The organism is Arsenicibacter sp. R0_47 (assembly GCF_057652235.1).
Window position 1 is genome coordinate 1 of the sequence record NZ_JBYFCJ010000009.1, and the last position, 220,528, is coordinate 220,528.

A 220,528-nucleotide genomic window follows, 5' to 3' on the forward strand; every position below is an offset into this window, starting at 1 on the left:
CGATCAGTTTGCGGATGATTTTAACTCACTAATCGAATTTATGACCATGCATAGGGTTTTATGAGAAAGCCCTGTTGAGTCAATTAGTTCTGTAAAGTTGAAAAAAGGATCCGAAGCAATTGATACGGCTAATCCGGAAACAAGCACCGCACTTGTCGGGATTACAGATTATGCAGGTAACCCTAGATTCATCAACGGGAGCCTGGATATGGGGGCTTCTGAGTATCAGGGACCACTGGAAATATTTACGATCAGAGACGGCGAATGGACAAATCCGGCAGTATGGTCGGTAAAACGTTTACCCAAAAAGGGAGAACGGGTATGGCTAAAACACAAAGTAACGATTCCGACAAACTTCCGCTCAACATCCGGAATTGTCAGGTATAATCCGGAAAGTCAACTCATTTTCAGGGATAATGCCCGCTTGCTGATCAGCAATTAACATATTGTCGGCCAGTACATAACCGGCCGACACACATACGAGGTTGCCTTAAATCACCGTCCCGCCATCGGCATAGAACAAGCTGCCGGTGCAGTAGGATGAGGCTCCGGAGGCCAGAAACAGGGCCAGCGGGCTGATTTCGTCGGTGGTACCCATCCGTGCGATCGGCAGCCGTTTCGTAAAATGGCTCAGAATCCTGTCGTCCTGCCAGAGCGCCTGCGAAAACTTCGTTTTGATCAGTCCCGGACAGATCGCATTGACGCGGATACCGTCGGCGCCCCATTCCTTCGCCAGAACCTTCGTCAGCATATTGAGGGACGCCTTGCTGACGCTGTACATACCGAGGCCCGGATCAGGGGTGTGCCCGGCAATGCTGCTCATCATGATGATGCTGCCGCCGCCGCGCTGTTTCATAATCGGGTATACCAGCTTACTCAGTTCAAACGGAGCTTTTACATTGGCCTGCATGATTTTGTCGAACGCTGATCCGTCGCAGTCGAGCGATGGACCGAAAACGGGGTTCGAAGCGGCGTTGTTGACCAGAATGTCGATACCGCCGTAAACCGCAACGGTTTTGTCGACGAGCGCTTTCAGCTGATCCATATCGCCGACATGGGCGGCAATACCGGTTGCTTCGCCGCCGTGAGCCATAATGTCGGCGGCCAGGGCATCGCAGGCGTCCTGCTTGCGGCTGCTGACGACCACTTTCGCACCGAACTGCGCAAACGTGCGGGCCATATCCTCGCCGATGCCTTTGCTGGCGCCCGTGATAACAGCCACTTTTCCGGTTAAATCAAACATCTTTTTTTCGGGTGATGTCAAGGGTTGTGTTTCCATGTAAGGGGAATGCGTTTACCTGCAAACTATCATATAAATCGGCGAATTCAAAGAAGAGCGGCTAATCCCGATAGCAGATAGAGCATTAACAATTCTGTTAACAAAATAACCGGCAATAAAGCGGCCGGCGGATAGTTGGTATAGAAGTTGATACCTGAAATTTTACCTAATTTCGTCAATTCAACCTGGCCATGTGCCTACACTAGCCCTTTATGAACGGAAAAATACCTGATCTGCCTCCCTTCGTCAGCTCCTGGAAACAACTATATGCCATCGTTATCGGGGCGCTTCTTGTTGAAATCGTTTTGTTTTACTACCTAATGATTAGCTTTTCATGAGCGGACTGGATTGGGGCATACTTATCGTAACATTAGCCAGTATTATCTTTTACGGCCTGTACCGGAGCCGCGGAAACCGCAATATGGACGATTATCTGCTGGCCGGACAGTCGTTACCCTGGTACCACGTGTGCCTGTCGGTGATGGCTACGCAGGCCAGTGCCGTCACGTTTTTGTCTGCCCCCGGGCAGGGCTATGCCGACGGCATGCGGTTTGTGCAGTTCTACTTCGGATTGCCGCTGGCCATGGTGGTGCTGTCAGTAACCTTTGTGCCGATGTTTCACCGGCTTCGGGTCTTTACCGCTTATGAATACCTTGAGGAACGCTTCGATGGCCGTGTCCGGATTCTGACGTCACTGCTGTTTCTACTGCAAAGGGGGCTATCGACGGGGCTTTCGATTTATGCACCGGCTATCATCCTCTCGACCATTTTAGGCTGGAACATCTACTGGACGAACCTCATTATGGGCGGTTTGGTACTGATCTACACCGTTACGGGCGGCACAAAAGCCATTTCCTACACGCACATTCAGCAAATGCTTATCGTGACCCTGGCGATGGGGCTGGCAGGCTACATGACCGTACACCTGCTGCCGGAAAGCGTCGGCTTTACCGATGCCCTGAAGGTTGCCGGCAAGGCGGGCAGGATGAACCTGATCGACCTTAAATTTGATCCCAACAGCCGCTACAATGTGTGGTCGGGACTGATCGGGGGCTTTTTTCTCCAGCTGTCTTACTTCGGGACCGACCAGTCGCAGGTAGGGCGCTATCTGACCGGGCAGTCGGTCGGGCAAAGCCGTCTGGGTCTGCTGATGAATGGTCTGCTGAAAGTGCCGATGCAATTTCTGATTCTGCTGGTTGGGGTACTGGTGTTCAGCTACTACCAGTTCCATGAGTCGCCGATCTTCTTTAACAAGCAGGAAACCGATAAGCTGAAAAACAGCCAGTATGCCACGCAATACCAGCTGCTCGAAATCCGGCATCAGTTACTGGCTAAGGAACGGCAGAAAAATGTGGTGATGCTGGAATCGGCTATGGATGCGGATAACGACGAAGCCGTGGCTGAAGCCAAAAAGAGTATGGAGGAGACCGACGTGGCCATGAAGGAAATAAAAGCCGGCGTGGTTGACCTGATCAAAAAGAATAACCCGGCGGCCGATACCAGCGATGTCAACTACGTCTTTCTGCGGTTTGTGCTCGATTATCTGCCCCACGGCCTGATCGGCTTATTAATCGCGGTCATTTTCAGTGCATCAATGGGGTCAATCGCAGCGGCGTATAATTCACTGGCATCTACCTCAATCATTGACATTTATAAACGCCGGATGCATACCACCGGCGATGACCGGCATTACCTCAGTGCCTCTAAATGGGCAACCGTCGGCTGGGGTATCTTCTGTATTATTGTCGCGCAGTTTGCCAACCGATTCGGCAGTATGATTGAGGCGGTAAATATCCTTGGCTCCCTGTTCTACGGCGTTATCCTCGGGATTTTCGTCGTAGCCTTTTACATGAAAGGAATCGGCGGCAAGGCAACCTTCTGGGCGGCCATTATCGGCGAAATTCTGGTTGTCTACTGCTATATGATTGACCTGACCGCCTTCCTGTGGCTGAATGTCATTGGCTGTGTGCTGGTCATGGGCATTGCCTGGTTACTCCAGCGGGTGTTCCGCTCCTGAATAAAAAAACGCCCCGGCCATTAGCCGGGGCGTTTTCACGTATACCTATCAATTATTTTTTCTTTGGTTTGCCTTTGAGTGCCGTCGGTGCAGGAAGCTTTGCCTGATACTCCGTTACGGCTTTAGCAATGGCGTCTTTGAAGAACGGGAATGCGCCGTCGTTGGTGCTTTCGCCGATGCTCAGCGCTTTCTGTGCAATAGGCAGTGCTTCTGTGAATTTTCCCATTTTCGCCAGAATCTGCGACTTAATCCACAGGTTACGGTACGTTTCTTTCAGCCCGATTGACTTATCTGCCCATGCCAGTGCCTGGTCGAGTTTAGTGCCTTTCGACAGGTTATAGTTGGCGGCCGCCTGTAATACGGCTGCGTCTTCCGGTTTATCGGCAACGGCCTTCATCACGTTTGCGGCTGCGTTGGCGTTTACATCAACGTACATTTTCGCCGTTGCTTTCGCCGGACCAAACATAATGTTCATATTGGCCGTGCTGTCGGTCAGGTCGCTGAAGCTGATAGTGAACGTCTCGTGGTTGCTGCCGGTCGTTGGCTTCACGTTTACGCGCAGGGCGTCTTCTTCCTGCTTGTAGCTGTCTTCCGTTACGCTCAGGTTCTTGTTGAAGATGATGGTCCACTCGCTGGCATTCGGGATCGACATGATCGAGTACGTACCGGCGGCCAGTTTCTGGCCTTCTACCACAACGTCAGTTGTTGCCTGGAACGTTGTCGCCCCGTTGGCGCCTGTGCGCCATACTTTGCCGGCGGGTACAAATGAACCGGTAAACGGTGTCCGGCCTTTCAGGCTCGGGCGCGAATATTTCACCGTAAAATCAGTAGTACCGACGGTCTGGATAATCGTTGCGCCGGGGCTTGGCTGAGGGAGACGGATCTGAGCAGTAGCCAGTTGCGCGACAAGGCACAGGGCAACCGCGTTCAGGATAACTTTACGCATTGGAGCTGGTTGTTTAGGGATTGTTAAATGTGGGGGCGAAATTGCGGCTTTTTACCCAGAAAAAATATACCCGATAGACTTTTGACCATTGTGTTTTTGTTAACGGCTTGTTAACGGAGTCTCCGGGTTCGTACGTAAAACTCATGCATCGCGAACCATTGCTGACGCTGCTGCGTCAATATGAGCCGTTTGACGAAAATGAACGGGCTATGTGGCAGGAGACCCTGTCGTTTGTGGAACAACAGCCGGATTGCTTTGAACGCTCCCTGCTCATCGGGCATGTTACAGGCTCGGCCTGGATTGTCTCGCCCGACCGTAGTCAGGCCGTGCTGATTCATCACCGGAAACTGGACCGCTGGTTTCAGCCGGGTGGTCACTGCGACGGCGATCCGGATGTGGCAGCCGTGGCCATGAAAGAAGCAGAAGAAGAAACCGGCCTGCGGTCAATCCGGCTGGTGTCGCCGGACATTTTTGACATCGATGTGCACCCGATACCGGCGAAAGGGGAGATACCTGCACACCTGCACTACGACATCCGGTTCCTGCTCGAAGCAAACCCGGATGAAGCCTTTGAACACTCCGAAGAAACCAATGATATCCAGTGGGTGAAAGTTGACGTTATGGCTGATTTTACAGATTCGGAGTCCATTTTACGCATGATTCGTAAGAAAAATAACTAAAACTATAAGTATAGTAGCTGTTTTTATGGTTAATATTGTATAAACGTGCTTTTGCACGCTGTACAACAAAACCATAGAAAATATGAATCATGTCATCAGCAACACGTCGTCTGACCGGCGGGGGCTGTTGTATGCATTGATTCTGGGACTGATCGCAGCAGGGCCGGCCCTATCGCAGGACGCAAAACTGAAGCGTGATGTTACTTACTCAACGCATAACTACAAGCACCCGAACAAAGCGCAGGTTGCCCGTAAATGGGAACAAAGTCCGAGTGTCAGAACCTCGGATTTTGCCGGACGGGAGGTCGTAACCGGTGATTACAAGAAGCCGGCCACCATCATTACCCAACAGCCGACGCCGCAGCTTGCCTTTGAGGTGAAGCCGGAACGGGAAATAAACCGCAACTACAAAGCAGCAATGGCTACTCAGTTTGCGGACCGGAAGAAGAAAGCCGAAAGGCAGTCAAACGAACCGGTGCCGGCCGACGGCGGAAATTAAACAATGGTTTCGGGATTGATCCGGTCATTATACAGCCGGAACGATTCTTCATCAAAGCAAACAAAGATGACTTCGGTCAGCGAAGTATCATTTTGCAGAAAGCCTGTGACGGTCGAAATAGCGACATCGCAGGCTTTTTCTTTTGGATAGCCGTAAATGCCGGTACTGATGCCCGGAAAGGCTACCGTCTCCAGTGCCTTTTCTGACGCGATTGCCAGCGACCGGTAATAGCAGCCTGCCAGCAGTTTTGACTCCTCGTGATGCCCGCCGCGCCAGACCGGACCGACCGTGTGGATGACATAGGCGGCCGGTAACCGGTAGCCTTTGGTTAGTTTAGCGTCGCCGGTTTTACAGCCGTGCAGCAACCGGCATTCGTGCAGCAGTTCGGGGCCTGCCGCGCGGTGAATGGCACCGTCTACACCACCCCCGCCCAACAGGCTTGAGTTAGCCGCATTCACAATCGCATCGGCATGGACGTTGGTAATATCGCCGGTAATAACGGTCAGACGGGTTTTGTTAATCAGCATATAATGAGATAATTAATAACTTTTACGAGCGGTTTTACAAACTTTTACAATTGTTTACCCCCATTCAGAAAGCGGGAAGATACATTTGCTGTCTCACGAAAATCATACAACAACATGAACACAGTAACGTATTTTTTCTCCCTGGCTCTTTATTATCTGGCCAGTTTGAACAGTAGTCCCGATACAAACCGGTTTCAGCATTGCGCGGCTGCCTTTCTGGGCTCGGGCATGATTGTGAATGAGTATACGCCATCGGGTAAATGTTCGGTACGGATGAATGCCACCGGCGACCTCTCGGTACAGACTGTTGATCTGGGCCGGAATTATGCCAAAGCCGTTGAGCCGATTGCCTTCCGGGTCGCTATCCGCGATAAGGATACGAAAACCCTGCTTAGCTTTTCAGGGGATGCTGTGAAAAAGATGCCGGTTGAAAAAATACTGGCCCGCTGCAAAAAAGGGGATGCCATTATCCTGATGACAACTGACGAAACATACGCTTTACCTCATAACGAAATCCTGGTACAATGAAAACGACTGTTCTTACTTTCGCACTCTTTCTGACTATATCTGCCGCCGCCATGGCGCAATCGGCCAGCTTTTTTAGTAATTCGATTCAGTTGAACGGCTACCCGCTGGATTACAGTAACTTCACCCTGCTTTCGCGCGGCGTTATGACCCTTGTTGATCAGGGCAATAGCTCTGAAAAGGGTAAACAAGTGCCCTTTCGTGTGTACCTGCGCCGGAAAGGTGTCGTGATTACCGAAGGCGGTATGAGCGATAAAACTGAATACCGGAACGTACCGATTCACCAGATTCTGGCAAAGGCACTTCCCGGCGATGAACTGGTTATTGATCCGTTATACCGGACCGACCGCATCAACCGGCAGGTCATTACCCTGCGGATGTTTGCCTGGCTGCTGTTTCGCGGTGTACGTGGCGATGGCTGTTAAAATCGTCAATTCTTTGTACCTTCCCGAACCGGAATTCCGGTTCGGGAAGGTTTTGTTCGTATGAGTACATCGGCATTCAGTACATACAGGAATACGCTGCTAATCATTGCCGTATTTATCATCGGCGGGCTGTTTGTGCAGTTTGCCGGTTCCGGAGTCAGTATACCCGTTACGGAGCAGCAGGCTTTTGCACAACAGGTTAATCTGGCTATGCGCCGGACGGCCCATCAGCTCCTGACGCTGGCCGGTGACAAGACCACCCGCATCGAAGCGGTTAAGCAGCTGGATAAGGAAACCTTTCAGCTGCGGATGATCCGCAATTTTAATTATGATGAGCTGCCCGCGATTCTGGCTGAATCCCTGAAACGCCAGAACATCAAAGCGGATTATGACGTGGCCGTATTCGACTGTAAGCAGGGCGAGCTGCAGCTGGGCTATTCGTTCCGGTACACGCGCCCGAACGAACCGGTCCCGTGTACCGGCCGGATGCAGGATGCCGGTTGTTACGTGATACAGGTGCGGTTTACACCGTTAAATCCCCCCGCACAACCAGACAATAAGGGGTATGCCGTCGGGCTGGCGGGTATACTGACCGCGTTAGCTTATGTGGTTTATAACCGTAAAAAACGGGTTATGCCTGCGGCAGTTCCGGTAGCAGAACAGGTTCCGGAGGCAGCTGCCGGACCGGAGGAGCCGCAATGGCAGTTCTTCGGCGAATCGCGTTTACACACGCTGAATCCGGTTCTGGTAGTTGGTGATGTGCCGTATGAACTGACGTATCGTGAGGCCAAACTCCTGCGGCTGTTTATTGCTCATCCACAACAGGTACTCGACCGCGAACTGATTCTGAAATCGGTCTGGCAGGATGAGGGTGTAGTTGTCGGGCGGAGCATTGACGTGTTTGTATCGCGTCTGCGTAAGTTGCTGCAGGCCGACCCGACACTGCGGATTGCAGCGGTCCATGGCATTGGGTACCGGTTCGAAATCCGGAACCCGAAGGCGTTCTCTACCGGGGATTTACCTAACTTCGCGGCCTGAATCCGTTTTTCCGGCCACATGGAATACTATCAGCAACTTTTTGACCATACAGACGAGCTGCCAGCCTTATGGGCCGGTCAGGACTTTGAGCAATGCATCTTCCGTAAACTCGACCTGACCAAAGCTAACCTCTCCGGTGCTAATTTTGTCAACTGCCGTTTTGAGTCCTGCAACCTGACACAGGCAGAGATAAAGCAGACTAAATTACTTGACGTAGCCTTTTCCGGGTCTTCGCTGACCCACGTTGATTTCGGAACGTGCAGCGTCTTTGGCTTCAGCGTCAGTTTCACCGAATGCCAGCTGGACTACACCGTTTTTCTGGACCGGAACATGAAAAAAGCCCGGTTTCAGGAATGCTCGCTTAAGGAAGCGCATTTTCTGCGGTGTGATCTGACCAGTGCGGTTTTCGCGGCCTGTAATCTGGAACTGGCAAAATTTGCCGAAAACAACCTGACGCAGGCCGACTTCTCGACATCGTATAACCTGCGCCTTGATCCGGATAACAACAAGCTGAAAAAAGCCCGTTTCTCACTCTATAACCTGCCTGGACTACTCACCAAATACGATCTGGTAATCAAGGAATAGCGCTTACGGTTTCAGTAACCGCAGCGTTTGTTTCTGATCACCATTCAGCAACGAGAGGTAATAGATGCCGGTTGGCATACTCATTACCTGGTGCGGCAGCGTAATGGTCATGCGGCTGTCGGGTTTAGCCTGTGAACGCCAGACAGGACGGCCCGCGGCATCCGTCAGGGTCAGGTCAATGGTGGTTTTGCCTGGTGTAGGCCATAAAATGGTGATTGTTCCGTCGCTGCCCACCGGATTCGGGGCAATCGTGAACCGGTCTACCGGCAGGGCCAGCAGTGTAGCCCGGCTGAAGTTCGGGATGCCGTAACCCAGAGAGGCGTCAGGCGTTGCATACTGCGAACCCGATTCGCGGATGATCCGGACAACATCGGTGGCCTTCAGCGTCGGGTTTGCCTGCCAGAAGCCTGCGACAAGCCCCGCCACCAGCGGACCGGAGTAGGAGGTCCCCGAGCCGGCGCCGATAACACCCGTCGGGAGGCCGATAATGGTCCCGAGCCCGAAAGCGGCCACGTCCGGTTTCACCCGCCCGTCGGCCGACGGCCCGAACGAGCTGAAGGCGGCCCGTGCGCCATAGCCATCTACGGCACCGATTGCCAGCACGCCCGCCGCATCCGACGGCGCGCTGATGTACCGCCACGGGTCATTTCCTTCATTGCCGGCCGATACAACGATGACCATGCCGGTCTCCGACGCGATCTGCGCCGCGCGGGTAGACAGGGCCGTTTTACCGTTCAGCTGCGCATAGGTGTAGCTGGTTGAGTAATCGTCAAACTGCGTATAGCCCAGGGAAGAGCTCAGGACATCGGCACCGGTACTATCGGCAAATTCGGCGCCGAGGAGCCAGTTTGCTTCTTCAATCTGGGTTTCATACCGGACATCCTCCGTTTCAATCAGCACATAAGAGGCCTTAAAGGCGGCCCCATACAGCAGGCTGTCGGAGGTAGCGGCCAGAATCGACAGCACATGCAGCCCGTGGGCATCATCGTCGTAGACATTCAGTTCATTTTCGACAAAATCCTTCGTGGCCACCACGCGGTTGTCGGCAAAGAGCTTATCCAGAAACGGTACGCGGTTGGCATTCCGGAAGCCGGCGTCGAGCAGGGCAATCAGCATGCCTTCGCCCCGATAACCCTGCGCATGCATTTTATCGACACCGATCTGAGTCAGCTGGGTTCGCGACAACCCGTACGGGAGTGCATTTGCGGCCGTGCCCATTTTCCGTTGCTGGGCGTTGCTGGTGACCGCTACCCGCGCATTCGGGTCGGCAGTGAGCGGTTGCGCCCCCGCCAGTGAGCGGTTAAACTCAAGGCCTTTGACAAACGACAGGGCAAGTACCTTTGTCAGCACGGCATCGGTCGCCTCAATCAGGGCCGCATTCATCCAGCGGGACGTATACCGGACTGTGGCACCGGCCTGTTTTAACTGGGTTACATACGACGGATTGACGGGCAGATCACGTTCGGCAACGGCAATACCTTGCCGCGTCCGGCGGTCAATGGCCCGCTGCGACAAAAACTCCTGTGGCCGGCTGACAGCATACGGACTGTTGGTTTTATCTTTTAACAGAACAAGGTATTTACGGGAAACGGTGGTCTGGGCTGAGGCCGCAAGGCTGATCAGGCACAAACAAAAAAACAGTAGTTTATTCTTTCCCATAGTTGATAAGCTGAAAGGTTTGTCGGATGCCATAATCAATCTGGTGCCGGCCAAGACAATCCGGTGTATCGGTACAAAACGACAGGTGTATGTTTTGCCGGTAAATCAACCCGATCGCCGGCGCATAAACGGCTAGCTGCCTGTGTTGCCCGACCAGCGTTGAATCGCCCGTTTCCACCACGGTTATTGTTTGCCGGTATGTTTTTCCTAATACGTTAAATGATTCGTGAATGTTGCGTAGAAAAGCGGCATTACGCTGTGGATACGCAAAGTCTGTCTGCCACCGCTGGCCTTCAAAGATAGGAAATGCCAGCACACATCTGGTCACACTATGTTCAATTCTGTACGCTTTTACGTTGGTCCGGTAAGCCGACCAAAGCGAATCGGGTTGCCAGACGTCTGTTTCACCCGTCCGCCGGTAGCGGTGCAGGCGGTAGGCCACCTCGCCGGTTGCATTCAGGTAAGCCTGGCCGGTGCGTTCTCTGAGCTGATAGCTGGTAATCTGCGGAGGCTGGCTCAGCGAATACCGTTCTTCGGTAACGAGGTAGTCGGCAACGCGGCCGGTTTCCAGCGGGAAGTAAGCAGCATCCGCCGGATAGGCAGCTGTTGGCTCCGTACGGCATGCATGGATACTCCAGACGGAAAGTAACAGCAGGATCGTCATCAGGATAGGGTAGCGGGTTGTTTTCATCGTCATTGAAGGCATGATGCCATAAAGACGACGGGGCCGGTGGTTGGTCATTGTCTGGCCGGTAAATCACCGCCCGGCCAGATGGCGCATTGCCAAGTCAATAGAATTACTTTTCCCGGATGTAAAACTTTTTTCCTGAACAAACCGTACATCAAAGGTGAGAATAACCCACGTTGTTGTATGAATAATTTGACGAAGCTAGTTGATTCGCTGGCTCCTGTACGGGAGAAACTGATACATCACCCTGTTTATTCGGCCGTACACGATCTGGACGGTTTACGGGAGTTTGCCAAATACCACGCGTTTGCCGTATGGGATTTTATGTCCCTGCTGAAGGCGTTACAAGCTAAACTGACGTGTGTATCGGTACCCTGGGTGCCGGTCGGGTCAGGACAGGTACGATACCTGATCAATGAAATCGTAGCCGGCGAGGAGAGCGATGAAGCTCCGGCCCTCAATGGCGGAGCACCACGGCGGATGAGCCACTACGAGCTTTATCTGGAAGCGATGGCGCAGATGGAAGCCGACACGGCGCCCATTCAGAAACTGCTGGCCGATATTCAGTCCGGAAAAACAGTACAGGACGCATTGGCGCTACAGGCTTTACCCGATGGCGTACGCGACTTTGTGTTGTTTACCTTTGCCATCATCGCCACCGGCAAGCCGCATATTATTGCCGCCGCCTTTACATTTGGCCGCGAAGACCTGATTCCGTCGATGTTTATTGAAATTGTCCGGCAGCTCGACGAAACGCACCAGGCTATGCTTGGTACCTTCCGTTTTTACCTTGAACGCCACATTGAGCTTGACGGCGACCACCACAGTCACCTGGCCATGCAGATGGTAGAGGAACTGTGCGGCGACGACGAAGCAAAGTGGCAGGAAGCCGCTGAGTGGACCATCAAAGCGCTGGAAAAACGCATTACACTTTGGGATGCGGTCGTAGAGCGTGTCAGTGTAGGGGTTTAGATTGCACCTTACGAAAGATTCCCTTAAGTTTACCCCGCTGGCTGGCAGCGGGGTGTTTTTTTGCGTTTGACCCGCCTGACCCGGTAAGTCACGATACACGAAAACCGACGGGACGTTATGAACGAGCAACAACCTGAAATCGTAAAGGAATACACAAACGGAGAAATTACGGTGGTCTGGAAACCAGCCACCTGCATTCATTCAAAGCGCTGCTGGACCGAGCTCCGCACCGTTTTTAACCCGAAAGACCGGCCGTGGGTGCACATGGACGGAAGTACGACCGACCGCATTATCGAACAGGTAGACCGCTGCCCGTCGAAAGCCCTGACCTACTACCGTAATGAAACGAGCCAGCCGGAAGCCGATACACCGGAAGTGACGATTGAAAATATCATTGAGCCGCTGGCCAACGGCCCGTTACTGGTATATGGCAATCTGCTGGTTAAAAACACCGATGGCAACGAAACCCGCTGCACCGAGGTTACGGCATTCTGCCGGTGCGGAGGCAGCGCCAACAAACCCTACTGCGACGGTACTCACGTAAAAATCGGCTTCAGCGCCTAAACCGGCGTTGGGGTCGGCCGCCAGGAAAAGGACTTTTCGTCGATTGCCCGCATGGTGCACAGAATTCCGTCGAGGTGGTCGACTTCGTGCTGTAACAGTTCCGACAGGTCATCCGTGAGCGTCCATGACCGGGGCTGCCAGTGTTCATCCATGTAATTGATGGTCACGCTGCGGTGGCGGCGTACTTTGACCAGCAGGTTGGGGAAACTCATGCAGTCATCCCATAGCTCGAATAATTCCGCACTTTCATCTGAAAACACAGGATTAATAAAAACAACGGGTTTGTCGATGTGCATATAGACAACCCGTTTCATGTACCCCAGTTGCGGAGCCGCAATGGCCCGTCCGGCGTTATATACCTCCCTGAACTCCATAAGTACCTGATGCAGATCGGCCACAATTCGGGCTACTTCCGGTAATTCTGCTTCCGTAACCGGCGTGCAGACTTCATACAGACGCGGGTCTCCCAGTAAAACAAGATCGGATAAGTGCTTCATTATGAATTGATAAGAAAATTTATATAGCTATTATTGAAAAAAGTGTAAACAAATAAAATAAACATGCCGTTCAAACTGACATTCCGGCAAGTAGCCGGAGAGTGAATTATTTGTTCAACGTTTTTACGGATTAATTTAATGAAAACTTCAAAAAGCCTGTACCGATTCCGTGCCTTTGCATGGACCTTACTAAGTGCTATTGCCTTTGCGACAGTAAGTTGTTCGAAAGATGACGAGCCAACGATGACCTCGCAGTCCATTACCGACATTGTTAACACCAACGCTGATTTTACCATCCTGCGGGCTGCTGTTCAGCGGGCGGGTTTGGGAACCGCCCTTCAATCGGGTACACTGACTGTATTTGCGCCAACTGATGCGGCGTTTCAGGCAGCTGGTTTTGCAGATGCAGCCGCCATTAATGCCGTGGCCGATACCACACTCCGGAATATTCTGCAATATCACGTTGTGGGATCAAAGGTAGAATCGTCAGCAATTAATTTTGGTAATAACGCAGCAGTCAACTCATTGCTGACGAATAATGGTACGCTTTACGTGACGAAAGACAACTCCGGCGTTTCGGTAAACGGTGCCCGTGTAACGCAGGCTGACGTAATGGCTTCAAACGGTGTCGTTCATGTTATTGATAAAGTATTGATGCCGCCAACCGGTAACCTGGTGCAGGTAATCACCAGCCAGCCGCAAAATTTTAGTTTACTGGCGGCAGCAGCCACTCGGGCAGGTACGGGGTTATTGACAGCGCTGAGCAGCTCAACGGCAGCCGTAACGGTTTTTGCACCGACAAATGCTGCGTTTCTGGCTGCCGGTCTGGATGCGGCTGCGATTCAGCAGGCAACACCGGCACAACTGACAACAATTCTGACTTATCACGCAGTACCCGGCCGTGTGTTCTCAACCAACCTGACAAGCGGTACGGTTACGACCCTGCAATCAGGTACTGCTACGGTTAATGTCGGAGCTAATGCTGTGACAATTCTTGGCGCCGGCAACAACGGAACCGCTGCTAATGTGACGATGGCAAACGTAGTGGCAACAAACGGTGTCATTCACGTAATCGACCGTGTATTGTTACCGGCACAGTAACCCGAAACAATAGCTATGTTTTCTTGCGGTTGTTAGGCTATGGGCCTGGCAACCGCTTGTTTTTTGCCGGGTTTTCGGTTGTTTTGCCGCTGGAATCAGGATTGTTATTGTCTTGACATGATTACGTGATGAACAGGATAAGATGCACTCAATAATCCGTAAATCCTGTAATCCTGTCAAAAAAAGATCGCCAGACATGATTACGTGATGAACAGGATAAGATGTACTCGATAATCCGTATATCCTGTAATTCTGTCAATTGAAAAAACAACAAAGCTGCTGCCTGTCAGATTTTTATGAACCGGAAATTATTTCTTCTCGATGCAATGGCCCTGATCTACCGGGCACATTTTGCATTCAATAAAAGCCCCCGGATTACCACCCGTGGCCTGAATACCAGCTGTATCTTTGGGTTTATGAACTCCCTGCTGGAGGTGCTGACCAAGGAAAAGCCTACCCACATCGGCGTGGCCTTCGATACGTCGAAAAAAACGTTCCGGCATGAGCAGTTTGATCAGTATAAGGCCAACCGGCAGTCGCAGCCGGAGGATATTACCGTAGCGATTCCGTACATCAAACAGATCGTGGAAGCAATGAACATCCCGCTGTTATGGCTGGATGGGTACGAGGCTGACGATATCATCGGGACACTGTCGCAAAAGGCCTGTGCTACCGGTGAGTTTGAGACCTATATGATGACGCCCGATAAAGATTACGGGCAGCTGGTCAACGATTGCGTCTTTATCTACAAACCGGCCTTTATGGGCAAACCGGCCGAAAAACTGGGTGTAGCCGAGATTCTGGACCGCTGGCAGATCGAGCGGGTGGATCAGGTGATCGACATCCTCGGACTGATGGGTGATGCGGTCGACAATATCCCGGGCATCCCGGGTGTAGGCGAAAAAACGGCGCAGAAACTGATTGCGGAGTTCGGAACCGTTGAAAACCTGATTGCCGGTGCCGATAAGCTGAAAGGAAAGCAAAAGGAGAACGTCGTCAATTTTGCGCAACAGGGTTTGCTGTCGAAACAACTGGCGACGATTCACCTCGATGTGCCGATTCCGTTTGATCCGGAAGCGCTTCAACTCAAGGAATATGATAAACCGCGCTTGTCTGCGCTGATGGACGAACTGGAGTTTCGTCAGCTGAAAGGGCGGTTACTGGGTACTGACTATGAGGCGGCTCCGGCGGCCAAAGCGGCAACGACCGCAAAGCCGGCCGCGAAAGCCGCACCGGCGGGTCAGATGGACTTATTTGCACCGGTGGCTCCTACACCGTCGGGAACAGAAGGCCTGCCGTTCGACTTTGGCGACAGTGATACAACTGCTCAGCCGGTGCAGATACCGGTCGCGTCGGGTGCGTCAGCTACGCCGGACCAGGTGACGAACGAAGTGGCCACTGACGGGGAGCAGCCTGCCTTTCTGGAAGTGCCCTACGAAGCCGGAACCCCTGAGCTATCGGACCGCCGCGAAACCATTCATACCGTCCGCCACGATTACCGGCTGGTGGATACCCCTGAATTACGGCAGGATCTGGCCTACTACCTGAGCTTGCAGGAATCGTTCTGCTTTGACTCAGAGACCACGGCGGTTGATCCGGTTGAGGCCGATCTGGTGGGGCTGTCGTTTGCGTACCGGAAGGGGGAAGCCTTCTACGTGCCTGTACCGGCCGATAAAGACGAAGCACAGGCGATTGTCGATGTATTCAAAGGAGTGCTTGAGAATCCGGCGGTCGGAAAAATCGGGCAGAACCTGAAATACGATATCCTGATGCTGAAAAAATACGGTGTTGAGGTGCAGGGTAAACTGTTCGACACCATGCTGGCCCACTACCTGATTGAGCCGGAACAGCGTCATAACATGGACATTATGGCCATGACTTACCTGAACTACCATCCGGTGTCGATTGAAGAACTGATTGGTAAAAAAGGGCCGAAGCAGCTGACCATGCGCGACGTGGAGATGCAGAAGGTGGTCGAATACGCGGCTGAAGATGCTGACATCACACTGCAATTGAAGGAAATGTTTGCGCCGTTGCTCGAAAAAGACAGCCTGAACAAACTGTTTGAGCAGGTTGAAATGCCGCTGGTTAACGTACTGGCTGATATTGAGCTGGAAGGCGTCCGCGTCGATCAGAAGGCGCTGGCCGATCTGTCGGCAACGCTGGACGTCGATATCCGGCAGGTGCAGCAGGAGATTTATACCATTGCCGGCAGTGAGTTCAATATCGGGTCGCCGAAGCAGCTGGGTGAAATCCTGTTTGAGCGCCTGAAACTGGACAAAAACGCCAAGAAAACCCGGACGGGCCAGTATGCGACCGGCGAGGAAATTCTCTCGAAGCTGGAAGAAGAGCACGAAATCGCCCGGAAAATTCTGGATTACCGCGAGCTGGTGAAACTGAAAAATACCTACGTGGATGCCCTGCCGTTGCTGATCAGTAAGCGGGACGGCCGGATTCACACGTCGTTTAATCAGGCGGTGGCAGCAACGGGCCGGCTGAGTTCGACCAACCCGAATTTGCAGAATATTCCGATCCGGACGCCACGGGGCAAGGAAATCCGCAAGGCGTTTGTGCCGCGTTCGGAGGAGTTCGTGATCATGTCGGCCGATTACTCGCAGATTGAGCTGCGGATCATGGCTGCGTTCAGCGGTGACCAGACCATGCTCGATGCCTTTAACAATGGCATTGACATTCACACCAGTACGGCAAGTAAAGTGTTCGGAGTGCCGATTGGCGAGGTAACGGGTGACATGCGCCGGAAAGCCAAAACCATCAACTTCGGGATTATCTACGGTATTTCGGCCTTCGGGCTGGCACAGCGCCTGAAAATTCCGCGGAAAGAAGCCGCTCAGATTATCGACGATTACTTTGCGCAGTTTGCCGCCGTGAAAGGGTACATGGATGAAACCATCGAAAAGGCGCGGAACTGCGGCTACGCAGAAACGATTCTCGGCCGCCGCCGGTACCTGCGCGACATCAACTCCCGCAATCAGACCGACCGCCAGTTTGCGGAGCGCAACGCCATCAATGCTCCGATTCAGGGGAGTGCGGCCGATATGCTGAAGATTGCCATGATTCAGATCCACGACTTCATGCAGGCGAACCACCTCAAATCAAAGATGATCCTGACCGTGCATGATGAATTGGTCTTCGACGCACACCGGTCCGAACTGGACATGCTGCGTGAAAACGTCGACAACATCATGCGCAACGCCATTCCGATGGCCGTGAAGATGGAAACCGGCATCGGCACCGGTGACAATTGGCTGGAAGCGCATTAATAATCATTGATTCTGATTGTGCTCCCGTACGGGCGACCCCACGTGGTCGCCCTTTTTAATCAATACAATGGTCGCCCAAATATATAATCAATGAATTGGGCGACCACATGGGAACAATGGGCGACCACATGGGAACAATGGGCAACCACGTGGGAACATTGGGCGACCACGTGGGGTCGCCCGTACGGGAATGGAGCAGGGCAAATCAGATCAGGCCTTCTGAAATGCCTCGTATTTGCCCCGGAAATACACATACGATCCCACCACCATGAGGGTATAAAAAGCGGCCAGGACGTAGGCGCCGTACAGGAAAAAGTCGTGGAAGCTGATGTTGGCCTGCCCGAAATTTTTGTACAACGATACTCCGACACTGCCCAGGTAACCGTACCAGTCGGCCAGCGTTACCAGAAAGCCAACGGTGCTGACATAGCGGAACGTCGCCACCATCCGCTCAAAGTATAAGCCGTTGCAGGGCACATAGGCCATGTAAAGGCCAAGCCCTGTCAGCAGAAACCAGTTGCCTGCCGACAGGTGGCCGCTCTGGTAAACCCAGGTACTGACGCCCACCAGCAGACCACCTGCCAGGATCATGCCGTTGACCAGCGTGAACGCCTGGAAATTATCTTTCACCCGTTGCAGCCCCGCCATCAGAATCAGTACCCCGACGGCCACCAGTGTCTCGGTTTTGGCAAAAATTGCGGGACTCAGCGGGGCTCCGTCACTCGTTGCGCCCGCCAGAATCTCCGGTCCGAAATTGTCGCGGAAGTCGCGGAAGGCTGTCAGGAACACGTACGAAATAATGAGCATAACCAACCCCGGCCGGAAGGTCCGGATAAAGGTCCGGCGCTCGTTGCTCGTCATCGGGCGCCGTTCGGTGCGGAGGGCTTTATCTTCCTCGGTAGGAGGTGGCAGGAGGGTCAGTGCATAGACCGAAATCAGCATCGGGAGCACAAAGAGTGAGCCTGTCACGAACGGAAGCCAGAATTCGGTAACACCCCAGCTGCTTTTGATGGTCAGCGCGACGGTTTTGACAAAACCGGAGGCAAAGATGAACGACGCCGTCAGCCCGGCTACCAATGCATCGGTCTGTTTGCGGCCTTCCAGAAAGCCTAACACCACGCCGTAGACCATGCCGAGCGGCAGGCCGTTCAGGTACAGAAACGGGATGTTGTAGGGCGCAGGTACCAGCGCAAACCCAAGCAACGCGAGCAGGGCAATACTGACAAACAGCAACAGGTTCATCGCCCGTTTGGCCGGCGACATCTCCGATACGATCTTGATACCCAGTCCTTTCGATGACGCATAGCCGAGAATCTGAGCCGTGATCAGCCAGATTTTATAACTGACCCCCGCAAATTCCATTCCTTCGAACGTAACGGCGGTGATGCCTTTGCGGAACGCATACATACAGGCGTAGGTGCAGAACGCTGCCACGGTGCCAAAGAGCATAAAGGCCGTCGGGTTCCGTAAAAAAGCAGGCGGTTGAACAGGTTGGGTTACCATGAACAGGATTGTTTGTCGGATGAGCGGCCGTACGGCCCGTTTTCAGCCCACAATATATGGATTGGATCGCAACCCGCATGCGTTATCTTTCTGTTAACGGCGTTATCTTTGGGAATTAAAGAGAGAAAGAGAGAAAGAGTGAAAGAGCGGCCCGCCGCTGCGGTGAAAGAGTGAACTGGGCTGGTGGCATGCCACCACTACTAACTCAGAACCAACAGAACCATCAGCAACTCAGAACCAACAGTAACCCAGAACCTAACAGCAACCCCAATAAATAACCCTGAATTATAAAATGAATCATCTTTTCGACCGTCGGGGCTTTTTGCAACGTTCAGCCCTGGCAACCATGACTACGCTATTGGGCACCGACATTGTGTTTGCTGACCGGATGCCGGCCAATTACCTGCCCGTTGTGTTCGGGACGGAGCCGGACCCGATGCCGGCAAAACACAAGGACATGCTGGTGCTGAACAATAAGCCCTGGAACGTAGAAGCGGTACCGCATTTGCTGGATGACGCTGTAACGCCGGCCGACAAAATGTTCATCCGCAACAACGGGCTGATGCCGGAAAGCGTTGATGCGGCCAAATGGACACTGACCATCAACGGTGAATCGGTGAAGGCATCAAAGACATACACCCTGGCCGATCTGAAAAAGAAATTTAAACCCCATACCTACCAGCTGGTACTTGAATGTGCCGGTAACGGGCGGGCGAACTATTACCCGAAAACAGCCGGTAACCAGTGGGGCGACGGGGCGGTGAGTTGTGCCGAATGGACCGGTGTCCGCCTGAAAGATATTCTGGCCGATGTGGGGCTGAAAGACGATGCCGTTTACATCGGTTATTACGGCCGCGACCTGCACCTGAGCCTTGATCCGAAGCAATCGCCGATTTCGCGCGGCGTACCGATGCGGAAGGCGCTGGAAGATGAAACCCTGATTGCCTGGGCCATGAACGGACAGGACATTCCGATGGCCCACGGCTATCCGCTGCGGCTTGTGATCGGCGGGTGGCCGGCGTCGGTTTCGGGTAAGTGGCTGCACACGATTTCGGTCCGGAATAAAGTGCACGATGGAACGAAAATGACGGGTAAGAGTTATAAGGTACCCATTAATCCCGTTGAGCCGGGCTACGATCCGCCGGAAAGCGAGTTCAAAATCATTGAGTCGATGCCGGTGAAATCGCTGATTACGTTCCCGAAAACCGGAGCGACGGTGCCGGTCGGGCAGTCAATTGCGTTGCGCGGCCATGCGTGGGCCGGTGACCGGGCCGTACGGGAGGTGCAGGTATCGGTCGATTTTGGCGCTACCTGGCAGAAAACAACCCTGAAAGCTCCGAAAAACCGGCTTGCGTGGCAGCAGTGGTCTACAGAAATCCGGTTGCCGCAGAAAGGCTATTACGAAATCTGGGCGAAGGCCGTTGACGATGCCGGTGTGGCCCAGCCTATGGTAATGCCACAGTGGAACCCCGAAGGCTACTGCAACAATGCCTGTCACCGGATTGCCGTTAAACTCGTGTAATCGTTATGAGAAAACTGCACGCAATCCTACTAACACTGACAGTCGTCACCGGCCTCGCTGCCTTTGTGCAACCGGCTGAAAAATTGCCGGTTAAGGCCGCCGCGAAAGCGGTGATGACGGCTGATTCGGTAAAGAAAGATCCGGAAACGGGGATGGCCATGGATGAACAGCTTATGCTGGTAAAAGCACATTGTACGTCCTGTCATTCGCCGAAACTGATTATCCAGAACCGGTTTACACGGGACGGCTGGAAAGAGAAAATACGCTGGATGCAGCGGACACAGAAACTTTGGGACTTAGGTGAATCGGAACCCAAAGTGCTGGATTATCTGGTCAAATATTACGGGCCGGAGCAAAAAACATTCGACGGAAGGCGAATGCCGTTGAAAGAGGTGAAGTGGTACGAATTGAAAAGTGAGTAATGTCAGTAAAGCATTTTTATCAGACACTCTATCAGGGCGACCAGCTGTTCCGGCTGGATGAACGCATGTTTGCGGGCGTAAATCCGGAATACAAAGGCGTGATTCCGGCGGCCACCGAACCGGTCGCTCAACCTGAGCTGTCTGAGCCGGTAATGGTTGTTGAACCGGTAACCATTGCGCCGCCGGTTGTGATGGACGTAATTACACCGCAGCCAGTCGTGGCCCGGCCTATCGTGGCTCGGCCTGTCGTGGTCCAACCTGCCGTAGTCAGTCCGGTTGTAGCCCCGGAGGTTGAACCGGAACCCGTACCGATGCCAGTGCCGGTAGTACAGATACAGCCCGCGCCGGTGATTGCCGTTGCCCCTGAGCCGGCACCGGTGCCGCAACCGCCGGTATCCCAATCAGCACCGCCGGTCATTAATCAGAAAGTGTTGATTCTGGCGGATGAAGAGCTGACCGCCAGTGATTTATTGTTCCTGGAAAAAATTCTGAAAGCCGTTAATCTCAATCTTGACGGGGTTGAACTGCTGAATCTGCACCGCATCGGGCACATTGACTTTGCGGATCTGCTGCGCGGAAAGTACATCCACCACTTCATTACGTTTGGGGTACCCTTCCGCAAGATCGGGCTTGACATTATGATGGATCGCTATCAGCCGGTCCGCTTCGAGGGCATTTCGTTTCTGATGGCCGACTCCTTGCCAACCGTGGAGGCCGACCAGAACCTGAAACGGGCGCTCTGGAATTCGCTGAAACGTGTTTTTAGCCTCTAGACCGCGTTTTTTGGCCCGATATTGGCGGGATTTTTTCATATTTAAGCGCCGAACGATAGAGGCTGACATACCGGAAAGCCGCTTACCGGCTGGCTGTCAGGTAATTTTGGCCTGTTCTCCGGCGTTATACACAAAGAGCAAATCGGATAAGTAGCCGATACGATACGATGACATTGACTGAACGATTCAGGAATTTGTTTCGACCAGCAGGTAAACAACAACCAAACATACCGGTGACGGTTGTGGCAGAACCGGCCCCGACGGGTAACACTGTCCGGCCCGTGCCTGTCCCGTTGCCGTTTTCGGACAAACAGGAAACCATACATGTACCGGCTGATGTGCCGGTGGTAGCTGATACTGTACCCGCCTGGCTTGAAGACGAAGATCTGCTGCGCGACGAAGCGGTGCTGTTTGGCTTGTCAGAAGCCCGCGCCGACGAAAAAGTGGCGCTGATCAAACATTATTTTGCCCATCGCACGGCCGATCTGGAGCGTACGGTCGAACGGTATAACGAGCAGATCGGGGAACTGAACCTGTTCATTGAACAGAAAGAAAACCTGATCGGTGAGCTGGAGCACAAGCATTCGGGCCTCGAAAACCGGCAACCCGCCGAGCATCACCTGCCCCGGACGCTGGCTGGCCTGGCCATTTCGGTGGTCATGTGTACAGGCAATTATTTTCTGATTGCCGATACGCTGCTGCCTGCCTTTCCGCGCAACAGCGCCCTGATTTCTATTGGTGTGTTTCTGGCGGGTATGTTTAACCTGTTCAGCCGTACCTCGTTTTTGCACGAGACGTCAGCACCCGTAACGCCCCGCCGCCTGCTGGAAGAAGTGGGTTTACCGCTGGCGGCTTCGTTTTTTGTGCTCGTGCAGGCGCTGCAAACCCAGCCGGTGCTGAATGCGGTGGCCTTATTTGTCTTTATCTTTTTCCTGTTTTTGCTGGCGGGTAAATTGCTGCTAGGTACGTTGACCGTCCTGCACCGCGACCTGCGTACGCATGCCACTAATCAGTTACTGGACACGGATAAACGCACAAAACTGGCCGGTTGGGAATCTGAAATCCAGCAGCTGAAACGGGAGATCGACGACATCCGTGCGCAGAAGTGGCAGATACTCCCTAACCTGAACCGCGCTGAGGCCAGTCTCGACCGGTTGAACGCCCGGCGCGATATGCTTGTTAGTCTGTTTATCAGTGAGTTTAATCTGGCCCGGCAATTACGATCGCGCCTGACCGAGAAGCAGCAAAAGGAAATTCTTGACGGTCAGTAATCGCGGTGCTGCCTGGCATAATCGTATTTTCAGATGGAACCAACACAGAATCAGGATTTTCAGCATGGCTATAGCAGTGGTGTTGAAGGGGTTGACCGGACCAATTTTGAAGGGTATCTGTCCAGTCAGGTCAATTATGAATGGCTGACCGAGCAGACCCGTCACACGCGTGAGGAGCTACAGAAAGTAGAACAAACGCTGGCCGAAGCAACCGAAAATCATAAAACAACCTACAGTCAGTTGCAGGATCACCTGCTGAAGCTGAGTGTACAGTCGGCCCGGACCGAACGGCTGAACAACGACCGTAAAGCCATTGATGATGAACGCGAACGGTTGCAGGTTCGCCGGGATAAGGCGTCTCCCGACTACTCCTTGCTGGGCGGTTTGCTGTTTCTGGTGGCCGGTATTGCCTTTGTGGCCGGTGACCTGATCATTTCGCACGAGATTGTGGCCTATGCGCTCAATATCCGGGACACCAACGAGGCATGGGCCTTTGCGGTCGGTCTGGCGATGGTATCGATCCTGCTCAAACCGGCTTATGACCGGCTTATCGAAAAGCCCTATCAAGAAGAACCTGAAAAAAACCGTTCGAAGTACGAGAAGTTTAAACTGGCTCTGGCCGTGTTCTCTATCCTGACGCTGGCGGTACTGGGCTGGTTCCGGTACGAAGCTTACCGGACCGATCAGCTGAAGGCGGCGATCAATAAATCGGTGCGGCAGCTCCAGATTACGGGTGCGCCGGTAGACGCGACCGGAGCGGTGCAGGAGTTAAGCCCTGCCGTGATGAGCAAAATCGAAAAGCAGCTGCAGGAGTCTGAGTCCCTGAATCTGGTGCTGGTAAACAGTCCGTGGGCATTGCTGTCGTTTGTGCTGAGCGGGATTCTGTTTGCGCTGGCGGGGGCGGTCTGTCTGGGCATTGCCTTGCCGGTCCTCTCGGCTTATTGGTTCCGCTGGTTACAGGCTGATATCCGGTTCTGGAAACTGCGCCGGCGCATGAAGCGGCTGAATAAAGAACTGATTCCGGCCGAACAGGAACTGGCCGCTCAGCTGACGCGTAAGTCGGTGCTGGAACATGAGCTTGTGCTGTTGCCGTCGCTGGACGAGTTAAAAACGAAACAGAAAACGCTGGAAGCTGAACTCCGCGATCTGGTGGCGGAAGCCCGGATTAGCCAGACTGACAGCCGGATCAATAGCTTCAACGACGGCTATGTAAAAGGGGAGGCGGCCCGTGGCGCCATGTCTGAGGAAGAATGGCAGCAGGTTAAAGCCGGGTATTTTTCGACGGCCAATCTGGCCAGCCGCGCTAAATCGGCCTCGCCCGAACGCGCCTTTACGGTGAACGGCAACGGTACCAAAAACGGCCTTCGCCCGCATCAGGCCCTGCGGAAATTTATTTCAGAAGACCTCTCGTAGAGACGCAACATTTTGCGTCTCATTTGCTCATTTTCGATAGGCAACATCTTGCGTCTTATTTTCGATAACCAACTCCCCGAGAGCTTTAAGCTCTCGGGGAGTTTTTAGTGTCTACAGCCTCTTCAACAAACTAACCGCTTCGTGATGAATTCGGGGGGCGGTTTCCGGCCCGACCGAGTTAACCTCCCCATACGGCGATTTCTGAAGCCCGTACGTAAACGGCGCTTCGGTATCCCACTGACTTTTCGGGACAATATATCCCAACTCATCATTCGCGAGGCCCAGGACAAACTTATATTTTCCCTTCATCAGATTCCGCAGCGGGGGCGTTTCAACCGGCGCAATGCCAAAGTCACCACCTTCAGGCTGCTGCACTCCGCCATTGGCAATTTCCGGATACAACTCACCCGGAATGGTCAGGAAGCTGGCTAATGGCCCGGCTGCCGAATTGATCGTAAAGCCGGCAATCTCGGTCCGGAGATTGCCCCAGCTGCTATACCCGAATTTCAGCAGGCCGAGGGCCACGCCAAGTTTAAACATATTGTTGTCGAGCGGCAGCTCAAACGTATGGGCCAGCAGGCGGATGTTGATGGCTGAAACGGCTTTGCCCGTATCGCTTTTCAGGGCGTTCAGGGCCAGATTCGCCAGTTGACGGCCCTCAGCGTCGGCTTTCTCAAACGAAGGTTCCAGGATCTGTTTACCGGTTCGCGGGTCCTGCACCGGTTGGCTGGGATGGGTCGTCATTAACCCACCGACACAACCGGACGCATAGACCACCGTGCCGCCGAGGTCTTTTTCTAGGTAAGTCCGGACATAGTGCGGAAAGTCGGAGGTGATGTCGAGATTTTTGCTCCACAATGTTTCGGGGTGGTTGCCCCAGACCACCAGTGAACCCAGCGTACTATCCTTGTCGGCGGCCAGCGCCTGCATCATATACAGGCCCGCGTCCTTGACAACCGGTTTGCGGGTATCTTTAATCAGCGTGTCGGCCCCGCTCAGGTCCTGTACAAAACGCAGCCGTGCCGGTTGCAGGCCCCTGGCGGCTTCCGTAATCGCCTTCACTACCTGCTGCTCAATGAACGCCTGGTACTCCGCGTTCACGCCGGTTTTAAACATGCTTTCACCCCACATGCCGAGCATGTCCGGGGCTTCGTGGTTGTGTGTACTGCAGACGATGCTGTAGGTAATGCCCGCTTCGGCCGGTAGTGCTTTCCGGATACTGACAACGTTGTTGTGAGACAGCCCCAGTACATCGACGGCCGCAATGGCCATCCGTGTCTGCCCGTCGTCGATCACGACGGCCCGTACCCAGAGGTCGTCGTGAATGCCGTTGGCAGGGCGCTGGCTATGGAAGCCGGCCATCCAGAACGCATCGAATTTGCCGTTGTTATTGCGGTCCTGATAGGTGTCGCCATCCTCCTCCGAATATTTGGCGTCGTTGTTTTTATCCGTCCAGGTATCGGGAAGCGCCGGGGTAATTTTCAGGGCTGCAAAACCGGCTTTTACCCCTTTGGGTGCAACCGGTTTTATGTCGAGGTTGAGGCTGTAGCCCGGCTGCCGGTCGCGGCTACGATACAGAAAGGTGCCTCCGCAGACAAGTAGCAGCAGGACAATAATCAGCAGAAAAATCCGGAAAAAGGTACGCATCGGAGCGAATGGTCAAGGCGTTAGAATAAGAATGATACGCCTGAACACGGCTGACAGGCTATTGGCCCGGCTGGATTTACAGGAATATATACCAATACAGGCCACATGGCTACCGTAACAACCATTGTTTTCCCAAAAGACAATGCTTTTACAGTGTCACGTAACTTTCAGCAGGTTCTTTGGTCGGGCGGATTTCGCTGGGATACAGGCCAAACCGTTGCTGGAAGATGCGGGAGAAGTACGAAACCTGCTGAAAGCCCACCGCATAGCAGGCTTCTTTTACCGTACTTACCTTGCCGTTTTCGAGCCATTCTCTTGCCGATTGCAGGCGTATTTCCTGAATAAACTGATTCGGCGTAAATCCCGTATTGACTTTAATAAGCCGGTAGAGCTGACGTTCGCTGACATGGATGAGGTCGGCCAGCGAACTATTCTTAAAGTCCGTATCCGACAGATTGGCCTGAATATGTTGTTCAAGGGCTAATAACCAGTTCGCTTCCGGTTCGGTTCTGCCAGCAATAGGCGTTTCCTGGTTGTCGGACGTAAGCTGCCAGGTAGTTTGTTCGCGGCCTCGCTCGAGCAGATTGGCAATGCGCGTCAGCAATTCACTGCCGACAAATGGTTTGGTCAGAAAATCGGCAACGCCCAGTTCCAGTATTTTTAGCCGCAGGTTTGCATCTGTCCGGGCGGTAAGCATGATCAGCGGGATGGTGTTCAGCGTGGGGTGTCTGCGAATTTCACCAATCAGCCCCATACCATCGAGCTCCGGCATCATCATATCGGTGATAATGAGCTGTGGTAATTCGTCCGGGCTGCAACTAGTCAGCCAGTCAATGGCCAACTGTCCGTTCGCGGCGGTTCTGGTTTGGTAATGAGGCGTCAATAACGAGGATATATAGGCTGCCATATCCAGGTTGTCCTCCACAATCAGGATCCGGTCTGTAGCAGAAACCGGCCGGTGATTGGCGGCTACAGCAGCTGCCGGTTGTGGCGCCGCAACCGGTAACGCTTCCGGTGCAGTTGGTTGGGCCGGCGCGGCTACCGGTTGCAGCGGGTACGTCAGCGTAAAGGTGCTGCCAACGCCCGGTGGCGACTCAACCGTTAGCTGACCACCCCAGAGCCGGCAAAAATCGGCAGCAATGGCCAGACCAATGCCTGTGCCGCCCTGCAACGGAACATCCGGTCGGGACGATTGGTAGTAACGCTCAAAAATAAACGGTAAATCGCCGGGGTGAATACCAATGCCTGTATCCCGGACTGACATCCGGATCACGTCTGCTTCTGTACACAGGGACACTGTAATCTGGCCGCCTGATTTAGTGAATCGCAGTGCGTTGGCAATGAGGTTTTTAAGAATTGTGTCTACTTTTTCGGCATCCATCCGATACCATGAATCCGATTGAGGAATGTCAGCCTTCAACTGTACCTCATTGTAGGCTGCCTGTGCCGCAAACAGGCTAAGCTGCTGGCGAATAAGCACGGCCACATCGGTCGGTTTTTCCAGCAGCAGCAGCCGGCCTGCGTCAACTTTAGTCAGATCGAGCACGTTATTGACCAGCGTCAGTAGCTGGTAGGCATTGCGCTTCATGACTGTGAGCAGTTCAGTCGCTGTCGGATCGGTAACGTGTTTCGCCAGGTAGTTAATGGGCCCCATCAACAGGGTCAGCGGGGTTCTGAACTCGTGGGTTACGTTGGTAAAGAAACGGGTTTTCAGTTCGGCGTTTTCCCGGAGGCGGGCCGATTGCTGCTCAATCAGGATTTTGTCGGCTTCAATGTGCTGCGTCCGGCGCAGTACCTCTGCTTCCAGCTGCTCGTTCCTGGCTATCAGCTTCCGGGTACGCCAACGGACAACCAGGGTACCTGCGAGGAGAAACACGAACAGACCGGTCAGGTAAAACCAAAGCTGTTGATAAAAAGGAGCGAGGGCAGTTACCGGTATGGATAAAACGTCGGTAAGCCATTGACCGCCTGCTGCCTGTACACGCGTTTCCAGCTGGTAGGTGCCCGGGGGCAGGCCGATAATGTGCAGGTCCATGCCGGGCTGAACGGCCCAGGTATCCTGCCAGCCGCGGATACGGTACCAAAGCCGCGCATTCTTCGTGAATCGATAATCAGGTATGGCAAACGACAGTACAAACGACCGGTCGGTCGGTTGTAGCCGGACTTGTTTATTGGCCAGAAAATGGTTCAGCGTGTCGGTCATCAGGCCGGTTCGGGTGTCGAGGAGCTGGAAGTTCGTGACCAGCAGCGGGAAGGTATGCGGTAAGTCCGCGCCCATCTGGTCGGGTCTGAAAGCCGTTATGCCGTTGAGACCACCCAGAAACAGTTGTCCGTCCCTGGCTTTCCAGCGGGCCATCAGGTTGAATTCCTCATGGGCGATGCCGTCTTTCGGCATATAAATCTGCACCTGATGCGGCGCCTGTTTCCCGAAACAGGCTAATCCGGCATTGGTAGGCAACCAAAGCCGGTGCCGGGCGTCTTCGTCGATGCTGTAAATGGTATTATCAGGCAATCCCTGCCGTTGCGTGAAGACCTGTGTTTGTCCGGTCCGCCTGGTCCACCGGATCAGCCCTTCACCCCGCGTAGCCAGCCAGTAAACCCCTGGTTCATCACGGTCTGCATGCACCCAGTTAATCTGGGTAGCGGGCAGCTGAAACGGAGCAGGGAGTTGATCACTATACCGGGCCACAATGCCGCGGAGGGTATCCAGAAGGTACAGACCCGACGAGGCGGCGATCCAGATACCACCCGCCTGTTTGTCAGGAAAAAAGCCGTAGATGGCATTATGGGCCAGTTCCGGAAACCGGTTGTAACGCCTGAAAATCGAGCTTTGTCCGGTTTTCGGGTCAAAAAGGTTCAGGCCCGATTCAGTACCAACCCAGATCCGCTGCCGTCCGTCCTGCCAGAGGGCATATACGTAGTTAGGGGCTGGAAGCATAAATTCGCGGTGCTCGCGGGTTGCCGGATCGAGCCGGACAAGGCTGCGGGCCCCCGACCAGATAAAACCATCGTTCCCCCGAAGCATGGGATACATTCCCCGCACGGGATAGTTGTCAGGATTGGATATACTCCTCAGCGGTGTATACGCGTTGGTGGTAAGATTCACCCGCTGCGTAGTCGAGGAGTTGACCCATAATTCGTTTCCCAGTTGCAGGATGCCGCGAATCGCGAAGCCGGGCGACGAACTGGATTGAGCCGGGGTATACAAATAGCGCCTGAACTGACTTTTTTCGGCTGTAATCAGAAAAATCCCTTCCGAAGAGCCTGCCCAGACAGAACCCGTGCGGTCAATAAACAGGCTGGTCAGGTCGTGGGTGGTTGCCAGGGGAGCGCCGGCTGCACGGTCGTCGAATACGACGCCATGCGTCGGGTGCCAGGCAAATAGAACGGTTTTGGTCCTGACCCAGAACAGGTTGCGGAAAGCGTCGTAGGTGGCCTGTATACCGGTAAAATTTTCCTGAGCAGAGACCTGAAACAAACCTGCAGGGAGCGCAATGGGCAGGGTAGTCAGCTCTCCCGCCGGCGACATCCGGTACAGAAATTTGTCAAGCCGGGCCGGTTCCAGATGCGGCCAGGTTGCCGGTAACTCATAGCCCAGCACTTTCCGGTACAGATAAATTGCCCCTTTTTCATCGACGTGAAACGCAGCCAGCTGGTCCGGTAAGGGCAGTTGCCGCAGGAGTTTCCCGCTGGTGGAAATTTCCAGTAAACTGATGCGGTTTGTGATCAGGTCAGAAACCGTTGCCAGCAGGGTCCCGCCGGGAGTTTGATGCAGGTGCCGGATGCCGGTACGGTCAGACAGGCGGTAGATCCGCCGGACCGTACCGTTCCGGCCGATTTCCCAAAGGCCACGGGTGTTGGATTCAGTCGCGATATACCGGAGCGTTGCCTTAGCCGTATCCGATGATTCGCGGGTAGCGGGTTGAATAGCTTCATTTTGTAGCGGAAAGGGCTTTCTGAAAAGCGAATCGTATAAAACAGGTTCTGACTGGCCTTGGGGCAGTAGCGTAATCTGCCGGAAGCCACTGGGGTTGGCTGTGAAAAACCATTGATTACCGTCCAGATCCATTCCGGTAAGATCAAACACCTGGGTAGACGGCCGCCGGCCCGGCCCCTTTACCGCTGGCAGGGGCTTAAACCGGTTCCCGTCGAACCGATAAGCGTTTATGGTTGTACCTGCCCAGATAAAACCAGCCTTATCCTGACCAATAGCCAGTACGTTCCGGTTGTCAAAACCCGGCTGCTGCCCGAAGTACTGCACCCGGAAGATATAATCAGAAGCCGGTGACGTAGCGTGGATAACGGACTCTGCATAGCTCTGGCTAAAGACCGGGGCGTTATTAGCCAGTAATGCAAACAAAAAGACCAGACAGGCAGCCTGCCGGCAATTATATAGGAAGGAGGCCATTGCCTGTAAATGGTAAAGTTCTCGTTACGGTGGTGTCCCTTGTCGGAAACAACAGGTATCAAAAGTAACAAAAGTAACCATATGTTGCTTCACAAAGGGGAGGGTAAACCTCCTTTTTTGTGTTGTGGCAACCGGCCTGGCTCCGGACAGTGATTGCCACAAAAACGGTCATTTTTTATATTTAAATAGGATTAATGGTTACAATGGCAGGATTGTATACGTAGAATGGCAGGATTGTATGTGTATGTTTTCGGGCAAGTTTGCCAAACCCGCAGGACCTTTGCAGTGGCACTCGTACATCAGTTTCCTGCCAGTCCTGAATGGCAAACCGGAAAACCCACCGTAAGCGCGTGCCATCCATGTACTCTTAAAACCACTCGTAACTATGTCTCTGTTTACCCTTTATGTTTCTGTAAAAGCCCGCCTTCTGACCCGTTCACGGGCTGTGCAGGCGCTCCTGCTGATCTGTTTCCTTGGCGGGTTGGCCTCCGCTACTGCCTATGCACAGAGTGGCCCCGTTTGCACAACGTATACAACCAAAACCACCGGCAACGGCCTCGGTAGCAACGTGGTGAACGCGGTGTTTGCGCTGACTGCCACCGCTCCCGCCAGTAACACGATTTATGCCGCGACCGATAATGGCCTGAGCATCTCGACCGATGGCGGCAACACCTTTTCCAATAAAACCAAAGTAGCCAACGGGCTCTCGGATGATAGAGTAACTAGTGTATATGTGTTGAAGGGTACTTCATCGGGCAGTACCACCATCTATGCCGCTACCGATGCCGGAATAAGTATCTCGACGGATGGCGGCACAACCTTCACTACCAGACTGAATATTTCTGATCTTACGGGACTATTTGCCTTACCAGCAACTACAACGCCGGGTAGCGCAACCATCTATGGTGCATCTTATGGAAATGGAATTTATATATCGACCAATGGGGGTAATAACTTCGTGCAGAAACAAACCGGTAATGAATACGCCAATTTGTTTATTTCTTCTATATATGTCTTGCCGGCAGCCACGACACCAGGTAGCGCAACCGTCTATGCAGGCGGGCGATTCGGTGACTCGGCGTTCAATATTTCGACCAATGGCGGGAACTCATTTGTTCAAAAAGGCGAGACGGATGGATTTCTTGGCGGTGGTAGCGTATATTCTTCAGGAGGTACGTTTGTCTTACCAGCGGCCACGACGCCAGGTAGCGCAACCGTCTATGGAGGTTATTCTCGATTCTTGAATATCTCAACAGATGGTGGTAACAGCTTTAGCAGCGTAGAAGGCGGAACAAATGGTCTGGGAACAGGGCCGATAAGCGGGGTGTATGCCGTCGGCAGAACGGTGTATGCAGCTACCGGTAGTGGGTTGAGTATCTCGACCGATGGGGGCCAAACCTTCACCACCTACACCAAGGCTGCCAATGGGCTGGGCGATGATGTGGTGAATGACGTTATTGTAGCCGGCAATACAATCTATGCTGCTACCAATGGGGGATTGTCAAGCTGTGCGGCTCCGCTGCAATGCCTGGTGTTGGTTTCGCCCGCTTCTCAGACGATCACCTCGGGCGGGTCGGCCACGCTGACTGCTTCGGGCGCCACCAGCTACACCTGGAGCAACGGATCAACGGAGAATCCTTTGGTACTGACGGACGTTACCTCTGCGACAACCCTCTCGGTAACGGGAGTAACCGGAACTTGTTCGGCTACGGCGAGTGCGGCTGTGAGTGTATCAAGTGTTCCGTGTGGTAGTGCTTCGCAGAATATTACCGTTTCCGGAATTTCCGATTGCTACGCAGACGGGGAATATGCGCCCGACGGGCTCTATAATGGCGTGCAGCAGTGGTTAGATGGTCCGTCCTTCCAAAACTATATCCGATGGACAGGCTCTGAATGGGAGTTATATACACAGCAAGGAGGTTTCCGGTTAGCTTCAGCATCCGGTACGCCTGATATGGTGCCTTCAACCGGCTGGGTGAATGTCGAAGGATGTAGTGCGCCAACGATGAGTGGAGGTGCAGGCAAATCGTTAAATGGGGCTTCGATTACGGTTTCGCCCGCCTCGCAAACGATCACCTCAGGCGGGTCGGCCACGCTCACAGCCTCGGGAGCAGATAGCTTTACCTGGAGCAACGGATCAACAGCTAATCCGCTGATCTTAACAAACGTTACCTCGGCTACCACGCTCTCGGTAACGGGAGTAACCGGTGTCTGCTCCGGAACGGCCTCGGCGGCCATCAGCGTAACGGCGACCGAGCCGCCAGCTGCCTTGTCGGTAATCAGTCCGGCAATTGATCAGCCATTGCTGGTGCTGAGCACCGGCAACTGTCCCGTTACGTTTTCCGGGCAGGGATGGGGTAAGTCATTTGTAATCACCAATACCAGCGGGTATGTGTTCAGTAGCGTTTACCGGAATTTTATAGTCGGGAAAAACATATCAGCATCCGGCATCCATCAACCCGGAACATATACGGTGACCGTATCCGGTAATCCCGGACAAACACCGGTTAGCTATACGTTTTCAGTGACCGGAACGGGCTGCAACTGACCGGGCTGAATCGCTTATAATGCTCCCAACCCGCATTGGTTGTCTTGCACATCCTTGCATCGGGTTGGGGGCATTTTCCGTTTATGGGTATACCATACGAAATGCCTGCGGATTTGTCATGCGTTGTGCATTCCGCACAAAAGCCTGTGCGAAATGCAACGTGATGTGCGGTTTCGCACAGGTACTAAGTCCCTTGATAAGAAGAAATGGGTTGATAATTAATGGTTTATGGTTTGGCACTGCGTTCGCTATTAGAAAGAGCGTAACGCAACAAACCAATGGACAAAGAGTTATCACCTGAAATCACAAGCCGTTCCCGAACCCGCCGGGGTATAACGGTGGCCGTTATTGGCGTGGTGGTGGTGGCCGGTTTAATCTACTTCCGGTCATTACTGCAAACGTCGGTAGATGCCGACCGTATCCGCATCGGAACGGCTGGTGTGGGGCCGGTCGAAAATACCCTCACTGCAACCGGCGAAGTTATTCCTGCCTACGAACAAATCATTACCAGCCCCATCCGGGCAAGTATCCGCCGGATCTTACTCACACCCGGCGCACGGGTGAAACCTGGGCAGGCTATCATTGAACTCGATAAATCGCTGAGTCAGATCGAGTTTGAAAAGCTGAAAGACCAGCTGGAACTGAAGCAGAACGGCATTGAACAGCTCCGGATGAAGCTGAATAAAAATCTGTTTGATGCCGACATCAGCGATCAGATCAAAGCCCTGAACATCAATAAGCTACGGGCTGAGGTAGACGATGCCAAACGCCTGCTTAAAGTCGGCGGGAGTACGCAGGAAGACGTAACCCGTGCCGAAAACGCCCTCAAAATTGCCCTGCTTGAAAAGAAACAACTCGAAAATGAACTAACCTATAACCGGCAGTCGATGGGGGCGAGCCTGAAAGAATCACAGCTTCAGGCGCAGATTGAATCGACCAACCTCAAGGTGCTGGATCATAAACTGAAACAGGCCGACATTCTGGCCGACCGTGCCGGTGTGCTCACCTGGGTGAATGACCACGTCGGCTCGGCCGTCAACGAAGGCGAAATGCTGGCTAAACTGGCCGATCTGGGCAGTTTCAGGATCGACGGTTCGGCCTCGGATGTGTACGCCGATCAGCTGAAAACGGGGTTGCCGGTGGTGGTGAAAATCAACGATACTAACCTGCGCGGCACCATTACCCAGGTAAAGCCGAGTGTGCAGAACAACACCGTTCAGTTTGCCATTCAGCTCGACGATAACCGCCATACCTCGCTGCGGCCCAACATGAAGGTCGAGGTATTTGTGGTGACTAACAGCAACGCAAGGGCGGTCCGGGTAGCCAACGGACCGGTTTTTAAAGGCAAACGCCGGCAGTCGGTGTTTGTGCTGAGCGGCACCAACAAAGCCGTTCGCCGCGAGGTGGAAATCGGGCTGACGAGCTTTGACTTTGTCGAAATTAAAAGCGGTTTGCAGGCGGGTGAAAAAATCATCATCACTGACACGAGCGAATACGAACACCTGGAAGAACTCACCATTAACCCCGTCGACAAATGAGCCATGACCTGATTGCTGTCCGGAAGCTGGTTATGGTGCTGGCGGGCTGGCTGACACTTAACATGGCCGTTGCCCAGCCGCAACTGCTGACTCTCGAAGAAACGGTGCTGCTGGCCCAACAGCAGTCGGTGGCCGCGCAGCAGGTCCGGACGCAGTTTAAAACCAACTACTGGAAATACCGCTCGTTTCTGGCCGATTATAAGCCTCAGCTGAGTCTGGATGGCTACCTGCCGAGCTTTACCCGCTCCTATACGCAGGTGACCCAGCCGGACGGAACCATCAATTTCGTACCGATCTCGAACAACAATTCGCTGCTGAATCTGGCCCTGACCCAGAATATTCCGATGACGGGCGGGTCGGTATTTGTGCAGAAACAGTTGCAGCGGTTCGATGATTTTCAGCGCAACAACACGCTGTATAACGGGATTCCGTTTGCGGTGGGGATACAGCAGCCGCTGTTCCGGTTCAACACCATGAAATGGGACCGCAAAATTGAGCCGATCCGGTATCAGGAAAGTAACCAGCAGGCCATTGAGGGGCTGGAGCAGGTGTCGGTTAATGTGACATCGCTCTATTTCGACCTGCTTGTGTCGCAGGTAAATCTGCAGATTGCGGAGAAGAACCGCAGTAATAACGATACGCTGTACAAAATTGCGCAGGAAAAAATGAAGCTCGGCAAGCTATCACAAAATGACCTGCTACAGCTTCAGCTGGGATTGCTGACGGCGCAGAAAGACCTCGCATCGGCGCGGCAAACGGCGGAAGTGGCGACCCTGAAGCTGAAAACCTACATCGGCTACCGCGACCAGTCGGCGGCGCGGGCACTGGTGCTGGATATTCCGTCGCAGCTGACTGACTTTACGGTCGATATGGAAACGGCCCTGAAGCAGGCGTTTTCGAACCGGTCAGCGGCCATTGCCTTTCAGCGCCGCAAGCTCGAAGCCGACCGTGACCTCGACAAAGCCAAACGCGATAACGGCCTCAATGCCACCCTCAATGCTGCCTTCGGTCTGTCGAACCGGGGCCAGCGACCGACCGATATTTACCGGCAGCCGCAGGACCGGGAGTTTCTGGAGGTGCAGTTTACGCTGCCGATCATGACGTGGGGACGTGCTCAGGCCCGTACCGAAACGGCCCGCGCCAACCAGCAGTTTGTCGAACAGGCCATTCAGCAGGACCGGCTAACCTTTGAGCAGGAAATTTACACGCAGGTTACCCTGCTTCAGATGCTCCGGCAGCAGGTGAAACTCACCGCCGAGGCGGATAAAATCGGGAGTGAACGTTATCAGATTGCGCAGAACCGCTTTCTGCTCAGCGACCTGAGTGTAACGGATTTAGGGATTGCGACGCAGGAAAAAGACCGCGCCCGCCGCGACTATATTCTGGCCCTGCGGGATTACTGGCAGGCCTACTACAGCCTGCGCCTGCTGACATTGTATGATTTTGAACGAAACGAGAAACTCAAGTAAACATGATAACACTAACGAACATCGAAAAAGTCTACCGGACCAGCACCATCGAAACGCTGGCACTGAACAACATTAACCTGCACATCGGGCAGGGCGAGTTTGCGTCGATCATGGGGCCGTCGGGCTGCGGGAAAAGTACGCTGCTCAACATCATCGGCCTGCTGGATGCACCCAGCAAAGGCGGTATCAGCGTGGGCGGGCAACCCGTAACGAGCTACAGCGATCAGGAACTGGCGCGGCTGCGGAACCAGCGGCTGGGCTTTATCTTCCAGAGCTTTCACCTCATCAACGACCTGTCGGTGCTCGACAACGTGGAGATTCCGCTCCTGTACCGCAAACAGATTTCCGGTACGCAGCGGCGGCAGATGGCGCAGGAAGCCCTTGAGCGCGTTGGCCTCAGCAACCGCGTCAAACACTTCCCGAAACAGTTGTCGGGCGGGCAGAAACAGCGCGTCGCCATTGCCCGTGCCATTGTCGGCCGCCCCGAAATCATCCTGGCCGATGAGCCGACGGGGAACCTCGACAGCGTGATGGGCAACGAAATCCTGTCCATTCTGCAAGGACTCAACACGGATGGCGCGACCATCGTGATGGTGACGCACGACGAAGCGATGGCCAAAAAAACGCACCGGCTGATCCGGCTTTTTGATGGTACAATGGTAGGCGATACAACCCTGACACTATGCTAACGAACTACATAAAAATCGCCTGGAAGGTCCTGCTGCGGCATCCGTTCTATACCTTCATTACCCTGTTCGGCATCAGCCTGACACTAACCGTGCTGATGGTCCTGACCTCATTCATTGACCACCTCATTGGGAGCCACTATCCGGAAACCAATCGTGACCGGTCGCTTTATATTGAAAAAATGGCGCTCAGGGATTCAAGCCGCACCTCGCAGAACACGGGTCCGATGAGCTTTAAATTCCTGACACAATACGCAAAGAGCCTGAAAACACCCGAAAAAGTAACGATTACCAGCTTCTTCAGGACCTCCAACGCCTATGCCGGTTCGCAAAAGATCAAGCTGAATACCAAGTATACCGACGCCGCCTTCTGGGAGGTGATGAACTTTACGTTTCTGGAAGGTAAACCCTACAATGACCAGAATATCCGCAACGGCGAACTGGTCGCGGTGATTACCGATGACTTCCGGCGCCAGTATTTCAGCGATTTGTCGGAGCCGGTGGTTGGTAAGGATATTGAAGTGGAAAGTGTTCATTATAAGGTGATTGGCGTGGTGAAAGGTAGCCCGCCAACCCGGTTTTTCTCGTACGCGGACATCTATTTTCCCTACACAGTTCCGAAAAGTAACTACGAGCAGGATGACATCATGGGAGGCTATGTTGCGGTAATTCTGGCCAAAAAAGTATCTGACCGGAAAGCGATTCAGGAAGAATTTCAGGACAAAATCCGGCGTATTCCGCTGCCTGGTAACCGCAATGGCTTTAAGTATGCAATGCTGGAAGTAGGCTGTGCCCCGTATGTAGAAAGTGTACTCAGCATTTTTATGGAAGGTGGCCCGCAGGTAAAGGTGATCTTCTACAGCGTCATTGCCTTCCTGATGCTGATGCTGATGGGCTTACCGGCCATTAACCTGGTGAATGTAAACGTGAGCCGGATCATGGAACGGTCGTCGGAAATCGGTATCCGCAAAGCCTTCGGGGCGCCGATCCGGACGTTGCTCATGCAGTTCATCGTCGAAAACATCTTTATTACGTTTATCGGCGGCACCATCGCCCTGCTCCTGACACTGATTACCATTTATTTCATCAACAACAGTGGCTGGATTGCTTATGCCGACCTGACCATTAACCTGAATGTATTTCTGGTAAGCATCGGTGTCTGTCTGATTTTCGGATTGCTCTCCGGCGTTGCCCCCGCCCTGCGCATGTCTAAACTGTCGATTGTTGAAGCACTTAAGTCATAATTAGTGAATGGCGATTGAGTGATTGAGTGAAGCGTTTACCGCATACTTTACCACTCAATCACTCAATCGCACAATCTCTCAATAAACCATGATCCGTCATCTTTTTCGATTAATATGGAATAAAAAGAAAGCCCATGCCTTGCTGATGGTAGAAATCTGGGCGTCTTTTCTGGTCTTGTTCGGGCTGGGTTCCATGATTGTATTTAACGTCAGCAACTATGTGGAGCCGCTGGGTTTCAGCTACGAACGTGTCTGGGCCGTTGACTTCAACAATAACCAGGACACAACGGCGATGCAGGATAAGGTAAATACCATTCTACAGCGGTTGAAGGCCTATCCGGAGGTAGAATCGGTGTCCCGGATGAGTTCCAACTATCCGTTTTCGGCAAATACGATGAATAATGGCGTTGACTACAAGAAACGCCATGTGATGTCTCACTTTTATACCACTGACGCCGATTTTGCCCAAACGCTGGATATGCCGCTGGTCGCTGGTCATTGGTATACAAAGGGCGATCAGGGCGGTAAGTACAAACCCGTGGTTATTAACCGCAAAACACAGGAAGCCCTGTTTGTGGATGAAAACCCGCTGGGCAAGGTCTTCGGTGATTTCCGAGTAGTAGGCGTTATTGACAACTTTAAGGCCAAAGGGGAGTTTATGACCAACGCGCCGGCGGTTTTTGAGATGATAGAGGCCAAAAATACCTGGGACAAAATTTACCTGGTCAAAACAAAGCCCGGAACCGATGCCATGTTCGAGGCGAAGCTGGTGAAAGAGATGTCGACGATGCTGGTCGGCTGGAACGTAGAGGTAAACCCGCTGGTTGATTCCCGGAAGAATCAGCATAACCTGACACTGGTGCCGGTAATTATCTTCCTGATTATCTGTTCATTTCTGCTGATCAACGTAGCACTGGGTTTATTCGGGGTACTGAACCTGAGCATTGCCAGACGCCGTTCGGAGATTGGTCTGCGCCGCGCCATCGGGGCTACGGCAAGGCAGGTATCGTGGCAGTTTGTGGCCGAAATCTGGGTGCTGGCAACGTTCAGCCTGCTGTTCGGGCTCTTGTTTGCCGTTCAGTTTCCGATCATGCATGTCTTTGATCTGGCATCGGGTGTGTATATTGGGGCGATTGCGTTGGCGGTTGCCATCATTTACGGACTGGTAACGCTTTGTGCCCTGTTCCCGAGCCGGCAAGCCGCCACCATCCATCCGGCCGTTGCGCTGCATGAAGAGTAGGGCGTAGGGCTAAGAGCGTAGGGCAGAGAGTGTGGTGGTGTTGTGCAGGAGATTAGTGAATGGTAAAGTGAAAAAGCGGGAGAGCCTATACTTTTGACGTCGAACCAATCACTTGTACGAAAATGAAAACACGCTTTCGCTTCGAATCTCTTGAAATCTGGAAAATGGCAATTGATATCGGCGATACATTGTTCGACATTGCTGATAATCTTGAAGCAAAAAAGTTGTTCAGGTTTTCTGAACAACTCCGTGGTGCAGGTATGAGTATTTCCAACAACATTGCTGAAGGCTCCGGGTCAACGTCGGGTAAAGAGTTTAATCAGTTTCTCAATTTTGCCCACCGGTCATGCTTTGAATGTGCGAATATACTTGTCGTCATTCAACGCCGGCGTTACGTGAGCCTTCAGGAAAAAGAGCATTTATTTGAGCAATTGGATATACTTAGCAGAAGAATAACGTCTTTTCAAAAACATTTAACCAATGGATAGCGCGTTGAGTATAGGTTTAAGCGCAGAAAATGCGCTGCCTCCTGACGCTGTGCTCAACGCGCCACGCCCTCTGCTTCATGCTGCTGTTGATCGACGATGATATTGCGGTACAGACATCCCTTTCGCTGCTGTTGCGGAAGAACGGGTTTGATGTGCTCGCGGCCGGAACGCCGGATAAAGCGCTTGAGGCCCTCGCCGCTAATGAACCCGAACTGGTGTTGCTCGACATGAATTTTTCGATCAATACGTCGGGCGAGGAAGGCTTGCGGCTGCTGGGCGTAGTGCGGAAAATGCATCCGGCCGTGCCGGTCATTCTGATTACGGGATGGGGGAGTATCGACCTGGCCGTGCGGGGGATGAAAGCCGGTGCGCAGGATTTCATAACCAAACCCTGGCAGAACGATCACCTCCTTCAGTCGATACGAACACTACTGAATCTGACGCAGAAGACGACCGATACCGACGCTGGGGGGGTATCGGTCTCGCGCCGTAAAGTAGATCAGAAACATGCGTTTGACCAGATTATCGGTAATGACGCCAAGCTGATTTCTATTCTGGAAACGGTCGGACGGGTGGCTCCGACCGATGCTTCGGTGCTGATTACCGGCGAGAGCGGTACGGGTAAGGAGCTGATTGCCGAGGCCGTCCATCAGAACAGCAAACGCCGCACAAAGCCATTTGTAAAGGTCAATCTAGGTGGGGTGTCGGCTACGTTGTTTGACAGCGAACTGTTTGGCCACGTCCGCGGGGCGTTTACCGATGCCCGGACCGACCGGGTAGGCCGGTTTGAACTCGCCGACAAAGGCACTATTTTCCTGGACGAAATCGGGGAACTGGACCCCGCCAGTCAGGTGAAGCTGCTGCGGGTGTTGCAGGACCGGACCTTTGAACCATTGGGTAGCAGCCGCAGCAAACTGGTCGATGTCCGGGTGATCTGCGCCACCAACCGGAATCTGGAAGAGATGGTTGCCCGCGGCGAGTTCCGCGAAGACCTCTTTTACCGCATCAACCTGATTACCGTCAGGCTGCCGGCCCTCCGCGAGCGCCCCGACGATATTCCGGCCCTGGTAGACTATTTTGTCAATAATCTGAAAACGATTTATGACCGGCCCATGCTGCGGGTAAGCAGTCATGCGCAGAACTGGCTCAAAACGTTGCCGTTGCCGGGCAACATCCGCCAGCTGAAAAACATTGTGGAGCGGACCGTACTGCTCGCAACCCGGAACGTACTGGATGTCGAAGACTTTCAGGCCCATATCAGCGCGTCGGGGACGCGGGGAGGCCAGCAAATGCCCGAGGTCGGGACCATGACGCTTGACCAGATGGAGTACGAAATGATCCGGCGGGCCATGCTGCTGCATAACAACCAGGTATCAAAAGTAGCCCGTGCCCTCGGAATCACCCGCTTTGCACTTTACCGCCGGCTTGAAAAGTTTGGTTTTCAGGATTATAAGGGGGAGGAGTGATTTGGTTCTGATTGTTCTGTGTGGTTCTGGGTTCTGGTTGTTCCGGACGTTTTGGAGGGGATGAATTTTTGTAAACCATGAGAAAAGAGTTCAGGGTATCGCTGCGCGTGCAGTTTCTGCTGTACATCATTATTGTCCATCTGGGGCTGATTTACCTGATTTTTCAGTGGGTCTATAAAGACAAACTGATTTTTATCGCCTCTGAGGTCATCGTACTGTTGTCTGTTTTTGTGGCGGTTTATCTCTATAACAACTTCCGGAAACCGATTGAATTCATCGCACAGGGGATTGAAAGTATCCGCGATAAGGATTTTACGACCAAGTTTGTGCCAACCGGTAAAAGCGAAATCGATCAGCTGATAACGGTCTATAACCTGATGATCGATCAACTGAGAGAGGAACGGACACGCCAGATGGAACAGCAATTTTTTCTCGAAAAACTCATTGATGCCGCCCCGATTGCCATTCTGGTATTTGACTACGATGAGCGGATTTCGGCGGTAAATCCGAGAGCCATCGAATGGCTGCAACTGCCCGGACAGGCGCTGATCGGGAAAGCAGTACAGGCAATCGACCATCCGCTGGCCGCGCAGCTGGCGAGCCTGGCCGACGCCGAAAGCCGTACGATTAAAGTCAACGGCATTGAGACGTACCGGGTGCAGAAATCGCACTTCATGGACCGCGGTTTCCGGCGGTCGTTTATCATTGTTGCCGAGATGACACAGGCCATTCTGGAAACCGAAAAGCTGGCCTACGGCAAGGTGATCCGGATGATGGCCCACGAAGTCAATAACTCGATCGGGGCGGTAAACTCGATTCTGGATGTGACAAAAAGCGTGTTAGAGGAAGACGAACAGGCCGATGTCTGCCACGCCGTCCAGGTTGCCATTGAACGCAACGACCGGCTGAACCTGTTCATGCGCCGGTTTGCCGATGTGGTTCGTCTGCCCGTGCCGCAACCGGCAAACAACGATTGGGTGGAGGTCACCCGTTCGGTGGTGCAGCTGATGATGCCCCGCGCCGAAGCCGACGGGCTCCGGTTAACGTTTACCGCTTCTGTACCGGTACTGTACCGGCAGATCGACCGTGTCCAGATGGAGCAGGCACTGGTGAATATCATCAAAAATGCCATTGAAGCCTGTAGTGCCGGTCAGGTGGTAGCGGTAATTGCGCAGGCCGATCGTGTGGTTATCCGTGACAACGGGCAGCCGATTGATCCGGTGGTATCAACCAATCTCTTTAATCCGTTCTACAGCACCAAACCCGACGGGCAGGGCATCGGGCTCACCCTGACGCGGGAGATTCTGCTGAATCACAACCTGACATTTTCCCTGAAAACCAACGCCGGCGGCTGGACCGAATTTATCATTATGGTCTGATGCATCAGGGAATGGTCGGGTCTTTGAGCATGTACCCAACCCCGATGATTGTATACAGGAGTTTAGGCGAAAACTGCCTGTCAATTTTCCGGCGGAGGTAATTGATGTACACATCAATCATGTTGATGCTGGCCCCGACCTTGCGTTTTTTGATCCGCTCCGAGATATTGACCCGGGAAATAATGCGGTTTTTGTTCAGCAGCAGGTATTCCAGCATGGCATATTCACGGGCAGTAAGCTCGATAGGTTGCCCCGAGCGGGTTACCTGCCGGGTTTCGCCGTTGAGTTCCAGATCGGCCAGCCGGAGAATCTGTGTTGTACTGACTTCGCTGAAGCGGGAGTAGAGGGCCAGAATATGCGCATGGAGATCATCCGGATCGAACGGCTTTGTCAGGTAATCATCCGCACCGACGCCATACCCTTCCTTTTTATGGGCGAGACTTTCCAGGGCCGTTAACATCAGCACCGGTATGTGGGGTTTGTCGGTCCGCAGCAGCTGACAGACCTGAAACCCGTTCAGCAACGGCAGGTTAATGTCCAGCACAACCACATCATAGTCATTTTCAAGGGCCATTGTCAGCCCGCTCTGCCCATCAAAAGCAGTATCGACCCGGTTGCCATAGAGCGCTAGTTCCTTCTTTACAGTAGCAGCCAGCAGCTCATCATCTTCAACAAGTAGTAACTTCATCATAGGGAATGGTGTTTTCAAGTAGTGAAAACACAGTATTATTGTACGTAACGGCCTTCGAAAATGGTAAGAAAGTGGCCAGAAAGCATTAAAATGGGGTGAAATTTCGGGGTGCTGCCACCGAACATTATCAAATAACCGGTTGCAAGGCCTGGTTAAGCCGGTGAAGCCGTCATTAAAATCAGTTACTCATTGGAAACAAACAACTTACAACCCGTCCGATTGACCGGAAACCGCCATCTGCTGGCAACCCGTGTTGCGTTTCTACTGACCGGAATCGGTTATGCTGCCTGGGCGCCGCTGGTGCCCTTTGTTAAAAACCGTAATGCCCTTTCCGACGGTGAGCTGGGGCTGCTGCTGCTCTGCGTTGGCATCGGGTCCATGATTTCCATGCCGGTAGCCGGTAACCTGGCCAACCGGTTAGGGTGTCGTCCGGTATTGCTGACGGGGCTCTGCGGAATTGGGCTGATGCTGCCCCTGCTGGTAATGGTAACCAACATTCCGTTACTGGGCGCTGCCCTGTTTGTTTTCGGAGCCAGTATCGGAGCGACGGACTGTACCATGAATATTCAGGCCATTATCGTGGAACGTGAAAGCGGCAAAGCCATGATGTCGGGCTTTCACGGCCTGTTCAGCGTGGGTGGTTTTGCCGGAGCTGCCGGCATGAGCGGTGTTTTAGGGCTGGGAATCGCTCCCTTGCCAGCCGCAACAGGCTTTCTGGCCTTATTAATTGCGGCCAGCCTCTATGTTTCAGACGGTTTTATGAAGTCGGGGGGCGAGCCTTCCGGCGGCCCGGCTTTTGCGGTTCCGAAAGGCATTGTGCTGCTGATCGGGGTGCTTTGTTTTATCGCATTTCTGACTGAGGGAGCTGTTCTTGACTGGAGCGGTGTTTTCCTGACCACGGAGCGGGGCGTCGATGCGGCGATGGCAGGCTGGGGCTTTGCGGCGTTTTCGATCACGATGACCATCGGGCGGTTTACCGGCGATGCGGTGGTACAGCGCCTGGGCGGGACGCGGGTATTGGTGATCGGGTCATTAATTGCGGCGGCGGGCATGGCCGTTGCCACCTTTATTCCGGATTGGCAGGCGGCGCTGCTTGGTTATGCACTGGTTGGGTTAGGTTGCTCAAATATGGTTCCGGTACTGTTTACGGCCGCGGGTAGTCAGCACGACATGCCCGAGCACCTGGGCATTCCGGCAGTGGCAACGCTGGGCTATGCCGGTATGCTGTCCGGTCCGGCGCTGATCGGTTTCATTGCCGACCTGAGCAGTCTGGCTACGGCCTTTCTGGTCATCATTGCCATGCTGCTGCTGGTGACGGTGAGTAGCCGCTGGCTGAAAAGCAGCTGATTATAGGTTTCATGAGCAATATATACTGCCGGTAGTTCCCGTAATGTGTTGCGGGCGCTGCCGGCAGTTTTTCGTTCAGGTAGTAAGAAGTAACGTAAATTTATATACACATATTAAATTAAAGTTTCAATACTGGTTTTTTAGTGTACTATAATCATATAGTGGTTATAATATATTTAAGCGTGGTTTATGTAAACCACGCCAAACTATATACTATAACTTTATGGACTACACGTTTAACCGGTTAACTTTCTTTTTATTAACAGCTTTAGCAGGTTGCCTGGCCAGTATTCAGGGATGGGCTATGGCAGATGACCGTTCCGCATCTGCCATAGGAACGGATGCGGCTACCGGAGTTCCTTGTAACGGGGTAATTTATGTTACGCAGAACGGCGGCGCAATGGTGAAAGACGGCAGCAGCTGGCAAAATGCATTTGATGCGACCCAGGTTCAGGCGGCGATTACACAGGCATCGAGTTGCAGCGCCCAGGTCTGGATTGCTACCGGTATCTACAAGCCTACTTCCACCACCGCCCGCGCCACGAGTTTTACACTGGCCTCGAATGTGCAGATTTACGGCGGTTTCGACGGAAATGAAGCCAGTTTGACGGCCCGGCGGGCGATTGATGCCGTTAACGGACAACCATCCAGTACAACGTTCAGCGGCGATATCGGAACACAGAATGATAAATCCGATAACTCATTTCATGTGTTTACGTACGAAAATGCTACCAATGTGGTGCTCAACGGGCTTGTAATCACCGGAGGCAATGCCGGCAGCGGGGCGGGTATTACCAATGGCGGCGCTGTTTACGGGCGTGGCAGTGCCAATAGTCTGACCATTGAGAACACGTTGCTTACCGGTAATTCTGCCCAGTCGCAGGGCGGGGCCATTGGCGTGGAAACCACTAATCTCCGGCTTATCGGGGTTGCGTTTACGGGCAATAGCGCCGCTAACGGCGGGGGCGTGTATATGTGTTGCAGTAGTTCGTGTACGATCAGTAATTCGTCTTTCCGCCAAAATTCGGCAACAAATAACGGAGGGGCGCTGGATCTTGAAAATGGACCGTTAGTGATTACCGGCGTTACCATAACCCAGAACACAGCTGCCTCGGGAGGGGGCATTTATATTTGCTGCGGCAGTACATATACCTTATCCGATGCGGTGATTCAGCAGAATATAGCTACCAGCCTGGGAGGCGGCATGTACGTACTTAATACCAGTACCGGCACCTTAACAAACGTACAGTTTACGCAAAATACGGCGGTAACGGGCTCCGGTGGTGGGTTAAAGGTATGTTGCGGGAGTTCATTTACCGGTATTTCCTGTACGTTTCAGCAAAATAGTGCCGGCATCTTCGGGGGTGGTTTGTCCGCTGAAAACCCCTTTCAGCTAACAGATGTCGAGGTTAGTAATAATATCGTTCTGAGCGGTGATGGCGGGGGGATTCATGCGAGCGGCGGTGCAGGTTACACATTGACGCGGGCAACCATTACGCAGAACAAAGCCAATAACGGGGGCGGAATTTACGCTACTAATTCCAGTCAGGGAACAGTAAGCGATGTGACCATCAATCAGAATACGGCTGTAACCGGAGATGGAGGAGGGATGCACGCATCGAACGGATCAAGCTTTACAATTACCCGGGGCATTGTTGAGCAGAATAGCGGAAATAACGGAGGCGGAATTTATGCTATAAATTCCAGTAACGCTCTGATCAGCACCCTGACACTCAGCCAGAATACGGCAGTTTCCGGTAAAGGTGGAGGCCTCTATACCGGTTCAAGTACCTCATACAGCATTACGGATGGCCGCATTACCCAAAATGCATCTGCTGCCGAAGGCGGCGGCATTTTCGCAACGAATGGCGGGCAGTTAAGTCAGCTGACCAGCGTTACGCTTAGCCGGAATACCGCAAGTGCAGGCGGGGCGCTGTATGCGATATTTGGCAGCCCCTATAAAGCGGGGTTTGTCCGGTTCCTGGAAAATAAGGCAACAGCTGACGGGGGAGCAATCTATGCTGATTTTGGTAGCGATGGTGCTCTGAATAACGTTCTTTTCGATAAGAATGAGGCATCGGGGGCAGGCGGGGTTATGTTCCTCGGGTCAGGGCTCAGCACAACCATTGTGAACGGCACGATCAGCCGCAATACGGCCGCTACCGGTACCGTTTTTGTCGCAACCAACTCGACAGCCGTTGATTTGGTAAACACCATCGTTTGGGGTAACGGCTCAGCGCCATCTAATTTTTCAACATCAAACGGGGCATTTGTCCGGTTAACAAACAGCCTCATTGAACCGAACGCAAGCACGTACGTAGATGGCGGCAACAACACGACGCAGGACCCGCTGTTTACCAATGCTGCTGCCGGTGATTTTACGTTGAAAACCTGCTCGCCCGCGATTAATACCGGTGCCAATGCGGTCAATGTAGCGTCTGTTGATTTGGCCGGTAACAGCCGGATCGTTAATGGTACCATTGACATGGGGGCCTATGAATTCTCGACCGCTCCGGTTGCAGACGCTATTTCGTTAACCGCAAACGGGACGCTTACGACAGGCAATTGTACGGTGAAGCTCGAAGGCCGGGGCAGTGGCAACAGTTTTATTATCACGGGGCCAAATGGGTATGTATTCAGCAACGTTTTCCGGAATGCAGGCAACTATACCCTGAGTTTTGATGGAATTAACCAGGCAGGAGCATATACATTGACTGTTACGAATAATGATGGTTGTGGAAATGTAAGCAGTGATACAACTACCTATACCGTAACCGGGACGGGCTGTAAGTAAGCCGCGCGAAGCAGGAAAATAACCCTGTCGGGCAACCGGCGGTTGGGACTGAAGCCGTCTCAGCCGCCGGTTTTTGGTATAGCAGATTTCCGTTTCCGTAAAAATGCCGGTTATTTTGTCATTTCATTGAGACGCCACCAGATGAACTACCAGATTATTACCGACGAAGCCACCCTGAAAGCCTTTATCGACTGGTTGCCGGATACGGAACCGCATGAGACCTATTATTGCTGCCTGTTTGCACGGTCGAAATACTGCAAGGATGTGGTGCATATTTCGTCGGATAAACAGCAGCTGAAGCGGTTTACGGCCACCAAAGAGTTCCTGTTTGAGAAAATACAGCAGCTCGAATGCCCTGTCGGCACATACTACCAGAAGCACAAGCCGATTCCGCAGGAAGCGCTGGCGCTGTACATTAACCCGAATCCGCGCAGTCTGGAAAAGGCGGCCAAAAACGGCTTGATCCGCTTGGCCGAACTGATTACCAGACCGTATGCCAATTACAATCCGCAGCAGGAGCTGCTGAGTGAAATTCAGAAAGCACACAGCCGGAAAGTGTATTTTGACCTTGACTTCGACGGGGTCAGCATTGATGCTGTCAGAGGGCAGCTAACCGGCGTCATCAACGAAGACTGCCTGACGTTTTTACAGACACGCGGCGGTTTTCACCTGTTGGTTGACCTGGCAAAGGTCCGGCCGGAGTACGTGAAAAGCTGGTACAACACCCTTACCAGACTCGAAGGCTGCGACATCAAGGGCGACAACATGATTCCGGTGCCAGGCACCTGGCAGGGCGGGTTTACACCGCGGTTTGTGTGATAACTACTCCATCGTCCCATCCGACTCCGGTAGCAGAAATACACCGATCAGCGTCGTAATGGCGGCCATTCCGAGCGGATACAACAGCCCGGCAAAGTGGTTGCCGGTCGACGAAATCAGGGCCGTGGCGATGAACGGGGTAAGGCCACCGAAAATGCCGTTGCCGATGTGGTAGGGCAGCGAGAGAGACGTGTAGCGGATACGGGTCGGGAAGAGTTCAACGAGGTAAGCTGCAATCGGGCCGTAAGCCATCGCGACGATAAACACCTGAATGAATACCCAGAGAATAAGCTGGTTGCGGGCACTACTGCTAAGGTGGATAACGGTTTTAGGTTTTGCCGAAGCATCGTTCAGTACCTGCGTAATGACTTCCGAAGAGCCGTCGGTGAAGGTCTTGGTTTCGATCCGGATGGGTTTACCGGCTTCGATACTGTTGCCGGTAGTGGTCTGCGCTACAACTTTGCCGGAAGGCTCAATCGCGGCGGCCATTTGCCGGTAGATTGGGTAAAACGTCAGCGAGGCCAGCGCCAGACCGGTCATCATCAGTTTTTTACGGCTGATCCAGGACGACGTCTTTCTATCGGATAATGATCCGAAGAAGACCGCAAAAGGCGTTGCCAGTACAATGGCGACCAGCATAATCTGATTGGTTTGCAGAAAATCAACGTGCATGATGGTGCCGATGAATACGCTGGGATAGAAATGGGCGGTATACCAGATGCACCCGTAACCGGCGGTTAGCCCAAACAAGGTCAGCAGGACCAGCCGGCGGTTCTGCGGATTCACAAACGATTCCTTCAGCGGATTTTTCGATACTGTGTTTGTTGTTTTCAACTGCTTGAACAAGGGCGATTCGTCCATATTCTGCCGGATAAAATACGAGACAATCACCAGCAGACCCGACAGCATAAAGGGAATGCGCCAGCCCCAGTCCTGAAAATCATCGGGAGACAGTAAGGTGCGGCAGGTGAAAATCACGGCAATTGACAGGACAAGCCCGATGGTGGCCGTCAACTGAATCAGGCTGGTGTAAAACCCGCGGCGGGTGTCGGGCGTATGTTCGGCCACGTAGGTAGTCGCACCACCGTATTCGCCTCCGAGCGCAAGTCCCTGCACCAGCCTGAGCAGCACGAGGATGATGGGTGCCAAAACACCGATCCGGACATAATTGGGCACAAAGGCCACGGCAAAGGTTGATCCGCCCATCAGCAGCAGCGTCACCAGAAACGTATATTTCCGCCCGACGGTGTCGCCGAGTTTCCCGAATACCAGTGCCCCGAACGGACGTACCACAAAACCAACCGCAAATGTTGCCAGCGCTTCGAGCGTCTGTACCAGCGGATTATCGCTTTTCGGGAAAAACTGCGGCCCGATAACGGTGGCGGCCAGACTGCCGAAAATAAAAAAGTCGTACCATTCGATGACCGTTCCGATGCCGGACGCCAGAATGATACGACGGAGCTGCGCGCTGCTCACTTCTTTCTGGGGGTTTAGTTGCTGGTTGGCAAAAACATGGCAACTTAATATAAAAAAACCTCACAACAAAAATGTGGGGGCACGACTACGAGTCGTGCCACCACTAAACAATCAGAACCATCAGCAACTCAGAACAACCAGTAACCCAGAACCACCAGAACCATCAGCAACTAGTTCCAGCCCCCGCCGAGCGACCGGTACAGATCAATGAGCGAGGTAAACTGGTTTCGTTTGGTGTTGATCAGCGACAGCTGGGCCTCCAGTACGTTGCGCTGGGCCGTAATGACTTCCAGATACGCGGCATAACCGCCCCGGAACAGCTCATTCGACACACCGACGGATTGTTTCAGCACATTCACTTCCTGACTTTGGAGGCTGGCCACTTTCCGGTAATTCTCCAGCCCTTTCAGGCTGGTCGAAACTTCGCTGAAGCCGGTCAGCACCACTTTCTGATAGCCATAAAAGGCTGCTTTACTCTGCGCTTCCGAAATCAGCAGGTTTGATTTGAGCAGACGGCGGTTAAAGACCGGAGCTGCCAGACCACCCAGAATACCGGCGGCCAGTGAGGCCGGATTAAACAGCACCGATGCCCGGAACGCGTTGAAACCGACATAAGGCGACAGCGTAAGCGACGGCAGGAACTGGGCCTGTGCTACGGCAATGTCGATGTTGGCGGCTTCCATTTCCAGCTCGGCCTGTTTGATGTCGGGGCGGCGGCTCAGCATCTGCGAGGCTATACCGGCACTGATCTGCGACGGCAACCGCTGGTCCTGAATGAGCTGTTTGCCGCGCGGAATCGGCTGCGGATAACGGCCAAGCAGCAGATTGAGCTGGTTTTCAATCCGGATGATGTCCTGCTCCACCTGAAACTCCAGCGCCCGCGTGTTGAGCAGCTGAGCCGAAAACTGCTGTACCGCCAGTTCGGTAACGCGGCCCGCATCCTTCTGCACGTTGACGAGCTCAACTGCGCGTTCCTGCAGCTGAATGTTTTCCTGAATAATGTCCAGTTCGCTGTCGTTGGCCAGCAACTCGTAATAGAGTCTGGCAATTTCGGCTACCAGGGCGGTGGTGATCAGGTGTTTACTTTTCTCCGTAGCGAGCAGCCGGAGCTGTGCCGATTTGCGCTGGTTCTGTAGCTTACCCCAGATATCGAGCTCCCAGGAACTGCGAAGACCAAGAAAGTAATCGGGCGTCGGGTTGGGAATAACCCGCGGGCCGGAAATGCGGTCCGAGAAATTGGTGTCGTAGTTCCCGACGCCGTTCAGGGTGTATTTGCCGTACCGGTCAACGCCGGCCGACACCACAGCATTGACCTGCGGGGCCAGCAGACCTTTGGCATTTTCTACATTGGCGCGGGCCACGGTGATCCGCTGGATAGCCAGCTGAATGTCCGGATTTTTGGCCAGGGCCGTATCAATCAGGCTGACAAGGTTAGCATCCTGAAAAAAAGTCCGCCAGCTCATGTCGGCCACACTCGTCGTATCCTGACTCTTACTGAACGCTTTCGGCGTTGACAAGACAGGCATCGCCGGTGGGACGATGGCGTTCCGGCAACCGGTCAGGAGTGATCCGGTCAGGAGTGACCCGGTCAGGAGCAGGCCGGTAATGATTGATTTTGTGCCGGCTATATAGTGTCGTTTACTGAACGGTTGTTCCATTGGCATGATGTTGAGTGTAAACCGGAGCCGTGTGTGGCTCGTCGTCGTTCGGTGAGTTTGATTTGAACATGGCGGAGGCTTTGGCCATGATGACATATAATCCCGGAATCAGGATAAGCCCGAAAATGGTGCCGATCAGCATGCCCCCGGCAGCGGCCGTACCGATGGAGCGGTTACCCATCGCACCGGCACCCGAGGCAATACACAATGGAATCAGCCCCATGATAAACGCAAATGATGTCATCAGGATCGGGCGCAGCCGGGCAACGGAGCCTTCAATGGCTGCTTTCACGATCGGAAGCCCCTCTTTGTGGCGCTGGTTGGCAAATTCAACGATCAGGATCGCGTTTTTACCCAGCAGACCAATCAGCATGACCAGCGATACCTGGGCGTAGATGTTGTTTTGCAGACCGGCGAGTTGCAGGCAGAGGAATGAACCGAAAATCCCCGCCGGTAGCGACAGGATAACGGCCAGGGGCAGAAACACACTTTCGTACTGCGCCACAAGCAGCAGGTACACGAATACCAGACAGATAATGAAAATATAAATTGCCTGATCGCCGGAAAGGACTTCCTCCCGCGTCATGCCCGACCAGTCGAAGGTGTAACCGCGCGGCAGCTCTTTCGCCACTGCCTGAATCGCCTTAATAGCGTCACCGCTACTGAATCCGTCTTCGGCATCACCGTTGATCATGGCCGAGGTAAACATGTTGTAACGGGTAAGCTGTTCAGGGCCGTACACGCGTTTGAGGGTAACAAAGTTTGCGTATGGCACCATCTCACCTTTGCTGTTTTTCACCCGCATGGTCAGCACATCTTCCGGTTTCGAGCGGAAACGCGGGTCGGCCTGTACCATCACTTTATACATCTGGTTGAAGCGGATAAAGTTAGAGGCGTAGTAGCTACCCATCAGCGTTTGCAGCGTACTCATGGCGTTGTCAATGGAAATGCCTTTCTGTGCGGCTTTTTCCTGATCCACCTCGAGCAGATACTGCGGGAAACTCGGGTCAAAGCTGGTAAAGGCATTGCTGATTTCGGGGCGTGCTTTCAGTTTGGCGATAAACTGCTCAGCCACTTCTTTCGTCTTCTGGAGGTTGCCGGAGCCGGTGCGGTCCATGAGCCGGATTTCGAAGCCGCTGGAGTTACCGAAGCCCGGAACGGTCGGCGGCGAGAAAAACTGAATGCTGGCGTCGGTGATGGTTTTGGTTTTGTCGGCCAGCTGCGCAATGACATCATCAACGGTTTCGGAGCGTTCATCCCAGTGTTTGAGGTTAATCATGCCCATGCCATACGAAGCCCCCGCCCCGTCGGTCATCAGGCTAAGCCCCGCCAGTGTCGAAATGTTTTCGACCGATTCCAGCCCCGCGGCTGCTTTTTCGATCTGGTCCATGACTTTTTCTGTCCGTTCAACGGTTGCGCCAACCGGGGTTGTTACGTTCACATAAATCATCCCCTGATCCTCAGTCGGGATAAAACCGGCAGGCAGAATGGTGTTGATACCCCAAGTGCCGGCAATGAACGCCAGCAGCACAAGCCATGTGACCACGCTGCGGTTAACAAACGGCTTCAGCCAGCCTTTGTAGCGGTCGGATAAGGCATCATAGCGGCGGTTGAATCCGGCAAAGAACCGGCCCATCAGCCCCTTGCTTTCCCCGTGATTGGCTTTCAGCATAATGGCACACAGGGCGGGGGTGAGGGTAACGGCGTTAATCCCCGAAATGACAATTGAAATGGCCAGGGTAAGCGAAAACTGGCGGTAGAATATCCCGACCGGCCCCGACAGGAATGCTACCGGAATGAATACCGCCGACATCACCAGCGTAATGGCCACAATCGCCCCGCTGATTTCGCCCATCGCGGCAAAGGTGGCGGCACGCGGCGACAGATGGGTTTCCGCCATTTTCGCATGTACGGCCTCCACAACCACAATGGCGTTATCGACCACAATACCGATGGCCAGTACCAGCGCAAACAAGGTCAGGAGGTTTATGGAGAAGCCAATGGCGCTCATAAAGGCAAACGTCCCCACCAGGGCAACCGGCACGGCCAGGGCGCAGATGAGCGTTGACCGCCAGTCCTGAATGAAGAGGAATACCACGATAAATACCAGAATAAAGGCCTCGAAGAGGGTCCGGATTACTTCGTGGATAGACGCGTCGAGGAAGCGCGACACGTCGTAGGCAAAGTTGTATTCCATGCCCGGCGGGAAGTTGGTTTCCTTCAGCTCCGCCATGCGTTGTTTTACGCTGTTGATTACATCCTGCGCGTTTGAGCCGGGACGTTGCTTGAGCATGATCGCCGCTGACGGGCGGCCATCGGTTTTGGAGAGCACACTGTAGTCGAGGGAACCGAATTCAACATCAGCCACATCTTTCAGGCGGAGCGTTGACCCGTCATCGTTGGTGCGGATCACCAGATTGCGGTATTGATCGGGTTCGTTGAACTTACCCGAGTAGCGAAGTACGTATTGCAGCACCTGCGGGTTACGGTCGGCGCTTTCACCGGCTTTACCCGGAGCGGCTTCCACGTTCTGAGCACGGATAGCGTTGATGACTTCATCGGGCGACAGCTCATACACTGCCAGCCGATCGGGGTTCAGCCAGATCCGCATCGAGTATTCGCGGGCTCCGAGAATATCCACGAAGCCGACCCCGTCGATCCGTTTTAATTCCGACAGGATGTTGATATCCGCAAAGTTGTAAATGAATTTTTCATCAACATTCGGGTCGTTGCTGACCAGATTCAGGTACAGCAGCATGCTGTTGATTTCCTTTTCGGTGGTTACCCCCGCTTTGATTACCTCTTCCGGAAGTTCATCAAGGACGGTAGTAACACGGTTCTGCACGTTGACGGCGGCAAGGTCGGGGTCGGTACCTACCTTAAAAAAGACCTGAATCAGCGTGGTTCCGTCGTTGCCGGAAATCGCGGTCATATAGGTCATGTTTGGTACCCCGTTGATAGCCCGTTCGAGGGGCATAGCCACTGCTTTGGTCGCTACTTCGGCATTGGCACCGGTATACATGGCCGTTACGGTAACCGACGGCGGAACAATATCAGGGAACTGGGTTACGGGAAGTGACAGGAGCGCCAGAACCCCCAGCAGCATAATCAGAATAGAGATGACGGCTGAGAGTAACGGGCGTTTAATGAATATATTAAACATAAATTTCTCATCTGGTTTGAAACGGAAACTATATGGTTTCCCCTACCCGTGCAGGTACACAGGCTGACAGAAACCATAAACAGGGGGAACTGTTCAGGGTAGCGTTACCCTGAACAGGAAGTGCATTATTGTACCGTCAGCTTTTCATCGGCCTGACTCCGGATCATATCCGAAGCGGTCGGGGTAACGGCCATCATGCTGTCGGGTGGCAACAGGCGGGGCGTAATCTGCATCCCGTCGCGGATACTCTGGATGCCTTCGTACACAATGCGGTCGCCGGGAGCCAGACCGGATTGAACGAGGTAATAGTGCGACAACCGGCTTTTCGGCACGAAGCTCCGCATTTTCACCTTGTTGGCTTTGTCAACCACGAAAACATAGTTCTTATCCTGAATTTCAAAAACGGCTTTTTGCGGCACCAGAATGGCATTATCAACCTCGTTGGCCAGACGGATTTTACCGGTTGCGCCGTGTTTCAGCAGCTTTTCGGGGTTATCAAAACGGGCACGGAAAGCGATGGTCCCCGAATTGCCTTCGAAAATACTTTCCATGGTTTCGATCCGTCCCTTGTGGCCATACCGCGAGTCGTCGGCCAGCACCAGCTCGACCAGCTGGCCCTCGCCGTGTGGCTTGTTTTTGTTCTTGCGGATGTATTCGAGGTATTCTTTTTCCGAGACGTTGAAGTAGGCATAAACCTCGCGGATGTCCGATACGGTGGTCAGCAGGGCGCCTTCTTCGATAAGGCTGCCCATTTTGGACGGAATCCGGTTGATGATGCCGTCGAACGGGGCGCGGATGCTGGCCTGTGACAAGCGCAGCGACGCATTTTCCTTCGCCGACTGAGCTTCGTCAATAGCCGCTTTCCCGGATTCTACTTTTGATTTGGCGAGTTCTAATTCAGACGGGGAAACTACTTTTTTGTCGACCAGGAGCTTAACGCGGCCCATTTCAACTTCGGCAGCTTTGGCGGCGGCCTCTGCGCTTTTCAGGGCTGCTTCGGCTTTTGCCAGTTCGGTTTTATATTCGGCGGGGTTGATCTGAAACAGGAGCTGGCCTTTGCGGACGGGCATGCCTTCGTCCACAAATATTTTATCAAGAAAGCCCGATACCCGCGCCCTGATTTCGACATTGCGGGTGGCTTCGATATTCCCGACGTATTCGCGGTGTAAGGTGGTAGACTGTTCCGCTAACTGAACAACCGGCAATACCTGTTCGGTAGTGGCTTCGGTTTTTTTCTCGTCAGATGTACAGGCAGAAAAGAATGCTGCCAGTAGGATGGAGGTTGTAACGACGTGTATTTTCATAACTCTGGTTATAGATTCGACTAACTGATTTGGGTGGGCATACCAGGGCATATACGGTCGATGCATATGCATGACCTGCCTGGTGCCTGCGCCGGCTCAACTGCGGAAAGCATTGTATAGGGCAATGCCTGCCGGATACGTGCGCCGACGTATAGCATACTACATGCTGATAAGACCGAAAGGTGCTGATAACCGTATGCAACGGCGGCCGGAAAAGCCACAGACATAGCGTTCTCCCAATCCGGAGGATTGGTTTACGGTATCATGCGTTCAGGCAAAAAGGCCTGGGCGGCATCGGGATGATATCCCGAGCACGGGTCAAAACCCGGGGTGGTGGTAGTTGTACAAATCTATGCGTTGGGAGCTGCCTGATTGCGGGGCAGAACACAACACCAACGACAGGGTAGAAGAAAAAATCCTGTTCCAGTTGGGTCACATCGTAATCATCTTCGGCGTCGTCATGCTCCGGAAAGGCATCGGTAAAGCCCAGCCATTCTTCAAGCACCAGTTCGCCTAAGCTCTCAATTTCATTAACGGCCAAGTCTTCCCGCAACACACCCGTTGTACCTTTAGGTGTGTTATAATCCGGTGCGTCGATGCTGACATTGATGACGTGGAGCGCCATCAGCAGGCAAAAGAGTTGACGCAGAAATAGACTTTTTTTCCGTTTTTCCATAGGAGCATCCTAACAAATATAAGCCTATAATAATACGGAATTAAAAAAAGCGTCTATTTAGTCCTATTTTCTATAATAAATATTGTTTTCTCGTAAAAGGTTTCAATTTTTTTTAATTTAAATTTAATTATCATGTGTGTCTGCACGGTGCATTTCATGGGTGAATCAGGTGTACATGTCAATAGACATAAAATAATGAAAGCCGGAATAGTTAGTTCCGGCTTTCATTTTTTTATAAAAAAGCTAACGCACAGGAGACGCAATATGTTGCGCATGGGAGACGCAATATGTTGCGTCTCTACATGCCCAGCAGCCGCTTCAGCCGGTCGTAGAAACCGGTGTTCCGGAAGGTGAATGTCTTGTGTAAAATGTAATTGCTGACAAAACTCATGCCCATCCCTGAAATGTGGCCCAGCAGCTTGTTGATATGTACTTCTTTGACCGAATACGGAATGGTGTAGGTATCAACCGGTAAAAGTTCGGTAAGAATCATCCGGGCGAGAGCAGAGCCGTAGACGGTGATCAGACCTGAGATGATGGAGACGAAGGTGTATTTGACCATTTCACGCCGCGTTTTGCTGGAATTTTTGGCGTTAAACGCAAATAATTTGGTCAGAATGAACCCAATGAAAAAAGAAGAAATGTAGCCAACCGCAAGGGCCCGTTCGTAGTCAAGCTGAAACCATTCCTGTAAAAGACTGCCGATGATGAGCTGAAGCAAAGCACCGATACCGGCAACTATAAAATAAGCGAGTATATCTTTTCGATTGAAAACTTCCTGTGATTTCATTAAAAAAAAGCGTGTAAGCCCGCAAGTTACGGGAAGTGCCGGAAAATGCAGATGAGAAATTATTAAATGTCTATGAACCGTCATGGATAAAAAAAGGCTACATTGGCTATACTATGCACAACAACCCGCTACGTATTCTGATCATTGACGACAATGAGCCATTCCGCCAGGCATTAGCGCTGATTATCGGCGGGACGCCCGGTTATGTCGTGGCGGGTCATTCTGAAAGTGCGCAGGGTATTGTTGATCAGGTAATTGCGGGAAAGCCGGATGTGATTCTAATGGATATTCACATGCCCGGCGGAAATGGAATTGAGGCAGTACAGGCCATGCGCCAGGCCGGCCTGACAACACCGGTACTGATGCTGACTGTATTCGATGATGATGAACGGGTCTTTACCGCACTCCGGGCAGGTGCCTGCGGGTATCTGCTGAAAAACACACAGCCGGTACGAATCCTTGACGCTATCCGCGAAGTGCATGAGGGTGGTGCGCCTATGACACCGGCCATAGCCCGCCGGACAATTCAATGGCTGAGCCAGCCACCGGCAATTGAAAAAGCAAGCCATGGCGTGCTTACCGGTCGTGAACAGGATATTCTTGAGAAACTGGCCGGCGGTATGTCAAACCGCGAAATTGCGGTCAGCTGTACCATCAGTGTTGAAACAGTGCGTTCGCATCTGAAGCGGATTTATGAAAAACTCCATGTTCATTCTGCTACAGAAGCCGTTGCTTACTACTATCGGATGCAGAAACCGCGTTTTTGACTTACGCCGGGACAGTAAGTTGAATTGGACATTGTAGTTGAATAGAAACGCCCTCTCCGGACTTAGCCAGTATCGTTAATTTTCCGCCCAGCCGGTGCGCCCGCTGATGCATGTTTTGCAGACCGCTTTGCCGGCTGAGTGTTTCAGGCGTAAATCCGGTTCCGTTGTCCTGAATACTCAGTTGTAATACGTTATTGAGAGGCTCTGTCAGCCGGACCACTACCTGGCTTGCCCCCGCATGTTTACGGATATTTTCCAGACTTTCCTTATAAATCAGCAGAAGTTCTTTCCGGACCTCGGGGGGGAGTTCAGACGCCAGAACAGGGTCGATTTCCAGCGTAATCCCGGTCGTTTCGGTATTGAAAAACTCATAGGCTATTTCCCGGAACCGGAAGGCTATATTTTCAGGTGTCTGATTACTGATATTCAGATTCCAGACAATTTCGCGCATGGTATCGACGACGCGCCGGGCCGTTTGTTCAACCAGCCGGAGCATATCGCGGGAGGGTGCTGTCTGGGTTGATATCGCTGCGGTAAGCATAGCAATTGTACTGAGATCTGAACCGACCATGTCGTGTAAATCACGGGCAATATCGTCGCGGATATGGTTGATTTTCTGTTGTTTTCGTTCGTTTTCCTGTAGTTGTTCAATCAGGGCCGCTTGTGCATTCAGCTTTTCCTGTTCATCAAGCCGATGCTGGGCCGATATGCCCATGGTGAAAAAGAGTACTTCAATCACTACACCAAACTGCATGAAGATCAGCGGTGGGATAGCCGCCGGCTGCGGGATGGTTCGGGCCAGAATAAGCGCGGTAAATGACCCGGCTACGAAAAAGGCGGTTCCGGTAATAAAATAGGTAAGCGTCGGATGGCGCCGCCGAAGCAGGCGGGGCACAATATAAACAGTACCTGCCACCAGTTGTAAACGGCTGACTACAAATAGTGCCGTACCTGCGGCTTCAGGTAACCGGAATGCATAGAAAATCCACTCAAGACAGGCGGTGACGATCAGATTCAGCGTCATGATCCGGAGCATCCGGTATCCCGGCGGATCATGCCGGGGGATAGCCATCAACCGGATCGCAAACTGATTATAGGTACAAACCGCAACCGCCTCAAATGTGTCTTCGAACAGGTGTAGAAGCGCTTGTTGTCCGGGGTTTTGCCGGGCGTAATCCCGTAAGGCAAACCGGAGCAGCATGCATAGGATATAGCCGGTATAGAGCAGATATATACGCTGGCGGTGGGTAAGGAAACTGAAAAGGGCATAGCATGCCATCATGATGAGCATGCCATCAAGTGTTTGTCGGACAGCCGTATAGGTAAAGTAACCGGACATATGGCAGATAGTAGATGCCCGTATACCCCATTTGGGGTAATCTGACAGACAGGTAAATATCTGAAACGAAAGATAATTCCGCAAACTACCGCAAAAACTCCGGCGGGAAGTACGTAGAACTACGCATTTTTGCTGTTAATGCCATGATTATCAGCAGTGTCACCCAAATGGGGGATTGTGACGGGTAAAGGGTGACTATACCTTTGCAGCTAGACGTTAACCGCAGAAGAACAGCATGAAACGTATTTTACAAACAATTATCCATTCTCTGATCCTGCTTCTGTCCGGGTTTACGGCGAACGGACAGATAGGTATTAACTCCCCTGCCGGCGTTAAACCGACGCAGCATGTAGAAATTTACAGTACGGGTAATTTTATAGTTCAGGGAAAGTACAGGACGGCGGAAGCGAATCCGGAAACGAATACGTACGTCGTCAGCTGCAGCGCCCCACGAACAGATATTACCGTGCAGGCGGGTACATTGATGGACCCGTCATCTTTTTCCGGGTATTCTGTTGCAACAGAATATACTTGTTACCGTTCCATTGTACTCAATAACCCTCCCGGAGAACAGATCATCGGAATCGAAATTACGTTTCTGGAGTTTGATTTAGGCGTGCTGTCAGTTTCCGGTTCAAATGATTACCTGGAAATCAGCAATTCTCTGATGCGGAGCCAGTTTTTTAACGGCAATGTAGTTCCGGGACGTATGGTAGTACCGGGTAACGAATGTACCGTGTACTTCCGGAGGATGGCCGGTGCGCCGGGGGGGCAGGGGTTCAGGCTGCAATGGCGGGCCTTGTATGAACAGGCATCAACAAGTCAGACTCCGTTTTCTATAGTCAATACAAATCAGATCCAGTTTAATACCAAAACAGGCGCATTGATAACAGGTATGCCGGCCTCGATAAAGGGGGGAACGCTGGGCGGTGCGTCGCTGTCATTGGGAGTCCGGAACGAAGCATATGGCGAAGGGTCTGCTGCTATTGGCATAGACAATGTTACCGGAAGCAGCTTTTCCGGCATCGGATACGGCAGGGGCGCGGTTGCGTTAGGATATACCAATTTCGCATCCGGAGATTACTCGGCGGCGATAGGGGAAAATAATACAACCGTCGGAAACAGCAGCCTTGCACTTGGGTATCGCAACCGGCCTTCGGGTGAATACGGCGTGTCGATCGGCAACTCAAATGCCTCAGGTACCAACGCTGTTGCGCTGGGATTTACGAATGCGGTCGGAGCGAGTTATGGGGTTGGTATTGGGCGCAATAATAGTGTTGGCGCAACAAACGGTGTGGCGCTGGGCAGTTACAATTTTATACCGTCCAGTACAACGAGCGCCGTGGCCATCGGGCATTATAACACGTCGTCTGCTTTTGCCAGTATGGCAATCGGCACCTCGCTGGTTGCTTCGGGCACAAACGCAACGGCAGCTGGCTATCTGAATATTGCCAGTGGAAATTATTCGACTGCGATGGGTACCCGCATGAATACAAATGGAAAAACCGGGTCATTTATGATCGGTGACAGTGACCCCCTAAGTCAGGGAACTACTTTCGTCGGGATTAATGATCAGTTTGTAGGAAGATTTCTGGAAGGCTACTACCTGATGACCTCCGGCAATTCAAATCCCGGCACAGGATTCGGAGCGGTCCGTACAGGGGTGCAGATCGGGCGTGGACAAAACTCCTGGGCCTCAATCTCGGACTCAACGAAAAAAGAGCGTTTTCTGCCCATTGACCATGTCGTCCTGCTGAAAAAAATAAGCAGAATGAAACTCACCACCTGGAATTACAAAGGGCAGCAGCATATCCGTCACTACGGACCGATGGCACAGGATTTCTATGCTGCCTTCGGACAGGATGGGTTGGGCAGGATTGGTTGCGATACGCTGATTTACAGTCACGATTTTGCGGGTGTAACTTTTGCTGGAGTGCAGGCACTGATCCGCGAAAATGAACAGTTAAAAACAGACATCCGGCAATTGTCGGCGCAGCTTTCTGACTACCAGGCCCGGCTGTTCCTGATTGAAAAAGCTGTATTGCATAAACGGGAACGGATTACTTACCGGAAACCTGTAAAATAAAGTAGCGGCCCGCCGGACACAGTCCGGCGGGCCGCCTGTAGTTTGCCTCTGTGGCTATACTAATTCCGCTTTACCCGATGCCTTTGCAGGCTGAGAAGACGTCTGACTACGGATTTCGTTAAAAACAAACCATGCCGTGATCAGTGCAGACAATACAAAATACCCTGAAACAAGATAGGCACCCGATGGGAGAGATTGGCTGATACCAAACCAGTCACCCATACTGATAATAAGATACAGGCCAAACGCGTTCTTCAGCGCCTCCCAGCCCAGCGCATACGGATTGTGGTCCATCAGCTCGGTGTAGGCATAGACGGTCAGGAAAATAAAGCCGCCGTAGTAGAATATGCCCGGCATTTTAATCTGACCAAGATGCCCGAAAAAGTACATCAGAAACAGCAGTGTAACGCCCAGCTGAATCCATGCCCAGGTTTTCAGGGCGCCTGAGCTCTTAGGCTCATATTTTACGTAGCCGTACAGGTCGTCAATTTTTTCGACCGGATAACGATCCATGACATCGGCCGGACGCCAGCCGGTCGGCATAAACCAGATGCGGAACTTATCGCGGGTATTGTTCGTACGCCAGGCATCTTTGGCCAGCAGCCACAGGTGCTGAAAGTTGATTTTGACCGGATTCCAGGTATTCGACGGGCGGGTAATGCCGTAGACCGGCGGAACGTCGGGTAGCTCTTCCTGATAGGTTCCGAACAGCTTGTCCCAGAAAATGAAAATCTGCGAGTGGTTCCGGTCGAGGTATTCCGGATTGATCGCATGGTGAACGCGGTGGTGCGAGGGCGTCACAAGAATCTTTTCCAGAAAGCCCATCCGGTCAATGTGCTGCGTATGGTACCAGAACTGCGCAAACAGGTGCAGGGGCGCAACAATGGCGATGACCTCCGCCGGGACGCCCAGTACAGCCGCCGGCAACAGAAAAAACGTGAACAGGTTGATAAACGATGAAATGCTCTGCCGCAATGCACAGGCCAGATTGAAGTCCTCTGAGCTGTGGTGAATCGCGTGTTTGTTCCAGAAAAAATTGATCTGATGTGCAATGCGGTGCACCCAGTAGCCCTGAAAATCCAGCACAATAAAGGCAATTACATACGTCCAGACCGTGGCTTTGATGTCGAACAGGGCGAGGTGTTTTACCATCCAGCCGTAGGTCAGCAGCGAAACGCTCAGGCCCAGCACATCCTTCGTCACATTGGTAATGCCCGAACTCATGCTCGAAATCATGTCCATCGTGCGGTAGGTGTCTTTACCGCGCCAGCGCCCATACCACATTTCGGCCAGTACGGCCACCAGAAAAATGGGCATTGCAATTAGTAGCACCCGTCCGTATAGTTCCATTTTAGTCTGTTGGTATTATTCCAGACAAAAATAGTGATTTTTTAGGCCTAGGTAAAGTATTTGCGGATTGCTTTCGGGTAGTCCGGAATCGCCAGTTCGGGTTCGGCAATCTCCGGATGCCACATTTTTTCCCATTCGAAGCTATAGAAGCCCTTGTAACCATCATTGCGCAGCGCCGTGATGGCCTCCTGCAACGGCGCATCGCCCTGGCCTAACAGTACGTACTGGTGGGTGTTGCCGGTAACACGGGCATCTTTGACGTGCACATGCCGGATGTATTTCTTCAGGGCCGTATGCACTGCTGCGGGGGCTTCCTTGCCTTCTACCCACATGTTGAAAATATCCCAGATCAGTCCGACGTGCGGGTGTTCGGCCTGGCCCATGATACGGGTCAGGTAGTTGGTGGTAACCAGCTCACCGTGCGATTCCAGCAGCACCTGTACCTTGCTGCCGTTGGCGTGTTTCCCCAGTTCCAGCAGCCCCTGACTAATCAGGTCAAGTGTTTTCTCCCGATCCTGATCCTTGGGCAGGCTATCCGGAAATACCCGCACAAACGGGCAGTCGAGCTGCTGCGCCATGTCGATAAACCGGCGGGCTTCATCCAGGTTTTTCTGCCGTTTGACCGGATCGGCGTGGTGCATCTGGGCCGACGAACCGAGATCGCAGATGCTTAGTTTTTTGTCCCTGAACCGGCGCAGCGTAGCCGATAAACTGGCCGGGCTATTAAATTCAGGCCGTTTACTCAGGTCCAGTTCGCCTTCCAGCCCACGGATTTCCACCGCGTCGTAGCCGCTGTCGGCGGCCGTTTTCAGGATGGTGTCGAGCGACCATTTCGGGCAGCCCAGGGTCGAAAAAGCCAGCCGGGGTTTAGCCGCCGCCAATGTAGGCCGCGCCAGTGCAGGACCACTTTGCAGGGCAGCGGCTCCTGCCAGCCCGAGTGTTGTCCGAAGAAAATTCCGCCGTGAGTGCATAGGGAGTTGATCGTTTTTAGAGTTTACCGGATTTTAACTGTTTAGCGGCATAGTTTGCTGCCCGCGCCGTCAGGGCCATGTAGGTCAGCGACGGGTTTTGGGTAGAGGTGGAGGTCATACACGCACCGTCGGTGACGAATACATTAGAACAGGCATGCAACTGATTCCAGCGGTTCAGCATGGAGGTTTTCGGGTCATGACCCATCCGGACGCCACCCATTTCATGGTTTTCGTTGCCGGGACGGCGCTGGGTGTCCACCGTCCGGATGTTTGTAAAACCGGCTTTGGTGTACATCTCCGTAAACTGCACAAAAAAGTCTTTCAGGATTTTTTCGTCGTTGTCGTCATACGCCACATGCACCCGAAGCTGCGGCATTCCGAACGGATCCGTCAGCGTTTCGTGGAGTCTGACGCGGTTGCTCTCCTTCGGAATCGTTTCGGCCATCATATTGGAGCCGATGTTCCAGCCGTTCCACGAGCGTCGGCTCAGATTCTCCTTCAGGGTCTCGCCCCAGCCTGACTGATCCCGTCTGGCGGCCCGGTCGGCAGAGAATGTGGAGGCATAGCCCCGCAGAAATCCGGATGCCGGACCACTGGTTTCCTGTTTATGTACATTGCGGAAACGCGGGATGTAACACGTATTCGGACGCTGCCCGTCGGTTGCCGAATCCAGCTGCCCGTCATAGCTGGCGTAAATGCGGCCGCGATAACTGTGAAAGGCCACGTACCGCCCCAACACGTCGTGGTCGTTACCCAGCCCCGCCGGAAACCGGTTCGAGGTCGAATTGAGCAGAATGAGGCTGGTATTCAGCGCCGATGCATTCAGGAAAATGATCTTTGCGTAGTACTCCGTCATAGCATGGCTCTTTGCATCAATGACGCGGACGCCCACGGCCTTTTTCCGCTGTTCGTCATAGATTACCGAATGCACGACCGAATCGGGACGTAAGGTGAGGTTGCCGGTGCGTTCAGCCCACGGCAGGGTTGATGAGTTGGTACTGTAGTAGCCGCCATAGGGACAACCCCGTTCGCACAAGGTCCGGTGCTGACACTGGCCACGGCCCTGTTTGCCGTGAATGGTAGTCGGTTGGGTCAGATGGGCCGCCCGCCCCATGATTACGAAGCGGTCAGGGTAGTTTCGGGCTACCTGATTCCGGAAGTATTTTTCGACGCACGACATCTCGTGTGGCGGCAAAAACTCGCCGTCGGGCAGGTTGGGCAATCCATCCTTATTGCCCGTTATGCCGGCAAACCGTTCCACATGGCTGTACCAGGGTGCCAGGTCAGCATAGCGGATGGGCCAGTCAACGGCATAGCCGTCGCGGGCAGGCCCTTCAAAGTCAAAGTCGCTCCAGCGTTGTGTTTGCCGCCCCCAGACCAGCGACCGGCCGCCAACCTGATAGAAGTGAATCCAGTCGAAGGGCGTTTCCTGAACATACGGGTGGGTGCTGTCTTTGGCGTAGTAGTGGATCGTATCCTCGCGGAACGCAAAATGGCGGCTGGCAATCGGGTACTCTTTTTTGACCGCCGCCGGTACTTCGGTCAGGTGCGGAAATTCCCACGGGGACTGCATGGCTGTGGGGTAGTCGGTCACGTGTCTGACGTTGCGTCCCCGGTCCAGCACCAGTGTTTTCAGCCCTTTTTCGGTTAATTCCTTTGCCGCCCAGCCGCCGCTGATGCCCGTGCCGACCACAATGGCGTCGAAGGTTCGGTCTTTAACACTGTCCAGATTCAAATAAGCCATAGTCGGGTGATTGATCGTCTTTGGTAAAAGAATCCATCACCCGAAAAATAATCATGGCTTCGTGCTGCCTGACTCGTTTATGATGTCAATGGCCTTCCGCATCAGCTCATCGTGGCCGCTGCGGATTCCCTCAATGGTCGGTTTAACCGGCACATCCGGCACAATGCCGATCCGCTGCGTTTCGCGGCCGTCGGGATAATAGACACCGATCCCCGAAATGGCCGTTGAAATAGCCCCCGGCAGGTAAAACTGGGAAATATTCCCGTCGGCCCCGGCCGTCTGACTACCGACAACGACTACATTGGGCGATGCCTGAAACGCCATAGTCGTATACTCAGCATTACTCTGCGACAGTTCATTCACCAGAATCACTACTTTGCCCGGAAAATGCGGCCCGCCTTTTTTCCCCACCGTCAACGGCGTCGACATTCTGAACAGGCCCGGATTCGCAATGCTGCCGTACGAAAACTTTACAAAGGGCGTCGGTTTATCAATCAGGTAGTTCCCGAGCGTAAAGACAATGAAGTCAGACGGGTAGCACCGCATATCCACAATAATCCCCTTCGCGCCGGCCGTTGCTTTCTGAATGGCAGGAATGTGGCTGTTCTTGATTTTCGCCGGGAAGATCAGACCGATAGAGCCCGGCAGCATCCGGAAACTCGTGTCGTGCGGCACACTCATCCAGTCGAGATTCAGGTTCATCGGCAGTTCATTTTTCAGGTACCGTTTGACGGAGAGCGTCATCGGTGTTCCGTTCCGGCTGATGCTTACGTCAACGTCTGCCGAACTGCCCCGCAGCAGGTCCTGAGCCAGATTCCGGAGCCGCGTCGGTTCGTTTGAGCCTTGATAGTAAGGCGACTTCTGCTTTACCCAATCAGCAATGGACTGTTTGTCAATATGCGTAATTACATCACCGGTTTTCAGGCCGGAGGCGGGGCCTTTTTCAGCATTGTAGTACCCCGTAACAACCGCCTGATTATCGATGAACCGTGCCTGTACCGGTGCGCGGTAAAGGCCTTTCCATTTATCCAGCACGGGGCTTGATCCCCAGATACCGGCATGGGAGTCCTGCACACGGGCGATCAGGGCCATGTTGGCCAGCGTGTAGGCTTCAGCGGTATTCGCCATGGCAAACACCGGAATAAACTCATCGAGCACCGCATGCCAGTCTTCTTTGATCAGGTGACGGTCGGGGAAAAAGTACTGAATAATGTTCCAGTACCGGAACAGGCTGAGCATCCGCAGGCCGCCGTCGGTTGGCTTCATACTGGAGTAGGCATCTTCGTGCTGAAACTGCGGGTTCTGCACGCCCGGAACCAGTGAAATGTAATAATTCCGTCCGCTGTTCCGGTGTTGATAAACCTCATTTAACCGGCCGATCAGTGCAGACGAAAACTGTTTGGTGTCGTTGATCCAGCGCAGATCGGGGCTCAGCAGCACATCTTCAACGCGGCTTGTGTCGGTGTTTTGGTCCGCGGGCAGGGGGCCGAGTTTATCGAGCCAGGCCGTCAACAGCTTGCTGCGTTCGTCCGTAGAAGCAGCTTCCAGCAAAGACGGCAACATCCGGAACAGTTCATTGTCCCAGTTATAGTCGCCGGCAGCAACGGCCGGGTGGTGGTATTTCAGGAACCCCCAGACATGGCCCAGTACAGAAAGGTTACTGATCTGCTGTTTGGTTGGTACGCCGAGTGTAATGGTTGTACCTTTCCGGAAGGCTGTGTCCTGTAACGCCTTGAGTTGCCGTTCGGGGTTGAATTTAATGTCCGAAATAGCGGATCCGTCGACCTTGAGCGTCAGGTTATCAAACCAGACGGTGCCCTCGCCGGAGAGCAGGCCGCCAACGTAGATTTGTTCTCCGTCTTTAGGAAGCTTCAGTTTAATGGTGTACTGCTTCCAGTCGGCGGTACCTTTGATGTTCTGATTCTGCATGTTATCAAACTCAAGGGCCCCGCGGGTACCGTCGATCCGCATCCATAGCCCGGCATAGCCGGTTACAAAGCTGGTTTTAATGTAGCCGCTCAATTCTATTTCCTTCCCGCTGAAATTAGCTGGTATAACATACGAAAACGCCTTAAACGACTGCCCTTTCGCATCGGGTGTTGACTGAAGCCGGAGGGCGTATTTCCCTTCCTGCCGGACCAGTGAGTCCAGGTACATCTTATAGCCTTCGACTTCACCGGAACTCCATTCGGCGGGCAGGTTTGTCGTACCGGCTTTTCGTTCAAAGCCCAGGTTGGTAGGTGTTTGTGCAAAGGTCCGGTTACCGGGAAGGCAGCAGATACAGAGCAGAAAGAGGTAACAGGTACGTGGAAAAAACATGTGACGCAAGACTGGTTTTGTTTTACTGTGTGAAGATGCTACTTAACCCCCGAAGGGTTGTGATTACCGTCGTTAATTTAACGTTTCTTATGATTTGTTCCGGACTGAACCGGACGAACGGGAGGTTACGTATTTTAATGGTCGTCATGCTTTGCCAGGGTATTGGTAACCCATACATTTGCGGCTGTACATAACCTAATCATTCCCGTTACCTATGAAGTCAAAAAATTTCGTCAGCCTGTCGGTGGCTGCCAGTTTTGCCGTGCTGGCAACAACCGGTCTGTTAATCTATTTCGGTCAGGGCAACCATGCTATTGACCATACCCATGCCTGGATGGGTATTCTGTTTTTCAGCGGTGCTGTTTTTCACATTACCAACAACTGGGCCTCCATCAAGGGGTATTCGATCAACCGGAAGGGCGGAGGCGCCAAGCGCGAACTCATCATTCCGGTGCTGGTTGTGGCCCTGTTCACGACCGGTATTGCTGCCGACTGGCCGGTATTCAAAGACCTGGCCAATGCCGGCAAAAAACTATTCGGACCGAAGCGGAAGGAGCGGGGCATCTCGCAGGCTGCTGCCGATTCCATTGCCCGTAAAGTGACTGCGGATTTCCAGAAGGCGCTCAGTGCCGGTGACACCGCTTCGCTGGCCAAACTGCTGACAGACAAGGCACTGGTAAATACCGGAGACAGCACGTTTAAAACAAAGGCTGATGTGCTGGCATTGCCTGCCGCCACCGGAACCGTGGCCGTACAGGTTGACCAGGCCACAACGGTGGACGAAAAGGTAATTGTGTCGGCAGGCACCGTGAGTGCGGGAGCCGGCAAAAAGCCGTTTACCGGCGTACTGAACGAAGCCGGCGGCAGCTGGAAAATTGCTGCCTGGCAGGTGTCGCAGTAGGTACGATTTACGATGCAAAAACGGGGTGCCGGACGACCGGTGCCCCGTTTTTTTATGCCAATGTTTTCACTTTAATTGCGGGGCCTTATCAAGTAGACTATATTCTACCTGATTCCTGCCATTATGAAAACGCTGACCGCAACCATTTTTCTTTTGCTTTTTTGCCAAAATGCGTTCTGTAATCCTGACCTGACACAAACGCAGTCCTTGACCTGTCCGCTGGAGGCAGGTTATCCCTCGGTCCCTGTAATCAGATCGCTCACCTATAACTCTGTTGACTTGCTGTATGGAGGAGGGCCACTTTATTTTCTGGTGCTACGTTACAGGCAGGTTGGCGGAAACTGGCGGTACAAATACCGGATACCAACTAGTTATGGTGGTTATGGTTCGATGACGTTGACTGGTTTACAGCCCGGAACAGACTATGAATGGCAGGTCGCCAGTCTTTGCACTTCTTCAGATACTATTACATCGAATTATGCGGTATTGCAGCGGTTTACGACCTTACCGTGTACGAATCAGGTAATGAGACTCAGCCAAGGGACTGTTACATCCAATAAGGCATCTGTCAGCTGGGGTTTGGGTTACTCGCCTCCGGCATCGGTGAGCTTTGTTGTTCAGTACCGTGCGGCAGTTGATACGGTCTGGAAGCAGTCGGAAGTACTTACGGGACGTACTTATTCATTCACGGGGCTGGTAAATAATACGGCTTATGAATGGCGGGTCGCTGAAATGTGTTCGCCATCAATGACTTCCGGATTTACTGACGTGGCTTCTTTTACGACAACGTGTCAGCAACCAACCGGTCTTCGTCTGGCCAATACGATTGGCATAACCGGTGCTAAGCTTGAATGGCAGGGGGCCGATGTGCCTTATGAACTTCAATGTAAGCGTGTAACCGGGCCTCAGGATAGCTGGACAACCGTTACCGGAATTACAGCAACTAACTATTCACTTTATGCCCCGAACGATGCTTATGAAGCGCGTCTAAGAGCTGAATGTGAATCAGGTATTTACAGCCCCTATTCGGTTCCGGTTTCATTTACCATGGCTTGTTATCCACCTTATACATTTTCGCATTATTTTCTTACAAGTGGTTATTCAGTTAACACAAACAACATATCCAGTACCAGTGATGGAGCGCTTGGCTATAGGCTGCAATGGCGGGCCTCCGGTCAGAGCGACTGGCAGCAAGAACCGCTGTCGTCCCGTCCTTATTATATAATTACAGGGTTAACGAATAACACAACCTACGAAATCAGGCTTCAGAATCAGTGTTCACCAACGTTGCGTAGTGAATTTACGGATGTTATGTCGGCTACTACCTCCTGTCCGGCACCGTTTTGGCCGGCATTTGTTCAGCCATACGGTGAACTACAGTGGGGGGGACTGGCAAGTCCGGTGCAGGTTAGTTACAGTGTGGAGTGGAAAAAAGAAGAGGCTACAGACTGGCAACGTTCTCCGGTCTTGAATCAGCTACAGCCGGGAATGGTCAGGTACCGGTTTCCGGGGCTTAACGCAGGGACTTATCAGTACCGGATTCAAACGCTTTGCGCCGATGGTTCCTCCTCCGCTTATACGCCGGTCGGATCGTTTACCTATACCCCCTGTTTAAACGAGCCGGTAATTAATAACCTTAATGTTGGCTGTGTCGGAGCGCAGGGAGCAGTCATACAGTTTACAACTTGCACTGATGAGCAACGCCCGATAGAAATACGCTGGCGTAAAAAAGGAGATGACTGCTGGGCGGTGGCATCAGTACCGGATAGTCTCTTGCCAAAATGGGTGACTGACCTTAGTAGTAGCCGAAGCCGGGCGTATCCATTAAACGGACTGGTACCGGATACTGAATATGAATGGCTGCTACTGATCAGACATGGGGATCGCGCTGAGCCGGTTTTCAGTACGGAAATACAGTCGTTCACAACCCGCTCGGGTACACCACATACGCCAACCGTTTTGTGTACCAATGACAGAACGGCCACCGTTTCCTGGTCCCCAAATACAAGTCCGGACGCAACCGATGCCTTTTGCTGGCAAAGTATGAGCCGTTATCAACTGATGTACAGACCGGAGGGTTCGGCAACATGGAGAGAACCGGTTAGCCTGTCGGGGACAAATACATATACATTCGGCGGACTGGCTTTAAGTACAACCTATGAGTGGCGCGTAAGACAGCAATTCACTGACAGTACGTTCAGCGCATTTTCCGGTAGTTCGGTTTTCAGGACTACCGGTTGTGAGAGCCCTGAATTAAGCACGGGGACGTTGGGTGGTATACTTGACTGTGAAAACCCGCTGGTTATATGGGCAGGATGTGGGATCGGACAGACAACCTACCGGCTTCGATACCGGCTTGCGGGCAAAGTTGTATGGACTGATTCTCTGCTTGTTCAGAACCAGAACAAAAATGAATGGATCGGCTATAAATTAAACCACCTCTTACAAAAAATACCCTATGAAGTGCAGTTGCAGGTTACCTGCGCCGATGGAACACGATCAGCATATGGCAACTCTGTAACCGTGACAGCGGGCTGTCAGGAAATTTGCAGGACTCCGACCGACATTTGCCACTATGATATTACGGAAAATTCAGCGGTACTGAACTGGCGGGGGCCGGGGCCGTATGAGTTCCGCTGGCGAAAAGGAGGAACTGCAGACTGGAGACTCCTGACAGTTCCGGCGCCCTTAACCGGTATGGCAACCGTGTTTAAGTTGGCAGGTCTGGAACCGAATACGGCGTATGACTGGCAAGTACGAAGTACGTGTTCTCCGCAATCGGATTTTACCCAGACCGATTTTTTTCGGACGGTATGTTATTCACCGGAAAACGGGCGGGTAATTGCGTTGACACCCGTTTCTGCCCGTGTTGTCTGGAGCGAAACAGACCCCGATTTACTGTACACTATCCAATGGCGAAAATCGGGTGAGCCTGTATGGAACCGGATTTCCGGTATCAATAGCCCGTCATATAGCTTGACAGGACTTACTCCTGACACTGCCTACGAATGGCGTGTATCAACTGAATGCAGCGAAATGTCCAGGGGGGCTGTTTTGTCATTCAGGACAGGAATAGCAAACCGTTTTCCGGTCAATACCATCACTTCGGTCAAAGACGGCCTGTGGAGTGATCCGGCTGTATGGTCCTGCCAACGGATACCGTCGGGAAATGATGCCGTTCAGGTGATGCATAAACTTGTTATACAGCCTGGTATTACCGGACATGCATTCAAGCTTACCTATAGTCAGAATGGCAGACTAATTATCCAGAAAAAGGGCCGGCTTGTGTTGTCGGAGTGAGTCAGACACAAACGTTACAACCCCTTCACAATCGCCATGACCAGATTGGCGGAGTTGGCAGCCGCAACGCTCAGGAAGGCGTACATGTCGCGGCGGGCGTTGCTGTTGGCCTTGTCGCTCATGCTCCGGATTACCAGACATGGCACATGCAGTTGATAACAGACCTGCGCTACGGCAGCGCCCTCCATCTCGGTCGCATCGGCCTGAAAGTCGGCACGCAGCCGGTTTACCAGTTCTTCGGAAGCCACAAACTGATCGCCCGTCACCACTGTACCGGTCATCACCGACGGCGGGCGCGAGGCACCGGGCACCGGCGTAAAGGCCATCGAGCGGGCAACTGCCTGTGCCTTGAGCAGCAGCAGGGAATCAGCCGGGAAATACGCCGGATTCAGCTGCCGGTTGATGGGATTGCGCGTCCGGAAGTTGGGTTGCTGGTCGGCCGTTAAGGTGCGGTAGTCATAGTAGCCGGTCTGTCGCGAGATCACCAGATCGCCGGGCTGTAACGATGGATGAATGCCCCCCGCAATGCCCGTAAACAGCACCGATGTGGGGTGGAAATAGGTCAGCAGCAGGGTGGTGGTCATGGCCGCATTCACCTTGCCGACACCGGTTTCGGCCACAACTACCTGTTTGCCGCCCAGTTCGCCGGTGGTGAAGCGGACACCTTCAATTTCCCGCGTTCGGGGCGACCCAAGCGATTCAATCACCAGTTTCACTTCCGCATCAAAGGCGCCGAGCAGACCGATGACGGGTTTGCTGTTTCCGGCAGATTGCCCGTGGCTCAACGTTGCACTGAGGCTGGTAAATAGAACGATACGGAGAACAGATAGGAATCGGTACATAACAGGTTGATAAAGTTGGATAAATAACGGATCCGGACCGCTAAAATAGGATTCAGAACAAAGCCGGACAACCCGTGTTGACGAAACAGGGTGGACTGAACCGCCAAACGTTTAAACAACTGAAAACCATGCAGAACAATAACAGTCTGGTAAGAGAGGTCGGAACGGCCATTGGTATAGGGGTGCTGGCGGGACTGGCCGGTACACTGGCGATGACCGTTTCACAGATGATTGAAATGAAACTGACCGAGCGGAAACCAAGCACCGTACCGGCCGATGCCATAGCGAAGGTGCTGGACGTAAAGCCAACCAATAAAGAGCAAAAGGAAAAAGTTTCGCAGGAGGTACACTACACCTACGGCACTACATGGGGCATTCCGCGCGGACTGCTGGCACTGGCCGGTCTGAAAGGCTGGGAGGCCACACTGGCCCATTTTGTGGCGGTCTGGGGTACGGAGCAGATCATGCTGCCGAACCTGAAACTGGCACCCCCTATAAACGAAGAAGAGCCTCAGGCCATTGCGACCGACGCTCTTCATCATGCAGTATATGCCATTACGACCGGGCTCGTCTACGATGCCATCGATCAGGCTTAGGCCATTTCCTTGTATTGCATCCGGTACAGGTTGGCGTAAAAGCCTTCGTGTTGCAGCAGTTCCTCATGCGTGCCCTGCTCCATGATCCGGCCTTTGTCAACAACAATAATATTATGCGCTTTCTGAATGGTCGACAGCCGGTGAGCAATCACAATGGCTGTCCGGCCTTTCATGAGCTTGCCGATGGCTTCCTGAATCAGCTCTTCCGTCTCGGTATCAACCGATGAGGTGGCTTCGTCAAGGACGATAATTTTCGGGTCCTGCACCATGGCCCGGACAAACGAAATCAGCTGACGCTGGCCAACGGAAAGTGTCGCACCGCGCTCCATAACATTGTAGCTGTAACCACCCGGCAACCGCTCAATAAAGTCATGTACGCCCACCAGTTTGGCGGCCTCGACCATTTTCTCGCGGCTAATGCTCTTGTCGCCCAACGTAATGTTGTTTTCGATGGTATCCGAAAACAGGAATACATCCTGCAACACTACCCCGATGTTGCGGCGGAGCGCCCCGAGCTCATACTCGTGCAGGTCTACACCATCGACGGTGATATGGCCCTGATTGATGTCGTAAAAACGGCTTAGCAGGTTGATGATCGATGATTTACCGGCCCCCGTCGCACCGACGAACGCAACGGTTTCGCCTTCTTTCACAGCAAAGGAAATATCCTTCAGCACGTAGTTTTCTTCATTATATGCAAACCAGACGTTGTCGAATGTCACGTTGCCCCGCAGATGCTCGGGCGTATATGAACCATTGTTGACGGTATAATCTGTGCTGTCGAGGAGGGTCAGGATACGGTCGGTACTGACAATGCCCATTTGCAGGGTATTGAAGCGGTCGGCCAGCATCCGGATCGGGCGGAAAAACAGGTTGATGAACATCACAAAGGCGGTAACTGTCCCGAACGTTACCTGCTCGTTCAGAATTTCCCGCGCCCCGTACCAGACCACAAGCCCCGTACCGGCAGCCGACAGGATATCGGCGACGGGGAAATAAATCGAGTAGTACCAGATAGAACGGATGTTGGCTTTGCGGTGCTCGTTGTTGATGGCCCGGAATTTGTCGGCTTCAATTTTTTCACTGCTGAATATCTGGACGATACTCATGCCCGTAATGTGCTCCTGCACAAACGAGTTCAGATTTGAGACCGCTGCCCGTACTTCATTGAACGAGTCTTTAATTTTCTCCTTGAAGATATACGTACTGAACAGCATGAGCGGCACCATCGACAGGCTGATCGTGGCCAGCCGCCAATCGGTCCAGAACATAACCCCGATGATCAGGACGAGCTGGAGAATATCACCGGCAACCGCAGCCATGCCTTCGCTGAAGACGTCGGCCAGCGTTTCGATGTCTGAAATAGTTCGGGTGACCAGCCGGCCGATAGGGGTATTGTCGAAAAACTTAAGGCGCAGGCTTAATATTTTGCGGTAAAGCTGGATCCGGATGTCGCGGATAATGTACTGGCCCAGCCAGCCTGACATATAGGTGCTTGTAAACTGCACCATCGCTGATAAGGCAAGTACGGTCACCATGATCAGGAGCATACGGGTCAGACCGGCATAGTCGCCGGCTACCACCTGATTGTCAATCGTGTACCGAATGAGCAGCGGCGTCAGAGGCGACAGGCAGGCTCCCAGCAGAATGACAAAGACAAGAAAATAAAACTGGCGCTGATAAGGCCGTATAAATGCGTAAAGACGACGTAAGGTAACAAGATCAAATATTTGACCGCTCTTTTTTTCTTCGTTCACGGGCAGCAGGTAGAGGTCGATTCGGAAGGGTAACAGCAAATAATCCGGAAAAGTTACCAATACTCCCGATAGCCGGGCTGATTTAGCTGTTATGGGTTGTTAACTCCTCAGTTCCCGCCGTTTTTCACAGACCTGAGCAGGTGACTGATGATTTTTTCTGAATCCAGCCGCACGCCGCGCAAAATGCCGGTCAGGGGCGTGGCAAAGCCCAGAAAGTAAAGCCCTTTAGCGGCGGGCTGATCAAACCAAAGCTGTCGGGCATAGCCTTTTTCGTTCAGCACCTGCGCCGACAGGTCGTTGCCGAGGAGCGTTTGCAGGCCCGGCCGGTAGCCGGTTGCCAGGATAATGGCGTCGAATGGCAGTTCGCTGCCGTCGGTAAACGTAACAGTTTCGCGATTGATTTGCTGAATGCCGGGCTTCACGCCAATATACCCCGCCTTGATGGCATCCACCGTCCCGATGTCGATAACGGGAATTTTGCCCAGCTTCCGGATCTGGTACGAAGGCGGGTAAGGAGGCTTTTTCAACCCGTAGGCCGACAAGTCGCCGAGGCCGCCGACCCGTTGCGACAATCCGGAGGCGAGGTCATAAAGCCAGTCGGGGAATTTACTGAGGAAGATGGCACTCGGTTGTGCGGGCCGGCCGAAGGTGTCCCGCTTAACGATATTTACCGGATTCCGGACCGAAATAACGGGCCGCGCACCATACTCGTATAGATCCAGGGCCAGTTCGGCACCCGTATTGCCCATCCCGACAACCAGTACGTTCTCGTCCCGAAAAGGCGAGCCGTTGCGGTAGTCACGGCTGTGCCAGATAATGCCGCGGAAGCTTAACTGCCCGGGCAGCTCCGGCTGGTTCGGAACGCGGTTATACCCCGTAGCCACGATCACCTGTCGGGCCAGAAACGAATCGGTGCCGGTCTGCACCTGCCACTGACCGTCTGCCTGCCGCCGGATGTGTTGCACCTGCTGGTTAAACAGTGGGGCTATGCCGAAATGCGCCGCGTAGTCTTCGAGATAATCGACCACGTCCAGCCGCGAGGGGTAGACCGGGGTATCGTCGGGAAACGGGAAATGGGGGAGGCCCGAATGCTCCTTTACCGTATGCAGATGCAGCCGGTCATAATGAGTCCGCCACGAGAAACCAATGTGTTCAGAGGCTTCGATGATGGTAAAGGGCAGCTTATAATGGGCCAGCTGCCCGGCCATGGCTAATCCGGCCGGGCCTGCCCCGATGATCAATGTTTCGCAGCGTATGGGTTGCGTTTCACTCATTTTACCCGTGTCCAGGTTTGTGTTTTACCAATAAGCGAGATGCCGACAAACCCGCGTACATCAAGCGTATTCGCGTCTTTGAGGGTCAGCTTACATGAATAGGTCTTGCCGTCTTCCGGATTGTAGATTTTGCCTTCATCCCAGACATTGCCCCCGTCATACTCGAAGTTGGTCAGGTTAACCATACCCAGAATCGGGCGGGAGTGATTGGCGGCATTTTCGTTTTTGGTGTCGAGTTTTGGCTTGCCGGTTTCGGGGTCATTGGGCTCCTTCAGCCAGGCTATTTTGCCGAAATACTTATCACCTTGTTTATAAAGCTGGATGTGTCCTTTTTTGGTGCCATTGAGCCAGGTCCCGACAATAGCATCGGGGTTGCCTTTCTGGGCATATGCTGAAATGGTTGTTAGCAGGAAGAGGAATACAAAAACCTGGATGGTCTGTTTCATGATAAAATCTGTGGTTTTTAGTTGAAAGTATTGAACTAACGCAAATATCTGAATGCAGATTACATTGATAAATACTTTTCGCTCAATTTTGTTAGACGAAAAAACAGCAGTAAATCATGTTCAAACGCGATCCATATAAAAGTTACCCTACCGAAACCGAGTCCCGAATGATCATCCGGTTTCAGGATTGTGACCCGCTTCAGCACCTGAATAATGCCAAATACTTTGATTATTACTTCAATGCGCGGGAAGATCAGGTGGCAAAGCTCTATGATTTCAACCCCGGGCAGATGTTCCGTGAGTTTAAGACGAGCTGGGTAGTTTATCAGCACCAGATTGCCTACATCCGGCCCGCCCTGGTCAGTGAGTGGGTGCGGGTCATGTCCCGGCTTATCTATTACGATACCGACACGACCGTTACGGAATACTACATGACCGATGATTCGAAAACCCAGCTGAAAAATGTGTTGTGGGTAACCTCAAAATACATCAGTGTAGAAACCGGTAAGCGCATCCCGCACCATCCGGCGGTGATGGAGCTTCTGGAAGTCACGCAGGTGCCGCACCTTAACTTTCAGGAGCTCAACTTCAACGACCGCATCCGGGATATCAAAAACCGGCTCATACTATAATTGACTATGATTAGTATGATTGAATGATAGGCTATGATTTTTTTCGATTGAATGGTTAAGCTCAAAAAACATTCAATCACATAACTTTAAAAATCATAGTCCATCATTCAATCATTTTAATCGTAGTATTTAGTGACTGTCCCGCTTCACCACCGATCCCGACGAGCCTTTGAGGAAGTCGAGATCAGCGCCTTCGTGGGCCTGCGTAACGTGGCGGATGTACATGCCGACGTAACCGCGATTATAGCCAAGGTCGATCGGTTTGAAATGGACGAGGCGGGCTGCAAGGTCCTGATCCGAAACGTGCAGGTGCAGGAGCCGCTGCTCAACATCGAGGGTGATGAGGTCGCCGTTCCGGACCAGCGCTAAGTTGCCGCCCACCGCCGACTCCGGCGAGACGTGCAGCACCACTGTTCCGAAGCCTGTTCCGCTCATCCGGCCGTCCGAAATCCGTACCATGTCGTGTACGCCCTGCGCCAGAATCTTTTTCGGCAGGGTCATGTTACCGACTTCCGGCATGCCCGGGTAACCTTTCGGGCCGACGTTTTTCAGTACCAGCACACACGTCGGGTCTACGTCCAGGTCCGGATCGTCGATGCGGGCTTTGTAGTCGTCAATATTTTCGAAAACCACTGCGCGGCCCGTATGCTTCATCAGCGCAGGTGTGGCGGCCGAGGGCTTCAATACGGCTCCGTTCGGGCAAAGGTTGCCTTTTAGTACCGCAATTCCGGACTCCGGTTTAAACGGTTCAGCGACCGAGGCAATAACGTCGCGGTCGTAGCAGGCCGCCTTTTCGCAGTTCTGGCCGATGGTTTTGCCGTTGGCGGTGATGGCTTCGTTGTGCAGTACCCCCCGCAGCTCGCGGATAATGGCGGGAAGCCCGCCGGCATAAAACAGGTCTTCGACAAAGTGTTCACCCGAGGGTTGCAGGTTGGCCAGCAACGGGATATTGGCCGACAGCCGGTCAAAATCGTCAATCGTCAAATCGATACCAATCCGGCCCGCAATGGCGAGCAGGTGGATGATAAAGTTGGTTGAACCGCCGAGGGCGGCGTTCACCATGATGGCATTTTCAAACGCTTCCCGCGTCAGAATGTCTGAAGGCTTGCGGTCCTGTCGTACCATCTCGACAATCTGCATACCGGCCATGTGGGCCATTACTTTCCGGCGTGAGTCAGCGGCCGGAATCGTGGCGTTGTCAGGGAGGGCAAGGCCCAGCGATTCGGCCATGGCGGCCATGGTCGAGGCGGTCCCCATCACGGCGCAGTGCCCCTGACTACGGGCCATACAGGCTTCGGCCGTCACAAACTCTTCCTGCGACATAGCCCCTGTTTTATAGTCTTCGGCAAAGCGCCACAGGTCGCTCGTACCGATCTTGCGGCCCTGATAACGGCCGGCCAGCATCGGCCCGCCCGACAGCACAATACTTGGTATGTTTACGCTACAGGCGCCCATAATGAGCGATGGCGTTGTCTTGTCGCAGCCGCACATTAGCACCACGCCGTCCAGCGAATTGGCCCGCAGGCTTTCTTCAACGTCCATACTCGCCAGGTTCCGGAACAACATGGCCGTTGGTTTAATCTGGCATTCCCCCAGCGACATCACCGGAAATTCCAGCGGAAAGCCACCCGCCTCCCAGATACCCCGTTTAACGGCTTCGGCCAGTTCGCGGAAATGGGCGTTACACGGCGTTAGCTCCGACCAGGTGTTGCAGATACCGATAACCGGTTTTTCGCCCGTGAACAAGTGATGGGGAAACCCCTGGTTTTTCATCCAGGCACGGTAAATAAAACCGTCCTTGCCGGTGCGGCCGAACCATTCCTGTGAACGGAGTTTAGGGTTTTGAGAGGATGCGTCGGTGGTTGACTCGTTGTTGTCAGTCGTATTCATTCGGTAATAAGATCAGTAAGTACGTTCTGTTTAGCTATCAAAGGACGTACTGTGTTGAACTTACCCGGAGCGGGGAGGTAAAAATGAAAGCAGCCGGTAAAGGTTATGCTTCTGACAAGCCGGTTACCCTAACCTGTTAAAACATATCCTTCACCGGCTGTCTGGTGATTCAAATCGGCTATTGTTCTGTATTGCCAGCCCCGGCCTCCGGTTTTGGCTTCGGCTTGCGGCGTTTGTTGCGGCGCTTCTTACGGACAGGAGCTGTACCGTCGGCTGTGACCGGAGCCGATGCATCGGAAGTACCTTCCGCGCGTTGCGACGGGGCAGTAACAGTTTCATTCCGGACCGCATCCGCAGCGGGCTGAGCCGGTGCATTGCCTTCGGCAGTACTGTTTCGTGGCTTGTTATTATTGCCCCGGTTTGATTTAGGCCGTTTGTTATCCTGTCCCTGTGGTTGCATTTCGCCGGAGTCCCCGGGTCTCGGCTTATTCTTGCCGGTTTTCTTGCGGCCTTTCTGCTGCGGATCGCCCATGCGCCGGCTGTTAGGCTGGTAGGCCGGTGTATCGCCGAACTCAGCCGGAACCTCGCCTTTCGGAATATCCTCGCCCAGTAACCGTTCGATTGCCGACAGTTTGCGCTGCTCGGTCTCACTCACAAACGTGTAGGCAATACCATCAGTCTCAGCGCGGGCCGTCCGGCCGATACGGTGGACATAATCCTCGCCGTCGTGCGGTACATCGTAGTTAATGACCAGGTTGATGTTGTCGATGTCAATACCCCGCGAAACAATGTCCGTTGCTACCAGAATCGGCAGCTGCCGGTGTTTAAAGCGGCTCAGCACCTGTTCCCGTTCACCCTGCTCAAGGTCAGAGTGAATGGCATCGGCCGCGAATTTCGCCTGTTTAAGTTCGAATACAAGCTGCTTTACATTTTCTTTCCGGGAGCAGAAAATAAGCACCGACGGGAAGTTATGCTGCCGCAGCAGGTACGCAATCAGCGGATTTTTCTGCCGCTGGTAAATGATAAAGGCTGCCTGCTTAATCCGTGTCGGCGGCTTCGAAATCGACAGCATGATCTCCAGCGGCTCATGCAGGATTTTCCGGGCCAGATCCTTGATTTTCGGCGGCATGGTAGCTGTTAAAAATAAGTTCTGCCGTTTCGGCGGTAAGTATGACAATATTTTGAGTATATCGCCGTGGAAACCCATATCAAGCATGCGGTCAGCCTCGTCGAGTACCAGAAACTGAAGGTGTTTGATACTCACATACCCCATGTTGAGGTGGCTGATGAGCCGGCCGGGCGTACAGACAACAATATCAGCACCGGTGGTCAGGGCCCGCTGTTCCTTACTGAACGCGTTTCCGTCGGCCCCGCCGTAAATGGCAATTGAGCTGACGGGCGTAAAATAGGAAAAGCCCTCCAGGTTTTGTACGATCTGAATAGCCAGTTCGCGCGTCGGTACGATAACCAGTGCTTTTACTGATCCGTCGTCGCCGGCAGCGATACTGAGTTTATGAAGAATGGGTAACAGGTAAGATGCTGTTTTACCCGTTCCGGTCTGTGCCGAAACGAGAATATCCTGCCCCGCCAGTACTGCCGGAATAACCTGTTCCTGAACAGGGGTTGCCGTTTGGTAGTTCATGGCGTCGATGCCTTCCATTAACTGGTCATCGAAGCCAAATTCTGAAAATTTCAAGATAAACGTGCGAGAATGGTTTACGTTGCAGTAAAGTAATAGTTTTTTACCGAAAGTCCTATTCCTAACAAAATCAAACCAGTTTAGAACAATACCGTTATAATCCTACATTTGGTCAGATGGTACATCCGTCAGACACCCAACCACTACACAAATTTTATGTCGAAAACCAACACTAAACCAGATGATGCGGAACCAGAGAAACCGGTAATCACCAGGCGGTTAGATCAGGTTTTTCTGGATCTGAATGACGTGGCACAGTTTGTGGCACGCTTCTTCAGGGAGGTGTTTGTACCTCCTTATGAAGGCAAGGAAATCATACGTCAGTGCTATGCAGTAGGGTATAAATCACTCGGATTAATTTCGTTAACGGGGTTTATTACCGGCATTGTATTTACGAACCAGTCACGGCCGTCGCTGGCTGAGTTCGGAGCAACCTCGTGGCTGCCGTCGCTGATTGCCATTGCCCTTGTGCGGGCACTTGCCCCGCTGGTAACGGCACTGATTGCCTCCGGAAAGGTTGGCTCAAACATCGGGGCCGAACTGGGTTCGATGCGCGTGACCGAGCAGATTGATGCGATGGAGGTATCAGCCTCAAACCCGTACAAGTTTCTCGTCGTTACGCGGGTGCTCGCTACAACCGTGACGATCCCGGTGCTGACCATGTATACAACCTTTGTTGGCCTGATGGGCGCCTTCGTGAACGTAACGATGGTAGAACAAACGAGCTTTTCTTCGTTCATTCAGGCTGTTTTCGGGGCCATTACTTACCTCGATATTTTCGCATCCGTTGTCAAATCATTCTTTTTTGGCTTTACCATCGGTATGGTAGGCAGTTATAAAGGATACAATTCGTCGAAGGGTACAGAAGGGGTCGGAAAAGCGGCGAACGCCTCTGTGGTGACATCCATGTTTTTAATTTTTATCGAAGAATTATTATCACTGCAAATTGTAAACGCACTGCGGGGCGGCTGATCGGCTATGGAAGAGAAAAACAAAACAATCGACCGCGACAACGCCGTAATTCAGATCAGGGACCTGAAAAAGTCATTCGGAGATCTGCATGTACTGCGCGGTGTTGATCTGGATATTTTCAAGGGTGAGAACCTGGTTGTACTCGGACGGTCAGGAACCGGTAAGTCGGTGCTGATCAAAATTATCGCAGGCCTGCTGAAACCTGATGCCGGTACGGTGACGGTAATGGGGGAGGATGTAGCCAATCTGAAACCCAAAGAACTGGACAAGCTGCGGCTCAAAATCGGATTTTCATTCCAGAACAGCGCGTTGTACGACAGTATGACGGTGCGGGAAAACCTTGAGTTTCCGCTGGTTCGGAACGTACGGGACCTGAGCCGCGCCGATATTGACTCGGCCGTTGAGGAGGTGCTCGAAAACGTTGGCCTGTCGCAGACGATCAACCAGATGCCGTCGGAACTGTCGGGCGGGCAGCGGAAACGGATCGGTATTGCACGGACACTGATTCTGAAGCCGGAAATTATGCTCTACGATGAGCCAACCGCCGGTCTCGATCCGATTACGTCCATCGACATCAACAACCTGATCAATGAAGTTCAGGAGCGCAATCACACGTCGTCGATCATCATTACCCATGACCTGACGTGCGCCAAAATGACCGGCGACCGGGTGGCCATGCTCCTCGACGGGCGGTTCGAGCGCCAGGGTACGTTCGATGAAGTGTTCAGCACCGACGACGAGCGCGTAAAGGCGTTCTATGATTACAATTTCATCCAGTAAATTCTTCGGTTGCCGGTGGTAACCGAGGCATTGGGAGTGATGGCAGGGCCGCCACTCAGGAACATAAAATATAAACGTTTGCGATAAGGGCTGAACGGCAGCTGGTCAGAATACGGCAGTAGTACGCACTCTTTCGCTCATTCACTCAATCACTCATTAATATTATGAAAGGCGATAATAAAAAGGGCATTGTTGTAGGGATCTTTGTTGCCCTCGGCCTGTTGATTTTAGTGGCCGGTATCCTGATTCTGGGTGGCCAGCAGAAACGGTTTACCAGCTCAATCCGCGTCAATGCGATCTTTGACGATGTAGGGGGCTTAAAGGCCGGGAATAACGTCTGGTTTTCGGGCGTAAAGATCGGAACGGTACGGCGGGTGTTCTTTTACGGCACATCGCAGGTAGAAGTTGAGATGAACATCGAAGAAAAATCGCAGCAGTACATCCGGAAAGATGCCAAGGCGACAATCAGCTCAGATGGTCTGATCGGTAATAAAATCGTTGTTATTGTTGGCGGAACTCCCCGGGTTGAGCCGGTTGAGGACGGCGACGTACTGAAAACGCAGGCGGCGCTGAGCTCGGATCAGATCATGGAAACCTTGCAGGAAAACAACCAGAACCTTTTGCAGGTAACCAAGGACTTTAAAGAGTTAGTTGGTAAAATTAAACGCGGCAAAGGTACGGTCGGGGCGGTGCTGACGGATACGATGCTGGCCGAGAACTTCCGAAATACGATTAAAAACATGGAGTCGGCGTCGCAGAGCGCGGCGCGGGTGTCGGGTTCGCTGTCGCAGTTTGCTGCCAAGATGAATACGAAGGGCGCCCTGGCCAATGAACTGGTGACCGACACGACGGTGTTCCGTAGCCTGCGGGCGTCTGCTCAGAAACTTCGTCAGGTTTCGGATAATGCGGTTGGGTTAACGAATCAGGCGGCGGTTATTACCCGTAATCTGGAGCAGACAACCAACAAACTGAACTCGCCGAACTCACCGCTCGGGGTGTTGATGCAGGACGAAGAAACGGCGAAAAACCTGAAAAATACGCTCCAGAACCTTAATCGGGGTAGCGTACTGCTGAATGAGGATCTTCAGGCGGCTCAGCACAATTTCCTGCTGAAGGGCTATTTTAAAAAGAAGGAGAAAGAAAAGCAGAAGGAAGCGGAGAAGCAGTAAAATGTTTTGTTGCTGATGGTTCTGATGGTTGCTGGTAGTTCTGGTTGTTGCTGGTAGTTCTGGTTGTTGCTGGTAGTTCTGGTTGTTCTGGTTGTTGCTGGTAGTTCTGGTTGTTGCTGGTAGTTCTGGTTGTTGCTGGTAGTTCTGGTAGTTCTGGTTGTTGCTGGTAGTTCTGGTTGTTGCTGGTAGTTCTGGTTGTTGCTGGTAGTTCTGGTTGTTGCTGGTAGTTTTGGTTGTTGCTGGTAGTTCTGGTTGTTGCTGGTAGTTCTGGTTGTTGCTGGTAGTTCTGGTTGTCGCTGGTAGTTCTGGTTGTTGCTGGTGGTTCTGGTTGTTGCTGGTGGTGGCACCAACAGTAAGTAACTCCGAACTACCAGCAACCATCAGTAACCCAGAACCATCAGAATAAACCACCAACAACAAGTAACCCTTAGTTATTTAGCCGGACAAAACCGCCGTCGATCGGGTAGTCGCATCCGGTAATGAAACCGGCTTCGTCGGAGCAGAGATAGAGTGCCAGCGCGCCGACTTCCTCCGGTTTCGCCATCCGGCCGATTGGTTGAGTAGCCGCCAGTTTGGCAAACATCTCGGCTTCCTGGCCGGGGTAAGTGCGTGCCAGAAAACCATCCACAAACGGAGTATGAACGCGGGCCGGTGAAATGCAGTTACACCGGATGTTGTGCTTCAGATAGTCCTTGGCAATCGACAGGGTCATGCTTACCACCGCTCCTTTGCTCATCGAGTAGGCGAACCGGTCCGGAATACCAACCGTGGCTGCAATGGACGCCATGTTCAGTACCACACCGCCGCCATTGGCTTTCAGGTGTGGAATCACCGCATGAACACAGTTATAAACGCCCTTAATATTTACATTGAAAATACGGTCCAGGTCAGCCTCGGAGGTTGATTCAGCCGTACCGATATGGGCAATACCGGCATTGTTCACCAGTATATGAACCGGTCCCTGCGCCACGATACCATTGATCACTTCGTCCACATTTGCCTGCTTCGACACGTCAACCGCGTGGGCGAAGGCCTTACCACCCTGCGCCGTCAGGTCGTCGGCAACCTGCTGCGCCTGGTCAATGTTTAACTCAAGAATATGGACAGTGGCACCGGCTTGTGCAAAGGTCTGCGAAATCGCCAGTCCAATCCCACTGGCTCCGCCGGTAATTAACGCCGTTTTATTTTCTAAAGAGAACATAATGTAAAGAGTGAAATAGTGAAAGAGCGAAAGAGCGAAAGAGCGGCCCGCCTCAGCGGACAAAGAGCGGCTTGCCACAGCGGCTAAACAAATCGCTCTATCACTCATTCACTCTATCACTCATTAATTATAGTGAAACGCCGCGTTTCCACGGGATAAAATCATCCTGACCCAGACGCTCGGCCTGGGTAATTTCGTCGCCTGAGGCTAAGCGGATAATGTATTCCAGCAGGGCCTCCGCATTGTCTTCAATGCGTTGTTCGCCGTCGATGATCGGGCCGCTGTCGAAGTCGATTACGTCCGGCATCCGTGCTTTCAGCTTTTTGTTGGTCGAGATTTTTACGACCGGACAAACAGGGTTGCCGGTCGGTGTACCCAGACCCGTGGTGAACAGGATCACGTTGGCACCCGAACCGGCCATACCGGTTGTTGCTTCGACGTCGTTGCCCGGCGTACAAAGCAGGTTCAGGCCCGGCGTCACAACCGGTTCGGCGTAATCCAGCACGTCGGCAACCGGTGCCAGACCGCCTTTTTTAGCCGCCCCCGCCGATTTGATGGCATCGGTAATCAGGCCATCCTTGATATTACCCGGCGACGGGTTCATGTCAAAGCCCGACCCAACGGCTTCGGCCTGGGCCGAATAGGCCTGCATCAGGTCGATAAATTTCTGTGCCTTGGCGGTATCGTCGGTACGGTTAATGAGTTCCTGTTCTACACCGCACAGTTCCGGAAATTCGGCCAGCACGGTTTTGCCGCCCAGGCTTACTACCATGTCTGACAGATGGCCAATGGCAGGGTTGGCTGAAATGCCTGAGAAACCATCCGATCCGCCACACTTTAGCCCAACGGTCAGCTGGCTCAATGGTGCCGGTTTACGTTCGTTTTTATTGGCTTCTATCAGGGCGAGGAATGTTTCTTTTATCGCCTGTGCCATCAGCGCCGTTTCGGTACCGGCCTGCTGCTCAAACAAGAGCAGTGGCTTGTCGAATTTCGGATTCTGGCGGCGTACTTCCTTCTCCAGCATCTCCGTTTGCAGGTGCTGGCAACCCAGACTCATCACCGTAGCGCCGGCCACGTTAGGGTTGTTGATAAAACCGGCCAGCAGCGAGCACAGCACGGCCGAATCCTGCCGGGTGCCGCCGCAGCCCATTTCGTGGGTCAGAAACTTAATGCCGTCTATGTTCTTAAACGGCCGGTTGGCGCGGGCCTGGGTCCGCATCTGCGCCGGATCAACAAACGGCTGCATGCGGTGAATGACCTCGTGTTGTCCTGACTGGTGTAAGTGAAGCAGTTCACGGACATGTTCGCGGTAGACATCCGGCTGGGCATACCCGAGCTCACGCTCGAAAGCATCCTTCAGGATCATCACGTTGCGGTTTTCACAGAACACCAGCGGGATAATGAGCCAGTAGTTCCGGGTACCGACGCGGCCGTCGGTGCGGTGAAAGCCGTTGAACGTCCGATCCTGCCAGGCCGATACGTCGAGGGTTTCCCAGCTGTACGGTTTCTTCTGTTCCAGCCCGTACGGGTCGGCATCGTGTTTCAGGTTAAACGTGGTGATGGGTTCACCCCGCCTGATTGGTTGGGTGGCTTTGCCTACCAACACACCATACATTGTTACGTGGTCACCAACCTGCAAGTCATGAGTAACAAACTTGTGCTTGGCGCTTACTGAATAGGGTAGTTCATAACGTTCACCCTCAAACTCGATTACGTTACCCGCCGGTAAGTCGCGTAAGGCAACAATGACGTTATCCGCCGGATGGACTTTGAGAACCTGAGCAAGACTCATGTTTACGTCGATTTTACGAAAAGTTAAACGGGCACAAAATGGCCCTTCGTCCTTGGCCGGACGTATGCATAAAGATTACTAATAAGAGGCTGACCGGCACAGAATCTAATCCTGCACCTGTGAACTTCTATGTAAATTACCGACGAAACCTAAAAATTACCTATTCTCAACCCGCTCTTTATTTCTATGTCTGAAAAACAAACGGAGTTTATGGCCGGTCGCCTGATCTCCATGGATGCGTATCGGGGCTTTGTCATGTTCCTGATGACCGCCGAATTACTGAGCTTTCACCGCCTGCACGAAGCCTTTCCCGACAGTAGTTTCTGGGCATTTCTGGCCCATCACCAGGATCATGTTGAGTGGGCCGGCTGCTCGCTTCATGACCTGATCCAGCCTTCGTTTTCGTTTCTGGTGGGCGTAGCACTACCGTATTCCATTGTCAGCCGGCAGTTGAAAGGACAATCGTTTAACGTGCAGTTTGGCCATGCGCTGCGCCGGTCCCTGATCCTGATTCTGCTGGGGATCTTCCTGCGCTCGACCCACCGCGAGCAGACTAATTTCACGTTCGAAGATACCCTGACCCAAATCGGCCTCGGGTATCCGTTCCTGTTTCTGCTGGGCCATGCCCGCCCGAAAATCCAGTGGGGAGCTTTTGCGGCTATTCTGGTTGGTTACTGGCTGATGTTTATTTTGTATCCGGCTCCGGGACCGGATTTTGTTTATTCGGCAGTGGGCGTCCCGGCCGACTGGCAGGAGCATTATACCGGTCTGATGGCACATTTTAACAAAAACAGCAACCTGGCGTGGGCGTTTGATACCTGGTTTCTGAATCTCTTTCCGCGCCAGAAAGCATTCCTGTACAACGGCGGTGGTTATGCTACGCTGAGTTTTATCCCGACACTGGGCACGATGCTGCTGGGTTTACAGGCCGGAAACTGGCTGCGGGCCGGGTTCGATGACCAGACCCTGCTGAAACGCTTTGTCATAGCGGGTGTGGCAGGGCTGGCGCTTGGAACCTTATGCCATCTGGCGGGTATTTGTCCGGTTGTGAAACGGATCTGGACACCGGCATGGGTGTTGTTCAGCGGTGGCTGGTGCTTTTTGCTGCTGGCTGCTTTTTACTGGATCATCGATGTCCGGAAACACCGTAGGTGGGCGTTCCCGCTGGTCGTTATCGGCATGAATTCAATCGCAATTTACTGCCTGGTGCACCTGATTGATGGGTTTATCATGAATTCGTTTTACATTCACTTCGGACATGCACCCTTCCGGATTTTCGGCGAGGCCTACGAACAACTACTGATCGGTTCGCTGACACTGGCTGTTTTCTGGCTGCTGCTGTGGTGGATGTACCGTCGCAAACTATTTATCAGAATTTAATCATGTTTACCGCTAATATTCTTGATCTGTTCGGTGAAACCATTTTTTACGGCACCATCACCGTTGACGGGCAACGCATTACCCATATTGAACACCTCGGCGATGAACGTCCCGGCGAGCCTTATATTCTGCCGGGCTTTGTCGATGCACACGTACATGTGGAGAGTTCATTGCTGACACCGGCCCAGTTTGCGCGGCTGGCCGTGGTGCACGGAACGGTCGCAACCGTTTCGGACCCGCACGAAATCGGCAATGTGGTGGGCATTGAGGGTGTACGCTACATGATCAGGGATGGCAAGCGGGTTCCGTTTAAATTTAATTTCGGGGCACCTTCCTGCGTGCCGGCCACGACGTTTGAAACTGCCGGAGCCACCATCAGCGTTGACGATGTCGGTGAGCTGCTGGCAATGCCCGAAATCGGGTATCTGGCCGAAATGATGAATTTCCCGGGCGTGCTGTATCAGGACCCCGATGTAATGGCCAAAATCGCGCTGGCGAAAGCCGTCGATAAGCCGGTTGACGGCCACGCGCCGGGTTTGCGGGGCGAATCGGCGCAACAATACATCGACGCCGGCATCACCACTGACCATGAGTGCTTTACGTATGACGAAGGTCGTGACAAAGCCGAACGTGGTATGCTGATTCTGATCCGGGAGGGCAGTGCTGCCCGGAATTTCGAGGCGCTCATTCCGTTGTTGCCCGAATTTCCAAACCAGATTATGTTCTGTTCCGACGATAAACATCCGGATACGCTGGCAGCCGGGCATATCAATCAGCTCGTCGCCCGGGCAATTGCCAGAGGATATGACCGCTGGGAGGTACTGCGGGCTGCCTGCGTCAATCCGGTCCGGCACTATCACATGCCGGTCGGGCAACTCCATGCAGGCGACCCGGCCGATTTTATCCAGGTAAGCGACCTGACCACCTTTACCGTTGAACAAACAGTGATCAATGGTGAGGTTGTGGCCCGTGGCGGTCAGTCGCTGATTCCGGACCTGCGGAGCGAACACCTGAACCAGTTCAGCTGCTCACGGATTGATGCCGGTCAGCTGGCAGTTGCCGCAACCGGCGGGACCATCCGCGTGATTGAGGCGATGGATGGTCAGCTGATTACCAACGAACTGCATCTGCCGGCATTGACTAAAGACGGGCTGGTACTGCCTGATGTACAGAACGATGTGCTGAAACTGGTGGTGGTTAACCGCTATCAGGATGCTCCGCCGGCGGTGGCGTTTATCCGGAACACAGGCTTAAAACAGGGCGCGCTGGCCTCGTCGGTCGGCCACGATTCGCACAACATCACCGCGGTAGGGTGCGACGACGAAAGCATTGCCCGTGCCATTAACCTGATTATTGAAGCCCGTGGTGGTCTGTCAGCAGTGGGCGGGCACGAGGAGTATATATTGCCGCTGCCGGTAGCGGGCCTGATGACGGATACGGACGGCTATGTCGTTGCAGATCAGTATACTCAGCTCGATCAGTTTGCCAAACAGACACTCGGCAGTACGCTGGCTGCTCCGTTTATGACGCTTTCGTTTATGGCATTGCTGGTAATTCCGGCCTTGAAACTTAGCGATAAAGGTCTATTTGATGGAAATAAATTCCAATTTTCGCCGCTTTTTCTTTCGTGAAAACGCTAAGTCACACAATTCGCGATTTAGTTTATAGCTTATTTTGATGTATTTGTGCTGTATTTTAATTTTTTGGTATTTTTTGTACAATTACTATTTAAAATTCAATTTTTTGTGGGTAAGTTTACAGCGTTGCCTAACCTTTTACAACCTCTACCTACCCAGTTATGCCTCGTCATCGTACACCGTCCGGCATAGATGAAGAAGCCCTGTGGAACAAGTTCCGCAGCGGGGACGAAGTCGCTTTCGCCCAGTTGTATCGCGAATATGTGCAGGTGTTATACCATTATTGCACACACTTTGCTCAGGATAAAGCGTTGATCAAAGATTGTATTCACGATTTATTCGTTGAGCTATGGAAGCACCGCCAGAATATTGGCCCGACTACCTCGGTACGGTATTATCTGATGGCTTCCATCAAGCGCAAATTGGTTCGGCATTTAACGGCTGAGCAGAAAATCAGCAGTCAGGACGATGTTCAGACAGACCTGCTGCCTGGTTGCGATCCTTCGTATGAAACGTCGCTGATCGCATTTGAAGAAGATTCGCACATCAACGAATGTCTTCAGAGTGCCATTGATAAATTGCCCCGCCGTCAACGCGAAGCCGTTTATCTCCGGTTTTACCAGAACATGACCAACGAAGAAATCTCGTCGCTCATGCAGATTAACATCCAATCGGTGTACAATCTGATTTTTGGTGCCTTAAGTAACCTTAAAAAGTACGTAACACTGGATCGCGTTGTCCTGTAATTGAAACCTTCGTTTATATGATTTAAACGACTACTCCTAAACCCTTAAATGAATCGGGGACCCTCAGACTGAGTGATCCCCGATTTTTTATTTGGTGTCTTTTGCGTGCTTAATGTTGAAGAAATACCGCGTAAGCCCGTCCTGATCGTTCTGTGCTTCCATCCATGCCTCCATCTTATTCCGGAAATTCCTGACCGTTTGCCGGTTTTCGGGCAAGGCTGCCAGGTTAGTCAGTTCATACGGATCGTTTTCGAGGTCATATAGTTCTTCGGCGGGGCGGTTCTGATAGGCGGCTACCCGCTGAGCGGCTTTCGGATCTGTTCTGGCCTTTTCAACCCACGAAAACCAATAATCGGTTCCGTCCACTGGTTTTGCATTGGTGATGTGGGTGGTGTAAGTACGACCCGGCTCCAGATTCATAATGTACTTTAGCTTGCGGGTCCGGATACTGCGGATCGGGTAGTAGTTAAACGCCCCGTAACGGGTGTCAGCCGTGTAGGTCGTAAAAATAGTATCACGGTGAGCCGTTCGTTTGCCGGTCAGCAGCGGTAAAAAGCTTTTGCCGTCCAGTCCGTCGGGAATACGGCCACCCGCAGCATCAAGAAGGGTGGGCAGCAGATCGACGAGCGGTGTCATGGCATCGGTAGTGCCCGGTGTCACTTTTCCGGGCCAGCGAACCAGCATCGGTACGCGGATTCCCTGATCGTAGAGATTCCATTTGCCAAAAGGCCATTGCGGACCGTTGTCGGTCGTATAGATAAACAGTGTGTTATCCATATACCCGTACTTTTTCATAGACTTCAGGCATTCGCCGACTGTAACGTCCATGTCGGTAACATCTGTGTAGTATTTTGACCGCACCATGCGCGTAATATCGGTATCAACCAGAAAGGGGGGAAGGTCCACTTTGGCGGGGTCATAGCCTTCAACTTTAGGCCACGGTACATGCGGATTGTCGGTTGCCACAATGAGGCAAAGCGGCTTCTGTCCGGGTTTGGCATAAACGGCCAGAACAGAGTCAATTTTCCCATAATCCCGATCCTGTTTTTTAAGGTAAACATATGGATAGGCAGATTGGGGCCACACATGATCTTTGCCCGCCAGAATAGTCTGATAGCCCAGTTGCTGCATGTAAACCGGCAGGGTTTTGATACCGGAATTGATTTTACTGTGATTAGGATGGGCGCCGTTACGGGCGGGCATGAGGCCGGTATTGATGACTGCCCTGGAGGGGACGCAATTGGGCGAGTTGCAGAACGCGTGGGTGAAGCGGAGGCATTCCTTACTCAGCGCATCGAGGTTTGGTGTCCGGACCACACGCGCACCGGCAAAACCGGCGTCTTCGTAACCGTGATCGTCCGAAATAAAAAGAATTATGTTTGGTTTCCGGGCGGGCGGAGCTTCAGGAGGGGTAACGGCCGGGTGGGTAATGAAAGCAAAACTACCTGTGATCAGCAAGAGCAGTAACCAGAACGCCGGCGATGAAAAGAATCGTTTTGTCATGAGGGAAATCGTGTTCTCTGACAGAAGCCGTGCACTCTATAAAACTACTAGCCCCCGTTCCGGCAAAAGCTGAAACGGGGGCTGGACTGCCGGGTTGAAAACGGCTCAGGTTTTTTGTTTCTTCTTTTTGGCCGCAGGAAACAGAATGTTATTCAGAATGAGGCGGTAACCGGCCGAGTTCGGGTGCAGGTTCAGGTCGGTTGGCTCTTCGCCGATTTCGTGGCGGTAATCCTCCGGATCATGACCGCCGTAGAATGTAAAGAACCCGCGACCGTACGGACTGTGAATGTAACGCGCTTCGCCGGCTGACCGGTTTTCGGCCATAATCACCACTTCCGGCTTGATAAACTGTTTTTTAAATGCGGTTGTCTGCCCCATAAAGCCCTTAATTACATTGGCATGGTTCTGGGTCAGCATCGTCGGAATAGGGTCCCACTTGGCCGAGAACTGGAACAAGGTAAAGTAATCATTATGTTCGCCGAGGCCGCGCTCCTCCGGTTGGTTATCGATGGTCGAAAACTCAATCATGTACGGATTGGTATAGACCTGGAAGTTGCGGAAGGCCATTGTCTGGCTGAAATCAAGCTTGGCGTTGGCGTTCGGGTCGGCAGGATCACCATCGTAGAACGAGTCAACCATGTCGGTTTTCTGGGCTGCCAGCGCGATGTCGTAGGTATCGGTCGCGTTGCACATGGCAAACAGATAGCCACCGCCCAGAATAAAGTCACGGATTTTCTGCACGACCCCGAGTTTCATCTGCGGAACCTTGCTGAAACCGTACTTGTGCGCAATGGATTCGGCTTCCTGCTTCTGGGCAATGTACCAGGGCTGGTCTTTATACGGGAAAAATTTGCCGAACTGGCCGGTAAAATCTTCGTGGTGGAGGTGAAGCCAGTCGTATTCCGGTAATTTAATTTCGAGCACTTCCTGATCAAAAACGACATCGTACGGAATTTCGGCGTAGGTCATCACCATCGTTACGGCATCATCCCACGGCTGTTTACTTTTCGGTGAATAAACGGCAACGCGCGGTGCTTTCTGTAATTTCACCGCATCCATGTTGGCGCTCGGCGACGACACTTCGGCCAGAATCTGCGTGGCCTGAGCATCGGAGATGACCTCATAGCTTACCCCGCGGATGACCATTTCGTTAATGAACTGCTGGTTGTGCTGCATCATAAAACTGCCGCCCCGGTAATTGAGCAGCCAGTCAATTTCCATGTCATAACTTTTCAGCACCCAATAGGCGATCCCATAAGCTTTAAGGTGATTCTTCTGGGTATCATCCATCGGAATCATGATTTTGGTCGCCCAAGCCTGGTTGGTAAGTACCAGAAAAAGGATGAGCGGTAGCAGCAGCCGTTTCATTGGTTTGTTGTGTAATTAATGAACAGAGTAGCTTTGTATGGCTATATTTTAACGAATATAAGCAAAAATTATGCGAAACTGTTTCGCGTCGTATCGGATGATTGAATGAATGAGTGATTGAATAGTTCTGGTCACTCAATCACTCATTCATTCAATCACTCAATCATTTTGTCTATGAACCTGATCGAAAACATACGGGAAGGCTTGCGGTCGATAGCCGGGAATCAGCTCCGGACCATACTGACAGCCCTGATCATTGCCATCGGGATTACGTCACTGGTGGGCATCCTGACTGCCATTGACGGTCTGCAGAGCTCACTGAGCAGTAGTTTTGAGGGGCTGGGTGCGAATACGTTCAGCATCGTAGTGCCGCAGGATTTCGGCCGCTTCGGCGGTCGTGTGCAGCGCAAGAACCGGCCGATTGTTTATCGGGAAGCCATTCAGTTTAAGCGTCGGTTTCCCTATGGAGCGATGATTTCGGTATCGGCGGGGATTACGGGAGCGGCGCAGGTAAAATATGAAGCAAAGAAAACAAACCCGAATGTGCAGGTCGTAGGTGTCGACGAGAACTACATCAACGTAAAAAACTACAAGGTAGAGCTCGGCCGTAATTTTAATACCAACGACATCGCCAACTCGATGAATGTGGCGGTGATTGGCCGGGAACTGGCGACCAACCTGTTTGAGAGCAAGATTAACCCGCTCAACAAGTTCATCCGCGTGCTTGGTACGCCCTACAAGGTGATCGGCGTTCTGGAAAAGAAAGGCAGTTTTGGCGGGTCGGGCGAAGACCGGGTGATGTTGATTCCGCTCGATAATGGCCGGGCGCTGGCCGGTTCGCGGACGCTGAGCTTCGACATTACGGCATCGGTTCCGAACATGTCGGATCAGGAGACGGCAATGGGAGAGGCCCAGGGGGTGATGCGGATCATCCGGGGCGATGCGTTAGGTAAACCCGATTCGTTTGACATACAGCGTGCCGACGAACTGGCTCAGGATCTGGAAAAGAACAGCCAGATGCTGCGGATCGGCGGTTTTGGTGTAGGGTTTATTACGCTGCTCGGAGCAGCCATTGCCCTGATGAACATCATGCTGGTGTCGGTTACCGAGCGGACCCGTGAAATCGGTATCCGGAAGTCGCTGGGAGCAACCCCGTCGCGTATCCGGCAGCAGTTTCTGATCGAAGCCATTGTAATTTGTATTCTTGGCGGGATCGGGGGCGTGTTATTGGGGTTAGGCATCGGCAACCTGATTTCACAGATTGTCAGTCAGGGGAAAGGCAGCTTCGTGGTACCGTGGTTCTGGATGTTTTTAGGGTTAATCATTTGTGTGGTAGTTGGCTTATTCTCCGGTATTTATCCGGCCATCCGGGCCTCGAAGCTAGACCCGATTGAGGCGTTACGGTACGAATAAAAGGCCCCCCAGGAGCTACAAACGCACATTATTTTTTAAAAAAGTGAGACGAAAATTTCATAATCTGAAAGGATTGTCTACTTTTGCAATCCCATCGCGCAAGCGACTGGTGAAGCCGGGATGGCGGAATCGGTAGACGCGTTGGTCTCAAACACCAATGTCTGCAAGGGCATGCCGGTTCGAGTCCGGCTCCCGGTACAAATGTGGCCCAAATCGAAAGATTTGGGCTTTTTTTGTGGCAAATAAGAAATGAGTACCACCTTAGTTTAAACGGACCTGTCGGATTCTGCAAAAAGCAAATAGCTGCACAGTCAGGAAATCATTGCATGTTGTTAGCTAGTCAAAAATGTGTTTATGCGGGCGTAGTCAGGCTAACGAATATTACCAAAATATTATATTTCATGTAAGATAAAGTCAAAAAACGATAACAGATCACGTACATAAACTGGCCGGTGTCCTGCTTACCTTTAGTGGAATTAACCCAGGTACACTTCATGAAAACACCGGTATCCATCGGGATTGAGCAGGAGTTTTTTGTAACAAAGCAACAGACGGTGCCCACCCGTGCTGACATTGATCAACTGTTTCAACGGCTTGCGTTGGTTACGGGGGGCAGGGTGAAAAAGGAGCGTAGTGCGTGTGCCGGGGCGTTGCTCATTCCGACAGCAACCGGCCTGCTGAGTATCAAAACCGATGGCTATACGCACGTACTGGAAATCGCCTTTCCTCCCTTTAATGATTTTGCAGATTTTCAGGGTCAATACCGGTTTATCTGGCAGATCCTTTCCAGCGTGCTCAACCAGTCGGGCTTCCCGGTGATTCCGGCTGGTTTATACCCCTTTAAACCGGAGGCATTTATTCCGTATCCGTCTTCGGCAGAAAGCCTGAGCCGGCAGTTTTTACTGGCAGACCGGCCGCTTCCCGATAAGGAGTTTGCCAGCGCGGGATTGTCGACGCTGATGAGTTCGACGCACGTCCATTTCGGGGTTAATCCGGATGAGCGCTACCAATGGCTTCAGGGGTTGTATGGCTACGAATACCTGATTCCGTGGCTTTTTAGCTCCAGCAGCACTACGACGCCTGACAAACCGCCCATACATTGTATCAGGCCATTGATTTACCGGGACAGCTTCGACGATGACTACCTCGCGGTGGCTTACCCGGAAAACATACCGGCATCGAAAGAGGAATACGACCGGATGCTGCACCAGACAGCTGGTTTTATCCGGGATTATACCTTTATCGCCCCGCATAAGCTTGGGACGCTTGAATTCAGAACGGCTTGTGCGCAGGCAAATTTTACCTCGGTTCTTCAGTTAGTCATGTTGAGGGTTTTAGTCCGGGAAGCTGTAATGCGTGGCTTCCGGAGTCATGTACCGGCACAGAAAGCCCATTTTTATCAGGTTTGTCAGTATGGTGAGCGTGGGCTGTCGCCGCTAGCGTATGACGATCTGAATGATCTGATGCGTATACTGTCTGAGTTACCGAAGGGCTATTCGCGCCAGTTACAACCCCTGTTGGCCTGGGCAAAATACCGCTGTGAAGAAGCACAGCACCGGCACAAAACGGGCAGGCTGGCGCAGACTCCCGAAAATTTAACAATTTAACAACGCTGTCCAGCGACCGTACTGACACAGGCTACTTATTTTTGACATCCCCTGATGCGGTATGTGCTTGATTAATAGCATCGGGGGCTTTGTTCACTCAGCCGTTTTGTACGCTATGTTTATGGGTAAAGGACGAGTCAAGTCCTTTTTTTTGTTTTCAGGCAAATGTATAGCCATCACCATGCTGGTGCTTGACTGTGCATTTGCCCAATCGGTGACTGATCCGGAACCCAGACGACCGGCAAATCCGGATTCCCTGTACCGGGTCCTGAAAAACGGTCTGGATCTGGCCACTCAGCAAGGGAACGCAGGTGCCGAAGGCGACTACCTGCATCAACTGGGCACGTTCTTCTATCACCAGGGTAATTATGTCCGGGCAACAGCGAATCTGTTACAGGCCATCAAAAAATATCCGGCCGATGTCCTGCCTGGTCAGCTGGCCGGTACCCATCACAATCTTGGGGTAGTGTATTTCTACAACCGGCAGCCGGTCCTGGCCCGACGTCAGTTTGAGTTGGCCCTGCAACTGTATACCCGGGCAAAAGACCCGTCGGGGATTGCCAGGGTGTATGGCAGTATCGGGCAGGTATACGAAAAAAAAGGGGACCTGGACAGCGCCCGGATTTTTGAACGGCTGGCACTCCGGCAATACGCAGCGGCAAAGGACAACAAGGGGCTGGCTAAAATCTTTGAAAACATTGGCAGTATTTTCGAAGATCAGGCACTGTATGATTCGGCACGCACGTATTTCAGTCAGGCGCTGATGCTGAATCAGCAGAATGGAGATCTACTGGCTCAGATTGAAGTTATTGACAATCTGGGTGATATCGCCCGTAAAACCGGAAGGTATCCCGAAGCACTGCGCTATTACCGGCAGGCAAAACAGCTCGCAACCGTCAATCGGGAAAAATACCAGCTGAATAGTATTTACCGTGATCTGGCCAAAACCTACCGGCTCATGCAGCAGCCGGATAGTGTGATTGCCTACCTTGAGTTGAGCCATGATTTATCCGACGAGATCTACACCATCGAAAACAACAGGCAGATTGCGCTGATGCAGACGCTGTATGAGGTAGAGCAGAAAAACAACGAGATTATCCAGCTGAATGCTGCCAAACGGATCGACATGATCCTGCTGCTGGCCGCTGTTCTGGTTATTGTCCTGACGGGCGTCCTGGCTTTTTTATACAGCAGCCGGCAGCGGCTGAAACTGCGCAACCAACAGGCGCTGCACGAACAGAACAACCGCATTTTTGACGCTAGGCACGAACTGGTACAGGCCGAATTAAAGAACAGACAACTGGAGGAAGAAAGTCTGAAAAAGCAGCTGGAACTGAAAAGCCAGAGCCTGTCAACCCACACGCTGCACCTGATTCAGAAAAATCAAATGCTCGATGAACTGAAAAATGAGCTGACCATGCTGGTCAGGGATGAAAAACGGGACCAGAAAAAGCAGTTGCGGCAGGTTATCCAGAAGATTAACCTGAGTTTTAGTCAGGATGACTACTGGGAAGAGTTCCGGACGGTGTTTGATCAGGTGCATCAGGAGTTCGTGGCGCGCATCACGCAGGCTTTTCCTAACCTGACCGCCTATGACCTGCGGGTTATTGCGCTCCTGAAAATGAACATCAACTCGGCCGACATGGCTACGCTACTGGGCATTACGCCGGACAGCCTGCGGGTGGCGCGCTACCGGCTCCGGAAAAAAATAAACCTGAAAGAGGGCGATTCATTAACGACGTTCGTTCGAGACTTTGAATGAGGTAACGTTGGGTTCATGTTTAGGTAACAATTTGTTTATGTACATAATGGCTGAGGTCAAGTGTTTGTAATTCAGTGAATTAGTGTGGTGTTTAGAGGTAATGTTGCCCTGGTGCTTATGGTCCGGGCCGGTATGTTGCCATGATGTTAACGCCTGAAAATTGGACCGGAGCGGTGAATGAACAGACCTTTGGGGCATCAACCGGAACCGGATGGCGAGAGCCTGACGGACCGGTAGTGCTACCAAATCCGTGTGTACATGAACCAGTTTTACCTCCTTTTGTTTGCCTTGCTCAGCGCAGCCGGTTTGCGCGCTGAAACCATGAAAGGCCGTGTGGTTGAAGCCGGAACCGGTCAGCCGGTGATCGGGGCGCACATCCTGCTGGCAGGCACAAACCGCCATGAAGTGTCGGGTCTCGACGGCTCGTTTGTATTCAGAAATCTGACCGCAGGCAGCTACTCTGTCAGCGTCAGTTATATCTCCTACAAAACCGTTGTCCGCAATGTAAGCCTTTCCGGAACCAATCAACCGACGGTCGAAATTGCGCTTGAAAACGACGAGGCACAGACGCTGTCCGAAATTACGGTGACGACTAAACGGGAGGGTGCAAGCGATAATACGGCCCGCTATCTGGAGCAATCGGCCAATCAGGTGATGAATATTGTGTCGGGAAAAACCATTCAGCTGTCACCCGACCTGACGGTAGCCAATGTCATTCAGCGGGTGTCGGGCATCAGCATTGAGCGGAATTCAAACGGCGACGGGCAGTATGCCATCCTGCGCGGCATGGACAAACGGTATAACTACACGTTGGTCAACGGAGTCAAAATTCCAAGTCCCGATAACCGGTACCGCTACGTGCCGCTTGACATTTTCCCTGCCGAACTGCTCGACCGGCTGGAAGTATACAAGGCCCTGACGCCGTCGATGGAAGGCGATGCGGTTGGCGGTGCCGTAAACATGGTGATGAAAGATGCACCGAATCAGCTGCTGGCTACGGCAAATCTGGCAACGGGCTACAGTGAACTGTTCGTTAACCAGCCGTTTCTGAGTTATCCGTACCAAAAGGTGAATGCACCGTCGCCGTACGAGCGGTTTGGCAATACATATGCAGCCAAAGCGGCTGATTTTCCGAACTACACCTCAACCTATTCGTCGGCGCGTCCGGCACCGAATCTGGTAGGAGGCTTTTCCCTTGGCAACCGGTTCCTGAACAAGCGCCTGGGTATTCTTGTGGCGGGCAGCGTGCAGAACACCTATCGGGGCAGCAACAGCGTATTTTTCAACGGGGATGTGGTCGATACCCTGAAAAGTATCACCCTGACCACGCAGGCCGAACGAACGTACTCGGAACAGCAGAAGCGCTATGGGCTGCACGCAAAAGCGGATTTTAAAGCCAGCAGCCGCCATAAATTCCAGTGGTATAACGCGTATATGTCGCTGACCAACGTGCAGATACGCGACACCAAATCAACGAGTCTGGGCATCGGCGGGTATGATCCCGTGGCGGGCAATGCAGGCATCTCGTTTTCAACCCGTTCGCGGCTGACCCGTCAGCAGATTTTCAACAGCACCTTGCAAGGGGATCATAAGCTAACCGACCGGCTGTCGGCGCAGTGGTCAGCGGTTTACTCGTTTGCCACCAACGCTATACCCGACCAAACTTCGGTTTCGGTCCTGGGGCAGCGCCGGAATTTTGTCGAAACAAAGACGTATCCAACGGACGGGTACCGCCGCTGGGATCACAACTCAGATACCGACCTGGCTGCTTACGGCAACCTGACCTATACTACCCAACTAAATAAATTCAAGGTCGACTGGCAGATCGGTGGCTTATACCGCGACAAGCACCGGACAAACTTTTACAACAACTACCAGCTACGGCCGACGAATCTGTTTGCCCTGTATGGCGTCGATTTTACCGATTATTCGCAGATTACCTATACCGTCCAGAATCCGCTGGGTGCCGTGGCCACGGCGCTGAGCTACGATGCCAGTGAAAAAATCGGGGCCGGTTATGTGCAGGCAAAGGCCCGGAATGAGGTAATGGAGCTGGTTGGCGGTGTCCGGATGGAACATACCGATCAGGGCTATACCATGCGGTTTCCGATCGGCGAGGGGCGGCCAACCGGCAAACAGGTCTATACCGACCTGCTGCCGAGCCTGCACCTGAAATATTCGCCGACAAACCGGATTAACTACCGCGCTTCGTACTACCGGTCCATCAACCGGCCGGGCTATTTCGAGATTGTGCCGTACCGGATCGTGAACGAAGAATACCAGGAGCGCGGTAACCCCGACCTGAAACGGGCCGTTGCCGACAACATTGATCTGCGGTTTGAACATTTTCCGCGCCCGATGGAACAGTTCATGGTGGGGGTCTTCTACAAGCGGATTCAGAACCCGATTGAGTATACGCTGCAACCGGATGCCATTCGCGGCCAGGATATCTATTATGCGCCGGGCAATTTCGGGAATGCAACAAACTATGGCCTGGAAGTCGATTTTATCAAATACTTCAGCAGGCTCGGCATCAAGGCCAATTACACCTATACCCACTCATCGATTACAACGCCCAAATCAAAGCAAATCCGGAACGAGCGGGGCGATCTGGCGCGGATAACGGTAGACCAAACACGACCGCTGTACGGGCAGTCGGCCCATATCGGCAACCTGACCCTGCTGTTTAAGAACAGCGAAACGGGGTGGGACGGGCAGCTGGCCGCCAACTATACCGGCGACCGGATCAACACCGTGTCGCAGTATGTTAACAACGATCTGTGGCAGAAGGGCTTTGTGCAGATGGACGCCTCGGTTGAAAAAACGCTGGGCAAAGGGTTCAGCCTCTTCGCTAAGGCCAACAACCTGCTGAATACACCGACTGAAGTTTACCTTAAAAATAGCAGCCCGAGAAACGAAGGCATTCCTGACCAGACCATGTCGGGCAGAACACTCATTCGCCGCGACTACTTCCAGCGGTCCTATATCCTCGGAATGCGGTACAAATTACCTTAAACAAGTCATTATCAATCAACTCAGATTATCTATGAAAAAGTTATTTCTGCTTGCCCTCGGGTGTAGCGCCATGCTGTTTGGCTGTAAAAGCAATGAAGGGTCTGATCCGACACCGACACCGGTCGTAAGAGAAGCGGTTGCGGGTGATGTATCCGGCGTATGGGAGAAAAACAGTACCTACAAAATTACGGGCCATATTCAGATACCGGCCGGTAAATCGCTGACAATTCTGGAAGGTACGAATGTCATTTTCAGTGATTCAACGGTGAAACCGGAGTTTATCATCAGTGGCAACCTGTATGTGATGGGCTCAAAAGCAAATCCGGTGAAATTTACGGTGCCGGATGCCTGGAAAACGACCGCAAACCAGTGGGGTAATCTGTGGGGTGGCCTGATTGCCGCACCGACCTGCGCCGAACTGCTGATCGATGGCGCTGTGCTGGAATATGGCGGGGCCGTAACGACCGAAACGTCGCCATCGGTAAAAGCCGGTCTGTATAAGGCGGCTGCCGGTAACCACGTACCGGCCGTCAATTATTCGAACACCAGCGGTAAACTGGTGATTGTCAACAGCCGGTTGAACAACCAGAACGAAGATGGTTTCTACATTGAGGGCGGAAAAGTAATCATCGCCAACAATGTGATTTATACGCAGGGTATTTCGGGTGGAGACGCCATCAATATCAAGTCTGGCGTAGAGGCGGATGTGGCCTTTAACCTGGTCTACAGTCCGAATACCAATGCGATGAAACTTTCCAATAACGGAACGCGCACACCGCAGGCCTACGTAATCGGCTATAATAACACCATCGTGAACGCCGGATGGCGCCGTCCGACGGTAAAAGGTGGTTCGATCTGGGTAGAGATCGGTGTCCGGTCCGAACTATACAACAACCTGCTGGCCAATGACCGGTTCGGCGTAAAGCGCGACCCGAAAAATCCGGAAGACAGCCGCTCGAAGATGAGCAATAACCTGTATTATGGCTACACGCAGGATGGAGTAACAGGCTTTCAGACAACGACCGAAATTCTGGCCGGTACGAACGACATCATCAGCAAAACCGTTGGCGATAACGATCCGAAATTTGTAAATTATCCGCTGAGCACCGCTTCGCTGAACGCAGTCTACAATACGGCATGGGATTTCCGCTTGCAGGCAGGGTCACCGGCTATTGGCAAAGGGACTACGTCATTTACGCCGCTTTACAGCACAACAGGTATTACGATCGGTGGTAATGTATATAAATCACCGGCACCTTCAACAACGATTGGGGCCTTTGGTACCAACTAAATAAACAGAAGCCGTTCCCCTGCCGGTAGCTTACCGGCAGGGGATTTTTTTTAATCAGATGTTTCGTATGTACAAAGGCATAGTAATGCAGGTAGCCGTTGTGGCTACTCTGGCGGCGGGCTATGGTTGCCATCAGCGCCTGCAATCCACAAACGGGCTGACACAGGCCGGGCAGGAACATAAGCCCGATACCGATGTGGTGATCAAGCCGGTGTTTGTCACGGATTCGGTCGCGCACGATACCGACGATCCGGCCGTCTGGATCAATCCGGCTGACCCCGCCAAAAGCCTGATCATCGGCACCGACAAAGAGCAGGATGGCGGGCTGTATGTGTTTGACCTACAGGGGAAAATACAGCCCGATAAAGTGGTGAAAGGGCTGAAACGCCCCGATAATGTAGACGTAGAATACGGGCTGGTGCTAAACGGAAAGCCGGTTGACATTGCCGTCACGACCGAGCGGTATACCCACAAGCTCCGGATCTATGCCCTGCCCGGCATGACACCCGTTGACGGGGGCGGGCTGGATATGTTTGTCGGCGAAACGGGCGTCGATTACCGTGATCTGATGGGCATTGCGCTATATAAAAACAAAGCTGGTCAGCTGTATGCGATGGTTGGCCGGAAAAGCGGCCCGACCGACGGCAGCTATATCTGGCAATATGCCCTGGCAGATGACGGGCACGGGCAGGTCAAGGCAACACTCGTCCGTAAGTTCGGCAACTACAGCGGCAAAAAAGAAATCGAGGCGATTGCCGTAGATGACGAGCAAGGATTTGTGTATTACTCAGACGAAGGCGTTGGGGTCCGGCAGTATTATGCCGATCCGGACAAAGGAAATGACGAACTGGCGTTGTTTGCCACCGAAGGGTTCACGCAGGATCACGAAGGTATTTCGATTTACCGGAAAGATGCTGAAACCGGCTACATTCTGGTGTCTGATCAGGGCGCAAACCGGTTTCATATTTTTACCAGGGAGGGTACGGCCGGCAATCCGTATCAGCATAAACTGGTGAAGGTCGTGACGGTGAGCGCGCAGCAGAGCGATGGTTCCGAAACGATTTCCGTACCGCTGAACAAAACCTTCCGGCATGGCTTGTTTATTGCCATGAGCGATGACCGGACGTTTCATCTGTATCGGTTAGAGGATATTCTGGGTCTGTCGGCGATCCGGTCGAAATAGCAGCGTCCGCCAAAAAAGAAGCCCGGCTGTTTACCGTAAACAGCCGGGCTTTTCAGGTTTATACGGATAGCATTAACGAAGCGGCGCTTTCAGCGTCACGAAATACACGCGGTTGAGGTCTACTTTGCCGGTGGCAGGCAGAATTTTCGTGGTAAACCCATTCTGGCCGTTATCGACTACACCAAAGTCATCGTCATTCGAAATCGCCAGACGGTTCCGGCCGATTAAGGCAATACCCTCAGCTTTATCGTGCGGGTAAACCGGTGAAATCTCGGTCAGCAGGTCAAATACCAGTGTCTTGGCGACCGGCGTAATACCGGCGTTTTTCAGGCCTGTTTCGTCTTTCAGCTGTTCCACGGTCTGGCCATTGAACAGCTTCCCGTTGGTGCCGTTGGCCGGATCCGAGATTTCGGTAGCGTTCGCCAGATCAAACTTATACACGCGCTTAAAGGTGGCTGGTGTTGTCGGGTGACCGCCGTAGTTGCCGTCGCGCTCCAGAGCCAGGAAGGTCGTGTTGGTAATGGCCGCAATTTCGCTGCAACCGGTCAGGCTGGCGTTCTCCATCAGGTAAACATACTGCTTCGTTGCGCCGGTCGCAATATCAAACGTCAGGATGCGGATCACGCGGGAACCGGAAACAGCGGCCGAGGTCGGATTGTACATCGGGGACTGCATCATGCCAACCAGTGTTTTGCCGTCAGGGGTAATAGTCAGGCCTTCCATACCACGGTTCGGGCGGCGGGTAGCAAACACTTTCGGAATGGTCCGGCCGCCGGTACCGGTGCCGAACGGGTTGATGCGTTCAATGGTTTTGCCGGTTGCATCAAAATGAACGATGTGCGGGCCGTATTCGTCGCTAACCCAGAACGTGCCGTCCGACAGGTAAACCAGCCCTTCCGAGTCGAGCCCGTCCGGATGCGGGGCGATGGTCTGTCCGTTAAAGTCGAGGGCAATTTCGCCGGTATTTCCCTGACCGGCCGGATTCGGTAAGCCGTTGAGCAGCTGCCCGCTGGCGTTTTTCAGGAGGATAACGTTTTCCAGCACCAGCTGATCCCCGACAATCCGGAACTTGCCGATTTGGGGAGTAAAGTCAGTTTTACCGAAGATAATTGAGTTGGCCTGTACGCCGGCTGCATTCGGGCCTCGGTCGGTCAGCATGTAAAAGACCGACGGGTCACGCCAGTCTGAAGCAATGGAAGAGCCATACCCGCCATTGTACAGCACCGTTCTGTTAGGTGCCGTGCTTAAAATTTTAGGGTTTGTGGCTTCGGCAAAGGCCGGATAGATAAAGCGGTCAAGCTGATCGAGTTCGTCCTGGCAGGCCGATACAACCATGCCGCAGCCCAACAGCCCGAGTGCAATCCGGTTCAGTGAAGGTAACGTTGCTTTCATATAGCTTCTGTAGCGATTAAACCACAAAACTAGCGGCGCAATATTACCTCTGCGTTAGATAAACTGCCTGTATATTAATGAATTGTAAATTTATGGGTCATTCAGGAAACATTGTTGCACAGGCATAGCGCCTGATATAGTTTTAGGGGTTATGCATAAACCTTATTTAAGTAGCCTGCTACTGTGCAGCCTGTTAACCGTGAGTGAGTTGCGGGCTCAGGCCGTCAACCTGTGGGAAACCAGTGCATCGGTACAGTTGTCAGCCCCGACCGGGCAGACAGTGCCCTTCTGGCTGCGCGCCAATCAGTCGGGGGCCGTTCCGGGACAGGCACCGGCAGCCTGGTTGCAGGCGGGATTGAAAAAAGCATATGCGCAGCGGGATTCAGCCCGGCGGCCACGGGTTAACTGGACCTTTGCCGTTCAGGGAAACGGGGCATTGGTGAAAACCGGTGATGGCATAGTACAACAGCGGCTACAACTGACATCGGCATTTGCCGGGCTGCGGTTTGGTAAGCTGGAGCTGTGGGCGGGTCGCCGTCCGCAGGTGGTAGGCCTGGTAGATACGCTACTGTCTTCGGGTTCGTATGCGGTCTCGCTGAATGCATTACCAATTCCGCAGGTGCAGCTCTGTTTGCCGGACTATGTACCGGTCGGCTGGCTGAATGACCGGGTGGCCATCAAGGCCGCGTATGCACACGGCTGGTTTAACGTCCCCTACATACAGGGGTCGAAACTACACTACAAATCGGTTTATGTCCGGTTCGGAAAGCCGGCTTCCCGGCTACAGGTGCAGGCGGGGATCAACCACCAGGTACAATGGGGGGGAGCTGCGGCGTATTTAACCGGTTCGCCGCTGGCTGTAAATGGCCGCCTGACCTCTAATTTCGGTGATTACTGGCGGAGTGTCGTCCTGAGCCTGATTCCCCGTGACCTGGGCAACCCGCGTTATACCAGTTTCGATGCTGCCAACCGCATCGGAAATCACCTCGGTACCGTTGATGTCGGGCTGGCTATACGACGTCCCCTGGCTAACTGGTTTGTCTATCACCAGCATCCCTATGAAGATGCCAGCGGCTTGAGCGGCCGCAATATTCCGGATGGGTTGTATGGTGTTCGCTGGCAGAACGGGCGGTCATCAGCTGCCGGAAAAGCAGTCTGGCAGTGGAAACGCATCGTTGGCGAGGTGCTTAGTACCAAAAGTCAGTCGGGGCCTTACTTCTCCCGGCCGGGACAATCCTACAAGGGTGCCGATAATTACTACAATCACTCCCAGTACATCGAAGGGTGGTCGTATCTGGGGCAAAGCCTTGGAACGCCGTTGCTCATCCCTCGCTACGACCTGACCGCTGCGGCGCGGCAGAGCGACCTGTTTTTTCCGGATAACCGCCTGATTGCCGGTTACCTGGCCATTGAAGCGTTGTTCCGTCAGCGGATTACGGTTACCGGTAAGGTTTCGTACAGCAGCCATGCCGGGTCGTATGTGAGCCCTTATCCAAAACCGGTCCGGCAGTTTTCGGCAGCCATTCAGGTAGTGATGCCGGTCACACAGGCAAACCGCGATCAGGTATATATAGCTGTGGCAACGGATCAGGGTAACCTGCTGGCGCGAAGTACCGGGGCGATCATTGGTTTTCAGACACGACTTCTCCGCCCGTCTGCTAGTGCTAAAGGCCTTCGATGAACGCTGTTGAGTGATTTTAAGTAGCCGGAATAATTAAAAAGGTTATATAAAGGTTCTGTGTTAACTAGCTGTTTTGTTATTGTTAAGTTGAGGGTATTTATTTCTTAAATGCTTGATATTTAGGAAAAGATGGCATAATGGAGTACAGTTAGCTTTGCGCCGCTATTAATCGATAACCTACGCAAAATGCAAAAACTTTACTTCGCAGGTTCTGGCATACGTACCGTTCAGAGTACGTTACTGTCATTACTACTATCTTGTCTTATCGCGCTGCAAGCCTACGGGCAATCTGTGACCGGTCGCGTATTGGCAGAAGACAATCAGCCGATGCCGGGGGTTTCTATTGTGGTTAAGGGTACATCAACGGGCACCAGCACACGGGCGGACGGTACGTATACGCTCAGCGTTACCGACCGGAATGCCGTGCTTACGTTTTCCTTCATCGGCTACGAAACACAGGAAATCAAGGCTGGTAATCAGTCGGTCATTAATGTTACGATGAAAGCGGGAACGCAAACGCTTTCTGAACTGGTCGTGACGGCCTTAGGGATTAAAAAAGATGTTCGTCAGACAGGGGTTGCTATTCAGCAGGTGGATGGTGCGTCGCTGATCAAAGCCCGGGAGCCGAACCCGATCAATAACCTGGTCGGTAAAGTAGCCGGTCTGACCATCGGCGCGAGTGCCGAACTGCTCCGTAAGCCAACCATCGCCCTGCGCGGTAACACCGACGTGCTGTTTGTGGTGGATGGGGTGCCGATTAACTCGGATACCTGGAACATCAGCAATGATGACATTGACACCTATACCGTCCTGAAAGGGGCTTCGGCTTCAGCCCTGTACGGTTTCCGTGGTAAAAACGGGGCGATCCTGATCACGACCAAACGCGGTTCTAAAGATAAGCGCGGGTTTTCGGTAGAAGTTAATACCAGCCAGCAGCTGGATAACGGTTTTATCGCTATCCCGAAAGTACAGGATGAGTACGGCCCAGGCGACCACGGCGTGTATGCCTTCGGTGACGGTAAAGGCGGTGGTCTGAACGACGGTGACTACGACATCTGGGGACCTAAATTCCAGGGTCAGCTGATTCCGCAGTATGACAGTCCGATCGTTACCGGTCAGACATTTACGACAAAATTTGCCAACGGTAACTCGTTTACCAGCAACCGCCAGCCGACGCCATGGACAGCCCGTGGTAAAGATAACCTGACCCGTTTCCTGCAAACCGGTGTTATCTCAACAAACAACATCGCCGTTTCGTCGACCGGTGAAAAGCATGACCTGCGCTTCTCCATGTCGCAGAACTACCAGCGCGGGCTGGTACCTAACACCAAGCTGAACATCACTAACTTTAACATTTCAGCCGGCTATAATTTCTCTAAAAAACTGCGGTTTGAGTCGAACCTGAACTACAACCGTCAGTATACGCCAAATTTCCCGGATGTGAACTACGGGCCTAACTCGATGATCTATAACATGGTAATCTGGGGTGGTGCGGACTGGAACATCGATGACATGAAGCAGATCTGGCAACCGGGCAAAGAAGGTACACAGCAGATCTACGCCGAATACCAGCGTTACAACAACCCGTGGTTTATGTCGAAATACTGGCTGCGGGGTCATTACAAAAACGACATGTATGGCTACACGTCGCTGCGCTACGAACTGGCCAATGGTCTGAACCTTACTGCCAAAACACAGCTGACAACCTGGAACCTGCTGCGGACGGAGAAATTCCCGTATTCAATGACGGTATATGGCCGTGAAGAAGGCCGTGGCGATTATCGCGAAGACCGCCGGAATATGTTCGACAACATTAACCAGGTCCTGTTGCAGTACAACAAGACAGTTACGAAAGACCTGACCATTAACGCACTGGCGGGTGGCGAACTCCGGGTGTTTAATTACAACTCGAATTATGCCAGCACCAACTACCTGAATGTGCCGGGTGTTTACAACTTTGCCAACTCAGCGAACCCTGGTCTGTTCAGCAACTTTACGGCCGACATGCGCGTATTGTCTGCCTATTACTCGGCTGACGTGAGCTTCCGTGACCTGCTGACACTATCGACTACGGGCCGTGTGGACAAACTATCGACCCTGCCGAAGTCGAACAACACCTATTTTTATCCGTCGGTGGCCCTGAGCTCGGTGATCTCGGATTATGTGCAGCTGCCGGCCGCTATTTCCTTCCTGAAGGTACGTGGTTCGTATGCCAACGTGAAAGACGGCCTGACGCAATCGACGATCGGTACAACGCCGGGCTTGTCGTTCCCGCTCGGTTATGGGGATGATTATTCGTCATCTTACGGTGGGCCGACATACCAGAACTCAGCGGTTTACAGCACGGCCCTGGCCTACAATAACAAGCCGGTTGCCTATTACACCAACACCCTGAACAACCCGGACATCAAACCAAACTCAACGTCGCAGACAGAGTTTGGTCTGGATGCGCGCTTCCTGCGGAACCGGATTGTACTGGATGCCGCTTACTTCATCAGCAACGACGGCCCGCGGATTTTCAGTCTGCCGATCTCAGGCGTAACGGGCTACAATGCCCGCCTGGTGAATGGTATCAAGACCCAGAAGAAAGGCGTTGAAGTGTCGGTGACGAGCAAAGCACTGCGCCTGGAAAACGGCCTGAGCTGGGACGTTGTCGGGAACTATTCTACCTACGTTGAACGCTTGAAGGAAGTGTATCCGGACGGCGGTATCAACACCCTGCAATCCAGCTATTTCGTAGGCAGCAGCAGCAGTAACCGGTTCCTGAATGCCGGCGACCGTACAGACGCTTTCTACTCAGGGGCCTTTATCCGTACGCCGGACGGACAGTTAATCAACGATGCCGGCGGCCGGCCGATCGTAAATCCGGTGGCTCAGCTGATGGGCTACGTGAACCCAAAGTTTGTCTGGGGGATCAACAACAAATTCGGGTATAAGAACTTCAGCTTTAGCTTCCAGTTCGACGGTCGGGTAGGCGGTGTTATTGCCGACTATGTAAAGCAGAAAACCTATCAGGGTGGTCGTAACATCGAAACGGTGCAGGGCGCGCTGGGGGCAGCCCGTGAGAACGATGTACAGAACATCAAATCGTATGTTGGTGACGGGGTAGCGGTAAATGGCACCATCAAGTATGATGCCCTGGGCAACATTACCAACTACGGCGAACTACAGTTCTCACCGAACACGACCAAAACGTTCGCGCAGGATTACATTGCCCGTGTGTATGGTCAGACGGAGGCTTTCCTGATCAGCCGCACGTTTACCAAACTGCGGGAAGTGGTAATCGGTTATTCGCTGCCGCAGTCGCTGCTGGGCCGGATCGGCGTGAAGCAGGCCACCGTATCGGTAGTTGGCCGTAACCTGTTGTACTTCGCTGCCCGTAAAGACATCGATATCGATCAGTTTGTGACCGGTGGCCGTTCTGACCTGCAGACGCCGACAACCCGCCGGTATGGTATCAACCTGAATCTGACATTCTAAGCGACAATAAGGCGTGGTAACGGCCCCGTTGCTACGCCGTAATCCAATCTGAAAAAAAGCAATGAAAATCAGCAAGTTATATATTCTGGTTGCGGCTGCTCTGTTTACATTCACCAGCTGTGAGCGACCATTCGATGAACTCGAAAAAGACCCGAACCGGCCGACAAATGCACCTGCCTCGCTTGTGCTCGGTGGTATTCTGAATGATGTATATGGCATTTACGGTAGCGGTGCCTGGAATGATTCGCAGCGCTACAACCAGTATTTCGCCAGCAACTACAACTATTACGCAACCAACGAATATACCTGGACACAGACCGGCTTTCAGTTTACGACATTGAAAAATGTGGTAAAAATGGAGGAAGAAGCGAAGAAAGCCGGTTTGCCGGACGTTAACGCCTATGCTGCCATCGGTAAGTTTATGCGGGCGGTTATGTTTGAGAACATGACCAAACGGGTGGGAGACCTGCCACTGGCGGATGCCCTGAAGGGGTTAGAGAATCAGACACCAAAGTACAATACACAGAAGGAGGTGTATGTACAGGTGCTCAAGTGGCTCGACGATGCCAACACGGATATGGCTTCGCTGGTGGCCAAAGGCGACAATAACCTGCAGGGCGATATTTATTACGGCAACAGCCTGAGCAAGTGGCAGAAAGCCGTTAACGCGTTTAAGCTCCGCGTCCTGATCAGCCTGAGCGCCAAGGAGGCGGATACGGATCTGAACGTGAAAGCCCGCTTTGCCGAAGTGCTGGCCAGCCCGTCGAAATTCCCGCTGATGGCCGGCATGGACGATAACTTACAGTACGTTTACAACAACTCATTTAACAAATACAACCGGAATCCGGACAACTTCGGGCAGAATGCTACCCGCGAGAACATGAGCAGCACCTACCTGGGTACGCTTACCAGCCTGAAAGACCCGCGTACGTTTGTGGTCTCCGAGCCGGCGCCGGCAAAAATCAAAGCCGGTCTTGCGCCAACAGATTTCGCGGCATTCGTGGGCGCACCGATGGGCGAGGACCTTGCCATTATGTCGTCGAAGGCCAATCAGGGTGACTATTCGTTCCAGAACCGGAAACGATATTACACAACCTATACCGCCGAGCCATTTATCATGGTGGGTTATCCTGAAATGCTGTTCAACATTGCCGAGGGCCTGAACCGTGGCTGGGCAACGGGCAATGCTGAGAGTTATTACACCCAGGGTATTCAGTCGTCGTGGGCATTTTATGGCCTGAAAGACGGGGCGAACGATGTGTTCTTCTCGGCTGACGGCGGCTACAAAAGCTTTAACACGTTTGCCGTAACGGTAAACTACGCAGATTACTACGCACAGGCGGCTGTAAAATATGCCGGTAACAACGCCAATGGCCTTAAACAGGTTCTGACCCAGAAATACCTGGCCATGTTCCAGCAGTCGGGCATGGAGGCGTGGTACAACCAGCGCCGGACCGGTATACCGACGTTTGATGTAGGCCCCGGTACCGGCAACAGCCAGCGGATTCCGAAGCGGTGGCAGTACCCGACGACCGAAACTGCATACAATGCACAGAATTACAAAACCGCTATTACCAGCCAGTATGGTGGCCAGGACGATATAAACGCTGCTATGTGGTTGCTTAAATAATCCAGTAGAACGCTTAACATGTAAAGGCAGAGCCAGCTTGGTTCTGCCTTTTTTTTGATGAAGGAGCCTGAAGGGCGCTTTTCATGTAACGGCCTGTGCCGGTCTGATCACCGGATTATTGCCCGTGCAGGCCGGCCATTACTGTTTAAGTTCGGCATTACCGAAATGAACCGAAAACTGCTTACACCAGATCAATACAAACCGCTGCTGGTCAAGACGGAGCGGTGTCGTTAAATCAACATAAAAATTGCCGGATGTGGTAAGCCGCTGCACTTCCGTAAAATTTCCGGCTTGTGTATCGGCGGCCAGATAGATACGGAGGTCAGGCCCCCCGTCAGTGGCAAAGTTGGTAAAAACAAGGGTCTGTTTGCCCGACTTTTCATACAGTTTTACGGTGCCGCTAACCGTATGAACACCATTGCGGAACGTACCGGAGGCAACCAGTTGCCGGCCCGTTGAGTCGAATGTCTGCGTCGGGTTCGTCGTGTTGACGGGTACGCCTGCACTGCCCAGCGGCGTGAGGTCTTTGGGTTTCGCGCAGCTACCGGCTACCAATAGTATCAATGAGTAAACCAGTACTTGTTTCAGGATATACGCTTTCATACGATTGAGGGTTGATTTACTTTATTTTGTACGTTTCACAGCAGGCCAGTTTTGATCCGCTTTGTCGATATAGGTTTTCTGGTCTTTGTTCCATGATTCACGGACCTTTGTATTGTAATTAAAGTACAGTTTCCCGTCTACCAGTGTCCATGCGTCGGCTTCTGTAGGGGCTTTATATCCTCTGGACATACCAAAGGCGCAATAGCCGCCATACTGAGGTATATAGGCAGCCGGATTAGCCTGAAAGGACTCTTTGTTGCGGACAGAAGCAAAACGCCAGGTAACCCCGTCATGCATAATACTGATGGAGGAGTCCCCGCGCGCAGGTTTTCCTTCGGTAAAGAAAGAAACCGGATCGTACCCGCGCAGAGCGATACCGCCGGGACTAAAAATTGCCGGCAACGGGGTTTCTTTCTGTTGGGCAAAAACGCCTGTTGCCACGAACAGGACCAGGATACATGCGTAAGCAAACCGGATTGTTTTCATTATGGAGAGGTTTTGACGTAGAAGATTGACTTAGTTTATGTAGGTATATCTGATTGATGAGCAAGGCAACACTAAACAAAAAGGTTAGCCACGGGTCAGAGCCATACTCGTTGCCGGTTGGTCAGCCTTTCCATATTACATAGCATTGCCATACCGCCATTCCCAGAAACGTATAGCCGGTTAACCGGTTAAGCAGATACAGTTTCCGTGGCTCCAGCACCTGACAGCGCAGGCGATCGGTCAGCCACGCCACGATGGCGAGTAAAACGAACGCACCACATCCGGTTGCCAGAAAGAAAATGACTTTTGCCTGCGCTGTATTTTCCGGTGTCAACGGATTTAATCCCGCCGGTGTGTGCGTCAGGTAAAGCCAGATGGCTGACCAGAACGGAATCAGCTGCGGATTGGTCCCCCCCAGTACAAGCCCTTGCCAGAACGGGCCTGTTCGCCGGACCGTAACCTGCGCGGTGTGTACCTGTGCTGACGATCTGAGGGCGGCTACACCAGCCAGGAACAGTACAGGGACCGGTAAAAACCGGAAGATTATTTCCAGATTCCGGTTGTCGGGTAGCCAGCTAAGGCCGTTGATCGCCAGCGCGCTATACGGAATTTCGGGCAGGCTGCCCCCAAGCGCCAGCCAGAGACCGGCGTTGCGGCTTTGCTTCAGGGTGGTGTTTGCCACCGCCAGATTGACCGGTCCCGGGTGTATAGAGCCCAGAAAGCTTATCGCGGCCACTATAAAAAACAAGGCAATCATGGTCAATGACTATGTTGGTGACTAACGGTCGAATAGGCAACGCCGAAATGCGCGGGCAGGACGATGTGACAAAAGCTGTCCTGAACGGCTACCTGGATCAATGCCATGTGGTGGATGGCATGTTCGATATTGTAGAGGAGCTCCCGGGCAAACGTAGACGGAATGTTAATCGGGTTATCTCCGTCTACAGACAGGTCACCTTCAAGCGTTAACGGATGGTAGAGGTCCATCCGGTGAATGCACCGGTCCAGCACAGCCATTCGGTGAAGGGCTTCGGTAATGTCTGTTTCCAGATACAGACTGCGTTGCCGTTTATCGTAATTGATGGTTCCGGTCTGCGTACCGGTAACCAGAATATCGAAAAACTCAAGAATGTGCCGGACATGCTTACCGATTGTGTTTCCCGACAAAACGACTAATGGCTGTGCATAGTCTGAGTCGGACAATTGATGGAGCAGGCCGGTTAACTGCCGGAATATATCGGAACTTGACGATTTGATTGACATTACGATCAGTGCTATACGTTACGTGTTAAGAAGTAGGTTTCCGTTTCGGAATCATGACGAGCGCCGACCATTGTGCATGGGTCAGGAGCAAAACCACTGCACAGCTCAGGAGGACAATCAGCGCCAGAAAAAACAAATACCCTCCGTCGTCCAGTACTTCGATGCCTAACACGGTAAGATGAGCTCCGATTGCCCCCAGCATCGTTGCCATACCGGTCAAAGCGCCCAGCCAGCTGGTACGGGGAATCAAAAGGAATACACTGGTTATCAGTTCGGCAACACCCGCCCCGATACGGCCCCACGGTTCAATGCCCAGCCTGGAAAAAATATAGACCGATTCGGGAGCGGCCCCGAATTTGAAGTATAACGTCTGTAGCAGGATAATGGCTGCGATCAGACGGGCTGCCCATAAAATATAGTGTCGGCTCTTGTTCATTGCGTTAGGCCGGTTACATTGCACCGGCAATTTTGGTCCAGTTCATATCTGCTTTGCGGTGGAGAGCGGTTTCGTCTTTATTCCACTTCGTCAGGGTGTTGTTGAAAAACGTATGGTAAAACAGGTACAGCTTACCATCAATGATTTTAAACGTTTCGGGGTCGATCTCAACTTTTTCGCCTGAATCGCCCATCGCGTATGCACACCAGCCACCATATTCGGGCTCGTAGCGTTCGGGGTTCGTTTTAAAGGCTTTCAGCGTTGCCGGCGAGACAAATTGATAGCGGACGTTTTTAAACGAAAAACTATACTCCGCAGACCCTTTCACCGCTTTGTGCTGCGTAAAATAGGCAACCGGGTCATAGCCCTGAATGGCCAGGCCATCTTTGCCGAGGTTGAACTGCTCTTTCCGTTTTGCCGGATCCTGGGCGAAAACGGCAGCTGACCAGGCGATTGCTATAAATACTAAAATGATTGATTTCATGGAAGTCCGTAAATTAAGTGACGTAACAGGGCTGTTTAATCTGCCTGCTGATTCATACTCAACTTCTGTTCCATGTGTGCCGGGTATTGCGTTTATGGGATAATGTTTTGATTTATAGGATATTATTGTTTTGGTCTGATTTCTTGACCGGCAGTGCCTTTCTGATATTTCGGGATCCTTACTAAATGCCGGAAAGGTTATTGCTAATTGCAGTAAAGGTTAACCCTGTGTATAACTTGTTAATTACTTCAGATACCCGTAAAGGATTCAGACTATGCTCTCTTTTTTTGATGACAATGACGGTGAGTCAGCGGTGCAGCCGGTCGTGTTAATTGTTGACGATATGCCCAATAATATCAGCATATTGTTTGAGGCACTTTCACGGCTGAATTTTAAAGTACTGGCTGCCCGGGACGGGAAAAATGCGGTTGACCAGGCAAGGATTGCGCAGCCGGATCTGATCCTGCTGGATGTGATGATGCCGGGCATGGATGGTTTTGAAACATGCCGGCGGCTCAAACAGGATGAACTGACGGCAGCGATTCCGGTTATTTTTATGACTGCGTTAACCGAAACCATTGATAAGGTAAACGGCTTCAACATCGGTGCCGTGGATTATATAACAAAGCCTTTTCAGCTGGGTGAGGTAGTGGTGCGAATCAGAACCCATCTGAAAATAAGAAACTTACAGCAGGACCTGCAGCGGCTGAACACAGAGCTTGAAGCACGGGTTGCCGAGCGGACGGCGTCGCTTACGAAAGCACTTGCTGAGGTTGAGCAGTTAAAAACGCAGCTGCAAACCGAAAATACCTACCTGCGGGATGAGCTGCATCAACTTACTAATTTTGACGAAATCGTCAGCCAGAGCAAGCCGTTCAGTCAGGTTCTGCGGCAGATTGAACAGGTTGCCCCGACGCACTTTACCGTGATGATTCTCGGGGAGTCAGGAACCGGGAAGGAACTGCTTGCGAGGGCAGTGCATAACCTGTCACCCCGTAAAAAAAAGGCGCTGATCAAAATTAATTGCGCGGCGTTGCCGGCAAATCTTATTGAGAGTGAGTTGTTTGGCCACGAAAAAGGGGCGTTTACCGGAGCGGCAAACCAGAAAACAGGGCGTTTTGAGCTCGCTGACGGGGGAACAATATTTCTGGATGAAATCGGCGAAATGCCGGTTGACCTACAGCCAAAATTGCTGCGGGTGCTGCAGGAAGGGGAGTTTGAGCGGATCGGCGGTAATAAAACAATCAAGGTAAATGTACGGGTCATTGCCGCCACTAACCGGGATTTAGAGAAGGAGGTGCAGGCGGGCAAATTCAGGGAGGACCTATATTACCGGTTGTGTGTTTTTCCGGTGAAAAGCCTCCCGTTACGCGACCGGAAAGAAGATATCCCGCTGCTGGTCAGGCATTTTTGTAAAAAGCATGGCCCAGGCATCGGGAAAGTAATCGATACGATTCCCGAAGAGGTGCTGACGGGACTTAGCGCTTATCACTGGCCGGGGAATATCCGTGAGCTGGAGAATGTCATTCAGCGGGCCTTGATTCTTTCGCCCGGAAAAACCCTGACGCTGGGGGACTGGGCCTGGCGCCGGCCGCCGCTGTCGCAGCCGGAGGGGTTTGTTTCGCTGGAAGACCACGAACGGGAATACATTACGCAGGTCCTTGAGCATACACGCTGGAAAGTAAGCGGTAAGAACGGAGCGGCTGAAATTCTGGATATCATCCCGACAACCCTTGATTCAAAAATGAAAAAACTGGGCATCAAACGGCCCTGATTGCTTACGAAAAGCCGTAAAACTTCGGAAATACCGTAAATCCGTTCAGCAGATAGTTACGGAAATCTGCCTGAAATGCTCATTGTGAGGGTTTCAGGCAGATTTTTTTTCAGGTATATCAATTGCCTTGATATATCGTGAAAAGACAAACGTTTCGATGTGTACAGCAACCTATCTTCCTGCCCCGGCAAACGGCTTCATACTAACCCATAGCCGCGATGAACATACCGTACGGCAACCGGCAATGCTGCCGCAGGTACATGCGTATGGTGGTCAGTCCCTTTTATATCCCGAAGACCCCCGCAGCGGCGGAACCTGGATCGCCGGTAGTCCTGAGGTATCGGTCTGTTTACTGAACGGAGCCTTTACGGCCCATATTCCGGAGCCGCCCTACAGGCATAGCCGCGGGCTCGTACCGCTGCATGTATTTGACTACCCCTCTGTGCGTGAGTTCTGCCGTCGCTATGATCCGGCAGGGGTTGAGCCCTTTACCCTTATACTGGCCACGGCAGGCTCACTGACCGAGTTTCGCTGGGATGGCCGGTCGAAACATGTACTGCCGCTAAATCCGCACAGCCCCCGGATCTGGTCTTCGGCCACACTCTATACCCCACAGAGCATGCGCCGGCGCGAACAGTGGTTCCGGAACTGGCTGAGTACAACAGATGCCATTCATGTTGACGCCATCCGGGCGTTTCACCTGAACGCAGGGAAAGGGGACCCCGAAAACGGGCTGCTGATGAACCGCAACAACGGGCTGATGACCCTCAGCCTGACCAGTATTGTGCAGCTGCCGGCGGATCAACGCATGCTATACACGGATCTGCTGCAGCATGAATCTGTTTCGCTACCACTTAATCAACACGACTATGTCATCTGTTAGCGTAGATAAATCCGGAAAAACCGGTGAGAACCAGGGAGAATCTCCGGTGCTTAATCAAGTCCGTAACCGGCAGGAGCGTGTGTTTAGCTGGTTCCGGACTTCGCCGTTCCTGATCCGGTTAACGGCCTGGGAATACTGGCCGTTCAGTATTGTATACATACCGGTTTTTGTCTACTGGTTATGGCTTTCGCTCCGTGCCCGCTCGTTCTTTTTTTTCTCGGCGTCCAATCCGTCTATCGAAACCGGCGGGTTGCTGGGCGAATCCAAATGGGCTATTTTAAAGAAAATAAATCCGGCATTTCTCCCGCAGACGCTGTTCGTTAATGTAGCAGACACGTCGGCGGAGGCCGTGGAATTTATTGTGCAGAGCCGGTTCCGGTTTCCGGTAATTGCCAAGCCGGATGTGGGTGAACGGGGCTGGCGAGTTGAAAAAATCAATACGACAGCGGAGTTACAGGACTATATCCGGACTGCACCGGGAAACTTCCTGATTCAGGATTATGTCGATGAACCGCTTGAGTTCGGGGTATTCTATTATCGTTTTCCGGGTAAAGCGCAGGGGGTTGTTTCGTCCATTGTCCAGAAGGAATTTCTGAGCATCCGGGGCGATGGCAAAACGAGTATCGGTAACCTGATACGGCAAAATAGCCGGGCCGTTTTGCAGCGTAAAGCGTTAGCCGAAAAATACGGTAAGCGTCTGCATGAGGTATTGGCCGACGGGCAGGTGTTGCAGCTGGTAGCCATCGGTAATCATAGCCGGGGGACTAAGTTTCTGAATGCCGGTAGCCTGATTTCACCGCATGTCACCCGGCTCTTCGATACCATCAGCCGTGATGTCGACGGATTTTATTTTGGCCGGTACGACATCCGGTGCCGGTCAATCAATGATTTGTCAACCGGCGAGCACCTCCGGATTATGGAATTGAATGGTGCCGGTGCCGAACCGGCCCATATCTATCACCCGGGTTTTCCGCTCTGGCGTGCCTGGGAGGTATTGTTGTTTCACTGGGAAATTCTCTTTCAGATCAGCCGGGAAAATCACCGGCGCGGCTATGACTACATGACCTTGAGCGAGGCGCGTCTATACTGGAACAAAAGCAGATCAAAAAGCAAACAGCTATGATAAATCAGGACAACAAGTTAGACTTTACAGGCCTGACGGTTTTAATTACGGCCGGGCCGACACAGGAGCCCATCGATCCCGTGCGCTATATCAGTAACCGGTCAAGTGGTAAAATGGGATACGCCCTGGCCAGCGTTTTTGCGGAAGCCGGGGCGGAGGTGATTCTGGTCAGCGGGCCGGTCGCGCTGACTATGCAGCATGAGTCGGTTACCGTCGTACCGGTCATGACGGCGCAGGAGATGTATGAGGTCAGTTCACGCTATTTCGGAAAAGCACAGCTGGTTATCTGGGCGGCAGCCGTCGCCGATTATACCCCGAAGACCGTAGCAACCGGTAAGCTCAAAAAGAAAACGGCTGACTTTATGCTTGAACTCGTCAAAACAGTGGATATTGCTGCCACACTCGGGGCGCAGAAACGCAGTGATCAGTTCATTGTCGGGTTTGCGCTCGAAACAGACCACGAAAAGGAACATGCTCTGGCTAAACTTACGGGTAAACATCTTGACCTGATTGTCCTGAACTCCATGCGGCATGAAAACGCCACGTTTGGCTTCGATACCAATCAGATCACCCTTTTTGACCGTCAGGGAGAGGAGATTGCTTTTCCGCTCAAGCCCAAGAATGAAGTGGCCCGCGATATTGCTACGGCCGTTTACGAACGGTTCATCGTTGCCTGACAGAGCTGAAGAAAAAAGGGGCATTCCGGTAAGGAGTGCCCCTGCTTGCAGTGAACCTGTTCTGAAATAGTTAGTTAAGTAACAAAATCTATGTTTTTCCGCTTCCGGAAATAGGTCATGTCAGACTGCCGGAATGCTTAAAAATGATAGGCGACGGCCAGCATCGGCAACAGGTTTTTTGTCCGGTACCGATCATTGTCAAAGGTAAGCTTCTTTGTCGTCTGGTACTCATTAAACTGAAAATTAAGGCCGGCCCGCAGGCTAAGTTTCGGGGTCACGGCATAGCGCACATAAGCCTCAGAATTCAGACTGCCAATATCACTGTCGCTGATCAGCAACAGATTAAAGGCGGTTGGACGGGCTTGCTGGGTCGTTCCGGTCAGCGCCGACCGGCCGGGGCCCTTTGAGGTAAATGTGCCGTTCCGGGGGCTGCCAAAACTAAAACCAATACCATCAATATTGAAACCGGCGGCTACTTTCTGTGACAGGGCATATTCGAGGTGAATACTGATATTTACTGAATTAATTTGTGTTGACTGAAATTTCAGGGTGTCTATATTCTGAACCAGGTCTTCACTGAATAAGGCAAAAATGCTGTGTTTCCCTGACGTTAGCCGGGCGGGCGCCGTCCGGTACGTGGTATTGCTGCCGAAGGCCGAGGTAAACCGCAGGCCATACCCAATCCGGAAGCGGTTCTGACGGCCTATACCATGCAGCCGGCTGACAGACAGTGCCGTGGTTGTGAAATTGCCTTTAGTGGCAAAACTAAGGTCGATATTTTGGGTAACGTTTGCCGCTACTGCCGGCGGCGGGCCTGATTGCTGTGCCATGCCTGAAAACGGGAACGCACATAGTACCCCAGCGGCACAAAATAGTCTGATCATACGCTTTATGTTTTAAAAGGATATCAATGCTGACAATCGTTTCCAAACACTATGCCGTATATGATGCGCTGATAAGTAGTTGTCTGGCAGGGAATTGAGGCCTTTTTTTGGGAATGGCCACAGGTGCTGCTCCGTCCTGTTTCTGATATTTCAGGGTTTTTACGAAATATCAGAAACAGGACGCTCCGGCGACGCCCCGCAGGCGCAGAAGTGATTGATAACGGATGGTCCGAAACTTGTGAACCTACTGATATGAGAATAGTTGTGTTACTACTTTATGGGTTGCTGATAAGTGCCGGATCGGGTAATGCCCAGCCGAAGGGCTTGCCCTTCATTCAGCACTACGCGCCCAGAAACTACGGTGCGCACCCCGAAAACCGTGCGATCTGTCAGGATCAGCGGGGTGTGCTGTACGTGGGGAATCAACACGGTGTGCTGGAGTATGACGGCAGTACCTGGCATCTGATACCGGTACAGGGGCAGGTCGTCAGAGCGGTAGCCGCTGATACCGCCGGACGGGTCTATGTCGGTTCCGAAACGGACATCGGGTTTCTGGAACATGCTTCGTCCGGCCAGACAGAATATAAATCACTGAAGAAATACCTGACCGCATCATCGATACGGCCCCAAAAAGTAACCCGTGTATTTGCTACCCGGTATGGGGCGTTTTATTGTACCGATAACGGGGTATTTCAATGGAACCCGGCGGGAAACAGCCCGCAAACGATCAGGACCTGGCTTCCGGCCGGCGAAACGGGCATTCGCCGGGCACACGTTGCCGGTCATTATCTGATGATTCAGGGCAGGAGCGGCCGGTTGTACCAGACTGATCTGCGCGGGAGTTACCCGTTACGGCCGATGGCTGGTACAGGACAACTGGAGCCGGAGTTAGTAGAAGCCATTTTGCCGTATCCTTCCGGAAACCGGTTTTTGTTCGTTACCTGCCATCACGGGCTTTTTGTCTATACTCCGGAAACGGCTACATCGGCTGCCGGTTTAGACCGGTTGCTGACAACTGCCGAAGACTGGCTGACATCTGCGCGGGTCTTCAGGGCCTTATGTATCCATGACCCGAAAGCGGATACCTACGCCTATGTTATCGGGACGGCGAGGGGAGGGGTGCGGATTTTTGATGAGCACGGCCGTCAGGTACAACAACTGGATGAAGGCAACGGGCTGCGCCGGAATGCCGTACTGAGCTTATTTTATGACCGTGAAAAATCACTCTGGATCGGAACCGGCAGTGGCCTTGACCGGGTCGAGTTCAGTTTACCGGTCACCCGTTTCGATCACACGTTTAATGTCCGGTCAACGGTATGGGCCATTTGCCGCCATAAGGGTATTTTATACATAGGTACCAGTCTGGGCCTTTTTGCCTGGAGTGATGCCGGTCAGCGGTTTATGCCCGTGCCGGGTGCCGATGCCAGCTGCCGGACCATTCAGGTGGCCGGTGACGACATACTGGTCGGTGCCGCAGGCTTTATCTGGCGGGTGCGTGACCGGAAAATCGTGACCTCAATGTCAACGGAAGGCCAGACGGTCAACAGCCTGTTGCCTGTTTCACCGGACAGGATTCTGGCGGCCCAGAGCGACGGACTCAAATGGTATGATGCCGCAGATGGAGCCGGGCATCGGGTTGCCGGTGCTATAGGGCAGACAGAATGCGTGTCACTGGCAACCGACGCAAAGGGGATGTTTTGGGTTGGTACTGCCTACAAGGGTTTTTACCGGTTAAGGCCGGGACCATCCGGTACCTATGAGGCAAAGCGGATTACCATACAGCACAGGAACGATGACACGGTTCCGGGCAACTATGTGTATAAAACGAGCTACGGGTTACTGTTTGTCTCGGGCGGGGAGGTGTATTATCCGGATGCGCGACGACAAACACTTACCCTGCATAAACTGCCCGGCATCGGAAAAATCGGCTCATTAACCGGCAGAGACGGACTGGATGCGCCAGGGATCGCCGAAGACACGTCGGGTAAACTCTGGTTTGCCAAGCCCGCCATTGCGCTCTATCCCCGGCGAAAGGCGGGTAAGGTGGTGAACTGGCAGGTCGATAGCCTGAGTCTCAAACCCATCCGGCGGGGTGGGTATGTGGTATATCCCGAAGCAAACGGGCTGGTTTGGGTCGGTACGGACGAAGGGCTGTTCCGGTACGATGGCGCACAGATGACGATGCCGCCGGATTTTCCCGCGCTGATCCGGTCGGTGAGGGTGCTGAGTAATGATTCGGTGCTGTACGGAGGGGCTGGTATCGGGCCTACACTCAGAATTCCGTACCGGTTCCGGGATTTGTCCTTTCAATGTGCGGCGACCAGTTTCGTCGGCGATGATGCCAACGAATTCCAGTTCCGGCTGGTGGGCAATACACGGATGCCGGAAGATTCAGTCTGGACGAAGTGGAGCCTCGAAACCACAAAGGAATACACCAACCTGCCGGTCGGTAAATATACGTTTGCGGTCCGTGCCCGGGATGCCTACGGGCAGCTGAGCCGCGAAAGTATGCTGTCCTTCACCATTGAGCGCCCGTGGTATATGACCATCTGGGCCTACCTGTTCTACTCTTTTATTTTCTGCCTGCTGGTTTTCGGGCTCGTCCGTATTTATACCCGGCGGCTGACGCTTGAAAAAGGCAGGCTGGAAACCGTGGTGCAGGAACGTACGGCAGAGGTAGTCCGTCAGAAAGAAGAACTTTCCGGCCAGGCAGCACGCTTACAGATTGCTAAAGATCAGGCAGAAAGCGCCAACCGGGCAAAAAGTGAATTTCTGGCTACCATGAGCCATGAGCTGAGAACGCCACTGAACGGTATTCTGGGTTTTGCCCAGCTACTCCAGCGTGACACGGGGTTATCGGATCAGCAGCTACGGGGGGTGGGCGTAATCCGGAATAGCGGGGAACATTTACTGCGGCTGATCAATGAGGTGCTGGACATTGCAAAGATTGAGGCGCGGCGGTTTGAGTTTGAGCAGGCTACGGTAAATCTGTCGTTGATTCTCGACAACCTGGCCGCTGAGTTTTCACTCCGGGCACGTCAGAAAGGGCTGGCATTTTCGTATGAAAGCGCATCCGCCATTCCGCAGTGGGTTATAACCGACGAAAAGCGGTTTATCCAGATTTTAAATAATCTGCTGGGGAATGCGATCAAATTTACGGCAACGGGCACTGTCGGGCTTACCGTTTCTGCATATAGCCTGCGCCCTGATCAAAGCCGGCTGACGGTCAGGGTCAGTGACACGGGAACCGGTATTCCCCCGGAACGGTTCAGCGAAATTTTCCAGCCTTTTTTTCAGGTGCGGGACGGACGGCTGTTTACGGAAGGCACGGGACTCGGACTGGCGATTTCAGATCAGCTGGTGCGTCTGATGGGGGGCGAACTGACAGTAGCCAGCTTGCCAGGTAAGGGCAGTACGTTTACCGTGACGATTCCCCTGGCAGTGCCGGAGATAAGCCTGCCGGAAAACGGGCCTGTCCGTAAAACAACAGTACAGCCTGCCGGTTATGCCGGTCCGAAGCGGCGCATACTTATTGTGGATGATCATCCGGATAACCGGTTAATGCTGATGACGTTACTGGAAAGTCTGGGGTTTCAGGCAGAGGAAGCCGCAGACGGGAAACGAGCCGTTGACGCTGTTGTCGCTTCGGTTGGGGACGGTGGTCAGCCGATTGATCTGGCTTTTATGGATCTGGTCATGCCCTCCCTGAACGGGTTTGATGCCTTACAGCTGATCAGGGCTAATCCGCTGACAGCAGGGATGAAAGTAATTGCCTTCTCGGCCAATGTTTTTGAACAGAATCAGCAACGGACCATGGCTGAAGGATTTGATGATTTTATTGCCAAGCCGGTTGATATTGCTCACTTGCTGCAAAAACTGGAGTTACATCTGGGACTGGAGTGGATCTATGACCGTGAGGCGGAGCCCGAGGTAATTCAGGACTCAGCGTCCGGCGGCGGTTCTGTCCCGGATGAAGAGATTGTTGCCGGCTTACTGCACCTGGCCAGGCAAGGCGATATCGGCGGTTTACTACAGGCCCTGAACAAACCAGCGTTGAATCAACCGGAGTTTGAGGCGTTTTTACAACCCTTACGCGTCTGGGCTGCTGAGTTTGATACGCAACAGATCCGGTTGTATCTGGAAGCTGCCGCACAAAAGCAGGAGGGGCAACAGATCATGATATTTCGGGGAGATTCTGAAATGCCGTAAGGCAGTGATGGATGGTCTGCCTGACTATGCCGTTTTACGGACGGACAGGCTGTTTTTGTGCTTTCTGAACCGTGGAATGGTTTTGGCAAAAGAAGGGTAAAACATAACAGAATCTGTATGAAAACGACATTGTTGACACTGATTGGTCTGCTTACCGGGTTAGTAGCTGCCGCACAAACGCAATGGAAGCCGACGACGGCAAGCGTTTCGTTCCGGATTAAAAATGCGGGACTGACGGTAAACGGTACGTTCAGCGGGTTTCAGGGCCAACTGATTTTTGATCCGGCGAATCCGGAAAAAAGTATGCTGGTTGCGTCCGTTGAAGCCAAAACCGTTGAGACCGGAATCGGCCTCAGGAATGACCATCTCCGGAAAAAAGAATACCTGGATGCCGCCACATTCCCGAAAGTTACCCTGAAGTCAACGCGGATTACGGCTAAAGGGAATGGGGTGTACACGGGCGCTTTTGAGCTGAGTCTGAAAGGCGTTACGAAGCCGGTTTCCTTTCCGTTTACCTGCACAAACGGCACCTTCGACGGAGAGTTCCGGATAGACCGGCGGGATTTTGGTGTCGGTAAAAACAGCCTGATCATGGGTGATGAGGTGACGATAATGATTCATGTCCAGACAGCGCCGGCCACTGCTGTGGCAGATGCAAAATAACGATGACCGTGGCTACCGCAGTCAGTTACATTACCGCGATCGGGACGGCAGTGCCCGGCTATCGGTTTGCGCAGATGCAGATAGCCGGATTTATGGCTCAGACCGCCGGACTGATTCCCGAAAAAGAAAAGCAGCTAAGGAGTTTATACCGGCATACGGCCATCAGAACCCGCCATTCTGTGCTTCCCGATTTTGACAGCACGGCAAACGGCGGGCAGTACCGGCTCTTCAATCCGGCAATGGCGCCGCCGACCACGGCGCAGCGAATGGCGATATACCGGGAAGAATGTGTACCACTTGCCGCCCGGGCTGCTGATGCCTGTTTCGCAGAAAGGGAACTGACCAATCCCGGTTTTGACCGTCGTTCGGTAACGCATCTGGTTTATGTAAGCTGTACGGGACTGTTTGCGCCCGGACCGGATGTTGACCTGGTGGACGTTCTGGGCTTAAACAGGTCGGTGCAGCGTATCGGTATCAACTTCATGGGGTGTCACGGAGCGTTTAATGGCCTGAAAGTGGCGGATGCGATTGCCCGCTCGTCGCCGGATGCGGTAATTCTGGTGGTTTGTCTGGAACTCTGTACGCTGCATTTCAGTCAGCGGCAGGATACCTACAGCCTGCTGGCAAATGCCTTATTTGCCGATGGCGCTGCGGCGGTCCTTGTCGAAGCCGGAACGTCTGGCCTGGCACTGACTCATTTCTACAGCGAGATCATCCCGGACAGTAAAACCGAAATGAGCTGGACAATCGGAGACGCCGGCTTTGACATGATCCTGGCCACAACAGTTCCGCAGCAAATCAGAGCCGCTATAAAAGAGGTATTGTACAACTTGCTCAGACAGGCTAATCTCCGGCTTACGGACCTTGGCGGACTGGCTATCCATCCCGGAGGCAAACGGATTCTGGACCTGATAGAAAAGGAGCTGGATACAACCGCTGCTGTGCATACGCATGCCCGTGCGGTTCTGCAGGAGTATGGCAATATGTCGTCGGCTACGATTGTATTTGTTATAGAACGTTTCCGGCAGGAGTTATCGCTTATGCCGGAGCCGGCGAAGCCGGTCGTAGCTTGTGCGTTCGGGCCGGGCCTGACTATTGAAGCAATGGTACTGACACCGGCAGGAAAAACGCAGTGACACATTGATATCCGATGAGGTCTGCTTACCGCTCAATTTTGTGGCAAACGGAAAAAAGTTGACAACCGGTTGAATAGGTTAAGCGCTGTCAAGATTTCCCAATAGTAAGTGTAATGGGTTACCTTTCACTGTTAACCCCAAAATCAGCGTAAAAGAAGGCGTAGTCATTGTAAATTAAGTTTAACGGCCATGGTTGCCAGGGAGACACTACTGCCTCCCTGGCAACCATGGCCGTTACTGTTTTGAATAATATACCCGACAGGCATTCATCCCTTTACTGCTCTGGTTTTAGGTAAAGCTGCACCCAACTACCAATGAAGGACGCTAACCTTCGCTTACTACCTCCGCTATTTGTCCGGATGTACTGCCTGAAGGTAGCCCGGAGCGCGGGCGAATGCCGGAAATGGCGTCCTGTGTACAAAAAACGGCACCTTATCACTCTGTGCTGTTCCGCAACTCAGTTTGTCAGACTTTTTGCTCGTCGACATATATATACATGATATTACCAGAATGTAGGCATTGGTTTATATAACTGGTAAAAATGGATCATCTATGTGGGATAGTAAATCACAAAGTCTACGTCGGCGATAGTTGATCTGGCCGACGATCAGCCCAAACCAGTCACCCATTCACTTTTTAAATAATACTTGCATGTTAAACGCTACTGTTCTACAACCTGACAAGCACTATAATCATGCTTACAAGCAGTTGATCAACCCGTTTTGGAGGGCCTTCATTTTGGTGAGAAACTGTAGTTGGTTATTTTTTTTGTTAATGATCCTCAGTCATAGCGTAAACGCGCAGGTGTCGGGGGCTATCTTCCGCGACTTCAACGGGAACGGCACAAAGGATCTCTTCGATCCGTTGATTCCCGGCATCACTGTCAGCGCCTACAACACCAGTGGGGTGCTCTGTGGCTCGGTTGTCTCATCGACCAGCACAGGGTCCACTAATTACACGCTGACGGGCTGTGGCACGGGGAAGGTGCGCATTGAGTTTACACTGCCTGCTTCCGGGACAATCATGAGCGCCAATAGCGTTGTTGACGTCTCCGCGTTGGGGGCAGATAGCTACGGCAGCTCGGTACAGTTTGTGAATGGCAACAGCACCAACGTCAACTTTGCGATTTTCAACCCCAATGATTATGGCTCCACAACGTTTATACCAAAGGTGTATGTACCTTGTTATACGCAGGGTGACCCACTCGCTTCGGGCGCGGAAGGGACATCAGGCGGTGTCGACTGGTTTGTCGGTTATCCATACGGTTATAGTGGGGATCAAACTACCCACCCGACCAACACAGCAAAAGGTGGAGTGATTGGTGCAGCCTGGGGGGTGGCCTACAGTAAACAGGCAAAAAAAATCTTTACTTCGGCCCTGGTAAAACGACATGTCGGCTTAGGGCAACTCGGAACAGGTGGTATTTACATGGTCACCGAAACCCCCGGGGTCCAGTGGCTTTCAATTCAACCGTTTTACGACCTTGATGCCAACGGCTATCGCACAAGGGCGGCTACACCAACATCTGTCACCTACGGGCAGGGTAGCAGCTACTCATTTGTTCAGTCGGGTTCTCCCCAAACCAGCGTTGTTTACCTTGGCCCTACTGACCCGCTGACCGGTCAGCCGGAAGGTCTGGGCGTAATAGGCACCAATCCGCAACGGGGTTTAACATCCAGTCAGGTTACACCCAACTATGATCCGGCAGCGTTTGATCAGGTAGGTAAAGTGGGGCTGGGCGATCTGGAAATCAGCGATGATGGTCAATACCTGTTTGTCGTAAACCTGTATACCCGAAAACTGATGCGGTTGCAGTTAAACAGCATTACCAACCCGACTGGCATAGTGGCCGTAACGGAGTATAGCCTGCCTGCGGGCATTACCGCCCCGAATGGGGTGCTGCGTCCCTGGGCGTTAAAATTCCATCGGGGAAAGCTGTACATCGGTGCGGTGTCCACTGCCGAGAATGGGGGAGCACTGGCCGATGTAAGTGCCTATGTATTTGAAATTAACGACCCCACCGGTGCGTTAACGTTTACCAATACGCCTGTTTTAACCTATCCGCTTACCTTCCAGCGTGGAGGAGCAAGCGGGACGGCTTGCCAATTCTGGAATCCCTGGACAAACAATACCGCCAATCTTGTTTCATCCGGGCCGATTGTCTGTTATCCGCAACCTATTTTGTCTGATCTGGAATTTACGGATCGGGGAGACCTGCTGCTCAGTTTCCTGGATCGGGGTGGAAATCAGTGGGGACTTAGTAATTACGCTGATTTAGGCAACTCAACCAAACTGGTCGCGTATGCCCTGGCGGGAGACATTCAGATAGCAGGGCTTAACAGCGCTACGAATGCCTTTACGCTGGAGAATAAAGGAAGTATCCGTTCGATCAACAATGAGCTGTTGACGGGAGAACCGACGAACAGCCAGGGCCCTGGTGGAGGTGAGTTTTTCTATCAGGACCTCTTTATCGCGCATAATGAAACAACAATGGGGGCAATGGCCCTGCTCAAAGGGGATGGACGGGTATTACTTACCATGATGGATACCTATGGCTATGCTACCGGTGGCACAGGTAAATTCTCAACCTCGTCTGGTACCGATTACAACAACCAACGCTACACACTTTATGGCGGTGGGCTCGGAAAAGCGATTGGCCTCGGCGATCTGGAATTAGCCAATCCGGTTGCACCGATCGAAATTGGCAACCGGGTCTGGTTCGATACCAACCAGGATGGGATTCAGGATGCGGGCGAACCACCCATTGCCGGTGCGGTAGTCAGGCTCTATGATGCAACCAAAACAACCCTTCTTGCCAGTGCGGTCACCAATGCCACCGGACAGTACTATTTCACCAGCCGGACAGACGGGGTGAGCAGTACCTCGTATGTCTCAGCAACGGTGCTCCAGCCAAACACGAGCTACGCACTTGTGGTAGCTGGTTTAGGTAGCACGGGCCTGAGTGTTACGGCGGTTTCGCCCGCTACACCCGGCGAAACCGGAGCCGTCAATTCCGGAACGACCACCATCAATAATGATGCTACACTGGACAACGTGGGCGGGCAGCGTCTGCCCTGTATCAAGCTGACTACCGGAGACGCTGGCAGTGTACAGCACACTTTTGATTTTGGGTTTACCTGCGTTATGCCCGCTGTTGCGGTTTCGCCCTCCCAGGTTATCTGTCAGGGAGGGTCCTTTACCCTTCCGCTCTCCGCAACCGTTACCAGCGGTACCGCAACAGGGTATCAGTGGTATTTCACCGATGCTGCCGGTTCGTTTTTTTCTCCCATCAGCGGTGCTACCAGCCTGACATTCAGCCCGACACCGGATATACAGCCATCGTCAGCCGGCGGTACGCTCTATTATGCCTTCACTGCCTTCAACGGAGGAGCCGTCTGTGCCGCTACGGCCATTCGCTCACTCACGGTAAAGCGCACACCGACAATCGACTTTACGGCACCCGCTTCGGCTATCACGACCGTGTGTGCCAATACGACAATGAACCTGAGCGTAAGCACAACCGCCAAGGCACCCGATGCCATCCGGTTTGTTTACTTTACCCGCCCACTGGCTTCGCCAACGGATGCCTACACCGCTACGGGCGGCACGGTGCTGGGGACGGTGAACTCGGGCACGGCAGCAACCAACACAGTTACGCTCAACAATGCGCAACTACCCGATCTGGTTGGCTCAATGACTCAGACCTTATATCTCTATGCCCTGCTGCAATCGGCTGACGGGGTTTGTAAACCGGCCACCCAAATTACAATCGTGCTCACGCCACGGCCAACGGTTTCTATCAGCGGGAATACCGTTTTCTGTCAGGGAACAGCCGATATACTCACGGCATCCGGCCCGGCCGGCACCACGTACCAGTGGTACCTCAATAGCGGAACGGCCGTTGTTAGCACAACCAATCCCTTTACAACGCCGGTTATTAACGCCAATACAACCTATCGGGTACGCGGAACCCTGAACGGTTGCGTAGCTGATGATGCCACCTACGATCTGACACCCGTTGTCTGTACGTCCTGTACAGCCGGTCCGACCAGTGTTGGCGGGGTGGTCTTCCGGGATTTCGGAAGTGATGGTATTGATGGGACAACGGATCCGGGAATGCCCGGTATTACCGTCACGATTTTCCGTTGTGATGCCAATGGCCAGAGTACGGAGGTGGCTACGATGCAGACTGATCTCAATGGTGCCTACAGCTTTACCGGGCTGACGGCAGGCACGACCTATCGGGTAGAGTTCACTAACCTGCCTGATGGCTATAGCCCGACCTACCGGGGAACCAACAACGGTACCACGGTGCAATTCACGCAACCCGGTAACTGTACCACCAGCGTAGGTATCAACCATCCGGACGATTACTGCCAGACGAATCCGACCGTAGTTACGCCTTGCTACATTAGCGGAGCTATTTCATTGGGAGCAGGTAATGTATTGGTTAGTTGGCCGTACAATAACGGTGCTGAGAAACCCCTTGCTACCAAGAATCAGATTGGCTCAACCTGGGGACTGGCTTACGCCAAAAAATCCCGGCAATTGTTTTCTTCCGCTTTTGTAAAACGGTATGTGGGAATTCCTGATCTGAATAATGATCTGAAAGCTGATGTGGGTAATATCTATGTAACCTCAAACCTGTCGGGAACACCAACTACAGTACTTTGGAAAGACCTGACAACGCTGGGGCTCAATTTTGGTACGGTTACTAATGATGGAGCTCGGGGGTTGTCTGACCCGACAACGCCTGTTTCAGATCCGAAGTCCTTATCGCTCGTGTTTAAAGCAGGAATCGGCGATATAGATATTTCGAGCGATGAAAAGACACTCTACGTGGTGAACTTGTATAACCGGCAATTACATCTGATTGATATTACGTCAAAGACGCTTGTACAGACAGTCAATATTCCTGACCCGGGTTGTACGGGTGGTACCTATCGCCCATTTGGATTAAAATACCACGATGGGAAACTGTTTGTCGGTGTTGTCTGCGATGGCTCCGTTTCACAGAACCAGGCCGATATGGACGCATTTGTGTATGCCTATGATGGCACAGCTTTCACCGAAGTACTGAGCTTTCCGCTTGATTATGCCCGTCAGACATATTATAATGGAGCACCTGCCAACTTCGCAAAATGGCTTCCATGGCGCGATACCGATCTACAGGCCCGATATTCCTTTGGTAGATTGACTGTAGATCCGCAGCCGATTATAGCAGATATTGAGTTTGATGTGATTACCAATGGCATGATCATTGGCTTGATGGATCGCTTCGGACACATAGGAGGAAATGGTAATTATGATCAAAATGGTAGTTCAACATATACGGCAATTGCCGTTGGCGACATCCGCTACGCCTATCCCAGTGGTATCAATCATTGGACTATCGAATCTGGCGGGGACCGGGACGGGACAGGACCTTATATTCCCCGAACGGATCAGGTTAGTCCACCGAATGCGCAGGAAAATGCGTCAGAGTTTTACAGGGACGACCTGTTACCTTCCGGTGTTAATCAGGTAGGACACCGGGAGACCCTGGCGGGAGGATTAATGGTAATGCCTTTAACCAACCAGGTTGATTTTACGGCGATGGACCCGGCTGATCACTCAAATACAGGTGGAACCAAACGATTAAATAACTCTGATGGTAGTGTAGCAAATACCTTCGAAGTATTTACTAGTGCAGATGCAGGTACGTTGGGTAAAGCTAACGGTTTAGGTGATCTGGAACTCCTCTGTGACCCGGCACCCATTCAGATTGGCAATCGGGTCTGGCGCGATGACAACGCCAACGGGATTCAGGATCCCTGCGAACCCGCTATTCCGGGCGCAGTAGTTACACTCTATAATGCGGCCAAGACGACCGCGTTGGCCAGTGTGACTACCAATGCGGCTGGTGAGTATTATTTCTCCAGCGCCAACATTACAGCGGGTAACAGCAGTTCATCGTTGGCTACTACCGCCCTGACCTACAACACGGGTTATGCCGTTGTGGTCACCAGTCTGGGCTCCAGCACAGTCGTTACGGGCTTGTCGCTTACCAATGTATCACCCGTCACGCCGGGCGAAAGCAGTACGGCTAATTCAGGCACCACCCAGGTCAACAATGATGCCATGCTGGTGAGTGGTAAACCTTGTATAGAATTGACTACAGGCGGAGCAGGAAGCACGAATCACACTTATGATTTTGGTCTGGTGGTTGTACCTTGCTCCCTGAGCCTGACGGCTATTGCCGGCAATTGCGATCCTGCTACGAACCAGTATACCTTAACGGGAACCCTGAGTCTGACCGGTAACAGTACCGGCGGCACGGCCACCCTGACCGACGGCTTCCGGTCGGTGACCTTGACCGTACCGGCCAATGCCACTTCCGTAGCCTACTCCCTGACGGGGCTGATCGCCGATGGTTCCAGCCATACCGTTACGGTAAATCTGACGGGTTGCAGTGGAGCGCCTGTATCGTATATGGCACCGGCTTCGTGTACGGTAGCCGCCGCCATTGTGGTTACCTCCGCCACGGTATGTTACGGCAGTTCGGCGACGCTGACCGCCTCGGGTTGCACGGGTACCGTGACCTGGTGGGACAACACAACGGGCAGCAGCCTGATAACGCCGAATCTGACGGCAACGACAAACTACACGGCAACCTGCACGACCTCAACGGGCTCAGCCACCTTTGCGGTGGGTACGGTGACGGTGATGCCGCAGCCGGTGCTGAGCCTGCTAGCGAGTGCAACCAACGTGACGGTGGGCACACCGGTGAGCCTGTCGGCGATTGGCTGTGCGGGCACACTAACCTGGTCAACGGGTGGGAACGGCAATACCATCAGCGTAACGCCGTCGCAGCCGGGCCAGACTTACAGCACCACCTGCGTGACGGGTCCGGGCTGTCAGACGACGGCTTCGGTGACGGTCAATACCCAACCAGCGGCGAGTCTGGTGGTGATTTCGGCGACGGTATGTTACGGCAGTTCGGCGACGCTGACCGCCTCGGGTTGTGCCAACGGCACCGTAACCTGGTCGAACAACACAACGGGCAGCAGCCTGATAACGCCGAATCTGACAGCAACGACGAATTACACGGCAACCTGCACGACCTCAACGGGCTCAGCCACCTTTGCGGTGGGCACGGTGACGGTCATGCCGCAGCCGGTGCTGAGCCTGCAAGCGAGTTCAACGAATGTGACGGTGGGCACACCGGTGAGCATCTCGGCAATCGGTTGTGTAGGGACACTAACCTGGTCAACGGGTCAGAACGGCGCGGTGATCAGCGTAACGCCGTCGCAGCCGGGCCAGACCTATTCGGCGACCTGCGTGACGGGTCCGGGCTGTCAGACGACGGCTTCGGTGCTAGTCAATACCCAACCATCGGCGAGTCTGGTGGTGGTTTCAGCGACGGTGTGCTACGGCAGCCCTGCAACCCTGACAGCCTCGGGTTGTGCCAACGGCACCGTAACCTGGTCGAACAACACGACGGGCAGTAGCCTGATAACGCCGAATCTGACAGCAACGACAAACTATACAGCAACCTGCACCACGCAGACGGGCTCAACCACCTTTGCGGTGGGCACGGTGACGGTGATGCCGCAGCCGGTGCTGAGCCTTGCCGCCAGCGCAACCAACGTGACGGTGGGCACACCGGTGAGCCTGTCGGCGATTGGCTGTGCGGGCACACTAACCTGGTCAACAGGCCAGAACGGCGCGGTGATCAGCGTGACGCCGTCGCTGCCAGACCAAACTTACAGCGCTACCTGTGTGACGGGTCCGGGCTGTCAGACGACGGCTTCGGTGACGGTCAATACCCAACCAGCGGCGAGTCTGGTGGTGATTTCGGCGACGGTATGTTACGGCAGTTCGGCGACGCTGACCGCCTCGGGTTGTACCAACGGGACCGTAACCTGGTCTAACAACACAACGGGCAGCAGCCTGATAACGCCGAATCTGACAGCAACGACAAACTACACGGCAACCTGCACGACCTCGACGAGCTCGACAACCTTTGCGGTGGGCACGGTAACGGTCATGCCGCAGCCGGTGCTGAGTCTTGCCGCCAGCGCAACCAACGTGACGGTGGGCACGCCGGTGAGCCTGTCGGCGATTGGCTGTGCGGGCACACTAACCTGGTCAACGGGTGGGAACGGCGCGGTGATCAGCGTAACGCCGTCGCAGCCGGGCCAAACTTACGGCACCACCTGCGTGACGGGTCCGGGCTGTCAGACAACGGCTTCGGTGACGGTCAATACCCAACCGGCTGCAAGTCTGGTGGTGATTTCGGCGACGGTATGTTACGGCAGTTCTGCGACGCTGACCGCCTCGGGCTGTGCCAACGGCACGGTGACGTGGTCCAACAGCACAACCGGCAGCAGCCTGATGACGCCGAATCTGACGGCAACGACGAATTATACAGCGACCTGCATCACGCAGACGGGCTCAACGACCTTTGCGGTGGGCACGGTGACGGTCATGCCGCAGCCGGTGCTGAGCCTGCTAGCGAGTGCAACCAACGTGACGGTGGGCACACCGGTGAGCCTGTCGGCGATTGGCTGTGCGGGCACACTAACCTGGTCAACGGGTGGGAACGGCAATACCATCAGCGTAACGCCGTCGCAGCCGGGCCAGACTTACAGCGCCACCTGCGTGACGGGTCCGGGCTGTGTGACGACGGCTTCGGTGCTAGTCAATACCCAACCATCGGCGAGTCTGGTGGTGATTTCGGCGACGGTATGTTACGGTAGTTCTGCGACGCTGACCGCCTCGGGTTGCACGGGTACCGTGACCTGGTCGGACAACACAACGGGCAGCAGCCTGATCACGCCGAATCTGACATCAACGACAAACTACACGGCAACCTGCACGACCTCGACGGGCTCAACCACCTTTGCGGTGGGCACGGTGACAGTGATGCCGCAGCCGGTGCTGAGCCTGCTAGCGAGTGCAACCAACGTGACGGTGGGCACACCGGTGAGCCTGTCGGCGATTGGCTGTGTGGGCACACTAACCTGGTCAACGGGTGGGAACGGCAATACCATCAGCGTAACGCCGTCGCAGCCGGGCCAGACTTACAGCACCACCTGTGTGACGGGTCCGGGCTGTGTGACGACGGCTTCGGTGCTAGTCAATACCCAACCATCGGCGAGTCTGGTGGTGATTTCGGCGACGGTATGTTACGGCAGTTCTGCGACGCTGACCGCCTCGGGGTGCAACAACGGCACGGTGACGTGGTCGAATAACACAACGGGCAGCAGCCTGATAACGCCGAATCTGACAGCAACGACAAACTATACAGCGATCTGCACGACCTCGACGGGTTCAACGACCTTTGCGGTGGGCACGGTAACGGTGATGCCGCAGCCGGTGCTGAGCCTGACGGCCCTGAAAGGAACACCAAATTCCATCACGCTGGTGGCCAACAGTTGCGCCGGTTCGCTGATGTGGTCAACCGGACAGACCTCCGCTCAGATCGTCGTTTCGCCTGCGCCGACAGTGCTGTACTCGGCCACCTGTACCACCGGACCTGGCTGTACAGCGGTAGCTCGCCTGCGGATTGGTACCATTCCGACCAGTTTACAGGTGCAGGCAACCAATGCCGCCATCTGTGCCGGGCAGTCCGTGACGCTGACGGCCGTCAACTGTGGTGCCGACCTCTGGTGGAGTACGGGCCAAACCACGGCTAGTATTGTCGTTCAGCCTGTGCAGACAAGCAGTTACACGGTTATCTGTCAGGACGATGTACAGTCCGTCTCTGTTCTGACAGGAGTAATGGTCAGTGCTGCTCCGGTGCTTACACTGTCGGCCGGCAGCACCACCGCCCTGGCCGGCCAGCCCGTCACGCTGACGGCGACGGGCTGTCAGAGCGGAACGGTGGTCTGGTCAACGGGGCAGAGCGGGACGACAACAATGACTGTCAGCCCGACGGCGACCACGACGTATACTGTCACCTGCGTGACAGGGCCGCAGTGCCAGACAACTGCCAGCCTGCTGCTGACCATCGGGCAGACACCAAACCTGATCCTCAATAAGCTGGTCAGCACCAAAAAGGCGCAGTCAGGGGAAATAGTGAGTTATACGCTTGTGCTGAGCAATACCGGCGGGGCAGCGGCAACGAATGTGGAGGTGCAGGATTCCCTAAGTAGTGGGGTGGTACTGCTGCCAGCCTCGGTTTCTACTTCGACCGGTGCTTTTACGCCCGGTACACCGGGGAGATGGGCCATAAGCAGTCTGGCTGCGGGCGGAACGGCCACGCTGACGTACTCGGTGAGTGTACTGACAGAAGGGGTAGTGTACAATACGGCCCGGCTGGTGGGGATACCGGAAAGTGAAACGACCGTATGTTTTACGGTACCGATAAAAGTCTGTCCGGGTACGGCGTTTCAAATCGGGCTGACGGCACCGGCGGGCTATAGCAGCTATCAGTGGTATCGCAACGGAACAGCGATTGCGCTGGCAACGGGCAGCAGCTACACGGCTACGGCGACGGGCGAGTATAGCGTTCAAAGTGCCGGTGTGCAATGCCCGGCGAGCTCCTGCTGTCCGGTGATTATTGAGCCGGATAGTGTTCCTGCCTTTACGGTCATTACACTGTCTCCAACCTGTCAGGGTGGCCAGCCGCGCAACGACGGGCGGTTAACGGTCCTGGGGTTAGGTCAGAATCCGAGCCAATACCGGTTTGCCATCGCCGAAGGCAGCACTTTTACCCTTGTAAATCCGACTTTGTCGGGCGTTTCTTCCGATGGGTTGGTGGCTACGGATCTGACCGGCGACCGGACGTATACAGTACGGATTTACAATCCGTCAGGTTGCTACCGGGATTTGACGTTTAACCTGACTACGAACTGTAGTTGTCCGCCGGCAATCTGTGTACCGGTAACCGTAAAGAAAACACGTATAGGCAGACCGTAAGATTTCAATTGAGAAATAAGCAAAATGCTAAAAGCCCGGATTATTTTTACATCCGGGCTTTTTTGTGTAATATCCGTCTTATCTGCAAGGATATGGTGATTCCGTTAACACTATTAGCGCATATGAATTACGTAGTGCTAATATTTCTTTAACCTCAGGTACTTCGAGACGGAGTCAATAAATTTCTTTTTATAGAATTTAGAAACCGGTATTGTATGATCGCCGTATAGGTATACGGTACTATTCTGGATTGATCGTAGATAGTCAATGTTTATACAATACTTTTTATGACATTGCTGGAATTTGTCATTTAACGATGCCTGAATGCTTTTTAACGATCTTTTTATAGCATATCTTTTATGCTGAGTATTTACAAAGGTATAATTGCTGTCTGCTTCCAGGTAAATGATATGGCTGAGATCAATTATATCATTTTTGTTGCCATTTTTTAATAAAAATAAGTCCAAAAATGATTCTTCATATGGATTAACATTAGACCGAATAAGGCTTATGTCATTCTCAATGTTACTTGCCTTGTTTTCAGGATTATTTGGTTTTGGCAGGGTGATTTCAGCGCCCTGAGACTTGATAATCCGTACATCGAACCTGCCATTGTTTGTTTTAATAATAAGTGTGTGCTCTGACTTTAATCCTGAAAGAATACGCGTCAGATCTTCGGCATTTGTTAACGATATAACGTTTCCCATCGTAAGCTTTTCCAGTTCGCGAATTTCCGGACAGGATGTCAGATGTAGACGGAATGACTGGCTATACCCGTATCGTGCTATATCCAAACAGCTGTCCGGCCTGGTTCAAAAGTATCAGGTCTTTTATAAACAGCCTGGCGTTCTGGTACAATTAGCGGTCAGCATTTCGGCATTTCCCGTCATTTTTTTGCCGGTTTCCCATACTTTTCAGCGCCTTTTCAGTTATTTTTTCCACTTTGCCATAACTGAGCAAAGTATGCTGCATAGGTATGAAGAAGCAAAGGTATGCCGGCTCACTGAAGTGCTTGCTGAATTAATGAATAGTTTTCCTCCGTAAATTTGCCAACGTTAAACGCTCAGCGATATATCCTATGAAAACACTTATTGACAGGTACAGGAAATCAACAGGGATTATATACGGAAACTTAAGCAGCGACACGCTCGAAGTTCCGTTGATTGACTCCATACGGGCTAAAATCATTAATCTCTATAGTATCATCACCGTTGCGATATTTTGCCTTGTCGGCGTCCTATCCGTTTTGACCAATAACTCCTCCAGGCTTTTTGATTTAATTCCGTTGACGCTGGGTTTTCCGTTTCTTGTCTTTTTCTTTTTATATACCAACAGGACAAATAAGGCACGATATGCTCTTGTCATTTCATCCTTTCTGGTCATTGCCTATATTTATACAAGGAGACTACAGGAAGGTGTAGATTCTCATGTCGAAATAAATGTCATACAGCTCTGTTTGATTGCGCATTTACTTTTTGATGGAATTATCTCATGGGTATTGATTATAGTCTATATTATATTGTTTGTATCGGTAAGGCTGATAGTTATAGATACCCTTAATAGACCATTTGATCAGGATGATTTTATCCATGAGCTTCTGAGTATCTTAATTGTAAGTTATATCAGCTGGGCAGCAAAAAAATATATAAAAGAGATTCAGAAAATATTAATCAGGCAGCAGGATGAGTTAGTTGAGCAAAAAAAAGATCTTGAAACCTCAAATCGTGTTAAAGATAAGCTATTTAATATTCTTAGTCATGATTTACGAAGCCCGATAGGTTCTGTGAAAATACTGTTAGAAAATTTAGCAAACGACCATAAAGAAAATACTGAGATAGGATATGCCGCCCATTATGTGGATAAAGTTTACCTTAATCTCGATAATTTACTGCATTGGTCAAGATTACAGCGTTCAGGCTGGAAGCTTTATTTTACGGAAACAGATCTTAACAACACGATATCAAGTATATTAACAAGCTTCATGCGGGATATAGCTGTAAAGCAAGTTGATATTACGGTAAACCTGACAGTTATCATGCTGTATTCGGATGAATATTTACTGGAAATTATTTTCAGGAATCTTATACAGAATGCCATAAAGTTCAGTCATACGGGGGGTAAGATTAATATCGGTAGTAATGTTGTAAATAACCGGTTGTTGGTCTCAGTTGAGGATTTTGGCATAGGTATGCCGGCAGACATCGCAGCAGGTTTAGCCGATGGGAAACGAATCTCAACTACAGGGACATTGGGGGAAAAAGGGACAGGAATCGGGCTGGAAATCTGTAGTGAACTGGTTCGGTTATTACATGGCGGACTCACCTTTACCAGCCATCCCGGCAAAGGAACAATTGTTACGGTCAATATACCGGTCAGGACGCAGCAATAAGGATTGTACCTACCTGTTTGAAAGAGATTTCTTTTTCAGGTCTATCAGTACAAAGTGGGCAGCTGACAATACATTTTTTACATTCGCTTTATAGGTACTTCCAATCGGAACATCCGCATTCGGCATGCGGACGAAGTATGTATTTACCTGAGCGATGTGCCTGATATTCACTATAAATGATTTATGAACCCGCAAAAAGGTATCTGTCGGCAGGAGGCTTTCAAAATTAGAAAGCCAGCCGTCTACCACGGTCGCGCCATCAGGTGAGTAAATTTTCACGTAGGGTCCGAATGCCTGCGCATAGTAGATTTCGGAGACGAGAAAACGAATATTCTTACGTCCGCTTTTTAAATAGATGTACCCTATATCATGGCTGTTTACGGGGTGGTGGGCTGAAGCTTTTTCGGCAACGTGACGCAAATGATCCCTGCCCCGGACAATTGCTTTCAAGAGTCGCTCGTAGCTGAACGGTTTCATGACATAATCAACCACGCAGTCTATATTAAAACATTCGACCGCCGGGTCCCGGTCAACTGTCAACATGATTACGGCAGCGTTGGGCCGAAGTACGTCCAGCAAATAATCGGCTTTGTGATCGGGGAGATGGTAATCTAAAAAAATAAAGTCAACCGGTTCAATCAAAAGCCCTTCCAGTGCAGTCGAAACCGTATCATATATCCTTGGAGCAGAAAACAAACCCGTTCTTTCAATATACCTAACAAGTTGAAGACGATAAACAAGATCGTCTTCAATGATTGCACAGCTTTCCATCTACGTTCTTATAACCTGAATAACGCTGAAAGTAATAAATCTTAGTCTGTTTATTCATGATAAATACATATTTACTTTCATCCATAGATGTGCCGCCTGGTATGCTTTTCTTATGACTCTTACTGTCTTTTATTTAATCTGTTAATTATAAAGGGTTTACGATTAAGACAGCTCAGACGCTTTAGCAGCGAGACGCCCTGATGGTCATAAGAACCATCAGGGCGTCTCAGCGTCACAAAATACACGCGGTTGATCTCCTCTTTGCCGGTGGCAGGCAGTGCTTTTCCTGAACGGCCGTATGTCAACTCATCGGGCCGGGCTGTTTATCAGAGGCTCAAAACCACCTTTCCCACGGTTCTGCCAGTTTCAATCTGTTGATGAGCCTCGCGCATGGCAGAAAAATCAAACCGGCTGGCTACATAAGGTTTCAGGATGCCTTTTGCCAGGCATTCCGCCAGATGATGCATGTCGTCACCGCTTGATTTCACCAGAATAAAGTAGCACCGGATGCCTTTATCGTTGGCGGTTGCCGACTCTGTTACGGTAGTCGGGATACTGATTACGGTACCGCCTGGTTTGGTGACTGCAATCGAATGGTCTACATTACTGCCCCCGACAGCATCCAGAACAAAGTCATATTCCGGCTCCTGCTCTTCCCACGCATATCCGTTATAGTCAATATGCCGGTCAGCGCCCAGACTCAGAACAAAGGCTTTGTTTGTTGCCGACGATGTGCCTGTAACGTGTGCGCCCAGGTGTTTGGCAAGCTGTACCGCGAAATGCCCGACACCACCCGCAGCAGCATGGATTAATACCTTTTGCCCTTTTTGTACGTTCGCGTGGTTGACCAGTGCTTGCCAGGCCGTCAGCGCAGCCAGTGTTGTAGCGGCAGCCTCCTCAAACGACACCGATTCAGGTTTTAGCGCCAGCTGATTAGCCGGAGCAGCCACGTACTCGGCATAGGCTTTTCCATGACCCGGAAAGTTTACCATACCAAAAACAGCATCGCCGGGTTTGAAGCGGTCACTGCGGCTTTCTGTCACGATCCCTGCCATGTCCCAGCCAAGAATAACCGGGTTATGCTTACTCAACAGAGTATACAGCCCGTGTCCTTCCCGGACTTTTGTGTCAATCGGATTGATGCTGATCGCTTTTACGCGAACCAGCACGTCACCATCACCGATTTCAGGCGTGGGCAGGTCAACGTACGTTAACTGCTCTACACCGCCCGGCGCATTCAAAATAATTGCCTTCATGAATAATAGACTGATTGTCAACTGTATTATGCTTCGTGCAGAACAATGTGTTTCCCCAGATTAAACTCAAGCTCTCCGTTTTGCTGTAAGCCTTTTCCGAACAGGGCCCCGATCCGTTGTCTGGCTTCGGGCCATTCCAGAGCGGCATAAAACTTAGTCTGTGTGGCCATCAGGTCTTCGTTTTTGGCTAGCGGGGCCTGCTCGTTAATGATTCCCTTGATGGCCGCAATCGCCTGCTTGTCGAACGAGGCAATCCGCCGGGCAAGCTGATCGACGAACGCATCCAGTTCGGCATCCGGAATGGCGCGGTTAACCCAGCCATACAGGGCGGCGGTTTCGGCGTCGTAGTCCTGACCGCTCAAAATGATTTCCAGCGCTCTGGACCGGCCGGTCAGCAGGTGGAGGCATTCCATTCCGCCGCCGCCCGGGAAGGCGCCGATGCCGATTTCTACCTGAGCCAGGACCGCTTTTTCCTTGCTGGCAAAACGCATGTCAAATGCCTGCACAAATTCGCTGCCTAAACCTCTGGCCCGCCCGCGGATGGCCGCAATGCTAACAAAGGGCGCCAGTTCCAGGCGCCGGGCAATATCCGGCCACGCCGCCGATAAGCCGGTCCGGCCGGGGCCTTTCGGAAAGTCATTGGCCTGTAGAATGTCCAGGTGGGCAATAAAATAGTCCGGATTAGCGCTCTCAAATACGACCACTTTCAGATCACTGTCGGCTTCCATCTCATCCATCAGCACTATCAGTTGCTTTGAGAATCCGGCCCCGAAAAGGTTGATCGGCGGGTTATTAAACGTTACTTTCCAATAGCCGGCGTTGATTTTATCGATACTGAAAATCATATGCTTACTGTGTTTTTTTTGTCCTGAAATCGCGTACTGTTGTATACGGACAAAACTAGCGGCATGGAAGGGAAACCGGCTGACACAAATCAGGGGGATGCTTATACTTTTCCCTGATTTCTGCTTTCGGCAGGCGAGATGCCTCTTATTTTTTTGAACAGCCGCGAAAAGTACGGGACGTTGTCAAAACCGACCTGATAGGCCACATCGCTTACGTTCATGCTGGTTTGCTGCAGCAGGATTTCGGCCTGTCCGATCACATAGTCATGGATGAGCGTTATGGTACTTTTTCCGGTTTCTTCCCGGACCAGATCGGTCAGGTAGTTGGGCGAGACGTTCAGGCGGGCTGCCAGCGACGAAACGGTCGGAAGACCGGTTACCGGCTGAGACAGGTTGTGGTAATGATCCTGTAGCAGGAGTTTAACTTTAGCCGTTATGCTGTGAGGTGCTACATCTGTATCCTGAAACTGCCGTTCATAGTATGTTTCGGCATAGGTCAGTACAACGCTTAGCAATGAAAGAATCACGTCGGTATTGGTCTGCTCCCCGTGTTGCTTAAGTTCCTTATGAATTCGGGTAAAAAGCCACGTAATCGTTTCTTCTTCTTCAGGCGTTAACCATATCGCATCATGGATATCGTAGCTGAAATACTTATACCGGCTGATCTGGCGGGCAATCGTGTGATTTTTAATCAGATCGGGGTGAAAAACAAAGGCATATCCGTCCCAGTAGGTCAAGGTTTCCCAGGATACTACCTGTCCCGGTTCGCTGAATAACATCAGGCCGTTATCCGTCTTGTAATGCCCTTTACCGTATTTTATACTGCCCGAAAAATCTTTTTTCACCGCAATTTTAAAGAGGTTAACCTGAATACCGGCGCTTTGGGGCGGGAAGTTGGGTATGGCCTGCTGACAAACCCGGCTGTCCATTAACGGATGCAGCGGGCGGGAAAGATTCAGGTATTGATTATAGCCGGCGAGGGTATCAAATACGTGCATGCTGAAGTAGTAAAGAGTTCATAAACAGGTGTATGGCTTTGCCGGTCAGGAATACCGGATACGCTCTTCTTCAAGATCCAGCATCCGGAGATGACGCCGGATGATCTCTTCATCAACTTTGATGTCCCCGTTTATCTCGTGCAGCCATTCCCGCTGCTTGTTTATGACGGTGAAATAAATCTGGCGGCAGGTATTATTGAGGCCGTCACCGGTCTCCCATAAATTTTCCGATTCCAGTTTCTGCACCATGTGTTGCAGTGAGGGCTGCGTCGTCAGCTCATCTGCATAGGTTGTCTGAAGAAAGTGTAACGACCGGCCGGCTAAATCCTGATGGATTTTTCGTTTGATTTCGGCTTCAGCGATATGGTCGCCTGCATGATCCAGCTGTAGTTTTTTGATGAATAACGGCATGGTCAGTCCCTGAAGCAGCAGGGTAAACAGGATGACAATAAAGGTGATGAATAAAATTAAGTCCCGCTCCGGAAAGGGTTGGCCATTGGACAGAACCGGTGGTATGGACAAGGCCGCTGCCAGCGAAACCACCCCCCGCATGCCCGACCAGCCGAAGATAAAGGGGCCTTTCCAGCTGCCGGGCGCACCCGCCGTTGTAATGAACCGGCTGGCTATTCGCGTAAATTGAATCGAGCCATACACCGAAACTAATCTGCCGACAATCAGGACCATACTAATCAGCACACCGTAGCCGATGGCAGTGCTGAGCTTTACCTGACCCAGACCGGCAATGATCACCGGCAGCTCCAGCCCGATCAGAATAAACACTAAGCCGTTCAGGATAAAGCCAAGCGCCGACAGAACAACAAAAGTTCGTAACCGGCTGGTATTGTTCATAATCCGATCCTGATGAATGGCTAAAAGCAACCCGCCGCTCACGACCGAAAGTACGCCCGACACCCCGGCTTTCTCGGCGGCCAGGTACATGACATAGGGCGCTGTCAGGGTAAAGACAATATCCATATTTACGTCGGTAGGCAGCCACTTATGGATCAGGTAAAAGACCCCTCCGGTGAGCAGGCCAATGGCAACGCCACCGGCAATGACCCAGACAAAACTCGCGGCTGCATCATGGAAAACAAACGTCCCCGTCTCGACCGCAATCAATGCAAACCGGAAGACGATCAGGCTCGAGGCATCGTTCAGCAGGCTTTCTCCCTCAATAATCGCCTTTAATGATTTCGGCACCCGGACAATATTCATAATGGCCGAGGCACTGACGGCATCCGGCGGCGAAACAATGCCGCCCAATAAAAAACCAAGGGCAATGCTGAAACCGGGGATAACATGACTGGCTACCCACGCCACCAACAAGGAGGTTAATAAGACAATGGGGAACGCAAAGCTGCTGATGATCCGCCGGAAGCGCCAGAATTCTTTCCACGAAATATTCCACGCCGACTCGTAGAGTAAAGGGGGGAGAAAAACCGTAAAAATCAACTCATGGTCAATCGCGATTTGGGGCATCGATGGAATCAGACTGACAACCAGCCCTGCAATGACCAATACAATCGGATAGGCTATCCGGAACCGGTTGGCAAGCATCATCAGTAGTGTTATGCTGATGATGAGTATCAGAAAAAAAGGGAACTGGTGTATCATTGCATTGTTTATTTTTGCAGATGCTTGCAATATGCAAGACAAAGGTGATATTGTCACTTGCATTTTGCAAGTCAGGCGAATGTTTTTTTGTATGGATAGAGCAAAAAACAGATCAGATTGTCCGGTCAGTACGTCGTTAGACGTCTTCGGTGATAAATGGTCTCTACTGATAATCAGAGATTTGATGTATGGGGGGGCGTGTACTTACAGTGACTTTTTGAAATCCCCGGAAAAGATTGCGACCAATATTCTGGCGGCCAGACTAAAAACGCTGGAAGAAAACCAGATCATTTACCGGTCAGCACAACCCGATGGCAAAGGGAAGGGTATGTACAGGCTGACCCAAATGGGTATCGACCTGCTGCCGGTACTGATCGAAATGAGCTTATGGGCGGAAAAATACTTTACGATTTCCGCTGAACGAAAAGAGATGCTGAAACGGGTGAAAGAAGATAAAGCAGCCGTTCTGGACGCAATGATGAAAAAACTGGCCGAAAAAAATGAGGGATGCCGGTGAGGTATCCCTGGACGCCTACAGCTTGATAAACGTAATCTGAGCACTCGATAATCCCCAGGTTCCGGTTCCGCCCTGGGTTCTTAACCGGAAGGTGATCACGTCGCCCGCTTCGCAGTAAATGACTGTATTTAAAGACGATGGAAAACGTTGGGTGTCATTTCCGCTGGAACTGTACGAAGAAAAGCCATACGTACCGATACGGCGCGAACCGCCATTCACCAGCACGCTGACAGCATACCGGTAGGAATACGATGTGGGGTTGCTGCCGCTGCTGAAGCTGGCCGTCAGGTTGCCGCTGATGCTGTAATACCCTGCTTTACCAACGATATAGTTGCCGTCAGCATACCGGCCGTCATCGTCCTGCACTTCCGGCAGTACAATCTGATCACCCGACTGGATAAACCCGACGATGTTGCCGACATCCACATTACCGCTGAACAGCTCCACCGCTCCGTAGCCGGCCTTTTGCCAGCTGGCGTCTCCCTCAGCATCTGACGTCAGGACTTTACCCGCACCCTGATCGCCGGTGGCCAGCCGTACGCTGCCCGCTACATCCAGTTTTGCCTGAGGATTGATGAGGCCGATGCCGACGTTACCGTTCGGCAGAATAGTAACCCGGTCTACTAACGGCATGTCGCCGTTGGCCGTGGCAATGCTGGCAGCGCTGCTGGAAATGTACACTCGTCCGGAAGCCGGATCCTGCCCGATCAGTCCGCCGTAACCGGCGACGATGGCTTTGCGGCCGTTATTGTAGTAGCTGTTGAACGCTACACCAGGGTAATTGGTTTCGATGGCAACGCCGCTGGTATTCGACCCGAAAACGGCATTGACAGCCCCTATCTTTTTATCGACAACCAGGCCGCCTAATACCGGTGATACGGTGCCGATACCTACTTTCCCGTCGCCGGTAAACCGGACGTTTTCCGTAAAATCGCCGGAGCTACCGGTGCCGAATACGATGTTGTCACTGGCCGTCGGGGCAAAAAGCTGGAACCGGGAGCTTTGAACGCCCAGGCCGTAATGCGGCGCAACGGCCGATGCCGGGTTGGTGCTCCAGAGCGAAATCTTGTCGCCCACGGTATTGGTAAACGACAGCGGGAAACCAGGTGCCAGGTTACCGATACCCACAAACCCGTTGGTCGCCAGCGTCAGCTGCGCATTGGCATTGTTGGTGGCGAACCGCAGCGGATGGTTGGTATTCGTCTGGAGATAAGCCGAAGTATTGCTTACGTAGGTACCAATACTCACGGCGCCGTTCTCGCTGACCTGCGCAAACCCATTGCCGGAGTACTTGATGGTGAGCGGGTTCCCCGGTGCGTCGGTGCCGATGCCGAACCGGGTGTTTGTATGATCAAACACAAAGCTCCAGTTGCCGGTGGCGTTGTTGGCGATGCCGAAATTACCGGCACTGGTTTGCCCGATAAAGGACCCAAGTGTGTTATCCGGTTTATTAAACCAGATGCCTGCCCCGTTGGCGCTCTGATGCCGGATACGGATACGACCGTTTACATCGAGTGGATATTGGGGGTTGGTGGCCCCGCCAATGCCCATAAATTGACCGTATGCAGTTGCATGTCCAAGCAGCAATAAGAGCAATAATTTGTAGGTGTACTTCATCATCTGGAGTAGTCTTACACGAACGGCTCATCAACAGGCGATGAGTCCGGATTAACCGTGTAAAACAGCCCTAAAAAAGTACGCGCCACAATCGGATAAAGGTATGATGAGAAAAAGGAAAGTATTACCGGGCCGTGATCAACCGATAGCGGTCTTTTCTGCGTGCCTTCAGCATGGTTCGCCACGCCGTTTTCCGCAGCTGTTCCGCAAAGGCGGCATCAACAGTTTCGGGGCGGAAGGTCAGCTTTTCCGGTGATTCATTGAACAGAAAACTGTACCAGACCAGGCCACCGAGAAAACAACCGGCATCGTTGGCATGGTGCGAATCAAAAGCCAGCTTGTCTTTGTCCCAGCGGTAGCCGACATGGAGCGAATGCGTCTGATCGGGGAGGGCGGGTGCCTTCGCCTGACGGGCATCGAAAGTCCGGTCGGTACGGTATCCCCATTTCCGGCTTGAACTGATTTGCCGGAAGGCATCCCCGTTAGGAATTACGGGAATGTGCAGGGCGTCGGCCGTTGCGTGGTAAGCTGCCCTCGACGCCTCCCACATCCGGCGGTCGTTTTTCGCCGAATCGGCCGGCGAAATCCGGCTGAAATCCTTTGAATCTGTGCGGTAGGCCCATGTCTGGTGCAAGACAACCTGTGCCTGCGGTTGCAGTTGCTTTACATAGTCGTACAATTTTCGGGCGTATGGCTCGTAAGTGCTGACGTCGCCGGACAGGATAGAGGCTTGCTGGATCGTAACCACATCCCACGTACCGGCCGATAATAATTCTTTCAGCGACTTACCCGAATAAGGCTTGCCCTTCGGATCATTCGGATCTTTTTCGGCGGCTTCGGCGTGCTCCCAGTGCCGTTGCAGGGAACTGCCGCCGATTTCGGCCCGACCGATGATCAGCGCATGGCCGCCTTCCTTGCTGAGCTGCGGCAGAAACTTCGAGGCATTTTGTGAGAAGCTGTTGCCGATCATGAATAGCCGCAACGGCTTATGCTGCTGGTTATCAGATTGCGCGGTGGCCTGAAAGATCAGCAGGAAAAACAGGAACAAAAAGGCGTAATAAGGCCGGTAAGCGCGGTTGTGTGTCATTGCAGGTTGCGTATGCAGGTTGTATACGGGTAATAAAAGCGGCCCGGCCTATGTCCGGGAACCGCTCAGACTAATAAGCACATCAGCCCGATAATCTATTGGCAACTGCCGTAATTATTGCCTTTTAGTGACGGGGTATTATCCCTTTTGCAACGGAAAATAAGACAAATGGTATGGGATTTAGTTATATGCATTAAGTAGACTGATCGCAGGTGTCAGTTCAGTGATGGCTAAATAGAAAACAGAAAGTAAGACATGAAAAAGGTAATCCACTCAATCCCTTGTAAATGGCCGGTTTTTATTGCTGGTATGATGCTGCTCGGTGCATGCGATCCAGATGTAGATCAGGATAACGCGACGCCTGACGGTACGCTGGCACCGGTAGAAACCAAACCGGCGAATACAACCTATGCCCCTGCTTTTACCGGGCAGACCCGTATCGCGGGTATTCAGACTACGACCGGTTATGAAGGCCGTGTATTGACCGAAGTCCTTCAGAGCCCGTGGGGTATTACGTCGCTGCCGGACGGCCGGTTGCTGATTACGCAGAAAGGCGGAACGATGCGGATCGTCACCACCAGCGGGCAGGTAAGCGAACCCATCACGGGATTGCCGGCCGTAAATGCATCCGGTCAGGGTGGTTTGCTGGGTGTGCGGGTCGATCCGGCGTTTGCTACCAACCGGATGGTTTACTGGGTCTTCTCCGAAAACAGCGCGAATGGTAACGCAACGGCCGTGGCCAAAGGCATGTTGTCGGCCGATGAAAAGACAATACAGAATGCTACGGTCATTTACCGGGCACTGCCAGCCTACAGCGGAACGCTGCATTACGGCGGCCGGATTCTGATTGATAATGGCGGAAACCTGATCATCAGCACCGGCGAACGCTCCGATCTGGTGACCCGTCCGCAGGCGCAGTCGCTGAATTCGGCGCTGGGAAAAGTTATCCGGATTACCAAAGACGGGCAGGCGGCGGCCGGAAATCCGCTGGGCAGCCAGTCGGGGGCCTTGCCGGAAATCTATTCATACGGTCACCGCAATGTGCAGGGGCTGGCGTTTCATCCGGTAACGGGCGAACTGTGGGAGGCTGAATTCGGTCCGTTGGGCGGCGATGAGGTTAACCGGATTCAGGCCGGTAAAAACTACGGCTGGCCCACGATCACCTACGGCCTCGAATACAGCGGACAAACCATTGGGGCCGGTATTCAGCAGCAGAGCGGTATGGAGCAGCCGGTCTACTATTGGGACCCTGTGGTATCGCCGAGCGGTATGACCTTTTACACCGGCGATTCTATGCCGGAATGGAAAAACAACCTGTTTCTGGGCGGTCTGAGCGGGATGCACATTGTCCGGCTGGTGATCAACAGCGAGAATAAAGTAGTGGGTGAAGAACGGTTGCTGGCCGGTGAACAACAGCGCTTCCGTGACATCACACAGGGAAATGACGGGTACCTGTACGCGATAACCGATCAGGGACGGCTGTACCGGGTCGGTCGTAAATAACAGAAGAATTTACGTTAGGAGAGGCACCGTCCGGCATACCGGATGGTGCCTCTTGTTTTACCGGAAACGTTTACCGCAGGAATGCATAAGTAAATCAGGACACCAATGGTGCAAGCGTGGGTGATAAACGTTTTCATGGAGAATGTGTTTGAGGATTGGATGGTATGCTATCGTTTCTACACATGCGTTGCCTAAATATTGTACCGGCTAACGAAAGCAGGACAAAATTCAATTAAAAAAGAAAATTGTCTAATAACAGTTGCTTTTGTGATTTCTGTACTTCTATCTTTGTGTCGTCTAACTTAGTGCGTTAAGTTCTATGCGCAACAACATACGCTGGCTCATCGTTTTCTTACTTTTCATCGCAACCGGTCTGAGTTTTCTCGACCGGCAGGTTTTGTCGATTGCCATTATCAAAATTCAGGACGAGTTTAAGATTACGGATGTTGAGTACGGATGGATCAACACCAGCTTTCTCATCAGTTATGCCGTAATGTTTACCGTCGGCGGGTGGCTGATTGACCGTGTGGGCGGTAAAACGGGGCTGGCTGTTTCCGTAGGGCTCTGGTCGGTTGCCAACAGCCTGCACGCCGTTATGACCTCCTTTAGCCAGCTGCTGACATTCCGTTTTTTTCTGGGTATGGGCGAAGGCGGTTGCTTTCCCGGAGCCGCCTGGACAGTATACCGCTGGTTTGATAAGAAAGAACGGGCGCTGGCCAATGGTATCGCCATTGGCGGATCGGCGATCGGTGCGGTTGTTGCCCCGCCATTAACCATCTGGTTATCGGCTCACTATGGCTGGCGGGGCGGGTTTCTGATTCCGGGACTGACCGGTATTGCCTGGGTAGTTGCCTGGCTCCTGATCCCATGGGGCAAAGAGCAGCAGCGGCCAGAAACACAGACGAAGAAGGCTACCGTACCGCTCCTGACCTTGCTTGGCATGCGCGTTACGTGGGTTTTTATCCTGATCCGTTTCCTGCTCGATCCGGTTTTTTACTTCATGATGTTCTGGATCCCGAAATACCTGAGCGCCGTCCGGAACGTGTCGTTTGAGAAAATCGGTAGCCTGTTCTGGATACCGTTTCTGGCCCTCGGCGTCGCCAATATACTGGGCGGCTGGCTATCCGGACAACTGATCGCCAGGGGGTTTTCGGTGAATAAAGCCCGGAAAACGGTAATGGGCGTGGCCGCTGCCCTGACCCTGGCGGCCCCGCTGATTGAATGGACTTCGTCGGTCAATATGGCAGTGGCGCTGATGGCCGTGTTCATGTTTGCGCACGGTTTCTGGATCACGAACTACATTACCGCCATTTCGGATATGTTCGGCCAGGGTGCTACGTCGACAGTTGTCGGCTTATCGGGAACGGCCGGCGCCCTGTCGGGGCTACTGCTGAATCCATTCATGGGGGTGGTGATTCAACACTACAGCTACCGCCCGCTGTGGGTGGCCTCCGGCCTGCTGTATCCCCTGGCGTTCATCCTCTTACTCTGGTTGATTCCACGGATTCAGGGTATTATAACCGGTCATTCAGCACCGGAAGAAACCCCCGTTTTATCGGAGCGGACCTGATTTCCTGCCGGTAACGGGCAGACAGAAGCGGTCTGCCTTCTTTTGGCGGCAGTTTTACTTAGTGCACTAACTTGAATTATGGCATACACAAACCGATCGTATGGAAAATCAACTGTTAAATGGCTTACTGGTCGGGCAGACCGGCATTAGTCCCCGGAAAAAAACACGTCCGCGCATCGGGGTGTTCGGCGTTGGCTATGTGAAATACTGGGGACAGTTCGACGGCTTGCTGGACGACATGCTCCGGAAGCAGGCCGTTTTCATCGACAAACTGGACAAGCTGGATGCTGTCGATGTGATTGATTTCGGCCTGGTCGATGACGCCACGAAGGCATACGAAATGGTACCGAAACTGAATGCGGCGAATCTGGACCTGATTTTCTGCGATATGCTTACGTATGCGACCTCCAGCACCTTCGGCATCATTATCCGGAGCGTCAATATACCGATTGTGCTGGTGGCCCTGCAGCCCGATAAGGCCATGGACTACAGCAATGCATCGACGTACCTTCAGCTCTATAACGACGATATCTGTTCGCTGCCGGAGTTTACCGGTGTGGCAGTCCGGATGGGCAAAAAAGTGCCGGAGATGATTATCGGGACGCTTTATGACGATCCGCAGGCCGATGCCGAACTGGAAGAATACTGCCGGATTGCCGCCGTATTGCATGACCTGAAAACGGCCCGTATCGGCCATATCGGCCACCCGATTGAGGCCATGCTCGATATGCACTCCGATTCAACCATGCTCACAGCTCATTTCGGGCCGCATATCGTACAGTGCGAGGCCCACGAAATCGTTACGCAGTACCTGCAGGCAACCGAGGACGAAATTGATGCCCTGAAAGAACGTATTCTGGCCTTCTTTGATACGCCTGATCCGGTTTCCGACCCGATTTCCGAAAAACTGCGCGACACTGATCTCTACGTGGCGGCGCGGGCAGCGGTGGCACTGGAGCGGTTTATCAAGGCCCGTAAACTGGATGGACTGGCCTACTACTACGATGGTCCCGACAACAGCGATACGCGGGTGGTTATGTCGAACCTGATCGTAGGGAACTCCCTGTTGCAGGGCGCAGGCTTCCCGATGTGCGGTGAGTCGGACCTGAAAACCTGTATTGCCATGCTGATCATGGAGCGGCTGGGCATCGGCGGAAGCTTTGCCGAATTCCATCCGGTTGATTTTAAGGAAGGTTTTGTACTGGTCGGCCACGACGGGCCCCACAACATCGCCATTGCCGAGGGACAGCCCGTGTTACGGAGCCTGAAAAAGTACCACGGCAAGCCCGGATTCGGCGCCGGTGTCGAGTTCAAAATCAAGGAGGGGCCGATTACGATGCTGAGCATTAACTCCACCTTCGACGGCAGAATGAAGTTCATTATCGCGGAAGGCGAGTCGATTGCCGGACCGATTCCACCCACCGGAAATACCAACACCAGAGGCTTTTTCAAGCCTGATGTCCGCACGTTTCTGAAACGCTGGATCAGCGAAGGGCCAACCCACCATTTTGCGCTCGGAGTCGGGCACCATGCGGCCACCATCCGGAAAATTGCTGATTACCTGAACATTGAGTCGGTGATTGTCAATGGTTAATCAAACGTTACATCATTCCTGAATCCTTAAAACCAATGAACCATTATCTAGTTTATCGCCTGCGCCTCCTGGTCATTGGCAGCATGCTGAGCGTGCTGACCGTGGCTAACCTGGTAAGCGCCCAATCAAACAAGGTACAGATCAGCGGCAAAATCACGGCCGCTGAGGATGGTGAAGTACTGGTAGGTGCCACCATCACGGAAAAAGGCTCCTCCAACGGTACGACTTCAGACGCCGGTGGCCAGTTTAAACTGAATGCTTCACCGACCGGTACCCTGGTCGTAAGCTTTATCGGGTACGCGCCGCAGGAGGTGACCATCAATGGCCGGACAACGATCAATATCAGCCTGAAAACCGATCAGCAGCAGTTGCAGGATGTGGTGGTGGTCGGGTATGGTACCCAGCGCAAGAAAGACCTGACAGGCTCCCTTGTGAACCTGACCAACAAGGATCTGGTACCGGTACCGTCGGCGACGAGTGTCGATCAGATGATGCAGGGGAAAGTGGCCGGCGTGCAGATTACCCAGACGTCGGGGGCGCCGGGCGGCAACGTCAATGTCGTGATCCGCGGTATCAGCTCCATCACCGGTGGTAACTCGCCACTGTACGTGGTCGACGGCTACGCCATCGGTACGGGCGGTGGCGGTTCGGACCTGAGTACGTTTGCCGCTAACTCCTATTCAGCCAGCAACATTGCCAGTAGCAGCGGGACAAACCGGGTGAATCCGCTGACGACCATCAATCCGTCGGATATTGAGTCGATTCAGGTGTTGAAGGATGCTTCGGCAACGGCAATTTACGGGTCACGGGGTGCAAACGGGGTGGTCATTATCACGACCAAACGTGGTAAGTCGGGTAAGCCGCAGATCAGTTTTGAGCACTCGACCGGAATTCAGCAGCTGGCGAAAAAACTGGACTTGCTGTCGGCCCGCGACTACGCAGAATACGTAGCCGAAGGGCGGGACAATGCCTGGGTGTTTGCCGGCGGAAAAGCCGGTGACCCGAACAGTGTACGTAGCACGGCTACCCAGGTAAAACCGGAATTCCGGAACCCCGGCCAGTTTGCCGGAAAGGGGACCGACTGGCAGGACGTTATTTTCCGGCAGGGGATTGTTCAGAACTATCAGCTGTCGGCGAGCGGTACCAGCCGCGACGTGGGCTACTACGTGTCGGGCGGTTTCTTCGACCAGAAGGGAATCATTATCGGTTCTGATTTTAAGAAGTTTACGCTGCGGACAAACATTGATGCCCACCTGACCGACAAACTGAAGCTTGGTGCCTCCTTCTCCGGTGCCCACTCATACGGCGATTTTGCCCGGGCAGAAGGACACCTGCAACACCGTGGCCTGATCTCGGCGGCACTGGCCAGCGATCCGACGATTCCGGTGTATAATGCCGACGGCACGCCGTATTCCGAATTTTCGAGCCCGACCGGGATTCCGGTAGAAAATCCCGTGTTAATTGCTGCCGAATTCTCGGATAAGCGGAACAATACCAACGTCTTTACCAACAATTATTTACAGTACGAGATTGCACCGGGGTTTGTCTTCAAAACATCAATCGGGGTTAACTATTCCAACAACGTTACCCGCCTCTGGAAATCGTCGAAGGTAGGGCTGGCCACCAGCCGGACCGGTGCGGCGACCGCCGGGGTGACGGAAATCAAAAGCCTGAACTGGCTGAACGAAAATACGCTGAACTACCGCCATAAATTCGGCAGCCTGCACGACCTTGACGTCCTCGCCGGCTATACCATCCAGAAAAATACCGATCAGGTATTACAGGCGGGTGCCACCGATTTTCCGACGGATGATGTTCACTACCTTGCCGCAGGGGCCGTTACGTCGGGGACCGATTACAAAAGTGAATGGTCGATGATGTCATGGCTGGCGCGGGTAAACTACACGCTCGCCGGTAAGTATCTCTTTACGGCAACGGTGCGCGCCGATGGTAGTTCACGGTTCGGGAAACAGAATCGCTGGGGCACTTTCCCGTCGTTCTCGTTTGCATACCGCGTATCGGATGAAGGCTTTATGAAATCTGTGCCGGCAATCAATGACCTGAAACTGCGGGCCAGTTACGGGATTGCGGGCAACAACCTGATACCGAATTATGCCAGTCAGGGGCTGCTGAGCATTCTGCGGAATGTGCAGGGCGGACAGGTTATATCGGGGGTGGCGCCGTCGAGTTTATCCAACGATCTGCTGACATGGGAGCAGTCACTACAAACCAACCTTGGTCTGGACCTTGCCCTGTTCAATAACCGGCTCTCGTTTGTGGTTGATGCCTACCGGTCGCACAAGAAAAACCTGCTCCTGAACGTGATTCTGCCCGCCGCGTCGGGCTTCGGATCGTCGGTACAGAACATCGGCGAAATTGAAAACAAGGGGCTTGAACTGACGGTCAATGCGCAGACGATTAACAAGGGAGCCTTTCAGTGGAATACCGATTTTAACATCAGCTGGAACCGGAACAAGGTGCTGGCGCTGAACTCGGCAAACGCACGGATTCAGACCTCAGACTATCAGGTGGCACAGGTTGGCTATCCGATTTCCAGCTTCCGGCTGCTGAATATTCTGGGCGTTTTCCAGACGCAGCAGGAGGTGGATGCCAGTCCGAAACAACACCCGCGCGTGCAGCCCGGCGATTACCGGTACCAGGATGCTAACGGCGACGGCACCATCACGGCGGCCGACCGGACGATTGTCGGTAATCCGTGGCCCGACTTTACCTGGGGTTTCGGTAACCGGTTTTCCTACAAAAACCTGACGCTCAACATCAGCGTAAACGGCTCGCAGGGCAATGAGATTTACTTCCAGGGCGGTGAGGTGTCCCTGAACGGAGCCGGAGTACAGAACCAGCTGGCCGTGATGGCAGATCGCTGGCGGTCGGCCGACAATCCGGGGGCGGGGCAGTATTCGCGGGCCATCCGGAACGATTATGCCTTTGGCTTCAGCGCTGGGACAACCAAATACCTGTTCGACGGTTCGTATGTCCGGATCCGGAATGTGAACCTGAACTATGCCTTCCCGAATACGCTGACGAAAAAACTCCGGCTGCAGGCCCTGTCGCTGTATGCCGACGTGACCAACCTGTACACCTTCACAAAATACCCGGGCTATGATCCCGAGGGTAGTACAACCGGCGACAATGTGGCGCGGAGCGGCATCGACTTTTTTGCCTATCCGAACCCGCGTACCTATACCATTGGCCTTCGTGTTTCGCTGTAAATCATTGATAGATAACAGACTACTGTCATGAAAAAGAAACTATTCCTTATCCTGATGATGGCCGGTGCGCTGGTGTCCTGCAAAGACTTCCTCGCCCTTGCTCCTGAATACCAGATCAGTGAACAAACCTTTTACAAAAGCCAGAACGATTTTGAAACGGCCTTGACCGGGGTGTACGGCACCTTCCGGGGACTGTTCAGCAGCAACGTGCTGTATATGACCGAACTCGCGACTGACAATGCCGAGATTCAGTGGTCGTCACCGTCAACGGATGAGATGCAGATGGACCAGAACGCGGTGACGTCGACGAATGCGTTTGTGCAGGCGGTCTGGAACAGCTGCCTGTACACCATCTCGCGCAGCAACGCGATCCTGAACCGGATCGACGGGGTCAGTTTTGATCAGACCGCCAAAGACCGGATTAAAGGCGAAGCAAAATTTATGCGGGCCTATGCTTATTTCTATCTGGTACGTCTCTACGGGAATGTTCCGGTCATTACGCAGACGTTCAGTAGTCCGGCACAGGTATCGGCTGCTGATCTGTCGCTGAAACCGGCCACGGAGGTATATGCCTTTCTGATCAAAGACCTCACCGATGCCGAAACGTTGCTGCCCGCCGGCGGTAATACCGACAAGACACGGGCGTCACGGATGTCGGCCAAAGCCCTGCTCGGCAAAGTCTATCTGACGCAGAAAAGCTATGATCTGGCCGCAACCAAACTGAAGGAGGTAATCGACGCGAAAACCTACTCGCTGGCAGCCAATTATCAGACGCTGTTTACGAACGGGAATAACAACCTGGCCGAATCCGTTTTCGAAGTGCAGTTTGTTTCGGGCCGGAGTCTGGGCAACAACTATTCGGCGCTGTTTACCCCGGCAATTACGAGTATGGCGATTTTTCCAAACAACCTTCAGGGCTCGGGCCGGATCACGCCGACACTCAACCTGCTGAATGCCTACGAAGCCGGTGATGTCCGTAAGGCCGTTTCGGTCAATGATTCGGTAAGTCTGATCGGCGGCAAAAAATCATACAGCCGGTATGGACTGAAATTCGTTGATTTTAAAGCCATTGATCTCTCAGACGGCAGTATCACCTTTACGGCACTGCGGTATGCAGACGTGCTGCTGATGTATGCCGAAGCACTGAATGAACAGGGCAAACCTGCCGAAGCGGTGCCGTACATCAATCAGGTCCGGACACGGGCCAGACTGGGTAACCTCACGGTGCAGACGCAGGCGGATGTCCGGCTGGCCATTGAAAACGAGCGCCGTGTTGAGTTCCTGTACGAAGGGCAGCGCTGGTTTGATCTGGTCCGGACGGGACGGGCACAGACGGTGATGAACGCACACTACGCGGGCCTGAAGCTTTCCTTTAAACTGGATGAGTTTGAGCTGATCTACCCGATTCCGCAGAATGAGGTCGATCTGAACCCAACCATGGTGAAACAGAATCCCGGCTATTAACCGGGGGTAAACCGTTGCTAACCCAGCCTTTCGACTGTATGCGTATTCAACTGTCAGCCTTACTGAGCATCCTTCTTTTCGGCTTTACATCGGGCCTCAAAACGCAGGAACCGGAAAACCCGGCGCTGCGCGGGAAGCCGTTTAACAACATTACGCTGGAACTGTCGCTGAAGCCGTTTAAGAAAAACGACAAGGCGTATATCCGGCAGGTCTCCACGGAACTGTTTACCCAGTGGTCGGCCCTGTTGCGGCATGCCGATACGGTATCGGTCATGCTCTGGACCGGCGACGGGTCTGAGATTCTGGACTATACGGGCCGGATGAACCAGCCGCTGGAATGGGCGCGCTACATGGGTAACCCGAATACGGACCATGCTGTCGGGTCAGGGCCGAAAGAACTGTCGCTGCATGAACGGGCGTACCTGTATATGGACAACCCGCCGTCGTTCACGTACGGGGACCTGAAAGGCATCATTCAATCGCTGAAAGAGGCCGGGGGCCGCGTGACGGGTAAACCCATCCGGATCGGGGCAACGTTTGATCCGGGGCCGGAATTTGCGAAGTCGGCCTTTAAATACAGCAAGCACCCTGAAATTCTGGGCGGTAATGCGATGGGCCACAAAACGATGGTGAGCTGTTATGCCACGCTGAACGCTGATACAGAGCCGTATGCCGGTTTCCCGTCCGGAATTCCGGCAAATACGCCCTTCGGTACGTTTCTGGGCCGCCAGAGCCAGCATTTTCTGACCGATCTGGGGTATGATTACATCTGGCTCAGCAACGGATTCGGGTTTGGCGTGGAGGGCTGGTCATCGACCGGCGCCATTTTCAACGGACAGGCGTTTGCCAGCGAAAAACTGGCTGATACCCGTGGTCTGATTGCGGATTTCTGGAACCGGTTCCGCAAGGAATGTCCGGATTTCCAGATTCAGACGCGGGGGACTAACCTGTCGACGGGTGCCGATCTGGCCCGCGACGGTGTTGACCTGAAGCAGATTTACAGCGGAAAATACAACATGCTGCCCCCGCCGAATTCGCCCTGGGCCGCCCTCGACGGCGACTTCGGGCTCGAAATGGCCGGGTACATGTCACGCATGGCCGAGCTGCCCGACGAGCGGTATCTGTTCCGGTACTATACCCATGATCCGTGGTGGGTCAACAGCCCGTGGCTCGACCGCTACGGACAGGAACCCCACGACATTTACCTGCCTATGGCTGTGGCCCGGATCAATGCCGCCGGGGAGGTCAGGCTGCCCACGCACCTGAACTTTCTGACAGCCGACAATACCTACGGCGATATGCCCGCGCAGGTGCCCGATGAGGTAACCCCGCATATCCTGAGAGCCCGTTACGACTCGCCCACCGCGCCGGGGCCGCTGGTCTGGGTGTATCCCTTTGAGGAGTACCATACCTGGGCCTACAAACAGCCCGGCCGGCTGCCCGAAATTTATTACGGCGACTGGCTGATCCGGCAGGCAATCAACAACGGTTTCCCGCTCAATACGGTGATTTCGACCGGTTCCTTTCAGCGTGTGCTGGCCGCCAAACCGGCGTATTTCGGTGAGTCGGTACTGGTCAGCATTGTGCCGGAGGCGAATTCTGCGCAGGAAAAAGCCCTGATCAGCTTTGTTCAGAACGGCGGCAAACTGCTGGTCTACGGGCCGGCCGATCATGCCGGCAAGGCCTTTCTGGACCTGCTGAACGGCCGGAATACCGCGCCGCTGGAGGGCGATTTTCTGGTCTCATCGACGATGACCGCCGACCGGCTGGCTAAACCGGCACCGGATAAAATTACACACAGGGCCCTGTTTTCGGGCGGGGGCATCACCACACTGGTGAATGATAAGGCCGATACGTTTACCCGCGTGCTGACGCGGATGACGCAGGCGGGTGCCAGCCGGGATGTAGTCTGGGTGCGGGAACTGCCCGCCTGGAAAGGCGGAAAAGTTGCCTATGTGCGGGGCACCAACTCCAGCCGGTTTACCGGCGGTAAGCTGCTGACTCCCGACAATCCGGACGAACTGTTTACGGGGCCGTTGCTGATGCGCTACGTGCTCCGCGAGTTCGGGCTGGACTACCGGGTAGATAAGAAAGGGCCGGCGGTGAAAAATCCGGTGCTGGCCATTGCGCGGGGTAATAACGGGTTTTTCTTCTCGGGCTACTGCCCCAACACAACGGTAACCCACCGCTTCCGGCTGCCGCAGGGCGCACCGCTGCTGACCGGCTACGAAACCGATCTCGACAACGGATTTTCAGTCTACAACCTGCCGAAAGCCTGGCATCGGGAAAGCCGCTTTTTTGTCGATCAGGCCGACGGGCAGGTATCGTGTCAGGAAATGACCTCAGGCGTACAGCACATGACCCGCTGCGTGAAGCTGACAGGCCTGAAAAACGCTACGGTCCGGATTTATCCCGATGAGGGTACGTCGGAGCAGGGGCTACGGGTCTATACCAATGCCGCTTATCCGTGGAAAAACGGGCAGACGCCTTTTAAAACCGGAGATAAGAAATACGGACATCACTATGTTGTAGAAAACGTCACCGGCGATCTCGTGGCATTTTGGTAGATGCGCGACCTGTACGCGCCTATCCCCTGAAAAAACTGAAAAACGATGAAATTCCCTGTCTTTCTGCCAGGCCTGGCACTGGTATGCGCTATACTGGCCTCCCGACCGGTTTCCCTTACCCAGATTCCGAAACGCCCGGTCCGTTCCTCTCGGCCATCCAGCACCGACCTGCGGGCCGGATTCAGCAATCCGCCGGTTCATGCCCGCCCTAAGGTTTATTGGTGGTGGCTCAACGGCTACGTCGATACGGTACGGCTCAAGGAAGAGCTGCGCGCCATTAAGCAGGCTGGTCTGGGCGGCGTCGATATTTTTGAAATAGGACTGCCCCCGGCCAGCGACCAGAATCAGATCATTCCGGCAGGCCCCGCGTTTATGAGCGAAGCGTCGGTCAGGACGATTGGCATGGCCATCCGCGAAGCCGGTAAACTGGGGCTGGAAGTAGGCCTGAATATGGCCAGCAGCTGGAATGCGGGCGGGACGTGGGTAAAACCCGAACATGCGGCGAAAACCATTTATGCCTCAAAAACAACCGTGCGGGGCGGCGAAAACCAGCCCCTGATCCTGCCGTTTCCGGCCATTACACCCGACCGGCAGGGCAATAAACGCCCGATTCAGTACGGACCCGACGGGCGGCCAGCCTGGTACGCAGAAATTGCCGTGGTGGCCGTGCCTGCCGGCGCAAAAGGTACGCTCGATACCACACAGGTGGTTAACCTGTCGGCACGTTTTAACCCGAAAACCGGAGCCCTGAGCTGGCAGGCGCCCGCCGGCGAGTGGGAGGTCTACCGGTATATCTGCGCCAATTCAGGAGAACAGCTCATCCGGCCGACACCGCATTCCGTGGGGCCCATTATTGACCATTTCGATTCATCAGCGACACGGATGCACCTCATGTATTTCATTGACCGGCTGAAACCGGTGGTCGGTGATTTTGCAAAGAGTCCGCTGAAAAACCTGTACCTGGCCAGCTACGAAGCCAAAGAGTTTACCTGGACGCCCGCGCTGCCGGCCGCTTTCCGGAAGCTCCACGGCTACGATCTCTATAAATTTCTGCCCGCCGTTTTTAACCGGGAATGGTATAAACCAGCCCTGGCAGCCGCTTTTCAGGCCGACATCGACAAGGCGTTTTCGGAGCTTATGATCCATAATCATTACCGGAAATCAAAGGAAATCTGTAACCGCTATGGCTTGCAGATTATTTCCGAGTCGGGCGGGCCTGGCCACCTGCACCACATTCCGGTGGAGACGCTGAAAGCACTGGGAGCGCTCGATGTGCCGCGCGGTGAAAACTGGTATAACCGGACGTTTTTCCTTGAAAACGACAGGGATAGCCTGGTCGATATGATTTTTCTGGTCAAGGAGATTGCGGCCGCATCCCACATCTATAAGCGCCGAATCGTTGAGCAGGAATCATTTACCAGCTACTGGGACTGGCAGGAGGGACCTGCTGACCTGAAACCGCTGGCCGACCGGGCGTTCTGCGAAGGCATGAACCGGCTGGTCATTCACGGGTTCACGCACAATCCGGCCGGTATGGGATACCCTGGCATCGCGTACTTCGCCGGTACGCACTATAACGACCGTAACGGCTGGTGGCCCAAAAGCAAACCCTTCAACGACTACCTGAGCCGCATTTCGTATATCCTGCAACAGACGGATTTTGTGGCTGATGTGCTGCACTACTACGGGGACGGGGTGCCTAACCTGGTGCCGCCCAAAAACACCCGCTATGTTGTCGGGCCGGGCTATGATTATGAGGTAATCAATACCGAGGTGCTCCTCCGCGATCTGACCGTAAGAGACGGCAAGTGGGTGCTGCCCGGTGTGGGGAGCTACCATGTCCTTGATCTGGGTAAGGAAGGGCGGATACCAAAGGCGGTGCGGGAAAAGATCGCCGCCCTGACGGCCCTCGGTGGCAGGGTGACGCAAGGAGAGCCGGTGCTGAATGTGTTGAAAACCATGGCTGTACAACCGGATTTCAGCTATGCCGGGCAAAAGGCCGATCAGCGCTATACACCGATAGACCACATTCATTACCGGAACGCCGGACAGGATTTTTACCTGATCCGGAACACCACAAATGGCTGGGTAACGCAGCCGTGTTTTTTCCGGCAAACGGCAGAGACCGCTGAAATATGGGATCCGGTTACGGGTGAGATTACGGCAATAACTGGCCGGAAGCAGGCGGGAACATTGGCGCAGGTACCGGTTACGCTGCCGCCCTTTGGTTCCTGTTTTGTTGTGTTCGGTAAGAGACCGGCCACGGTCACCGGTCAGGCCAATATCCGGATGGTTGCCAGCCCGAACAGTATTGTGCATCAAACGGTTGAGGGACCGTGGCAGCTGTCGTTCCCCAAAGACAGGGGAGCGCCGGCGGTTGTTACCCTGCCGGAACTGGTATCGTGGACCGCATCTGACAAGCCGGGCGTTAACTACTTTTCCGGCATAGCCACCTACCGGAAAACGATTATCTGGCGGCCCGCAGCCAGCTTAAGAAAAGGGCAGCGCATCTGGCTCGATCTGGGGCGTGTGGCAAAGGTTGGTGAGGTCTGGCTGAACAGCAAGCCATGCGGTATTGTCTGGACGCCCCCTTACCGCGTTGATATTACGGACGCCCTCAAAACGGGCGAAAATGTACTGATGGTTGAGGTCGCCAATACCTGGTCTAACCGGCTGACCGGCGATGGTATTACGGGGGAAACGTACACGAAAACGAACATTACTAAAGCAAATAAGAATCTGGTTGCCTGGAAGGATCTGCCGCTCATTGAGTCGGGCCTGCTGGGACCGGTGACGATTCAGACCACCCGCTAATCTGAAACATGATGCTGACAAGAACGGGATTTACCGGAATATGCTGCCTGCTGCTTTCGTACCTGGCAAGCGCTCAGCCGGACAGCTATGGCCTGTTGCGGAAAGGGTTTACTGACCCGCCACGGCAGGCACGGCCTAAAGTATACTGGTGGTGGCTGAACGGCAATGCCGATACGGTGCGGCTGAAACAGGAACTTCGGTCGATGAAGCAGGCAGGGATCGGCGGCGTTGATATTTTTGAAATCGGCGTGCCGGCGGCCAATAACCCGGACAACATGGTAAAAGCCGGGCCGGCGTTTATGAGCGATGCTTCGCTGGATGCCATTACAACTGCCGTCAGGGAAGCCACCCGTCTGGATCTGGAAGTGGGGCTTAACGTGGCCAGCAGCTGGAATGCCGGTGGGAGCTGGGTCAGGCCGGAGCATGCTGCCAAGTCGGTTTACGTATCGAAAACGCGGGTAGACGGTGGTCGCCCGCAAACGGTCAGGCTGCCGTTCCCGGAAATCAGCCGGCTGGATGAAAAAGGCAAGCCACGGGTGATTGCATACGGCGCCGACGGCAAACCGGTCTGGCACCGTGAGATCGCCGTAGTAGCGATTCCGCCGGATACCCGGAATACCAGCCTGGACACCAGCCGGATTCTGGTACTGACGGACCGGTTCGATGCGCAAACGGAGCTGTTAACATGGATCCCGCCGCCCGGGCAGTGGGAGGTGCACCGGTATGTGTGTGCTAACTCAGGCGAGCAGCTGAAGCTTCCGAGCGCCAACTCGAAAGGGCCGATTATTGATCATTTTGATTCGACGGCTACCCGCGCCCACTTCACCTGGTTTATACAGAAGCTGATCCCGCGGCTCGGTGATTTGTCGAAAACTGCTCTGAAAACACTCTATCTGGCCAGCTACGAAGCCACCGGCTTTGTCTGGACGCCGGACCTGCCCGCCGCCTTTAACGAGATCAACGGATACCCGATTGAGAAATTTTTACCCGCCCTCTTTGATAAAACCCTGCTGCCCGGGAGCCTGACGGATAGGTTTCAGCAGGGGTATAACCGGACGCTGTCGGAGTTGATGATCCGGAATCATTACCGGAAGGCGGGCGAAATCTGCCACCGGTATGGCCTGCTGATTGCGTCGGAGGCAGGCGGGCCGGGGCCACCGCTGCATAACGTGCCGGTCGAGACGCTGAAGGCGCTGGGAGCCCTTGATGTGCCCCGCGGTGAGTTCTGGAGCCGGTATACCTACCTCGCTCCCGATAGTGTAGACATCATGTGGCTGGTCAAGGAAATTGCCGCCGCAGCCCATATTTACGGCCGGAAAATGGTGGAGGAAGAGTCGTTTACGAGCTTTCACCACTGGCAGGAGGGGCTCGCCGATCTGAAACCCATTGCTGACCGGGCGTTTTGCGAGGGCATGAACCGCGTAGTGATTCACGGATTCAGCCACAATCCGGAAGGTACGGGAGTACCGGGAATCGTTTATAGTGCAGGTACGCATTTCAACGATAAGCAAACGTGGTGGCCGATGGTAAAACCGTTTACGGACTACCTCGCCTGCGTGTCATACGTGTTGCAGGAAACGCAGTTTGTGGCCGATGTACTGTATTACTACGGTGATCAGGTGCCGAACTTTGTGCCGCCTAAAAATACACGGTTTATCGTTGGCCGGGGCTATGATTACGAGATCATAAACACCGATGTGCTGCTGCATAAACTAACGGTTGCGGACGGACAGCTTGCCTTACCGGACGGTACCCGTTTCCGGGTGCTGGCACTCCGTCCGGACGGGCAGTTACCGGCGGCAGTACTGGCTAAACTGCATCAGCTGGCGAAGCAGGGAGCGGTCATCAGCGGCGGACCGTTCGGGACTGAAACGCCGGTTGCGTTGCTGCGAAAGGCGTCGGTTGGCCCGGACGTGGATGTGCCGGCGGCCTCAGCACCGTGGTTTGACTATGTGCATTACCGGCAACAGCAAACGGACGTTTACCTCGTCCGGAACAGCTCGCCGCAGTGGGTGACCACGCAGTTTTCTTTCCGCCAGTCGGGCAAAGCGCCGGAACGCTGGAATCCGGTGGACGGTAGTGTGGTTCCGGTACCGGTGTATGATCAGCAGGGAGGCCGGACGCAGCTTCCGTTGTCGCTGCCACCGTATGGCGCGTATTTTATCGTGTTCAAACCAGGGAAGGCAGGACCGCACTATACCGGTATACTGGCCAAAGGAGCGGTTTTGCCGGTAATCGACTACACACCGGCGGGTATCCGGTTCAGGGAGCCTGGCACGGTTACGCTGTCGGGCAAAGGCGGCACAACAGTAAAAACAACGGTCCGTACACTTCCCGTATCAGGGAGCTGGCAGGTGCAGTTTCCGGCAGGCGGGGGCGCTCCGGAACAGGTAACGCTGCCGGAGCTAAGCTCATGGGCTGATTCGGAGCAGGAGGGGGTGAGGTACTTTTCGGGGATCGGCCGGTATCAGAAACGCATTCACTATGCAGGCCGGTTACCGGCCCCGCAGGAGCGTGTGTACCTGGATCTGGGAAAGGTGGCTGAAGTTGCCGATGTCCGGATCAACGGGCACCACGCCGGTATTTCGTGGGCCGAGCCTCACCGGCTTGACATTACGGAATGGATTCGTGAAGGTGAAAATACACTGACCATCGACGTTGCGAATACGTGGTCGAACCGGCTGACAGGCGATGCAATCACCGGAGCGCACTATACGAACACCAACACACTCATTGGCTATAAGGGAACGCCCTGGAAACAGGTTCCCCTCCGGCCCTCCGGGTTGCTCGGGCCGGTGACGATTCAAACCATAAAAACTGATTGATACCCATGCTACGCACTGCGTTCAGGCTTGTTGTCTGGCTGAATTTACTGATTCCTGCCGTATATGCCCAGCCGGCGGATACCGGCCTGTATCTGGCCGGTGTTAAGAAAGAACTGAATGCCGTCTGGCCCAAAAACCGGACGATCAACCTGGTGTTTCACGGGCATTCGGTACCGGCCGGTTTTTGGCATGATCATGAGGTACATACCCTTGAATCGTACCCGAATCTGGTACTCGAACGGCTGAAAAAACAATATCCGTACGCCGTTATTAACGTGATTGTCACCGCTATCGGCGGCGAAAACAGCATCAAAGGGCAGACGCGCCTGGACACAGACGTATTGCCCCACAAAGCGGACGTGCTGTTGATCGACTACGCCCTGAATGACCGGTTTTCGGATATCGGTAAAGTAAGGGAAGCGTGGGAAACGATGATTCAGGCAGCACAGGCGCGGCAGATTCCGGTGATTTTACTGACGCCTTCGCCTGATCAGCGTATCGATATAACGGATCCGGCCAATCCGCTGGAACCGTATGTGCGGCAGATCCGGGAACTGGCCGGTCAGTACCATACCGGCCTGGCCGACCCGTATCCGGTCTTTCAGCAACTGACGAAAGCCGGTAAGCAGAAAAACTATATGTCGCACGTTAACCATCCCAACAAAGCTGGTCACGAGGTTATCGCGGCGGAGATCATGAAGTGGTTTACACCGTAGGGCGGACCTGCTTCTCCGGATTGGCAATAACGGCGAACTTGTATTTGTCGCCATGATAGTACGATTGCTCGATTTCCACAATTTTATCATTGGTACAGACCACGGCACTGTCGAGGACAAAAACGGCCGTTGGTTTCGACAGATCAAAATTGGTGGTGTTTGGCTCCAGAATCCGGACGCTCAGTGTCTGCTGTACTTCGCTGATATGCAGGTGATACACATTTTCGTAGACCTTAAAATACGACACTTCGGTCGGGATCCGGTTTATTTTCGGGCACATTTGCAGCGAAACGTACTTGACCTCATCCTTGATCAGGATCTCGTCGGCATACCGGAGCTGATGCAGTTTCATGACGGGCCCCTCAATGATAAAATGACGGCCGTTGATCTCCGAGGAGATGCCGTCGGGCAGGATTGTTTTCTCCAGCACAATGTTTTTGGGGGTAAACCCTTCGGCAATCAGGCTGTCGTGGAAACCGCGCCGCGTGGCATAAATTGACCCCAGAGTCCGGAGCAGATGATGATCTTCGGTGCGGTTCAGTACGTAGGTGCCTTTGCCTTTTACACGCCGTGCCCAGCCTTTCGACTCAATTTCCAGTAACGCTTTCCGTGCCGTCGTATTGCTTACGCTGTAGGTTTTGATCAGTTCATTTTCTGATGGAATCTGATCGCCCGGTTGCAGTTCTCCTGTTTTAATGCGTTCGATAATGAGTTCACTGATGGCAATGAACTTGGCTTTCTGGTGATCACCCGTAGTTAGTAGCAGATTTTCTTTCATCAAGGTTCATGCGGGCGAGGTATGGTTAGCACCGTCGCTGTGGTAAAGGCTGTAAAGATACACTTTACGCACTAAGTTAAATATACTCCGACTGACGAATTATCCGGCTCCTGACATGCTGTTACAGAAAACGGCCTGCCCTCACAGAAAAGGCAGGCCGTTTGCGCCAGACAAATGAAGGTGTTAATACCTTTCGTTCTGGTACATCTTTGTCGGGTTCAGCTTGTACTCATCAAACGGAATCGGGTAGTAATAATCCTTCCGGCCGAAGTTCGACACCTTCGCGGTTCCGTAATCCGCCTGGGTTTTGCTTTTCATAAGTAAGTATCTAAGATCAAATGCAATGAAAAACGGGTCAGCCGGACAAGTGCAGCACTAAATGGGAGGATGGGCGAAAGGAAAAAGGTTCAGGAACGATAGCTGACTATGCAGCTGCAAAAGACGGACATTAGTGTTACCGGAGCATTACCGGAATCTTGTCAAATTGTTGCGAAATGAGTTGTTAGGTATACTTTACGCTGCCTGGCAGGAATGATAATGAATTCGTAATCTTACGGGTAAAATCAGCCCGACAGGCATCTGTTACATTTGTATGTTTTTACGCTCATGATGATTAACCCGCGCATGTGGACCGCCTTTGTTCTGGGCGGTCTTTTATCGGCACAGCTGGCCATTGCCCAGATTCCTGCTAAAAATACCTATGAAAAGCAGGAACGGGCGGGCTATACCCTGGGCCGTATAGCTAATCTGCGAGTCCTTGAAAATGCCCTCAACTTTGTTGTAGTAGGTGACTGGGGCCGTCAGGGGGAATATAACCAGAAGGCGGTTGCCCTCCAGATGGCTAAAACCATGGCCGGCATGGAAGGCAACTTTGTGATTTCAACCGGCGATAATATTTACCCCGACGGCGTTGCCAGTGTGCAGGATCCGCTGTGGCGGGGCAGTTTTGAATCGGTCTACACCTACGCACACCTCCAGCGGAACTGGTATCCGGTGTTAGGCAACCACGACTACGGCGGCAATGTGGACGCTCAGATTGAGTACTCGAAAATCAGCCGCCGGTGGCGGATGCCGGCCCGCTATTATTCGCTGAAAAAACGGGTTGGCAAAAGTAAGGCGCTGTTTGTGTTTATCGACACCAACGGCTTCGAACCGGCCTATTACAAAAACGAAGACCTTGCTCCGGCCCTGAGCCAGCAGGATACTACCGCCCAGCTGCGCTGGCTGCGGGAAGTTCTGGCCGACCCTGACCCGTCGATCCGCTGGAAAATCGTGGTAGGCCACCATCCGCTGTATTCAGCCGGTAAACGGGTGGCCGTTACGGGACCGGTCCGGCAGGCAATTAAGCCGATTCTGGATGAATTCGGGGTCGATATCTATCTCTGCGGCCACGATCACGACTTACAGTATAACAAACCGGTGGGCCCGACGCACCATTTTCTGTCGGGGGCCGGCTCCGAAACGGATAACAATCCGCACCAGACGCCGGAGCGTATTTTTTACAATGGCACTAACGGGTTCATGGCCTTTTCGATCACCGAAAACCAGTTTCTGGTACAGATCATCGACTACCTGGGTCAGGTCCTGTTCTCGCGCGTAATTCCCAAAAATGACGTACCGAAAAAATAACCGTGGCATCCGGATTTGGCTGGGCCTGTTGCTGCTGTCTGTATCTGTCCATGCCCAAACGCCCATGCGCTACACAACCGCTCAGGCTCACTCGCACAACGATTACGAACAAAAAATCCCGTTCTGGCAGGCGTATCACCAGTCTTTCGGTTCGATTGAGGCCGATGTTCATGCCGTAAACGGTACGCTCTATGTGGCCCACGATCCGTCGGCCATTGCCGGCAACCGGACGCTTGACGCGCTGTATATTCAACCGCTGGTGCAGCAGGTGACCGATCTGAAAGGCGTTGTCTACGAAAATAAACAGCCCCTGCAATTGCTGATCGACCTGAAAACACCCGCTGACCAGACACTGCCGTTTCTGGTAAAACAACTGGCGGCTTATCCGGCGGTCTTCGGCGACAATGGGCCGGTACGGGTAGTCGTAAGCGGCAATATGCCCAAACCGGAGCAGTTTTCCTTGTACCCCTCGTGGCTGAAATTCGACGGTCGCCCCGACATTACCTACACTGATGAACAGCTAACCCACGTCGGTCTGATCAGCCAGTCGTTTCTGACCTACAGCGGCTGGAACGGTAAAGGGTTGATTGTGAAAAAAGAGCGGGCGAAGCTGCTGGCCATGATCCGGAAGGTACATGCGCAGGGCAAAAAAGTCCGGCTCTGGGCCACCCCCGACAATGTAAATACGTGGAAGGCGCTGATTAACCTTGGCGTCGATTTTATCAATACCGATCACATCGCCGAGCTGGCCAGCTTCCTCAACAGCCGCCCGACGGCAGAGTTTCAGAATACCCGTTTTCACACGCCTTATCAGCCAACCTACCGCAACAACGATGAGCGCAGCCGGGTCAAAAATGTGATTCTGCTGATCGGCGACGGTATGGGACTGGCGCAGATTTATGCCGGTCTGACGGCTAACCGCGGGGCGCTCAACCTCGGCCAGTTTCTTAACATCGGGTTCTCGAAAACGAGTGCGGCTGACACCTACATCACCGATTCGGCGGCGGGCGGTACGGCGATGGCCACCGGCACAAAAACCAACAACCGCTACATCGGCGTGGATTCAACGGGAGCGGCCTTACCCGCCATTCCGGCCCTGATCCGGCAGTGGGGCATGCCGTCGGGGATTATTACGGTCGGAAGTGTGACGGATGCCACCCCGGCTGCATTCTATGCTCATCAGCCTGACCGCGCGTTTGAACATGAGATTGCCACGGATTTTCTGCGTTCGCCGGTCGACATCCTGATCGGGGGCGGTTACCGGTTTTTTAACGACCGCCGCGTGCTGGATACCCTCCGGCAGCGGCAGTATCAGATCGGGACAGCCTTCAGCGAGCTGGAGACGATGAAGGCTCCCTTTGTGCTGCTCGACGATCAGGCAGTCGGGGCGGTGCATCAGGGCCGGACCAGCTTTCTGCCGGACGGGTTGAACAAACTCATCGTCGAGCTGAAAGGGCGGAAAGAAGGCTTTTTTATCATGGCTGAAGGGGCCCAGATTGATTATGGCGGGCATGCCAAAGACCTCGGCTATGTGGCCCGCGAGATGGTGGATTTCGACCGCGCCATCGGTGAAGCGATGCGCTTTGCCGACGAAAACGGTGAAACCCTCGTCATTGTCACGGCCGACCACGAAACCGGCGGGCTAACCCTGCTCGACGGGGATCTGAAACGCGGGTATGTCGACGGGCATTTCAGTACCAACGACCATACGGGTGTCATGGTGCCGGTGTTTGCCTACGGTCCGCATTCCCTCGATTTCCGGGGCATGTACGAGAACACCGCCATTCACCACAAAATCATGTCGATTCTGAAGCGGTACAAAAAGTAAAACCACGAAGGCGGGAAGGCATGAAGGGGCACCAGGTAAGCACACTAAGCATAATTTTGCCTGTGCAACTTTGATGTTTAGTGTACCTGGTAGAATGTGTAATTAACGATTTACCACATAGCCACATAGAAAAACAAAGATTTTTTAATCTTATGTGCCCTATGTGTCTATGTGGTTTTTCAATTATAAAGCTGAATTATAGTATCAGCTAGTTTCCTCTTCGTGCCGCATTGGTTCTTCCTGCCTTCGTGGTTAAATCTAGTTAACAGGTACCCGGATAACGGAAAGCGAGTGCGGCACCAGCGTCAGAGTGATGGCTTTTTTGCGGGCATCAACCGGAATCTGCCGCTCGACCGGACTAACCGCCGTGGCGTTTTCAAACGTATTGACCGCATCCAGTTTGTCGGTAGTCAGCAGGGAGAGGGTAGCCGTGGGTTTCAGCTTTTTCGCCCCGTCGAGCTGAATCGTGCGGTCAACCGGCTTGTTCGAAACGTTCACGAGCTTAACAATCACCTCATTCGTTTTCTGGTCGAGTACCGCCGATGCATACAGACTGTCGGTACCGGCAACGATCGCCCCCTGCTGCTTCAGGTCGAGTACGTGCGTGCCCTTGTGGACCGAAAACAGCTTCTGCACGTAATAATTCGGGGTACCATATACCCGCAGGTTATCGACCCAGATCAGGTCAGGTGTCCACTGCCAGCCTTCGGCATGCGCAAACAGCGGGGCATACGACGCCATGTTGACGACAGCCGCATTCCGCTCCAGCCCCGTCATAAACGCCGCTTCTGACAACGCACAGAGCCAGTTATTTTTGTTGTTCACGCTGACGACGCGGTCACTTTGCGCGGCCCATTCGCCGGCAAACACCTTTGAGCCCGTGCGGGGGTAGTTATCGTAGCGGGTCACATTTTCCAGAAACCATTCCGGCCGGCGGTAGTAGTGCTCATCAATCAGATCGGCATTCATGGCCCGCAACTTGCCGTTCAGGTAGTCGAAGCGGTCGCCGTTCGGATCGGTTCCCGACGAACAAACCAGCTTCATGTCCGGATATTTTGCCTTAATCGCTTTCTGAAAAACCGCCAGCCGTTCGATGTACTGCGGCCCCCAGTTTTCGTTGCCGACGCCGAGGAATTTAAGGTTAAACGGTTTGGGATGGCCCAGGTCGGCCCGCTTTTTCCCCCAGGCTGTAGATACGTCGCCGTTGGCAAATTCGATCAGGTCAAGAGCGTCCTGTACGTACGGATCAAGCTGATCAAGGGGCACGAGTTCAGCGGTATTAAACTGGCAGGCCATACCGCAGTTCAGGATTGGAAGCGGCTCAGCACCAATGTCTTCGCATACCTGAAAGTATTCCAGAAAGCCGAGGCCGAAGGTCTGGAAATAGTCCGGTGCCGGGCGGTGGGCAAATTCAAAGTTCCAGCGGTTAATGATCAGCTGCCGGTCTTCCACGGGGCCGATGGTCTTTTTCCACTGGTACCGCTGCGACAGATCGTGGCCTTCGACGATACAGCCACCCGGGAACCGGACAAACCCCGGTTTCATGTCGGCCAGCATCTGAATCATGTCGGCCCGCATACCGCCCGGACGACCCTTCCAGGTATCTTCCGGAAACAGCGATACCATGTCAAGGTCCACCGTGCCTTTGCCTTCCACCCACAGGCGGAGTTTGCCTTTCTGCACCGTCTGCGAAGCGGTAAAGCTTACCTGTTGCTTGTGCCATTGTCCGTCTTTGGTGGCTGGTGTCAGCACGCCGCTGCCTACCACCTCGTTCGTCTCATTCAGCAGCTCCGCACGCAGGGTGATACTACCCGACAGGAGGCGATACATAACCGAAAAATCGTAGCGAAGGCCGTTTTTAAGGCCCATGCCCTTAAAGCCTTCGTTGGTCAGCCCCATGTCGCCGGTAGCGAGGTTGTTGGCCGTAATGTGCAGGTAGCGCGGGTTATTGCTACCTTCATCCTTGCGGTTCTGCACCAGCAGATCACCTTCCGTGCGTTTTTTGCCTTCCTGTTTCCAGCCCATCAGCGGCTTAAAAAACTCAAACGACCGGTTTTTGACGAGTTCGGCATAAATACCGCCATCGGCACCGAAGTTAATGTCCTCGAAAAAGACGCCCCACATCGTCGGCTGGATTTCCGCAACCGGCTTTGCCGTATTAACGTTGATGACGGGAGCCGGTTGGGCCAGCGCCAGGGAAGCCGATGCGAGCAGGACGGCCACCGCCTTCGGTAAAGTCTGAATCATGTTCACAGGTTAAATAAGTTAAGCAGATTAAGGTATCCGGTGCACGTTTTTCACCCCTTTGCGCTGGTTTATCACCGGAGTTTTCAAAACGTGTAAATCTGACACAATTTTAAGCGCGTAAAATTTATTCTCCAAATAGTTCAACCGATTTGTATGTGGGGCGCGCCAGGCTGAAGTATGGTGCTAGGGGGGGACATGAATGATAGCATTCGGTAGTTAGCATCCCATTGCTACTTCAAGCATGATATATTTCGTAATTGTCAGATTATTGTCGCTTCGTTTCCCACGAATCCGAAGAAAATAACGACTGATTCCCACTGCTGCTGGTTCCGCTGTCGGTGACTTAATTGAGGCAATAAGGGCTGTCCATCTATCCCCGCAATGATTCTTAACTTCTTCTCTTAATTCTGTAATTGGAATGACAGGGAACCTGTGGGACTCTTCCTCCGAATACGAATGGCCGGTAAATGTATTCTCATTTGTTGCTTTCAGAGGTTTCCAGTCTGATAAATAATGTTTCCAGTTTACAAGATCGCAGTGAGGGCCGTCGTCCATAATGGTGACGCTTGTTTCATAGCGTTGGTCAACTTGTAGGTTTACTAATAAAGAAGTTGAGATAATAATAGATTGGTTTTCAATGGTTTGGCCGATATCCCCATAAAGATAAACCATATCTTTTTGTGTTTCATTTACTACTGTTGATTCATCGAACAATACTAATCTGTTTATTGAAACAGAGAGTTCGTTGAAGTTTATACTAGTGTTTTTAGTTTTCTGATCAATCTCTACATTTTGCTTTATGGCGCTATCATTGGTAAATGTTAGGGTGTCGAAAAAAAAGCTGTCATTCGGTACTGACTTACCTGCTTGTTTTCTTGAGGTTTCATTATGGCAGGACCAGTAAATCAGTGTGACTAAAAAAAAGGCTGTCAGGAAATAAAAACGATTAATACTATTATGTTCTTTCATGGCTTAACAGGCAGGATTTCGTAATGCTTTTTGATGACTCCCCGTAACCTACTCAATTTTTGGCAGAGACCATTGGTACCGGATGGCGAGGAGGCGGAAGAGGGTGATGGTACCGGCCGATAGGATAAAGTTCAGGGTGGGGTCGAGGCCAAGGGTGGCACACGACAGGTAAATGACCGCACCGGTAAAGCAAGGAGTCACGTATAGGTCCTTACCGAAAATAACGGGCAGGTCGTTGACAAGGGTGTCGCGGATGACGCCGCCGAAAATGGCCGACATGATGCCCAGCAACACCGCAGCCCAGCTGTTTACGCCGGTACTCAGCGCTTTTTGCAGGCCCAGAATCGTGTAAATGCCCACACCCAGGGTGTCGAACAGCAACAACGGACGCTTCAGGGCACCGAGCCACCACGTCCGCCGGAACACCGCTACCAACACACTGCCGACAATCACAATCAGGTAGTTCGGGTCGCGGATCCAGGCAATAGGGTGAGACCCCATGATGATGTCGCGCAGGGTGCCCCCGCCGATGGCTGTGACGAAGCCGATAAAGAAGATGCTGAACAGGTCGTGATACATTTTTTTGCTGAGGGCCGTCAGGGCTCCGGAGATGGCAAAAACACTTGTGCCCACCAAGTCGGTGAGGTACCAGATAGTCATGTGCGTTGAATGGTTGAGCTAATATCCGGCGGCAAAAATAACCGGTTACGGCCGGAAGTGCCCGGAAATAATGGCCGCCGGTAACGTTCCCGGCAACGTTTGCATAAAAAAAGGCAGGGATCGCCTGGGAAATCCGGCTAATGGATGGTATCTAACAAAGATTAATTGGTATAAACCAGCCATCTGAACCCTGCTAAACCCCGTTTTCTGACATGCGTACGGCAAGTCTGTTTCTCTTTTTTATCACTGTATTAATCAGTACGTCATTTGCCCAAACCACACCACCGGCATCGGTTACGTATCCGGCCTCCTTTACGGTGGCGCAGGACGGAAGTGGTAATTTTCGTACCATTCAGGAGGCTGTCAATGCCTTCCGCGACCATTCGCAGGTGCGGGTGACGCTCTACATCAAAAACGGCACTTATGCCGAAAAACTGGTTATTCCGTCCTGGAAACCCAATATCCACCTGATCGGCGAAAGCCGCGACGGGGTGATTATTACCGGCAATGACTACTCGGGTAAGCCTTATCCGAACGGTAAGGATGCGACGGGCAAGGACAAATTCAGCACCTACACGTCGTTTGTGGTACTGGTTGACGCCCCCGACATTCTTCTTGAAAACCTGACCATTCAGAATACGGCCGGCCGGGTCGGGCAGGCGGTGGCCCTGCATGTGGAGGGAGACCGGTGCATCGTCAGGAACTGCCGGTTGCTGGGCAATCAGGACACGCTGTTTGCTGCGCGCGAGGGCACCCGTCAGTACTACGAAAACTGCTACATCGAAGGCACGACGGATTTCATCTTCGGCAAGGCAACGGCTGTATTTCAGGGCTGTACTATCAAAAGCCTCGTGAATTCGTACATCACCGCCGCCGCAACACCCGACTATCAGACTTACGGTTTTGTCTTCTTCGATTGTACGCTGACGGCTGATCCGGCGGCGCAGAAGGTTTATCTGGGGCGTCCGTGGCGGCCACAGGCCAAAACGATCTTTATCCGGACCGGGATGGGAACCCATATCCTTCCCGAAGGCTGGCAGAACTGGAGCAATCCGGCGAATGAAAAGACCGTGCTGTATGCGGAATATGGCAGTACAGGCCCCGGCGCGAATCCGGCCGGCCGGGTGAAATGGTCAAAGCAACTGTCTGCTAAAGAAGCCAAACGATATACATTACAAGCTATTTTCGGCGGGGCGAGTCCGTGGGAACCGCGTTAACATTGGTTGCTGCTGGTTTCTGCTGGTTGTTTTCGTTGCGTATTTATGCGGTAAACCAGTAACAATCTTCCGGCAAAGGTTATTCCGGCTGTTAATCCGACTATTTGTCAAAAAATACGACATGAAAACGATCTCACTTGCTGCTGTTGCGTTGCTGTTTCCGGTTTATGGGTGGGCACAGAACGCGCCGGCGAAACCCGCTTCCTATGTCTCAAATGTCTGGGTGTCAGATCAGGGAAACGGGACGTATAAAAATCCGGTGCTGAATGCCGACTATTCCGACCCTGACGCCTGCCGTGCCGGTCAGGATTATTACATGATTGCGTCGAGCTTCGATGCGGTGCCTGGCTTGCCTGTGCTGCACTCACGCGATCTGGTGAACTGGACACTAATCGGCCACGCCCTGAAGCGGCAGCCACCCCTTGACCACTTCGCGAAAACACAGCATGGCAACGGGGTGTGGGCACCTGCAATCCGGTACCACAAAAACGAGTTTTACATTTATTATCCTGATCCTGATTTCGGCGTTTACATGGTAAAGGCAACCAATCCGGCGGGGCCGTGGTCGGAGCCGGTGCTGGTCGAAAGCGGCAAGGGACTGATTGATCCCTGCCCGCTCTGGGATGACGACGGCAAGGTATACCTCGTGCATGGCTGGGCCGGTAGCCGGGCGGGTATCAAAAGCATTATTACCGTGAAGCAACTGAGTCCCGATGGTACGAAGGTGATCGACGAAGGGGCTATTGTTTACGACGGCCACGAGACCGACCCGACCATTGAGGGACCTAAAATTTACAAACGCAACGGCTATTACTACCTCTTTGCCCCGGCCGGTGGTGTGCCGACGGGCTGGCAGCTGGTACTGCGGTCGAAAAACATCTACGGGCCCTATGAGCGCCGGATTGTGCTGGATCAGGGAAAAACAGCGGTCAACGGGCCGCATCAGGGCGCATGGGTGGATACACCACCGGTGAAAGGCAAACCACAGCAGGACTGGTTTCTGCATTTTCAGGACAAGGAGGCTTACGGGCGGGTGGTGCACCTGCAACCCATGCGCTGGATAAACGACTGGCCGGTGATTGGTGTTGACCCCGACGGTGATGGCAAGGGAGAACCGGTACTGACCTATCAGAAGCCGGCAGTCGGTGCAACATACCCGATCGCTACACCCGCTGAATCTGATGAGTTTAACGACCTTACATTAGGGCTTCAGTGGCAATGGCAGGCAAATCCGAAAGGAACCTGGATGACCACCAGCAAACTGGGTTTTCTGCGGCTGTATTCCTGGAAAGTCCCTGAAGATGCTAAAAACCTGTGGGATGTGCCGAATATACTGATGCAGAAGCTCCCCGCCGATGCGTTTACGGCGACCACTAAAATGACGTTCACGGCCAATCCGAAGCTCGAAAATGAAAAAGCCGGTCTGGTGCTGATGGGGCAGAGTTATGCCAGTCTGGCAATCCGGAGCCGGAAAGACGGCCTCGAGCTGGTCTATGGTGTTTGCCGGAAAGCGGTTGACGGTAAACCGGAAGCGGAAACCGTATTGACCAGACTGCCGAACGGAACAGTGTACCTGCGGATACGAATGACCGGCGGTGCAAAGTGCCAGTTCAGCTACAGCCTCGACGGACAGTCGTTCACCGCTGCCGGTGAGCCGTTTCAGGCGGAGCCCGGCAAGTGGATCGGTGCCAAAATGGGGCTGTTCTGCACCCGTACCACGCAGATCAACGACTCCGGGTTTGCGGATTTCGACTGGTTCAGGGTCGAGCCGAATCAGTAGCGGAAAGCCGGGCAATTGTCCGGCTTTTTTTGTATCTTACTACCCTGTTCATTACCGCTTTACACCCCGATCTCCTTTGTTAAAATGGCTCAAAATAAGACAGTTGAAACAACAAACAGCGTGGCCTCTTTTCTTGGCGCCATCCCTGATGAAACCAAACGTACCGACAGTCAGCAGCTGGTCAGTATCATCGAGGCCCAAACCGGTACCTCTCCGAAAATGTGGGGGCCGGCCATCGTTGGTTTCGGCAGTTATCACTACAAATACGAAAGCGGGCGCGAGGGTGATGCCCCACTGGTTGGCTTTTCACCCCGCAAAGATGCCCTGACCCTGTACCTGTCAAGCGACTTTCCCGAACGGGAAACCCTGTTGACGCAGCTTGGTAAGCACAAGACCGGCAAAGGCTGTGTCTACATCAAAAAGCTCAGCGACGTAAACCTTGACGTACTTCAGGCGTTGATCAGTCATGCGTTTCAGTACATGCAGCAAACTTCGTAGAGACGCAATATTTTGCGTCTCAGTTCCAGAGCGTCTCAGTTCCAGAGCGTCTCAGTTCCAGAGCGTCTCAGTTCCAGAGCGTCTCAGTTCCAGAGGTTTTGCGTCTCAGCCCTACGGTGATTGCAGGGACCGGACAGGGTTGCGGCTGGCAGCTTTCAGGCTTTGCATTCCGATGGTAAGTAGGGCCAGGATGGTGGCCAATACCCCGGTCAGGATAAATAACCACCACGAAAGTTCTACTTTATAGGCAAATCCCTGAAGCCATTGCCGCATACTATACCAGGCAACCGGCGCAGCAAGTGCGGTGGCAATCAGTACGAGCCTGACAAAGTCACGTGCCAGCATGGACAGAATATTGGCAACGCTGGCACCCATCACTTTGCGGATCGCGATTTCCTTTGCCCGCTGATGGGTCAGCAGGGTCGATAATCCGAATAAACCCAGACAGGAAATAAAAATGGCGATTCCGGTAGCAAGCGCGGCTGTTTCAAGTAAGGTTTCCTCCTTGCTGTAGAACAACTGAATGTCTGTGTCATAGGGGAGGAGCCCAAAATCGGAGTCAGGAAACAAGGCATGCCAGCGTTGCGCAATGGCTGCCATTGTGCTTGTTTGACTGGCGAGGTTTTCAGGAGCGATCCGGATAGTTATGTGGTCAAACCCGCGTTTGTCATAGGCGAGAAAAAGAGGTTTGATCGCCTCATGTAATGACGTATTGTGGAAGTTTTTGATGACGCCGACAATAGGTAAAGGTTGGGTGGCATTTTCAGGTACAAGCTTCCCGATGGCGTCTTCGGGTCGCTTATAGCCCATTGCCTTTACGGCTGCTTCATTAAGGAGAAGCTCCGACGCTGTTGCCGATGGCCGGAGATTACGACCTGCCAGGAGCGGAATCCTGTATGTATGCAGGTAGGCCGTATCGACATAACGACCATCAATGCTAACGGATGCAGGACCGTTTTTACCGGTATAGGTAAATAACCATGTGCGGCGTGAGAGATCCGCAGGCAGGTTGCCGGTGCTTGCAGACAGAACACCCGGTATTTGCCGGATTTGGGCCAGAAAGGTTTCCGTTCTTAATGAGCTGTCTCCCGCTGACTCTATGGGCGTAAGGCATGTGTATACATTTTTATGAGCAAAGCCCATCGGGTGATTAAGTGCAAAGCTCAATTGACGATACACAATGATTGACCCGAAAATAAACACCTGCGCAATCACAAACTGGAAAACGATGAGTCCCTTTCGAAGTGAAAGCTGTGGTTGCGGGGTCCGCGAAAGCTGATTGCGCAGTATATTCGCCGGCTGAAAACGGATCAGGAGCCAGGCGGGGTAGAGGCCTGTTGACAGACTTACGAAAATCAGTATTCCACTCAGAAACAGGCCTGTAAGCAGCCCATCCGAAAAATCAGCGCTCCCCGCCGGCAACAGATAACTGTAAGTTGGTAAAAACAGTCGGGTGAGCATCAGTGCCAGGCAGAGTGCCAGCGATGTCAGCACAAACGACTCCCCGATGATACGGCCAACGATTAACCGGTGTGGGCTGCCAAGTATCTTGCTGATGCCCATTTCTTTGGCTCGTGCAGGAAGCTGCGCGGTCGTCAGGTTAATGTAATTGATGATGCCTAAAGCCAGTAAAAAGAAGGCCAGCCCAATCAGTCTGAGCAGCAAACGGCGATCCGCATGTACCATAGGTTCATGGTAATCAACGCCGAAATGGATATCAGAGAAGGGTTGTAAGACCAGATGACTGCCGGGCAATGGTTTCTGTTGCCAGTTTGCAATGGCTTCCTGAAGTCGCATTGGGTCGGCAGCGGGTGAAAGCCTGAGCAGTACCTGCTGATTGCTGTTAGCGGCCTGCCACTGATGATTGTCTGCCGTCAGCTGTTTGCTGGTCGATAACGACATAAATTCCTTGTTGTCGAAGCTGCTGAGGTAGGGCAGGTCTGTAACAACACCGGTGACCTGTACGGCTACCGAATCAAAATATATAATCGTTTGGCCGATAACCTGCTGAGGGGTCAGCGTCGGGAAATACTTTTTCGCGCGGCTTTCGGTCAGAATTACCTCGTTGGGACGCATCAGCACCGGTTGCGCCGTTGCGGATACCCCGGCTCCGGCAATGGTCTGGTGGGGGAAAAACCGGAAATACCGGGCGTTCGTGAGGATTAAATCTTTGGGCTCTATAAAAAAGGAGGAAGCTCCCTGCGATTGAGGAACCCGGACATTGGTCCACTCGCGAATGATGGGCACGGCAAGTTCGACGCCCCCTACCTGCGAAAAATCGTTCAGCGCTACGGGTAACGGTACGCCGGCAAGTCCGGGGCTAACACCATTGGTTTGTGGTTGAGTAACAAGCCGGTAAATCCGGTCTTTGTCCGGTTGCTGCCGGTCAAACGAAAAATCATAACTCACTACCCTGAAGATGATCAGGGCCGCGCTGAGGCCTATCGCAAGACCTGCGATTGTTAATAAGGAGTAGAAACGGTTCTTCCAGAGATGACGGATAACAAGTAAAAGGGAGTGGTGTAACATAGTCTTACCTGGCGATAGTGGATCATATAAATGCTCTGCCAAGGTAAGAAAAAAGCCCGTTTTCCAACGGGCCTGAAACAAAATCAATGAAAACTGCCGCTCATGTTCCGGGCGAGGGTTTTGGCGCTCCACTGGCCACCGGCGATAATCCGGCGGATGGTGAACAGCGGATCACTCGGATCGCGTTTCTTTTCGGCAAGCTGGTAGGCCGTCAGCAGCCCCCGCTTTTTAAGCTCGGGTAAGGCCGCTTCGTTCCAGAGCCCGAACGGATACGCAAAATGATAGACCGGCTTCCCGATAATGGTTTCCAGTTTCTTCTTCGGCTCTTCGATCTGAAGTTTCCAGTCGTCGCCCTGGTATTTTTTTACGTTATGGTGATCCCACGTATGCAGGCCAATCGTGTGTCCACGGTCGGCGAGATCCTTAATCTGGGCCTTGTCCATGTAGGGCTGGTACCCGCGCCGGCCAATGGCCACGGTCATAATGAAAAATGAAGCCTTGAACCCGTATTTATCCAGCTCCGGCAGGGCGGTTTCGTATTGATCGAGGTCGCCGTCGTCGAAGGTAATCATCACCGGTTTTTCGGGCAGCTTTGCGCCGGTGGTCAGGTAGGCATACAGCTGATCCGGCAGAATAGTATGGTAACCGCTGTCGGCCAGCATCTTCATGTGCTCCTTAAAGGCAGCCACCGGAATGATGTAGTCCTTCGCACTTTTTGAGTCTTTCGCCCGCCAGTCGCGGACCTGATGGTAGCACAGGATGGGCACCTGCGGGCGTGACAGAATTGTAGCCGCATCGGCTACTTTATCGGCAGGAATCGTTGCCGGGTCGGTAGCCGGAGTGGCTGCCGGCGGTGCTGCTGTTTTGGTGGCAGCGCTGTCCGGTGTGTCGGCGTGGGCAGCGGTTGTTGCCGTAGCGGCGGTGTCTTCCTGTTTGGTGCCGGATTGGCAGCCGGTGAGCAGGCCAACGGTACAGGCCGCGCCGGCCAGTGTCATGTAAAGGCGTCGTTTGTTAAGCATAATCAAAAAATTATGCCCAAAAGATAAGCGAAAGTAGCAGGCTTAACGTGGTGTGCTCTTTTTTTCTTTCGTACGGCCGGAGCGACCGCCTGACTTAGGTGTTAACGGGGATGTTGGTCGTGCTTTTGACTTCGTCCATCACAAAAAAACTGCTGATGTGCAGGATACCGGGAATCACCGACAGACGTTCCTGGTAAAAGCGGTTGTAGCTCTCCATGTCGCGGATGATAACCTTGAGCAGGTAGTCGAACGTGCCGGAGACAAGGACACATTCCAGTACCTCGGGCATGTCGTTGATCGCCTTATTAAAATCCGCGAAGGTGTCGCGGGTCTGCTTATCCAGCGTAACCTGACAATACACCAGCAACAGGTTGCCGAGTTTCTTTTTGTTGACGATGGTAACGTAGCGGTCAATGTAGCCTTCGCGTTCCAGGCGTTTGATCCGTTCATGAACCGGCGTTTTGGACAGGTTGATGCGCTGGCCGATTTCCTGCATGGTCAGCTGCGCATTTTCCTGAAGCAGGGTCAGAATCAGGCGGTCGGTTTTGTCTAAATCAGTGATCATGCGGACAAAGTAATAGACAAAACAGGAAAAGGTGCGATGATCCCGGGAAAATACCTTGTTTTACCCGTATCATCGCACCTTTTATGGGCAAAAGACGCCCTGAATCAGTTTTCGCGCAGCAGATCGTCGCGTTTCAGGTTCTCCGGCGGCGCCTGATTCAACACTTTCCGGTATTCCTTGCTCTGGAGGTCGCCCCGCTTGATCGACCGGATAAAGTTGGCCCATGCCAGTGGGTTCAGGAACGGAATGGTATTGGCCTGACCACGGCTGGTAATGGCATCACGCCCGAAAATCTGCTGGTTCATGAAATACTGGTGATTGGCCACGGCCCCCATCGGTGTCATGGCCGACATCCGCATCAGGTACATCGGGTCCATGTTTTTGGCCAGATTCTCCCGCTCTTTTTCGTCGGGAAGCTTCATGTTCACGAAGGCTTCCTTAAACAACTGCTCGGTGGCGTACGGATAGACCTTTACTTCGGCCAGCGTTTTGACATCTTCCTGAAGAGCCACAACCGCCGAATAGGTCACGTCGGTCAGCCGGCGCGGAATGATATGATACTGGGTCTTATAGCCGACATAGCTGAAAATAATACTGTCGCCCGGAAAAACCGGCAGCGCAAAATAACCGTTATTGGCCGACAGAACACCACGGCCGGCGCGCGGGATGTAGATATACGCGCCCGGCAACGGTTCGTTACTTTTTCCCCCCGTCAAAAAGCCGGTAAAGGTCACTTGCCGCTCCTGTCCCTGCGCCTTTGTTTCAGTAAAAACGCCGGCCAGGCAGATCAGAAGAAAGAGTATAGTTAGTTTCGTTAGTACAGCGTTCATGAATTACCTTACTAAGTCAGCGTTTTGGGCTGATGTATTACAAAATAACGAAAGGAAACAGAATCCTTACTTATCTAATCGAATATTTTAAGATTTGTTAGGAGTTTCACCGTTTTCAGGCAAACAGCTTCAGAAAGGTAATGATAAACGGCGCGGCCAGCAACAGGCCGTCGAAGCGGTCCAGAAACCCGCCGTGGCCGGGAATGCTGCTGCCCGAGTCCTTAATGGCAATGCTGCGTTTAAAGAGCGATTCAACGAGGTCGCCGTACGTACCGGTAACCACAATAATACCGCCGACGCAGTACCACTGCCAGGGCTTCAGATCGGGGGCGTAGATGGTCAGGATAAAAGCGATTACCGCCGCCATGGCCGCCCCGCCCAGACTGCCTTCCCACGATTTTTTCGGGGATACCCGTTCAAACAGTTTACGGCGGCCGAATTTGGTGCCGGCAAAATAAGCCCCGATGTCGCTGGCCCACAGCAGCATCAGACAGCCAAGGATTATTTTAGGATGATAGCTGCCTCCCCGGAGTGCCAGCACGTTCAGCAGGGCAAAGGGAACCGCCACGTAAATAATACCCAGAAACGTAAAGCCAATGTTGGTGAACGGCTTCATGTCTTTCTTTTTGTACAGCTTGATGAGGAACACCATCGAGGCCACGGGGCAAATCAGAAAGTAGGTATCGTGCGGAATAAACTCCTTTTCGATAAAAAAGGTGAGCAGGCAGATAAAACAGCCGACCACCGTACCATAAAACGTAAGCGGCTGGTTGCCGTCGAGGCCGAGCAGCCGGTAAAATTCAATCTGGGTGAGTGCACTGATGGTACAGAACAGGAGAACAAAACTCCAGTCGGCGTACATAATGGCGCCAAGAATCAGAAAAATCCCTGCAATGGCGGCAATAATCCGTTGCTGCAGATTAGATAAATTAGCTAAACGTGGTTTCATTATCCAGAATTACTTTGGCAACAATGGCGTGTTCCTGCGGAACAAACAACTCACAATTGCCAAAAGGTGGGTAACTACTGCTTTTTTTGTTCACAACTACGGCCTGGATATCATGTTCGGCCAGCAAGGCTTTCGCAAGTTCGGCCCGGAACGGGAGTGGTGTTGTCAGGACTTTTTCCCAGTTTACTAACATACGCGTTGACTAAAGCCGTTCTGAACCGGATGGCCTGGTTTGGTTGATTTGACGAAAATAGTACAATATTCCGAATGAAAGAACCATTGACACCAAAGCGCCTAAAACCGGAACGGATTCGGTTTCTTCGATATTCACCGAAACCACCTTCTGCTTATTGAGATAGACCATCAGTACCGTAAACCCGTTATTTACGAAGTGGGCCAGAATAGGTACCCACAGGTTACCGGACCACGCATACAGGTAACCGAAGAGCGCACCCAGCAGCATCCGCGGGAAAAAGCCGTAAAACTGGATGTGAATGGCGCTGAAAATGGCCGCTGCCAGCCAGATACCGACATGCATGTTGCCGGTCCATTGGATGAAGTTCCGTTGAAGAACGCCCCGGAACAACGCTTCTTCGCCGATAGCCGGAATGATGGCAATGATGAGTATAGCCAGCACCAGCTGACCGGTGGAGGTAAAGCTGGTCAGAAATTTTGTCAGCCCGGACAGCTCATCTTCTTTGGCGCGCATCCATTTCTCAACGGGAGCGAGCGTTTCCGGCAGTGTCAGATTCTGGTTCCATTCAATGAGCAGGGCGTTGAACGGCATAAAAATAATCACCAGCATCACCACCAGACCAAGCCCCGACACGGCAGCCAACGGCCGGTCATTTGCGGCGGAAAAGCTGCTGCGTTCAAAGACTTTCCAGTAGACAAGCACCGGAATCAGGAAGTTGAACAGGTGATTGACCCCCTGCGCAATCATCAGCAAGGGCCAGCCGTTGGGGTAACGGGCAGGGTTTTTAATAAGCGGCAGCAGCCGCAGCGGCGGGTCCTGCCCGAACAGCGGCGACAGTATATATACGGTGCCATCGGCCAGCAGCGCGCCCAGCGTCATGCCCAGCAGCAGGCAGCCGGTGAGCAGTAACAGGCTGCGCAGCGGTGTGATGCCGTTGAATCCGCCGGCAGGTGATGTATAGTTGGGTTGCATAATTGCGTAAATTTACGGGAGAATTGAGTTTAAGTCTGTTCCGGACCGAAAAAACTGTCATTGAGGTTACGTTAGACAGGATTCCGGGGTGATCAGCCCCTGATCCTGTAAATTCTGTAATCCGGTCTGCCGGAAAAAAGAGGAACGATTCGGGGCGGGAACGGTGTTTCGGAGAAACGGGTAGAACCAGCATTAACAAATTATGAGCAACCAGAATAAACCGGTAAAAATCGAAAACATTGACTTAGGTGAGTTTCCATTGCTGTTAGCGCCGATGGAGGACGTCAGCGATCCGCCGTTCCGGGCGGTCTGTAAGGCCAATGGCGCCGATTTGATGTATACCGAATTTATTTCGTCGGAAGGACTGATCCGCGATGCTGCCAAGAGCGTGCAGAAACTCGACATTTTTGAATACGAGCGGCCGATCGGGATTCAGCTGTTTGGCTCTGATATTGAGACCATGGGCAGCTGCGCCGAAATTGCTACCCGCGCTAACCCCGATCTGATCGATATTAATTACGGCTGCCCGGTCAAAAACGTGGCCTGCCGCGGGGCCGGAGCGGCGCTGTTGCAGGATATTCCCAAGATGGTGAAAATGACGGAAGCCGTTGTGAAGGGAACGCACCTGCCCGTGACTGTCAAAACGCGCCTGGGCTGGGACGACAGCACCAAAAATATTCTTGACGTTGCCGAACGCCTGCAGGACATCGGCATTAAGGCCCTGACTGTACACGGCCGCACCCGGGTGCAGATGTACAAAGGGGACGCAGACTGGACACTGATCGGCCGGATCAAGGAAAATCCCCGCATTACCATTCCGATTTTCGGAAACGGCGACATCGATACGCCTGAAAAGGCGCTGGAGTATAAAAACCGGTTCGGGGTCGATGGCATCATGATCGGCCGCGCCAGCATCGGCTATCCGTGGATTTTCAACGAGATCAAGCATTTCCTGAAAACCGGCGAACACCTGCCGGCACCGACCATCAGTGACCGGATTGATGTGTGCCTGAAACACCTCGATTTCTCGATTCGCTGGAAAGGGGAGCGGGTCGGAATTTTTGAAATGCGCCGCCACTACGCCAGCTATTTCAAAGGACTTGACAATTTCAAGCAGTACCGCGCCCAGCTCGTAACGGCCGATACCTATCCCGAAGTGCTGGCCATTCTGGAAACCGTGCAGCAGGTTTACCAGCCCGATGCTGTGCTGTCGTAGTCGTTGCTGCCCCAAGTGCTGAATACACAACCTGACATACTACCTTTTAATGACTGAAACATCTACGGCAACTTCGGTGCCGGCGACCCCTGTCCGTACATGGGTTGCCTGGGCATTTCTGTGTATCCTCGCACTGGTTTGGGGCAGTTCCTTTATCCTCATCAAACGCAGCCTTGAGGTCTTTTCTTCGCAGCAGGTCGCTGCGGGCCGCATTTTGCTGGCCTGGCTATTTTTTATCCCGTTTCTGACCCATCAGAGCCGCCAGCCCGAAATCCGGGCATCCGTGAAACAGCGGTGGGTCGTGCTGCTGGCGGCGGGCCTGCTTGGTAATCTGATACCGGCCTTTATGTTTGCTTTTGCCGGCGCCCACCTCAACAGTTCCCTCTCAGGTGCGCTGAACTCACTGAGTCCGTTGTTTACGCTGCTGATCGGGGCATTTTTCTTTGGCCGGAAAATTCCGGGCCGTCAGCTGGCCGGTATTCTGCTCGGTCTGGTCGGGTCCGTATTATTGGTATTCTTCAGCACAACGGGCAGCTTTACCGTAAATGGCTATGCGTTGCTGGTCGTAATTGCCACCCTGTGTTACGGCACCAACATTAACCTGATTGGCCGGTATCTGGGCCATATGCCGTCACTGGTATCGACCAGCTGGATTTTTATGGCCGTTGGTCCGCTGGCGCTGCTGACGCTGTTGCCGACCGATGTGTTACAGCGGTTGCAGGAGCCGGGCGTTGGCCGCAGTCTGTCGGCCCTGATTGTGTTAGGCGTTCTTGGATCAGGCGTCATGACGATCCTGTTTAACCGGATCGTACAGCTGGCGGGGCCGGTATTCGGCTCGTCGGTTACCTACTTGATCCCGATTGTGGCCCTGGGCTGGGGCATAGTCGATGGAGAAGCCGTTTATTTTACGCAGTATGCCGGAATGGGTATCTGCCTGCTGGGGATTTATCTGACCAACAAGTAGTGCCGTAAGACAAACGGATGCTGGTATGACTACTCGCCCAGCCACCGCCGGAAGGCCATCGCTTTGTCGCGGCTGACGATAAGCTCATCGTCAGCCGGTGGCATGACATCTACTTTAAGCTTACTGTTAAAAAATAAATGTACCTTCCGGACAGCTTTATGGCCAACGATAAACTGCCGGCTGGCGCGGTAGAACCGGCGCGGATCGAGCATTTGTTCGAGTTCGTCAAGTGAGTAGTCGATCGCATACTGCTTACCGGCGAGGGTTTTCAAAAAACTCTGTTTGTTGGCTGAAAAAAAGTAGGCAACCTCTTCGACATCAATAGGCAACAATCGTTGTCCCTGATGAACCAGAAACCGGTCGCGGTAGTGCGTCGCGGTTTGCATATACTTGTTAATCTGTTGTAACAACTCATTGACGGGTAGTTGCAGGCCACCCGGACCACCGTAGGTCTGCCGCAGCTGCCGGAACTTATCGAAGGCTTTTCGTAGGGCCGCTTCTTCAACGGGCTTCAGCAGATAATCAACACTATTGACCTCAAACGCACGCCGGGCATACTCGTCATAGGCCGTTATGAAGATGACCGGACACGTGACGGTTACCTGTTTGAATATCTCGAAACTCTGCCCGTCCGACAGCTCAATGTCCAGCAGGATAAGGTCAGGCTGAGGATGCTGACGGAGGTAGGCGACGGAGGCTTCGATACTCTCCAATACCGACAGTACCGTACTATCGGCACTGACCCGGCCAATCATGGATTTTAATTGACGGGCGGCTACGGCTTCGTCCTCAACAATCAGTATGTTCATGGCAATGCGGGTTTTATGAGCGGAACGCTCACCTGAAACATCGTATCGGTTTGATGAATGATTATGTCGGGCTGGTTCAACAGCCTGTACCGGGCAGCAATGTTACTCAGGCCCATCCGGTTCGACAGAAGCGTCGATTGTTTGGGTTGCCGGTTATTCGTTACCACGATGTTCCGGGCAGCATCGGTCTGAATACGGATAATCAGCGGGCTGGCGGTCGACACCCGATTGTGTTTTACTGCATTCTCGACCAGCAGTTGCACCGTCAGCGGAGGCAGCGTATAGGCCAGTTTGTCGGCGTCAACGTCGATGTGTAACGCCAGCCCTTGCTCAAACCGCGTTTTCAGCAGACTGATATAGGCCCGGACGAAGCTCAGTTCGCTCTCCAGCGTAATAAGCGGCTGCTCGTTGCTTTGCAGCAGATACCGATACACCTGCGAAAGATTGATAATAAACTGCACTGCCTGTTCTTTTTCGTCTTCCATGACCAATCCCTGCAACGTGTTCAGGCTATTGAAAAGGAAGTGCGGCTTTACCTGCTCCCGCAATGACTCCAGCTGGCTTTGCAGCGTCATTTTCTTGAGTTCCTGCGCTTCGTGATAGCTCGTTCGCCATTGTTGATACAGGTAAAGCCCTTCATAAATAGCCGCCACCGGAATGACACAGAAAACCCCTACAGCTATGTTATATAAATAACGGAGAGGCGTATAGTGGTAGCCCCAAAAAAGGGTTATATCGTAGATGAACGAGGTTGTCAGCCGAAAGGCGCTGGTTATCAGGATAAACCAAAGTGCCTGAAAAACTACGCGTCGTGGCGACTGGCTCAGGGTTGGATACCGGCGGCGCGATTGCAGGATGCCAAACCGGCTGATTGTCCATAGCAGCGACACCTCGGCCAGCCCTACGAGATAATCGAACCAGAACGGCCAGCCGTGCTGCCGGTTGATTTCGTCGTAAAAAATCCAGTCGCCCAGCAGCGTAATCAGGGGAATACCAGCCAGCCGCAACCAACGGTCATTCAGATACATTAGAAAAGGTGTTTAAGGCGTAAACGGATATCAGCGAAGCAACTCCATCGCGGTTTCCAGTGCCCGGTCGCGTCCGGCTTTCAGCTCCTCAGGCTTATTCCTGACCAGCACTTTCGGCACAATACCGATGCCTTCCAGATTCCGTCCTGTGGCATCGCGTACATCGGCGATAGGAACGCGGAAACTCCAGCCGTTGGGCAGGTCGCGCGGGATGGCATCCGACAGTGCCCCACCCGTGGTGTCGCCTACCTGCGTAACCGTTTTATTCTGAAGCATCGCCAGCACAAACGTCTCCGCTGAACTATACGACGACCGGTTGGTCAGTATCACAACAGGCTTCGTGTACTGAAAATGACCGGCTGGTTCGGTATAAAAACGTAGTTCAGGACCAAAATCAGTGTGTTGGGGGCCGTTGCGTAACCGTGCCGTAAACGACAGGTGCCGTTCGGTCGCAAATCGATTGGCAATATACTGTGCCACGCGGTCTTCGCCTCCACCGTTTTCGCGCAGTTCAATAATCAGCCCTTTGGTGTCCTGTAAGTACGTAAGCACGGAGTCCATGGTTTGGGCATAGGTGCTGTAGTCACGCTCAAACCCTTTCAGCAGGATATACCCCAGTTGGCCGGGTAATTTACTGCACACCATTTCATTGGTAAAGGCCCGGCTGTCGCTCAGGTAACGTTTCACCACGGTTCCGTCGTAATCGACGGTTTTTGTGCGGCCCAGTATTCCTCCGTTATACCACGGCAGTCCTGTGTTTGCGGTCGGGCGGAGGTAGACATGGTTATCGTCGAGATGGGCCAGCAGGTCAGTCATGGTCTGGTACAAGCCGGCATCGGTAGTCTGCTCGTTTACCTTCGGACGGTAGGTATTGTAGAGCGCATGCCAATCCAGTTTCTTAGCCTCAAAGGCACCGTAGAGGCGGTCGTATTCACCCCAAAGATAGTCGAAATTCGCAACCGGATTGTCAGACGTTTCGGGGTTCAGCAGCCGGTTGGTGCAAGCCGTCAGAGAGCTGATCAGAATGAAGAACAGGAGTGCAGGAGATAGTAGCTTTTTCATGAGTGTTGTTGCTTACTGTGATTAAAAATGGATTTCACTTTCGACCATGAGTGAACTGTTGAGTAACCGAACGGGCCGTGGATCGGGATAATTCAGGTAACGGGCGCGGTAGGTAGTACCCACGCTCAGGCGCGGACTGATGCGGTAGGAATACCCAAGCTGTACATTCACGTTGCCCAGCCGGTTCGCGGTTGCCGGGTGCGTCCCCTGCCGGAAATAGGCCGCCACGTTATTATCGCTGGTTGATTTGGGGAAGTTTGCCCAGATGGCCCGGGTAATCAGGCCAATAACGGCCATATCGACCCGCAGCGTCAGGCTGTGATGGTTCGCAAAAGCGTAGTCTGTCTGGACAACAGGCGATAGCGTAGCGGTGTTGATAACCCACGGAAAGTTGGCGACTTCGTCGGCATACAATAACGATTCGGATACCGAGCCGCCAACCCAGGTGTTGAGGCGGCCTGGTTCAGGTCCGCCAATACGCCGGAGGTAGCCGGCTTCGAGGTTAACCTGGTACAGGGCCGACGAAATCTGGTAGGAGAAGGGTTTGCCGTCGTCAAATGTGGTCGAATACGTGCGGGGGCCAAACCGTTCGGGGTTCATCGTCCCTAACCCGCCCGACAGCCGCAGGTTGAATTGGGAGTCGCTGGTGCGACGGCGGTAGCTCAATCCGTATAGCGGCCGGATCGTACCCGTATACCGTAATGGAGAAGCCTGTTGGTCAAGCGTTCGCAGGCTAAACGTGCCCACCGAAAAGCCAATGCTGTTGCGGTACTGGGCCGAAGCGGTTGCGGGTATGATGGTAAGCGCAGTGAAGCCAAGGGCAATTTTTTGTAGCGTGTTCATTGATCTGTTGTCTGATTACCTGACAAAATTCATAGCTGGCAGTGACGGATAAAACAATCGCCCGACGAAGTGGAAAAGAGTTGTGCTCAATCCGGAAAAATCAGCTCCGAATCGCAGTCCGATGGCATATTCCCCGCGGGTGGGGGCCGCATGTGTAACAGTGCCGGCTTCCTGGCAATCCGCAGAATTTTGCGGCTCGTTTTTGTGGCTTGTCTTTTTTGCAATATCTTGCCTGAACCGCAAGGTATTATCTTAGCTGCAAGCTATTGCCTGAGCCGCAATATCTTGCGGCTCTACCTTTAAACCTCGAAACTACAATGTATCAAGCAACCGTAAACGGAGGTGCACCGCAGCAGGTAGCCTTCACCGGAGGTTCACCGGTGCTGAATGATGAACCGTTTAACTGGAACCTCGTCCGGCTCTCAGACCGGACATTTCACATCCTGCACAATGACCGGTCATTTACGGCCGAGGTACTGGGTGTGGATACGGCTGAGAAAAAGATCAGTCTCAAAATCAATCAGCACATTCATGAAGTAGCCCTCAAAGACCGGTTCGACATGCTGCTCGAGCAGATGGGCATGAGCAGTGCGGCTACTTCGAAGCTGAATGACCTGAAAGCACCGATGCCGGGCCTGATCGTGAGTGTAAATGTGCAGCCCGGCGATGTGGTGACGAAAGGCGATAGTGTCCTGATTCTGGAGGCGATGAAGATGGAAAATAACATTAAATCGCCCGGCGAAGGCACTATTAAATCCATCCGCGTTACCAAAGGCGACCGGGTTGAGAAAAATCAGGTACTCATTGAGTTTGTATAACCGACACGTCCGGAAGGGACAACAGGAACGCTGATCGGAGGATAAAAAAGCATTATTTGCCGGACTCCTTCCTCAGCTTACCTTTTGTCCCTTTTGCCTTTTTCCTATCTTTGCGGCCAAAATTCCCTACATGGCTCATCAACTGAAGTATAACCGAATCCTGCTCAAGCTGAGCGGAGAGGCTCTGGCTGGCACCGACGGGTCCGGTATCAGCACAGCTGTTCTGGAGCAATATGCCCTTGAAATCAAACAAGTCGTCGACCTCGGTGTTCAGGTAGCGATCGTTATCGGCGGCGGCAACATCTTCCGCGGGGTAACGGGAGAGCGCTCGGGCATCGACCGGGTGCAGGGTGATTACATGGGTATGCTGGCAACGGTCATCAACGCGATGGCGATCCAGAGTGCCTGTGAGCGCCAGGGCATGTACACGCGGGTCATGTCGGCCATTAAAATGGAACAGGTCTGTGAACCGTATGTACGCCGCCGCGCCGTTCGTCACCTCGAAAAGGGGCGGGTTGTCATTTTCGGAGCCGGAACCGGTAACCCGTACTTTACAACCGACACGACGGCAAGCTTACGGGCTATTGAGATTGAAGCGGATGTGGTCCTGAAAGGTACAAAAGTGGACGGGGTATATACCGCCGATCCGATGAAGGACAAAACAGCCACACGCTACAACACCATTACGTTTAAGGATGTACTGGAAAAGAAACTGAGTGTCATGGATCTGACGGCCTTTACGTTATGCCAGGAAAACAACTTGCCAATCATCGTGTTCGATATGAACCAGAAGGGTAATTTGCTGAAACTGGTTGAAGGCGAAGACATCGGCACACTGATTACGGTGGATTTACCGCTTGAAACTGTTTAACGCGTCAGGCATCACCAGCCGAACAAATCCCTGACGATTGCTGGCTACGCATTGATCACTAACAAAATGGAAGAGATTGAATTATTCTTAGAGGACGCCAAAGACACAATGGAAAAGGCGTTGAAGCACCTCTCGATTGAGCTGTCAAAAATCCGGGCCGGACGGGCCTCTGCCAGCATGCTCGACGGGCTTCAGGTTGAATATTACGGCGTTATGTCGCCGGTCAACAACGTTGCTTCTGTTACTACGCCGGATGCCCGTACGATTGCCATCAAACCGTTCGAACGCAAAATGATCGGTGAACTGGAAAAAGCAATCCGTAACAGCAACCTGGGACTGGCACCTTCCAACGACGGTGAAGTAATCCGGTTAAGCATTCCGGTACTGACCGAAGAACGCCGCCGCGATCTGGTGAAAAAAGTAAAGCAGGAAATCGAAGTCGCTAAGGTAAACGTCCGGAACATCCGGAAGGACACCAACGAATCGATCCGTAAACTGACGAAAGAAGGTGTTTCGGAAGATGAGGTGAAACTGGGCGAAGAACGCGTTCAGAAGCTGACCGATGGGTTTATTGCCCGTGTTGACGAGGCATTCGTCGCTAAGGAAAAAGATATTATGTCGGTGTAGTATTAACCGGCGTTAACGGGTTATGATTCTGATTTGCAGGTCTGTAAATCAGAATCATAACCCGTTTTTTTTAATTCTGATAGAACACCACCAGCCCGTCTTTACCGGCAACAATTATATCTTTCTTACCATTCTGCCGTAAATCGGCCACACTCAGGTAAATGCCGGTGCCTTTCCCCGTTCCCGCCGGTCCGAAGGCAATGGTTTGCTTCTGAAACTGTTTGCCATCCCAATGGAACAGGTAAATCCCCACCGGATCGTCGGAGCCGGGGTCATTGTCATTGTGCGCCCGGTACCGTTTGCCCGTCAGGAGTTCTGATTTACCATCGCCGTCGATATCGAGCCATTCCATGACGTGGTATTGGGAGTTTTTGTCATCAATCGTGTGCTTTATCCACTGCCGTTTTCCCTGCATGGGAGCCTGCTGCTCATACCAGTGCAGCCCGTAGCCGTGGCCCTGCCCGACAATCAGGTCATTACGCCCGTCGCCGTTGACATCCACCACCAGAATCGGAACGCTGGCCGACCCGAGGGAAAAGTCCTTGTGTAATGTCCAGGGGCCACTCTCCCGGTTAGCCGGGGCCTCAAGCCAGCCATCACTCACGATAAAATCGCCGCGCCCGTCGCCGTTGACATCGCCGAAGCCTAAGCCGTGGCCCTGGGTGGGGGCTACATCAACTTGCCTGAACTGGCCGGGCGACGTCAGTTTGAAATATTTCAGCGGTTTACCGGGGTTGTTGGGCACAATCTCAGGGGTGCCATCGCCGTCGACATCCCACGGGCGGGTGGTTTCAATATTGCCGGTTTTAGCAAACTCGTGCGCAGACCAGGGCTGTTTAGGGTCCGCCGGATTTTCGACCCAGCGCAGGCTCTCGCCCCACCAGCCACCGGTAATAAAATCGGTACGGCCGTCGCCGTTGACATCCATCGGGATGGTTGAAAAATCATCGTAATACTGGTCATACCGCTTCTGATTGCCGATGAGGTAGCGCTGCCGGAAGGTTGGACCCGCATACCAGAAATCGCCCGAGACCAGATCAGGCTTGCCATCGCGGTTTACGTCGAATACATCTACCGATTCAAAGCTTTCGGCGGCCACAAAATAACGGGTGAAAGACGGTTGCTTCACGGGTGGAATTTCGGTCATCGCCGCGAACGCCAGCGAAAGAGGCAGGAGGAAGGGAATCGTCATGGGCTAACGTGTTAAATACTGTATTTGATTAAGTAAAATTAGTATTCCATTGTACAATAAGGATAAGTAATTGCGTTAATGGGATAAACGTCTGCCCCATGAAATACACACATTTCCTCTTGACTACTGCCTTTTTCTTTCTTCTGATTGCCTGTAAACAAACAGCTCCTTCGGCGCAGCAACCTGATTCAGGAATTGCTAAAACGCCGAATATCAGCCAGGTGAATATCAGTTTTAAAGGTTCTCAGCTGGATTGTCTGCTGCAGCAATGGTACAGTGACCGGTATAGAGATGAGTCTCCGGTTGTTGTACGGATCATCAATGATTCCGCGGCTTACACGGCCTTTTTCCCGTGCTCCATTACAGAGCCATTGCCGGAAATTGATTTTACCACACATACATTGTTGATCGGAATGAAAGCGGATTACGGACGGTTTGTAAATTCGCCGGTGAATATCAGGGCAATGGAACAGAGCCTGGTAAAATTAGCTGATGGAAGCCATACCCTGACGGTAAAAGTTACCGGTCAGCAGTCATCACAGGGATATGGGGGAGAATGGTTTGCCTTTATGTCGGTGGTGCCAAAGATAACCGCTCCTGTAAAAGCAAATATGGAATATGTTTTTTCAAAATAAGCCATGTCCTGCATGACAGGGCCCAACTATTTTTTCTCCTTTTCTGTCACAAAAAAACGTCCTCGCCGGTCTTTGCTGAAAATTGATGTTCAACACTGATTTTTCTGCAAATGACAATGCATATACCCGTAAAACAATGGCACTACGTTTCGGGAGTGACCTTATCCGTATTTATTTTTTTTCACATCACCAATCACCTGGTATCGCTGACCGGCATGGACAACTACATGGCTGTTATGGATGCGTTCCGGCGGGTGTACCGGCACCCGGTGGCGGAATGCATCCTGCTGGCGGCTTCTCTGTCGCAGGTAGTCTCGGGCGTTAAATTGCTTTTTGTCAGGAAGAAACGGAGCTTGCCGGAGAAAATACAGCTTTATTCAGGGGCCTATATGGCGTATTTTCTGGTCGTACACATTACTGCCGTTATGTATTGCCGGTATGGGTACCAGCTGGATTCTAATGTAAATCTGGGTGCGGTCGGCGTAAATTATTTTCCGGCTGGTCTCTACTTCTTCCCGTACTATTTTGCTGCCGTGGCGGGCATTTCCTGGCATGTTGCCGCGATTCACTACCGGAAAACCGGTAACCGGAATATGACGCTGATTATTGGGCTGACAGGGACAATCGTGTCGGTACTGATTATTCTGGGCCTTACCGATTTTCTGCGTTTCCGGAGCATACCGGAGGAATACCAGCAGGTCATTGCACCGTTTCAGGGAAAGGGATTATAACTGTAAATGCAGGAAAAATGAGTCTGTTGACTGGCTATGCCGCGCACAAGCCGATGCTATTTTCGATTGCCTATAAAATGACCAAAAACGTGATGGACGCCGAAGACATTCTTCAGGATTTATACATTGCGCTTTCGGACAAAGACGATCAGCCGATCCGGCAGGTTGAGCATTACCTCACTAAAGCGGTGATGAATAAGTGCCTGACGCTGATTGAGAAGCGGAAACACATCGTTTACGACGGTATCGACCTGCCGGTGCCGTTGTTACAGGGGCATTTTCCGGATGTCCATCAGCAGGATGTGTCGTATGCCGTGGTCGTTTTGTTGCAGCAACTGAACCCCGTTGAGCGTGCCGTTTTTATCCTGCGGGAAACGCTGGATTACGAGTATGATGAAATTGCAGAGATTGTCGCCCTGAAACCTGATCATTGCCGGAAGCTGTTCCAGCGGGCCAAAGAGAAAATTGCCGCTAAGCCTGCCGCTAAAAGCCCCGAACCGGACGCCTGCCGCCGGTTTACCACTATTTTTCTGGATGTCTGCGCAAAAGGAGATGTCGAAACGCTGCTGAATTACCTGAAAGACGATATTGTGATTTACTCAGATGGCGGCGGTAAAGTGGTGGCCGCCCGTAAGCCGGTGGTCGGTAAGCAAAACTGCATCGCCTTCATTACCAGCTTATTTAATAAGTTCGGGCATGATTTTCAGTACGAACTGCACGCAATGAACAACACATACGGGCTGGTGCTGAAGCAAAAAACAGACCTGACAATTAATACGATAGTCGTGTTCGATTACGATGAGAATTTTCGGGTCAGGGGGATGTACTACGTGCGGAATCCGGACAAACTGGCCTGTTATCAGGGGCTTGTCTGATCGGACGTTTCGTGGTTTTCGTATACCACATAGTCACAGCAGAAAGCATAGGTTTATAAACAATATGCAGGCCGGTTGACTATGTGGTACATGACCTGAACGGGTACGGGTTACTCGTTTTCTTTAATTACTTCCGAAATCGGGCGCAGGTTCGGGCCGATTTTATCTTCTTCCGTATACGGGAAAATGTCCAGAATGGCCGTGCGGTTGATGTCGGTGATTTCGTAAGGCATCAGAATGGTTTTCAGGCTGGTTTCAAGCCGGTCATAGGCCTGCTTCACCGATTCGGCGTTGATCAGCATCATATTCACCAGCTTTTTCTCACGGCCCTTGTCGTCTTCGGTCGTGAAAACAACCTTGCATTTATACCAGGTTTCGCCGCCTTCGTCGATGAAAAAAACGTCGGCGAGTTTCATCTTGCTGATGTTGGCAACCGTAAATTCGGGTGTGTTGGCGGCCACCTCCTGATACAGACGGGCTTCGGCGTCGGTAAATGAAACGGCATCCAGCATATACGCTTCGCTGATGGTTTTCATCTTCACCTGATCGCCCTGCCGGTCGGTGACAATCTCTTCTTTTTGGTACTTAATCTTACCTTGAAACCAGGTTGGCATTGTCTGTTCTGTGCTAAGTGAATCGCAGACCACGGTTGTACGGCGCGGGCTGCCAAAGCACAAAAGTACGAATAAAGCCCTACGGATTTCCGGCAAAACGCCGAACTTTGTTCAATGGAATCACCTGCCGAACGCCCCGACATTAACAGCCGCGCCGACATTGAGCGGCTCGTTACTACCTTCTACGAATACGTCCATAAGGATGCCTTACTGGCGCCCGTTTTCAATCTGCCGCCCGACCGCTGGGAGTATCACCTGAACCGGACCTATAACTTCTGGGAAAACTGGTTATTTCAGACGGGGAATTACGGGGGAGGGCTGATGTGGGCGCATCTGGAAAAAAACCAGACGCACCCGTTTCAGAAAGAACATTTTGAGCATTGGCTCAGTATCTGGTTCGGTACCGTCGATGCCTTGTTTGCCGGTCCGCGCGCCGATTTTATCAAGGCTAAAGCGCTGGAAATCGGGGGCTGGATGTTCGGAAACATCGACCGGCTGAACCAGGAAAGAAGCACTAAAACTCAACAATAAAGCCAATTGTCGGCACCACGCTCGGGTCGTTGTTCTGCAGGATCAGCGGGATCGCGTTACTGCCGTCAGGCCGGAGCGCCTGGCCATCGGTGGTGGCAAAGCCTGTGTTATCCGCATTGCGCGTAAACGTATACTGCGGGTAGGCCGGACTTTTCTGCACAAACGCATTGCTGACATCAAAGAACAGGTCCAGCGTGGCGCGGCGATAATTCCATTTCTTGTCAATCCGGAAGTCGAACTGGCTGAAGTTGCCTAACCGCAGGGTGTTCAGCTGCGAATAATCGAGCAGCCCGCGCCCGACTGACTGAAAGTTCTGCTGCGAGGCAACCAGATCAAACGGCGTATACGGCGCACCGCCGGCAAAGCGGTAGCGCAGCCCCATTTCCCAACCCTTGCCGAACTTGCGGCCCAGTAACCCTGACACCAGATGGCGGTTGTCCCAGGCCGACGGCACCAGTTGGCCCGATCTGCCGGAGAATTCGCTGCGCACATAGGTGTAGGAGAGAACCGCAAACAGGTTTTTCGTCAGTTTTTGCTGGAACAGAAACTCCATGCCGAACGCCTGCCCCTTGCCGTTGCTGTTAACGGCTTCGTTGCCGATGGAGCCGAAATCACCGCCCTGGTTGGCGAGCGAAATGCCGTCGCGGACCGAAACCGGGTAGTTGCTGTAGCGTTTATAGAAACCTTCCAGGGTAAAGCGGCGGCTAGGCTGCGGTAAATACTCAACCCCCGCCACATAATGATTCGAACTGATGTATTTGTTATTACGGTTCACAAACTGACCGGATTGTGCGTCTTTATACCCTAATACGGTGTAAACCGGCAGCTTAAAGTAACGGCCAACCGAGGCATTCAGGGTCCATTTGCTGGTCAGGGCATACGACAGGGCCGCCCGGGGCGAAAGGGTTTGCAGCGGATTCAGACCGGTATCGGTGAAAGAGTTCATATCCGACCGGATGCCGGCCGACAGGCTCAGCCGGTCGTTGACGAAGCTTTTCGCTACCTGTCCGAACGCGCCGAGCCGCCAGAAATTCAGATTGCTGGCAAAGTTCAGGACCACGGCCGGCTGGACAACGGTTCCGTTGGCGGCCGTAATCTGGTTCCGGATTTTGTTGAATACCTTATTGTCGAACTGCACATATTGCGCAACGGCTCCGTATGAAAACTTCCAGCCATCGACAAAGCGGTTAACATCCAGCCGGAGTTTATTCTCAATCTCGTTTGAGCTGATACCCAATGCCCGCCGTGATTCGTCTCCTTCCTGCCGGTCTTCGAAGCGGTCGAGGCGGTTGTTGAAGTGATTGCGGCTGATGGCAAGGTTGATATAGCCTTTATTAATCAGGCGCTTAATGGCGAATCCTACGGTGTAGTTCCATTGGTTAATCGTCGGGTTTGAGCGCAGGATGTAATCGTTTTCGGGCGTCGATTCTTTGGGAACCGCAAAACTGAATTCATCAATGGCCCCCACGCCGAGGGCCGTAATGGTCGTTTTGGCGTTCAGCTTGTGGGTGACTTTATACTGGAAATCCCAGTAGTTCGGGCGGATCGGTAAATCCAGCGCCGAAAAGAGCAGTTGCAGGTACGACCGGCGGGCCGAAGCAATAAAGTTTGTTTTCGACGACAGCGGACCTTCGAGCGTGCCGGCGAGTTCGGTGCCGCTCAGCCGCACGTTACCTGAAAGCCGTTCCTGATTACCCTGCCGCTGCTTAAACTGAAATACGGAGGCCAGTGCATTGTCGTAACGGGCATCAAAGCTGGATGACGACAAGGTCACGTCTTCAATGAACGATACGTTGAGTATACCCGTAGGACCACCCGAAGCGCCCTGCGTTGAGAAGTGGTTAATCACCGGAATTTCGATGCCGTCGAGGTAAAAAACGTTTTCGTTCGGCGCCCCGCCCCGGATAATAATGTCGTTGCGGAAACCACCGACCGACCCCGACGTACCACCGACACCCGGCAGAGACTGAATCACCCGCGAAATATCAAAGTTGCCGCCCGGATTCGAACGAATCTCCTCCGTTGACAGGCGCTGAATGGAATTCGGCGTTTCAAGCGTGGTGACCGCTGCCGTATTGCGGGTCGATTTAACCGTTACCTCCGAGAGCTGAGCCTGTTCTTCGACCAGTTCAAAGTTAATTTGACTGGTGTTACCGGATGTCAGGTTAATGTTAAACTTAACCTGTGGCTGGAAGCCGACAAACGATGCTTTAAGGTTATAACTGCCGACCGGCGCAACAAGCCGGTAACTGCCATCAGTGCCGGTTATCGTGCCAATCGGCTTGCCGTCAATCTGTATGGCAACCCCGATCAACGGCTCCTGCGTATTTTTATCCCGTACTGTTCCGGTGATGATACCGGTAGGTGCCTGTTGTGCGAAGCCATATATCAGAAAAGAAAAGTATACTATCAGAGTAATTAGGTACTTCATGACGTTATTTAGTAGTGAATAGATTTCATTTAACTATGCAAACATAGTTGTTTAATGTTTGTTTATGAAATCTTAAACAAAAAATAATCGTCAGGCTGACAGAGCGCGTTTCTGCATTAACCGAATTTGCTGACCGCTATTCTGAACGTATTACAGTGAGCGTCCACAATGTCAGCGATTCGGGGCGAGTACCCGCCGCCCATGGATACCACAATGGGTAAACCGTACCGGATGGCCTGATCAAACACAAAGGCATCGCGCTGGCGGCATCCTTCGCGGCTGACACTGAGTTTGCCGAGCCGGTCGGTTGACAGGATATCAACACCGGAAATAAAAAACAGGAAATCAGGCTTTTGGGCCTCAATCAGGCGGGGGAGTGTTTGGGTGAGTGTGGTCAGGTACGCATCATCGCCGGTGCCGGTAGCGAGTTCAATGTCGAGGTCGGAGTGCTCTTTCCGGAGCGGGTAATTGTCTTTGCCGTGCATGCTGAAAGTAAAGACCCGTTCATCGCCGGCAAACATCACAGCCGTACCGTTGCCCTGGTGCACATCCAGATCGATGACCAGTATTTTTCTGGCTTTCCGGTTGGTCAGCAGGTAATAGGAAGCCACACCAACATCATTGAGCAAACAAAAGCCCTCACCGCGGTCAGGGTAGGCGTGGTGTGTGCCGCCGGCAATATTCATCCCGACGCCATGAGCAAGGGCGTGCAGCGCACAGTCGATCGTTCCCTGCGTGATGATCCATTCCCGCTGAATCAGCTCAGTTGTCAGCGGAAAACCGATGCGGCGCACCATGGCCGCCGGCGCACTGAGCGTCTTCAGCTGGTCCACATACGTGGAAGTATGAACACCAAGTACCCAATCATCGTTAACGGGAGCAGGCTCATGAAAATCCGCCGGCGTGCAGGTGCCTTCGTAAAGCAATTGTTCCGGAATCAGTTCATACTTAAGCATAGGAAAACGGTGTCCTTCCGGTAGTGAAAGGGCATAAACGGGACTAAACGCGATATAAAACATGAATGGAGAGCCGTTCGATAAATGCGAAAAATAAATAATTAGCGAATGTTCACTGATTTTTAAACATTCGTTAGATTTGTAAGGTCATTAACGCACACAATAGAAAAACACATACAACCTCTAATTAACTTAAAACATACGGCATCAGTTATGAATATTGAACTGAATACAATCGGAACGGCATCGCACGATTTACTTGACACCCAGGTAATCCTGAACCGAAACCGGGGAAACTCTCCTTTGTCCGTTGAATTCTTATATCGCAGTGATATTCAGGATGATTGTCTCCAGTTGCCGCCGTTATCATGGTATGACGCGCAGCAATTGCAGCAGTTTACGACCGAACTAGCCTCTGTAAAGGGAGTAGATACATGCCAGAAAGATTTACCGGATGCCGGTATCCGGCTAACGGGGTGTGTTAAAAAAGGTATTTTATCGGGTACATCCGGCCGTACAATCCGGGTTGAAGCACTGTCGAAAGCTGACCGGAATTTTGTGCCGTTTTCGATCAACGGGTCGCAGCACGAGATTCAGACCTATGCACGGAAACTGTATAACCGGTTGTGGGAAGCTTTCTGCCGGGGGTAAAACAGTACGTTGCGTTTTCGGGTTTGTTGACATAACCGGCAGCAGGTGTTTCCGGTAAAACACTCAACGAACATGGAAAATGTCAATCAGGATGCGATGATGCATCAACCCCGAACGTATCAGTCAGACACCGGCGGACCAATGCAGATTCCTGATCAGCAGGATATGCTGTCGGAGCAGGTCAGTGATTCAGAAAATATGGTTCCCGATGACGGGGCACACGGATCGGCCGAAAGTGTAGGAAACAACGACGGCAATCTGCCCGATCCGGAACGTATTGAGCTGGCGGAAGCCACGCTCATCAAAGAAAACGATGCCATGGGCGATGACGGTGACCTGGCTATGCCGGAAGCTGATGATTCGCTGCTGGCCGAAGAAGATGCAGGTGTATAAGAACAGAATAGAAGGGAAAGGTAATATTGTTAAGCAGGAGAGAAGCTGGTTCTTTATTGATCCGGTTTTCTGTAAAGGAAAAATTTGGTGAAATAGTGAGTTCCGGTATGTAAAAAGGCGGCTTCAGATCGAAAGCCGCCTTTTTTGATGTGGATATCTAAACGTACTCTGTTAAATACCGGACATACCACCCAATGTGGCATCCTGACTGCGACGATACGTCGGGTCGAACATGCCACCATCGGTTGTCAGGTCATCGTCATTATCGTTTTTGTATGGTGTGGTTTGATCGTTTTCGCCGGCTGCCCGCTGATTAATGAATGATTCAGCCAGCTGAGTCAGTTTTTTATCGGTGTTTTTCTCTTCCTGTAATGTCTGGTCGAGCCATTGAGCGGCTTCTGCATACCCGAGCACATGAGCAAGGGTTACCAGCGAACCGTAAGCGGCAATTTCGTGATGCTCGGCTTTCTGGCCGCAGATGATCAGTGCAGCGTCGCGGGTGAGCGAACCTGATTCCGTATTGGAAATAACGGTGCGGGTATCGGAAATCATACCGTCTACCGCTTCGCAGGTCATATCATCAACATCGAGGTTCAGACTGCGGAACACACGCTCAAGCCGCTCTACGTGGCCACGCGTTTCCTGCTGGTGTTGCAGAAACCCGTTTCTGACTTCATCAGTGGTCGACGCATCGGCCAGTTCAGCCAGTGCATCGACTAAATGTGTTTCCGTATAATAAATTCCGCGCAGTTCATGAATAAATAAACCGCGCAAGCCTTCGGTATCCGTATCATTACCACTAAAGAAGTTCGAAATTTTGTCCATTAACGAAGCCATAACATTGAGCATTTTTAAAGTGTAACATGCTCATTTACAGTCAATAACTATGCCATGTGCTGATAGTCAGGATGCTAACGTCACAGTGAGCGGCAGGGGTGAGGTAATTTATCTACATAAAATGTAGAGTAAAGTTCCGGCCTTGTAACCGGTTCTCTGTATCCGGTTGCGGCTGAAACGCTTTTACCGTTTCGGCCGTATCAGGTAAAAAAGCCACGGCCGCGTGTAAAATCCGTTTTAAAACAACACCAGAGGGGCTTTCTGCCCGGGAAAACCGAACGAAAATGCGGGAAAAGATGTTTAAAAAGTATAGCCGATGCCCAAACAATCGCACCGAAAAACGATTATTTGAAGACCCCATCTTCCCGCTGTCCGGCTGGCAACTTCGTTCATATTTTGTTTGCAATACTAATTTTGATCCTATCTTTGGCGCAAAAGATGGGTTTTGGGGCCGCATATAGCCCAAACTATGCGTACGTAAAAGGTAGATTGGTCGTGGTGAAAACAACCTGCAACCTGTATTATGACAAAAAACTTAGTCATTGTTGAATCGCCGGCGAAGGCGAAGACGATTGAAGGATATTTAGGAAAAGACTTTACGGTTAAATCGAGCTTCGGGCACGTCCGTGACCTGCCGAAAGACGGTATGGCTGTAGATGTACAGAACGGCTTCCGGCCTTCCTATGAAGTTTCACCCGATAAGCGGCAGTTGGTAAGTGAGCTGAAAAAACTGGCTAAGGATGCCGAGGAGGTCTGGCTCGCAACGGATGATGACCGCGAAGGAGAGGCCATTTCCTGGCACCTGAAGGAGGCCCTGGGGCTGCGTGAAAATACCAAACGGATTGTTTTCCGCGAGATTACCAAAAATGCCATTCTGAACTCGATTCAGGCACCCCGTACCATTGATCTGGATCTGGTAAATGCCCAGCAGGCCCGCCGTGTGCTGGATCGGCTGGTAGGCTATGAGTTGTCGCCGGTATTGTGGCGTAAAATCAAGGGCGGCAGCACCGGTCTGTCGGCAGGGCGTGTACAATCGGTAGCCCTGCGGTTGGTGGTTGAGCGCGAGCGCGAAATCGAAAAGCACCAGTCGAAATCAAGCTTCAAGGTTACGGCTCAGTTTATTGTTGACGGTAACAAGGTCCTGAATGCAGAGTTGCCGAAAAACTTTGCGACGCAGGCCGAGGCCCGTACGTTTCTGGAGCGTTGCGTGGCGGCCGTTTTCAGCATTAAGAACCTGGAGACAAAACCGGCAAAGAAATCACCGGCGCCTCCGTTTACCACATCGACCCTTCAGCAGGAAGCATCACGGAAACTGAGCTTCTCGGTGGACCGTACCATGCGTCTGGCGCAGGCACTCTACGAAGCCGGTAAGATTTCGTACATGCGTACTGACTCGACCAGCCTGTCGCAGGAGGCCATTGATAAGGCTAAGGCCGAAATTGAAACCGAGTTCGGGAGCCGGTACGTCTTTACCCGTCAGTACCGCACCAAAAACGAGTCGGCGCAGGAAGCGCACGAAGCCATCCGGCCAACTAACTTCAGTGACCGGTCGGCCGGTGCCAATAAAGACGAAAAACGATTGTATGAACTGATCTGGAAACGGTCGATTGCCTCGCAGATGGCCGACGCCCAGCTGGAACGTACAACAGCAACTATAGCTATTTCTACCACGCCGGAAGAACTGGTCGCACAGGGAGAGGTGATCAAATTCGATGGCTTCCTGAAAGTCTATCTGGAGTCGAAGGACGACGAAGACGAGGAGGCTAAAGGCATGCTGCCGCCGTTGCTGATCGGCCAGAACCTGAATCTGGGTCAGATGAAGGCAACCGAGAAATTTACCCGCCCTCAGCCACGCTATGCGGAAGCCAGTCTGGTGAAGAAGCTGGAAGAAATGGGCATCGGCCGGCCATCGACCTATGCACCAACCATTTCGACCATTATCAACCGGGGGTATGTCATTAAGGAAGACCGGCCCGGCCAGCAGCGCGAGTTTAAGGAAATGACCTTGCAGCGCGGGCAAATTGACGAAACGGTAGGTAAGGAAACGTTTGGCTCTGAAAAGTCAAAGCTGTTCCCGACCAATACGGGGGTTGTGGTGAACGACTTCCTCGTTGAATACTTCCCGGACATCGTTGACTTTAAATTTACGGCTTCGGTCGAAAAGGAGTTTGACGAAATCGCGGAAGGCAAGCTCGACTGGCAGAAAATGCTTGAATCGTTCTACGGTGATTTCCACCAGAACGTCGAAACTATTCAGGGTACTTCGGTTGCGTCGTTTAAAACCGGCGCCCGTGAACTGGGTCTCGACCCGCGGACCGGTAAGAAGGTATCCGCCCGTCTGGGCCGGTATGGCGCGTATGTGCAGATCGGAGAAGCCACAGACGAAGAGAAACCACAATTTGCCAACCTGCGCAAGGATCAGCTGATCGAAACGATTTCGTTGCAGGAAGCGCTTGATCTGTTTGCCCTGCCCCGCGAAGCCGGTTTCTTTGAGGACAAGCCGATGATTATCGGGGTGGGTAAATTCGGCCCGTATGTCAAGCACGATGACAAATACGTCTCCCTGGCGAAAGACGACGATCCGTATACGGTGTCGGCGGAGCGGGCTATCGAACTGATTCAGCAGAAGCGGGCGGAGTCGGCAAGCGATACGCTGGGCGAATTCGAAGGCAAGCCGGTTTCGACGGGAAAAGGCCGGTTTGGCCCGTATGTGAAGTTTGAAGACAAATACATTTCGCTGCCGAAAGGAGACACCCTGGCGGGTATCACGCTGGACCGTGCGATTGAACTGATTCAACAGAAGCGGCAGGCCGAAAGTAACAAATACATTAAGGAGTTTGCCGAAAATCCGTCGGTTAAGGTGGTAAACGGCATGTATGGGCCCTATATCGCGGTTGGTAAGCGGAATATTAAAATCCCGAAAGATACCGATCCGGCCACACTGACGCTGGAAGACTGTCTGGCGCTGGCCGGTGAACCGGCGGCTGAAAAAGGAAAAGGTAAAGCGGAAAAATCAGCGGATGCGCCGAAAAAAGCCACGGCAAAAACGGCGGCTAAACCAGCTGCAAAGACCGCCACCGCCGCGAAGAAGGCGAAAAAATAACTGTAAGCAGCTGCTTACAAATCTATTAGTGTCAAAAATACGTTATTACTCTTACTGTGGCCTTGCCATAGTGTGGATTAGGGATACATCCCGGCTGGCGTTTGCCGGCCGGGATTTTCAGTTTATATAAGGATGGTTTTACGGTTTGCGGCAACAACGCTTTTGGCCTAATTGCAGAATCCGTCGTACTTTCGTGCTTATTTTGATACGTAACGGTTCCGATCGGTTATTCAGAGATAGTATGCAGTTATTAGACGGAAAGTTTCTTTCAGCACAGATCAAGCAGGAAATTGCGGCAGAGGTCGCAGAAATCCGGGAAGCCGGCGGGAAAATCCCGCATTTAGTGGCAATTCTGGTCGGTACACTGGGTCGGAGTGAGACCTATGTGGCCAGCAAAATGAAGAGTTGCGAAGAGGTTGGCATGACGTCAACCCTGATTCGTTTTGATGATTCCGTAACGGAAGACGAGCTTCTGGATGCTGTGCGGAAAGTAAACGACGATCCGGATATGGACGGTCTGATTGTTCAGCTGCCGTTGCCGGACCATATATCGGCTGATAAGGTAATGGAAACCATTGCGCCTGCCAAGGATGTAGACGGCTTCCATCCGATCAATATCGGCCGGATGGCCAAAGGGCTGCCAGCCTACATCTCGGCGACGCCGCAGGGTATTCTGGAAATGCTGAAGCGGTACAATATCGAAACGGCCGGCAAGCATTGTGTGGTGGTAGGCCGCAGCCAGATCGTTGGCTTACCGATGAGCATTCTGATGCAGCGCAACACGTATCCCGGCAACAGTACCGTAACAATTACCCATAGCCGGACAAAGAACCTGGCCGAAATCTGCCGCTCTGCCGATATTCTGGTGGCCGCGCTGGGTCGTCCGGAATTCGTGACTGCCGACATGGTGAAAGAAGGTGCAGTTGTCATTGACGTGGGTCTGGAGCGCGTGCCGGATGCGACTAAGAAAAGCGGCTTTGCCCTGAAAGGTGACGTAAAGTTCGACGAAGTAGCGCCGAAGGCAAGTTTTATTACGCCGGTGCCGGGCGGTGTTGGTCTGATGACAATCTGCTCGCTGATGCAGAACACCCTGAAATCGGCAAAACGAGAGATTTATCCTTAATTTCCGGTATAAACAGATTCTGAAAAGCTGTGGGAACACAGCTTTTTTACATTATACTCCGCATACTTTATGAAGCACATAACGTTTATTACTCTTCTCTTCCTGATTGGTTTTCATACCTATGCCCAGCCCAAGCGGGAGTTCCGGGGCGCATGGATTGCGACGGTCGGCAACATTGACTGGCCCACGCGTAAAGGGTTATCGGCCGACCAGCAGCAACAACAGTTTATCAATATTCTCAATCAACATCAGCAGGCGGGTATCAACGCCGTTGTGGTACAGATCCGCAGTGTGTGTGATGCTACCTATCCAAGTACGCTGGAGCCGTGGGCTGAAGTACTGTCCGGAAAGCAGGGACAGGCCCCGCAGCCGTATTACGACCCGCTTCAGTTTATGATCACCGAATGCCGGAAACGTGGTATGGAGTTTCACGCGTGGATGAACCCGTATCGTGCCGTTTCCAACATTACGACCGCCCAGCTGGACCCCGGCCATGTTGTCAGAACACACCCCGACTGGCTGCTGGCCCAGGGCAATCTGCGTATTCTGAATCCCGGGCTGCCGGATGTCCGGAATTACGTGACAAAAGTGGTGATGGATGTGGTGCGTCGGTATGACGTCGACGGCATTCACTTCGACGATTATTTTTACCCGTACCCCCAGACCGGACTGAGCTTTTCCGACGACTCAACCTATGCCATTCACAACCGCGGTATTGTCAAACGCGACGACTGGCGGCGGGATAATATTGATCTGCTGGTAAAACAGGTTTCGGACAGCATTAAAGCCGTTAAGCCCTACGTGAAGTTCGGGATTTCGCCGTTCGGGATCTGGCAAAACCGGTCCGCGGCGCAGCCGCTCGGGTCAGCAACCAGCGGATTGCAGGGGTATAACGAGATTTATGCCGATTCGCGGAAGTGGATTCAGCAGGGCTGGCTCGACTACATTGCGCCACAGGTCTACTGGCACATAGGCTTTGCCGCTGCCGATTATTCCGTGCTGGTGCCGTGGTGGGACAACGTCATGAAAGCCTCGCCGGGCCGGCACCTGTACATCGGGCAGGCTGCTTACCGCGTGAATAACGATAGTAACGTCAATTGGCTGACACCCACTCAGATTCCGAACCAGATTCAGTTTAACCGGCAGATGGCCAATGTACAGGGCAATATTCTGTATAATACTACCTCCGTAATAAGCAATCCGCTCGGGTTGCGGGACTCCCTGCGGAACCGGTTGTTTGCCCGGCCGGCGCTCCAGCCCGCCATGACCTGGAAAGATGCCGTGGCACCACCTGCCCCGACACTGACCGTAACCAGCGACCGGACAACCGCCACCCTGACCTGGACAAGACCACGGCCCAGCACCGGCCCCATGGACGTTGTCCGGCAGTTTGCGGTGTATCGCTTCCCGAAAGATGCACCGGTTGACTTATCGCAGGCTGCTTACCTGCTTGCGGTTTCACCGACTGACACAACCAGCTATACCGATGTGACTCTGCAACCCGGATTGCAGTATACCTACGTGGTAACGGCGCTCGACCGGCTCCATAACGAAAGTGCGCCGTCGAATCCGGTTTCCACAATGCTTATTCTGGGCGAAGAAGCCGCTTCAACGGCCGGGGCGCTGGTAAATGCGCCGAATCCGTTCAGTGAAGAAACCATGATCGCATACACCTTGCTGCGGGCGGGTAATGTCCGGCTGACAGTACAAGACCTGACGGGCCGTGAGCTGGCAGAGATCGTAAATGAACGGCAGGCTGCCGGTCCGCATCAGGTGATGTATCGGGCCTGGAACCTGCCGTCGGGCATGTATTTGCTGACATTAACGGTGAACAATGACCGGTTAAGCCGCCGGATGATTGTGCAGCCTTAGAAACCGATGTCCAGCACCAGTGGTTCGTAGGTCATGAGGCCGGTGTTGACATTATAGATCGTCCGCACCCCCACGCTGAACGGCTGCCGGAACCGGAGGACATTAAAGGTAAACGACAGATCGGCACCCACTGACTGAAACTGCTCCTGAAATGCCTGGCGCTGGCCCGACGAGGTCGGGTACATACTTTTTCCGCTGCCGGCATCCACAAAGCCGGCAGCTATAACCCGCTGGATATACAGCCAGCGACCGATTGTCCAGTGCGGGCTGGCCAGTGGCAGGCGGTATTCCGCGCTGCCAACCAGCAACTGGTCATGACTGGTGTAGGCGTGACCACGCGGGAAAAATACCGTACCGGCGAAGCGGTACGTATTTGCCTCCAACTGATTCTGCCGCTGGAAACCACCCCGCAGCCGGATAGAATGGTGTTTGCCGATGCCGGGTAAAAATAAATTGCCCTGTACCCCGAACTGCTGCCCCGATAGGGAACCGCCGAACGGCGTGTGCCGCAGCACACCGGCGAGTGTAATGCCCCAGCGTGGCGCCACATCGCGTTTGCTTTGTTTCAGCAGCAGCGAGTAGCTGAGGCCGTAGGTCATGGCGGATACACTGCCTGCATTCCCGACTTCCGAGTAATAACGCCCCGGCAGGTTATACCCCTTTACCGACATCAGGTTATAATAGGCTGATAGGTTCAGGTTTTGCCGGAACTTTGACTGGGTCAGCACAAAGGGCAGCCGGACACCGGCCGATAGCTGGTTGTATTGCCATGTATCCGAACGCAGGCTATCCAGCGGCGTCCGGCGGTCGATGTAGATCGACGTTGTCCGGCTGCCGCTCTGGAAGGTCAGGTCGAAGACCGGAAACAGGCCCTGATAGCTTAGTGCACCGAACACAGTACCGGTTTTCTCCGACTGATTAAAGCTATAGCCAACAGATGCCTGGGTGGTCGCCAGTAAGTCCTGCGATTCGAGGGAGGCGGTGAAATTCTGGCCATCCGACGCGGCGGCCGGACCGAACCCCAGCAGGTTGAGCGCATGGGGTAACCGGCGGTACCGGCTAACGGCGAACGTATCTTTCGGGAAAGGGCGGCTAAAGGCCGAAAGCGTTGCCTGGGCCCCCGGCTCCTTGTTGAGCGAAGGCCCGAAGTAGCGGATACTCTGGTCTTTTACCTGAGTAGTGGGTACCCATTCGGCCGGATTCAGTGCCATCTCGGCAATCCGGAAGCCGGTGCCTTTGCGGCGGTCGGCGGTAAAATCCTGGAAGACCATCCGTTTCTGATCGGGTGAAACGGCGGCCTGGTACGCACCGAAAGGCCGTGAGGTCACCTGAAACGTCTGACCGTTGCGGGTATCAACGGCGTAAATATTGTCGATGCCCGATTGCGGGGAATTGTAGAGCACATAATCGCCCCAGGGCTGCGGGTGGCTGATGTTTTCCTGCGTCAGCGGCAACACATCAATCTTCGTCCCCGACGCATAGTTTATGGCCTGTATGGTTTTGCCCGCCGGTGCCGACGTATTACCGTGTTTCTGGGTAATGACAATAATCGTCTGGTTATCGGCTTTCCAGCGCGGGTGCAGGTAAATGTCGTTGGCCGCATTCTCAATTATGTTTACAATGCCACCGGCTTCGGCTTCGATGACAACCAGTTTATTGAGCCCCTCCGGTGTATTTTCGACGGCGACAATTTTAGAGCCATCCGGTGAGAGCGACACGGCGGTGTAGCGGCTCTTTTCGGAGAAGCGCTGTCCGTATGGCCCGAACAGTTTACCGGTTTTCAGGTCGAGCACCCGGATTTCCGACCAGACTTTCATGTTCCAGCGGGGCTGATACCGGTACTCCAGCCAGCAGGCCTTATTCCCGCCCGCCGAAAAATATTCGGAATCGTTGAACAGACCGGGCACAAAGAGCTTTTGTTCTTTACCCGAGGGCGAAAGCGCAACCAGTTGTGTAATATCACCCAACCCGCTTTTGACGGAGATGACGGAACTGTCTGACAGGTACTGCGGGTATTGGTAATTGGTAAAAACCACTTTACCATCCAGTCCTTTTTCGGGTTGCGATGCAAACGGGCGGGCGGGGGTCAAACGGAGGTTTTCCTGTTGTTTGCGCAGGGTTTCGTCCAGGTCGGCCATGGTCCGCCGGTACAGCTCTTCCACGCGGTATTTTGTGACAGATTTGAGGCTGTTGGAAAAGGAAAACGGATAAAGCGGGAAGGCATAGTACCGGTTCAGTACCGAGCTCCACGCATTGATGCCGTAATTGTTTTTGAGGTTCGTGCTCAGGAAATACCCAAGCACATAGTGGTCCGGGACATTGTCGCGATAAGAACCGGCAACCGCTTTAGCGTAGTTAAAATGCTGGCCTGACAACCGGTTGGCCCGCATGCCGAGATCAAAATTCGGAATCCGGCCGCGGCCGCTCCGGGTCAGCAAGGTTTCGGTGCCAACCGCGTCGCCTTCGGCAAACCAGTCCGGTACGCCCAGCATGAGGCCTGCCTGAGCATAGTTTCCGAAAAGCGTATGGACGAGACCCGTAAAGCCTTGCAGCGCTTTTTCATATTGAACCACGTGGCGGTATTCGTGCACAGCCAGCAGGTCGAGCCATTGGTTGGTGCCCGTCAGCGATGGCGCCTGCGGTGTTGCCGTAAAAAACTCTGATTTACGCGGCAGCAGGGTTACGTAGCCATTGTTGATGGTCGTCTGATTTTGCAGTAGTACGGAAATCGGCCGTGGCTTTCGTTCCAGCGAGGCGCTGACCGGTTCATACACCTGCTCCAGGCGGTGGGCTGTTTCCTGCGCCCGCTGTTCGAAGCCTTCCGGATACAGGACCCGGAAATGTGGTGTTTTCAGCCGGTACCAGTGCAAACCGGCGGGTGTCTGTTGCAGTACAGGAAACGTCTGGGCCAGTGCACTCAGGGTGGTGAGCAGGCAGCCCGCCAGGGTTAGTCGTGTTCTCATAGTCATCGGCTACGAAATAACGAAATATCCCTAATTCACCAAACGGCAGACCTGCCCTTATCAGCCTTTCTTCACCAGGAATGAAATAAGCTTCTGTACAAAACCGGTATACGGCGGAAAAACAAAGGACGAGGTGCCGTACTCGCGGCGGACAACACCGCGGAGGTTCGAGAATTCCTGAAAACCATAAATGCCGTTCGACTTCCCGATGCCGCTGTTGTTTACCCCGCCGAATGGGAGCGAGGTCTGCGCAATCTGGCTCATGAGGTCGTTGATGACCGTGTCGCCGGCGGTAGTCCGTGCCATAATGTAGTCGATGTTGCGCTGGCTGCGGCTCTGGATGTAAAGCGCCAGCGGTTTTTCGCGCGAGCGGATACGGAGCAGAGCCTCATCGAGTGTTGTGTAGGCAAGTACCGGCAACACCGGCCCGAAAATCTCTTCGTGCATGATGGCCATGTCGTCGGTCAGGTTGTCGAGTACGGTAGGTTCCAGAAACCGGTCGGCAGCATCGGTTTTGCCGCCGATCCGGATGCGGGCGCCCTGCGTTACCGCATCGCTGATCAGGCCGGTAACCCGCTGAAAATGCCGTTGATTCACGATCCGGTTATAGCTGGCCGATTCCTGAACCGGCTTGCCGTCCGGTGAGTACATGGCCTTTATGGCATCCTGATAAGCGGTCAGAAAGGCTTCTTTTTTTGACTCATGGATCAGCACGTAATCCGGTGCAATGCAGGTCTGCCCGTTATTGAAGCATTTTGCCCAGGCAACCTGCTGAGCCGCTGTTTTTGGGTTGACAGTATCATCAATCAAAACCGGTGATTTACCGCCCAGTTCGAGAGTAACCGACGCCAGATGACGTGCTGCCGCCGCCATCACTACTTTACCAATAGCCGGACTTCCGGTAAAAAAAATATGGTTGAAGGGCAAATCAAGCAAGGCCCTGGAAACCTCAGCGCCGCCGTCGAATAAGGCCACTTCCTCAAGTGGGAACAGCTCACGGATCATCCGCTGGATCAGAGCCGTAGTATGAGGCGTCATTTCAGACGGTTTCAGAATCGCCACGTTACCGGCGGCAATGGCCGAAACCAGTGGTTTCAGCACAAGCCCGAAGGGATAGTTCCACGGGGCAATAATCAGGACGTTGCCTTTGGGTTCGTGGTGCACATGGCTGCGGGTACCGATCAGCGGCAGGGGAGTTGCCACCCGTTGCGGGCGCATCCACTGCCGGAGGTGTTTCCGGACGTATTTGATTTCGTGCATCAGAATCCCGAGATCACCCAGCAGTACTTCCGCCGGAGGTTTCCGGAAATCATCGTACAAGGCTTTAAAAATTGCCTCCTCCTGATTGAGCACCCAGTTTTCAATCCGGTTCAGCCGTTCAATGCGTTCAGTAGCCGTCGTTAAGGCCATTTGCGGAGCATACTGACGCTGTTTATCAAAAACAAGCCGGATTTCCTGACTCAGATCAAACTCAAGAGGAAGTGTCTTCATGGCATAAGTATATTCTGTGGTATAAAAATACAAAAAAGTGCCGGCATTCTAAAAATATACTATTAGTAACGAATGTTTATTTATGCTTTAATGAACAGCATATAGACTAACAAATCTGGTTTTCATTTGTTAGCGTATGTATTAAATAGCTATTAAAAAGGATTTTTAAGATATTTTCTTGAATTCTGCGTTACATATTGACTTTGAGTGGTATTATCTTCTATATAAAGAAGGTTTCATGTTGGCATAGTGTTTGTGTTAGCAACAGGAAGTATTTCTGGTAGAGGTACATTCCTATACAGCCCCAGCGTACCACGGTATGAAGTATGCAAAAACTATATGGTTCATTTTACTCGTTATTGCCGGTAAATGTAGTTTTAATGCGGCCTACGCGCAAGTCGCTTGTGGTACATCAGCTCCTTCCCGTTTGCAGGAGAGCGAGTACCAGCAGTGGATTCTGCGTCTTAAACAAGCCAAAACCAACAAAGCGGCATCATCTTTGCAGTATATCCCGATCCGGTTTCACGTACTCAGGCGTGACGACGGAACAGGTGGTCCGGATATTACTACTATTAATCAAGGACTTGTGCTGCTCAATCAGCTGTATAAGCAGGCTGGTATTTCCTTTTATATGTGCGGTTCGGCCCCGAACTATATCAACAGCTCACTCTGGTTCGACATGGATACCAGCGAAGAGGATGATCTCGTCGCGGCAAACTACGTAGGCAATGCTATTAACGTTTACCTGCTGAACAGTATTACCAACGGGGGAGCGGCCGTGGGGGGATACGCTTATTTCCCCGACCCCAGCGCCATAACAAACCGCGTATTCTCACTTGGCTCGCGGATTACCAACAACTACACACTGGCGCACGAACTCGGGCACTATTTCAACCTCTACCATACGTTTGAAAATAATAACAATACGTTTGACCCGTCCCGTAAGGAGTTAGTAATCCGTCCCGGTGATCCGCAAAACGGACGTACATATGCCCCGAACTGTTCAACGGCAGGGGATTATGTATGTGATACACCGGCTGATCCATACGGGTTATCGGGCGCAACAACATCTGGATGTACGTATACCGGTTCGGCCAGAGATGCCAATAATGACTTGTTTGCGCCGGATATGACAAACATCATGTCGTATTATACCCTGTGCGTCAATAAATTTTCGGCGGGGCAGTATACACGGATGGGTGATGGATTGCTGCTTCGTACCGACCCTGGCAACGAGTATACTCTTGACTGCATGACGCCGAATCTGGCGGCTCCGGCAAACCTGGCCGTGACCATGACCGCGCAGGGGGCCTTAATTCAGTTTACATTTACCGGCAATAATGCAGCAGGGTTTATCATCGAACGCGCCACCAGCGCCACCGGCGAGTTTACGCCCCTGGCGGGTTTGCCGCCTACCTCGCTTTCGTACGTAGACGCGACGCTCGCGCCCTACACAACCTATTATTACCGTGTAAAGGCATCCAACGCCTCTACGCAGTATTCGGCGACACAACAGGTTACGTCTACGCTGTTCTACTGTGCGCCAACTTACAGCCAGCCGGTTGCCAATTTCGTGCCGGAAATTTCGGACTTTATCATTCAGGGCACCACCCTGAGTAAAATCAACTCGGGCAATCCGAACCCGTCACGCTATTCTGATTTTAGCCAAACGCAATACAACGCAAATGCCGGACAAACCTACACGTTTATTGCCAGAGCGGTTACGGGCGGGTTTGGCACCTATGTAAACCAGCACGCAACGATCTGGCTCGACAAAAACCGCGACGGTGTACTGGCCTCGTCAGAAATTCTGTTCCAGAGTTCAGCCAGTCAGTTGATGAATCCCAGCCTGACGGGGACCATCACTATCCCGTCGGATATGACGCCCGGTCCGGCCCGGCTCCGGATCAGAAGCCAGTACAGTGCCGACGGGATTGTGACTGATCCATGTAACACACTGCGGTTTGGCGAAGCCGAGGATTATACGCTGAACATTCAGGGAACACCGTCTTGCTTTACGGCCAACTCATCGGTAACGAATATTTCCTGTTTCGGGGCCACAACCGGTCAGGTAACGCTTTCGGCGACGGGGGCTACCGGTACGCTCTCCTACACCCTGAACGGATCGGTCAACAGCACCGGCGTTTTCACAGGACTTGCCGCCGGTCAGTATACCGGGACCATAAAGGATGCAACCACCGGTTGCTCGGTAGTTCGCTCGGTAACCATAACGCAGCCAACGCAGATTGTTGCGTCCTTGTCCGGATCAACGGCTGTTTGTGGCGCACAAACCGTTAATCTGGCCGCCAACGTAACGGGCGGGGTGCCGCCGTACCGGATTACGGTCAACGGGAATCAGACGGTAAACTACGTAAGCGGGACGGCCATCCCGGTAACGCCAGGGCAGACAACAATCTATACACTTTCGTCGGTGCAGGATGCCAATAGCTGTATTGTCAATCCAAACGCGACGGCAACTGTTACGGTCAATACACCGGCGCCGGCCAGTATCAGCCCGTCGGGTCCGCAGCTTTGCGCCGGACAAACACTGATCTTGTCATCAAGCCCGGGAGTGTCGTATGCCTGGAATACCGGCGGCAACAGTCAGGCTATTGTCATCAATGCTACCGGCACTTATTCGGTAACCGTTACCGATGGCAACAGTTGCCGGAGTGTAGCTACAACTACCGTGTCACAGGCACCGGCAGTTGCGGCCAGCATCACGGGTAACACAACGGTCTGCAACGGCACCAATGCCACCCTGACCGCGAATGGAGGCGTATCTTACTTGTGGAGTACAGGAGCGAATACACAAGCCATTAATGTCGGAACTGCCAGTGTGTATTCGGTGACGGCTACGAATGCGGCAGGCTGCCGAGGAACGGCAACTGTTACAGTTAGTCAATGCTCAAATTTGCCAACCTTTTCATTTAAGGCAAAGTTTTTGCTGGAAGGGTTTCTTAATGCGCAAACAGGTTTACTTTCTACCGATTTAGCTACAAATAATATCCTGCCTAAGCAACAACCCTTCAATACTTCCCCGTGGAATTATACAGGTACTGAGCAGGTTAGTACGTATCCGGCCAATGTTTCTGACTGGGTTTTGATTGTGGCACGAACAAATGATGGTACGGTTATTGATAGACGTGCAGGTATGGTACGCAACGATGGCACGTTGATAAACCTTGATGGGTCAGAAGGCATTAGCTTTACCAATCTGCCGGCCACGGTTTATTTTTCCATCCACCATAAAAGTCACCTGGCGGTCATGACCAACAATCCTGTAACCAGCGGTGTGGTGGTTGATTTTACAACGGCTGCTACTATGGCCCGTGGTAATCAGCAGGAGAAGTTGATCGGAACGAAGTATGTCTTTTATGTAGGAGATTACGATGCCAATGGGGTGATTAATAACCTGGATTTCAACCTTTGGAAGGGAAATGGCGCTACTGTTGGCCAGTACCTGGCTGTCGATGCAGATTGTAATGGTGTGGTGAATAACCTGGATTATAATCGCTGGACCATAAACCGGTCAAAGGTTGCGACAAGTGAAGTACAACAATAGACTACTCAACGTCAGTTCTGAGTAGTCTCAACAGAAGAAAAAATATTTCCTGCAAGTGTCGTATGAAGAACAGATACGTAATCAATTTTGTATATCTGCTGCTTGTTTTTGCCGGATTGGGAGGTGCCCAAAACGCATTAGGGCAATCTGCAGACTTAAGAGTATTGGGCCAGCTGGATTGTGCCAGAAACTCTTACACGGCGGTTGTGCAAATTAAAGCAGCATCTGCTACGTCATTTTCAATCGGTACATCGTCAATCTATCTGACGTATAATCCATCTTCATTGTCATTTGCTTCTTACCAGTCGCAAAACTTCTCACCGGCTAATCTGTGCATAAGTAATGCCGCTTCATCATGGGACAACCATATTTTTGACGGATCAACCCCGGGAGTATTTAATTTAACACTGACACTGCTGGTTAATACCTTCAGTTGCCCTGTTGTAACAAACAGTGACTGGATAACGATTGGTACAATTGCCTTTTCTGTAGTTAATCCCACAGCTAATCCAACTATTGCTTTTAGTAACGGGTTGACAAATTTTAACAGTGCGCCTGCCAATGACGGCTCAAATCCGATTGCAAAAAATACCCTCACCGGCATCAACCAACCCAACGGCCTTTACAGCTCAGTCGTCTTAACAGCGGGGGCGTCGGCCTGTAGTCCTGGCACGAACAGCTATGTACTGAGCGGTACGGCAACCGTTTCCAACCCGGGGGCGGCCGGTACACTGACGCTGGTGTCGGGTGCGCTGAGCCAGACCGTGGCAATTGCAAGCGGCAGCACAACGGTGCCGTATTCAATCTCCGGTCTGCCATCCGTAGGAGGAACGCAGACAGTGACTGTTTTCGCCCCGAATTGCGGCTCGGCCACAACAAGCTATGCCGTGCCGGCGGCTTGTACAGTTGCTACACCGTTAATCTGCTCCGTTAGCCTGGCAGCCACGCCGGGTGCCTGTAACCCTGCTACCAATCAATACACGCTATCGGGTGTGCTGAGTTTAACCAACGCCACCCAGGCCCAGTCGATCACGATCACCAACGGCGTGCAGAGCGCCACGGCGGCCCTCGCAGCTAATACCGGTACCTACAGCTTCTCGCTGAACGGCCTGACCTCTGACGGAATCACCCGTACGCTGACGGTACTGTTCTCGGGTACTGCCTGTAGTTCGGTTTCGCAGCAATATACAGCGCCTGCCTCATGTTCGGTTGCCCCGCCTGCGCCCTGTGCGGTCAGTGTGGCCGTAACGCCCGGCGTTTGTAATTCGGCTACCAACCAATACACCCTGAGTGGTGTGCTAAGTTTAACCAACGCCACGCAGGCACAGTCGGTAACGATCACCAACGGCGTGCAAAGCGTTACAGCAGCATTGGCCGCCAATACAAGCTCATTTAGCTTTACCATGAACGGCTTGCCGTCGGACGGGGCTACCCGCACGGTTACGGTGTTGTTCTCGGGCACAGCCTGTGGTACCACATCGCGGCAATATACGGCACCGGCTTCGTGCTCCTGCGCCCCGGCCGTACTGTCAAATGTGATTGTTACACGGGCAACCTGTAGCGGCACTGCGGTTAATAACGATGGTAGTATCCAGATATCGGCAACGAATGCGTCGTCCTATCTGGTAACCGGCCCCGGCATATCCATGACTACGCCGGCACCACTGGTCAACGGACAGGCAACGGTGTCGAACCTGCCAAACCCGTCGGCAACGGCTTCCTATACCGTTACCGTCTATGCAACCAACGCAAACTGTGCAAGCGCCCAGCAAACGGTAAATCTGCCGGTGACGAACTGTAACTGCCCGCCGCCGGTGTGTGTGCCGGTGGTAGCGGAGCGGATCCGGTAATACGAAATTAATCAGTAAGCAGACGGGGCGGATGGGGATACTCATCCGCCCCGTCTGTTTTTTAGGTGCGTCATATTGCTGCAAGCCGTACCTTTGCGCCGAGAACCTGTCCAATGTCCCACGTAGAGACTATTGCGTTGCCTCCGGGCCGTAACGTTTATTTCGCTTCTGATTTTCATTTAGGCACGCCGTCCCACGAGCAAAGCCTCGCCCGCGAACGGGCCGTCATTGCCTGGCTCGACCAGATTAAGGCCGATGCCGCAGCCATCTTTCTGGTCGGCGATGTGTTTGATTTCTGGTTTGAGTATAAGCATGCTATCCCCAAAGGATTTGCCCGCCTGCAGGGTAAACTGGCCGAATTAACGGACGCCGGACTGCCGGTGATCCTGTTCACGGGGAACCACGACATGTGGATGGCTGACTATTTTACGAAAGAACTCAACATTCCGGTTCATCGGGAGCCGCGGAGCTACCGGATTGGTGAGAAGCGTTTGTACGTCGGTCATGGCGACGGGCTGGGCCCTGGCGACTATACCTACAAACAGCTCAAGAAAGTCTTTGAAAACCGCCTCGCGCGCATGCTGTTCCGCTGGGTGCACCCTGACGTCGGCATCGGGCTGGCACATGCCTGGTCGCGGCACAGCCGGTTAACAAACAATGAAAAAGGGGAGGATAAATTCCTCGGCGAGGAGCGGGAGTGGTTGTATCAGTATTGCCTGGAAGTGGAGCGGGTGCAGCACCATGATGCCTATATTTTCGGTCACCGGCACCTGCCGCTTGACCTGGCCGTGCCACCGGCGAGCCGGTACATCAACCTCGGCGAATGGGTATTTGCCAAAACCTACGCCGTTTTCGACGGGCAATCGGTGCAGCTGAAGACGTTTGGAAGCTAGTGGTGGGGCGACGGCGAGGCGTGGCCCCCCAGTAAGAACACCAAATTAGATTTTTGCCGAGAGGGGCGGGTGGTGTGTCAAA

General features: G+C 52.9%; 163 protein-coding genes and 1 tRNA gene. 92 read left to right on the plus strand and 72 right to left on the minus strand.

Annotated features, from left to right (window positions below; translation table 11 throughout):
- The first annotated feature begins 97 nt into the window (after window positions 1-97).
- Window positions 98-442 (plus strand): hypothetical protein, encoded by a 345-nt coding sequence (locus AC23NW_RS16775; protein ID WP_487450787.1) that lies wholly within the window; start codon window positions 98-100, stop codon window positions 440-442.
- 48 nt (window positions 443-490) lie between these two features.
- Here AC23NW_RS16775 and AC23NW_RS16780 read toward each other — a convergent pair whose 3' ends face one another.
- Complete coding sequence (locus tag AC23NW_RS16780) at window positions 491-1,279, minus strand: SDR family NAD(P)-dependent oxidoreductase (protein WP_487450788.1); 789 nt, start codon at window positions 1,277-1,279, stop codon at window positions 491-493.
- A gap of 334 nt (window positions 1,280-1,613) precedes the next feature.
- Between AC23NW_RS16780 and AC23NW_RS16785 the strand changes: the two genes are divergently transcribed.
- Window positions 1,614-3,296, plus strand: coding sequence for a sodium:solute symporter family protein (locus AC23NW_RS16785; protein ID WP_487450789.1), 1,683 nt, complete (start codon window positions 1,614-1,616; stop codon window positions 3,294-3,296).
- A gap of 52 nt (window positions 3,297-3,348) precedes the next feature.
- Here AC23NW_RS16785 and AC23NW_RS16790 read toward each other — a convergent pair whose 3' ends face one another.
- On the minus strand, window positions 3,349-4,242 hold the full coding sequence (locus tag AC23NW_RS16790) for a DUF2911 domain-containing protein (protein WP_487450790.1): 894 nt from the start codon (window positions 4,240-4,242) through the stop codon (window positions 3,349-3,351).
- A 143-nt stretch (window positions 4,243-4,385) separates the two neighbouring features.
- Here AC23NW_RS16790 and AC23NW_RS16795 point away from each other — a divergent pair, with 143 nt between their 5' ends.
- Window positions 4,386-4,922, plus strand: a complete 537-nt coding sequence (locus AC23NW_RS16795) for an NUDIX hydrolase (RefSeq protein ID WP_293836098.1) — start codon at window positions 4,386-4,388, stop codon at window positions 4,920-4,922.
- 82 nt (window positions 4,923-5,004) lie between these two features.
- On the plus strand, window positions 5,005-5,421 hold the full coding sequence (locus AC23NW_RS16800) for a hypothetical protein (protein ID WP_487450791.1): 417 nt from the start codon (window positions 5,005-5,007) through the stop codon (window positions 5,419-5,421).
- Here AC23NW_RS16800 and AC23NW_RS16805 read toward each other — a convergent pair.
- Entirely contained in the window at window positions 5,418-5,948 is a 531-nt protein-coding gene (locus AC23NW_RS16805) for an O-acetyl-ADP-ribose deacetylase (RefSeq protein ID WP_293836101.1), read from the minus strand. The genes AC23NW_RS16800 and AC23NW_RS16805 overlap by 4 nt on opposite strands.
- A 114-nt stretch (window positions 5,949-6,062) precedes the next feature.
- On the opposite strand from AC23NW_RS16805, the gene AC23NW_RS16810 reads away from it, so the two are divergent.
- The 4 genes from AC23NW_RS16810 to AC23NW_RS16825 are packed head-to-tail and all read left to right on the plus strand — an operon-like array spanning window position 6,063 to window position 8,521.
- A complete protein-coding gene (locus tag AC23NW_RS16810) occupies window positions 6,063-6,476 on the plus strand; it encodes a hypothetical protein (RefSeq protein WP_293836103.1) in 414 nt (137 codons plus the stop codon).
- The gene (locus AC23NW_RS16815) at window positions 6,473-6,898 is read left to right on the plus strand and encodes a hypothetical protein (protein ID WP_487450792.1); all 426 of its coding nucleotides are present in this window, start codon (window positions 6,473-6,475) and stop codon (window positions 6,896-6,898) included. Before AC23NW_RS16810 ends, AC23NW_RS16815 begins: the two co-directional genes overlap by 4 nt.
- A 60-nt stretch (window positions 6,899-6,958) precedes the next feature.
- Entirely contained in the window at window positions 6,959-7,936 is a 978-nt protein-coding gene (locus AC23NW_RS16820; RefSeq protein ID WP_487450793.1) for a winged helix-turn-helix domain-containing protein, read from the plus strand.
- 18 nt (window positions 7,937-7,954) lie between these two features.
- Entirely contained in the window at window positions 7,955-8,521 is a 567-nt protein-coding gene (locus AC23NW_RS16825) for a pentapeptide repeat-containing protein (protein WP_487450794.1), read from the plus strand.
- A 3-nt stretch (window positions 8,522-8,524) separates the two neighbouring features.
- On the opposite strand, the gene AC23NW_RS16830 is transcribed toward AC23NW_RS16825, so the two are convergent.
- Both AC23NW_RS16830 and AC23NW_RS16835 read right to left on the minus strand, forming a co-directional pair.
- A complete protein-coding gene (locus AC23NW_RS16830; RefSeq protein WP_487450795.1) occupies window positions 8,525-10,180 on the minus strand; it encodes a S8 family peptidase in 1,656 nt (551 codons plus the stop codon).
- Window positions 10,167-10,871: a hypothetical protein gene (locus AC23NW_RS16835; protein ID WP_487450796.1), complete on the minus strand. Its 705-nt coding sequence runs from the start codon at window positions 10,869-10,871 to the stop codon at window positions 10,167-10,169. The genes AC23NW_RS16830 and AC23NW_RS16835 overlap by 14 nt, the downstream gene beginning before the upstream one ends.
- Before the next feature lie 180 nt (window positions 10,872-11,051).
- Between AC23NW_RS16835 and AC23NW_RS16840 the strand changes: the two genes are divergently transcribed.
- Window positions 11,052-11,840 carry a DUF3050 domain-containing protein gene (locus AC23NW_RS16840; RefSeq protein ID WP_487450797.1) on the plus strand — a complete coding sequence of 263 codons (789 nt, stop codon included), beginning with the start codon at window positions 11,052-11,054 and terminating at the stop codon, window positions 11,838-11,840.
- 117 nt (window positions 11,841-11,957) lie between these two features.
- Window positions 11,958-12,404 (plus strand): (4Fe-4S)-binding protein, encoded by a 447-nt coding sequence (locus AC23NW_RS16845; protein WP_487450798.1) that lies wholly within the window; start codon window positions 11,958-11,960, stop codon window positions 12,402-12,404.
- Here the strand turns inward: AC23NW_RS16845 and AC23NW_RS16850 are convergent.
- On the minus strand, window positions 12,401-12,901 hold the full coding sequence (locus AC23NW_RS16850) for a peptide deformylase (protein WP_487450799.1): 501 nt from the start codon (window positions 12,899-12,901) through the stop codon (window positions 12,401-12,403). The genes AC23NW_RS16845 and AC23NW_RS16850 overlap by 4 nt on opposite strands.
- 138 nt (window positions 12,902-13,039) lie before the next feature.
- On the opposite strand from AC23NW_RS16850, the gene AC23NW_RS16855 reads away from it, so the two are divergent.
- Together AC23NW_RS16855 and polA are read left to right on the plus strand one after the other, a co-directional pair.
- Window positions 13,040-14,002 (plus strand): fasciclin domain-containing protein, encoded by a 963-nt coding sequence (locus tag AC23NW_RS16855; protein ID WP_487450800.1) that lies wholly within the window; start codon window positions 13,040-13,042, stop codon window positions 14,000-14,002.
- Between the two features lie 296 nt (window positions 14,003-14,298).
- Window positions 14,299-17,283, plus strand: a complete 2,985-nt coding sequence (gene polA, locus AC23NW_RS16860; protein WP_487450801.1) for a DNA polymerase I — start codon at window positions 14,299-14,301, stop codon at window positions 17,281-17,283.
- A gap of 210 nt (window positions 17,284-17,493) precedes the next feature.
- Here polA and AC23NW_RS16865 read toward each other — a convergent pair whose 3' ends face one another.
- Window positions 17,494-18,786, minus strand: a complete 1,293-nt coding sequence (locus tag AC23NW_RS16865) for a DUF5690 family protein (protein WP_487450802.1) — start codon at window positions 18,784-18,786, stop codon at window positions 17,494-17,496.
- A gap of 292 nt (window positions 18,787-19,078) precedes the next feature.
- Between AC23NW_RS16865 and AC23NW_RS16870 the strand changes: the two genes are divergently transcribed.
- The 5 genes from AC23NW_RS16870 to AC23NW_RS16890 all read left to right on the plus strand — a co-directional run bounded on the left by AC23NW_RS16870 (window position 19,079) and on the right by AC23NW_RS16890 (window position 24,187).
- A complete protein-coding gene (locus tag AC23NW_RS16870; RefSeq protein WP_487450803.1) occupies window positions 19,079-20,308 on the plus strand; it encodes a sulfite oxidase in 1,230 nt (409 codons plus the stop codon).
- A gap of 5 nt (window positions 20,309-20,313) precedes the next feature.
- Window positions 20,314-20,730 carry a hypothetical protein gene (locus AC23NW_RS16875; protein ID WP_487450804.1) on the plus strand — a complete coding sequence of 139 codons (417 nt, stop codon included), beginning with the start codon at window positions 20,314-20,316 and terminating at the stop codon, window positions 20,728-20,730.
- Window positions 20,730-21,503, plus strand: a complete 774-nt coding sequence (locus AC23NW_RS16880; RefSeq protein ID WP_487450805.1) for a hypothetical protein — start codon at window positions 20,730-20,732, stop codon at window positions 21,501-21,503. The genes AC23NW_RS16875 and AC23NW_RS16880 overlap by 1 nt, the downstream gene beginning before the upstream one ends.
- Window positions 21,504-21,697: 194 nt before the next feature.
- Window positions 21,698-22,774 carry a hypothetical protein gene (locus AC23NW_RS16885; protein WP_487450806.1) on the plus strand — a complete coding sequence of 359 codons (1,077 nt, stop codon included), beginning with the start codon at window positions 21,698-21,700 and terminating at the stop codon, window positions 22,772-22,774.
- A 33-nt stretch (window positions 22,775-22,807) separates the two neighbouring features.
- Window positions 22,808-24,187: a hypothetical protein gene (locus AC23NW_RS16890; protein WP_487450807.1), complete on the plus strand. Its 1,380-nt coding sequence runs from the start codon at window positions 22,808-22,810 to the stop codon at window positions 24,185-24,187.
- 111 nt (window positions 24,188-24,298) lie between these two features.
- On the opposite strand, the gene AC23NW_RS16895 is transcribed toward AC23NW_RS16890, so the two are convergent.
- Together AC23NW_RS16895 and AC23NW_RS16900 are read right to left on the minus strand one after the other, a co-directional pair.
- Complete coding sequence (locus tag AC23NW_RS16895) at window positions 24,299-25,834, minus strand: hypothetical protein (RefSeq protein WP_487450808.1); 1,536 nt, start codon at window positions 25,832-25,834, stop codon at window positions 24,299-24,301.
- A gap of 148 nt (window positions 25,835-25,982) precedes the next feature.
- Window positions 25,983-30,242: an ATP-binding protein gene (locus AC23NW_RS16900; protein WP_487450809.1), complete on the minus strand. Its 4,260-nt coding sequence runs from the start codon at window positions 30,240-30,242 to the stop codon at window positions 25,983-25,985.
- Between the two features lie 385 nt (window positions 30,243-30,627).
- Between AC23NW_RS16900 and AC23NW_RS16905 the strand changes: the two genes are divergently transcribed.
- The 9 genes from AC23NW_RS16905 (at window position 30,628) to AC23NW_RS16945 (ending at window position 42,300) form a co-directional block, all read left to right on the plus strand.
- Complete coding sequence (locus AC23NW_RS16905; RefSeq protein ID WP_487450810.1) at window positions 30,628-32,790, plus strand: hypothetical protein; 2,163 nt, start codon at window positions 30,628-30,630, stop codon at window positions 32,788-32,790.
- 278 nt (window positions 32,791-33,068) lie between these two features.
- Window positions 33,069-34,328, plus strand: coding sequence for an efflux RND transporter periplasmic adaptor subunit (locus AC23NW_RS16910; protein WP_487450811.1), 1,260 nt, complete (start codon window positions 33,069-33,071; stop codon window positions 34,326-34,328).
- Entirely contained in the window at window positions 34,325-35,797 is a 1,473-nt protein-coding gene (locus AC23NW_RS16915) for a TolC family protein (RefSeq protein ID WP_487450812.1), read from the plus strand. The genes AC23NW_RS16910 and AC23NW_RS16915 overlap by 4 nt, the downstream gene beginning before the upstream one ends.
- A 2-nt stretch (window positions 35,798-35,799) precedes the next feature.
- Window positions 35,800-36,486, plus strand: coding sequence for an ABC transporter ATP-binding protein (locus tag AC23NW_RS16920; protein WP_293843611.1), 687 nt, complete (start codon window positions 35,800-35,802; stop codon window positions 36,484-36,486).
- On the plus strand, window positions 36,480-37,727 hold the full coding sequence (locus AC23NW_RS16925) for an ABC transporter permease (RefSeq protein WP_487450813.1): 1,248 nt from the start codon (window positions 36,480-36,482) through the stop codon (window positions 37,725-37,727). Before AC23NW_RS16920 ends, AC23NW_RS16925 begins: the two co-directional genes overlap by 7 nt.
- Window positions 37,728-37,815: 88 nt before the next feature.
- Window positions 37,816-38,967: an ABC transporter permease gene (locus AC23NW_RS16930; protein WP_487450814.1), complete on the plus strand. Its 1,152-nt coding sequence runs from the start codon at window positions 37,816-37,818 to the stop codon at window positions 38,965-38,967.
- Window positions 38,968-39,089: 122 nt separating this feature from the next.
- On the plus strand, window positions 39,090-39,455 hold the full coding sequence (locus AC23NW_RS16935; RefSeq protein ID WP_487450815.1) for a four helix bundle protein: 366 nt from the start codon (window positions 39,090-39,092) through the stop codon (window positions 39,453-39,455).
- 77 nt (window positions 39,456-39,532) lie between these two features.
- Window positions 39,533-40,921, plus strand: coding sequence for a sigma-54-dependent transcriptional regulator (locus tag AC23NW_RS16940; protein ID WP_487450972.1), 1,389 nt, complete (start codon window positions 39,533-39,535; stop codon window positions 40,919-40,921).
- A 77-nt stretch (window positions 40,922-40,998) separates the two neighbouring features.
- Window positions 40,999-42,300 (plus strand): sensor histidine kinase, encoded by a 1,302-nt coding sequence (locus AC23NW_RS16945; protein WP_487450816.1) that lies wholly within the window; start codon window positions 40,999-41,001, stop codon window positions 42,298-42,300.
- A gap of 4 nt (window positions 42,301-42,304) precedes the next feature.
- Here AC23NW_RS16945 and AC23NW_RS16950 read toward each other — a convergent pair whose 3' ends face one another.
- Entirely contained in the window at window positions 42,305-42,991 is a 687-nt protein-coding gene (locus AC23NW_RS16950) for a response regulator transcription factor (protein WP_487450817.1), read from the minus strand.
- 189 nt (window positions 42,992-43,180) lie between these two features.
- Here AC23NW_RS16950 and AC23NW_RS16955 point away from each other — a divergent pair, with 189 nt between their 5' ends.
- From AC23NW_RS16955 to AC23NW_RS16965, 3 genes are all read left to right on the plus strand, one after another.
- Window positions 43,181-44,338, plus strand: a complete 1,158-nt coding sequence (locus AC23NW_RS16955) for an MFS transporter (protein WP_487450818.1) — start codon at window positions 43,181-43,183, stop codon at window positions 44,336-44,338.
- A 223-nt stretch (window positions 44,339-44,561) separates the two neighbouring features.
- Window positions 44,562-47,132, plus strand: a complete 2,571-nt coding sequence (locus tag AC23NW_RS16960) for a beta strand repeat-containing protein (protein WP_487450819.1) — start codon at window positions 44,562-44,564, stop codon at window positions 47,130-47,132.
- Window positions 47,133-47,273: 141 nt separating this feature from the next.
- On the plus strand, window positions 47,274-47,951 hold the full coding sequence (locus AC23NW_RS16965) for a hypothetical protein (RefSeq protein ID WP_487450820.1): 678 nt from the start codon (window positions 47,274-47,276) through the stop codon (window positions 47,949-47,951).
- 3 nt (window positions 47,952-47,954) lie between these two features.
- On the opposite strand, the gene AC23NW_RS16970 is transcribed toward AC23NW_RS16965, so the two are convergent.
- The 6 genes from AC23NW_RS16970 to AC23NW_RS16995 form a co-directional block, all read right to left on the minus strand.
- Window positions 47,955-49,427 carry an MFS transporter gene (locus AC23NW_RS16970; RefSeq protein ID WP_487450821.1) on the minus strand — a complete coding sequence of 491 codons (1,473 nt, stop codon included), beginning with the start codon at window positions 49,425-49,427 and terminating at the stop codon, window positions 47,955-47,957.
- Between the two features lie 170 nt (window positions 49,428-49,597).
- Window positions 49,598-51,085 carry an efflux transporter outer membrane subunit gene (locus tag AC23NW_RS16975; RefSeq protein ID WP_487450822.1) on the minus strand — a complete coding sequence of 496 codons (1,488 nt, stop codon included), beginning with the start codon at window positions 51,083-51,085 and terminating at the stop codon, window positions 49,598-49,600.
- Window positions 51,066-54,248: an efflux RND transporter permease subunit gene (locus AC23NW_RS16980; protein WP_487450823.1), complete on the minus strand. Its 3,183-nt coding sequence runs from the start codon at window positions 54,246-54,248 to the stop codon at window positions 51,066-51,068. Before AC23NW_RS16980 ends, AC23NW_RS16975 begins: the two co-directional genes overlap by 20 nt.
- A 125-nt stretch (window positions 54,249-54,373) precedes the next feature.
- A complete protein-coding gene (locus AC23NW_RS16985) occupies window positions 54,374-55,552 on the minus strand; it encodes an efflux RND transporter periplasmic adaptor subunit (protein WP_293837945.1) in 1,179 nt (392 codons plus the stop codon).
- A gap of 262 nt (window positions 55,553-55,814) precedes the next feature.
- Window positions 55,815-56,228: a hypothetical protein gene (locus AC23NW_RS16990; RefSeq protein ID WP_487450824.1), complete on the minus strand. Its 414-nt coding sequence runs from the start codon at window positions 56,226-56,228 to the stop codon at window positions 55,815-55,817.
- A 298-nt stretch (window positions 56,229-56,526) separates the two neighbouring features.
- Window positions 56,527-57,018: a GtrA family protein gene (locus AC23NW_RS16995; protein WP_293837951.1), complete on the minus strand. Its 492-nt coding sequence runs from the start codon at window positions 57,016-57,018 to the stop codon at window positions 56,527-56,529.
- A 113-nt stretch (window positions 57,019-57,131) separates the two neighbouring features.
- Here AC23NW_RS16995 and AC23NW_RS17000 point away from each other — a divergent pair, with 113 nt between their 5' ends.
- Window positions 57,132-57,785: a response regulator gene (locus tag AC23NW_RS17000; RefSeq protein WP_487450825.1), complete on the plus strand. Its 654-nt coding sequence runs from the start codon at window positions 57,132-57,134 to the stop codon at window positions 57,783-57,785.
- Window position 57,786: 1 nt separating this feature from the next.
- Here the strand turns inward: AC23NW_RS17000 and AC23NW_RS17005 are convergent, their stop codons facing one another.
- Complete coding sequence (locus AC23NW_RS17005) at window positions 57,787-59,124, minus strand: sensor histidine kinase (protein ID WP_487450826.1); 1,338 nt, start codon at window positions 59,122-59,124, stop codon at window positions 57,787-57,789.
- 235 nt (window positions 59,125-59,359) lie between these two features.
- On the opposite strand from AC23NW_RS17005, the gene AC23NW_RS17010 reads away from it, so the two are divergent.
- Window positions 59,360-61,210: a tail fiber domain-containing protein gene (locus AC23NW_RS17010; protein WP_487450827.1), complete on the plus strand. Its 1,851-nt coding sequence runs from the start codon at window positions 59,360-59,362 to the stop codon at window positions 61,208-61,210.
- 54 nt (window positions 61,211-61,264) lie between these two features.
- On the opposite strand, the gene AC23NW_RS17015 is transcribed toward AC23NW_RS17010, so the two are convergent.
- From AC23NW_RS17015 to AC23NW_RS17030, 4 genes are read right to left on the minus strand one after another with little or no spacing between them, the layout of a single operon-like run.
- Complete coding sequence (locus AC23NW_RS17015; protein ID WP_487450828.1) at window positions 61,265-62,560, minus strand: sterol desaturase family protein; 1,296 nt, start codon at window positions 62,558-62,560, stop codon at window positions 61,265-61,267.
- Between the two features lie 47 nt (window positions 62,561-62,607).
- On the minus strand, window positions 62,608-63,531 hold the full coding sequence (locus tag AC23NW_RS17020) for a sugar phosphate isomerase/epimerase family protein (RefSeq protein ID WP_487450829.1): 924 nt from the start codon (window positions 63,529-63,531) through the stop codon (window positions 62,608-62,610).
- 16 nt (window positions 63,532-63,547) lie between these two features.
- Window positions 63,548-65,275, minus strand: coding sequence for a GMC oxidoreductase (locus tag AC23NW_RS17025; protein ID WP_487450830.1), 1,728 nt, complete (start codon window positions 65,273-65,275; stop codon window positions 63,548-63,550).
- Window positions 65,276-65,326: 51 nt separating this feature from the next.
- Complete coding sequence (locus tag AC23NW_RS17030; protein WP_487450831.1) at window positions 65,327-67,594, minus strand: S41 family peptidase; 2,268 nt, start codon at window positions 67,592-67,594, stop codon at window positions 65,327-65,329.
- A 214-nt stretch (window positions 67,595-67,808) separates the two neighbouring features.
- On the opposite strand from AC23NW_RS17030, the gene AC23NW_RS17035 reads away from it, so the two are divergent.
- Window positions 67,809-68,495: a DUF4405 domain-containing protein gene (locus tag AC23NW_RS17035; protein WP_487450832.1), complete on the plus strand. Its 687-nt coding sequence runs from the start codon at window positions 67,809-67,811 to the stop codon at window positions 68,493-68,495.
- 123 nt (window positions 68,496-68,618) lie between these two features.
- Window positions 68,619-71,795 (plus strand): fibronectin type III domain-containing protein, encoded by a 3,177-nt coding sequence (locus tag AC23NW_RS17040; protein ID WP_487450833.1) that lies wholly within the window; start codon window positions 68,619-68,621, stop codon window positions 71,793-71,795.
- Window positions 71,796-71,809: 14 nt separating this feature from the next.
- Here the strand turns inward: AC23NW_RS17040 and AC23NW_RS17045 are convergent, their stop codons facing one another.
- Window positions 71,810-72,637, minus strand: coding sequence for a 5'-methylthioadenosine/adenosylhomocysteine nucleosidase (locus AC23NW_RS17045; protein WP_487450834.1), 828 nt, complete (start codon window positions 72,635-72,637; stop codon window positions 71,810-71,812).
- A gap of 74 nt (window positions 72,638-72,711) precedes the next feature.
- Here AC23NW_RS17045 and AC23NW_RS17050 point away from each other — a divergent pair, with 74 nt between their 5' ends.
- A complete protein-coding gene (locus AC23NW_RS17050; RefSeq protein WP_487450835.1) occupies window positions 72,712-73,233 on the plus strand; it encodes a hypothetical protein in 522 nt (173 codons plus the stop codon).
- On the opposite strand, the gene AC23NW_RS17055 is transcribed toward AC23NW_RS17050, so the two are convergent.
- The 3 genes from AC23NW_RS17055 to AC23NW_RS17065 form a co-directional block, all read right to left on the minus strand.
- Window positions 73,230-74,990 carry an ABC transporter ATP-binding protein gene (locus tag AC23NW_RS17055; RefSeq protein ID WP_487450974.1) on the minus strand — a complete coding sequence of 587 codons (1,761 nt, stop codon included), beginning with the start codon at window positions 74,988-74,990 and terminating at the stop codon, window positions 73,230-73,232. The genes AC23NW_RS17050 and AC23NW_RS17055 overlap by 4 nt on opposite strands.
- A 107-nt stretch (window positions 74,991-75,097) precedes the next feature.
- Entirely contained in the window at window positions 75,098-76,264 is a 1,167-nt protein-coding gene (locus AC23NW_RS17060) for a flavin-containing monooxygenase (RefSeq protein WP_487450836.1), read from the minus strand.
- Window positions 76,261-76,710 carry a DUF2147 domain-containing protein gene (locus tag AC23NW_RS17065; RefSeq protein WP_487450837.1) on the minus strand — a complete coding sequence of 150 codons (450 nt, stop codon included), beginning with the start codon at window positions 76,708-76,710 and terminating at the stop codon, window positions 76,261-76,263. The genes AC23NW_RS17060 and AC23NW_RS17065 overlap by 4 nt, the downstream gene beginning before the upstream one ends.
- A 116-nt stretch (window positions 76,711-76,826) precedes the next feature.
- On the opposite strand from AC23NW_RS17065, the gene AC23NW_RS17070 reads away from it, so the two are divergent.
- Window positions 76,827-77,342 carry an acyl-CoA thioesterase gene (locus AC23NW_RS17070; protein ID WP_487450838.1) on the plus strand — a complete coding sequence of 172 codons (516 nt, stop codon included), beginning with the start codon at window positions 76,827-76,829 and terminating at the stop codon, window positions 77,340-77,342.
- Between the two features lie 129 nt (window positions 77,343-77,471).
- On the opposite strand, the gene AC23NW_RS17075 is transcribed toward AC23NW_RS17070, so the two are convergent.
- Both AC23NW_RS17075 and AC23NW_RS17080 read right to left on the minus strand, forming a co-directional pair.
- Window positions 77,472-79,232 (minus strand): IlvD/Edd family dehydratase, encoded by a 1,761-nt coding sequence (locus tag AC23NW_RS17075; protein ID WP_487450839.1) that lies wholly within the window; start codon window positions 79,230-79,232, stop codon window positions 77,472-77,474.
- 178 nt (window positions 79,233-79,410) lie between these two features.
- Window positions 79,411-80,928 carry a DEAD/DEAH box helicase gene (locus AC23NW_RS17080; protein ID WP_487450840.1) on the minus strand — a complete coding sequence of 506 codons (1,518 nt, stop codon included), beginning with the start codon at window positions 80,926-80,928 and terminating at the stop codon, window positions 79,411-79,413.
- Window positions 80,929-81,087: 159 nt separating this feature from the next.
- Between AC23NW_RS17080 and AC23NW_RS17085 the strand changes: the two genes are divergently transcribed.
- From AC23NW_RS17085 to AC23NW_RS17095, 3 genes are all read left to right on the plus strand, one after another.
- Window positions 81,088-81,903: an MlaE family ABC transporter permease gene (locus tag AC23NW_RS17085; RefSeq protein WP_293844407.1), complete on the plus strand. Its 816-nt coding sequence runs from the start codon at window positions 81,088-81,090 to the stop codon at window positions 81,901-81,903.
- Between the two features lie 6 nt (window positions 81,904-81,909).
- Window positions 81,910-82,683, plus strand: a complete 774-nt coding sequence (locus AC23NW_RS17090; protein ID WP_293844410.1) for an ABC transporter ATP-binding protein — start codon at window positions 81,910-81,912, stop codon at window positions 82,681-82,683.
- 164 nt (window positions 82,684-82,847) lie between these two features.
- Window positions 82,848-83,852, plus strand: coding sequence for an MlaD family protein (locus AC23NW_RS17095; RefSeq protein ID WP_487450841.1), 1,005 nt, complete (start codon window positions 82,848-82,850; stop codon window positions 83,850-83,852).
- Here AC23NW_RS17095 and AC23NW_RS17100 read toward each other — a convergent pair.
- The 3 genes from AC23NW_RS17100 to AC23NW_RS17110 all read right to left on the minus strand — a co-directional run bounded on the left by AC23NW_RS17100 (window position 83,801) and on the right by AC23NW_RS17110 (window position 86,845).
- Window positions 83,801-84,202 (minus strand): hypothetical protein, encoded by a 402-nt coding sequence (locus AC23NW_RS17100; RefSeq protein WP_487450842.1) that lies wholly within the window; start codon window positions 84,200-84,202, stop codon window positions 83,801-83,803. The genes AC23NW_RS17095 and AC23NW_RS17100 overlap by 52 nt on opposite strands.
- A 77-nt stretch (window positions 84,203-84,279) precedes the next feature.
- Window positions 84,280-85,053, minus strand: coding sequence for an SDR family NAD(P)-dependent oxidoreductase (locus tag AC23NW_RS17105; RefSeq protein ID WP_487450843.1), 774 nt, complete (start codon window positions 85,051-85,053; stop codon window positions 84,280-84,282).
- 127 nt (window positions 85,054-85,180) lie between these two features.
- The gene (locus AC23NW_RS17110) at window positions 85,181-86,845 is read right to left on the minus strand and encodes a UxaA family hydrolase (RefSeq protein WP_487450844.1); all 1,665 of its coding nucleotides are present in this window, start codon (window positions 86,843-86,845) and stop codon (window positions 85,181-85,183) included.
- A gap of 231 nt (window positions 86,846-87,076) precedes the next feature.
- Between AC23NW_RS17110 and AC23NW_RS17115 the strand changes: the two genes are divergently transcribed.
- The 3 genes from AC23NW_RS17115 (at window position 87,077) to AC23NW_RS17125 (ending at window position 90,608) form a co-directional block, all read left to right on the plus strand.
- Window positions 87,077-88,225: an acyltransferase family protein gene (locus tag AC23NW_RS17115; RefSeq protein WP_487450976.1), complete on the plus strand. Its 1,149-nt coding sequence runs from the start codon at window positions 87,077-87,079 to the stop codon at window positions 88,223-88,225.
- A gap of 2 nt (window positions 88,226-88,227) precedes the next feature.
- Window positions 88,228-89,856 carry an adenine deaminase gene (gene ade, locus AC23NW_RS17120; protein ID WP_487450845.1) on the plus strand — a complete coding sequence of 543 codons (1,629 nt, stop codon included), beginning with the start codon at window positions 88,228-88,230 and terminating at the stop codon, window positions 89,854-89,856.
- Between the two features lie 167 nt (window positions 89,857-90,023).
- On the plus strand, window positions 90,024-90,608 hold the full coding sequence (locus AC23NW_RS17125) for an RNA polymerase sigma factor (protein WP_487450846.1): 585 nt from the start codon (window positions 90,024-90,026) through the stop codon (window positions 90,606-90,608).
- Window positions 90,609-90,695: 87 nt separating this feature from the next.
- On the opposite strand, the gene AC23NW_RS17130 is transcribed toward AC23NW_RS17125, so the two are convergent.
- Both AC23NW_RS17130 and AC23NW_RS17135 read right to left on the minus strand, forming a co-directional pair.
- Window positions 90,696-92,111 (minus strand): sulfatase family protein, encoded by a 1,416-nt coding sequence (locus AC23NW_RS17130; RefSeq protein ID WP_487450847.1) that lies wholly within the window; start codon window positions 92,109-92,111, stop codon window positions 90,696-90,698.
- 105 nt (window positions 92,112-92,216) lie between these two features.
- Entirely contained in the window at window positions 92,217-93,479 is a 1,263-nt protein-coding gene (locus AC23NW_RS17135; RefSeq protein WP_487450848.1) for an asparagine synthetase B, read from the minus strand.
- Between the two features lie 174 nt (window positions 93,480-93,653).
- On the opposite strand from AC23NW_RS17135, the gene AC23NW_RS17140 reads away from it, so the two are divergent.
- From AC23NW_RS17140 to AC23NW_RS17170, 7 genes are all read left to right on the plus strand, one after another.
- The gene (locus tag AC23NW_RS17140; protein ID WP_487450849.1) at window positions 93,654-94,892 is read left to right on the plus strand and encodes an ABC transporter permease; all 1,239 of its coding nucleotides are present in this window, start codon (window positions 93,654-93,656) and stop codon (window positions 94,890-94,892) included.
- A 114-nt stretch (window positions 94,893-95,006) separates the two neighbouring features.
- Window positions 95,007-95,090 (plus strand) — tRNA-Leu (locus AC23NW_RS17145).
- Between the two features lie 296 nt (window positions 95,091-95,386).
- On the plus strand, window positions 95,387-96,499 hold the full coding sequence (locus AC23NW_RS17150; protein WP_487450850.1) for a glutamate--cysteine ligase family protein: 1,113 nt from the start codon (window positions 95,387-95,389) through the stop codon (window positions 96,497-96,499).
- Between the two features lie 121 nt (window positions 96,500-96,620).
- A complete protein-coding gene (locus AC23NW_RS17155) occupies window positions 96,621-98,261 on the plus strand; it encodes a tetratricopeptide repeat protein (protein ID WP_487450851.1) in 1,641 nt (546 codons plus the stop codon).
- Window positions 98,262-98,519: 258 nt separating this feature from the next.
- Window positions 98,520-101,276, plus strand: coding sequence for a TonB-dependent receptor domain-containing protein (locus AC23NW_RS17160; RefSeq protein WP_487450852.1), 2,757 nt, complete (start codon window positions 98,520-98,522; stop codon window positions 101,274-101,276).
- A gap of 31 nt (window positions 101,277-101,307) precedes the next feature.
- A complete protein-coding gene (locus tag AC23NW_RS17165; RefSeq protein WP_487450853.1) occupies window positions 101,308-102,567 on the plus strand; it encodes a right-handed parallel beta-helix repeat-containing protein in 1,260 nt (419 codons plus the stop codon).
- A 67-nt stretch (window positions 102,568-102,634) separates the two neighbouring features.
- The gene (locus AC23NW_RS17170) at window positions 102,635-103,750 is read left to right on the plus strand and encodes a phytase (protein ID WP_487450854.1); all 1,116 of its coding nucleotides are present in this window, start codon (window positions 102,635-102,637) and stop codon (window positions 103,748-103,750) included.
- A gap of 72 nt (window positions 103,751-103,822) precedes the next feature.
- Here the strand turns inward: AC23NW_RS17170 and AC23NW_RS17175 are convergent, their stop codons facing one another.
- On the minus strand, window positions 103,823-105,142 hold the full coding sequence (locus AC23NW_RS17175) for an esterase-like activity of phytase family protein (RefSeq protein WP_487450855.1): 1,320 nt from the start codon (window positions 105,140-105,142) through the stop codon (window positions 103,823-103,825).
- A gap of 151 nt (window positions 105,143-105,293) precedes the next feature.
- Here AC23NW_RS17175 and AC23NW_RS17180 point away from each other — a divergent pair, with 151 nt between their 5' ends.
- From AC23NW_RS17180 to AC23NW_RS17190, 3 genes are all read left to right on the plus strand, one after another.
- Window positions 105,294-106,823, plus strand: coding sequence for a capsule assembly Wzi family protein (locus tag AC23NW_RS17180; protein WP_487450856.1), 1,530 nt, complete (start codon window positions 105,294-105,296; stop codon window positions 106,821-106,823).
- Between the two features lie 186 nt (window positions 106,824-107,009).
- Entirely contained in the window at window positions 107,010-110,303 is a 3,294-nt protein-coding gene (locus AC23NW_RS17185) for a SusC/RagA family TonB-linked outer membrane protein (RefSeq protein ID WP_487450857.1), read from the plus strand.
- Window positions 110,304-110,364: 61 nt separating this feature from the next.
- Window positions 110,365-111,933 (plus strand): SusD/RagB family nutrient-binding outer membrane lipoprotein, encoded by a 1,569-nt coding sequence (locus AC23NW_RS17190; protein WP_487450858.1) that lies wholly within the window; start codon window positions 110,365-110,367, stop codon window positions 111,931-111,933.
- Between the two features lie 138 nt (window positions 111,934-112,071).
- Here AC23NW_RS17190 and AC23NW_RS17195 read toward each other — a convergent pair whose 3' ends face one another.
- The 6 genes from AC23NW_RS17195 to AC23NW_RS17220 form a co-directional block, all read right to left on the minus strand.
- A complete protein-coding gene (locus AC23NW_RS17195) occupies window positions 112,072-112,536 on the minus strand; it encodes a DM13 domain-containing protein (RefSeq protein ID WP_487450859.1) in 465 nt (154 codons plus the stop codon).
- 21 nt (window positions 112,537-112,557) lie between these two features.
- Window positions 112,558-113,022, minus strand: a complete 465-nt coding sequence (locus AC23NW_RS17200; protein WP_487450860.1) for a YHS domain-containing (seleno)protein — start codon at window positions 113,020-113,022, stop codon at window positions 112,558-112,560.
- A 121-nt stretch (window positions 113,023-113,143) separates the two neighbouring features.
- A complete protein-coding gene (locus AC23NW_RS17205; RefSeq protein ID WP_487450861.1) occupies window positions 113,144-113,779 on the minus strand; it encodes a LysE family translocator in 636 nt (211 codons plus the stop codon).
- A gap of 2 nt (window positions 113,780-113,781) precedes the next feature.
- Window positions 113,782-114,285 (minus strand): DinB family protein, encoded by a 504-nt coding sequence (locus AC23NW_RS17210; RefSeq protein ID WP_487450862.1) that lies wholly within the window; start codon window positions 114,283-114,285, stop codon window positions 113,782-113,784.
- A gap of 25 nt (window positions 114,286-114,310) precedes the next feature.
- Complete coding sequence (locus AC23NW_RS17215) at window positions 114,311-114,721, minus strand: DoxX family protein (RefSeq protein WP_487450863.1); 411 nt, start codon at window positions 114,719-114,721, stop codon at window positions 114,311-114,313.
- Between the two features lie 13 nt (window positions 114,722-114,734).
- Complete coding sequence (locus AC23NW_RS17220; protein WP_487450864.1) at window positions 114,735-115,205, minus strand: YHS domain-containing (seleno)protein; 471 nt, start codon at window positions 115,203-115,205, stop codon at window positions 114,735-114,737.
- A gap of 274 nt (window positions 115,206-115,479) precedes the next feature.
- Between AC23NW_RS17220 and AC23NW_RS17225 the strand changes: the two genes are divergently transcribed.
- From AC23NW_RS17225 to AC23NW_RS17240, 4 genes are all read left to right on the plus strand, one after another.
- On the plus strand, window positions 115,480-116,979 hold the full coding sequence (locus AC23NW_RS17225) for a sigma-54-dependent transcriptional regulator (protein ID WP_487450865.1): 1,500 nt from the start codon (window positions 115,480-115,482) through the stop codon (window positions 116,977-116,979).
- A gap of 157 nt (window positions 116,980-117,136) precedes the next feature.
- Window positions 117,137-117,862, plus strand: a complete 726-nt coding sequence (locus tag AC23NW_RS17230) for an NRDE family protein (RefSeq protein WP_487450866.1) — start codon at window positions 117,137-117,139, stop codon at window positions 117,860-117,862.
- Window positions 117,849-118,985, plus strand: coding sequence for an ATP-grasp domain-containing protein (locus AC23NW_RS17235; protein WP_487450867.1), 1,137 nt, complete (start codon window positions 117,849-117,851; stop codon window positions 118,983-118,985). Before AC23NW_RS17230 ends, AC23NW_RS17235 begins: the two co-directional genes overlap by 14 nt.
- Entirely contained in the window at window positions 118,982-119,662 is a 681-nt protein-coding gene (locus tag AC23NW_RS17240) for a phosphopantothenoylcysteine decarboxylase domain-containing protein (RefSeq protein ID WP_487450868.1), read from the plus strand. The genes AC23NW_RS17235 and AC23NW_RS17240 overlap by 4 nt, the downstream gene beginning before the upstream one ends.
- 137 nt (window positions 119,663-119,799) lie before the next feature.
- On the opposite strand, the gene AC23NW_RS17245 is transcribed toward AC23NW_RS17240, so the two are convergent.
- Window positions 119,800-120,546, minus strand: coding sequence for a hypothetical protein (locus AC23NW_RS17245; RefSeq protein ID WP_487450869.1), 747 nt, complete (start codon window positions 120,544-120,546; stop codon window positions 119,800-119,802).
- 252 nt (window positions 120,547-120,798) lie between these two features.
- On the opposite strand from AC23NW_RS17245, the gene AC23NW_RS17250 reads away from it, so the two are divergent.
- From AC23NW_RS17250 to AC23NW_RS17265, 4 genes are all read left to right on the plus strand, one after another.
- Window positions 120,799-124,755, plus strand: coding sequence for a hybrid sensor histidine kinase/response regulator (locus tag AC23NW_RS17250; protein WP_487450870.1), 3,957 nt, complete (start codon window positions 120,799-120,801; stop codon window positions 124,753-124,755).
- Window positions 124,756-124,872: 117 nt separating this feature from the next.
- Window positions 124,873-125,418 (plus strand): YceI family protein, encoded by a 546-nt coding sequence (locus tag AC23NW_RS17255; protein WP_487450871.1) that lies wholly within the window; start codon window positions 124,873-124,875, stop codon window positions 125,416-125,418.
- 8 nt (window positions 125,419-125,426) lie between these two features.
- Window positions 125,427-126,554, plus strand: coding sequence for a type III polyketide synthase (locus AC23NW_RS17260; protein ID WP_487450872.1), 1,128 nt, complete (start codon window positions 125,427-125,429; stop codon window positions 126,552-126,554).
- A 774-nt stretch (window positions 126,555-127,328) separates the two neighbouring features.
- The gene (locus tag AC23NW_RS17265; RefSeq protein ID WP_487450873.1) at window positions 127,329-137,459 is read left to right on the plus strand and encodes an SdrD B-like domain-containing protein; all 10,131 of its coding nucleotides are present in this window, start codon (window positions 127,329-127,331) and stop codon (window positions 137,457-137,459) included.
- 137 nt (window positions 137,460-137,596) lie between these two features.
- On the opposite strand, the gene AC23NW_RS17270 is transcribed toward AC23NW_RS17265, so the two are convergent.
- Window positions 137,597-138,166, minus strand: coding sequence for a LytR/AlgR family response regulator transcription factor (locus tag AC23NW_RS17270; protein ID WP_487450874.1), 570 nt, complete (start codon window positions 138,164-138,166; stop codon window positions 137,597-137,599).
- A 371-nt stretch (window positions 138,167-138,537) separates the two neighbouring features.
- On the opposite strand from AC23NW_RS17270, the gene AC23NW_RS17275 reads away from it, so the two are divergent.
- The gene (locus tag AC23NW_RS17275) at window positions 138,538-139,848 is read left to right on the plus strand and encodes a sensor histidine kinase (protein ID WP_487450875.1); all 1,311 of its coding nucleotides are present in this window, start codon (window positions 138,538-138,540) and stop codon (window positions 139,846-139,848) included.
- Between the two features lie 9 nt (window positions 139,849-139,857).
- On the opposite strand, the gene AC23NW_RS17280 is transcribed toward AC23NW_RS17275, so the two are convergent.
- The 5 genes from AC23NW_RS17280 to AC23NW_RS17300 all read right to left on the minus strand — a co-directional run bounded on the left by AC23NW_RS17280 (window position 139,858) and on the right by AC23NW_RS17300 (window position 145,332).
- A complete protein-coding gene (locus AC23NW_RS17280; protein ID WP_487450876.1) occupies window positions 139,858-140,619 on the minus strand; it encodes a LytR/AlgR family response regulator transcription factor in 762 nt (253 codons plus the stop codon).
- A gap of 326 nt (window positions 140,620-140,945) precedes the next feature.
- Window positions 140,946-141,875 carry an NADP-dependent oxidoreductase gene (locus tag AC23NW_RS17285; RefSeq protein ID WP_487450877.1) on the minus strand — a complete coding sequence of 310 codons (930 nt, stop codon included), beginning with the start codon at window positions 141,873-141,875 and terminating at the stop codon, window positions 140,946-140,948.
- A 26-nt stretch (window positions 141,876-141,901) separates the two neighbouring features.
- Window positions 141,902-142,720, minus strand: a complete 819-nt coding sequence (locus AC23NW_RS17290; protein WP_487450878.1) for an enoyl-CoA hydratase/isomerase family protein — start codon at window positions 142,718-142,720, stop codon at window positions 141,902-141,904.
- A gap of 101 nt (window positions 142,721-142,821) precedes the next feature.
- Window positions 142,822-143,718, minus strand: coding sequence for a helix-turn-helix domain-containing protein (locus AC23NW_RS17295; RefSeq protein ID WP_487450879.1), 897 nt, complete (start codon window positions 143,716-143,718; stop codon window positions 142,822-142,824).
- Between the two features lie 45 nt (window positions 143,719-143,763).
- Complete coding sequence (locus tag AC23NW_RS17300) at window positions 143,764-145,332, minus strand: Na+/H+ antiporter (protein WP_487450880.1); 1,569 nt, start codon at window positions 145,330-145,332, stop codon at window positions 143,764-143,766.
- 91 nt (window positions 145,333-145,423) lie between these two features.
- On the opposite strand from AC23NW_RS17300, the gene AC23NW_RS17305 reads away from it, so the two are divergent.
- Window positions 145,424-145,849, plus strand: a complete 426-nt coding sequence (locus tag AC23NW_RS17305) for a winged helix-turn-helix transcriptional regulator (protein ID WP_487450978.1) — start codon at window positions 145,424-145,426, stop codon at window positions 145,847-145,849.
- A gap of 15 nt (window positions 145,850-145,864) precedes the next feature.
- Here AC23NW_RS17305 and AC23NW_RS17310 read toward each other — a convergent pair whose 3' ends face one another.
- Both AC23NW_RS17310 and AC23NW_RS17315 read right to left on the minus strand, forming a co-directional pair.
- Complete coding sequence (locus AC23NW_RS17310; RefSeq protein ID WP_487450881.1) at window positions 145,865-147,469, minus strand: hypothetical protein; 1,605 nt, start codon at window positions 147,467-147,469, stop codon at window positions 145,865-145,867.
- Window positions 147,470-147,590: 121 nt separating this feature from the next.
- Window positions 147,591-148,553 carry a DUF4886 domain-containing protein gene (locus AC23NW_RS17315; RefSeq protein WP_487450882.1) on the minus strand — a complete coding sequence of 321 codons (963 nt, stop codon included), beginning with the start codon at window positions 148,551-148,553 and terminating at the stop codon, window positions 147,591-147,593.
- Between the two features lie 312 nt (window positions 148,554-148,865).
- Between AC23NW_RS17315 and AC23NW_RS17320 the strand changes: the two genes are divergently transcribed.
- Entirely contained in the window at window positions 148,866-150,056 is a 1,191-nt protein-coding gene (locus tag AC23NW_RS17320) for a PQQ-dependent sugar dehydrogenase (protein ID WP_487450979.1), read from the plus strand.
- A gap of 14 nt (window positions 150,057-150,070) precedes the next feature.
- Here the strand turns inward: AC23NW_RS17320 and AC23NW_RS17325 are convergent, their stop codons facing one another.
- The gene (locus AC23NW_RS17325) at window positions 150,071-150,193 is read right to left on the minus strand and encodes a hypothetical protein (protein ID WP_487450883.1); all 123 of its coding nucleotides are present in this window, start codon (window positions 150,191-150,193) and stop codon (window positions 150,071-150,073) included.
- A 182-nt stretch (window positions 150,194-150,375) separates the two neighbouring features.
- On the opposite strand from AC23NW_RS17325, the gene AC23NW_RS17330 reads away from it, so the two are divergent.
- From AC23NW_RS17330 to AC23NW_RS17365, 8 genes are all read left to right on the plus strand, one after another.
- A complete protein-coding gene (locus AC23NW_RS17330; RefSeq protein WP_487450884.1) occupies window positions 150,376-151,626 on the plus strand; it encodes an MFS transporter in 1,251 nt (416 codons plus the stop codon).
- Between the two features lie 100 nt (window positions 151,627-151,726).
- Complete coding sequence (locus tag AC23NW_RS17335) at window positions 151,727-153,220, plus strand: L-fucose/L-arabinose isomerase family protein (RefSeq protein ID WP_487450885.1); 1,494 nt, start codon at window positions 151,727-151,729, stop codon at window positions 153,218-153,220.
- A gap of 35 nt (window positions 153,221-153,255) precedes the next feature.
- On the plus strand, window positions 153,256-156,450 hold the full coding sequence (locus AC23NW_RS17340) for a SusC/RagA family TonB-linked outer membrane protein (RefSeq protein ID WP_487450886.1): 3,195 nt from the start codon (window positions 153,256-153,258) through the stop codon (window positions 156,448-156,450).
- 27 nt (window positions 156,451-156,477) lie between these two features.
- A complete protein-coding gene (locus AC23NW_RS17345; protein WP_487450887.1) occupies window positions 156,478-157,914 on the plus strand; it encodes a RagB/SusD family nutrient uptake outer membrane protein in 1,437 nt (478 codons plus the stop codon).
- A gap of 38 nt (window positions 157,915-157,952) precedes the next feature.
- A complete protein-coding gene (locus AC23NW_RS17350) occupies window positions 157,953-160,481 on the plus strand; it encodes a hypothetical protein (RefSeq protein WP_487450888.1) in 2,529 nt (842 codons plus the stop codon).
- 45 nt (window positions 160,482-160,526) lie between these two features.
- The gene (locus tag AC23NW_RS17355; RefSeq protein ID WP_487450889.1) at window positions 160,527-163,295 is read left to right on the plus strand and encodes a glycosyl hydrolase; all 2,769 of its coding nucleotides are present in this window, start codon (window positions 160,527-160,529) and stop codon (window positions 163,293-163,295) included.
- A gap of 8 nt (window positions 163,296-163,303) precedes the next feature.
- The gene (locus AC23NW_RS17360) at window positions 163,304-166,120 is read left to right on the plus strand and encodes a glycosyl hydrolase (protein WP_487450890.1); all 2,817 of its coding nucleotides are present in this window, start codon (window positions 163,304-163,306) and stop codon (window positions 166,118-166,120) included.
- 5 nt (window positions 166,121-166,125) lie between these two features.
- Complete coding sequence (locus tag AC23NW_RS17365) at window positions 166,126-166,836, plus strand: SGNH/GDSL hydrolase family protein (RefSeq protein WP_487450891.1); 711 nt, start codon at window positions 166,126-166,128, stop codon at window positions 166,834-166,836.
- Here AC23NW_RS17365 and AC23NW_RS17370 read toward each other — a convergent pair.
- A complete protein-coding gene (locus AC23NW_RS17370) occupies window positions 166,826-167,614 on the minus strand; it encodes a GntR family transcriptional regulator (RefSeq protein WP_487450980.1) in 789 nt (262 codons plus the stop codon). The genes AC23NW_RS17365 and AC23NW_RS17370 overlap by 11 nt on opposite strands.
- 183 nt (window positions 167,615-167,797) lie before the next feature.
- Window positions 167,798-167,932 (minus strand): hypothetical protein, encoded by a 135-nt coding sequence (locus tag AC23NW_RS17375; RefSeq protein WP_487450892.1) that lies wholly within the window; start codon window positions 167,930-167,932, stop codon window positions 167,798-167,800.
- A gap of 288 nt (window positions 167,933-168,220) precedes the next feature.
- Here AC23NW_RS17375 and AC23NW_RS17380 point away from each other — a divergent pair, with 288 nt between their 5' ends.
- Together AC23NW_RS17380 and AC23NW_RS17385 are read left to right on the plus strand one after the other, a co-directional pair.
- Window positions 168,221-169,243, plus strand: coding sequence for a purple acid phosphatase family protein (locus AC23NW_RS17380; RefSeq protein ID WP_487450893.1), 1,023 nt, complete (start codon window positions 168,221-168,223; stop codon window positions 169,241-169,243).
- Window positions 169,224-171,071, plus strand: coding sequence for an alkaline phosphatase (locus tag AC23NW_RS17385; RefSeq protein WP_487450894.1), 1,848 nt, complete (start codon window positions 169,224-169,226; stop codon window positions 171,069-171,071). The genes AC23NW_RS17380 and AC23NW_RS17385 overlap by 20 nt, the downstream gene beginning before the upstream one ends.
- Window positions 171,072-171,329: 258 nt before the next feature.
- Here AC23NW_RS17385 and AC23NW_RS17390 read toward each other — a convergent pair whose 3' ends face one another.
- From AC23NW_RS17390 to AC23NW_RS17400, 3 genes are all read right to left on the minus strand, one after another.
- Window positions 171,330-173,318, minus strand: a complete 1,989-nt coding sequence (locus AC23NW_RS17390; RefSeq protein WP_487450895.1) for an alpha-L-arabinofuranosidase C-terminal domain-containing protein — start codon at window positions 173,316-173,318, stop codon at window positions 171,330-171,332.
- A gap of 216 nt (window positions 173,319-173,534) precedes the next feature.
- Window positions 173,535-174,287: a hypothetical protein gene (locus AC23NW_RS17395; RefSeq protein WP_487450896.1), complete on the minus strand. Its 753-nt coding sequence runs from the start codon at window positions 174,285-174,287 to the stop codon at window positions 173,535-173,537.
- Between the two features lie 48 nt (window positions 174,288-174,335).
- Entirely contained in the window at window positions 174,336-174,947 is a 612-nt protein-coding gene (locus tag AC23NW_RS17400; RefSeq protein WP_487450897.1) for a trimeric intracellular cation channel family protein, read from the minus strand.
- 212 nt (window positions 174,948-175,159) lie between these two features.
- On the opposite strand from AC23NW_RS17400, the gene AC23NW_RS17405 reads away from it, so the two are divergent.
- The 3 genes from AC23NW_RS17405 to AC23NW_RS17415 all read left to right on the plus strand — a co-directional run bounded on the left by AC23NW_RS17405 (window position 175,160) and on the right by AC23NW_RS17415 (window position 178,442).
- Window positions 175,160-176,164 (plus strand): pectinesterase family protein, encoded by a 1,005-nt coding sequence (locus tag AC23NW_RS17405; protein ID WP_487450898.1) that lies wholly within the window; start codon window positions 175,160-175,162, stop codon window positions 176,162-176,164.
- A 121-nt stretch (window positions 176,165-176,285) separates the two neighbouring features.
- Complete coding sequence (locus tag AC23NW_RS17410; protein ID WP_487450899.1) at window positions 176,286-177,944, plus strand: glycoside hydrolase family 43 protein; 1,659 nt, start codon at window positions 176,286-176,288, stop codon at window positions 177,942-177,944.
- Window positions 177,945-178,064: 120 nt separating this feature from the next.
- A complete protein-coding gene (locus AC23NW_RS17415; protein ID WP_487450900.1) occupies window positions 178,065-178,442 on the plus strand; it encodes a DUF1801 domain-containing protein in 378 nt (125 codons plus the stop codon).
- A gap of 111 nt (window positions 178,443-178,553) precedes the next feature.
- On the opposite strand, the gene AC23NW_RS17420 is transcribed toward AC23NW_RS17415, so the two are convergent.
- From AC23NW_RS17420 to AC23NW_RS17450, 7 genes are all read right to left on the minus strand, one after another.
- A complete protein-coding gene (locus AC23NW_RS17420) occupies window positions 178,554-180,971 on the minus strand; it encodes an ABC transporter permease (RefSeq protein ID WP_487450901.1) in 2,418 nt (805 codons plus the stop codon).
- 83 nt (window positions 180,972-181,054) lie between these two features.
- Complete coding sequence (locus AC23NW_RS17425) at window positions 181,055-181,990, minus strand: polysaccharide deacetylase family protein (protein WP_487450902.1); 936 nt, start codon at window positions 181,988-181,990, stop codon at window positions 181,055-181,057.
- Between the two features lie 94 nt (window positions 181,991-182,084).
- On the minus strand, window positions 182,085-182,555 hold the full coding sequence (locus AC23NW_RS17430) for an Lrp/AsnC family transcriptional regulator (protein WP_293844459.1): 471 nt from the start codon (window positions 182,553-182,555) through the stop codon (window positions 182,085-182,087).
- A 104-nt stretch (window positions 182,556-182,659) separates the two neighbouring features.
- Window positions 182,660-183,385 carry a carboxypeptidase-like regulatory domain-containing protein gene (locus AC23NW_RS17435; RefSeq protein WP_293844456.1) on the minus strand — a complete coding sequence of 242 codons (726 nt, stop codon included), beginning with the start codon at window positions 183,383-183,385 and terminating at the stop codon, window positions 182,660-182,662.
- A gap of 115 nt (window positions 183,386-183,500) precedes the next feature.
- Complete coding sequence (locus tag AC23NW_RS17440) at window positions 183,501-184,334, minus strand: phosphatidate cytidylyltransferase (protein WP_487450904.1); 834 nt, start codon at window positions 184,332-184,334, stop codon at window positions 183,501-183,503.
- A complete protein-coding gene (locus AC23NW_RS17445; RefSeq protein WP_071506421.1) occupies window positions 184,315-184,527 on the minus strand; it encodes a putative signal transducing protein in 213 nt (70 codons plus the stop codon). The genes AC23NW_RS17440 and AC23NW_RS17445 overlap by 20 nt, the downstream gene beginning before the upstream one ends.
- 9 nt (window positions 184,528-184,536) lie before the next feature.
- Window positions 184,537-185,502 (minus strand): CPBP family intramembrane glutamic endopeptidase, encoded by a 966-nt coding sequence (locus tag AC23NW_RS17450; RefSeq protein ID WP_293844015.1) that lies wholly within the window; start codon window positions 185,500-185,502, stop codon window positions 184,537-184,539.
- 202 nt (window positions 185,503-185,704) lie between these two features.
- Between AC23NW_RS17450 and dusB the strand changes: the two genes are divergently transcribed.
- Window positions 185,705-186,718, plus strand: coding sequence for a tRNA dihydrouridine synthase DusB (gene dusB / locus AC23NW_RS17455; RefSeq protein WP_487450906.1), 1,014 nt, complete (start codon window positions 185,705-185,707; stop codon window positions 186,716-186,718).
- Window positions 186,719-186,767: 49 nt separating this feature from the next.
- Window positions 186,768-187,682 (plus strand): DMT family transporter, encoded by a 915-nt coding sequence (locus tag AC23NW_RS17460; RefSeq protein WP_487450907.1) that lies wholly within the window; start codon window positions 186,768-186,770, stop codon window positions 187,680-187,682.
- 29 nt (window positions 187,683-187,711) lie between these two features.
- Here the strand turns inward: AC23NW_RS17460 and AC23NW_RS17465 are convergent, their stop codons facing one another.
- The 4 genes from AC23NW_RS17465 to AC23NW_RS17480 are packed head-to-tail and all read right to left on the minus strand — an operon-like array spanning window position 187,712 to window position 191,424.
- Window positions 187,712-188,491 carry a LytR/AlgR family response regulator transcription factor gene (locus AC23NW_RS17465; protein WP_487450908.1) on the minus strand — a complete coding sequence of 260 codons (780 nt, stop codon included), beginning with the start codon at window positions 188,489-188,491 and terminating at the stop codon, window positions 187,712-187,714.
- On the minus strand, window positions 188,488-189,519 hold the full coding sequence (locus AC23NW_RS17470) for a sensor histidine kinase (RefSeq protein ID WP_293844004.1): 1,032 nt from the start codon (window positions 189,517-189,519) through the stop codon (window positions 188,488-188,490). Before AC23NW_RS17470 ends, AC23NW_RS17465 begins: the two co-directional genes overlap by 4 nt.
- 30 nt (window positions 189,520-189,549) lie before the next feature.
- The gene (locus tag AC23NW_RS17475; protein ID WP_487450909.1) at window positions 189,550-190,581 is read right to left on the minus strand and encodes a S41 family peptidase; all 1,032 of its coding nucleotides are present in this window, start codon (window positions 190,579-190,581) and stop codon (window positions 189,550-189,552) included.
- A gap of 21 nt (window positions 190,582-190,602) precedes the next feature.
- Complete coding sequence (locus AC23NW_RS17480) at window positions 190,603-191,424, minus strand: hypothetical protein (RefSeq protein ID WP_487450910.1); 822 nt, start codon at window positions 191,422-191,424, stop codon at window positions 190,603-190,605.
- 317 nt (window positions 191,425-191,741) lie between these two features.
- On the opposite strand from AC23NW_RS17480, the gene AC23NW_RS17485 reads away from it, so the two are divergent.
- From AC23NW_RS17485 to frr, 3 genes are all read left to right on the plus strand, one after another.
- A complete protein-coding gene (locus tag AC23NW_RS17485) occupies window positions 191,742-192,242 on the plus strand; it encodes an acyl-CoA carboxylase biotin carboxyl carrier protein subunit (RefSeq protein WP_487450911.1) in 501 nt (166 codons plus the stop codon).
- Window positions 192,243-192,372: 130 nt separating this feature from the next.
- A complete protein-coding gene (pyrH, locus tag AC23NW_RS17490; protein ID WP_293843996.1) occupies window positions 192,373-193,113 on the plus strand; it encodes a UMP kinase in 741 nt (246 codons plus the stop codon).
- A 66-nt stretch (window positions 193,114-193,179) separates the two neighbouring features.
- The gene (gene frr, locus AC23NW_RS17495; RefSeq protein WP_487450912.1) at window positions 193,180-193,740 is read left to right on the plus strand and encodes a ribosome recycling factor; all 561 of its coding nucleotides are present in this window, start codon (window positions 193,180-193,182) and stop codon (window positions 193,738-193,740) included.
- A 70-nt stretch (window positions 193,741-193,810) separates the two neighbouring features.
- Here the strand turns inward: frr and AC23NW_RS17500 are convergent, their stop codons facing one another.
- A complete protein-coding gene (locus AC23NW_RS17500) occupies window positions 193,811-194,932 on the minus strand; it encodes an FG-GAP repeat domain-containing protein (protein WP_487450913.1) in 1,122 nt (373 codons plus the stop codon).
- A 98-nt stretch (window positions 194,933-195,030) separates the two neighbouring features.
- Here AC23NW_RS17500 and AC23NW_RS17505 point away from each other — a divergent pair, with 98 nt between their 5' ends.
- The 3 genes from AC23NW_RS17505 (at window position 195,031) to AC23NW_RS17515 (ending at window position 197,173) form a co-directional block, all read left to right on the plus strand.
- Window positions 195,031-195,567 carry a hypothetical protein gene (locus AC23NW_RS17505; RefSeq protein ID WP_487450914.1) on the plus strand — a complete coding sequence of 179 codons (537 nt, stop codon included), beginning with the start codon at window positions 195,031-195,033 and terminating at the stop codon, window positions 195,565-195,567.
- A gap of 116 nt (window positions 195,568-195,683) precedes the next feature.
- The gene (locus AC23NW_RS17510) at window positions 195,684-196,298 is read left to right on the plus strand and encodes a hypothetical protein (protein ID WP_487450915.1); all 615 of its coding nucleotides are present in this window, start codon (window positions 195,684-195,686) and stop codon (window positions 196,296-196,298) included.
- Window positions 196,299-196,315: 17 nt separating this feature from the next.
- Complete coding sequence (locus AC23NW_RS17515; protein ID WP_487450916.1) at window positions 196,316-197,173, plus strand: sigma-70 family RNA polymerase sigma factor; 858 nt, start codon at window positions 196,316-196,318, stop codon at window positions 197,171-197,173.
- A 110-nt stretch (window positions 197,174-197,283) separates the two neighbouring features.
- On the opposite strand, the gene AC23NW_RS17520 is transcribed toward AC23NW_RS17515, so the two are convergent.
- Window positions 197,284-197,787, minus strand: coding sequence for a DUF4494 domain-containing protein (locus tag AC23NW_RS17520; protein ID WP_487450917.1), 504 nt, complete (start codon window positions 197,785-197,787; stop codon window positions 197,284-197,286).
- A 114-nt stretch (window positions 197,788-197,901) separates the two neighbouring features.
- Between AC23NW_RS17520 and AC23NW_RS17525 the strand changes: the two genes are divergently transcribed.
- Window positions 197,902-198,318, plus strand: a complete 417-nt coding sequence (locus AC23NW_RS17525; protein ID WP_293843479.1) for a group III truncated hemoglobin — start codon at window positions 197,902-197,904, stop codon at window positions 198,316-198,318.
- Here AC23NW_RS17525 and AC23NW_RS17530 read toward each other — a convergent pair.
- Together AC23NW_RS17530 and AC23NW_RS17535 are read right to left on the minus strand one after the other, a co-directional pair.
- Window positions 198,302-200,749 carry a TonB-dependent receptor gene (locus AC23NW_RS17530; RefSeq protein ID WP_487450918.1) on the minus strand — a complete coding sequence of 816 codons (2,448 nt, stop codon included), beginning with the start codon at window positions 200,747-200,749 and terminating at the stop codon, window positions 198,302-198,304. The genes AC23NW_RS17525 and AC23NW_RS17530 overlap by 17 nt on opposite strands.
- Window positions 200,750-200,865: 116 nt before the next feature.
- A complete protein-coding gene (locus AC23NW_RS17535) occupies window positions 200,866-201,768 on the minus strand; it encodes a histone deacetylase family protein (RefSeq protein WP_487450919.1) in 903 nt (300 codons plus the stop codon).
- 150 nt (window positions 201,769-201,918) lie between these two features.
- On the opposite strand from AC23NW_RS17535, the gene AC23NW_RS17540 reads away from it, so the two are divergent.
- Window positions 201,919-202,356 (plus strand): hypothetical protein, encoded by a 438-nt coding sequence (locus tag AC23NW_RS17540; protein ID WP_487450921.1) that lies wholly within the window; start codon window positions 201,919-201,921, stop codon window positions 202,354-202,356.
- A gap of 72 nt (window positions 202,357-202,428) precedes the next feature.
- A complete protein-coding gene (locus AC23NW_RS17545; protein ID WP_293843487.1) occupies window positions 202,429-202,749 on the plus strand; it encodes a hypothetical protein in 321 nt (106 codons plus the stop codon).
- 171 nt (window positions 202,750-202,920) lie between these two features.
- On the opposite strand, the gene AC23NW_RS17550 is transcribed toward AC23NW_RS17545, so the two are convergent.
- Window positions 202,921-203,586: a YciE/YciF ferroxidase family protein gene (locus tag AC23NW_RS17550; protein WP_487450922.1), complete on the minus strand. Its 666-nt coding sequence runs from the start codon at window positions 203,584-203,586 to the stop codon at window positions 202,921-202,923.
- A gap of 523 nt (window positions 203,587-204,109) precedes the next feature.
- Between AC23NW_RS17550 and topA the strand changes: the two genes are divergently transcribed.
- From topA to AC23NW_RS17565, 3 genes are all read left to right on the plus strand, one after another.
- On the plus strand, window positions 204,110-206,689 hold the full coding sequence (gene topA / locus AC23NW_RS17555) for a type I DNA topoisomerase (protein WP_487450923.1): 2,580 nt from the start codon (window positions 204,110-204,112) through the stop codon (window positions 206,687-206,689).
- Window positions 206,690-206,930: 241 nt separating this feature from the next.
- Window positions 206,931-207,812 carry a bifunctional 5,10-methylenetetrahydrofolate dehydrogenase/5,10-methenyltetrahydrofolate cyclohydrolase gene (locus tag AC23NW_RS17560; protein WP_487450925.1) on the plus strand — a complete coding sequence of 294 codons (882 nt, stop codon included), beginning with the start codon at window positions 206,931-206,933 and terminating at the stop codon, window positions 207,810-207,812.
- Between the two features lie 69 nt (window positions 207,813-207,881).
- Window positions 207,882-209,684 (plus strand): family 10 glycosylhydrolase, encoded by a 1,803-nt coding sequence (locus AC23NW_RS17565; protein WP_487450926.1) that lies wholly within the window; start codon window positions 207,882-207,884, stop codon window positions 209,682-209,684.
- On the opposite strand, the gene AC23NW_RS17570 is transcribed toward AC23NW_RS17565, so the two are convergent.
- On the minus strand, window positions 209,681-212,647 hold the full coding sequence (locus tag AC23NW_RS17570; protein ID WP_487450928.1) for a TolB family protein: 2,967 nt from the start codon (window positions 212,645-212,647) through the stop codon (window positions 209,681-209,683). The genes AC23NW_RS17565 and AC23NW_RS17570 overlap by 4 nt on opposite strands.
- A gap of 60 nt (window positions 212,648-212,707) precedes the next feature.
- A complete protein-coding gene (locus AC23NW_RS17575; protein ID WP_487450929.1) occupies window positions 212,708-214,138 on the minus strand; it encodes an aldehyde dehydrogenase family protein in 1,431 nt (476 codons plus the stop codon).
- Window positions 214,139-214,457: 319 nt separating this feature from the next.
- Between AC23NW_RS17575 and AC23NW_RS17580 the strand changes: the two genes are divergently transcribed.
- From AC23NW_RS17580 to AC23NW_RS17590, 3 genes are all read left to right on the plus strand, one after another.
- The gene (locus AC23NW_RS17580; RefSeq protein ID WP_487450930.1) at window positions 214,458-217,703 is read left to right on the plus strand and encodes a GEVED domain-containing protein; all 3,246 of its coding nucleotides are present in this window, start codon (window positions 214,458-214,460) and stop codon (window positions 217,701-217,703) included.
- Window positions 217,704-217,909: 206 nt separating this feature from the next.
- Window positions 217,910-219,553: a hypothetical protein gene (locus tag AC23NW_RS17585; RefSeq protein WP_487450931.1), complete on the plus strand. Its 1,644-nt coding sequence runs from the start codon at window positions 217,910-217,912 to the stop codon at window positions 219,551-219,553.
- A 113-nt stretch (window positions 219,554-219,666) separates the two neighbouring features.
- The gene (locus tag AC23NW_RS17590) at window positions 219,667-220,446 is read left to right on the plus strand and encodes a UDP-2,3-diacylglucosamine diphosphatase (RefSeq protein WP_293834066.1); all 780 of its coding nucleotides are present in this window, start codon (window positions 219,667-219,669) and stop codon (window positions 220,444-220,446) included.
- Window positions 220,447-220,528 lie beyond the last annotated feature (82 nt).

Excerpts from the sequence above, each read along its gene's own strand:
- AC23NW_RS16900 (WP_487450809.1), bottom strand. The coding sequence starts at position 30,242 with ATGGCCTCCTTCCTATATAATTGCCGGCAGGCTGCCTGTCTGGTCTTT.
- AC23NW_RS16780 (WP_487450788.1), bottom strand. The coding sequence starts at position 1,279 with ATGGAAACACAACCCTTGACATCACCCGAAAAAAAGATGTTTGATTTA.
- AC23NW_RS16935 (WP_487450815.1), top strand. The coding sequence starts at position 39,090 with ATGAAAACACGCTTTCGCTTCGAATCTCTTGAAATCTGGAAAATGGCA.
- AC23NW_RS16850 (WP_487450799.1), bottom strand. The coding sequence starts at position 12,901 with ATGAAGCACTTATCCGATCTTGTTTTACTGGGAGACCCGCGTCTGTAT.
- pyrH (WP_293843996.1), top strand. The coding sequence starts at position 192,373 with ATGGCTCATCAACTGAAGTATAACCGAATCCTGCTCAAGCTGAGCGGA.
- AC23NW_RS17170 (WP_487450854.1), top strand. The coding sequence starts at position 102,635 with ATGTACAAAGGCATAGTAATGCAGGTAGCCGTTGTGGCTACTCTGGCG.
- AC23NW_RS16805 (WP_293836101.1), bottom strand. The coding sequence starts at position 5,948 with ATGCTGATTAACAAAACCCGTCTGACCGTTATTACCGGCGATATTACC.
- AC23NW_RS16950 (WP_487450817.1), bottom strand. The coding sequence starts at position 42,991 with ATGATGAAGTTACTACTTGTTGAAGATGATGAGCTGCTGGCTGCTACT.
- AC23NW_RS17355 (WP_487450889.1), top strand. The coding sequence starts at position 160,527 with ATGAAATTCCCTGTCTTTCTGCCAGGCCTGGCACTGGTATGCGCTATA.
- AC23NW_RS17190 (WP_487450858.1), top strand. The coding sequence starts at position 110,365 with ATGAAAATCAGCAAGTTATATATTCTGGTTGCGGCTGCTCTGTTTACA.
- AC23NW_RS17480 (WP_487450910.1), bottom strand. The coding sequence starts at position 191,424 with ATGAACACGCTACAAAAAATTGCCCTTGGCTTCACTGCGCTTACCATC.
- AC23NW_RS17185 (WP_487450857.1), top strand. The coding sequence starts at position 107,010 with ATGCAAAAACTTTACTTCGCAGGTTCTGGCATACGTACCGTTCAGAGT.
- AC23NW_RS16835 (WP_487450796.1), bottom strand. The coding sequence starts at position 10,871 with ATGAAAACAACCCGCTACCCTATCCTGATGACGATCCTGCTGTTACTT.
- AC23NW_RS17560 (WP_487450925.1), top strand. The coding sequence starts at position 206,931 with ATGCAGTTATTAGACGGAAAGTTTCTTTCAGCACAGATCAAGCAGGAA.
- AC23NW_RS17270 (WP_487450874.1), bottom strand. The coding sequence starts at position 138,166 with ATGGGAAACGTTATATCGTTAACAAATGCCGAAGATCTGACGCGTATT.
- AC23NW_RS16870 (WP_487450803.1), top strand. The coding sequence starts at position 19,079 with ATGAATCATCTTTTCGACCGTCGGGGCTTTTTGCAACGTTCAGCCCTG.
- AC23NW_RS16845 (WP_487450798.1), top strand. The coding sequence starts at position 11,958 with ATGAACGAGCAACAACCTGAAATCGTAAAGGAATACACAAACGGAGAA.
- AC23NW_RS16975 (WP_487450822.1), bottom strand. The coding sequence starts at position 51,085 with ATGGAACAACCGTTCAGTAAACGACACTATATAGCCGGCACAAAATCA.
- AC23NW_RS16875 (WP_487450804.1), top strand. The coding sequence starts at position 20,314 with ATGAGAAAACTGCACGCAATCCTACTAACACTGACAGTCGTCACCGGC.
- AC23NW_RS17265 (WP_487450873.1), top strand. The coding sequence starts at position 127,329 with ATGATCCTCAGTCATAGCGTAAACGCGCAGGTGTCGGGGGCTATCTTC.
- AC23NW_RS17015 (WP_487450828.1), bottom strand. The coding sequence starts at position 62,560 with ATGGAACTATACGGACGGGTGCTACTAATTGCAATGCCCATTTTTCTG.
- AC23NW_RS17040 (WP_487450833.1), top strand. The coding sequence starts at position 68,619 with ATGAAAACGCTGACCGCAACCATTTTTCTTTTGCTTTTTTGCCAAAAT.
- AC23NW_RS17135 (WP_487450848.1), bottom strand. The coding sequence starts at position 93,479 with ATGAAACGGCTGCTGCTACCGCTCATCCTTTTTCTGGTACTTACCAAC.
- AC23NW_RS17345 (WP_487450887.1), top strand. The coding sequence starts at position 156,478 with ATGAAAAAGAAACTATTCCTTATCCTGATGATGGCCGGTGCGCTGGTG.
- AC23NW_RS17045 (WP_487450834.1), bottom strand. The coding sequence starts at position 72,637 with ATGTACCGATTCCTATCTGTTCTCCGTATCGTTCTATTTACCAGCCTC.
- AC23NW_RS17195 (WP_487450859.1), bottom strand. The coding sequence starts at position 112,536 with ATGAAAGCGTATATCCTGAAACAAGTACTGGTTTACTCATTGATACTA.
- AC23NW_RS17505 (WP_487450914.1), top strand. The coding sequence starts at position 195,031 with ATGAAATACACACATTTCCTCTTGACTACTGCCTTTTTCTTTCTTCTG.
- dusB (WP_487450906.1), top strand. The coding sequence starts at position 185,705 with ATGAGCAACCAGAATAAACCGGTAAAAATCGAAAACATTGACTTAGGT.
- AC23NW_RS17520 (WP_487450917.1), bottom strand. The coding sequence starts at position 197,787 with ATGCCAACCTGGTTTCAAGGTAAGATTAAGTACCAAAAAGAAGAGATT.
- AC23NW_RS17275 (WP_487450875.1), top strand. The coding sequence starts at position 138,538 with ATGAAAACACTTATTGACAGGTACAGGAAATCAACAGGGATTATATAC.
- ade (WP_487450845.1), top strand. The coding sequence starts at position 88,228 with ATGTTTACCGCTAATATTCTTGATCTGTTCGGTGAAACCATTTTTTAC.
- AC23NW_RS16820 (WP_487450793.1), top strand. The coding sequence starts at position 6,959 with ATGAGTACATCGGCATTCAGTACATACAGGAATACGCTGCTAATCATT.
- frr (WP_487450912.1), top strand. The coding sequence starts at position 193,180 with ATGGAAGAGATTGAATTATTCTTAGAGGACGCCAAAGACACAATGGAA.
- AC23NW_RS17070 (WP_487450838.1), top strand. The coding sequence starts at position 76,827 with ATGTTCAAACGCGATCCATATAAAAGTTACCCTACCGAAACCGAGTCC.
- AC23NW_RS17325 (WP_487450883.1), bottom strand. The coding sequence starts at position 150,193 with ATGAAAACGTTTATCACCCACGCTTGCACCATTGGTGTCCTGATTTAC.
- AC23NW_RS17300 (WP_487450880.1), bottom strand. The coding sequence starts at position 145,332 with ATGATACACCAGTTCCCTTTTTTTCTGATACTCATCATCAGCATAACA.
- AC23NW_RS17340 (WP_487450886.1), top strand. The coding sequence starts at position 153,256 with ATGAACCATTATCTAGTTTATCGCCTGCGCCTCCTGGTCATTGGCAGC.
- AC23NW_RS17305 (WP_487450978.1), top strand. The coding sequence starts at position 145,424 with ATGGATAGAGCAAAAAACAGATCAGATTGTCCGGTCAGTACGTCGTTA.
- AC23NW_RS17220 (WP_487450864.1), bottom strand. The coding sequence starts at position 115,205 with ATGAAATCAATCATTTTAGTATTTATAGCAATCGCCTGGTCAGCTGCC.
- AC23NW_RS16815 (WP_487450792.1), top strand. The coding sequence starts at position 6,473 with ATGAAAACGACTGTTCTTACTTTCGCACTCTTTCTGACTATATCTGCC.
- AC23NW_RS17235 (WP_487450867.1), top strand. The coding sequence starts at position 117,849 with ATGTCATCTGTTAGCGTAGATAAATCCGGAAAAACCGGTGAGAACCAG.
- AC23NW_RS17460 (WP_487450907.1), top strand. The coding sequence starts at position 186,768 with ATGACTGAAACATCTACGGCAACTTCGGTGCCGGCGACCCCTGTCCGT.
- AC23NW_RS16940 (WP_487450972.1), top strand. The coding sequence starts at position 39,533 with ATGCTGCTGTTGATCGACGATGATATTGCGGTACAGACATCCCTTTCG.
- AC23NW_RS17360 (WP_487450890.1), top strand. The coding sequence starts at position 163,304 with ATGATGCTGACAAGAACGGGATTTACCGGAATATGCTGCCTGCTGCTT.
- AC23NW_RS17155 (WP_487450851.1), top strand. The coding sequence starts at position 96,621 with ATGGGTAAAGGACGAGTCAAGTCCTTTTTTTTGTTTTCAGGCAAATGT.
- AC23NW_RS17205 (WP_487450861.1), bottom strand. The coding sequence starts at position 113,779 with ATGATTGCCTTGTTTTTTATAGTGGCCGCGATAAGCTTTCTGGGCTCT.
- AC23NW_RS17435 (WP_293844456.1), bottom strand. The coding sequence starts at position 183,385 with ATGAACGCTGTACTAACGAAACTAACTATACTCTTTCTTCTGATCTGC.
- AC23NW_RS17565 (WP_487450926.1), top strand. The coding sequence starts at position 207,882 with ATGAAGCACATAACGTTTATTACTCTTCTCTTCCTGATTGGTTTTCAT.
- AC23NW_RS17365 (WP_487450891.1), top strand. The coding sequence starts at position 166,126 with ATGCTACGCACTGCGTTCAGGCTTGTTGTCTGGCTGAATTTACTGATT.
- AC23NW_RS17410 (WP_487450899.1), top strand. The coding sequence starts at position 176,286 with ATGAAAACGATCTCACTTGCTGCTGTTGCGTTGCTGTTTCCGGTTTAT.
- AC23NW_RS17470 (WP_293844004.1), bottom strand. The coding sequence starts at position 189,519 with ATGTATCTGAATGACCGTTGGTTGCGGCTGGCTGGTATTCCCCTGATT.
- AC23NW_RS17500 (WP_487450913.1), bottom strand. The coding sequence starts at position 194,932 with ATGACGATTCCCTTCCTCCTGCCTCTTTCGCTGGCGTTCGCGGCGATG.
- AC23NW_RS17350 (WP_487450888.1), top strand. The coding sequence starts at position 157,953 with ATGCGTATTCAACTGTCAGCCTTACTGAGCATCCTTCTTTTCGGCTTT.
- AC23NW_RS16995 (WP_293837951.1), bottom strand. The coding sequence starts at position 57,018 with ATGAAATCACAGGAAGTTTTCAATCGAAAAGATATACTCGCTTATTTT.
- AC23NW_RS17515 (WP_487450916.1), top strand. The coding sequence starts at position 196,316 with ATGAGTCTGTTGACTGGCTATGCCGCGCACAAGCCGATGCTATTTTCG.
- polA (WP_487450801.1), top strand. The coding sequence starts at position 14,299 with ATGAACCGGAAATTATTTCTTCTCGATGCAATGGCCCTGATCTACCGG.
- AC23NW_RS17065 (WP_487450837.1), bottom strand. The coding sequence starts at position 76,710 with ATGAAACAGACCATCCAGGTTTTTGTATTCCTCTTCCTGCTAACAACC.
- AC23NW_RS17250 (WP_487450870.1), top strand. The coding sequence starts at position 120,799 with ATGAGAATAGTTGTGTTACTACTTTATGGGTTGCTGATAAGTGCCGGA.
- AC23NW_RS17320 (WP_487450979.1), top strand. The coding sequence starts at position 148,866 with ATGCTGCTCGGTGCATGCGATCCAGATGTAGATCAGGATAACGCGACG.
- AC23NW_RS17405 (WP_487450898.1), top strand. The coding sequence starts at position 175,160 with ATGCGTACGGCAAGTCTGTTTCTCTTTTTTATCACTGTATTAATCAGT.
- AC23NW_RS17225 (WP_487450865.1), top strand. The coding sequence starts at position 115,480 with ATGCTCTCTTTTTTTGATGACAATGACGGTGAGTCAGCGGTGCAGCCG.
- AC23NW_RS17390 (WP_487450895.1), bottom strand. The coding sequence starts at position 173,318 with ATGATTCAGACTTTACCGAAGGCGGTGGCCGTCCTGCTCGCATCGGCT.
- AC23NW_RS17085 (WP_293844407.1), top strand. The coding sequence starts at position 81,088 with ATGTCGAAAACCAACACTAAACCAGATGATGCGGAACCAGAGAAACCG.
- AC23NW_RS17485 (WP_487450911.1), top strand. The coding sequence starts at position 191,742 with ATGTATCAAGCAACCGTAAACGGAGGTGCACCGCAGCAGGTAGCCTTC.
- AC23NW_RS16960 (WP_487450819.1), top strand. The coding sequence starts at position 44,562 with ATGGACTACACGTTTAACCGGTTAACTTTCTTTTTATTAACAGCTTTA.
- AC23NW_RS16865 (WP_487450802.1), bottom strand. The coding sequence starts at position 18,786 with ATGGTAACCCAACCTGTTCAACCGCCTGCTTTTTTACGGAACCCGACG.
- AC23NW_RS16915 (WP_487450812.1), top strand. The coding sequence starts at position 34,325 with ATGAGCCATGACCTGATTGCTGTCCGGAAGCTGGTTATGGTGCTGGCG.
- AC23NW_RS17570 (WP_487450928.1), bottom strand. The coding sequence starts at position 212,647 with ATGAGAACACGACTAACCCTGGCGGGCTGCCTGCTCACCACCCTGAGT.
- AC23NW_RS16985 (WP_293837945.1), bottom strand. The coding sequence starts at position 55,552 with ATGAAAATACACGTCGTTACAACCTCCATCCTACTGGCAGCATTCTTT.
- AC23NW_RS17290 (WP_487450878.1), bottom strand. The coding sequence starts at position 142,720 with ATGATTTTCAGTATCGATAAAATCAACGCCGGCTATTGGAAAGTAACG.
- AC23NW_RS17445 (WP_071506421.1), bottom strand. The coding sequence starts at position 184,527 with ATGTTAGTAAACTGGGAAAAAGTCCTGACAACACCACTCCCGTTCCGG.
- AC23NW_RS17285 (WP_487450877.1), bottom strand. The coding sequence starts at position 141,875 with ATGAAGGCAATTATTTTGAATGCGCCGGGCGGTGTAGAGCAGTTAACG.
- AC23NW_RS17330 (WP_487450884.1), top strand. The coding sequence starts at position 150,376 with ATGCGCAACAACATACGCTGGCTCATCGTTTTCTTACTTTTCATCGCA.
- AC23NW_RS17030 (WP_487450831.1), bottom strand. The coding sequence starts at position 67,594 with ATGTTTTTTCCACGTACCTGTTACCTCTTTCTGCTCTGTATCTGCTGC.
- AC23NW_RS16880 (WP_487450805.1), top strand. The coding sequence starts at position 20,730 with ATGTCAGTAAAGCATTTTTATCAGACACTCTATCAGGGCGACCAGCTG.
- AC23NW_RS17255 (WP_487450871.1), top strand. The coding sequence starts at position 124,873 with ATGAAAACGACATTGTTGACACTGATTGGTCTGCTTACCGGGTTAGTA.
- AC23NW_RS17295 (WP_487450879.1), bottom strand. The coding sequence starts at position 143,718 with ATGCACGTATTTGATACCCTCGCCGGCTATAATCAATACCTGAATCTT.
- AC23NW_RS17160 (WP_487450852.1), top strand. The coding sequence starts at position 98,520 with ATGAACCAGTTTTACCTCCTTTTGTTTGCCTTGCTCAGCGCAGCCGGT.
- AC23NW_RS17420 (WP_487450901.1), bottom strand. The coding sequence starts at position 180,971 with ATGTTACACCACTCCCTTTTACTTGTTATCCGTCATCTCTGGAAGAAC.
- AC23NW_RS16920 (WP_293843611.1), top strand. The coding sequence starts at position 35,800 with ATGATAACACTAACGAACATCGAAAAAGTCTACCGGACCAGCACCATC.
- AC23NW_RS17380 (WP_487450893.1), top strand. The coding sequence starts at position 168,221 with ATGATGATTAACCCGCGCATGTGGACCGCCTTTGTTCTGGGCGGTCTT.
- AC23NW_RS17200 (WP_487450860.1), bottom strand. The coding sequence starts at position 113,022 with ATGAAAACAATCCGGTTTGCTTACGCATGTATCCTGGTCCTGTTCGTG.
- AC23NW_RS16945 (WP_487450816.1), top strand. The coding sequence starts at position 40,999 with ATGAGAAAAGAGTTCAGGGTATCGCTGCGCGTGCAGTTTCTGCTGTAC.
- AC23NW_RS17450 (WP_293844015.1), bottom strand. The coding sequence starts at position 185,502 with ATGCAACCCAACTATACATCACCTGCCGGCGGATTCAACGGCATCACA.
- AC23NW_RS17035 (WP_487450832.1), top strand. The coding sequence starts at position 67,809 with ATGAAGTCAAAAAATTTCGTCAGCCTGTCGGTGGCTGCCAGTTTTGCC.
- AC23NW_RS17575 (WP_487450929.1), bottom strand. The coding sequence starts at position 214,138 with ATGAAGACACTTCCTCTTGAGTTTGATCTGAGTCAGGAAATCCGGCTT.
- AC23NW_RS16930 (WP_487450814.1), top strand. The coding sequence starts at position 37,816 with ATGATCCGTCATCTTTTTCGATTAATATGGAATAAAAAGAAAGCCCAT.
- AC23NW_RS16825 (WP_487450794.1), top strand. The coding sequence starts at position 7,955 with ATGGAATACTATCAGCAACTTTTTGACCATACAGACGAGCTGCCAGCC.
- AC23NW_RS17020 (WP_487450829.1), bottom strand. The coding sequence starts at position 63,531 with ATGCACTCACGGCGGAATTTTCTTCGGACAACACTCGGGCTGGCAGGA.
- AC23NW_RS17010 (WP_487450827.1), top strand. The coding sequence starts at position 59,360 with ATGAAACGTATTTTACAAACAATTATCCATTCTCTGATCCTGCTTCTG.
- AC23NW_RS16800 (WP_487450791.1), top strand. The coding sequence starts at position 5,005 with ATGAATCATGTCATCAGCAACACGTCGTCTGACCGGCGGGGGCTGTTG.
- AC23NW_RS17545 (WP_293843487.1), top strand. The coding sequence starts at position 202,429 with ATGGAAAATGTCAATCAGGATGCGATGATGCATCAACCCCGAACGTAT.
- AC23NW_RS16890 (WP_487450807.1), top strand. The coding sequence starts at position 22,808 with ATGGAACCAACACAGAATCAGGATTTTCAGCATGGCTATAGCAGTGGT.
- AC23NW_RS17400 (WP_487450897.1), bottom strand. The coding sequence starts at position 174,947 with ATGACTATCTGGTACCTCACCGACTTGGTGGGCACAAGTGTTTTTGCC.
- AC23NW_RS16785 (WP_487450789.1), top strand. The coding sequence starts at position 1,614 with ATGAGCGGACTGGATTGGGGCATACTTATCGTAACATTAGCCAGTATT.
- AC23NW_RS16895 (WP_487450808.1), bottom strand. The coding sequence starts at position 25,834 with ATGCGTACCTTTTTCCGGATTTTTCTGCTGATTATTGTCCTGCTGCTA.
- AC23NW_RS17465 (WP_487450908.1), bottom strand. The coding sequence starts at position 188,491 with ATGAACATACTGATTGTTGAGGACGAAGCCGTAGCCGCCCGTCAATTA.
- AC23NW_RS17005 (WP_487450826.1), bottom strand. The coding sequence starts at position 59,124 with ATGTCCGGTTACTTTACCTATACGGCTGTCCGACAAACACTTGATGGC.
- AC23NW_RS17105 (WP_487450843.1), bottom strand. The coding sequence starts at position 85,053 with ATGTTCTCTTTAGAAAATAAAACGGCGTTAATTACCGGCGGAGCCAGT.
- AC23NW_RS16840 (WP_487450797.1), top strand. The coding sequence starts at position 11,052 with ATGAATAATTTGACGAAGCTAGTTGATTCGCTGGCTCCTGTACGGGAG.
- AC23NW_RS17210 (WP_487450862.1), bottom strand. The coding sequence starts at position 114,285 with ATGTCAATCAAATCGTCAAGTTCCGATATATTCCGGCAGTTAACCGGC.
- AC23NW_RS16795 (WP_293836098.1), top strand. The coding sequence starts at position 4,386 with ATGCATCGCGAACCATTGCTGACGCTGCTGCGTCAATATGAGCCGTTT.
- AC23NW_RS17215 (WP_487450863.1), bottom strand. The coding sequence starts at position 114,721 with ATGAACAAGAGCCGACACTATATTTTATGGGCAGCCCGTCTGATCGCA.
- AC23NW_RS17475 (WP_487450909.1), bottom strand. The coding sequence starts at position 190,581 with ATGAAAAAGCTACTATCTCCTGCACTCCTGTTCTTCATTCTGATCAGC.
- AC23NW_RS17280 (WP_487450876.1), bottom strand. The coding sequence starts at position 140,619 with ATGGAAAGCTGTGCAATCATTGAAGACGATCTTGTTTATCGTCTTCAA.
- AC23NW_RS17110 (WP_487450844.1), bottom strand. The coding sequence starts at position 86,845 with ATGAGTCTTGCTCAGGTTCTCAAAGTCCATCCGGCGGATAACGTCATT.
- AC23NW_RS17440 (WP_487450904.1), bottom strand. The coding sequence starts at position 184,334 with ATGAAACCACGTTTAGCTAATTTATCTAATCTGCAGCAACGGATTATT.
- AC23NW_RS16790 (WP_487450790.1), bottom strand. The coding sequence starts at position 4,242 with ATGCGTAAAGTTATCCTGAACGCGGTTGCCCTGTGCCTTGTCGCGCAA.
- AC23NW_RS17095 (WP_487450841.1), top strand. The coding sequence starts at position 82,848 with ATGAAAGGCGATAATAAAAAGGGCATTGTTGTAGGGATCTTTGTTGCC.
- AC23NW_RS17375 (WP_487450892.1), bottom strand. The coding sequence starts at position 167,932 with ATGAAAAGCAAAACCCAGGCGGATTACGGAACCGCGAAGGTGTCGAAC.
- AC23NW_RS17000 (WP_487450825.1), top strand. The coding sequence starts at position 57,132 with ATGCACAACAACCCGCTACGTATTCTGATCATTGACGACAATGAGCCA.
- AC23NW_RS17245 (WP_487450869.1), bottom strand. The coding sequence starts at position 120,546 with ATGATCAGACTATTTTGTGCCGCTGGGGTACTATGTGCGTTCCCGTTT.
- AC23NW_RS17395 (WP_487450896.1), bottom strand. The coding sequence starts at position 174,287 with ATGAAAGAACATAATAGTATTAATCGTTTTTATTTCCTGACAGCCTTT.
- AC23NW_RS17060 (WP_487450836.1), bottom strand. The coding sequence starts at position 76,264 with ATGAGTGAAACGCAACCCATACGCTGCGAAACATTGATCATCGGGGCA.
- AC23NW_RS17175 (WP_487450855.1), bottom strand. The coding sequence starts at position 105,142 with ATGAAAGCAACGTTACCTTCACTGAACCGGATTGCACTCGGGCTGTTG.
- AC23NW_RS17550 (WP_487450922.1), bottom strand. The coding sequence starts at position 203,586 with ATGGCTTCGTTAATGGACAAAATTTCGAACTTCTTTAGTGGTAATGAT.
- AC23NW_RS16965 (WP_487450820.1), top strand. The coding sequence starts at position 47,274 with ATGAACTACCAGATTATTACCGACGAAGCCACCCTGAAAGCCTTTATC.
- AC23NW_RS17335 (WP_487450885.1), top strand. The coding sequence starts at position 151,727 with ATGGAAAATCAACTGTTAAATGGCTTACTGGTCGGGCAGACCGGCATT.
- AC23NW_RS16910 (WP_487450811.1), top strand. The coding sequence starts at position 33,069 with ATGGACAAAGAGTTATCACCTGAAATCACAAGCCGTTCCCGAACCCGC.
- AC23NW_RS17540 (WP_487450921.1), top strand. The coding sequence starts at position 201,919 with ATGAATATTGAACTGAATACAATCGGAACGGCATCGCACGATTTACTT.
- AC23NW_RS17430 (WP_293844459.1), bottom strand. The coding sequence starts at position 182,555 with ATGATCACTGATTTAGACAAAACCGACCGCCTGATTCTGACCCTGCTT.
- topA (WP_487450923.1), top strand. The coding sequence starts at position 204,110 with ATGACAAAAAACTTAGTCATTGTTGAATCGCCGGCGAAGGCGAAGACG.
- AC23NW_RS16905 (WP_487450810.1), top strand. The coding sequence starts at position 30,628 with ATGTCTCTGTTTACCCTTTATGTTTCTGTAAAAGCCCGCCTTCTGACC.
- AC23NW_RS16855 (WP_487450800.1), top strand. The coding sequence starts at position 13,040 with ATGAAAACTTCAAAAAGCCTGTACCGATTCCGTGCCTTTGCATGGACC.
- AC23NW_RS17140 (WP_487450849.1), top strand. The coding sequence starts at position 93,654 with ATGAACCTGATCGAAAACATACGGGAAGGCTTGCGGTCGATAGCCGGG.
- AC23NW_RS17165 (WP_487450853.1), top strand. The coding sequence starts at position 101,308 with ATGAAAAAGTTATTTCTGCTTGCCCTCGGGTGTAGCGCCATGCTGTTT.
- AC23NW_RS16830 (WP_487450795.1), bottom strand. The coding sequence starts at position 10,180 with ATGGGAAAGAATAAACTACTGTTTTTTTGTTTGTGCCTGATCAGCCTT.
- AC23NW_RS16990 (WP_487450824.1), bottom strand. The coding sequence starts at position 56,228 with ATGGAAAAACGGAAAAAAAGTCTATTTCTGCGTCAACTCTTTTGCCTG.
- AC23NW_RS17580 (WP_487450930.1), top strand. The coding sequence starts at position 214,458 with ATGAAGTATGCAAAAACTATATGGTTCATTTTACTCGTTATTGCCGGT.
- AC23NW_RS17535 (WP_487450919.1), bottom strand. The coding sequence starts at position 201,768 with ATGTTTTATATCGCGTTTAGTCCCGTTTATGCCCTTTCACTACCGGAA.
- AC23NW_RS16980 (WP_487450823.1), bottom strand. The coding sequence starts at position 54,248 with ATGTTTAATATATTCATTAAACGCCCGTTACTCTCAGCCGTCATCTCT.
- AC23NW_RS17115 (WP_487450976.1), top strand. The coding sequence starts at position 87,077 with ATGGATGCGTATCGGGGCTTTGTCATGTTCCTGATGACCGCCGAATTA.
- AC23NW_RS16925 (WP_487450813.1), top strand. The coding sequence starts at position 36,480 with ATGCTAACGAACTACATAAAAATCGCCTGGAAGGTCCTGCTGCGGCAT.
- AC23NW_RS17530 (WP_487450918.1), bottom strand. The coding sequence starts at position 200,749 with ATGAAGTACCTAATTACTCTGATAGTATACTTTTCTTTTCTGATATAT.
- AC23NW_RS17310 (WP_487450881.1), bottom strand. The coding sequence starts at position 147,469 with ATGATGAAGTACACCTACAAATTATTGCTCTTATTGCTGCTTGGACAT.
- AC23NW_RS17590 (WP_293834066.1), top strand. The coding sequence starts at position 219,667 with ATGTCCCACGTAGAGACTATTGCGTTGCCTCCGGGCCGTAACGTTTAT.
- AC23NW_RS17315 (WP_487450882.1), bottom strand. The coding sequence starts at position 148,553 with ATGACACACAACCGCGCTTACCGGCCTTATTACGCCTTTTTGTTCCTG.
- AC23NW_RS17090 (WP_293844410.1), top strand. The coding sequence starts at position 81,910 with ATGGAAGAGAAAAACAAAACAATCGACCGCGACAACGCCGTAATTCAG.
- AC23NW_RS17525 (WP_293843479.1), top strand. The coding sequence starts at position 197,902 with ATGGAATCACCTGCCGAACGCCCCGACATTAACAGCCGCGCCGACATT.
- AC23NW_RS16810 (WP_293836103.1), top strand. The coding sequence starts at position 6,063 with ATGAACACAGTAACGTATTTTTTCTCCCTGGCTCTTTATTATCTGGCC.
- AC23NW_RS17130 (WP_487450847.1), bottom strand. The coding sequence starts at position 92,111 with ATGACAAAACGATTCTTTTCATCGCCGGCGTTCTGGTTACTGCTCTTG.
- AC23NW_RS17370 (WP_487450980.1), bottom strand. The coding sequence starts at position 167,614 with ATGAAAGAAAATCTGCTACTAACTACGGGTGATCACCAGAAAGCCAAG.
- AC23NW_RS17510 (WP_487450915.1), top strand. The coding sequence starts at position 195,684 with ATGCATATACCCGTAAAACAATGGCACTACGTTTCGGGAGTGACCTTA.
- AC23NW_RS17150 (WP_487450850.1), top strand. The coding sequence starts at position 95,387 with ATGAAAACACCGGTATCCATCGGGATTGAGCAGGAGTTTTTTGTAACA.
- AC23NW_RS17025 (WP_487450830.1), bottom strand. The coding sequence starts at position 65,275 with ATGGCTTATTTGAATCTGGACAGTGTTAAAGACCGAACCTTCGACGCC.
- AC23NW_RS17125 (WP_487450846.1), top strand. The coding sequence starts at position 90,024 with ATGCCTCGTCATCGTACACCGTCCGGCATAGATGAAGAAGCCCTGTGG.
- AC23NW_RS17240 (WP_487450868.1), top strand. The coding sequence starts at position 118,982 with ATGATAAATCAGGACAACAAGTTAGACTTTACAGGCCTGACGGTTTTA.
- AC23NW_RS17075 (WP_487450839.1), bottom strand. The coding sequence starts at position 79,232 with ATGAATACGACTGACAACAACGAGTCAACCACCGACGCATCCTCTCAA.
- AC23NW_RS17180 (WP_487450856.1), top strand. The coding sequence starts at position 105,294 with ATGCATAAACCTTATTTAAGTAGCCTGCTACTGTGCAGCCTGTTAACC.
- AC23NW_RS17230 (WP_487450866.1), top strand. The coding sequence starts at position 117,137 with ATGTGTACAGCAACCTATCTTCCTGCCCCGGCAAACGGCTTCATACTA.
- AC23NW_RS17385 (WP_487450894.1), top strand. The coding sequence starts at position 169,224 with ATGACGTACCGAAAAAATAACCGTGGCATCCGGATTTGGCTGGGCCTG.
- AC23NW_RS17425 (WP_487450902.1), bottom strand. The coding sequence starts at position 181,990 with ATGCTTAACAAACGACGCCTTTACATGACACTGGCCGGCGCGGCCTGT.